The sequence below is a fragment of the Arthrobacter sp. 10N43 genome (assembly GCF_056394525.1).
Window position 1 is genome coordinate 287,070 of the sequence record NZ_JBFTIA010000001.1, and the last position, 230,000, is coordinate 517,069.

The 230,000-nt window shown below is 65.4% G+C and carries 195 protein-coding genes, 2 tRNA genes, 5 pseudogenes and 1 riboswitch (1 of these 203 only partly in view); of the genes and pseudogenes, 93 read left to right on the plus strand and 109 right to left on the minus strand.

Annotation, left to right across the window (positions count from 1 at the left end; translation table 11 throughout):
• The first annotated feature begins 174 nt into the window (after nt 1-174).
• The 3 genes from uriH to AC1DDO_RS01295 are packed head-to-tail and all read left to right on the plus strand — an operon-like array spanning nt 175 to nt 3,611.
• Complete coding sequence (gene uriH / locus AC1DDO_RS01285; protein WP_476971282.1) at nt 175-1,215, plus strand: uridine-preferring nucleoside hydrolase UriH; 1,041 nt, start codon at nt 175-177, stop codon at nt 1,213-1,215.
• On the plus strand, nt 1,216-2,646 hold the full coding sequence (gene uriT / locus AC1DDO_RS01290) for a uridine transporter UriT (protein ID WP_476971283.1): 1,431 nt from the start codon (nt 1,216-1,218) through the stop codon (nt 2,644-2,646). It begins immediately after the preceding gene.
• Complete coding sequence (locus AC1DDO_RS01295; RefSeq protein ID WP_476971284.1) at nt 2,643-3,611, plus strand: ribokinase; 969 nt, start codon at nt 2,643-2,645, stop codon at nt 3,609-3,611. Before uriT ends, AC1DDO_RS01295 begins: the two co-directional genes overlap by 4 nt.
• A gap of 68 nt (nt 3,612-3,679) precedes the next feature.
• On the opposite strand, the gene AC1DDO_RS01300 is transcribed toward AC1DDO_RS01295, so the two are convergent.
• The gene (locus AC1DDO_RS01300) at nt 3,680-4,711 is read right to left on the minus strand and encodes an NADPH:quinone reductase (RefSeq protein WP_476866415.1); all 1,032 of its coding nucleotides are present in this window, start codon (nt 4,709-4,711) and stop codon (nt 3,680-3,682) included.
• Nucleotides 4,712-4,816: 105 nt separating this feature from the next.
• The gene (locus AC1DDO_RS01305; RefSeq protein ID WP_476971285.1) at nt 4,817-5,359 is read right to left on the minus strand and encodes a flavodoxin domain-containing protein; all 543 of its coding nucleotides are present in this window, start codon (nt 5,357-5,359) and stop codon (nt 4,817-4,819) included.
• A 258-nt stretch (nt 5,360-5,617) separates the two neighbouring features.
• Here AC1DDO_RS01305 and AC1DDO_RS01310 point away from each other — a divergent pair, with 258 nt between their 5' ends.
• Entirely contained in the window at nt 5,618-6,490 is an 873-nt protein-coding gene (locus tag AC1DDO_RS01310; protein ID WP_476971286.1) for a universal stress protein, read from the plus strand.
• Between the two features lie 52 nt (nt 6,491-6,542).
• On the opposite strand, the pseudogene AC1DDO_RS01315 reads toward AC1DDO_RS01310, so the two are convergent.
• Nucleotides 6,543-8,431 (minus strand): annotated as a pseudogene (locus tag AC1DDO_RS01315) (heavy metal translocating P-type ATPase).
• 280 nt (nt 8,432-8,711) lie between these two features.
• Between AC1DDO_RS01315 and AC1DDO_RS01320 the strand changes: the two are divergent.
• Nucleotides 8,712-9,239, plus strand: coding sequence for a DUF427 domain-containing protein (locus AC1DDO_RS01320; RefSeq protein ID WP_476866419.1), 528 nt, complete (start codon nt 8,712-8,714; stop codon nt 9,237-9,239).
• Nucleotides 9,240-9,393: 154 nt separating this feature from the next.
• Nucleotides 9,394-10,071, plus strand: a complete 678-nt coding sequence (locus AC1DDO_RS01325; RefSeq protein WP_476866420.1) for a DedA family protein — start codon at nt 9,394-9,396, stop codon at nt 10,069-10,071.
• 81 nt (nt 10,072-10,152) lie between these two features.
• Here AC1DDO_RS01325 and AC1DDO_RS01330 read toward each other — a convergent pair whose 3' ends face one another.
• Complete coding sequence (locus tag AC1DDO_RS01330; protein WP_476866421.1) at nt 10,153-11,034, minus strand: helix-turn-helix transcriptional regulator; 882 nt, start codon at nt 11,032-11,034, stop codon at nt 10,153-10,155.
• A gap of 102 nt (nt 11,035-11,136) precedes the next feature.
• Here AC1DDO_RS01330 and AC1DDO_RS01335 point away from each other — a divergent pair, with 102 nt between their 5' ends.
• Complete coding sequence (locus AC1DDO_RS01335; protein ID WP_476866422.1) at nt 11,137-12,585, plus strand: MFS transporter; 1,449 nt, start codon at nt 11,137-11,139, stop codon at nt 12,583-12,585.
• 89 nt (nt 12,586-12,674) lie between these two features.
• On the opposite strand, the gene AC1DDO_RS01340 is transcribed toward AC1DDO_RS01335, so the two are convergent.
• The 3 genes from AC1DDO_RS01340 to AC1DDO_RS01350 form a co-directional block, all read right to left on the minus strand.
• Complete coding sequence (locus tag AC1DDO_RS01340; protein WP_476971287.1) at nt 12,675-13,154, minus strand: DUF1801 domain-containing protein; 480 nt, start codon at nt 13,152-13,154, stop codon at nt 12,675-12,677.
• A gap of 1 nt (nt 13,155) precedes the next feature.
• Nucleotides 13,156-13,593, minus strand: a complete 438-nt coding sequence (locus tag AC1DDO_RS01345; protein WP_441410974.1) for a VOC family protein — start codon at nt 13,591-13,593, stop codon at nt 13,156-13,158.
• A 160-nt stretch (nt 13,594-13,753) separates the two neighbouring features.
• On the minus strand, nt 13,754-14,692 hold the full coding sequence (locus AC1DDO_RS01350) for a LysR substrate-binding domain-containing protein (RefSeq protein WP_476866424.1): 939 nt from the start codon (nt 14,690-14,692) through the stop codon (nt 13,754-13,756).
• Nucleotides 14,693-14,933: 241 nt separating this feature from the next.
• On the opposite strand from AC1DDO_RS01350, the gene AC1DDO_RS01355 reads away from it, so the two are divergent.
• The 3 genes from AC1DDO_RS01355 to moaA all read left to right on the plus strand — a co-directional run bounded on the left by AC1DDO_RS01355 (nt 14,934) and on the right by moaA (nt 19,018).
• Entirely contained in the window at nt 14,934-16,052 is a 1,119-nt protein-coding gene (locus AC1DDO_RS01355) for a PrpF domain-containing protein (protein WP_476866425.1), read from the plus strand.
• 12 nt (nt 16,053-16,064) lie between these two features.
• Complete coding sequence (locus AC1DDO_RS01360) at nt 16,065-17,513, plus strand: SLC13 family permease (protein WP_476866426.1); 1,449 nt, start codon at nt 16,065-16,067, stop codon at nt 17,511-17,513.
• Nucleotides 17,514-17,962: 449 nt separating this feature from the next.
• The gene (gene moaA / locus AC1DDO_RS01365) at nt 17,963-19,018 is read left to right on the plus strand and encodes a GTP 3',8-cyclase MoaA (protein WP_476866427.1); all 1,056 of its coding nucleotides are present in this window, start codon (nt 17,963-17,965) and stop codon (nt 19,016-19,018) included.
• 79 nt (nt 19,019-19,097) lie between these two features.
• On the opposite strand, the gene AC1DDO_RS01370 is transcribed toward moaA, so the two are convergent.
• Both AC1DDO_RS01370 and AC1DDO_RS01375 read right to left on the minus strand, forming a co-directional pair.
• Nucleotides 19,098-19,646, minus strand: a complete 549-nt coding sequence (locus AC1DDO_RS01370) for a COG4315 family predicted lipoprotein (RefSeq protein ID WP_476866428.1) — start codon at nt 19,644-19,646, stop codon at nt 19,098-19,100.
• A gap of 315 nt (nt 19,647-19,961) precedes the next feature.
• Nucleotides 19,962-20,342: an EamA family transporter gene (locus tag AC1DDO_RS01375; RefSeq protein ID WP_476866429.1), complete on the minus strand. Its 381-nt coding sequence runs from the start codon at nt 20,340-20,342 to the stop codon at nt 19,962-19,964.
• Between the two features lie 63 nt (nt 20,343-20,405).
• Between AC1DDO_RS01375 and egtA the strand changes: the two genes are divergently transcribed.
• The 4 genes from egtA to egtD are packed head-to-tail and all read left to right on the plus strand — an operon-like array spanning nt 20,406 to nt 24,788.
• A complete protein-coding gene (gene egtA, locus AC1DDO_RS01380) occupies nt 20,406-21,698 on the plus strand; it encodes an ergothioneine biosynthesis glutamate--cysteine ligase EgtA (protein WP_476866430.1) in 1,293 nt (430 codons plus the stop codon).
• A complete protein-coding gene (egtB, locus tag AC1DDO_RS01385; RefSeq protein WP_476866431.1) occupies nt 21,688-23,037 on the plus strand; it encodes an ergothioneine biosynthesis protein EgtB in 1,350 nt (449 codons plus the stop codon). Before egtA ends, egtB begins: the two co-directional genes overlap by 11 nt.
• Before the next feature lie 3 nt (nt 23,038-23,040).
• Nucleotides 23,041-23,805 carry an ergothioneine biosynthesis protein EgtC gene (gene egtC / locus AC1DDO_RS01390; RefSeq protein WP_476866432.1) on the plus strand — a complete coding sequence of 255 codons (765 nt, stop codon included), beginning with the start codon at nt 23,041-23,043 and terminating at the stop codon, nt 23,803-23,805.
• On the plus strand, nt 23,802-24,788 hold the full coding sequence (egtD, locus tag AC1DDO_RS01395; RefSeq protein WP_476866433.1) for an L-histidine N(alpha)-methyltransferase: 987 nt from the start codon (nt 23,802-23,804) through the stop codon (nt 24,786-24,788). Before egtC ends, egtD begins: the two co-directional genes overlap by 4 nt.
• A gap of 41 nt (nt 24,789-24,829) precedes the next feature.
• Here egtD and AC1DDO_RS01400 read toward each other — a convergent pair whose 3' ends face one another.
• Both AC1DDO_RS01400 and AC1DDO_RS01405 read right to left on the minus strand, forming a co-directional pair.
• A complete protein-coding gene (locus tag AC1DDO_RS01400) occupies nt 24,830-26,008 on the minus strand; it encodes an aminotransferase class V-fold PLP-dependent enzyme (protein ID WP_476866434.1) in 1,179 nt (392 codons plus the stop codon).
• 194 nt (nt 26,009-26,202) lie between these two features.
• Nucleotides 26,203-26,952 carry a formylglycine-generating enzyme family protein gene (locus AC1DDO_RS01405; RefSeq protein WP_476866435.1) on the minus strand — a complete coding sequence of 250 codons (750 nt, stop codon included), beginning with the start codon at nt 26,950-26,952 and terminating at the stop codon, nt 26,203-26,205.
• Between the two features lie 518 nt (nt 26,953-27,470).
• Between AC1DDO_RS01405 and AC1DDO_RS01410 the strand changes: the two genes are divergently transcribed.
• The 8 genes from AC1DDO_RS01410 to AC1DDO_RS01445 all read left to right on the plus strand — a co-directional run bounded on the left by AC1DDO_RS01410 (nt 27,471) and on the right by AC1DDO_RS01445 (nt 37,224).
• The gene (locus tag AC1DDO_RS01410; protein WP_476866436.1) at nt 27,471-27,854 is read left to right on the plus strand and encodes a hypothetical protein; all 384 of its coding nucleotides are present in this window, start codon (nt 27,471-27,473) and stop codon (nt 27,852-27,854) included.
• A 144-nt stretch (nt 27,855-27,998) separates the two neighbouring features.
• On the plus strand, nt 27,999-28,385 hold the full coding sequence (locus AC1DDO_RS01415; protein ID WP_476866437.1) for a VOC family protein: 387 nt from the start codon (nt 27,999-28,001) through the stop codon (nt 28,383-28,385).
• A 203-nt stretch (nt 28,386-28,588) separates the two neighbouring features.
• The gene (locus tag AC1DDO_RS01420) at nt 28,589-29,056 is read left to right on the plus strand and encodes a hypothetical protein (RefSeq protein ID WP_476866438.1); all 468 of its coding nucleotides are present in this window, start codon (nt 28,589-28,591) and stop codon (nt 29,054-29,056) included.
• Between the two features lie 452 nt (nt 29,057-29,508).
• Nucleotides 29,509-30,228: a ZIP family metal transporter gene (locus AC1DDO_RS01425; RefSeq protein WP_476866439.1), complete on the plus strand. Its 720-nt coding sequence runs from the start codon at nt 29,509-29,511 to the stop codon at nt 30,226-30,228.
• Nucleotides 30,229-31,066: 838 nt separating this feature from the next.
• Entirely contained in the window at nt 31,067-31,699 is a 633-nt protein-coding gene (locus AC1DDO_RS01430; RefSeq protein WP_476866440.1) for a DUF305 domain-containing protein, read from the plus strand.
• A gap of 460 nt (nt 31,700-32,159) precedes the next feature.
• The gene (locus AC1DDO_RS01435; protein WP_476866441.1) at nt 32,160-32,306 is read left to right on the plus strand and encodes a lmo0937 family membrane protein; all 147 of its coding nucleotides are present in this window, start codon (nt 32,160-32,162) and stop codon (nt 32,304-32,306) included.
• 175 nt (nt 32,307-32,481) lie between these two features.
• Nucleotides 32,482-35,742 carry an ATP-binding protein gene (locus AC1DDO_RS01440; RefSeq protein ID WP_476866442.1) on the plus strand — a complete coding sequence of 1,087 codons (3,261 nt, stop codon included), beginning with the start codon at nt 32,482-32,484 and terminating at the stop codon, nt 35,740-35,742.
• A gap of 75 nt (nt 35,743-35,817) precedes the next feature.
• A complete protein-coding gene (locus AC1DDO_RS01445; protein WP_476866443.1) occupies nt 35,818-37,224 on the plus strand; it encodes an FAD-binding oxidoreductase in 1,407 nt (468 codons plus the stop codon).
• Nucleotides 37,225-37,398: 174 nt separating this feature from the next.
• On the opposite strand, the gene AC1DDO_RS01450 is transcribed toward AC1DDO_RS01445, so the two are convergent.
• Both AC1DDO_RS01450 and AC1DDO_RS01455 read right to left on the minus strand, forming a co-directional pair.
• Nucleotides 37,399-38,376 (minus strand): ornithine cyclodeaminase family protein, encoded by a 978-nt coding sequence (locus AC1DDO_RS01450; RefSeq protein WP_476971288.1) that lies wholly within the window; start codon nt 38,374-38,376, stop codon nt 37,399-37,401.
• The gene (locus AC1DDO_RS01455) at nt 38,373-39,593 is read right to left on the minus strand and encodes a metal-dependent hydrolase family protein (RefSeq protein WP_476866445.1); all 1,221 of its coding nucleotides are present in this window, start codon (nt 39,591-39,593) and stop codon (nt 38,373-38,375) included. The genes AC1DDO_RS01450 and AC1DDO_RS01455 overlap by 4 nt, the downstream gene beginning before the upstream one ends.
• A gap of 72 nt (nt 39,594-39,665) precedes the next feature.
• Between AC1DDO_RS01455 and AC1DDO_RS01460 the strand changes: the two genes are divergently transcribed.
• The 8 genes from AC1DDO_RS01460 to AC1DDO_RS01495 all read left to right on the plus strand — a co-directional run bounded on the left by AC1DDO_RS01460 (nt 39,666) and on the right by AC1DDO_RS01495 (nt 49,693).
• Nucleotides 39,666-40,064, plus strand: a complete 399-nt coding sequence (locus AC1DDO_RS01460; RefSeq protein ID WP_476866446.1) for a M17 family metallopeptidase — start codon at nt 39,666-39,668, stop codon at nt 40,062-40,064.
• 378 nt (nt 40,065-40,442) lie between these two features.
• The gene (locus AC1DDO_RS01465; protein ID WP_476866447.1) at nt 40,443-41,945 is read left to right on the plus strand and encodes a xylulokinase; all 1,503 of its coding nucleotides are present in this window, start codon (nt 40,443-40,445) and stop codon (nt 41,943-41,945) included.
• Complete coding sequence (locus AC1DDO_RS01470; protein ID WP_476866448.1) at nt 41,929-43,299, plus strand: iron-containing alcohol dehydrogenase; 1,371 nt, start codon at nt 41,929-41,931, stop codon at nt 43,297-43,299. The genes AC1DDO_RS01465 and AC1DDO_RS01470 overlap by 17 nt, the downstream gene beginning before the upstream one ends.
• Before the next feature lie 227 nt (nt 43,300-43,526).
• Nucleotides 43,527-45,278, plus strand: a complete 1,752-nt coding sequence (locus AC1DDO_RS01475) for a glycerol-3-phosphate dehydrogenase/oxidase (protein WP_476866449.1) — start codon at nt 43,527-43,529, stop codon at nt 45,276-45,278.
• Between the two features lie 416 nt (nt 45,279-45,694).
• Nucleotides 45,695-47,107, plus strand: coding sequence for an ethanolamine permease (eat, locus tag AC1DDO_RS01480; protein ID WP_476866450.1), 1,413 nt, complete (start codon nt 45,695-45,697; stop codon nt 47,105-47,107).
• Between the two features lie 173 nt (nt 47,108-47,280).
• Complete coding sequence (locus AC1DDO_RS01485) at nt 47,281-48,105, plus strand: HAD-IIA family hydrolase (protein WP_476866451.1); 825 nt, start codon at nt 47,281-47,283, stop codon at nt 48,103-48,105.
• A gap of 92 nt (nt 48,106-48,197) precedes the next feature.
• Nucleotides 48,198-48,881 carry a hypothetical protein gene (locus tag AC1DDO_RS01490; protein WP_476866452.1) on the plus strand — a complete coding sequence of 228 codons (684 nt, stop codon included), beginning with the start codon at nt 48,198-48,200 and terminating at the stop codon, nt 48,879-48,881.
• Between the two features lie 44 nt (nt 48,882-48,925).
• On the plus strand, nt 48,926-49,693 hold the full coding sequence (locus AC1DDO_RS01495) for a GntR family transcriptional regulator (protein WP_476866453.1): 768 nt from the start codon (nt 48,926-48,928) through the stop codon (nt 49,691-49,693).
• Nucleotides 49,694-49,863: 170 nt separating this feature from the next.
• Here AC1DDO_RS01495 and AC1DDO_RS01500 read toward each other — a convergent pair whose 3' ends face one another.
• The 3 genes from AC1DDO_RS01500 to AC1DDO_RS01510 all read right to left on the minus strand — a co-directional run bounded on the left by AC1DDO_RS01500 (nt 49,864) and on the right by AC1DDO_RS01510 (nt 51,614).
• Entirely contained in the window at nt 49,864-50,550 is a 687-nt protein-coding gene (locus tag AC1DDO_RS01500) for a TM2 domain-containing protein (protein ID WP_476866454.1), read from the minus strand.
• A 133-nt stretch (nt 50,551-50,683) separates the two neighbouring features.
• Nucleotides 50,684-51,070, minus strand: a complete 387-nt coding sequence (locus tag AC1DDO_RS01505; RefSeq protein ID WP_476866455.1) for a PLDc N-terminal domain-containing protein — start codon at nt 51,068-51,070, stop codon at nt 50,684-50,686.
• Between the two features lie 97 nt (nt 51,071-51,167).
• Nucleotides 51,168-51,614, minus strand: a complete 447-nt coding sequence (locus AC1DDO_RS01510) for a hypothetical protein (RefSeq protein ID WP_476866456.1) — start codon at nt 51,612-51,614, stop codon at nt 51,168-51,170.
• Between the two features lie 481 nt (nt 51,615-52,095).
• On the opposite strand from AC1DDO_RS01510, the gene AC1DDO_RS01515 reads away from it, so the two are divergent.
• The 4 genes from AC1DDO_RS01515 to AC1DDO_RS01530 all read left to right on the plus strand — a co-directional run bounded on the left by AC1DDO_RS01515 (nt 52,096) and on the right by AC1DDO_RS01530 (nt 56,579).
• Nucleotides 52,096-53,031 (plus strand): alkaline phosphatase family protein, encoded by a 936-nt coding sequence (locus AC1DDO_RS01515; protein WP_476866457.1) that lies wholly within the window; start codon nt 52,096-52,098, stop codon nt 53,029-53,031.
• Nucleotides 53,032-53,340: 309 nt separating this feature from the next.
• Entirely contained in the window at nt 53,341-54,783 is a 1,443-nt protein-coding gene (gene gadC / locus AC1DDO_RS01520) for a glutamate/gamma-aminobutyrate antiporter GadC (protein WP_476866458.1), read from the plus strand.
• Entirely contained in the window at nt 54,780-55,226 is a 447-nt protein-coding gene (locus AC1DDO_RS01525; RefSeq protein WP_476866459.1) for a hypothetical protein, read from the plus strand. The genes gadC and AC1DDO_RS01525 overlap by 4 nt, the downstream gene beginning before the upstream one ends.
• Before the next feature lie 3 nt (nt 55,227-55,229).
• Nucleotides 55,230-56,579: a M20/M25/M40 family metallo-hydrolase gene (locus AC1DDO_RS01530; protein WP_476866460.1), complete on the plus strand. Its 1,350-nt coding sequence runs from the start codon at nt 55,230-55,232 to the stop codon at nt 56,577-56,579.
• On the opposite strand, the gene AC1DDO_RS01535 is transcribed toward AC1DDO_RS01530, so the two are convergent.
• The 4 genes from AC1DDO_RS01535 to AC1DDO_RS01550 all read right to left on the minus strand — a co-directional run bounded on the left by AC1DDO_RS01535 (nt 56,576) and on the right by AC1DDO_RS01550 (nt 59,907).
• A complete protein-coding gene (locus tag AC1DDO_RS01535; protein ID WP_476866461.1) occupies nt 56,576-57,715 on the minus strand; it encodes an aminopeptidase P family protein in 1,140 nt (379 codons plus the stop codon). The genes AC1DDO_RS01530 and AC1DDO_RS01535 overlap by 4 nt on opposite strands.
• Before the next feature lie 148 nt (nt 57,716-57,863).
• The gene (locus AC1DDO_RS01540; protein WP_476866462.1) at nt 57,864-58,202 is read right to left on the minus strand and encodes a YciI family protein; all 339 of its coding nucleotides are present in this window, start codon (nt 58,200-58,202) and stop codon (nt 57,864-57,866) included.
• Complete coding sequence (locus tag AC1DDO_RS01545; protein ID WP_476866463.1) at nt 58,199-59,545, minus strand: RNA polymerase sigma factor; 1,347 nt, start codon at nt 59,543-59,545, stop codon at nt 58,199-58,201. Before AC1DDO_RS01545 ends, AC1DDO_RS01540 begins: the two co-directional genes overlap by 4 nt.
• 35 nt (nt 59,546-59,580) lie before the next feature.
• Nucleotides 59,581-59,907 (minus strand): YciI family protein, encoded by a 327-nt coding sequence (locus AC1DDO_RS01550; RefSeq protein WP_476866464.1) that lies wholly within the window; start codon nt 59,905-59,907, stop codon nt 59,581-59,583.
• A gap of 500 nt (nt 59,908-60,407) precedes the next feature.
• Here AC1DDO_RS01550 and AC1DDO_RS01555 point away from each other — a divergent pair.
• Nucleotides 60,408-60,781: pseudogene (locus tag AC1DDO_RS01555) on the plus strand (VOC family protein).
• Nucleotides 60,782-60,822: 41 nt separating this feature from the next.
• On the opposite strand, the gene AC1DDO_RS01560 reads toward AC1DDO_RS01555, so the two are convergent.
• Together AC1DDO_RS01560 and AC1DDO_RS01565 are read right to left on the minus strand one after the other, a co-directional pair.
• Nucleotides 60,823-61,056, minus strand: coding sequence for a DUF6480 family protein (locus AC1DDO_RS01560; RefSeq protein ID WP_476866465.1), 234 nt, complete (start codon nt 61,054-61,056; stop codon nt 60,823-60,825).
• A gap of 195 nt (nt 61,057-61,251) precedes the next feature.
• Nucleotides 61,252-62,094 (minus strand): alpha/beta hydrolase, encoded by an 843-nt coding sequence (locus AC1DDO_RS01565; protein ID WP_476866466.1) that lies wholly within the window; start codon nt 62,092-62,094, stop codon nt 61,252-61,254.
• Between the two features lie 572 nt (nt 62,095-62,666).
• On the opposite strand from AC1DDO_RS01565, the gene AC1DDO_RS01570 reads away from it, so the two are divergent.
• From AC1DDO_RS01570 to AC1DDO_RS01580, 3 genes are read left to right on the plus strand one after another with little or no spacing between them, the layout of a single operon-like run.
• The gene (locus tag AC1DDO_RS01570; protein ID WP_476866467.1) at nt 62,667-63,167 is read left to right on the plus strand and encodes a VOC family protein; all 501 of its coding nucleotides are present in this window, start codon (nt 62,667-62,669) and stop codon (nt 63,165-63,167) included.
• Between the two features lie 27 nt (nt 63,168-63,194).
• On the plus strand, nt 63,195-63,362 hold the full coding sequence (locus AC1DDO_RS01575; protein WP_176803407.1) for a hypothetical protein: 168 nt from the start codon (nt 63,195-63,197) through the stop codon (nt 63,360-63,362).
• Nucleotides 63,359-64,729 (plus strand): dihydrolipoyl dehydrogenase family protein, encoded by a 1,371-nt coding sequence (locus tag AC1DDO_RS01580; protein ID WP_476866468.1) that lies wholly within the window; start codon nt 63,359-63,361, stop codon nt 64,727-64,729. The genes AC1DDO_RS01575 and AC1DDO_RS01580 overlap by 4 nt, the downstream gene beginning before the upstream one ends.
• A 110-nt stretch (nt 64,730-64,839) precedes the next feature.
• Here the strand turns inward: AC1DDO_RS01580 and AC1DDO_RS01585 are convergent, their stop codons facing one another.
• The 12 genes from AC1DDO_RS01585 to AC1DDO_RS01640 form a co-directional block, all read right to left on the minus strand.
• On the minus strand, nt 64,840-66,510 hold the full coding sequence (locus tag AC1DDO_RS01585; RefSeq protein WP_476971289.1) for an FAD-dependent oxidoreductase: 1,671 nt from the start codon (nt 66,508-66,510) through the stop codon (nt 64,840-64,842).
• Between the two features lie 193 nt (nt 66,511-66,703).
• A complete protein-coding gene (locus tag AC1DDO_RS01590; RefSeq protein ID WP_476866470.1) occupies nt 66,704-67,381 on the minus strand; it encodes an SDR family oxidoreductase in 678 nt (225 codons plus the stop codon).
• Between the two features lie 31 nt (nt 67,382-67,412).
• Complete coding sequence (locus AC1DDO_RS01595) at nt 67,413-68,879, minus strand: NAD-dependent succinate-semialdehyde dehydrogenase (protein ID WP_476866568.1); 1,467 nt, start codon at nt 68,877-68,879, stop codon at nt 67,413-67,415.
• Between the two features lie 39 nt (nt 68,880-68,918).
• Entirely contained in the window at nt 68,919-70,106 is a 1,188-nt protein-coding gene (locus AC1DDO_RS01600; RefSeq protein WP_476866471.1) for an iron-containing alcohol dehydrogenase family protein, read from the minus strand.
• Between the two features lies 1 nt (nt 70,107).
• Nucleotides 70,108-71,091: an NAD(P)-dependent oxidoreductase gene (locus AC1DDO_RS01605; RefSeq protein WP_476866472.1), complete on the minus strand. Its 984-nt coding sequence runs from the start codon at nt 71,089-71,091 to the stop codon at nt 70,108-70,110.
• A 21-nt stretch (nt 71,092-71,112) separates the two neighbouring features.
• The gene (locus tag AC1DDO_RS01610) at nt 71,113-72,633 is read right to left on the minus strand and encodes an aldehyde dehydrogenase (protein WP_476866473.1); all 1,521 of its coding nucleotides are present in this window, start codon (nt 72,631-72,633) and stop codon (nt 71,113-71,115) included.
• Between the two features lie 10 nt (nt 72,634-72,643).
• Nucleotides 72,644-73,747: a mandelate racemase/muconate lactonizing enzyme family protein gene (locus AC1DDO_RS01615; RefSeq protein WP_476866474.1), complete on the minus strand. Its 1,104-nt coding sequence runs from the start codon at nt 73,745-73,747 to the stop codon at nt 72,644-72,646.
• 5 nt (nt 73,748-73,752) lie between these two features.
• On the minus strand, nt 73,753-74,310 hold the full coding sequence (fae, locus tag AC1DDO_RS01620) for a formaldehyde-activating enzyme (protein WP_476866475.1): 558 nt from the start codon (nt 74,308-74,310) through the stop codon (nt 73,753-73,755).
• Between the two features lie 2 nt (nt 74,311-74,312).
• On the minus strand, nt 74,313-75,248 hold the full coding sequence (locus tag AC1DDO_RS01625) for a glycine betaine ABC transporter substrate-binding protein (protein WP_476866476.1): 936 nt from the start codon (nt 75,246-75,248) through the stop codon (nt 74,313-74,315).
• A gap of 33 nt (nt 75,249-75,281) precedes the next feature.
• Nucleotides 75,282-76,067, minus strand: coding sequence for an ABC transporter permease (locus AC1DDO_RS01630; protein ID WP_476866477.1), 786 nt, complete (start codon nt 76,065-76,067; stop codon nt 75,282-75,284).
• A complete protein-coding gene (locus AC1DDO_RS01635) occupies nt 76,064-77,101 on the minus strand; it encodes an ABC transporter ATP-binding protein (protein WP_476866478.1) in 1,038 nt (345 codons plus the stop codon). Before AC1DDO_RS01635 ends, AC1DDO_RS01630 begins: the two co-directional genes overlap by 4 nt.
• Nucleotides 77,094-77,759, minus strand: coding sequence for an ABC transporter permease (locus tag AC1DDO_RS01640; protein ID WP_476866479.1), 666 nt, complete (start codon nt 77,757-77,759; stop codon nt 77,094-77,096). Before AC1DDO_RS01640 ends, AC1DDO_RS01635 begins: the two co-directional genes overlap by 8 nt.
• Before the next feature lie 140 nt (nt 77,760-77,899).
• On the opposite strand from AC1DDO_RS01640, the gene AC1DDO_RS01645 reads away from it, so the two are divergent.
• Nucleotides 77,900-78,817 carry an IclR family transcriptional regulator gene (locus tag AC1DDO_RS01645; RefSeq protein ID WP_476866480.1) on the plus strand — a complete coding sequence of 306 codons (918 nt, stop codon included), beginning with the start codon at nt 77,900-77,902 and terminating at the stop codon, nt 78,815-78,817.
• A 92-nt stretch (nt 78,818-78,909) separates the two neighbouring features.
• Here AC1DDO_RS01645 and AC1DDO_RS01650 read toward each other — a convergent pair.
• Nucleotides 78,910-81,404: pseudogene (locus tag AC1DDO_RS01650) on the minus strand (CocE/NonD family hydrolase).
• A gap of 121 nt (nt 81,405-81,525) precedes the next feature.
• Here AC1DDO_RS01650 and AC1DDO_RS01655 point away from each other — a divergent pair.
• Nucleotides 81,526-82,164 carry a TetR/AcrR family transcriptional regulator gene (locus tag AC1DDO_RS01655; protein WP_476866481.1) on the plus strand — a complete coding sequence of 213 codons (639 nt, stop codon included), beginning with the start codon at nt 81,526-81,528 and terminating at the stop codon, nt 82,162-82,164.
• Between the two features lie 179 nt (nt 82,165-82,343).
• On the opposite strand, the gene AC1DDO_RS01660 is transcribed toward AC1DDO_RS01655, so the two are convergent.
• Entirely contained in the window at nt 82,344-82,832 is a 489-nt protein-coding gene (locus AC1DDO_RS01660; protein ID WP_476866482.1) for a hypothetical protein, read from the minus strand.
• Between the two features lie 662 nt (nt 82,833-83,494).
• Here AC1DDO_RS01660 and AC1DDO_RS01665 point away from each other — a divergent pair.
• Nucleotides 83,495-84,355, plus strand: coding sequence for a response regulator (locus tag AC1DDO_RS01665; RefSeq protein WP_476971290.1), 861 nt, complete (start codon nt 83,495-83,497; stop codon nt 84,353-84,355).
• Between the two features lie 135 nt (nt 84,356-84,490).
• On the opposite strand, the gene AC1DDO_RS01670 is transcribed toward AC1DDO_RS01665, so the two are convergent.
• The 3 genes from AC1DDO_RS01670 to AC1DDO_RS01680 form a co-directional block, all read right to left on the minus strand.
• The gene (locus tag AC1DDO_RS01670) at nt 84,491-85,888 is read right to left on the minus strand and encodes an MFS transporter (protein ID WP_476866485.1); all 1,398 of its coding nucleotides are present in this window, start codon (nt 85,886-85,888) and stop codon (nt 84,491-84,493) included.
• A 116-nt stretch (nt 85,889-86,004) separates the two neighbouring features.
• Nucleotides 86,005-87,537 carry a hypothetical protein gene (locus tag AC1DDO_RS01675; protein ID WP_476866486.1) on the minus strand — a complete coding sequence of 511 codons (1,533 nt, stop codon included), beginning with the start codon at nt 87,535-87,537 and terminating at the stop codon, nt 86,005-86,007.
• A 64-nt stretch (nt 87,538-87,601) separates the two neighbouring features.
• Nucleotides 87,602-90,376: an MGH1-like glycoside hydrolase domain-containing protein gene (locus tag AC1DDO_RS01680; protein ID WP_476971291.1), complete on the minus strand. Its 2,775-nt coding sequence runs from the start codon at nt 90,374-90,376 to the stop codon at nt 87,602-87,604.
• A gap of 363 nt (nt 90,377-90,739) precedes the next feature.
• Here AC1DDO_RS01680 and AC1DDO_RS01685 point away from each other — a divergent pair, with 363 nt between their 5' ends.
• The 3 genes from AC1DDO_RS01685 (at nt 90,740) to AC1DDO_RS01695 (ending at nt 92,538) form a co-directional block, all read left to right on the plus strand.
• Nucleotides 90,740-91,252, plus strand: a complete 513-nt coding sequence (locus tag AC1DDO_RS01685) for an SRPBCC family protein (RefSeq protein ID WP_476866488.1) — start codon at nt 90,740-90,742, stop codon at nt 91,250-91,252.
• A 170-nt stretch (nt 91,253-91,422) separates the two neighbouring features.
• Nucleotides 91,423-91,641 (plus strand): three-helix bundle dimerization domain-containing protein, encoded by a 219-nt coding sequence (locus tag AC1DDO_RS01690; RefSeq protein ID WP_441410720.1) that lies wholly within the window; start codon nt 91,423-91,425, stop codon nt 91,639-91,641.
• Between the two features lie 201 nt (nt 91,642-91,842).
• Complete coding sequence (locus AC1DDO_RS01695; RefSeq protein WP_476866489.1) at nt 91,843-92,538, plus strand: alpha/beta hydrolase; 696 nt, start codon at nt 91,843-91,845, stop codon at nt 92,536-92,538.
• 169 nt (nt 92,539-92,707) lie between these two features.
• Here AC1DDO_RS01695 and AC1DDO_RS01700 read toward each other — a convergent pair whose 3' ends face one another.
• On the minus strand, nt 92,708-93,217 hold the full coding sequence (locus AC1DDO_RS01700) for an SRPBCC family protein (protein ID WP_476866490.1): 510 nt from the start codon (nt 93,215-93,217) through the stop codon (nt 92,708-92,710).
• Nucleotides 93,218-93,993: 776 nt separating this feature from the next.
• Between AC1DDO_RS01700 and AC1DDO_RS01705 the strand changes: the two genes are divergently transcribed.
• The 3 genes from AC1DDO_RS01705 (at nt 93,994) to AC1DDO_RS01715 (ending at nt 98,123) form a co-directional block, all read left to right on the plus strand.
• Nucleotides 93,994-96,192: an MMPL family transporter gene (locus tag AC1DDO_RS01705; RefSeq protein ID WP_476866491.1), complete on the plus strand. Its 2,199-nt coding sequence runs from the start codon at nt 93,994-93,996 to the stop codon at nt 96,190-96,192.
• Between the two features lie 99 nt (nt 96,193-96,291).
• Nucleotides 96,292-97,467, plus strand: coding sequence for a sensor histidine kinase (locus AC1DDO_RS01710; RefSeq protein WP_476866492.1), 1,176 nt, complete (start codon nt 96,292-96,294; stop codon nt 97,465-97,467).
• On the plus strand, nt 97,464-98,123 hold the full coding sequence (locus tag AC1DDO_RS01715; protein WP_476866493.1) for a response regulator transcription factor: 660 nt from the start codon (nt 97,464-97,466) through the stop codon (nt 98,121-98,123). The genes AC1DDO_RS01710 and AC1DDO_RS01715 overlap by 4 nt, the downstream gene beginning before the upstream one ends.
• Nucleotides 98,124-98,308: 185 nt before the next feature.
• On the opposite strand, the gene AC1DDO_RS01720 is transcribed toward AC1DDO_RS01715, so the two are convergent.
• The 3 genes from AC1DDO_RS01720 to AC1DDO_RS01730 form a co-directional block, all read right to left on the minus strand.
• Nucleotides 98,309-99,037 (minus strand): diacylglycerol/lipid kinase family protein, encoded by a 729-nt coding sequence (locus AC1DDO_RS01720; protein ID WP_476866494.1) that lies wholly within the window; start codon nt 99,035-99,037, stop codon nt 98,309-98,311.
• Nucleotides 99,038-99,250: 213 nt separating this feature from the next.
• Nucleotides 99,251-99,565: a Dabb family protein gene (locus tag AC1DDO_RS01725; RefSeq protein WP_476971292.1), complete on the minus strand. Its 315-nt coding sequence runs from the start codon at nt 99,563-99,565 to the stop codon at nt 99,251-99,253.
• Between the two features lie 282 nt (nt 99,566-99,847).
• Nucleotides 99,848-100,429 (minus strand): TetR/AcrR family transcriptional regulator, encoded by a 582-nt coding sequence (locus AC1DDO_RS01730; RefSeq protein ID WP_476971293.1) that lies wholly within the window; start codon nt 100,427-100,429, stop codon nt 99,848-99,850.
• Nucleotides 100,430-100,543: 114 nt separating this feature from the next.
• Between AC1DDO_RS01730 and AC1DDO_RS01735 the strand changes: the two genes are divergently transcribed.
• The 7 genes from AC1DDO_RS01735 to AC1DDO_RS01765 all read left to right on the plus strand — a co-directional run bounded on the left by AC1DDO_RS01735 (nt 100,544) and on the right by AC1DDO_RS01765 (nt 108,333).
• A complete protein-coding gene (locus tag AC1DDO_RS01735) occupies nt 100,544-102,190 on the plus strand; it encodes an FAD-dependent oxidoreductase (protein WP_476971294.1) in 1,647 nt (548 codons plus the stop codon).
• A gap of 490 nt (nt 102,191-102,680) precedes the next feature.
• Nucleotides 102,681-103,562, plus strand: coding sequence for an aldo/keto reductase (locus AC1DDO_RS01740; RefSeq protein WP_476866498.1), 882 nt, complete (start codon nt 102,681-102,683; stop codon nt 103,560-103,562).
• A gap of 36 nt (nt 103,563-103,598) precedes the next feature.
• Nucleotides 103,599-104,615 carry an aldo/keto reductase gene (locus tag AC1DDO_RS01745; RefSeq protein ID WP_476866499.1) on the plus strand — a complete coding sequence of 339 codons (1,017 nt, stop codon included), beginning with the start codon at nt 103,599-103,601 and terminating at the stop codon, nt 104,613-104,615.
• Nucleotides 104,612-104,983, plus strand: a complete 372-nt coding sequence (locus tag AC1DDO_RS01750) for a nuclear transport factor 2 family protein (RefSeq protein WP_476866500.1) — start codon at nt 104,612-104,614, stop codon at nt 104,981-104,983. The genes AC1DDO_RS01745 and AC1DDO_RS01750 overlap by 4 nt, the downstream gene beginning before the upstream one ends.
• A 58-nt stretch (nt 104,984-105,041) precedes the next feature.
• Nucleotides 105,042-106,622, plus strand: a complete 1,581-nt coding sequence (locus tag AC1DDO_RS01755; RefSeq protein ID WP_476866501.1) for a Na+/H+ antiporter — start codon at nt 105,042-105,044, stop codon at nt 106,620-106,622.
• A 533-nt stretch (nt 106,623-107,155) separates the two neighbouring features.
• Complete coding sequence (locus tag AC1DDO_RS01760; RefSeq protein ID WP_476866502.1) at nt 107,156-107,776, plus strand: helix-turn-helix domain-containing protein; 621 nt, start codon at nt 107,156-107,158, stop codon at nt 107,774-107,776.
• Nucleotides 107,773-108,333: a DUF6036 family nucleotidyltransferase gene (locus AC1DDO_RS01765; RefSeq protein WP_476971295.1), complete on the plus strand. Its 561-nt coding sequence runs from the start codon at nt 107,773-107,775 to the stop codon at nt 108,331-108,333. The genes AC1DDO_RS01760 and AC1DDO_RS01765 overlap by 4 nt, the downstream gene beginning before the upstream one ends.
• 154 nt (nt 108,334-108,487) lie before the next feature.
• Here AC1DDO_RS01765 and AC1DDO_RS01770 read toward each other — a convergent pair.
• Nucleotides 108,488-108,916: pseudogene (locus tag AC1DDO_RS01770) on the minus strand (transposase); the annotation flags it as partial.
• On the opposite strand from AC1DDO_RS01770, the gene AC1DDO_RS01775 reads away from it, so the two are divergent.
• Both AC1DDO_RS01775 and AC1DDO_RS01780 read left to right on the plus strand, forming a co-directional pair.
• Entirely contained in the window at nt 108,897-109,304 is a 408-nt protein-coding gene (locus tag AC1DDO_RS01775; RefSeq protein WP_476866569.1) for an alpha/beta hydrolase, read from the plus strand. The pseudogene AC1DDO_RS01770 and the gene AC1DDO_RS01775 overlap by 20 nt on opposite strands.
• Nucleotides 109,305-109,750: 446 nt before the next feature.
• A complete protein-coding gene (locus tag AC1DDO_RS01780) occupies nt 109,751-111,058 on the plus strand; it encodes a DUF2252 domain-containing protein (protein WP_476866504.1) in 1,308 nt (435 codons plus the stop codon).
• Between the two features lie 516 nt (nt 111,059-111,574).
• On the opposite strand, the gene AC1DDO_RS01785 is transcribed toward AC1DDO_RS01780, so the two are convergent.
• Both AC1DDO_RS01785 and AC1DDO_RS01790 read right to left on the minus strand, forming a co-directional pair.
• Nucleotides 111,575-112,315: an alpha/beta fold hydrolase gene (locus AC1DDO_RS01785; RefSeq protein WP_476866505.1), complete on the minus strand. Its 741-nt coding sequence runs from the start codon at nt 112,313-112,315 to the stop codon at nt 111,575-111,577.
• A gap of 210 nt (nt 112,316-112,525) precedes the next feature.
• Nucleotides 112,526-113,275 (minus strand): alpha/beta fold hydrolase, encoded by a 750-nt coding sequence (locus AC1DDO_RS01790; RefSeq protein ID WP_476866506.1) that lies wholly within the window; start codon nt 113,273-113,275, stop codon nt 112,526-112,528.
• Between the two features lie 328 nt (nt 113,276-113,603).
• Between AC1DDO_RS01790 and AC1DDO_RS01795 the strand changes: the two are divergent.
• The 4 genes and pseudogenes from AC1DDO_RS01795 to AC1DDO_RS01810 form a co-directional block, all read left to right on the plus strand.
• Nucleotides 113,604-113,822, plus strand: a pseudogene (locus tag AC1DDO_RS01795) (recombinase family protein); the annotation flags it as partial.
• Between the two features lie 98 nt (nt 113,823-113,920).
• Nucleotides 113,921-114,613, plus strand: a complete 693-nt coding sequence (locus tag AC1DDO_RS01800; RefSeq protein ID WP_476866507.1) for a histidine phosphatase family protein — start codon at nt 113,921-113,923, stop codon at nt 114,611-114,613.
• A 24-nt stretch (nt 114,614-114,637) separates the two neighbouring features.
• Nucleotides 114,638-115,192, plus strand: a complete 555-nt coding sequence (locus tag AC1DDO_RS01805) for a DUF3090 domain-containing protein (RefSeq protein WP_476866508.1) — start codon at nt 114,638-114,640, stop codon at nt 115,190-115,192.
• Nucleotides 115,192-115,959: an SCO1664 family protein gene (locus AC1DDO_RS01810; protein ID WP_476866509.1), complete on the plus strand. Its 768-nt coding sequence runs from the start codon at nt 115,192-115,194 to the stop codon at nt 115,957-115,959. The genes AC1DDO_RS01805 and AC1DDO_RS01810 overlap by 1 nt, the downstream gene beginning before the upstream one ends.
• Nucleotides 115,960-116,289: 330 nt before the next feature.
• Here the strand turns inward: AC1DDO_RS01810 and AC1DDO_RS01815 are convergent, their stop codons facing one another.
• Nucleotides 116,290-117,951, minus strand: a complete 1,662-nt coding sequence (locus AC1DDO_RS01815) for a PucR family transcriptional regulator (protein WP_476866510.1) — start codon at nt 117,949-117,951, stop codon at nt 116,290-116,292.
• 127 nt (nt 117,952-118,078) lie between these two features.
• Here AC1DDO_RS01815 and AC1DDO_RS01820 point away from each other — a divergent pair, with 127 nt between their 5' ends.
• A complete protein-coding gene (locus AC1DDO_RS01820) occupies nt 118,079-119,566 on the plus strand; it encodes a CoA-acylating methylmalonate-semialdehyde dehydrogenase (protein WP_476866511.1) in 1,488 nt (495 codons plus the stop codon).
• 26 nt (nt 119,567-119,592) lie between these two features.
• On the plus strand, nt 119,593-120,966 hold the full coding sequence (locus AC1DDO_RS01825; RefSeq protein ID WP_476866512.1) for an aminotransferase class III-fold pyridoxal phosphate-dependent enzyme: 1,374 nt from the start codon (nt 119,593-119,595) through the stop codon (nt 120,964-120,966).
• A 271-nt stretch (nt 120,967-121,237) separates the two neighbouring features.
• On the opposite strand, the gene AC1DDO_RS01830 is transcribed toward AC1DDO_RS01825, so the two are convergent.
• Nucleotides 121,238-121,939, minus strand: coding sequence for a TetR/AcrR family transcriptional regulator (locus AC1DDO_RS01830; protein ID WP_476971296.1), 702 nt, complete (start codon nt 121,937-121,939; stop codon nt 121,238-121,240).
• 111 nt (nt 121,940-122,050) lie between these two features.
• On the opposite strand from AC1DDO_RS01830, the gene AC1DDO_RS01835 reads away from it, so the two are divergent.
• The 3 genes from AC1DDO_RS01835 to AC1DDO_RS01845 all read left to right on the plus strand — a co-directional run bounded on the left by AC1DDO_RS01835 (nt 122,051) and on the right by AC1DDO_RS01845 (nt 126,350).
• A complete protein-coding gene (locus AC1DDO_RS01835) occupies nt 122,051-123,601 on the plus strand; it encodes an APC family permease (protein WP_476866514.1) in 1,551 nt (516 codons plus the stop codon).
• Nucleotides 123,602-124,513 carry a carbon-nitrogen hydrolase family protein gene (locus tag AC1DDO_RS01840; RefSeq protein ID WP_476866515.1) on the plus strand — a complete coding sequence of 304 codons (912 nt, stop codon included), beginning with the start codon at nt 123,602-123,604 and terminating at the stop codon, nt 124,511-124,513. It abuts the gene before it with no gap.
• A gap of 199 nt (nt 124,514-124,712) precedes the next feature.
• Entirely contained in the window at nt 124,713-126,350 is a 1,638-nt protein-coding gene (locus AC1DDO_RS01845) for an amidohydrolase (protein WP_476866516.1), read from the plus strand.
• A 7-nt stretch (nt 126,351-126,357) separates the two neighbouring features.
• On the opposite strand, the gene AC1DDO_RS01850 is transcribed toward AC1DDO_RS01845, so the two are convergent.
• Nucleotides 126,358-126,537, minus strand: a complete 180-nt coding sequence (locus AC1DDO_RS01850; protein ID WP_476866517.1) for a hypothetical protein — start codon at nt 126,535-126,537, stop codon at nt 126,358-126,360.
• A 166-nt stretch (nt 126,538-126,703) separates the two neighbouring features.
• Here AC1DDO_RS01850 and AC1DDO_RS01855 point away from each other — a divergent pair, with 166 nt between their 5' ends.
• The 6 genes from AC1DDO_RS01855 to AC1DDO_RS01880 all read left to right on the plus strand — a co-directional run bounded on the left by AC1DDO_RS01855 (nt 126,704) and on the right by AC1DDO_RS01880 (nt 131,508).
• Nucleotides 126,704-127,261, plus strand: a complete 558-nt coding sequence (locus tag AC1DDO_RS01855) for a putative immunity protein (protein ID WP_476866518.1) — start codon at nt 126,704-126,706, stop codon at nt 127,259-127,261.
• Nucleotides 127,262-128,194: 933 nt separating this feature from the next.
• The gene (locus tag AC1DDO_RS01860; RefSeq protein WP_476866519.1) at nt 128,195-129,112 is read left to right on the plus strand and encodes a helix-turn-helix transcriptional regulator; all 918 of its coding nucleotides are present in this window, start codon (nt 128,195-128,197) and stop codon (nt 129,110-129,112) included.
• Between the two features lies 1 nt (nt 129,113).
• Nucleotides 129,114-129,575, plus strand: a complete 462-nt coding sequence (locus AC1DDO_RS01865) for a (R)-mandelonitrile lyase (RefSeq protein WP_476866520.1) — start codon at nt 129,114-129,116, stop codon at nt 129,573-129,575.
• A complete protein-coding gene (locus AC1DDO_RS01870; RefSeq protein WP_476866521.1) occupies nt 129,572-130,402 on the plus strand; it encodes an oxidoreductase in 831 nt (276 codons plus the stop codon). Before AC1DDO_RS01865 ends, AC1DDO_RS01870 begins: the two co-directional genes overlap by 4 nt.
• A 17-nt stretch (nt 130,403-130,419) precedes the next feature.
• A complete protein-coding gene (locus AC1DDO_RS01875; protein WP_476866522.1) occupies nt 130,420-130,734 on the plus strand; it encodes a carboxymuconolactone decarboxylase family protein in 315 nt (104 codons plus the stop codon).
• A 45-nt stretch (nt 130,735-130,779) separates the two neighbouring features.
• Complete coding sequence (locus AC1DDO_RS01880) at nt 130,780-131,508, plus strand: SDR family oxidoreductase (protein WP_476866523.1); 729 nt, start codon at nt 130,780-130,782, stop codon at nt 131,506-131,508.
• Nucleotides 131,509-131,738: 230 nt separating this feature from the next.
• On the opposite strand, the gene AC1DDO_RS01885 is transcribed toward AC1DDO_RS01880, so the two are convergent.
• On the minus strand, nt 131,739-132,323 hold the full coding sequence (locus AC1DDO_RS01885) for a TetR/AcrR family transcriptional regulator (RefSeq protein ID WP_476866524.1): 585 nt from the start codon (nt 132,321-132,323) through the stop codon (nt 131,739-131,741).
• Nucleotides 132,324-132,439: 116 nt separating this feature from the next.
• On the opposite strand from AC1DDO_RS01885, the gene AC1DDO_RS01890 reads away from it, so the two are divergent.
• Entirely contained in the window at nt 132,440-132,850 is a 411-nt protein-coding gene (locus tag AC1DDO_RS01890; RefSeq protein ID WP_476866525.1) for a hypothetical protein, read from the plus strand.
• Nucleotides 132,851-132,927: 77 nt separating this feature from the next.
• On the opposite strand, the gene AC1DDO_RS01895 is transcribed toward AC1DDO_RS01890, so the two are convergent.
• Entirely contained in the window at nt 132,928-133,314 is a 387-nt protein-coding gene (locus tag AC1DDO_RS01895) for a hypothetical protein (RefSeq protein ID WP_476866526.1), read from the minus strand.
• Between the two features lie 180 nt (nt 133,315-133,494).
• Nucleotides 133,495-133,875, minus strand: coding sequence for a DUF7793 family protein (locus tag AC1DDO_RS01900; RefSeq protein WP_441408806.1), 381 nt, complete (start codon nt 133,873-133,875; stop codon nt 133,495-133,497).
• Between the two features lie 164 nt (nt 133,876-134,039).
• On the opposite strand from AC1DDO_RS01900, the gene AC1DDO_RS01905 reads away from it, so the two are divergent.
• Nucleotides 134,040-134,342: a DUF4193 domain-containing protein gene (locus AC1DDO_RS01905; RefSeq protein WP_476866527.1), complete on the plus strand. Its 303-nt coding sequence runs from the start codon at nt 134,040-134,042 to the stop codon at nt 134,340-134,342.
• A gap of 134 nt (nt 134,343-134,476) precedes the next feature.
• On the opposite strand, the gene AC1DDO_RS01910 is transcribed toward AC1DDO_RS01905, so the two are convergent.
• From AC1DDO_RS01910 to AC1DDO_RS01945, 8 genes are all read right to left on the minus strand, one after another.
• The gene (locus AC1DDO_RS01910; RefSeq protein ID WP_476971297.1) at nt 134,477-134,746 is read right to left on the minus strand and encodes a hypothetical protein; all 270 of its coding nucleotides are present in this window, start codon (nt 134,744-134,746) and stop codon (nt 134,477-134,479) included.
• Between the two features lie 15 nt (nt 134,747-134,761).
• The gene (locus AC1DDO_RS01915) at nt 134,762-135,838 is read right to left on the minus strand and encodes a LacI family DNA-binding transcriptional regulator (RefSeq protein ID WP_476971298.1); all 1,077 of its coding nucleotides are present in this window, start codon (nt 135,836-135,838) and stop codon (nt 134,762-134,764) included.
• 38 nt (nt 135,839-135,876) lie between these two features.
• Nucleotides 135,877-136,782 (minus strand): carbohydrate ABC transporter permease, encoded by a 906-nt coding sequence (locus tag AC1DDO_RS01920; protein WP_476971299.1) that lies wholly within the window; start codon nt 136,780-136,782, stop codon nt 135,877-135,879.
• Nucleotides 136,779-137,660 carry a carbohydrate ABC transporter permease gene (locus tag AC1DDO_RS01925; protein ID WP_441408801.1) on the minus strand — a complete coding sequence of 294 codons (882 nt, stop codon included), beginning with the start codon at nt 137,658-137,660 and terminating at the stop codon, nt 136,779-136,781. The genes AC1DDO_RS01920 and AC1DDO_RS01925 overlap by 4 nt, the downstream gene beginning before the upstream one ends.
• Nucleotides 137,661-137,703: 43 nt before the next feature.
• Nucleotides 137,704-139,035: an ABC transporter substrate-binding protein gene (locus AC1DDO_RS01930; protein ID WP_476971300.1), complete on the minus strand. Its 1,332-nt coding sequence runs from the start codon at nt 139,033-139,035 to the stop codon at nt 137,704-137,706.
• A 38-nt stretch (nt 139,036-139,073) separates the two neighbouring features.
• Entirely contained in the window at nt 139,074-140,510 is a 1,437-nt protein-coding gene (locus tag AC1DDO_RS01935) for a glycoside hydrolase (RefSeq protein WP_476971301.1), read from the minus strand.
• A gap of 119 nt (nt 140,511-140,629) precedes the next feature.
• Nucleotides 140,630-142,588 carry a glycoside hydrolase family 32 protein gene (locus AC1DDO_RS01940; protein WP_476971302.1) on the minus strand — a complete coding sequence of 653 codons (1,959 nt, stop codon included), beginning with the start codon at nt 142,586-142,588 and terminating at the stop codon, nt 140,630-140,632.
• Between the two features lie 117 nt (nt 142,589-142,705).
• Nucleotides 142,706-144,304 carry a glycoside hydrolase family 68 protein gene (locus AC1DDO_RS01945; RefSeq protein ID WP_476971303.1) on the minus strand — a complete coding sequence of 533 codons (1,599 nt, stop codon included), beginning with the start codon at nt 144,302-144,304 and terminating at the stop codon, nt 142,706-142,708.
• 558 nt (nt 144,305-144,862) lie between these two features.
• On the opposite strand from AC1DDO_RS01945, the gene AC1DDO_RS01950 reads away from it, so the two are divergent.
• Nucleotides 144,863-145,387: a DUF2087 domain-containing protein gene (locus AC1DDO_RS01950; protein WP_476866535.1), complete on the plus strand. Its 525-nt coding sequence runs from the start codon at nt 144,863-144,865 to the stop codon at nt 145,385-145,387.
• A 909-nt stretch (nt 145,388-146,296) separates the two neighbouring features.
• Here AC1DDO_RS01950 and gad read toward each other — a convergent pair.
• The 5 genes from gad to AC1DDO_RS01975 form a co-directional block, all read right to left on the minus strand.
• Nucleotides 146,297-147,676, minus strand: coding sequence for a glutamate decarboxylase (gene gad, locus AC1DDO_RS01955; RefSeq protein ID WP_476971304.1), 1,380 nt, complete (start codon nt 147,674-147,676; stop codon nt 146,297-146,299).
• A gap of 31 nt (nt 147,677-147,707) precedes the next feature.
• Nucleotides 147,708-149,819 (minus strand): chloride channel protein, encoded by a 2,112-nt coding sequence (locus AC1DDO_RS01960; protein ID WP_476866538.1) that lies wholly within the window; start codon nt 149,817-149,819, stop codon nt 147,708-147,710.
• Between the two features lie 423 nt (nt 149,820-150,242).
• The gene (locus AC1DDO_RS01965) at nt 150,243-151,238 is read right to left on the minus strand and encodes a patatin-like phospholipase family protein (protein WP_476866539.1); all 996 of its coding nucleotides are present in this window, start codon (nt 151,236-151,238) and stop codon (nt 150,243-150,245) included.
• A 225-nt stretch (nt 151,239-151,463) separates the two neighbouring features.
• Entirely contained in the window at nt 151,464-151,925 is a 462-nt protein-coding gene (locus AC1DDO_RS01970; RefSeq protein WP_476971305.1) for a phage tail protein, read from the minus strand.
• 139 nt (nt 151,926-152,064) lie between these two features.
• On the minus strand, nt 152,065-152,454 hold the full coding sequence (locus AC1DDO_RS01975; RefSeq protein ID WP_476971306.1) for a hypothetical protein: 390 nt from the start codon (nt 152,452-152,454) through the stop codon (nt 152,065-152,067).
• Between the two features lie 365 nt (nt 152,455-152,819).
• Here AC1DDO_RS01975 and AC1DDO_RS01980 point away from each other — a divergent pair, with 365 nt between their 5' ends.
• Complete coding sequence (locus AC1DDO_RS01980) at nt 152,820-154,037, plus strand: serine hydrolase domain-containing protein (protein ID WP_476971307.1); 1,218 nt, start codon at nt 152,820-152,822, stop codon at nt 154,035-154,037.
• A gap of 33 nt (nt 154,038-154,070) precedes the next feature.
• On the opposite strand, the gene ggt is transcribed toward AC1DDO_RS01980, so the two are convergent.
• On the minus strand, nt 154,071-155,900 hold the full coding sequence (ggt, locus tag AC1DDO_RS01985; protein WP_476866543.1) for a gamma-glutamyltransferase: 1,830 nt from the start codon (nt 155,898-155,900) through the stop codon (nt 154,071-154,073).
• A 259-nt stretch (nt 155,901-156,159) separates the two neighbouring features.
• Between ggt and AC1DDO_RS01990 the strand changes: the two genes are divergently transcribed.
• Nucleotides 156,160-156,486 carry a hypothetical protein gene (locus tag AC1DDO_RS01990; RefSeq protein WP_476866544.1) on the plus strand — a complete coding sequence of 109 codons (327 nt, stop codon included), beginning with the start codon at nt 156,160-156,162 and terminating at the stop codon, nt 156,484-156,486.
• 102 nt (nt 156,487-156,588) lie between these two features.
• Nucleotides 156,589-157,758 carry an alkaline phosphatase family protein gene (locus AC1DDO_RS01995; RefSeq protein WP_476866545.1) on the plus strand — a complete coding sequence of 390 codons (1,170 nt, stop codon included), beginning with the start codon at nt 156,589-156,591 and terminating at the stop codon, nt 157,756-157,758.
• Nucleotides 157,759-157,813: 55 nt separating this feature from the next.
• Here the strand turns inward: AC1DDO_RS01995 and AC1DDO_RS02000 are convergent, their stop codons facing one another.
• The gene (locus AC1DDO_RS02000; RefSeq protein ID WP_476866546.1) at nt 157,814-160,309 is read right to left on the minus strand and encodes a bifunctional lysylphosphatidylglycerol flippase/synthetase MprF; all 2,496 of its coding nucleotides are present in this window, start codon (nt 160,307-160,309) and stop codon (nt 157,814-157,816) included.
• 346 nt (nt 160,310-160,655) lie between these two features.
• On the opposite strand from AC1DDO_RS02000, the gene AC1DDO_RS02005 reads away from it, so the two are divergent.
• The 3 genes from AC1DDO_RS02005 (at nt 160,656) to AC1DDO_RS02015 (ending at nt 164,554) form a co-directional block, all read left to right on the plus strand.
• Nucleotides 160,656-162,023, plus strand: coding sequence for an alpha/beta hydrolase (locus AC1DDO_RS02005; RefSeq protein ID WP_476866547.1), 1,368 nt, complete (start codon nt 160,656-160,658; stop codon nt 162,021-162,023).
• 327 nt (nt 162,024-162,350) lie between these two features.
• Entirely contained in the window at nt 162,351-163,847 is a 1,497-nt protein-coding gene (locus tag AC1DDO_RS02010) for a phospholipase D family protein (protein WP_476971308.1), read from the plus strand.
• A 143-nt stretch (nt 163,848-163,990) separates the two neighbouring features.
• Nucleotides 163,991-164,554, plus strand: coding sequence for a DoxX family protein (locus AC1DDO_RS02015; protein ID WP_476971309.1), 564 nt, complete (start codon nt 163,991-163,993; stop codon nt 164,552-164,554).
• Nucleotides 164,555-164,642: 88 nt separating this feature from the next.
• Here AC1DDO_RS02015 and AC1DDO_RS02020 read toward each other — a convergent pair whose 3' ends face one another.
• Complete coding sequence (locus AC1DDO_RS02020; protein WP_476971310.1) at nt 164,643-165,665, minus strand: LLM class flavin-dependent oxidoreductase; 1,023 nt, start codon at nt 165,663-165,665, stop codon at nt 164,643-164,645.
• Nucleotides 165,666-165,915: 250 nt separating this feature from the next.
• Complete coding sequence (locus tag AC1DDO_RS02025) at nt 165,916-166,554, minus strand: DinB family protein (protein WP_476971311.1); 639 nt, start codon at nt 166,552-166,554, stop codon at nt 165,916-165,918.
• 441 nt (nt 166,555-166,995) lie between these two features.
• On the opposite strand from AC1DDO_RS02025, the gene AC1DDO_RS02030 reads away from it, so the two are divergent.
• On the plus strand, nt 166,996-167,421 hold the full coding sequence (locus AC1DDO_RS02030) for an acyl-CoA thioesterase (protein WP_441408781.1): 426 nt from the start codon (nt 166,996-166,998) through the stop codon (nt 167,419-167,421).
• Nucleotides 167,422-167,940: 519 nt separating this feature from the next.
• On the opposite strand, the gene AC1DDO_RS02035 is transcribed toward AC1DDO_RS02030, so the two are convergent.
• Nucleotides 167,941-168,864, minus strand: coding sequence for a hypothetical protein (locus tag AC1DDO_RS02035; protein WP_476971312.1), 924 nt, complete (start codon nt 168,862-168,864; stop codon nt 167,941-167,943).
• Between the two features lie 633 nt (nt 168,865-169,497).
• On the opposite strand from AC1DDO_RS02035, the gene AC1DDO_RS02040 reads away from it, so the two are divergent.
• From AC1DDO_RS02040 to AC1DDO_RS02055, 4 genes are all read left to right on the plus strand, one after another.
• Nucleotides 169,498-170,952 (plus strand): competence protein CoiA family protein, encoded by a 1,455-nt coding sequence (locus AC1DDO_RS02040; RefSeq protein ID WP_476971313.1) that lies wholly within the window; start codon nt 169,498-169,500, stop codon nt 170,950-170,952.
• 248 nt (nt 170,953-171,200) lie between these two features.
• Entirely contained in the window at nt 171,201-172,076 is an 876-nt protein-coding gene (locus AC1DDO_RS02045; protein WP_476870044.1) for a hypothetical protein, read from the plus strand.
• A gap of 80 nt (nt 172,077-172,156) precedes the next feature.
• Nucleotides 172,157-172,354, plus strand: coding sequence for a hypothetical protein (locus tag AC1DDO_RS02050; RefSeq protein WP_476971314.1), 198 nt, complete (start codon nt 172,157-172,159; stop codon nt 172,352-172,354).
• Entirely contained in the window at nt 172,351-173,121 is a 771-nt protein-coding gene (locus AC1DDO_RS02055) for a GIY-YIG nuclease family protein (protein WP_476971315.1), read from the plus strand. The genes AC1DDO_RS02050 and AC1DDO_RS02055 overlap by 4 nt, the downstream gene beginning before the upstream one ends.
• Before the next feature lie 183 nt (nt 173,122-173,304).
• Here the strand turns inward: AC1DDO_RS02055 and AC1DDO_RS02060 are convergent, their stop codons facing one another.
• Complete coding sequence (locus AC1DDO_RS02060) at nt 173,305-174,390, minus strand: hypothetical protein (RefSeq protein WP_476971316.1); 1,086 nt, start codon at nt 174,388-174,390, stop codon at nt 173,305-173,307.
• Between the two features lie 250 nt (nt 174,391-174,640).
• Here AC1DDO_RS02060 and AC1DDO_RS02065 point away from each other — a divergent pair, with 250 nt between their 5' ends.
• Nucleotides 174,641-175,921, plus strand: coding sequence for a hypothetical protein (locus AC1DDO_RS02065; RefSeq protein ID WP_476971317.1), 1,281 nt, complete (start codon nt 174,641-174,643; stop codon nt 175,919-175,921).
• A gap of 3,295 nt (nt 175,922-179,216) precedes the next feature.
• Here the strand turns inward: AC1DDO_RS02065 and AC1DDO_RS02070 are convergent.
• From AC1DDO_RS02070 to AC1DDO_RS02115, 10 genes are all read right to left on the minus strand, one after another.
• Complete coding sequence (locus AC1DDO_RS02070; protein WP_476971318.1) at nt 179,217-180,071, minus strand: S1 family peptidase; 855 nt, start codon at nt 180,069-180,071, stop codon at nt 179,217-179,219.
• A 161-nt stretch (nt 180,072-180,232) separates the two neighbouring features.
• Nucleotides 180,233-181,207 (minus strand): class 1b ribonucleoside-diphosphate reductase subunit beta, encoded by a 975-nt coding sequence (nrdF, locus tag AC1DDO_RS02075; protein WP_223916933.1) that lies wholly within the window; start codon nt 181,205-181,207, stop codon nt 180,233-180,235.
• Nucleotides 181,204-181,998 carry an NUMOD3 domain-containing DNA-binding protein gene (locus AC1DDO_RS02080; RefSeq protein WP_476971373.1) on the minus strand — a complete coding sequence of 265 codons (795 nt, stop codon included), beginning with the start codon at nt 181,996-181,998 and terminating at the stop codon, nt 181,204-181,206. Before AC1DDO_RS02080 ends, nrdF begins: the two co-directional genes overlap by 4 nt.
• A 37-nt stretch (nt 181,999-182,035) precedes the next feature.
• On the minus strand, nt 182,036-184,156 hold the full coding sequence (gene nrdE, locus AC1DDO_RS02085; RefSeq protein ID WP_476971374.1) for a class 1b ribonucleoside-diphosphate reductase subunit alpha: 2,121 nt from the start codon (nt 184,154-184,156) through the stop codon (nt 182,036-182,038).
• A 65-nt stretch (nt 184,157-184,221) separates the two neighbouring features.
• The gene (gene nrdI / locus AC1DDO_RS02090; RefSeq protein ID WP_476866571.1) at nt 184,222-184,626 is read right to left on the minus strand and encodes a class Ib ribonucleoside-diphosphate reductase assembly flavoprotein NrdI; all 405 of its coding nucleotides are present in this window, start codon (nt 184,624-184,626) and stop codon (nt 184,222-184,224) included.
• Between the two features lie 166 nt (nt 184,627-184,792).
• On the minus strand, nt 184,793-185,038 hold the full coding sequence (gene nrdH / locus AC1DDO_RS02095; protein ID WP_018773329.1) for a glutaredoxin-like protein NrdH: 246 nt from the start codon (nt 185,036-185,038) through the stop codon (nt 184,793-184,795).
• Between the two features lie 455 nt (nt 185,039-185,493).
• Entirely contained in the window at nt 185,494-186,732 is a 1,239-nt protein-coding gene (locus tag AC1DDO_RS02100; RefSeq protein WP_476971319.1) for a class I SAM-dependent methyltransferase, read from the minus strand.
• Nucleotides 186,729-188,210, minus strand: a complete 1,482-nt coding sequence (locus tag AC1DDO_RS02105; RefSeq protein WP_476971375.1) for a class I SAM-dependent methyltransferase — start codon at nt 188,208-188,210, stop codon at nt 186,729-186,731. Before AC1DDO_RS02105 ends, AC1DDO_RS02100 begins: the two co-directional genes overlap by 4 nt.
• A gap of 2 nt (nt 188,211-188,212) precedes the next feature.
• Nucleotides 188,213-188,977: a DUF1365 domain-containing protein gene (locus AC1DDO_RS02110; RefSeq protein WP_476971320.1), complete on the minus strand. Its 765-nt coding sequence runs from the start codon at nt 188,975-188,977 to the stop codon at nt 188,213-188,215.
• Nucleotides 188,974-190,383 (minus strand): NAD(P)/FAD-dependent oxidoreductase, encoded by a 1,410-nt coding sequence (locus tag AC1DDO_RS02115; protein WP_476971321.1) that lies wholly within the window; start codon nt 190,381-190,383, stop codon nt 188,974-188,976. Before AC1DDO_RS02115 ends, AC1DDO_RS02110 begins: the two co-directional genes overlap by 4 nt.
• Before the next feature lie 212 nt (nt 190,384-190,595).
• Here AC1DDO_RS02115 and AC1DDO_RS02120 point away from each other — a divergent pair, with 212 nt between their 5' ends.
• Both AC1DDO_RS02120 and AC1DDO_RS02125 read left to right on the plus strand, forming a co-directional pair.
• Complete coding sequence (locus AC1DDO_RS02120; protein WP_476971322.1) at nt 190,596-191,516, plus strand: LysR family transcriptional regulator; 921 nt, start codon at nt 190,596-190,598, stop codon at nt 191,514-191,516.
• A 71-nt stretch (nt 191,517-191,587) separates the two neighbouring features.
• Nucleotides 191,588-191,809: a hypothetical protein gene (locus tag AC1DDO_RS02125; RefSeq protein WP_476866558.1), complete on the plus strand. Its 222-nt coding sequence runs from the start codon at nt 191,588-191,590 to the stop codon at nt 191,807-191,809.
• Here the strand turns inward: AC1DDO_RS02125 and AC1DDO_RS02130 are convergent.
• A complete protein-coding gene (locus AC1DDO_RS02130) occupies nt 191,806-193,200 on the minus strand; it encodes an aldehyde dehydrogenase family protein (RefSeq protein WP_476971323.1) in 1,395 nt (464 codons plus the stop codon). The two genes, AC1DDO_RS02125 and AC1DDO_RS02130, sit on opposite strands and share 4 nt — an antisense overlap.
• 98 nt (nt 193,201-193,298) lie before the next feature.
• On the opposite strand from AC1DDO_RS02130, the gene AC1DDO_RS02135 reads away from it, so the two are divergent.
• Nucleotides 193,299-193,805, plus strand: a complete 507-nt coding sequence (locus AC1DDO_RS02135; RefSeq protein ID WP_441408772.1) for a DUF2004 domain-containing protein — start codon at nt 193,299-193,301, stop codon at nt 193,803-193,805.
• A gap of 157 nt (nt 193,806-193,962) precedes the next feature.
• On the opposite strand, the gene metE is transcribed toward AC1DDO_RS02135, so the two are convergent.
• Both metE and AC1DDO_RS02145 read right to left on the minus strand, forming a co-directional pair.
• A complete protein-coding gene (metE, locus tag AC1DDO_RS02140) occupies nt 193,963-196,296 on the minus strand; it encodes a 5-methyltetrahydropteroyltriglutamate--homocysteine S-methyltransferase (RefSeq protein ID WP_476971324.1) in 2,334 nt (777 codons plus the stop codon).
• A 46-nt stretch (nt 196,297-196,342) separates the two neighbouring features.
• Nucleotides 196,343-197,359: a methylenetetrahydrofolate reductase gene (locus AC1DDO_RS02145; RefSeq protein WP_476971325.1), complete on the minus strand. Its 1,017-nt coding sequence runs from the start codon at nt 197,357-197,359 to the stop codon at nt 196,343-196,345.
• A gap of 441 nt (nt 197,360-197,800) precedes the next feature.
• On the opposite strand from AC1DDO_RS02145, the gene AC1DDO_RS02150 reads away from it, so the two are divergent.
• Nucleotides 197,801-197,998, plus strand: coding sequence for a hypothetical protein (locus AC1DDO_RS02150; RefSeq protein ID WP_441408769.1), 198 nt, complete (start codon nt 197,801-197,803; stop codon nt 197,996-197,998).
• Nucleotides 197,999-198,035: 37 nt separating this feature from the next.
• Here the strand turns inward: AC1DDO_RS02150 and AC1DDO_RS02155 are convergent, their stop codons facing one another.
• From AC1DDO_RS02155 to AC1DDO_RS02250, 20 genes are all read right to left on the minus strand, one after another.
• A complete protein-coding gene (locus AC1DDO_RS02155) occupies nt 198,036-199,238 on the minus strand; it encodes an ROK family transcriptional regulator (RefSeq protein ID WP_476971326.1) in 1,203 nt (400 codons plus the stop codon).
• Nucleotides 199,239-199,394: 156 nt separating this feature from the next.
• On the minus strand, nt 199,395-200,555 hold the full coding sequence (locus AC1DDO_RS02160; RefSeq protein WP_476971327.1) for a class I SAM-dependent methyltransferase: 1,161 nt from the start codon (nt 200,553-200,555) through the stop codon (nt 199,395-199,397).
• A 102-nt stretch (nt 200,556-200,657) separates the two neighbouring features.
• A complete protein-coding gene (locus AC1DDO_RS02165; protein ID WP_476971328.1) occupies nt 200,658-201,806 on the minus strand; it encodes an NAD(P)-binding domain-containing protein in 1,149 nt (382 codons plus the stop codon).
• 13 nt (nt 201,807-201,819) lie between these two features.
• On the minus strand, nt 201,820-202,200 hold the full coding sequence (locus AC1DDO_RS02170; protein WP_476971329.1) for a zinc ribbon domain-containing protein YjdM: 381 nt from the start codon (nt 202,198-202,200) through the stop codon (nt 201,820-201,822).
• A 59-nt stretch (nt 202,201-202,259) separates the two neighbouring features.
• Nucleotides 202,260-203,087, minus strand: coding sequence for an amino acid ABC transporter ATP-binding protein (locus AC1DDO_RS02175; protein ID WP_476971330.1), 828 nt, complete (start codon nt 203,085-203,087; stop codon nt 202,260-202,262).
• A complete protein-coding gene (locus tag AC1DDO_RS02180) occupies nt 203,074-203,739 on the minus strand; it encodes an amino acid ABC transporter permease (protein WP_441408763.1) in 666 nt (221 codons plus the stop codon). The genes AC1DDO_RS02175 and AC1DDO_RS02180 overlap by 14 nt, the downstream gene beginning before the upstream one ends.
• A 36-nt stretch (nt 203,740-203,775) precedes the next feature.
• A complete protein-coding gene (locus AC1DDO_RS02185; RefSeq protein WP_476971331.1) occupies nt 203,776-204,597 on the minus strand; it encodes an amino acid ABC transporter substrate-binding protein in 822 nt (273 codons plus the stop codon).
• 220 nt (nt 204,598-204,817) lie between these two features.
• Nucleotides 204,818-204,893 (minus strand) — tRNA-Ala (locus AC1DDO_RS02190).
• Between the two features lie 184 nt (nt 204,894-205,077).
• Nucleotides 205,078-205,150, minus strand: a tRNA-Ala gene (locus AC1DDO_RS02195).
• A 155-nt stretch (nt 205,151-205,305) separates the two neighbouring features.
• Nucleotides 205,306-205,707: a ribosome silencing factor gene (rsfS, locus tag AC1DDO_RS02200; RefSeq protein WP_476971332.1), complete on the minus strand. Its 402-nt coding sequence runs from the start codon at nt 205,705-205,707 to the stop codon at nt 205,306-205,308.
• Nucleotides 205,708-205,889: 182 nt separating this feature from the next.
• The gene (locus tag AC1DDO_RS02205) at nt 205,890-207,134 is read right to left on the minus strand and encodes a hypothetical protein (RefSeq protein ID WP_476971333.1); all 1,245 of its coding nucleotides are present in this window, start codon (nt 207,132-207,134) and stop codon (nt 205,890-205,892) included.
• A 7-nt stretch (nt 207,135-207,141) separates the two neighbouring features.
• The gene (nadD, locus tag AC1DDO_RS02210) at nt 207,142-207,816 is read right to left on the minus strand and encodes a nicotinate-nucleotide adenylyltransferase (protein ID WP_476868358.1); all 675 of its coding nucleotides are present in this window, start codon (nt 207,814-207,816) and stop codon (nt 207,142-207,144) included.
• A gap of 13 nt (nt 207,817-207,829) precedes the next feature.
• On the minus strand, nt 207,830-208,069 hold the full coding sequence (locus tag AC1DDO_RS02215; protein WP_441408759.1) for a hypothetical protein: 240 nt from the start codon (nt 208,067-208,069) through the stop codon (nt 207,830-207,832).
• An 80-nt stretch (nt 208,070-208,149) separates the two neighbouring features.
• Nucleotides 208,150-209,523, minus strand: coding sequence for a glutamate-5-semialdehyde dehydrogenase (locus AC1DDO_RS02220; protein WP_476868357.1), 1,374 nt, complete (start codon nt 209,521-209,523; stop codon nt 208,150-208,152).
• Between the two features lie 26 nt (nt 209,524-209,549).
• Nucleotides 209,550-210,737, minus strand: coding sequence for a glutamate 5-kinase (proB, locus tag AC1DDO_RS02225; RefSeq protein WP_476868356.1), 1,188 nt, complete (start codon nt 210,735-210,737; stop codon nt 209,550-209,552).
• Nucleotides 210,727-212,316, minus strand: a complete 1,590-nt coding sequence (obgE, locus tag AC1DDO_RS02230; protein ID WP_476868355.1) for a GTPase ObgE — start codon at nt 212,314-212,316, stop codon at nt 210,727-210,729. The genes proB and obgE overlap by 11 nt, the downstream gene beginning before the upstream one ends.
• A 116-nt stretch (nt 212,317-212,432) precedes the next feature.
• Nucleotides 212,433-212,696 (minus strand): 50S ribosomal protein L27, encoded by a 264-nt coding sequence (rpmA, locus tag AC1DDO_RS02235; protein ID WP_009372867.1) that lies wholly within the window; start codon nt 212,694-212,696, stop codon nt 212,433-212,435.
• Nucleotides 212,697-212,757: 61 nt separating this feature from the next.
• Nucleotides 212,758-213,066 (minus strand): 50S ribosomal protein L21, encoded by a 309-nt coding sequence (rplU, locus tag AC1DDO_RS02240; protein WP_018773353.1) that lies wholly within the window; start codon nt 213,064-213,066, stop codon nt 212,758-212,760.
• A gap of 369 nt (nt 213,067-213,435) precedes the next feature.
• Nucleotides 213,436-215,088 carry a bifunctional hydroxymethylpyrimidine kinase/phosphomethylpyrimidine kinase gene (locus AC1DDO_RS02245; protein ID WP_476868354.1) on the minus strand — a complete coding sequence of 551 codons (1,653 nt, stop codon included), beginning with the start codon at nt 215,086-215,088 and terminating at the stop codon, nt 213,436-213,438.
• A riboswitch (TPP riboswitch) is annotated at nt 215,071-215,168 on the minus strand. (Overlaps the previous gene by 18 nt.)
• Before the next feature lie 144 nt (nt 215,169-215,312).
• Nucleotides 215,313-218,570, minus strand: a complete 3,258-nt coding sequence (locus AC1DDO_RS02250; RefSeq protein ID WP_476868353.1) for an Rne/Rng family ribonuclease — start codon at nt 218,568-218,570, stop codon at nt 215,313-215,315.
• Between the two features lie 478 nt (nt 218,571-219,048).
• Here AC1DDO_RS02250 and AC1DDO_RS02255 point away from each other — a divergent pair, with 478 nt between their 5' ends.
• Nucleotides 219,049-219,720 carry a vitamin K epoxide reductase family protein gene (locus AC1DDO_RS02255; RefSeq protein ID WP_441408753.1) on the plus strand — a complete coding sequence of 224 codons (672 nt, stop codon included), beginning with the start codon at nt 219,049-219,051 and terminating at the stop codon, nt 219,718-219,720.
• A gap of 112 nt (nt 219,721-219,832) precedes the next feature.
• Here AC1DDO_RS02255 and ndk read toward each other — a convergent pair whose 3' ends face one another.
• From ndk to ileS, 4 genes are read right to left on the minus strand one after another with little or no spacing between them, the layout of a single operon-like run.
• Nucleotides 219,833-220,246: a nucleoside-diphosphate kinase gene (gene ndk / locus AC1DDO_RS02260; protein WP_390206304.1), complete on the minus strand. Its 414-nt coding sequence runs from the start codon at nt 220,244-220,246 to the stop codon at nt 219,833-219,835.
• Nucleotides 220,247-220,297: 51 nt separating this feature from the next.
• Entirely contained in the window at nt 220,298-220,768 is a 471-nt protein-coding gene (locus tag AC1DDO_RS02265; protein WP_476868352.1) for a DUF4233 domain-containing protein, read from the minus strand.
• 3 nt (nt 220,769-220,771) lie between these two features.
• Nucleotides 220,772-222,130, minus strand: coding sequence for a bifunctional folylpolyglutamate synthase/dihydrofolate synthase (locus AC1DDO_RS02270; protein ID WP_476868351.1), 1,359 nt, complete (start codon nt 222,128-222,130; stop codon nt 220,772-220,774).
• 3 nt (nt 222,131-222,133) lie between these two features.
• On the minus strand, nt 222,134-225,475 hold the full coding sequence (gene ileS, locus AC1DDO_RS02275; protein WP_476868350.1) for an isoleucine--tRNA ligase: 3,342 nt from the start codon (nt 225,473-225,475) through the stop codon (nt 222,134-222,136).
• Between the two features lie 410 nt (nt 225,476-225,885).
• Here ileS and AC1DDO_RS02280 point away from each other — a divergent pair, with 410 nt between their 5' ends.
• Nucleotides 225,886-226,977 carry an endonuclease/exonuclease/phosphatase family protein gene (locus tag AC1DDO_RS02280; RefSeq protein WP_476868349.1) on the plus strand — a complete coding sequence of 364 codons (1,092 nt, stop codon included), beginning with the start codon at nt 225,886-225,888 and terminating at the stop codon, nt 226,975-226,977.
• A gap of 10 nt (nt 226,978-226,987) precedes the next feature.
• Here AC1DDO_RS02280 and AC1DDO_RS02285 read toward each other — a convergent pair whose 3' ends face one another.
• Nucleotides 226,988-227,788 (minus strand): SDR family oxidoreductase, encoded by an 801-nt coding sequence (locus AC1DDO_RS02285; RefSeq protein ID WP_441408747.1) that lies wholly within the window; start codon nt 227,786-227,788, stop codon nt 226,988-226,990.
• A gap of 95 nt (nt 227,789-227,883) precedes the next feature.
• Between AC1DDO_RS02285 and valS the strand changes: the two genes are divergently transcribed.
• Nucleotides 227,884-230,000, plus strand: the 5' portion of a protein-coding gene (gene valS / locus AC1DDO_RS02290) for a valine--tRNA ligase (protein WP_476868348.1). 502 nt of this gene lie beyond the right edge of the window; the window shows 2,117 of its 2,619 coding nt (coding positions 1-2,117); the start codon lies at nt 227,884-227,886; its stop codon lies off the right edge, out of view.

Genomic DNA, 230,000 nt, shown 5'->3' on the forward strand with positions numbered 1-230,000 from the left:
CGCAATGACGTTAAGCGTTTGACGTTCTGCGGTAGGCGATGCCAGAATTCCTGTGAATGCTTAGTGCCCTGTTCGGGCAAGGCACCAACCCCCAGCGGCCGGCGCAGAAACTGTGCAGCATGCCGGCGGGGGCGGTTGCCCTGCACCGCAGGCCCCAATGACGTGGAGACAACAATGGAAACACAGCCCCTGACACCGGCGCCCAGGAAGATCATTCTTGACTGCGACCCCGGACATGATGACGCAGTGGCATTGCTGCTGGCTCACGGCAACCCCAATATCGAACTGCTCGCCGTCACGACGGTTGTAGGCAACCAGACCCTCGAAAAGGTCACCCGCAACGCACTCTCGGTGGGCACGATTGCGGGCATCACGGGCGTACCGTTCGCCGCGGGCTGCGACCGCCCGCTGGTCCGCACTATCGAAACAGCCCCCAGCATTCACGGCGAGACCGGCATGGACGGTCCCGACCAGCCCGAGTCCGCCATCGAGCTGGACCCGCGCCACGCCGTCGACCTGATCATCGAAACCGTCATGGCGCATGAGCCGGGTACGGTCACCCTGGTCCCCACCGCCGGCCTGACCAACATCGCCATGGCGGCCCGCAAGGAACCCCGCATCGTGGACCGGGTCAAGGAAGTCGTCCTCATGGGCGGCGGCTACCACGTGGGCAACTGGAGTGCCGTTGCTGAATTTAACATCATCATCGACCCCGAAGCCGCACACATCGTGTTCAACGAAAAGTGGCCGGTGGTGATGGTGGGCCTCGACCTCACGCACCAGGCCTTGGCCACTCCGGAGGTTGTGGACCGGATCGCGGCCATTGGCACCAAGCCGGCAAAGTTCGTCATGGAACTGATGGAGTTCTTCACCAAGACCTACAAGGACGCGCAGGGCTTCGACTACCCGCCGGTCCACGATCCGTGCGCAGTTGCGTACGTCATCGACCCCACGGTGATGACCACGCGCAAGGTCCCGGTGGACATCGAACTGCAGGGCAGGCTGACGCTCGGCATGACCGTGGCCGACTTCCGCGCGCCCGCCCCGGACGACTGCCACACGTCCGTCGCCATGGACCTGGACCATGAGAAGTTTTGGGATCTCGTCACAGATGCGATCGTCCGGATCGGAGAGGGCGGCGCTCCCGCCGCCACAGCAGCCCCCGCCATGGCCGGGGCCGCTACCGCAGGCGCCGTTGCCGGAGAGGCCAAGTAAATGACCACCTTAATCTCCGACAACACCAGGACCACCCGCGGCAACGTCACCGCGCTCGTGGTCGCACTGCTGGCCGCCTGCGTGGCCTTCCAGCTCAACGCCTCCATGCTCAGCCCGGCCCTAGTCACCATGGGCAACGAACTTCAAACGGACCAGGCTGTCATTGGGCTGTCCCAAACCTGGTTCTTCACCGCCGCGGCCTTGTTCTCGCTCTTCCTGCCGCGCCTCAGTGACATCGTGGGGCGCAAGAAGATCCTTCTCGGCATGATGCTGATGATGGCCGTCGGCTCGGTCATCGCCGCCCTCGCGCCGGACGTCACATGGCTCTTCGTGGGCCGCATCATCCAGGGCGTCAGCGGCCCGACCGTCCCGCTGTGCCTCATCATGCTCCGCTCTGCGGTCAGCAACCCGCGCAAATACGGCGCACTCATGGGTCTCATCACGGCGGTCAACGGCGGCGTGGCCGGCGTCGACTCGTTCGTTGGCGGCTACTTTGCCGAGCACTTCGGTTTCCGCAGCATCTTCTGGCTCATGGTCGCCCTCGCTGTGGCAGCCGCAGTCCTGGTTGCCGTCCTGGCCGGCGAGAGCAAGCCGGCTGCGGGCACCACCATGGATTGGCTGGGCGTCTTCTTCATCGTGATCGCGGTGGGAGCACTCCTGACCGCACTGAACGAAGGCTCCAAGCTTGCCGCGGACTTCTCTGCCGGCACGTTGATGCTGGCCGCCGGCCTGGTCGTGGTGGCAGCCGCCGCGTTCTTCGCTTTCTGGACTGTTGAGAAACGGGCCAAGGCGCCCATGGTGGAAATCGTGCACCTTCGCCAGCGCTCCACCTGGGCCCCGTTGCTCACCACCACGCTCACCATGACCGGCATTTTCGCCGTCATCAACGGCATCGTCCCGGCGTACGTCCAGGCAGCCGACCCGGGCTTCGGCGTCGGCCCCACCGAAATGTCCCTTCTCATCCTCACGCCGTACGCCCTGCTGGGGTGGATCTTCGGTCCGATCAGCGGCCGGCTGGCCCCCGTCCTGGGCTACACAAAGGTCCTGCGCATCGGCCTGTTGGGCAGCCTTGCGTCCTTGGCGATCATCGCATTCCTCGGCCTGCACAGCCTGCCGATGATGATGATCGGCACGGCCTTGCTGGGGATCATGTACGCCGGTACGGTCAACATCATGCTGAACGGCCTTGGTGTGGTTCTCTCGCCGGAGGGCAACCCCGGCTTCCTGCCTGGCATGAACGCCGGTGCCTTCAACCTCGGCGCCGGGCTGAGCTTCCTGGTCCTCCCGGCGGTCCTCGTCGCGACGTCGTCCATGGGTGACGCCAAAGCGTCGTACCTGACCGTCGTTATCGCGGGCCTCGCCATCACCGCGGCAGCCTTCGCCGCGTCCCTCCTGATCCCGAAGCCCGCCGACGCCGAGGTAACCGAATGAGCACCGAAGCCAGCGCACCGAAATCGAGGATCGTCGTCGTTGGTTCGCTCAACGCCGATATCACCATCTACTGCGACCGGCTCCCCCAGCCGGGCGAGACGATCCACGGCAACGGCTTCGCCGTCAATCCGGGCGGCAAGAGCGCCAACCAGGCGGTGGCTGCCAGCAAGCTGGGCGGCCGCGTCAGCCTGGTAGGCGCCGTGGGCCAGGACCCCAATGGTGCACTGCTGCTCGAGTCGACGGCCCGCGCCGGGGTGGACGTCTCGCACGTCCGCCGTGCCGCCGACGCCGCCACCGGCGTCGCCGTTATCTCGGTCGATGCCCTCGGCGAGAACAGCATCATCATCTCCGCCGGCGCCAACGGCACCCTGACCCCGGCCGACGTCGAGGCAGCCGCCGACCTTTTCGACGGCGCCGCTGTGGTCTGCCTCTGCCTTGAAGTTGGCCTCGACACGGTTGCGGCCGCCGCCCAAGCAGCCCACGACGCCGGCGCAACGGTCCTGCTGAACCTCTCGCCCTACGCGGAGATCCCACAGGCCCTGGCCCGGTTGAGCGATGTGCTGCTGGTCAACGCGCATGAGGCTTCCCTGTTCCTGGGGAAGGATTCCGTACCGAGTGCCGGCATGGACGCCGGCGCATGGGAGCGGGTGCGCCAGCAGTTCGCCGACCGCGGCTTGCACCGCGTGTTGGTAACGCTGGGGGCCCACGGTTCCGTGGCGTTGGACTCCCAAGCCGCCGACACACAGCGAGTCACCCTCGTTCCACCCACCAAAGTCGTGGCGGTGGACACCACCGGGGCCGGCGATGCTTTCACGGGCGCCGTGGCTGCGCGGCTGGCCGACGGGGAATCCCTGACGGAGGCCGCGGCGTTTGCCTCGGTGGCGGCGGCCTTGGCCGCCACGAAGAAGGGGACCCAGGCCGCCTACGCGGACGCTGCCGATGTAACCCTCCTGCGCAGCAGCTAGACCCTCAGGAAGGCTCAGTCCCGCGGCTGCACGGCGTGAGCCCCGCGAGGCTCCCGAAGAGGTATCGCCTAGCCCACTGGCACATCGATCAGCACCTTGCCGACGACGCTCTCTTCCACCGCCGCGTGGGCCGCAGCCGTGTCCGCCAGGTCAAAGCGATGCAGCGGCAGGCCGGCGGCCTCTCCCACCGGGAGGGCGCCGTCGGCGATGGCCGCATTGATGTCCTCGGCGGCGGCGTGCACGGCAGCCATGCCAACGGTGTAGAGCAGCACGAACTGGTAGCGGACGTTGAGGCTGAAATGCCTGCGAACGTCCAGGGTCATCTGGTCGCCGCCGTTGTTGGCGTAGACCGCGATGGAGCCGCGGTTGCGGACAACTGCCAGGTCAAGTTCCGCGTTCTGCGCCGGCGCCACCTCCACGATCTGATCGACGCCGTTGGGAGCGATCCGGCGGATCTCCGCGGCTGCGTGGGTTTCCCGGTAATTGATGACGTGATCCGCACCGGCCGCCGTGACCAGGGCGGCCTTGGCCGGTCCGCTCACGGTCGTGATCACAACCGCACCGGCCCACTTGGCGAGCTGGATCGCCGCATGGCCCACGGCGCCGGCCCCTCCAGCGACGAGGACTATTTTGCCGTCCAAGGCTCCCGGGTGCAGTCGCCGCGGGCCGTCCTCGGCGATGGTCAGGGCCCGGTGGGCGGTGATCGCGGGTACGCCCAGGCTTGCGCCGAGGTCGAATCCTGCGTTCTCCGGCAGCGGAAAGACCCGCTCGGCCGGCAGGACGGTGAACTCCTGCGCTGTCCCGCCGTCGGCGCGCTGGTAGGCGGCCAGGGCCAGCCAGACCCTGTCACCGACGTGGAGATGCTCGACGCCGGGTCCGACGGCGTCGAGCACTCCGGCGCCGTCCTGGTTCGGCACGACCTCCTCGAAGGGCAAGGGCTCGCCGGGTTTGGCGCCGCGGCGCGATTTCCAGTCGGTGGGGTTCACCGCGGAGACCATGATCCGTACGCGCACCTCCCCGGGTCCCGGCTCGCGGATCTCGCGGTCGACGAGTTCGAGAACAGAGGGATCGCCGGTGGCACGGTACACGATTGCTTTCATACAGTGACCTAACGCCGGCCCCGACCGAAAATTCCCGCCGGGGGCCGGACCAGAAACCTCAGGGTCATGTGGCACGTACTATCCCCCCGTTTCTTTCACACCACCTCAGACCAAGTTTTCAGGGGAGCGCTTCATCCCAGGTTGGGCGAGTTGGGCTGTAATTTGATCCGTCCACGCGTCCACAGCCGCCCAGTCCCGCAAGTCTCCGAAGTGGCCGCCGGTGAGACGGAACAGGACCCGGAGCGGAGCCGGCATCTGGCCTGCCTGGTACACGCCGGAGAAGACTTTGTGGCCGCGAAGCGCAACTTCCTGGAACTGAGCAAGTTCCAGGTGCTTCTGTTGAAGTGCCCGACCGCGCTCGCGAAACGGCTTCGGCAAGGCGGCGGACATCCCCACACTGAACGCCCAGACAGGTCGTGTGGCCAGTTCGGGCGCATGGCGGGTGAAGAACAGCAAAGCCTGGGGCAACCACGCCTGATTGTGGATGGCGCTTCCGGCCACGACGGCCTCGTAGCCGGAGACCGACTCGACCTCCTCCACGGACCGGCACTCGACCTCGCCCAGTGCAACAGCCATCCGGGAGGCTACGTGCTCAGCTATCTCCCGGGTGCTTCCCATCGCACTTGCGTAAGCGACAAGAATAGTCATGGTCAGGCCTCCTACCCTCCTTTCCCAGTCTCATGGACTCTCTGGCGGCCGGAATCTGCCATAAGTCCCGGCACAAGGCTCGGGAAGGGACAGCCGTGTACCGGCTAAGCCCGTAGTCGTTCACGTTGGGGCTTTAGGCCCTGACAGCGATTGTGCCTTGGGCACACACTGAATCGTCGGCGTGCCGTGCCGAAACTGCCGGCGCACAAACGACGCTCAGATGATGCAGCTCTCAAGCAGGGGAAGATCGGGATTCGAATGACCAATCCAATTGTCGTCGGTATCAACGGGTCCACGCGAAGCGAAACCGCCCTGACGTGGGCGCTCCAGCGCGCGTCGCAACATAAGCTGCCCGTCATCGCCGTTTACGCCGTGGACGACCGGTGGATGACCCCGGACTTCCAATACCACGACGTCGTCCGGGCAGCGGCCATGGAACAGCTGCAGAAGGCGCAGGACAGCGCCCGCGCGCAGGCCCCCGACGTCGACATCGAGGTTCAGCTACGGCATGGCAGCGCGGGTGCGGCCCTCCGGGAAGCGTCGATGGAAGCCGCCATGCTGGTCGTCGGGGCGCACGACCGGCACTGGCTGGACGGCGGGCCGCTGACCGACCGCGCATTGCAGGTTGTTTCCGCCTCGGACAGCCCGGTCGCCGTCATCCCGCCAACGCCGGATACCGGCCGCCACGGAGTCGTGGTCGGCGTGGACGGATCCGAGGAATCCCTCCAGGCCGTGTCCGTCGCCGCCGCCGAGGCCGACCGCGCCGGCGACGAATTGACGGTGGTCCTTGCCCTCCGCAACCCGGCCAGGTGGGTCGAGGCCCGGCTGCCGACCAGCGGGATGGCCGAGACCATCGTTGAGGAGGACAAAGTGGTCCTCGCCGAATCGGTGGCAGGCCTGCGGGACAAGTACCCGGACCTGGCCATCCATCAGCGGCTCGAAACCGACACCGAACCTGCCAAGGCCCTGGTCAAAGCCGCCCGGGAGGCCCGGCTGTTGGTCATCGGCAGCCGCGGGCGCGGGGCATTTTCCCGGCTTGTACTGGGGTCCACTGCCCACGCCGTCCTGCTGAACGTCCCCTGCCCCACCATCGTTACCCGCCTGCACAAGGTCCAGCATGACAAGGCGTGACGGCCACCAACCGACAAGCGGATAGGGTCGCCGCTCAGCCCGAGAACGGCGGTCATGGAAGAACTTTGGTTACCGGCATCGCCGGTCCCGGTGCCGCCTGCCGGACAGGCTCCCTCCCCCGGGCCGGTCCCAGCGCCCTCAGCGCGTTGAGGATCGTGGCCAGATCCACCAGCTCCTGGAACAGGGCGCCGGCTACGGCCGGGATAAAGCCGAACGCGGCAACAATCATGAGCCCGGTACTCAGGATGATGCCAACCCAGATGCTCTCCAGGGCCACTTTCACGCTTCGTTGTCCGATCTCCACGGCCCGGGCCACCCTGGACAGATCATCGAGCATAATCACCACATCGGCGGACTCGCTGGCGGCGGTGGAGCCCTTGGCTCCCATCGCCACACCCACATCTGCCGCCGCCAGCACGGGTGCATCATTGATGCCGTCGCCGACCATCATGACCGGCCGGGATGTCAGGGCCTTGACCGCTTGCACCTTCTCTGCTGGCAGGCACTCTGCGTGGATGCGGGTAATGCCCACTTCGGCGGCGATGTGTTCCGCCGTCTCCTGCGCGTCGCCGGTCAGCATGAGGGATTCGCGGATTCCCAGCCTGCGCAGCTGCTCCAGCGTCTGGGCGGCGTTCGGGCGGACGGCATCACTCATGATCAGCGCTCCGGCGAAGATACCGTCGACGCCCACATATACGGCCATCTGCCCGCTCGCCAGGTGTGCCTTCTCCACCCGAGCCGTGTTTTCCGCGACAAAATTGCGCTTGCCGACGACGACGGTGCAGCTGCCGAAGTCCGCCCACACCCCGTGGGTGGCATGTTCAGTGGCGTTTCTGGCGGCCAGCAGCGGCAGCTTCCGGCTGACCGCAGCTTCCATCACCGAAGCAGCAAGCACATGGGAAGAGTATTGCTCCGCCGAGGCCGCCCGCTGAAGTAGCTCATCGGCGCCGAGGCCCGCACCCCCATCGGCGATGCGAACCTCCAACAGCACCGGACGCCCGCCGGTCAGTGTGCCGGTCTTGTCGAAGGCCGCGACGCGGATTCTGCTCAGCTTTTCCAGCGTGCCACCGTTCTTGACTATGATGCCGTTCCGGGAGGCCCTGCTCATGCCGGCCACAAACGCCACCGGCGCAGCAATGAGCAGCGGGCAGGGAGTGGCCACCACCAACACCTCGGCAAACCGGACCGGATCGCCGCTTGCCAGCCAGGCTACGCCGGAAAGCACAAACGCGAAGACCGTGAAGGGAACGGCATATCGGTCCGCCATCCGGACGACAGGGGCACTACTGGCCGCAGCTTCCTGCACGAGGGCAACGATCCTGCTGTATTGGGAATCCGTCACCGTCGCAGATGCCCGCATCCGTACCGCAGATCCTCCGTTGACCGAACCGCTCATGACCTGGTCTCCGGCCGCTTTTTCTACCGGAAGCTCTCCCCGGTTAACGCTGATTCGTCGAAAGAGCCGGACTCAGAGACCAGCACCCCGTCGACCGGGACCACCTCGGCAGGCCTGAGCAGAAGCACATCGCCGGGACTGAGCTCCCCCACGCTGACGTCCTCGGCAGGCCGGCCAGCCCTTTCCCGGTGGGCGATCTGCGGTGCACGCTCGAGTAGGGCGCTCAACTCCCGCTGGGCGCGTCCCTGCGCAAAGTCCTCCAGTGCACGGCCCCCGGAGAGCATGAGCACTACGATCAGGGACGCGATGTATTCGCCCACAGCCACGGTGCTGGCCACGGCAGCCACCGCAAGCAGGTCTACCCCGAGGCGCCCGTGGACGGCTGCCCGGATCATGTCCGCGGCCAGCCGGACCGTGACGAACAGCGCGTAGATGCTGGCAGTCCACTGCGCTGTCACCGCTTTGCCACTCAGGAGCAGCCCGGCCACCACCAAACAGCAAAGCACTGTGGCAGCGACCAGCGGATACCGGCGGACGAAGCCCATCAGCGACCGCCCCCTCCCGCTGCAGCCTGACAGCGGTAGCCAGCACGGCTGGCGGCCGTCCGGGTCAGGACCGATATGGCGGCGTCGGGCTTGCTCACGCCACTAATCCCATCTCACACTTCCAGCGCCGGATTATGGGCCACCCGGTCCAGCACCACGTGCGACGTGCTGGGATCCAGTATGCTCCCAACCGCTGGGCACCACGAGGCCTTGAATGTCAGATTCCTGCACGCTGCCGATCGTCAGTGGCTGCCCCCGCGGAAGATGGGAGCATGGTGACATGACTCCTGAGCACGGTTCTTCCGGCTTCTTCCGGCGCCCCCAGCCCATCAAACCCAAGGCCGGTCAAGAATCGGTGTGGGACTACCCGCGGCCGCCACGGGTCGAGCCGCGATCCGATCGGGTCATCGTGCGGCTGGGCGGGCAGGTGATCGCCGACACCACCGATGCCGTGCGCGTCCTGGAGACGAGTCATCCCCCTGCCTACTACTTGCCCTTGGATTCATTCCCTGCCGGGGCGCTCGTCCCCACCGAGGGCACCAGCTTCTGCGAATTCAAGGGCGAAGCGCACTACTTCGACGTCGTTGCCGGCGGAGTCGTCGTTCCCCGTGCCGGGTGGACTTACCCCGAACCCACCCGGGGCTTCGAGGCGCTCAGTACCCGGGTGGCCCTCTACCCGGGTCTGATGGACTCCTGCGAGGTCAACGGCGAGCAGGTGACTTTCCAGGAAGGTGACTTCTATGGCGGATGGATCACCGCGCAGATCGTTGGTCCGTTCAAGGGTGGCCCGGGCACGGCCGGGTGGTGAGCTCTTGACGCAGCCGGGGCCGCAAGGGTAGACAAGGGCCATCCCGGTGTCGCCGCGGCGGAGTCACGACCCCAAAACAATCGAAGCACAAACGCAGGCAGTGCTGGGACCGTCATCACGTACCACGGCGGAGCAGCGGAGTGAGGTGTGAGCGATGACCGGATTAGGTGCCCTCCGCGTCCTGGCGCTCGGCTGGGCAGGCTCCGTCGCCGCGGAAGCAGCGATTGCGGACGATTGGGGGTACTACTTCGGCGTCTTCGTGATAGTGCTGGCCCAGTGCGCCGGGGTACCGCTTCCCGCCGTGGCCGTACTGCTTGGGGCCTACGCCTCGGCGCGCCACGGAGACCTGAACCTTGCTGCCGTTATCGCGGTCGGCAGCCTGGGCGCCATGCTCGGGAGCACTGTTGGCTACGTACTTGGGCGGGTGGGAGGCCGGCCGTTGATGCTGCGGCTTGCACGGCGCTTCCACGCAGACGAGAACCGCATCGTCCAACTGGAGTCGTTCTTCGAACGGCACGGCGGCAAAGCCTTGTTCTTCGGCCGCTGGGTCATAGTCGTCCGGCTCTGGGGCGCCATTGCCGCGGGGGCTGCCAAGATGCCTTGGCCCAAGTTCCTGCTGTGGACCATTACAGGGTCCATTGCCTGGGTGGCGAGCCTTAGTGTTCTCGCCTATCTTGCCGGGGCGCTGGCCCATGCCGTCGGCGACGCCCTCGACATCGGCGGCTGGGTGCTGGTCCCCATTGTCGTCCTTGGCCTGGTGATGGTCTGGCGCCGTCGCAGACGCCGTAAGTTCAAGTCCGCGCAGAGGTCAGAGGACGGCGTGGCTGAATGAAGCCAGCGTAGCCGTCCCGCACGTCCCGTCCGCTGGCGGCTGCCGGAGGCGCCGCCAATCAGGACAGTGGAAGGCCGAGACTCATTGCTTCTCGTTGACCGCGGCCTTTGCCGTTTCACGCTGGGTGGCGGCCCAGCTGGCGAGGACTTTCAGTGCGTCCTCGGAGGGTGTGCCGGGATCTGCTGTGTACACGTTGATGCGCAGTCCCGGGTCTGCGGGGAGTTCCATCGCTTCATAGCTCAAGTCCAGGTCGCCAACGATCGGGTGGTGGAGCCGTTTGCGGCCGGCGCGGTGGTATTTCACGTCGTGCCGGGCCCACCGGGTGCGGAACTCCTCGCTGCGGGTGGAGAGTTCGCCGATCAGGTCCGTGAGGTCCTTGTCGTACGGGTTTTTGCCGGCCGTGGAGCGCAGGACGGCGACGATGTCGTCCGCGCTGCGTTCCCAGTCGGCGAAGAACTCCCGCGCTTTCGGGTTCAGGAAGGTGAAGCGTGCGCTGTTCGGCGGAGGGGGGCCCTCGGCCATCATGTCCAGATAAAGGGCCCGGCCCAGTTCGTTCGCGGCGAGGACATCCCCTCGGTCGTTGCGGACCCAGGCCGGCGCCGTCGTGATCGCATCGATGACCCGTTGCACGCTTGGCCGCACCGTCTGCGGACTGCGCTTGCGCCGCACCCGGGGCGAGGCGGTGGCGGCGCGGGCCAGGTCAAAAAGGTGGGCCGTTTCGGCGTCGTCGAGCTTCAGGGCACGCCCGAGGGCTTCAAGGACGCTGTCCGACGCGCCGGAAAGGTTCCCCCGCTCAAGGCGTATGTAGTAATCGATACTCATCCCGGCGAGCATGGCGACTTCCTCGCGGCGCAGCCCGGTAACGCGCCGGTTGCCGCCATAAACGGGCAGGCCGGCTTCCTCGGGCGTGATCCGGGCACGGCGGGAGGTCAGGAATCTCCGCACGTCGTCGCTGTGTGTCATGGCATCCACGCTACCCGCGGTCCATGGGACGAGGGAGGCACTGGCGTTACCCGGAAAGGCCGTGACTCCCGGCCCCTAAGGAATCAAGGTTGCATTGAAAACATGAAACCTGAACCTGCAACCGCTCCCCACCCGGCGGCGATCCTGGCGGTCATCCTCGTCAGCTACTTCATGATCCTGCTGGACAACTCGGTCATCTTCACTGCACTGCCGAGCCTGCAGGAAGACCTGCACCTGAGCACCGGTGAGCTCTCCTGGGTTCAGGATGCGTACACGCTGGTCTTCGGCGGCCTGCTGCTCCTCGGCGCCAGGGCAGGAGACCTGCTCGGCCGCCGACGGGTATTCGTGTTCGGGCTGGTGGTGTTCTCGATCGCGTCGCTGCTGATCGGACTGGCGCCGGCGGGCTGGTGGGCGATTGCCGGCCGCGCCGTCCAGGGTATTGGGGCTGCGATCGTCGCGCCCGCCTCGCTGTCCCTGCTCACGGCAAGCTTCCCGGAGGGCCGCGAGCGCACCCGGGCTGTCGCCCTGTACGGTGCCACCGCAGGGATCGGTGCCAGCCTGGGGCTGGTCATCGGCGGGGCGCTGGCCCACTGGATCGCCTGGCGAGCCGGGTTCTTCGTCAACGTACCTATCGGCGCCGCCATGATCATCCTCGCTCCGAAGTTCCTCCCCGAGACCGGACGCACCATTGGACGCTTCGACGTATTCGGCGCGCTCAGCGCGACCCTTGGTGTCGGCGCCCTGGTGTTCGGCATTATTAACACCGCTGTTGCGGGCTGGGAGTCGCCGGTCACGCTCGCAGGCGTCAGCGCCGGCGTCGTGCTCCTGATCGTGTTCGTTCTGATAGAACGCAGGGCCACCCAGCCCATCATGCCGCTGCGTTTGTTCGGGAGCCGCCGCCGCACCGGCGCCTACGTGGCGCGCTTTCTCTACCTGGGCGCAATGATCGCGTTCTTTTTCTTCACCACCCAGTTCCTGCAGGAAGTGCTCGGCTTCGACCCGCTGCAGGCCGGCATCGGATTCCTCCCAATGACGGCGGTCAACTTTGTCGTCGCGATGAGCATCCCGCGGCTCCTAGGCCGAATGCCGGGTTCGGTTGTCCTCTTGGCCGGAATCCTTCTCACCCTCGCCGGGATGTTCTGGCTCAGCCGAGCCGGCGTCGACTCCGCATACCTGACGGGGGTGGCCCTGCCGATGATCCTCATCGGTGCCGGTCAAGGCCTCGCGTTTGCGCCACTGACCTCGTTCGGCATCGTCGGCGCGCCCGCCGCCGACGCTGGCGCGGCATCGGGCTTGGTGAACACCTTTCATCAGGTGGGCACCTGCCTGGGCCTAGGCATTGCGGTCGCGGCCGCAGCCACCGTCCCGTCCGGGCCGGAAACTGCGCACCTGGCCGCGCAGGTCAGCGTCGCCCTCACAACGGGCAGCGCCCTCCTGCTCCTGGCCGCGGCAGTCGCTGCGGCGCTGATCCTGCCCGCAGACCTGGCTGCCCGCCGCCCTCGGACGTTGCCCGCGGCGCGGCCCGTGGCCCTGGCCGAGACCACCCGCTGAACCACCCACCCCGAAAGGCTGCCCGTCGATACCCTGATCAGCAGTGACTCCCCCCGGGCATGCGCTTAACGCGACCGCTTGCCCCGGGTTCAACGCCTATTGCCCCCAACGCCCGGCACGGACGCGACTTGCTTCATCCACGCCGCGATCTGGTGTTCGTCGATGGCGTCCAAGGACTCGAGCTCAACACCCCGCGTCGACTTGCCCATCCCCACCGGTGTCACCGGCGGTACAGGCTCGAGCGCCGCGCCATTGATAAACATGAGCTTGACATGGCCGGCAAAACCGCCGCAGCTGAAGCACCACCCGTCGCCGACGCCGTAGTACGACATGCCCCACTTCACCGAGCGCCGGAGGTCGGGCAGCGTCTTTGCCGCCAGCGCATCGATCGTTTCGGCGATGCCGCGCTGCGGCTGAGGCAGGCTCGCGATATATGCGAAGACCGGCTTGTCGCCGACCGCCGCTTTCGCGGGGCTGGCCCTGCCTGTCATGGCCTCCGGCAGAGCAGTGGCGGCATCGACAGGTGCCGCTGCGCCCGTGGCCGGCTTTTCGGCTTCCCCGATCCCCATGTCAGTCCTTCTTCAGTTCCTCGGCCAGCATCACGAGGATTCCGCTGGGTCCGCGAAGGTAGGTGAGTTTGTAGACGTCGCCGTAGGTCGCCACACCGCGCAGCGGACGGCAACCGTGCTTCGCGGCTATCTCAAGGGCTTTGTCGATGTCGTCGACCGAGAAGGCCACGCGGTGCATACCGATGTCGTTGGGGCGGGTCGGGTTGGACTCTATCGCTTTGGGGTGGATGTATTCGAAGAGTTCAAGTCGACCATGACCATCTGGGGTCTGGAGCATCGCAATGTTGGCGTGGTTGCCATCAAGCCCGACGGCGGTGTCAGTCCACTCGCCGCTGACCGTGTCACGGCCGACGACGGTGAGCCCGAGATCGGTGAAAAAGGCGATTGCTGCTTCGAGGTCACGAACGGCGATACCGACATTCTCAAGTTTGATGGCCATGCGTCGACGCTACCAAGGCGGACCGATTAGCTCCAGTGGCGGGCTGGGACTGGACTGACCACGCTCGGGGAGGGTTCTGCGGCCAAGCGGAGAAGAAGCAGAGCCCGGCTCGCGGTCCAAACGGCGGCTCCCAGTTCAGGATCTTCTTCCCGTCCTCGGCCTAGAGGTAGTCCCCGATGTGTTCGCGGGCGATTTCCAAGAGGGTGGATTGGAAAGCGACCTCTGCCGGGGCGTAGACCTTGTCCTGGCGCTGGGCCAGCAAAACCCGCCGCATGGGCGCGTCAGCACCGAGACTGAGGACCCTTACGTCCGGGTGTTGGAGGGCTACTGCGGTTTTGGGCACGATGGCCACGCCCATGCCGACGCTGACCATGGCCTGGGCCTCCTGGTAGTCGTTGGCCAGGAAGCCAATGGTGGGCTCGAACCCGGCGTCGTGGGCGGAGCGTTGGAGGACCTCGACCACCGGGTGGGCCTCCGCGCGAACTATCCACGACTCCTTGCGTAGCTCCTCCATCCTCACTTCATCCCGGTCGGCGAGTCGGTGCCCGCGCGCCACCAGGATCACGGTGCTCTCCTGGAAGACTTCCGTTACCCGGATGGAATCGTCGTGGAACCGATTCCAGGGATAGTCCCAGAGCAGGCACAGTCCGGTGACTCCAGACTCGAGGTCCGAGACAAGTTCGTCGAAACGCGCGCTGCGCACCGAGAGTCCAATTGCCGGGTAGCGCTTCTTGAAGGCGCGGATAACAAGGGGCAAAAATGATCCGGCGAGGGTGGGGAACGTGCCTACGGTCAAGGAACCGTGCCTGAGGCCGGCGATCTGGTCCAGGTCGGACTGGGCTGCCCGCATCTGTCCTATGATCTTGCGGGCGTGCCCGGCCAACACCTGGCCCGCCTCTGTGGGCGCAACCCCACGGGATCGGCGGTTGAGCAAGGGCTGCCCGACCTCTTGTTCAAGCTTCCGCAACTGCTGGGACACCGCTGACGGGGTGTACATCATCAAATCCGCCGCCGCAGTGATCGATCCCTGCTCGACAACCTCCACCAGCAGGGCCAACCGGCGGATGTCGAATAAATCCTGGCTCGCATCGTTAAGCAATGGTTAACCCTTCTGTCTGTTTGGTTCATTCTATGCAATCCCGGGCAATCCAGCGTGATCGAGGGAACGAAATCTCCCCAACAGGAGGCCAAGGAAGGGGGTAACGGACTTGCAATACCAGTGACTTAAGTATCACTAAATCCCCCCACAATAATTGAACATTGTCTTCATTTGTGATCTAGCTCATTCTGTTTTCAGGCGCCTGAACGTATGAGCGGCACTAAGAGATGTAGGGATCACGATGAAGTTGGAAGCTGAATGGATGCGCGGAGGCACCAGCAAGTGCTGGGTCTTCGAAACCGAGCACCTGGACGAAACCAGTACGAGCCTGGATGAGCTGCTTCCCCGGCTCTTCGGAAGTCCGGACCCCCGGCAAATTGACGGTGTCGGCGGAGCAACCTCGACAACGAGCAAGGCCATGATCCTTCGCCGACCCGCCAACGAGGACGTCGACGTCGAATTCACCTTCGCTCAGGTCGGCATCGAAGAGGCAGCAGTGGACTGGGGCAGCAACTGCGGCAACTGCTCCGCAGTTGTCGGCCTCTACGCCATCGAAAAGGGCTGGGTGATCCCCAGCGGGGATATCACCCGCATCGTCACCCGCAACACCAACACCGGGCAGATCATCATCCAGCGGGTCGCCACTCCCGCCGGCGCCCTGCCCATCGTTCCGGATGCTCAGATGCCCGGGGTTGCGTTCCCCGGCTACCGGGTCGGTCTCGGCTTCCAGGACCCAGCAGGCAAAACCACTGGAAACTTGCTGCCCACCGGCGAAGCGACTGACACGATAATGGCCGGCGGAACACGCTGGACTGTATCGATGGTCGACGCCGGAGCACCAGTAGTAATTGTCCGTGCCGAGGAGCTGGGCCTGGACACAGCCCGATACGACAGCTGGGTCGCCGGAGTGGAACTGCAACTGGAAACGTTGGAACACATCCGCCGGCAGGCGGCCGTTCGAATGGGTCTGGCGTTATCGGCCGCAGAAGCTGCCCGCGCCATCCCCAAGCTGGCCATTGTCGCCTCGCCCACCCAGTCGGACCCGGACTGCGACGTCAACGTCTTGATGCTCTCGATGGGAAAGCCCCACCCTGCATTGGCTATCACCGGCAGCATCGCGCTGACCCTCGCCGCACGGACCCCGGGCACCGTACTCAACAGCATCACCGTCGACACTCCGCGGCCCACCCTGAGACTACGGACTCCCGCGGGAGTGATCGAAACCTGGAGCGAGGAGCGCGACGGGTCCTTGCTGGTCGGCGTCGACCGAACGGCCCGCACTATCGCCACCACCATCATCCACCTCCCGGAAGCTCTCGGCAGCGCTGTCGAAGATTCACTAGCATCAGCAACTCAATGAGGAGCCAAGATCATGAATAAGACTATTTACCAACCCGCTCCCAAGGCAGAGAGCGAAATCCGGGAAAACCGTTCCAAGGGTCCCAATCGTCGGCGCCGTATCCTTCTGATATCGGTAGCCGCGATCGCGATCCTGGGTCTGGTCGCCCTCGTGTTCGGGGGTACCATTTTCAACCCGGCGGCCACCTCGGGATCGGAGCCGCCCATGACCGCTACACAGATCATCCCCCTGGTCATACTTGTCGTGATGTTCGTCGTCGCCACGAAATGGCCGCTGAACATCGGGGTGATGGGCCTGGTGGCATCGTTCGGCGTCGGCTATTTCATGCTCGGAATGAGCGACAAGGAGATACTCGCGGAATTCCCCGCCAGTATCGTTTTGACGATCATCGGGGTCACCTACTTCTTCAGCATGGCTCAGAAGAACGGGACCATAGACATCATCGTGCAGACTTGTGTGCGCCTCGTCAGGGGTAAGACACTGCTGCTCCCCTGGGTATTCTTCCTCTTGGCTGCCGCATTGACTTCGTTGGGCACCTTCTCCCCCGCCGCCGTCGCACTTCTCGCACCCGCTGCCATCGGCTTCGCCTACGAATCGCGCATCCATCCCGTACTCATGGGTGCGTTCATCATCAACGGAGCCCACGCCGGAGGGTTCTCCCCGCTGTCGGTTGCCGGCGTTCTGGTACACGACATCGCACTGAAGAATGGCTTTCCCATCTCCCAGGGCGCACTCTTTGCCGCCAGCTTCGCCCTGAACCTCATCCTGACGGCACTGACCGTCGTACTGTTCGCCCTCCTGGGCAAGCTGCGGGACGGCGAAGGCGCCCAGTACCTCGACGTTGACGGGGCCCGCACCAGCCGTCCCCACGGCCAGCAAATCCTCACCCTCCTGTTGATCCTTGCGATGCTTGTCTGCACACTGGGCTTCCACATGCCGATCGGCTTTGTAGCGCTCTCCGCCGGCCTTCTCCTGGCGCTGATCAACATCAAAGAACACCGGACCTTCATCGGCGGTATCTCCTGGTCCACCGTCCTGCTGGTGGCCGGCATGATCACCTACGTTTCCCTGCTCCAGCACGTCGGTGTCATCGATACCCTTGCAGAGCGAGCCCTCGCCCTGGGCGCACCCATGCTGATCGCCCTGGTCCTGTGCTACGTAATCGGTGTGGGCTCGGCCTTCGCCTCCTCCACGGCATTACTGACCGCATTCATCCCCCTTGCTGGTCCCCTGCTGGCATCCAGTTCGCTGAGCGCCTCCGGAACGGTCGCGGCACTCGCCATTGCCGCCACCGTCGTGGATGTTTCGCCCTTCTCCACCGACGGCGCACTCGTTGTCGCCAACGCCCGCGAAAACGACCGCCAACGCGTCTACAAGCAGCTGATGTTCTACGCCGGCGGAGTGGTCCTCGTAGCTCCGGCACTGGCCTGGGCCCTGCTCGTACCCACCGGCATCATGTAGCCGGATCCCGCGCCTCGGGCAACGGCCCGTCAGCAACCTGACGAGCCGTTGCCCGTCCCGGCAAAACCCACCAAAGCGTCCACGGTCACCGCACATCCACGATGGGCAAGATCCGAGGACACGCAACATGCCGCCGGACTCAACGTCCGGCACGCGCGCTGCCGTTCCCGCACTCCATCGCAACAGGTAGCCCGAAAGACGGGCGCGGGAACTGCGCAGCATGCGAGGGAGGCAGGGCGACCACGACGTCACCCTGCCTCCTCCCACAACTGTCCCCAGATACTGGCTAGATCTCACGTCGGGGTGTTGGAGGGCTACTGCGGTTTTGGACACCATGTCATCGAAACCGTTCCGTGGCATTCAACCCGACCCATTGTGAGCGCCTGGAGCGGGGCATACGCTGAAGGTTACAGGCGGTTGGCACTACTACCGCTTGGAGAGGGCGATGCATGGACGCCATTCCCATCACCGACACGTTTCGCCGGCCTCTGCGGGACCTGCGGATTTCCGTCACGGACCGGTGCAATTTCCGTTGCGTTTACTGCATGCCCAAGGAGATTTTCGGCAGGGATTTCGTTTTCATGCCCCGGGACCAGTTGCTTTCGTTTGAGGAAATCACCCGGCTGGCGTCCATCGCCGTCGCGCATGGGGTACGGAAGATCCGGTTGACCGGCGGGGAACCCCTGCTGCGGAAGGACATTGAGGTATTGGTCCGGATGCTGGCGGGTTTGCGCACCCCTGACGGGCTGGCGCCGGATCTGGCCATGACAACGAACGGCTCGGTTCTGGCGCAGAAGGCACAGGTCCTCAAAGATGCCGGGCTGAACCGTGTGACGGTGTCCCTTGACTCCCTCCGGGAGGAGACCTTCCAAGCAATGAACGACGTCGGTTATCCCGTGGCCAAAGTCCTGCACGCGGCAGAGGTCGCCCAGGCCACCGGTCTGGGGCCGGTGAAAATCAACATGGTGGTCAAGCGTGGGACGAATGACCAGGACATTCTTGATATGGCGAGGCATTTCAAGGGATCCGGGGTTATCCTGCGGTTCATTGAGTACATGGACGTGGGTGCGTCCAACGGCTGGAAAATGGACGAGGTGGTGCCCTCCGCCGAGGTCCTGGCCCGCATCAACGCAGTGTTCCCGTTGGAGGCAGTGGCGCCCAACTACCCCGGCGAGACGTCGGACCGCTGGCGCTACGCCGATGGCAGTGGCGAAATCGGAGTCATTTCCAGCGTGACGCAGGCCTTTTGCCGAGGCTGCACGCGGGCCCGGCTCTCCGCCGACGGAAAGCTGTTCACCTGTTTGTTTGCCACAGCCGGCACGGATCTGAGGGCACTGCTGAGGGGCGGCGCGTCCGACGTCGAGCTTTCCGCTGCATTGTCAGCCCTCTGGGGCGGTCGCACGGACCGCTACTCGGAACTGCGCCGGGCCCACACCCCCCAAGCGAATACCCCCGAGACCCTATCCGCCGCTCACAAGATCGAGATGTCGTACATCGGCGGCTAGCCGGGCCGACCCCGCCCGTTAACTCCAGCCCAACAACACCGGCCGCTTACGATCAGTGACCCTATGCCAGGTCGGCGGCTCAGTACCCTGAGATTGAACTTGCTACCTTGCCACCGTCCGGCGCAACAGCCCACCAGGTTCCACCGACTCCCTGGCCCTTCACATCTCCGGCTGCAGCGTCGTTCGCGTAGGTGTACACCGGCAGGCCGTCGACGGTCACCTGCATCGTTCCGTCGTCCCGACTGATGGTTCCAACTATGCCCGTGACGCCTGTCACCGGTGGCGTCGAGGACGTGGCCCTGACCGCGGGCCACATCCCCGAGCAGTCGGCATTGCAGGCACTCTTGCCCGAATTCGCCGTGTCCTTGTCGAACACGTAGACGGTCATTCCCTTGTCATCAACCACGACGCTGCCCAGGGAAGTGCTGGCTGTCTTGAGGACCGGCACGGCGGACTGGCCGGGGGTCGGCGTCGCCGAGCCGGAGGCTGCCCCCGCACCGGCCGACGAAGAACCGGACGATGACGTGCCCGGCCGGTACGCCCCGCCGCCCGGCGACGGCCCGCACCCGGTGAGTGCGGCCAGCCCCACCGCACCCGCAAGGACTACAAGCCCGATGCCCTTTTTCATGATCATTTCCTGACTTCAGTATCCGCAGGCCGAATCTACTGGCCCCGCTGATCACACGTAGCCGGAGGCGGCCAGGTTCACCGGGCCGGCAAGCAGTTACCCGGTGCGTAGGGTCCGAGTCCGTTCCGGCTGCCCGAGCCCAGCAGCTGTTGTAACGGCGTAGACCGGCAACGCGCCGACAAGACGCTCTCGGGAGCCAACACGGAGGTCTGAACGGTAGTGGAGTCAGAGTCCTCCGTGGCCTGTTCCGTCGGGGCAAACAGGGAATTCGGGCATAGCCAGTCTGCTGGATTCATTTGGCGGGAGGACGGTCGACTACTTCTGCCCTTGGCCGATGAGATCGGAGTCGATGCGGGCGCCGTCGTGTTCGCGGGAGCGCGGTTGCCGGCGGCCACCGCGCTGCGCCGCAGCGCCGGCGAGGACAACAAGCACGATGCCCCCGAATTGGGTAAGCGAGGGCTGCTGATGCAGCACGAACAGCCCGAGGATCACGCCGATGGCGGGCTCGAGGGCCCTCAGGGTACCGAACGCGGTCGGCGTCATCCGGCGCAGGGCACGCATCTCGAGCGCCATTGGCAGCACCGGCATCAGGACGGCCAGACCGAGGGCGGCGGCGAGGACACTGGCGGCGGCCCGTCGGGAAGACCGTCCTGTCGCCCCTGTGGAAGCGCTTGCAAGTGGCTGAATCGTTGACAAGGCAGAAAGGGGGCTGTTTAGCTTGCTGCCTGAAGACAACCGCCGCGGAAGGAATGGTGTGGCGTGAGCTCTGCATGGCTGCCCGGGCGTGTCATCCGCCCGCTCACCGAGTCCGATGCCGAGGTGTATGTGGCGTCGGTGTGCTTCAAGACAGGGCCGCCGGGTCCTGCCGGAGTGGAGGTCGAGCGACTGGTCCACGATGTCGCGAACCACAGGCTCCCGGTGCCCGTTGCACGGGTCAGCGAGGCCGTGGCGGCGTCGGCGGAACCGTTGCCTGGCGGAGGCGTGATCACCTTTGAGCCGGGAGGTCAGCTGGAAATCAGCTCCGCCTGCGCGGCTGATCTTGCGGCGCTAGTCGCGGCGACACGCGCAGACCTTGCCGCCGTTGAGGCCCTGCTTGCGGACGGCGGCCTTTGCTTCGGCTCATTGGCGCTGGACCCCAACCGGCCGCCCTTGCGGTCACTGGATCATCCTCGCTACGCCGCGATGGAGCATCATTTTGACCGCAGCGGCCCTGCCGGGCGCACGATGATGTGTTCCACGGCTTCCCTGCAAATTTCCCTGGACGCCGGATTCGACAGCCCAGGCACCGCCGGCGCCAATCAACGATGGTCCCGCCTGCACAATCTGCTGCCGGTCCTCGTTGCCATGTTTGCCAACTCCCCGTTCCTTCACGGCGTCCCCAGCGGCTGGCACAGCAACCGTCAGCGTATGTGGCTGGCCACGGATCCGACCCGGACCGCCGCGGTCCCTAGCGCCGCGGACCCCCGCCTCGCCTGGGCACGCTACGCACTCGATGCACTCGTGCTCTGCATTCCCTCGGAGACGGCTTCCTGGAAAGCTCCGCCCGGGCTGACGATGCGAAACTGGCTTCGCGGGGACGGCCCGAGGCCCGTCACGCTGGATGACCTGACTTACCACCTGACAACCCTGTTCCCGCCTGTCCGGCCACGGGGGTTCCTGGAGATCAGGGTGATCGATGCACAGGAAGGCAGCGATTGGGAGACGGTCACGGCCATGGTGACTGCGCTCATGGACGATGAACGCGCAGCCGACCTCGCTGAAGAGGCCTGCGCCCCGCTTGTTTCCCTATCCGATCCGATCAGGACGGCGGCCCGTGACGCGCTGGCGGCTCCTGCGCTCGCCTCCGCAGCCCTCGGCTGCGCCGAGGCCGCGCTGATGGCATTGCCCCGATTGGGAGCCGACGCCGCCACGAGATACCGGGCAGAAGATTTCGTTGACCGCTACACGGCGCGGGGCCGGAGCCCTGCGGACGAACGAGTGGACCGGTGGCAAAGAACCGGCAGCTATTTTTGTTCGCCAGAGTATGAGAAGGGTTCCGAAAATGCCAGATAACCTTCCCGGGTCCGACATCGATCCGGAAACTCTCAGGACGCTCATCGCCGACGGGCTGGAAAGGGCACGGAAACGGACGCATGCGCTGACGGAGTGCGACGAGGAAGACCTGCTGAAGCAGCACTCACCGCTGATGTCGCCGCTGGTCTGGGACCTGGCGCATGTCGGCAGCCAGGAGGAAATCTGGCTGGTGCGCGACGTCGGCAATATGGAGCCGGTGCGGTGCGACATCGACCAGATGTACGACGCTTTCGAGCATCCCCGCAGCGCCAGGCCCTCGCTGCCGCTCCTCTCGCCGGAGGAGTCCCGAAAGTACCTTGCCCAAGTGCGCACCAAAACACTCGACATCCTGGACCGGATCCCCTTGGAAGGCCAGCCGCTGGTGGATCGGGGCTTCGCATTCGGGATGATCATCCAGCACGAGCAGCAGCACGACGAGACGATGCTGGCCACGCACCAGCTCCGCGTGGGCGCCCCGGTCCTGCAGGCCCGGCCGTTGCCGGCCGACGTCCTGCCTCCGGACCGGTCCTCCCTGGCCAAAGAGGTGCTGGTCCCTGCCGGGCCGTTCATGATGGGGACTTCAGTGGAGCCGTGGGCACTGGACAATGAACGGCCAGCCCATGAGATTCATGTACCGGACTACTGGATCGACACCGTTCCCGTCACCAACGGCGCCTACCGGTCTTTCATCGACGACGGCGGCTACAACGACCCGCGCTGGTGGACGGCCCAGGGGTGGAACCACGTCAGGGAAGCCGGGCTGGCAGCACCCAAGTACTGGGAACGCAACGGTCACCAGTGGTTCAGGACCAGGTTCGGCGTCGTTGAACCGGTGCCCGAGGACGAGCCGGTGCAGCACGTGTGCTGGTTTGAAGCGGACGCCTACGCCCGCTGGGCCGGGCGCCGGCTTCCAACGGAGGCAGAGTGGGAAAAGGCTGCGCGGTACGACCCCCGGTCGGGACGCTCGCGCCGCTACCCCTGGGGCGACGAAGATCCTTCACCTCATCACGCGAACCTTGGCGGGTCAGCGCTCCGGCCGTCGCCCGCCGGCTCCTACCCGGGAGGAACATCACCGCTGGGAGTGCGCCAGCTCATCGGTGATGTCTGGGAATGGGTCTCCAGTGACTTCCGCCCGTACCCCGGTTTCAACGCCTTCCCGTATCGGGAGTACAGCGAAGTGTTTTTCGGATCTGATTACAAGGTGCTGCGCGGCGGGTCCTGGGCGGCTGACCCGGCCGCGTGCCGGGGGACATTCCGGAACTGGGACTACCCGATCCGCCGGCAGATTTTTGCCGGGTTCCGCACAGCGCGCGACGCCGCACCAGCCGAGGTGCATTAGCCCATGTGTCGCCATCTGGCGTACATCGGATCCCCGATGCCGCTCGCGGAGCTGCTGCTCACCCCCGGCCATGGGCTGCTAACTCAGTCGTGGGCGCCCAGGCGTCAGCGTAACGGGACGGTAAACGCCGATGGTTTCGGCGTCGGCTGGTACGCCCCGGGCGATCCCCTGCCTGCCCGTTACCGCCGCGCCATACCGATCTGGGCGGACAGGTCATTCGCCGACGTCGCCAGAGTTACCTCAAGCCGGGCCGTTCTCGCGGCCGTCCGATCCGCGACATCGGGGATGACCCAGGAGGAGTCAGCTGCTGCCCCGTACGCGAGCGGCCCCTGGCTTTTCAGCCACAACGGACGCGTCGAGGGCTGGCCGGACGCGTTGGAAGGTCTGGCCGCGGCGCTTCCGACGTCGCGCTTGCTGGCACTCGAAGCCCAAGTCGACTCCGCCCTGCTCTGGGCCCTCGTCCTCGAACAGCTCGCCGCCGGGGACAGCGCCGGCGATGCGCTGACGCACGTAGTCCGCAGTGTCACCGCCGCCACCAGTGCCCGGCTGAACTTTCTGCTCACCGACGGCACGCACATCGCAGCCACAGCTGCCGGGGATACCCTTTTTTGGCGAACCGGCCCCGGGAGCGTCGTGGTGGCCAGCGAACCATCCGACGACGGCCCCGGCTGGCACGAAGTGCCCGACAACTGCCTCCTGACCGCAACCGCAGATCACGTCGACATACGTCCGATTTCCAACCTCACGAAGGAACAGGTGGCCCCATGAGCCTCTCCACCGAACGCTCCGAAATCATTCACCACCTGCCTCCGGACCACCTGGGGCGCAGCCTGCGCGCCGATGTGCGCGCCGGACTCACAGCATCGCCAAAGACGCTGCCGCCCAAGTGGTTCTATGACAAGCTCGGCAGCGAACTGTTTGAGCGGATCACCGAGCTGCCGGAGTACTACCCGACGCGGGCCGAACGTGAGGTGCTGGAGCTCTACTCAGCGGAGATGGCGGCTGCGAGCCCTGCAGAGACGCTGATCGAGCTCGGGTCCGGATCTTCCCGGAAGACCCCGCTGCTGCTCAACGCCCTCAGGAAGACCGGATCCCTCCGCCGCTACGTTGCCGTGGATGTCAGCGACACCGCACTGCTGGATGCCCAAAGCGAATTGGCTCCGGCCTTTCCCGACCTCAAACTGCAGGCTGTGGCCGCGGATTTCGAGACCCAGCTGCACCTTCTGCCACGGACGGGACGCCGCATGATCGCGTTCCTCGGCGGTACCATCGGCAATCTTGAGCCTGAGGCCAGGGCCCGCTTCCTCGCGGACGTCCGCGAGTTGCTCGGCGACGACGGCGGCTCGCTGCTGCTCGGCACGGATCTGGTGAAATCACCACACATCCTGGTTCCGGCGTACGCCGACGCGGAAGGAGTCACCGCCGAGTTTAACCGGAACGTGCTGCGCGTCCTCAACGCCGAGCTGGGTGCCGACTTCGACGTGATGGCCTTTGAGCACGTGGCGGTATGGAGGCCCCAGGAGGAGTGGATCGAGATGCGGCTGCGCGCCAGCAGACCAATGCTGGTCCGACTCCCCGGAGTGGCCATGGACGTCCATTTCCACGAGGGTGAGGAACTGCGAACGGAGATTTCGGCCAAGTTCCGCCCCGAGGGCGTGGTTGAAGAGGTCGAAACAGCGGGGTTCGCCGCCGTCGGGCAATGGACCGACCGGCAGAACCGCTACGCCATGACCCTGGCCGAAGCCGTCTAGGCTGGCCGGTGAACGGGTACCGTCAGGTACCCCCGCGACGTTCACCGAAGGAAGTCGACCAGTCGCTGTAGCTCGCTCTCGGTGTTGTAGTAGTGCACCGAGGCCCGCACCACCATGTCCTCCCCCGGCCACCTGCCTGCGGGAAGTGTCTCGGCCCGGACAGATGGGGGCGCCACGGAGACATTGATCCGTTCATCCGCCAGCCGGCTCCTGATGTTCCGGGCGTCGCTTCCCTTCACCGAAAACGTGACGATGCCGCACCGGATGATCCCGCGGTCATGGACAGTGACCGCGGGAACCGCCGCCAGGTCGCCCCTCAGCCGCTCCGCGAGCGCGGCAACACGCTCCTGAACAGCGTCCAGCCCCAGGGCCAGGGCGTAATCTGCTGCCCGGCCCAGGCCCAGCCGTCCGGCGGCACTGGCCTCCCAGCTCTCAAATCGCCGGGCATCGCCGCGAATTTCAAAGCCCCCGGCACCGGTCGGAACGGCGGAATGCCCGTCCAGCATGGCCGGCTCAAGCCGGTCCATGACTCCAGCGCGCACATAGAGGAAAGCGGTGCCGCGTGGTCCGCGCAGGAACTTCCGCCCCGTGCCCGCCAGAACGTCGCAGCCCAATGACTGCACGTCCAACGGCATCTGGCCCACCGACTGGCATGCGTCGAGCACAAACATCACCCCGGCAGCGCGGCAGCGTTTGCCAACCTCCGCCGCCGGATTTACCAGTCCGTTGGCCATGGGCACATGGGTCAGGGCCACCATGGCCACGTCTCCGCGCTCAAGCTCCCGCTGCAGGTGCTCCACGTCAACCTGCCCGTGGGAATCGTCGTCGAGCACCACAACCTGCAGATCATGACGACGCGCAAGGTGCCGCAGCGCAATGACGTTGCCGGCATATTCGGTGTGTCCGATCAGCACGCGGGTTCCGGAGACGAAAGGGAAGCTGTACACCGCCGCCGCCCAGGCACGGCTGCCGTTTTCGGCCAGGGCTATCTCGTTGGGCCCGGCCCCGATCAGCCGGGCCACCGAGGAGTACACGCCCTTCAGCCGATCATCAGCCTCCTCCGCCGCCTCATAGCCGCCGATCTCTTCCTCACGGCGCAGATGAGCCACCACGGTTTCCAATACGGGACTGGGGACCAGCGAACTTCCCGCATTGTTCAGATGGGACACGCTCAGGGCACCACGGGTCTGCTGGCGCACCGCTTCGACATCAATTGGCATAACCCACATCCTGCCGCACTTGTGCCTGCATGTAATCCCGGCCCCGGCCGCCATCGTGGCTGCTTCTCATTGGTCATGAATCCGGGGAAAGGTCTTCAAGAAATCCGGTCTCTCGAGGTGTTCAACGTCCGCGCCAGCCAACCCGAGCTGCCGGGCAGTAACGTGACCCGCTAGGCCCGCACACAACCTCGGCCTTACATGTCTTGCCGCGGGGTCCAACCGGCGGGGCGTGGGCCCGGCGTTTGGGCGCGCTCACGATCGGTGCGAGCGGACCACCCCTGCACCGTGTCGCCGCCAGTTACGGCTCCCCGAGCGATCCGGAACCCCACATCCTCGTGATGCATATCGGGGGCACCGCCGCGCCGGACCGAGGCTCGTACGCTCCACGCCTCATCAGCAAAGCCCCCACCCCGGAACACGCGATACTCTCCATACCGAGCGGGATCGAGGAAGTCCCAGCACCACTCCCAGGTGTTGCCGAGCGTGTCGAACAAGCCGAAGGTATTGGGTCGTTTCATGCCCACGATTTGCGGACTCAACACGCCGTCGGCCGCGGTCCATGCGACTTCGCCAAGATCGCCGTAGCGCGGCCCCGACGTCCCCGCCCGGCACGCATGCTCCCATTCCGCTTCGGTCGGGAGCCGGTAGCCCGGACGCTCCGGGTGCCACTCCGCCTCGCCATTGTCCAGCGTGTACGCAGCAGGCAGACCCGCGAGTGCAGAAGCCTCGTTGCAGAAACGAATCACATCCCACCAGGTCAGGTCTGTTGCAGGCCGGCGGGATATGGACGGCGCCAGCCCTGACACGCGCGCGTGGAGTTCTTCAGTCACGGGGACGCACCCGATTTCAAATGGCACGAGATCCACACTCCACCTGCGCTGACGTCGGGCGTCGTGCAGCGAGACGGTACCCCCTGCCAATTGCACAAGTCCGAAGTCGATCACTGTCCGATCATTTCATCCGGCAATGCTGAGTTCATCCTTGGACAGTGCGTGGCGCCGCCCTTGCCGCTGCCCGGGGACGCGAAACTATCAGGGTTGTCAGTGCCCATAGTCCCTTGACGCATGGCAAGCACCGGAGCAATGTTCACACGAGAGCCATGCCTCTGATGGCCGATAGCCGTCCGGGCCCAGCCCTCGTGCCGCGACAACCGGGTGCACAACGGACCACAATGCATCCCTTGTGCTCTTCCCAGGCGGAGCCGCCTGCGGTCAACCTCGGGGGCGCTTCGGTGACCTCTTGGACAGGAGAAGTAAGGATGGATCTCGAGCATCCGCCCCCGGGCCCAAAGACGGTAACGGCGGTTAGGGCCGCCAAAGACGCTGCGCGGGCATCCATTTCCGCGTCGCGGAAGAAAGTTTCGTACGGCGCCCAGGACCGCAGAGGACCACTCCTGTGGAATTCAGGCCTGGAAAGGCTCACCAACCGAACCCGCCGGCCGGGACAGCCAGCCGATGCTGGCATGAACCTGTTCTACGAGGACCTTGAGTGGAATCCCCTCTTTGGCCCGGGCGATCCCTCGGGGATCATTCCGAGGGACACGGACAAGGTTCCGCCTGGAAATATGGCCAATGCGGGAGGGCTGATACTGCCCTGGTGCTCGAATTCAAAAGAGGTCCGCCAGAGGGCCATTGTTGTGTACCGCCTTGGGGAGGACCTGGATACGATCGAAGATCCCCTCACGTATGTCTTCCAGTATTACTGGGACAACGTGGGGTACTTCTTGCCGGCCACCTTTGGGTCTTTCGACGAGAAGATCTCTATGGGTGAGGGGCCCAGCTCATCTCTCAATGTGGACTTCATCCTCGGTCCTGCAGGAGACCTGGTTGCCAGGGCATGGGCGTAGGGTCCTGGCTGAAGTGGCACGGCCCTGCCAATCACTTGGCGGCAACCCTGCCCGCCTCCGACACTGCACTTCCCCCGCTCTCTTGAATTCTTCCGGGGGCTGGACGTCAGATGGTGTCTGACAACCACACCCAAGGAGGCCACCATGACGGTCACTTTCAACCACACCATCATCTACGCAACAGACAAGCGCCGTTCGGCGACGTTCCTGGCCAACGTACTCGGGCTGCCGGAACCCCAACCTATGTGGTCTTTCATGACCGTACCGCTTGACCATGGAGTAGCCCTCGATTTCGCTACGACGGACCGGCCCATCTCCCCGCAGCACTACGCCTTCCTGGTCAGCGAGGAGGACTTCGACGGAATCTTCGCAAGGATCCAGGCCCAGGGCATCCCCTACTGGGCAGACCCTGGACGGTCCCGCCCGCACCAGATCAACCACAACGACGGCGGACGCGGCGTCTACTTCGCGGATCCTGACGGACATTTCCTCGAGGCGATCACGCGTCCGTATGGATCGGGTGCTGCATGATCCACCCCCGTGCGGGTTTTTCGCGAAGACCTTCGCCCACTTAGCCTCAATCTCCTTGTCCTCCACCACGGCGTCGCCCTTGAGCACTATGCCTTGCCGACCTTTTCCGTTGTAAACAGCACCTGAGTCCCCGCGGGCACCCCCTCCGGGCGAGCCCCCTGCCCCTCGTCACTCGCCCCCTTGCGGATCGGTAGGCTAAGCCCATGGCATTGGGGCATGCGGCGCAGCCGCGGGCAGTCCGGTCCCACAGAGTGGTCCTGGATGCGTACGCGTTGATCAAGGGTTGGCTCATCGCCACCTCGCTGTGGGTGGGCGTGCTACTTCTTCTGGTGGCGGCAGGCTATGGTGTGCCCGCCTCGCGCGACGGCACCGACGCTGGCCACGTGTGGGGCTTATTGGGCATGGTGGTTTTTTATGGCTTCGGAGTTTCCCTGGTGTTTGCGGCGCCACTGGCCTGGGTGTTGGCTTACCTTTTGCGCCCGGTCCGTTATCAATGGATCCACATCGGAGCCTTTTTCGCGGTGCCCACCCTCGTATTCTGGCTGCTGGGAAGCGTCCTGGGTCTCGGCTGGCAGCCCTGGTTGCTGATCCCATGGGCAACCGTTGGCGCAGCGGCAGCCATCGGCCGTTGGGCAATCCGCAAAGACGTCCTTGCAGCTGACCCGGCCTGACCGCTCGCTGCAGGATCCCTCTGCGGACGGGAGAAAAGCGGCAGCACTAGAGCAGCGAAGCTGTTTTGGTGTGGGAGACAGGGCTTTCACTCGATGTTGTAGTCCTTCGACTGTTTCAAGTCATCGCCTTTCCAAGTGATGCGGAGAACGCTCTCGTCGCCACCGAAGATGTGGGCTCTTCGACCGATGCAAAGTCACCCCTTCAACCTCCTGCGTTCCCGTGTTCGTCATCTAGTTACCCCAGCAGTTCGATCATGGGCTGGAAGATGGTCTCCGTATGGGCCCGGTTCTCTGCAAGGGGCTGCTGTCGCCCTGATGCTCGGCCCCTTCCTCCGGGACCGGAGCGCAGTTTCCAGACCGCTGCGCCTCGCGCGCGGCCCTTGCCATTCCCGTGGCCGTTCGGGATGATGCCTAGGCACGGGGCTTTAGTGCCTAAGCCGAAAGGGGCGCCGATGCTGCAAGCATTTGGCTGGGGTCTGCTTGCCGGGTCCTCGTACTTCCTGGGTGGACTGCTCGCCCTGCGGTGGCGCGTTGGCAACAGCATCCTGCTCGGCATCCTGACCGGGCTCGGTGCCGGCGCCCTGCTCTCGGCCGTCGCTTACAAGCTCGTGGCGGAGGCGGGGCGGCTGGCCGGCGGGAGCGGTTATGTCGGGGTGGGACTGATCGGCGGGGCCGTGGCGACGGCGTGGGTGGTGACGGGTGCCGTGCGAGGCCGGCGGCTGTCCGAACCTCCCGTCCACGAGCCCAGGTTCCTAGTGATCGGGCTGTCCGTGGTCGCCGAAGCGGTTGTTATCACCGGGGCGCTACTCGGCGGCTACGGCATCAGTGCCGCGGTGCTTGCCGCTGTCTTCCTCTGCGGCGTGCCCGAGGCCATGGCCGACACCGAACCGCTGCGCAAGTCAGGCATGACCACCCGCCACGTTATGTCCGCCTGGCTGGCCATGACGCTCTTGTGCGCAGCGTCGGTGGCCATCTTCACAGTGCTGCTTCAGGCCGCCCGGCCCGAGGTGGTAGCCTTCTCGCTCGCCTTCGCCGGCGGCGGCGTCCTGACGAACGTAACGACCCGCATGGTGCCGGAGGGGCTCCGGGACGCCGGCGCCGCCACCGGCATCGCGATCGCCGTCGGATTCGGCCTCTCCTACGCCCTTGTGGAGATCCTCGGCGAGCACTGAGGCCGTGATCCTTGCGGTGGGCGATGACAGGTTCCATCACGCTGCCACATCCCGGACCGCGAGGACAGGGAATGATGGGAGTCATCGAAGTCCGCTAGGCACCGGCAGCACGTGTCCCGACGACGGCCCGGCCAACGCCCAGCCTGTAGCCTTAGCCTGTCCGACGTCCGACACTACTATCCGGAGGGAAAACAGCGTGGCCGCAGCTTTCATGAACCATGCCACAGCTGCCCTCCGCCGCGGATTCCTAGTGATGGGCGTTCTTGCCGTCGTGGCCGGATTCCTCGGGATGCACATCATGACGGGAATACATGGCGCCCATGCCATGACTGGGGTGACTTCCTCCACGGAATCTGCGGGGACGTCCTCCCAAACGGCACAGAGCCTCGCATCACATCCTGGCGCCCATGACCTGAGCGCCGTTACAACCGCCAATGACTCCATTGCGCCGCCCCGTGCGACCCCGCCGGGTCCCGGCCTGACGGGCAACAGCCGAACGGACGAGCCGTCGGCGACGTGCGCGTGCGAATCGAGCTGCACCGACCCTGCATCAATGCACTCGGCCTGTGTGCCCTCGGCGGCCGGGACCTCCCTGGCCGCGCCCCCACCGGGCGCGGCACCCACGTCCATCCACACCCCGGACCTGTGCGGAAACGACGCCGCCCGAAAATACTCTTATATGCCTGCGAGTCCTTCACCAGGCGATCTGTCCATCAGTCGGACGTAAGACCGGACCGCGCCGTGTCATGCCCGGCGCCCCCACTTACCCGACACGTTACCGCGCGGTATTCCCGCAGCGCTGACGTGTCATCCGCAGGCGCGCAACAGCGCCAATTTGATGATTGAAGGACTTATCACCGTGAAGAAGACCCTGACCATTTCTGCCCTGGCCATCGCCGCCGCCCTCGCCCTTGCCGGCTGCGCCGGCAACTCCGGAAGTACACCCACCAGCGCCATGCCGGGTATGGGCAGCGGCGGCATGGGCATGTCGTCAAGCTCAGCCCCCGCAACCGCGGACCACAACGCCACCGACACCATGTTCATCCAAGGGATGATCCCGCACCACACCCAGGCCGTGGAAATGAGCGACATGATTCTCAAGAAGCAGGGAATGGATGCGCGGATCACCGCGCTGGCCACGAAGATCAAGGCCGCGCAGGCGCCCGAAATCGAGCAAATGACGGTATGGCTCAAGACCTGGAACGAACCCACCCAGATGGCCGGCGGTCATGGCATGGGCGACGGGATGATGGGCGATGACGACCTGAAGAAGCTCGACGCCGCCCAGGGCACCGAAGCGGCCAAGCTGTTCCTGACCCAGATGATTGCCCATCACGAGGGGGCGGTGATGATGGCCAAGACTGAAAGCAGCCAAGGCAAGAACCCCGAAGCCATCCAGCTGAGCAAGGGGATCGTGACCGCTCAGGAAGCTGAAATCCAGGAAATGAAGGATCTGCTGGCGGCCCTCTAACCAGCGTCGGGCCCCGGTCCGCCTTCGGACSGGGGCCCGACCAGGTCCCACACGTCGACCAGAACGGCGATCTTGGCAGCGATGTCTGCCATCGATTCTTCGTCAGTGTTCAAGCCGCTTCGCGAGCCGAGCAAGGGACCGACCCCTCGGTGAGGGTGCCTCAAGCCCTATACGTGACAACCGCTTATTGTTTTCCATTTCCAAGAACCCGGTCCTGACATAGGGTGAAGCGCACCACGCGATACTTGCGTGGGCCTCTGGCCGGAATCACGAACTGGATCCTGGGAAATGGATGCGCATCAGGGTTGATCAAAGCGGTAGATACGACGAGGAGACGTGCCGGTACCGTCACTCAACGCGGCTCTGACCGTCACGTCATTCCCGCCGTGCGCCAAAATTTGCAGACCGGCCGAGACGCAAAATCAGCACGTCCATCCGCAGACACACAAGGGAGACTCTCATGTTGCTTTGGATAGCCATCATTATCGCCGTTCTCTGGCTTCTCGGATTGCTCGGCGGCATCGGCGGGGGGCTCATTCACTTGCTTTTGGTTATTGCCGTCGTAGTTCTGATCTTCCACTTCATCCGCGGCAGGTCTCGCACCTAAATACGCCGAAAGCGTTTGCCAGCGCCTGGATTCGGTCGTCGTCGGCGATTGGCTGCTGTGGTTCTGGCGGTTTGCTTGCCAGTGGTGGGCCGCTCACAGAGTGCGCCAAGGCAGCGTGCGTGTGGGAAATTTCGTTGTTCGACAACGCGGGTAGGCGGGCGGATACTGAAGAACCATGAAGCCTACCCAAAGCGGGTTGCGCATCCAGCTTCTCGGCTCGTTCACCGTGTACGTCAACGGGAACGCCGTCGAGAACAGCCACTGGCGGCTGCACAAGGCAAAGGCCGTGGTGGCGATGCTGGCGTTGGCGCGTGGTCAGCGCGGCCGGCGCGAGCAGGTACTGGACCGCCTATGGCCTGACATGGAGCCGGTGGCCGCCGCACGGAATCTGCATCAGACCCTGTACGTCGCTCGACGTACGCTCGCCAGCGCTGGAGCCGGCAGCGACGGCCTGCTCGCAGTCCGCGGTGAAGTGGTGGTGCTGGATGACACTGGCCCGGTCGATGTCGATGTCCTGCAGTTCGAGCGTTCTGCCGCGGCAGCGTTGGCTGCAGGTGTCGAGGCAAGCCTGCGCGATGCAGCCGATTTGTATGGTGGTGACCTTTTGCCGGAGCTGCCGGATACGGATTGGCTGACGACACGCCGCGATGAGCTCCGGGAAATCCACTGCGAAGTACTGGTGAAACTGGCGTCCACGGTGGCGCAGCGCGCGCCGGAGGAAGCGTTGGTCATCCTCACCCATGCGCTCGAATCCGATCCCATCCACGAGGGGGCTGTGCGCGCGCAGATGATGGTGCTGGCTGGGATGGGCCGGCGGTCGGAAGCTTTGGCACGATATGAGCGGCTGGTCGACGAACTCCTCGACGCGTTCGGGACCGACCCGGACACCCGGACGACCGGACTGTTTCGGGAGTTGTTGACCGGCTCGCCGCCCGAGGAACGCCTCCACCAGCCCACCGGCGTGACCGGCAACGACGATGCCATCGGTTATCTGCCATCCCCGTTGACAAGCTTCATCGGGCGCGAGCGTGAGCTCGTTGACGTCGAGCGCCTGATGGGCCATGCTCGCTTGCTCACCCTCACCGGGGCTGGCGGCAGCGGCAAGACCAGACTGGCATTGGAGGCTGCGAAGACAGTACGTCCTGAGTACGTGGACGGAGTCTGGTTTGTCGACCTCGCGGCCGTCGGGGAGTCGCTGCTGGTGGCCGATGCCGTAGCCGAGGTCCTCGGGTTGGATTCCGGCGCGGCACCAAACCGCGTGCAAGCGCTGGTCGACCAACTGCGGCGACGCTCGCTGCTCCTTGTGCTGGACAACTGCGAACACCTGCTGGCGGCCTGTGCGCAACTCGTCGTCGCACTACTCGACGGATCCCCTGGGGTTAAAGTGCTGGCCACCAGCCGGGAGCCACTCCATGCCGACGGGGAGTACACCTACCGGGTGCCGTCGTTGCCCCTGCCCCTGCAGACCGACGGTCTCGACCTGGCCGTGCTGGGCCGTCTGCCCTCTGTCCGGCTTTTCGTTGAGCGGGCAGCGCAAGTCCGGCCGGGTTTCGCTCTCGACGCCGACAACGCGCAGGGGGTGACAGAGTTGTGCCGGCGGCTCGACGGGATGCCACTGGCCCTGGAATTGGCCGCGGCCAGAACCGCCGTACTCGAACCCGCCGAGATCGTCCAGAGATTGGGCGATGCTTTGTCCATGCTCGGCGGGGGAACCAGCGGCGTCACGCGGCACCAGACGCTGCGTGGCACCTTGGAATGGAGCCACGAACTGCTTACCAAACCGGAGCAGGTTCTGCTGCGCCGGCTGTCCGTGTTCGCGGGAGGTTTCACCCTCGACGCCGTGGCAGCAGTCTGCGCCGACGCGCCCCTCCAGCGGATCGAACTGCTCGACCTGTTGGCCAAGCTGGTGGACAAGTCCTTGGTGGTCACCGAAAGAAGGGGCGCCGAGACCCGATACCGGCAATTGGAGACGGTCCGCCAGTTTGGCCACGAGAATCTCGATCATGCAGGTGAGGCGGCTCAACTGGCGGCCGCGCATTGCGCCTACTTCCTTGCCGTCGCCGAATCCCACAATCCCGAACGGGCCACCGGGGTGGTCATCGAACAGCCGAAGGTGCTCGACCGCGAGCACGACAACCTGCGCGCTGCGCTGCGCTGGTCGTGCGCCCACGAGCCCGAGACCGCGCTCCGGCTCGCCGCCAGCCTGTGGCGGTTCTGGTTCGTCCGCGGTCACGCGGTCGAGGGAGCACGTTGGGTCGAGCGTGCCTTGACGGTGGCTCCCGACGCGACCCGGTCCCGCGCGGCCGCCCTAATCGGCCTGACCGGGCTGGACAGCCGGCAGGGCCGCGCAGATCGGCATCGGGCGCTCGGAGCGGAGGCCCTGGCAATTATGCGGGAGATCGGCAACCCTGACGAAGTGGTGATGGCCCGGCTCATTGAGACCTCGCTCGCCTGGAGCACTTTCGACTTGGAAGAGGCCGAACAGCTGGCAGCCGACGTGCACACCGAGGCGGTCGAGGGTGGCAGACCCGAACATTGCGCTGCCAGCAGTTGGCTGCTCGGCCAGTGTGCGTTGTCCCGGGAGGACGGACCACTCGCCGCCCGTCACCTAAACACCTGCCTGAGCGAACTCTCACAGTCTGGCACCAGCACTCCACCCTTCCTGCCGGTAATCACGCCCAGCCTGCAACTTGTCCCGATTGCCGGACGGTTGGTCCCCTGCGTCGAGGAGACCCTGCTGTTGGGCCGGCGGGTTGGCGTTGTCCAAGCCAAAGGCTACGTGCTGTCCGCGATCGGCTACGCGGCCAGGCTTTCGAGAGACACGCAGTCTGCGATATCCGTCATCACGGATGCAGCCGAACATTTCGCCGAGTTAGGAGATGACCTTGCTAGGGCGCAAACACTTCATCAACTTGGCTGCATTCTGCGCGACTGTGGCGACTACAGTGCGGCCGATGAGGCCCTGTCCTTGGCGCGGGAGTTGCGGCTCGGCCTGGGCGACCGGCGCGGCGAGCTGCTGACCGAGATCAATATCGCCCTGCTCCGCGCCATGGGTGGTGACATCGACCGCGGCCTGACAGACGCTCGGCTTTGCCTCTCAGGGTTCGAGTCCGCGGGAGATCAGGTGGGGATGGGCGCCACGTTGACCATTCTCGGTGCCGCCGAACTGATCTCTGGGGAGGTCCGGGCGGCGCGGGAAATGTACAGGCAGGCAGCGGAAAGGGTCGCCCCGTGGCGGCGACACACTGGCTGGCAACGGTTGATGGTCGCAGAACTATCCAACGAGCTCGGCGACCCACATCGGGCGGCCCGCGAAATTGACAGGGCTGGGGCGATTTTCGACCAAACGAGATGCCTCATCGCCGGTCAGCGGCTGGCCGCACTGCGCAGGCGGGACTCGGATGATGATGTTGAGACGGCGTTGAGTGCTCGTTGAGGACGGTTCACTAGCGTTATTCCTGGATCTGGCAAATGGATCTGACAAACAATCAGCAATCAGGAGGAACGCATCGTGACAACGACGCAGACTGGGCCGACCCGCATCGGCGAGGCCACCATCGCCGAGTTTGCCGCGGGCCTGCGCGGCACAGTCGTCCGGCCAGGGGACGCGGACTACGACCACGAACGCAGCATCTGGAACGGGGCCCACGACCGCCGCCCGACGCTCATCGCACGCTGTGCGGGTGTGGCAGATGTGATCCGCACGGTCGATCTCGCGCGCAGCGAGGGGTTGCCGTTGGCGGTTCGCGGCGGTGGCCATTCGATCCCCGGGTTTTCCACCGTCGACGACGGTATCGTGCTGGACCTTTCGCTGATGAAGGGGGTCCAGGTGGACCGTGCCCGCCGCCGCGTGGCGGCACAGGCAGGGTGTACGTGGAAGGACGTGGATGCAGAGACCCAGCAATTCGGGCTTGCGGTGACCGGCGGCCTGGTGTCCTCGACCGGCATCGCCGGCTTCACCACCGGCGGCGGCATCGGCTGGCTCGTGCGCAAGCACGGGCTGGCCAGCGACAACCTGGTCGGCGCCGACGTCGTCACCGCTGACGGGCAGTTTGTTCACGCCAGTGCGGACGAGCACCCCGATTTGTTTTGGGGGCTGCGCGGCGGCGGCGGCAATTTCGGTGTGGTGACGTCCTTCGAGTATCAATTGCACGAAGTGGGGCCCGTCGTCCTGTCCGGCCTGGTTTTCTACCCCGGAGAAGAGGCGGAGCAGGTGTTGAGCGGCTATCGGGCTGCCTGCGCGGCGGCCCCCGATGAGCTGACCACGCTGGTCAACATGACCACGGCGCCGCCGGTCCCGTTCCTGCCAGAATCGGTGCACGGCAAGCCGGTCATCGCCGTGGGAGGGTGCTGGTCCGGAGATCTCGATGCCGGCGAGGCCGCCACCGCGCCCTTCCGGTCGTTGGGCACGGTCATCGCGGATGTCTTCGCGGCCAACCCGTACGCGGGGTGGCAGCAGGCGCTCGATCCGCTGTACCCGCGGGGCGTGCACAACTATTTCCGCTCGGCATTTCTGCCCGGCGCCGACGACGCGTCCATGCGCGTCCTGCTGGACTCGTTTGCAGCATTCCCCAACGCCATGACGGAGATCCACCTGCACCACCTCGGCGGCGCGGTAGGCCGGGTTCCTGCCGAAGCAACGGCCTTCGCACTCCGGGACCAGGAATTCATCGTCAATGTTATTGCGCGCACGCCGACGGCGGAGGGCTTCGCGGATGTCGTCGAATGGGCCCGGGGCGTGACGTCCGCGCTCGGCCCGGATGCGGCGGCCTACGTGAATTTCACAGGTGAAGCGAATACCGCGCTCGTCCGGGCGTCATACCCGGCAGACACCTACCGGCGGCTCGTGGAGCTGAAGAACGAATACGATCCCACCAATCTATTCCGGTTGAACCAGAACATCGCCCCCACAGTGTGACAGCACTGCCTGCGTGACTTGAGGCAGGAAGATCCCCGGGTTTCCGGGGATCTTCCTGCCTGGGCAGGCAAGGAGCGAGCCACTGGGCTCCCGCGGTAACGAACCCCCGACGGCGGCCGCGCACCCCAGACTGGCGCGGCCGCTGGCCGCGCCAGTCTGGGAGGGAGGCCCGCTTCACCCAGCTCCGGGATGCTCCTGGAGAGTTCCGGAGGCGAGCTCGAACGCCCGGGACGCCACCACAATGTCCTCCCAGGACATCCCCACGGCTGTATAGAGGGCGGGCGCGTCCGGCCGCCGTGTGAAGCGGCCCGCAATGAGCTCCGCCAGGTTGGTCAACGGCAGCTCATTCCATTCCTCAACGGATCTGGCCGGAATCAGGTTGCCTGATTCCTGCATGGCCGACGCCCTGCCCTCAACCACCACGTCGGCACGACGCGCCAGGGCAGGGTCGATTTCCCGGGCGTGGAGGCCGTGCGACCCGATGGCGGCAACTATGGCGCCATCCGCCACCGCAGCACTGTCCAGGACCGGGGTCGAGGACGAGGTGGCGCACACGATGACGTCCGCGCCTGGAATGTCCGCGTGGCTGCCGGCGCGGGCGGTCCTGCCGCGGCAGGACCATTTGGCGGCCAGCTGAGCTGCGGCCTCATCGCGGCGGCCGATCACAACCACCTCGGCGACGTCGCAGATTTCCGTGATTGCCCGGATGTGCCGATCCGCCTGCAAGGACGTTCCGACCACGGCCAGGCGGCCGATCGAAGCCGTACCGGCAGTCCGCCGGGGATCTGCTGCCAGCATGTTCTTGATGGCCATGGCGGTGACGGACGACGTCCGGATCAACGTCAGCTCAGCACCGTCCAAGACCGCCAGCGGCGCTAGACTCCGGGCATCAAACAACAGATAGCTGCCTTGGATCTTTGGCTCACCCCGTGCGGGGTTGCCCGGGGCGACGGTGAGCACCTTGATTCCCGCATAGCCGCTGGATTCCGCCGGCATCAGCAGGAATTCGCCGGCACCGAGCGGACTGAACAGCCGGGGCGCGTCCTTTTCCGGATCCAGTCCGTCCAGCAGTTCAGCTCCAAGGGCCGCCACGGAAGCTGCCGGGGTCAGCAACCCTGAGAGCGACGCCGCGTCCAGGAAGGGCAGGGTCATTGCTTTCCTGCGTCGGAAACGATGCGCCCGTGCTGGATGACCGTCCGCGGACGCTGCCCGTCCCATAAAACGGCCGGGTCATCGAACGGGTTGCCGTCCAGGATCAGGGCGTCCCCCGCAGCACCGGGGGCGATCCGGCCAAGGTCAGGGTTCTGGAGGATCTGGGCGTTCACCGCAGTCATTGAACGCAGCGTCTCCAGGACGCCGGCGGCCTCGATCTGAAGCCGCACACCGGTCAGTTGGTCGTCCTCCAGTTCGCCCATCAGATCGGAACCGAAGCCCACCTTGACACCGGCATCCAGTGCCAGGTTGATCGCCGCCTTGCCGGACTCGAGCACCTCGGCGTTCTTTCGCTGGGAGATGGGATTCAGCCCCAGCGCCTCACCCCTGCGGTCCATGGCATGGTAGGCAGCCAGCGTGGGAACCAGGAAGCTGCCGAGTTCGGCCATGAGTGCCGCCGTCTGCCTGTCCAGGAGGTTTCCGTGTTCAATTGACCGAACGCCGTTCTCAATGGAGTGCTTGATGGCCTCCGGCGAATAGGCGTGGGCGGCAACGTAGCTCCCCCTCCGCGAAGCCTCGTCCACCACGGCACGGATTTCTTCTGCCGAGTACTGGGGAAGCCGGATGGGGTCGGTCAGCGAAACCACCCCGCCCGACGTCATGATCTTGATGGCGTGGCTGCCGGTGCGGAACCGGTCGCGGACCGCCTTGCGGAGATTGTCCACCCCGTCCACGACCGCACACATGTGGCCGTGGCTGAAGCAGATGTCCACGTCCGCCGAACGGGGATCCCCGTGGCCGCCCGTCTGGCTCAGGGCCGGGCCGGTGAAGTAGTACCTTGGTGAGGCGAACAGGCCGCTTTTGATGGCGCGGTCCAGGCCGATGTCGCCGCCGGCAACGTCCCGGACGGTGGTGAATCCGCGGTGCAGTGCGGCACCCAGCCGCTGGGTCCCGACAATGGCGGCATAGCTCAGGGGGCTTCGTTCGACCTCCAGACCGCCCAGGCCCACTGCGTAGGCGTGGAAATGTGCGTCAATGAGGCCCGGCACCAGCACTTTTCCGCCGGCATCGATGATGTTGCCCTGCGGGCTCACGTCCCCGACTGCCTCGATATTCCCGTCCCTGAACAGTACGGATCCGGCGGCAAGTTTCGCGGAGGATCCGTCGAAGATCAAGGCATTCTTGACGGTCAAAGTCAGGCTGTTGTCGGTCGACAAGGTGTGTTCCTTTCAAGCGGAGTGGCAAGTTCGGGGGAAGTCAGTTGAGGGTCGAGAGCAGTTGCTTCATGAGTGGATCTTGCCACGCTCACCTATGCCGCCGTGCATGCCCTGGGCGATCGCACGGCAGCCCTCCTTTCCAACGACCATGATCTGCAGGAAGCGATTGTCCACGCGGCCGCCGAAACCGGCGAAGCAGTGTGGCCGATGCCCCTGCCTGCATATCTTGAGGATCAGCTCCGTTCTGCGGTGGCGGACTACAGCAACTTTCCCGGAAGTTCCACGGCCAGGACCCTGACGGCAGGAATGTTCCTCAAGGCCTTCGTTCCCGAAGGGATCCCGTGGGCGCATCTGGATATTGCCGGACCGGCCTGGGCTTCAGCCGGCTACGGAGTCACTCCGGCCGGAGCAACCGGCTTCGGTGTGAGGCTGCTCGGCGCGCTGCTTATTGGGCTGGATTCCCAACGTTGAGGCCGTGACGTTTACCGTTCAACCCGGCCGCCGGTTTCCACATGGATCTGCGCCCGGCACCGTACTCCGGCTGATCCACTCCCCCGGCGCGGTCCTCTGCTGATGGGCGGATTACGTCACGCCGTTGAGGCAGTTGTTGCCTCGCGGAAACAGGCGGAATCCGGAGCGTACCGGCAGGGTGTTTACTCGCTCCACTGCGGTTGGTGGTTGGGCGCCGACGGCCGAGGCGGCCTGCTGCCGAGAGGCCCGATGCGGCCGGTAGGCCCGTTGAGTTGACGGATTGCAGAACACCCCTCTACCCTAGTTATTAGACGTCTGACGACTCACGCAGATGTGATGGCTTTGGGGGAAGGCCGCTGGGATACAAAGGAGTATTTCATGGGATATGTAATCGGATGTGATCTCGGGTCGCAAAGCGCCAAGGCAGTGCTCATGTCATCGGAGGGCGACATCGTCGCAACAGCAAACACTGGCTACGCAATGGCGCATCCGCACAGTGGCTGGGCTGAACAGGACCCGGCGCATTACCGGAACGGCATCGCCTCAAGTGTCCGCGCGGTGCTGGCCCAGACGGGCGTCAAGCCGGCCGACGTGACACACATTGGGCTCTCTAGTCAGGTGGACGGCGTGGTTCCCATTGACGGGAACATGCGCCCGCTGCGGCCGGCAATTATTTGGCTTGACCGGCGTGCAACCGACCAGGTGGCCCGGCTCGGCCGCGCGATCGATCCGGACAGGCTTTTCGCCCGGACGGGGCTGAACCTGGACGCCTCGCACACGGGGCCCAAGCTCATGTGGCTGGCCGACAACGAGCCTGGTGTCTACCGCCAGGCCGCGTCGCTGCCTTCGGTTGGCGGCTACGCCGTCGCCTGGATGACCGGCCGGTCCATTCAGGACCACGCCAACTCCTCATCGTCCCTGCTGTACGACGTCGTGGCGCGCGACTGGAGCGATGAACTCATCGACGCAGCCGGGCTTGACCGGGCAAAGCTCCCGGAAATTGGCCGGGCCACCGATGTGGCCGGCACGTTGACCGCGGAGGCCGCCGAAGCGCTCGGTCTCACCACGAATTGCGCAGTCGTGGTCAGCACAGGTGATGACCACGCCGCATGCCTGGGCGCGGGGGGCGTCCGCCCCGGGGTGGTCGTCGACATCTTGGGCACGGCCGAGCCGGTCGGCGTCTCGAGCAACGTACCCGTCTTCGACGAGACCAAACTCGTCGAAACCCATGCGCACGCGGTCGACGGCACCTATCTGATCGAAAACCCCGGTTTCGTCTCCGGCGGCAACACGTTGTGGTTTGCCAAAAATGTGTTGGGCATCAGCCAGCAGGAGTTCTTCGATCGCGCCGCCCAGTCACAGCCGGGGGCCCGCGGGGTCCGCTTCATCCCGGCATTGACCGGATCGATGGCGCCACGGTGGAACGACGGGCTGCGCGGGACGTTCTCCGGGCTGTCCATGAACCATGACTCCGCCGACATGGCCCGCGCGATCATCGAAGCGAACTGTTTCGCGTTCCGGGACATCTATGACCGAATCGACGCCATGGGCCTGGCCCAGTCAGTCCGGGTCGTCGGCGGCGGAGCGCGCAGCGCGCTGTGGCTTTCGGCGAAGGCGACTCTCTGCGGGACGCCGATCGCCAAGGTGCTGACCGAAGAGACCAGCGCAACGGGTGGGGCGCTGCTCGCCGCCGTTGCCGCAGGCACCTTCCCCAGCCTCGAATCAGCAGTCGACGCCGTCGTCGAGCTTGATCCCGTCACCATCGATCCCGTACCGGCCCACGTCGAGGCCCTTGAATCGGCCTACCAGGAATACCGCTCTCTCTTCGACGCAGTTGAATCAATCTCCCAGAAGGAATTACGCTATGACGCTCTCGTCTGACCTGGACCACTACCTCACCCACCCGCTGGTCGGCCTCGACCAGGTCGTCATCGGCCCCGACGTGCTGGACTCCGTCCGGGACATCGTCGCCGCCCTGCCGGCCCACAACAACATCGCGCTGCTCACCGACGAGGACGAGTACACCACCGGCTCCGGCGCGTTCCTCAAGCCCGCCGTCACCGGTCTCCTGGAAGCCCTCGGCACAGTGACCAAAGTCGTCCTCCCCGGCCACGTCCACGCCGACGAAGCGACGGTCAGCGCCGCGACTGCCGGCTGCGAGGACGCCGACGTTGTCGTCACTATCGGCTCGGGCACACTATGCGACATTGGCAAGGTCGCCGCCGGGAACCGGCCCCACGTCGTCGTACAAAGCGCCGCCTCGGTCAACGGCTTCGCCGACGACCAGTCCGTGCTGCTCATCAACGGCGTGAAGCGCACCGCCCACTCCGGCTGGCCCAGCGCCCTGGTCGTGGACAGCAACGTCCTCGAGGGCGCCCCGGCCCTGCTGAACCGCTCCGGCCTCGGCGACATGATCTCCATGTTCACCGCCCCCGCGGACTGGTACCTGTCCTCCCTAGTCGGGATGGACCGGGGCTTCTCAGCCGAGGCCGCGACGATGACCCGCCGCCACGGCGCCGAACTCCTGGGCCTGGCCGAAGGCGTGGGGGCCTCCGATCCCGAGTCCCTGGCCACCTTGGCCAAGTTCGTGACCCTCTCCGGCATCTCGATGGGCGTCGCGGGACAGACCTCCCCCTCCTCCGGGATGGAACACGTCGTGAGCCACATGCTGGACATGGCCAACGCCGCCCGGGGCAAGGACACCGCCCACCACGGTGCCCAGGTGGGCGTAGCGACCGTCGTTGTCGCCATTCTGTGGCGAAAGATGAACGAACGGCTCAGCGCCGGAAGTATCGGCACACTCCGGCTCCCCGATTCGGCGGACGCGGAGCGCACCGTGCGGGAGGCCTTTGACTGGATGGATGAGGCCGGCGCCACGAGCAACGAGTGCTGGTCCGACTATTCCAAAAAGCTCGAACACCTGCGCGCCGTCGACGCCGGAACGAAAATCCGCGAAGCGGCCGGATCCTGGCCAGCACACGCCGAGGTACTCTCGGGCCTGCTGGGAGAACCGGAAGCCATCGTCGCGGCGCTTCGCGCGGCCGGCGCACCCACTCGGTTCTCCGAGCTCGAAAACGCCAGCAAAGAGGACGACGTTATCTGGGCCCTCACGAACTGCCACCTCATGCGCAACCGCTTCAACATCGCCGACCTCGCCTACCTCACCGGCGCATGGACCGCGACCGATGTCCTGGCAGCCTTGGCCGAGGCAGAACGGATCGGCGCCGGCCTCTAACCCCCGGCACCACCCGCCGCGTTTCCGGTGCACTACCCGGCGTCCCGGGAACGCGGCGCCCCGGCAGCCGCCGGCAAGGACCACGCGGTCCACCGGCCGGCCTGATGACGTCACATGAGCACAACCAATACCTCGCAAAACGACAAGTATTTTTATTCGTCAGACGTCTAACGAATAATCCCTATTGAGACCTGCCGGCGAAGGCAGGCAGACCCTTGGAGGCCAGAATGAGCAAGTCCGCCACTCCCCCCGGAACCGGGCGACTCAACATTGCGCAACGCGAATCAGCCCGCGCCGCGATGAAGTCACAGGTGCTCGACGTGCTTGTTATTGGCGGCGGCGTTGTCGGCGCGGGTGCGGCATTGGACGCAGCATCGCGGGGACTCACGGTCGGCATTATCGAGAAGAGCGACTGGGCCAGCGGGACCTCCAGCCGGTCCTCCAAGTTGGTGCACGGGGGAATCCGCTACCTGGAGCAGCTCAACTTCAAGCTGGTCAAGGAAGCCCTTGTGGAGCGCGGGCTTCTCTTGCGAAGAATCGCACCCCACCTGGTAAAGCCTGTCTCGTTTCTCTATCCCGTCACCACCCCGTTGATTGAGCGGCTGTACGTGGGTGCCGGGATGGCCCTGTATGACCTGTTCAGCTATGCAGGCGGCCGGCACCCGGGCGTTGGATTGCATCGTCACCTCAGCCGCAAGCGTGTCCGGGCTGAACTGCCGGGCCTGAACCGCGCTGCTTGCCGCGGAGGAATCAGCTACTTTGATGCCCAGGTCGATGACGCCAGGCTGGTCGCAACCATCGTTCGCACTGCGGTGTCACGGGGCGTCCATGCCATGAATCGCGCCGGCGCCGCGGAGATCTTGCCCGGCACCGGCAGCGCAAACCATACGGTGCTCGTCTCGGATGAAGAGACAGGCGAGCGGTTCGAGGTGCAGGCACGCTCCATCATCAATGCCACGGGCGTGTGGACTGCCGAATCGCAAACCATGATCGGCATCGACTCTGCAGTGGAAGTGACCATGTCCAAGGGCGTTCATATCCTCGTTGACCGTGATCGTTTCCCGTCAACGATGGGATTGATCCTGCGGGCAGGGGCCAGCGTCCTTTTCGTCATCCCCTGGGGGAACTACTGGATCATCGGCACTACCGACACGCCATGGGACCTCGGAAAGACGAACCCCTCCGCCACCTCCGCCGACGTTCAGTACCTGCTCGATCATGTCAACAAGGTGCTCGAATTCCCGATCGTCCACGAGGATATTCTCGGCGTCTACGCCGGACTCCGCCCGCTGGTGAAAGGCACGGCAGGCTCCACGGCGCAACTGAGCAGGGAACACGTGGTTGACGTGCCCCACGAGGGCATCGCGGTCATCGCCGGCGGCAAACTCACCACATACCGCGTCATGGCAAAAGACGCTGTGGACGCGGCGACAAAGGGGCGGATTACTGCCCGCCCCTCGCAAACGCTGGACCTGCCCCTTCTCGGCGCCGAGAAATTCGTTGCCGCCGATGTTGAAAGCGTCTGCGCCTACGTGCTCGAAACCCTCGGGCTGCCGCCCAGTCACGCAGCACGCTTGGTCGGTCGCTACGGAAACATGGCGACAGAGGTCTTGAAGCCTGTGGCTGAGAACCCAGTGCTCGGGCTGGAGATTTACGGCGGTGGCGGCGCCCTTCTGGCAGAAGCGCTATACGCGGTCACGCACGAGGGCGCCCTTCACCTGGAGGACATCCTTGAGCGCCGCTTGCGCATTTCCATCGAATCCAAGGACTTCGGCGAAGAGGCCGCGTCCGAGGTCGCCCGCGCCGTGGCCCCGGCCATGGGTTGGACTGCACAAGAGGTCGACGACGAACTGGAGCACTATCAGGAGTTTGTGCGCCTCCAACGGGAAGCGACCTCTCTACCCAACGATTTCTCTGCCAATGCCGTCATGAGGAATGCCACGCCTGCCACTCACGCGGCGGCCGGCGTCCGCTTGTAACCACCGCGGTGCCGGGCCCCTAATGTTCAAGCCCGGCATCCCGCGGTCCCGCCGGCCAGCTCCCGGTGACGTCGCTGATTCACTGGCTTCGCCGACGTCACCATAAGCACCACCACTCCGGGCAGAACCAATCCCGGTAAACTCGTGAAAACTTTTTCTTGTTAGACGTCTAACGACTTGGTATGCTTGATGAAGAGGGCCACGAAGGCCCGTTCCGGACAAGTTCCCTGCCGAAGACGTCAGAGAAGAACCAGGCCGCCGCCCGCCGGCAGCCGTTCGTATCACCCCGGCGCCGGAACGTTGATGTTCCAGCCGCCACCCAGCCACGGATTGTCCCCGGGGCTTCCTCGCCAAATATCAGACGGTCCATGTCCCGTGGTGCCGATGATTGATACAACCCGCAAAGGAGCAGGTCAGTGTCACAAACAGTTACAACTCCCCCCGTGCAGGCGGAGGGCAAGAAGAAACACCTCACCAAAGTGGCAGGACCCGTACTGCTGTGGGGCATCGGCGTCGGCGCCGTAATCTCCGGCGACTACTACGGTTGGAACGCAGGCCTCGGACTCACCGGCTACTGGGGCTACCTGATCGCGATCGCCATCATGGGCCTGCTCTACGCCGGCCTCTCAACGGTCATCGGCGAACTGTCTGCAGCAGTACCGCATGCCGGCGGAGCCTACGCCTACGTCCGCACAGCCCTCGGCCGGGTCTGGGGATACCTCGCCGGGGTGAGCGTTCTTCTCGAATTCGTATTTGCCCCGGTCGCAGTGGCCCTGACCGTCGGCGCCTACGTCCAAGTCCTCTTCCCCGACGTACCGATCCTGGTCAGCGCCGCGGTCCTCTACATCGGCTCCACGGTGGTCCACCTGCTGGGTGCCGGTAACTCCATGAAGATCGAGTTCGTGTTCACTGCCGTCGCGGTCATCGGCCTCATTGTCTTCATGGTCATCGGTGCTCCGAAGATGTCACTGGATAACCTGAACGCCTACTCCGGCGGTGCCATCCTGCCCAACGGCATTGGCGGCCTCTGGGCCACCCTGCCGCTCGCCGCCTGGTTCTTCTTCGCCATCGAAAGCCTCCCGATGGCGGCGGAGGAGACCAAGAACCCCGCCAAGGACATCCCCAAAGCCCTGATCATGGCCTTCATCACCCTCGCCGTGGTCGGCATCGGCACCCTCACTGTCGCCGCCGGCGTCGGCGGGTCCGACTTCCCCGGAGCCGCTGCCCCGCTGACCGTGGCCCTGTCCAACGTCGTGGGCTCCCAGACCTGGATCGTCCCGGTGATCGCCAGCTTCAGCCTCGCGGCCCTGGTCGCCTCATTCCACGCGATCGTTATTGCCTACTCACGCCAGACCTTCGCTCTCTCCCGGGCCGGCTACCTGCCGGCGTGGCTGTCCAAGCTCAACAAGCACCACGCCCCGATCGGCTCGCTCGTCGTCCCCGGCATCGTCGGCTTCGTCTTCGTCGTCCTCGGCGCCACCATCCTCCCGGACGCCATCCCGGTCCTGGTCACCCTGTCGGTGCTCGTCGCGGCTGTGTCCTACATGCTGATGATGGCGGCGGCCCTGGTGTTGCGGAAGAAGCGCCCCGAGCTGCACCGCCCCTACAAGGCCCGCGGCGGACGCGTCACCATGTGGATCGCCCTGGTCCTGGCCGGGATCCTGATCCCCGCCGCTCTGGTCAGCTTCCCGCTCGCATTCGTCATCGCCGCAGTCATGGTGGCCCTGTTCATGGCCTACTACTTCGCCGTCGGCCGCAAGCGGGTCGGCAACTACACCGCCGAAGAAGAACTGGCACTGACCGATCACGCTCTGACCGAAGAAGCCTGACCCAACAGGTCTGACCGCCCGGCGGGGGCCGCTGCAACCCAGCAGCCCCCGCCCGGCACCCCACCGCCTTACCGCACAAAAGTTTCAGCAAGACCGCATTCAAACTTGAGTCGTCAGACGTCTAACGTTAGACTTGTATTAGAGGCTCCACAAGAGCCGAAAGGAGGGCAAAGATGCCCGTTCAACTACTGGCCAAAGAAGAAGCGACCCGGCCCGCGACAACCCCGCTGTACCGGGGCTACGCCTTCGACCTGGACGGCACCCTGTATCTCGGTGATGACCTCATCGAGGGCGCGGACGCCGTCGTGGCAGCGCTGCGCGAATCCGGCGCCCGGGTGGTGTTTGTGACGAACAAACCCCTCGAGACCGCCGAGGCCTACGCGGCGAAGCTGACCAAGCTGGGCATCCCGGCAGTTGCAGAAGATGTGATCTCGGCCCTGGACGCCCTGACCCTGTACCTGGCCGACCGGCATCCCGGGGCCCGGGTCCTTGCGGTGGGCGAGCCGGTCCTCATCGACTCGCTGCGCTGCGCCGGGTTCACCGTGACCGAAAACCCGGCGGAGACCGACGTCGTCGTCGTGTCCTTCGACCGGACCTTCGACTACGACAAACTCACCAGGGCATACCAGGCGGTCAACGCCGGCGCCGTCATTGTGGCCACGAACCCCGACCCGTACTGCCCCACCCCGGACGGAGGCCTCCCCGATTGCGCAGCCATGCTCGCAGCAATCGAGGCCTGCACCGGCGGCCGTGCCGAGGCGATTGTCGGCAAGCCGAGCGTCCACATGGCCAACGCCTTCCTGCACCGGCTCGGAGTTCCGGCCGACCAGGCCGTCATGGTCGGTGACCGGCTGCTGACCGACGTCGCCATGGGCCTGAACGCCGGCATGGCCTCGGCACTCGTGATGTCCGGGGCGACAACGAATGACCATCTCGCCGCTTCAACGATCCACCCAACCCACGTCCTCGACGACGTCCGCGGGCTCATCGCAGCCTGACCGCGCCGGGGCACCAAGTACCTAACAAGCCCCAACCTTCAACGCCCAACCCCGAATACGTTCCACACCAAACACCAAGAAAGAACAAAACAATGTCTGAATTCATCTTCATGCTGACCCACAACGACCGCACCGTCGACAACGCCCTCGAGGTTCTCGAGCAGGTCAAGGACACCGGGCTGCGCCACATCGGTTTCAAGGACGTCGGCGCCACCCCGGAGAAGGCCCGCGAGCTGACCGCCGCCGCGCACGCCGCAGGACTCGTGGTCTACCTGGAGATCGTCTCGGTGGACAAGGCCGATGAGATGGCATCCGTGGACGCCGCCATCGCCGCCGGCGTGGACTGGATCGTGGGCGGCAAGTTCGCCGCCGAAGCCGTCGAAAAGCTCGCCGGCACCGGCATCAAGTTCGCCCCCTTCCCGGGCCGCGTCGCCGGGCACCCCAGCGCGCTGCTGGGCTCCATCGAGGAGATCACCGCGCACGCCGCCGAACTCTCCAAAATGGACGGCGTCCACGGCGTGGACCTGCTCGCCTACCGCCACGCCTCCGTTGACCCGCTGGAACTCACCGCCGCCGTCGCGAAGGTCGTCGACGGGCCCACCATCGCCGCGGGCTCGGTCGTGACCGAGGCCCAGATCCGCGGACTCGCCGAAGCCGGCGTCTGGGGCTTCACCATCGGCGCGGCCATCTTCGACGGCAAGCTCCCCGGTGAGAAGGATGTCGTGTCCCAGGTCCGCACCGCGCTGGCTTTCGCGCACGACGGCGCCAGGGTCTAACCCGGCCGCCAGTACACTGGAATCATCGTCACAGGGAGGACACCATGGCAAGTCGCCGGCCAAATCTTGCAGAACAGGTTCGAGATGAACTCACCGAGCTCATCAGCAACGGCACGTATGTGGTCGGCGACCGGCTCCCCAACGAAGACGAAATGTCCGTGAAGTTCGCCGTCAGCCGGGCCACCGTCCGCGAAGGCTACCGGGCCCTGATCGACGCCGGGTACCTCTCCCGCCTCCACGGCAAGGGAACCTACGTCACCCGGGTCCCGCAGCGCCACGCCCTGGACCTAAACGTCAGCTACACCGCGATGATCCAGGCCGCCGGGTTCACCCCCAGCATCCGGATCATCTCACAAAGCGTGCAGCCCGCAGACGACAGCGACCGAGCCCGGCTCCGCCTGGACCGCGGAGCCGCGGTCGTGGTCGTCGAACGGGTCCGGTTCGCCGATGACCGCCCCGTCGTCTACAGCGTGGACCGGGTGCCGCTGGCCCTCGTGCCCGAAGCGATCCGGGGCAACCTAGGCCCGTCGCTGTTCGACCTGCTCGAAAACCTCAATCACGGGGTCAGAAACGGCCGGGCCAAGCTCCTCCCCGTCCTCGCCGGACCCCCAGAAACCGCGCAACTGCAGGTCAAGGACGGCGTCCCTCTGCTCTACTTCGACGAGGTCGACTACGACGAGAACGGCACACCAGTGCTCGCCTCCTTCGAATGGCACACCAGCGACGTCTTCGAGATGTGGCTCAACCGGCGCGCACAACCGCCAGCGCAACGTTTGGAGAACGCACCGGCTCTTACTGAATCGCGGTCGTAAATCCACCCCGAATAACTCCCGAACAACGGCCGGTCACGCCCACAGCGTGCCCGGCCGTTCTCATTTGGGTTCCGTCCATGGTCGGCACGGTGGGGGCCGGCTGATTCGGCCATGGACGCGCCATATGGAAGACTCGGGGGCACCTCCCGCGTCGGCCCATAGCGCACTTGCTACCGGGGAAGCCGGTATTCCGCGGCCGTGAGGTGCCAGAGGGTGCCCGTAGTGCTGATGATCAGTGTGTAGATCCCCGGCCGCAGGGTGACGCCGATCGCCCCGGCACGGGCCTTGACCAGGGAGAGAACGGTGAGGGCGGGTCCTTTCGCGGGCTGCAGGTAGACGACGGCCGGCCCCGTGAAGGTGTACTCAATGTGGAGGTTGCCGGTTACCGTCACCACCGGCCCAGGGGGTTTGGTGGCGGAGGCCTCCGCGACCGTGACCAACTCTTTCACCGGTGGCGGCGGGGCCGGGTTCAGCAGTTCGTTCAGGCCGGTAACAGTGGCCGTGATTGTCCCGGTGACGGGGGCCGCGGTGACGTAGACCACCTCACCCACGAGGGCGGCGGCCACGGCGATCGAGGCCAGGCGCAGGCCGCGGCGCTGGGAGTTGGTCCCCAAAAGTGGCATGGATGCACCGTCTGCGGCGAATTCGTTGGTGATCCGGAACAGGTCAATGAGCCACCAGATGCCCGCTCCCCCGAGCGTCAACAGCTTCAGGGTGCCGGTGACAGGCTTGTGAAGGTAGAACCGGTCCGCGCCGGTGAAGCCCAGGAACAACGCCAGCAACCAGGCGGTGCGCAGGGAACGACGCGGCGGGAGGTCGCGTTCGAAGAAGAGCCCGTACTGCTCGGTCAGGGGCACATATTGATTTTCGAACAGCCGGAACGGGAAAGTCCACGGTCTTCCGGCCCGGTGAGGATTCCACGCCCGCGTTCGCATACCGTGGATTGCCGGGCCTTGATCAGCGTCTCCGCCCCGTAGGAATTCTTGGCTGTCAGGCCAGTACTTTGCCCTTGATCTTCTCAAACTCGTCAGCGCTTATAGTCCCGGAGTCCCGAAGAGCCGTGGCCTTGGCGATCTCCTCGCTCGGACTCGCTGTAGCGACGCTGCGAATGTTGGCATCCGAGGCCTCCCGGTTCGCCCGTGCCCGTTCCATGGACCGCTCCGTCAATCCCTTACCGCGGGCAATCAAGTAGACCAACACGCCCAGCAAGGGCACGAAGACCAGGAAGAGGATCCAGAGGGCTTTCCACCAGCCACTCAGTTGGTCGTCGCGGAACAGGTCGCCGATGACTACGAAGAACGCCCAGAGGAAGGCGATGACCGCGTAAACGACGAAGAACCACCAGAAAATATCCCAAAAGTCTTCCCAGAAACTCATGTCAACTTCCCTGCTTTCGGTAAGAACGCTGTTGTACGGGAACTCGGCCTGGGCGGGTCCGAGGCTGGCAGCTGGCCTCCCGGGAGAGGCCTGGGAGTCAGCATTTGGTCGCCGTCTGGAGGTCGCTGACTGCGGCCTGGACGTTGGCGGCGTCGTCCCGCAGTGAGGCGGCCGCCTGGGTCAGGGTGGCGTCATCCGGGACGGCTCTGACGGCCGCGTCGAACTTGTTTTCTGCCGTCTTTAGGGCGTCCATCTCGTCTTTGGCCACGTCCTGGCCGGCCTTGACCAGGTCGTCGTAGGTCTTCGCGACCTGTTCTCGTGCCGATTTGATCTGGTCTATCGTGGCGCCCGGTTTTAGTGTTTGTTTGAAATTTGTCAGGGACGCGGCGAAGGCGCTTGCAGCAGCGCAGGCCTGCGAAACGTTCTTCTCCGCTCTGGCGCTGCTGACGCTGGTGCCGGGGCTGGATGCGCCGCAACCGGTGAGCAGTGCGATGGCTACTCCTGCTGCGATCGGTCCTGCAAGGATCGGGCGTGCTCTGGCCACTGGGGGCTCCTTTCCGAAATGGATTGCGGCAGCCGGACCCGCCACACGCAAGTCCGACCATTGTCTGCCCGTACCGTGGGCGGGGACCTCATCCGGGGAAGATGATCCGGTCATGGCAGCGCCCTGAATCCGGCGGCCCATCCATGAACTTCTCTTCAGGGAAGGCCGGTTTTGTGCCATGATCACACCCGGTACGTGGTTTCAGCGCTGTCGATAGGTTCCCGGGTCTCCCGCGTAGTCCGGTGGTTCGCAGGGCACGCCAACGACTGATAGAAAGCCAGAACCGATGAGCCGGAATGTTTCAAATTTCCTGGGGTTGAACCGTGCGGCACGGCGGCCGGCGGTACTGCTTCTGGCTGCCATCCTCGCTGTTGCGGCCACCGCCTGTGAGCCCTCAACGCCGGGAGGCGGACCCTCGCCGGGCCAGAGCACAGCAACGTCCCAATCCCCACGGCCCCCGGGGAAGCCCGGTCACGTCTTCGTGATCAACCTGGAGAACAAGGACTACGACGACGTCTGGGGCACCAACTCGGCGGCCACCTATTTGTCGAAGACCCTACGCGCGCAAGGCGTGCTGCTGACCCAGTATTACGGGACGGCGCACAACTCCAATCCCGACTACCTGGCCCAGATTTCCGGGCAGGGCTCGAACGTCATGACACGCATCGATTGCCCGATATATGCCAAGTTCAAACAAACCGGTACGTCCGAACCGGGCCAGGTGCAGGGCATCGGTTGCGTGTACCCGGCATCGGTTCCCACACTTGCAGGCCAACTCACTTCCGCCGGCAGGACCTGGAAGGGCTACATGGAGGACATGAGCACTCCCTGCCAGCACCCCGAGCCCGGCTCCAAGGACGATCACCAGCGCGCGAAGGTCGGCGACCAGTACGCAACACGCCACAACCCGTTCGTATACTTTGAGGAAATTACATCGTCCCCGGACTGCCAGAAGAACGTTGTGGACTACACGCACTTCGCTGATGACCTTAAGTCCTTGGACACGACACCGAATCTTTCCTACATCACCCCCAACTTGTGCAATGACGGGCACGACACCCCCTGCGTCGACGGGAGCCCGGGCGGCCTCGAAAGTGCCGACAGCTGGCTGCAGCAGCAGATCCCGGCCATCCTGGACTCCCCAGCCTTCAAGCAGGACGGGGTGCTGGTGATCACCTTCGACGAATCCGAAAGCAATACCTCCGGCCCGCCGGGGGTCCCCGGAGGCACGGCGGGCGGCCGGGTCGGCGCGCTGGTGCTCTCGCCGTTTACCAAGGGGGGAACGACGTCGGACAGGATGTACAACCACTTCAGCCTGCTCGCCAGCATCGAGGACATCTTTTCAGTACCCCGGCTCGGATACGCGGGAGCACCCGACCTGAACAGCTTCGGCCCGGACGTCTTCAACGCCGGGTAAGCGCCAATGCCGGCGGCTCTCCCGGCATATGCCTTTCCCGGTCCTGGGCCCTCGTCTAACATCACCGCGGTGATCACCGACCTGCTCTGGAAGCGCACCCGAAACCGCGTAAATTAGCACCCCGGGGACCCCGAGTATAGAGGAGATGGAGACTGGTCCCAGCGAATTCCGAGGTCCATGCTGTAAACACCGAGCACTTTGTGTGATAGGGGGCAGGGGCATGTTCAAGCAGTTGACTGTTCGCCCCAGGCGCTTTAGCTCCGCCTGGCCCGTGGAAGATACCAGGGGACACCCAAGGGTGTGGCTTACGTGAGCGAACAGGCAGCCACCCTGCCGAAGGCGCCGCCGGCCGTGTGGATCTCCTGGGTGGCTCTGGCCCTGATGACCACCAGCTCGGTGGCCAGTCTCCGAGCGGCCCCGACCATGGCCGTCTACGGCCTCGCTTCGGTGTTCCTCTACGTGGTTCCCGCGATTGTCTTCCTGCTGCCCACCTCCCTTGTGTCCGCTGAACTGGCGTCCGGATGGAAGGGTGGCGTCTACAACTGGGTCTCGTCCGGAATCTCCAAACCTATGGGCTTCCTGGCGGTGTGGTGCCAGTTCGCGATGACGATTTTCTACTATCCGACCCTGCTGGGGTTCGTCGCGAGCACACTCGCCTACGTCTTCAACCCGGCGCTGGCCAGCAGCGGCGTATGGACGGCCTTGGTGATCGTGGTGTTCTACTGGGCCGGCGTGTATGTCTCATCCCGCGGCACGAAGGGTGTGGCAGGCCTGGCCAGCGGCGGCCTGATCATCGGCACCCTGATCCCGGGCGCCCTGCTCGTCATCCTGGGCATGGTCTTCCTCGGCCAGGGCAATCCGTCCGCCGCTCCGATGACCGCGGCAAACTTCTTCCCCGAGTGGGCCGGACTGGCCAGTCTGGTGCTGATCGTGAACAACTTCCTGTCCTACAGCGGCATGGAGATGAATGCGGTGCACGTGTCCTCCCTGAAGGATCCGGCCAAGGAGTACCCGAAATCGATGTTCCTGGCCATGGGGCTGGTACTGCTGATCTTCATACTGCCGGCGCTGGCGATCAGCTGGATCGTCCCGGCCGATGAGCTCTCCCTCACCGCGGGTGTCATGCAGGCCTTCGACGCGGTGTTGGCGTCCTTCAACATGCAGGGCCTCACACCGATCCTCGGCATCATGCTGGTTGCTGCCTCCCTCGGCGGCATGCTGACATGGCTGGCCGGTCCGTCCAAGGGCTTGCTGCTGATCTCGCGTGAGGAAGGCTACCTCCCGCCGTTCCTGCAAAAGCTGAACAAGAACGGCATCCAGCAAAACCTCCTCGTCGTTCAGGGGCTCGTCACCACCGTGATCGCGCTCGGCTACGCGCTGATCCCGGATGTCTCCAGCGCGTACTGGATTTTCTCGGTGATCACCACGCAGGTCTACCTGATCATGTACCTGCTGATGTTCGTGGCCGCGGTCCGGCTCCGCCGCAACGACCCGGACCACCCGCGTGGCTACCGGGCACCGATGCTGATCGGGCTGTGCGGCGTCGGATTCGCAGCCTCCCTGGCAGCCCTGCTTGTCGGGTTCGTCCCGCCGTCGCAGTTCGGCAACGGCGATCCGCTCATCTATTTCCTGATCGTCGGCGGCGGCGCACTGGGGCTCGGCCTGCTTGTGCCGTTCCTCTTCTACAGATTCCGCAAGCCCTCCTGGAAGCTGCCCGACCAACAAACGCAGACGGAGCTCCCGAAGTCATGAGCACGCAGACTGAGTCCTCAACCAAGCGCGGCCGATCGGTCATCTACATCGTTTCCATCATCCTGCTCGTGATATTCGCCCTTGTCGCACTGCTGAACTTCAGGTCGGCGAGGGAGACGCAACAGTCCCTGGCGAAGGCCGACCAGCTGATAGCGGAGATCAATGCGGCTGGCGGGTCGGCACCCTCACGTGAGCAGATAGCCCGGGTGCTAGGCGACGACGGCGGCGCGGTCTGCGCGAATCCGAACGGCGCGCTGAGCCGGGCCACCTTCGACAGCCAGCTGACGAACGGTGCCACCGGGCCCGGAAGCAGGCCGGTGATCGCCAACGACCGCGTCGCCAAGGGCGAGCTCGCGATTATCAAGATCTACTGCCCGGACGAACTGGCTGAATTCCAGCAGTTTATTGACGGCCTCAAGACCTACAACACGGGCGGTGGGTGAGCCGTGGACCTGCGCGCCCGGATTGCCGATCTGATGCCTCCGGCATGGGAGGAGCTCGCCGAGTTGGTGGCCATCCGGTCGGTGGCGGATGCGCGGCAGTTCCCCGCGGAGGAGTGTGCCAGGGCGGCGCAGTGGGTGCTGGACAAGTTCGCCGGGCTCGGATTTTCCGACGTCCACCTGGAGCGGACGCCGGACGGCTCTGACGCGGTGGTCGGCTCGAGGCCAGGACCTAATCCCGATGCGCCGACCGTGCTCCTCTACGCGCACTACGATGTGCAGCCGCCTCTCGATGATTCGGCATGGCGCACCCCGCCCTTCGTACTCACTGAAGTGGAAGGCCGCTGGTACGGCCGGGGCGCCGCTGACTGCAAGGGCAACATCCTTGCCCATCTGCTTGCACTCAGGGCGCTCGGCGATGATGTGCCCGTGAATTTGAAGCTGGTGGTCGAGGGGTCCGAGGAACAGGGCACCGGTGGGCTCGAGGCGTTCGTCGCGAGCCACCCGGACCTTCTTCGTGCCGACACCATCCTGGTCTGCGACACCGGCAACGCGGCCGTGGGACACCCCGCGGCGACCGTGACCCTGCGCGGGATGGTCAATGTTGTGGTGACGGTGGAGGCGATGGCCTCCGAACTTCACTCCGGCATGTTCGGCGGTGCAGCCCCCGACGCGCTCGCGGCGCTGATCTCAATGCTGGCATCCCTCCGGGACGGGCCAGGCAACACGACGATCACTGGCCTGGACAACACGCAGACCTGGGCCGGCGCTCCCTATCCGCCCGAACAGTTCCGGTCCGACGCCGGCGTGCTCGACGGAGTCGCGCTGTTGGGAGACGGCAGCGTGTCGGACATGCTCTGGGCGCGACCGGCCCTCACCGTGCTCGGCATCGATTGCCCGCCGGTGACCGGCTCGACGGCGGCGATCGTGCCGCGGGCATCCGCACGGATGAACCTGCGCGTCCCGCCAGGCATGGCCGCCGCCGACGCCCACACGGCGCTGGCTGACCACCTCCGGGCCGCCGCTCCCTGGGGAGTCCATGTCACGATGGACGTGGAGGCCATCGGGTCACCCTTTCAGGCGGCAGTCGGCGGGCCGGCCTTTGAAGCCATGAGCGCCGCCATGCTGAGGGCCTACGGGCGGCCCATGGTCACGCTGGGGCAGGGTGGATCGATTCCGCTGTGCAACGTGTTCGCCGACACTTACCCGGACGCGGAAATCATCCTGCTCGGGGTCGAGGAACCCCTCGCCCTCATCCACGCACCGAACGAGAGCGTCGATCCGGCCGAGATCAGCGCCCTGGCCGAGTCCCTGGCCCTCTTCCTCGAGCACTACGCAACCCCTCCGGCTAGCTAGTGGACGATTCTCATCTCGTGCGAGGTCTGGTTGAGTCGCCGTCCGCCGTCGGGAACGACCGTCACAATGTCCTCGATCCGCACACCGAACCTGCCCGGCAGGTAGATTCCGGGTTCGATTGAGAAGCACATGCCGGGGTGGAGGATCTGGGTTTCGCCCTCCACCATGTACGGCGGCTCGTGAGTCGTCAGTCCGATTCCGTGACCGACACGGTGAATGAAGTAGTCGCCGTAGCCGGCTTCAGTGATCACCGCCCGGGACACGCGGTCAATCTCCTGGCACTCCACGCCGGGCCGCACGGCCTCGAACCCGGCCTGCTGTGCATGTCTGACGACGTCGTGAACCTCGCGTTCCTCCGCGGTGGGTTCGCCGACGTGCACAGTCCGGGTCGTGTCTGATCCGTAGCCGTGTTTGAGGCCGCCGAAGTCGAGCACCACCATGTCGCCGTCCTCGATGATCCGCGGGCCGATCTCGTGGTGCGGGTTGGCGCCGTTCGGACCCGACCCGACGACGGTGAAGTCCACCTGCGAATGACCGAATTGGCGAAGCAGGTCCGCGAGATCAGAGCCGACGTCGGTCTCGCTGCGCCCAGCGAACCGCACGGTGACGATCTCCTCGTACGCCTGGTCTGCGGCCGCGCCGGCCGCCGCCAGCCGCTCGATCTCGTCGTCATCCTTGATCGCCCGAAGCATCGGCAGGGCGGTCGTCATGGAGACGTAGGAGGACTTGGGCAGTCGATCCTGCAGACCCAGGAGGTGCATGGCCCAGGCCGAGTCAGAAACGGCATAGCGTCCGGTTCCGGCCATCAGCGTCGCAGATTCCGTGTAGGGGTCGCTGCCGTCGGTCCAGTCGGTGATCCGCAGAATCGAGGCGCCGGCGGCCGCTTCCGCGTCGGGCCGCTCAAGCTTCGGAACGATCATGGCAGGCTCCGCGTCGACGGGAATGACGAGCATGGTGATGCGTTCGGTGATGGCCACGGGTGCATACCCCGTCAGGTACAGGAGGTCCGGTCCGGGAGTGACCAGGATGCCGTCGAGCCCGGCATCCTGGGCGGCGTGGGCTGCCCGCCGCAACCGCTCGGCGAAGTCATCGGCGGTAAACGGAGCCGGCTCGGAAAGGCTGCGATGATCACTCATGGTTCGCATTTTCGTGCGCGGCGCATCACTGGTCAACCCATCGCGTTGACCACGGACACGCTCACGCGCTTACTGAGCTCCGCCAGGGTCATTGATCTTTGCACGCAGCAGCTCGTCGAGCCGGCAATGAATGCCGCTTAGGTCGTTGTCAGGGGTCGATCCGGCGGATCTCGATCGACCAAAGCTTGGCCTCGCCGAATTTGCCGGCGATTTCTACGGCACGGGCCATGTCCACACAGTCGACGATGTAGTATCCGGCCACGATTTCCTTGGTTTCAAGGTAAGGCCCGTCGGTCACGGTGCAGGTATTGCCGTTATTTCTTACGAACTTCGCCTCTTCACCGAGCTCATGAGCCTCCACGAACTCACCGGATTCCCTAAGTTCCTGCTGCAGCGAGGTATGCGCCTGCATGATCGCCTCGATCTCGGACGCGGAGAGTGCATTCCAGGTCTCAACGTTATTGGGGATCAGCATGAGGTGCTTCATTTGATTTCCTTTCGCGGTACTGCCGGGTTCAGGCCGGGATCAGGTGAGGACGGGGCCCCGGCGTTTATCTCCGTCAGGCGTTTGGTCAGGTAGCGGCGCTCGGCCTCGGAGGGAGCGAGGTCCCGGGCCCTCTGATACTCGCAGCTGGCCTCTGTCTTTCTGCCAAGGCGGCGCAGGAGATCAGCCTTCGCTGCGGGCAGGAGGTAGTAGCCATCGAGTGACCGTGTCCGGTCCAGTTGGTCTATGAGGGCAAGACCTGCTTCCGGCCCGTGGGACATCGCGACAGCGACGGCACGGTTCAGCTCGACGACCGGCGACGGCGCAATCCGGGCAAGGGCGTCGTAGAGCAGGGCCACCCGGGCGAAGTCAGTGCTGCCAGAGTCCGGGGCGGACATATGGCAGGCAGCAATGGCGGCCTGCACACGGTAGCTACCCGGCCGCGAACGGCATGAAACGCCCATTTGATCAGCAGCCGCCAGCAGGGCCACAGCCTCCGCGACCCCAACCTTGTCCCACAACCCGCGGTCCTGCTCCTCAAGGGTCACCAAGTCTCCTGCGGCGTCTGTTCGCGTCTCCCGCCGGGCATGGTGGAACAGCATGAGGGCCAGGAGGCCCAGAGCTTCAGGTTCCTGCGGGGACCCGTCGAGCAACACAACCAGCAGCCGGGTCAGGCGAATCGCTTCCCGGGCGAGAGGTTCGCGGATCAGTGAGTTGCCGGCGGTGGCCGAGTAACCCTCGTTAAACATCAGATACAACACGGCGAGAATCCCGGCCGTGCGTTCGGAGATGAGCTCCGGAGGCGGCACGCGGTACGGGATCCCGGCATCGCGTATCTTCGCCCGGGCCCGCACCAGCCGTTTGGCCATGGTTGCCTCCGGAACAAGGAAGGCGCGGGCGATCTCACCGGTCGTCAGCCCCGCGACGGTGCGCAAGGTCAGGGCCACCCGGGCATCGAGCGGGAGGGCAGGGTGGCAGCAGGTGTGAATCAGCCGCAAGGTGTCATCCTCATCAGCTGTCCCTGTGCCGGCGTCGCCACCCATCCCTTCGAGCTCGGTGAGAATCGCGAGGTCACGGACCGCCCTCTTTTCGCTGGCGGCGCTCCGCATGCGGTCGATGGCCCTGTTCTTGGCCACGGTGGTCAGCCAGGCACCGGGGTTCCTGGGAACGCCGTGTTCCGGCCAGTCCCCGAGGGCCCTGGCGAACGCATCCTGAACACAATCCTCAGCCAGGCTCCAGTCGCCCGTAACCCGAATGAGGGTTGCCGTGATCCGCGCTGTCTCACCAGCGGAGGCGGCCTCGACGACGGCCCGCACGTCCGTCAGCTCCGGCAACACTTCACCCATGACCCGTCCGTCCGCCCCCTCCCCGGGGCGGATGGCTACTCCCCGAGCGGCCACACGGGCCTGATCTCGATCTTGCCGAACCGGGCCATCGGGTGCTTGGACGCGACCTCTATGGCCTCATCGAGGTCGGCACACGCGATGATGTCGTAGCCGGCGATCCATTCCTTCGTCTCCGCGAACGGCCCATCCGAGACCACCACCTCACCCCCGCGCACGGTGACCGTAGTGGCATCCTCGACAGGACGCAGCCGGTCCCCGTGAAGCGCGACACCACGGGCCTCCATCTCGGCCCCCCATTCCACAATATTGTCCTCGGCAGCCACATATTCCGGCGCCGTGGGATCGCTACAGATGAAAAGCATGTACTCCACAATGACTCCTCCTGTTCGGTTGCTACACAAATACGACGACCGGGGTGCCGCCAAAAGGACACCTGACGAAGAATACTTTTGAAGATGTCACCGACCAGTGGGATCTGCCCACTGATGGGCTCCCGCCGGCAGACGGAAGATGACCGGCTGTCGGCGAATCGCTGCCCTGCTGTCACTGGGTGGTGAATCTGATAGTCCAATCGGCTTTCTCGACGGTTGCTTGGATCAACTTCGCGTTCCGTTCATCGGATCCGAGAGCCCATTGATGTGCCTCGTGCTCGTTCTTTCCGCATGCCAGGGCGAGCATAACCACCAAGGTCAGGGCAGTCCAGACGCTAGCAAGCGGACCGCTGGCTCTGGACGGACGATGCGCCCCTGTCGGTGACAGCCCGGCCGCAGGCCAATGGCATAGTGATTGCATCCGAAACGAAAGGCGGCCCCGTGTGTCTGCCGCATTCCAGGTGACCTTTGACTGCTATGACATAGAGTCAATGGCGCGCTTTTGGGCTGTGGCCCTCAGTTACAGCGGCCAGGAGCCGCCTGAGGGATTCTCGAGCTCGGCGGAATTTGCCACGAACCAAGGCACCCCGGAGGCGCTGTGGCGTGCCGCTGTTGTTGACCCGGCCGGCAAAGGCCCCCGCTTGTTTTTCCAGCCGGTCCCCGAAAGAAAGACGGCGAAGAACCGGGTACATCTAGACATGTCAGCCTGGGTGCGAAGGCCAACGCGCAGGGACGCCGCGTTGCCCTCGCCCACGCCGATCGCTGCGTGAACGCCGGAGCCACGCTCGTCAACGTCTTCGACGGTGACGACGGCTGGCACATTGCCATGCTCGACCCGGAAGGGAACGAATTCTGCATCCAGTGACTGTCCCTGTCCGTGATCGATCCGGCAGTCCCGAGGGCGCGCTAGTCGAGTAATCCCACGATGTAGCCGACAAAGTACAGCAGCGACAACAGGACCACTGCTGCGATGCCCGCCATCCAGAGAATCTGGGTGCCCATATTCGTGCCGTTCTCATCGTGACCCTGCGGTCCGCCCGTGGAGGCTTCGCCCGGAGGCGTCTCCCCTGGCGGCACTCCGCCTCCAGGCTCCAAGCCAGTGATCTTGTCCTCATACGGGTCGGGATTGCTTCCTGACACGTTCACTCCCTGGGTCGCAGTGCTGGTGGCCTGGCCGGCCAACGGAATTTGATGGCGCGCGTTGTGCTAAGTACGGCCCGGATGCATCCGGAAAATGTGACAGGGCGAAAGGTCTTCCCAGCGAAGAGCAGCGGCGGGGTTTGCGCCGCCGGGCACCGGCCCGAACCGATCCTTGGCACCTCCGCGGGCTTGAGGCTACGTTCCAGCGGCTGGATGCTTCGCGTGTTCGACGGCCCACTCGAGGGCGTAGTCTGCTACCTCCTCCCATCCGTCCTGCCCCACTGTGTAGTGTGAGCGCCCAGGGAACTCCTTGTAGTCGGTTGTGGTCTTGACGTTGCGGTAGTGCTTGACGTTCGCCTGGTTGACCGCTGGAGGCATGAGGTTGTCGTCTCCACCCGCTATGAACAGCAAGGGCGCGCGGTCCTCGTTCCTGAAGTTCACGTAGGTGTCCTGGTGTCCAGGTGTGAAGTTGGCGAGGGGCCCGGCCCACACGAAGCTGCCAGGCGTTGGAATGTGGTAGCGCTCGTAGACCTTGTCCGACTCTTCCCGGCTTAGGGTGTTGGCGAAGGCGTAGTGGAACTGCTCTGGGGTGAAGCCCACCGCCCTGTGGCGGTTGGCGGGGTTCTTCAATATGGGGAAGAGGGATCTTATCTGTGAGACAGGGGTTACCCTGACGCCCTCCGCCGGCGCGGAGTCTATGACCACGCCTGCTGCCCCGTAACCGTGATCGAGCAGGATCTGGGTAAAGAGGCCTCCTGCCGAGTGGCCCATGATGATCGGCGCTCTGTCCAGCCCGCCGACTACACCTTCGAGGTGTTCGACGACCGCAGGGATAGTCAATGCCTCAATCGGGGTGGGATCCTCGTTGAGCGCTTCGACCTCGACCTCAAAGCCTGGGTAGGCGGGCGCGAGCACCCGGTAACCACGGCCCTCGTAGCGCTCGACCCACTTCTCCCAGCTGCGGGGGGTCACCCAGAGACCGTGAACCAACACAATGGTGTCCGGGGCGCCCGGGCCGGCGGGATTATCTTCAGTCACGGTGTCCTCCTATCGTCGGGGTGGGATCCCTGACTGACCACGCGGCCAGCTCTACCGGCAGTTTCGGGCTCCTCCCACCGTTATCGCACCGCCCCTTCTACACTCAACCCCGAGCTCACGGGCGTTTAGGGCCGAAGGTCCTTTTGAACGTGCGTGCACACCGGCCAGCCTCGTCTTCCGGTCCTTGCAGTGCGGCGGGTAGCTGACAGCAGCTTCGTCCGGGAGCACCCCCGAGCCCACGGAGGCACGTCGGTGGCCAGCGCGGCTGGCCGGACAAAGTTGCGCAGCACCGGAGGAAGATGCCAGGGCCTCGGCCATGGCGCTCCCCCGCTGCATCCGGCAAGGACTTCTATCTCTCTTGACTTTCGTCCTGGATGAGGCCACTGTGGGGTCCCGAGGGCTGCGTCCCCGGTTGAAGATCGGCCGGGGGGCGACAAGGAAAGCGCATGGCGACCCCCGTAGCGCAAGCCCCGCAGCATTGGCCTGGTGCCCGCCGCCGGCACGCCTTTCCCGGGTCGCCAGTGAGTCCGCTGCCGCCCTTTCATGGCGCGCCCGCCTAAGGGGAGGCCGGGATGAGTACCGTCGAGGAAAGCAAACAAAGTGCAGCCGGCAGCCCGCCGGTAAAGGCCGGGGAGTTCCGGCTCGAGGTTGTAGTGGTGCCGGTTTCGGACGTCGACCGGGCCAAGCGGTTTTATGAGGGTCTGGGCTGGCGGTTCGATGCCGAAGCTGCTGTCGCGGATGGTTACCGGCTGATGCAGTTCACGCCGCCAGGTTCCGGCTGCTCGATCATCTTCGGCGAAGGGGTCACTTCGGCTGCGCCGGGCTCGGCCCAGGGGCTGCACCTCGCGGTGTACGACATCGACCAGGCCCGCACTGACCTCATCGCGCGCGGGGTCGAAGTCAGCGGGATCTTCCACGACGCCACGGGCGTCTTCCATCATGCCGGAACCGAAGGGCGGGTGGACGGGCCAGCTCCCGAACACAGGGATTACGGCTCGTTCGCATCGTTCAGCGACCCGGACGGCAACGGCTGGGTCCTCCAGGAGATCAAGACCCGACTTCCGGGCCGCTGAAGCATCCAACGCTGAAAGGAGAATCTGATGGCCACGACTTACGAATCCGCGGGCGACCTTGCGGAAGCCCTGAGGCGGGCCGCGAAAGCACACGGCAAACACGAGGAACTCACAGGCCAGGAAGACCCTGACTGGCCCGACTGGTACGCGCTCTACATGGTGCGCGAGCACGCCGGGGAGGAGTTGCCGACATGAACAGCGACTACGACGTGATCGTGATCGGCGCCGGATCCCCCGGCGAACACTGCGCGGGCGCCCTCGCCGAGGGCGGCCTGCGCGTCGCCGTCGTGGAGCGCGAACTGGTCGGCGGCGAATGCTCGTACTGGGCGTGCATCCCGTCCAAGACGCTGCTGCGGCCCGGTGAAGCGGTCCATGCCGCACGCCAGGCGGCCGCCACCGCCGAGGCTGACATCGAGGCGGCCTTGGCCTGGCGGGACTTCATGGTCTCGGATTACTCCGACGCCGGACAGGAACGCTGGCTGGCCGATAACGGCATCGACCTGCTCCGCGGCACCGGCCGCCTCGCCGGTCCCGGCGTCGTCGAGGTCGACGGCGTGCGGCACACCGCCAGCCACATTGTCCTCGCCAACGGCGCCGATCCCGTCGTGCCGCCCGTCCCGGGCCTGCGCGGGCTCGACGGCGTCTGGACCAGCCGCGAGGCGACGTCCATGAAGGCCGTCCCGCGCCGCCTGCTTATCCTCGGCGGCGGCCCTGTCGGCGTCGAAATGGCCCAAGCCGTGCGCCGATTCGGTGGCGAGGTGGCAATCATCGACAGGTCCGCCCACGTCCTCGGCCGGGAGCCGGCGCCGCTGGGCGAGGCCCTCGGCGAGGTATTGATTGGTGATGGCATCGAACTCGTGCTGGCGGCCAGTTCCACCGCGGCACGGCGAGATCGCGGGGACTACGTTGTCGAGATCGACGGCCAACGCGAGTTGCGCGGCGACCGGCTGCTCGTCGCCACGGGCAGGCGCCCGCGTATCCAGGCGATCGGCCTGGAGACCGTGGGCGTCGAGCCAGATTCGCACGGAGTCCCGGTCGATGCCCACCTTCGCGTGGCGGACGGGCTCTGGGCGATCGGCGACGTCACCGGGATCTGGCCGCTGACCCACGTAGGGAAGTACCAGGGCGATGTCGTCGCCGCGAACATCCTGGGTGAGCCGCGGGAGGCAAACTACGAGGCCGTTCCCCGGGTCACCTTCACGGACCCGCAAGCCGCGGCGGTCGGCGCCGTCGACGGCCGCTTCAGCGCCACCGTCCCCGTCTCCGAGGTGTCCAAGGCTGCGACCTACACACGTGCTTACGCCGAGAGCAATGGCTTCCTGACCCTCCTCAGCGACGGCGAACGGCTGACCGGTGCGTACGCCCTCGGCCCGGAGGCCGGCGAGTGGCTGCAGCAGGCGACACTGGCGATCCGGGCCCACGTTCCGCTCGATGTGCTGAGGGACACGATCCAGCCGTTCCCGACGTTTTCGGAAATCTACGTCTCCGCGCTGAAGGCACTCCGCGAGGAAATCGCGGCCGCCCGCAGGCCGGTTGGCGCTGGACCATCCCCGACGGAATGAGAGGAGGCGATCCGATGAGCACCGCAGCTCGCTGTCGCCGGCTAAGGCCGAAGCCTGGACGGGTTGACTTTCCAGGGGTCCCTCTGCCGATTCTCGGTTTGGGTCGTGAGCTAAACGTGGAATCCGATCGAGACATGGACTGATTGGACGGCGCTCGCTCCCTCTCCGACCGCTGCGGCGACGCGCTTCATTGAGCCCTTGCGGACGTCGCCCGCGGCGAACACCCCGGGGATGCTGGTTTCAAAGGGCAGCGGCCGTCGACCGAGAGACGACCAGCTTCCACCGAGTTCCGACAGGTCCAGGTCCGAGTCGGTCAGGATAAATCCTTCGTCGTCGAGCGCGACTCCGTTCAGCCAGGCGGTTGCGGGAACTGCGCCGATGAAGCAGAAGAGTCCCGCGCACTCGACAATCGCCCGGATTCCCGAATCCCTTGCCGTTATCTCAACAGCAGCGAGGTGGGTTTGACCCTGGAGGCCCGATACCTCTGTCGCGGTGTGGATAGAGACCAGCGGTTCGGCGGCCAGCCGGTCCACAAGATAGCGGGACATGTCAGCTGCGAGATCAGCACCGCGAACGACGAGATGGACGGCGCTTCCGCGCGACGCGAGATACAGCGAAGCCTGACCGGCCGAATTCGCGCCGCCGACAACTGCGACCGGCTTACCGGCACACCATTTGGCTTCGAGTTCAGTTGCAGCGTAGTAGATTCCGGCGCCTTGGAACTTCTCCCAGTCCGTCAGGGGCAGAGACCTGTACCTGGCGCCGGTGGAGATGATCACGGCGCGGCTTTCGAGGCTGGTGCCGTCGGTCAGCGCGAGACGGATTACGCCGGTGTCAACGTCGAGTGCTGTGACCCCGCACGGTGCCGATAGCTGAGCGCCGAACTTGAGTGCCTGCACGATCGCCTTCCCTGTCAGGTCAGTCCCGCTTATGCCCGTGGGGAACCCGAGATAGTTCTCGATTCGCGAACTTGCCGCAGCTTGTCCACCAGGACCGATCGCGTCGAACAAGACAGTTGCGAGCCCCTCAGATGCACCATAGACCGCAGCGGCAAGGCCCGCCGGGCCTGCGCCAATCACTGCCAGATCCACCTTTTGGTCGGCCGCTCGACGGTATGAGAGTCCGAGTTCGCGGGCCAAGATCTTTGCAGTCGCGCGGCGCATCACGTTGCCGGGAGTGATAACGACCGGGAGGTCCCCCGTCTCGGCCTGCACGGCCCGCATGAGTGCCTGCCCGGCAATGGAATCAGCTTCAAAATAGAGATGGGTGAGTCGCAATCGCGCCGCGTATGTCCGCAGTTCCAGTGAAGCTGCGGACAGACGGCTACCGACGATCTCCACGACTCGGGCGGCTGCGTTGCTGCGAAGGAGTTCTCTCCGCGCGAGAAAGGCGCGCAACAGAATATCGGAAAGCTCGGCGTCCTCAGCCATCAGCCGACGAAACTGGGCCGGTGGAATCCTATGAATTCGTCCTGCTTGCACCACCAGCCCCGTCAGGTACACGGCTTGACCGGTGAGCAGGCTCAACTCACCTATGAAACGGCCCGGCCCATGGCTGACCACGACCTCCTCGGGTGCATCGTGGGTGGCGGCCCGGATCAGATCCACCGCTCCCCGCTCAATGACGATGAGATCATATGATTCGTCGCCTGCCCGGAACACGGTGTCGCCGACGGCAACGTCTTGCACGACAGCGTAGGTCCTGAGGCGTCTGATTTGCTCGGCTGAGAGGACCGGGAAGGCGACACCTGAGTTCGCTTCGAAGGGGTTTTCTTTGGTCATCGGAAACCATTCTCAGTGATGGGACGCGGGTGATTCCCGCAGGCCGGAGAACGCCCGCTAGCGCTGGTGTGGCGGAGGCCCGACGTCGAGAACGGTTAGCAGGTCACCGAGCCTAACGTCGAGAGATGCTCCGACCTTCGTAATATCAGAGTTGTCAAAGCTTGCCAACGCCTGAGAGGCCTGCCGCGCGCGCCTAGAAGGCCTGCCCGGTCGCCCGGATCATCACCTCGGAGATGTCGACGCCGCCCGGTTGGTTCAGCGCCCATAGCATGGCGCCGGCCACTGATTCAGGTTTGATGGCGGCGTCGGGTGCTTCCTTCCACAGGGGTGTGTCCACGTGGCCGGGAGCGATGTGCAGGACCCGGACGCCGGTGCCCACAAGCTGTTGACGGAGCGATTCAGCGTAGCCGGTGACTGCCCACTTCGTGGCGGTGTACAGGTTGCCGGGGTAGACCTTGCGGCCTGCTGTGCTGCCCATCAGTACGAAGTGGCCGCGGTTGGCGGTGAGCTGGGGCAGGGCGGCCTTGGCCAGGATTGCCGGGCCATAGACGTTGGTGAGGACCATGTCCCGCCAGCGCTCCGGGTCGCCGTCGGCAAGATCGCCGGATGCCGAGAACCCGGCGTTGGCCACTGCCACGTCCAGCCCTCCCATCGCGTCGACGGCATCGGCCACCGCACCACGGGTCTGCTCCCAGTCCCCCGCGTCGGCAACCCCGCCTTGGACGTTCCCCAGCGCCGAACACGACTCGACGAACGCAGCCAGCCGTCCCGCGTGGCGCCCGGTGGTGAACACGGAGTGTCCGGCGCGGAGGGATTCGCGGACCAGGGCGGCACCGATCCCGCTGGTGCCGCCCGTGACGAGGATCCGCATCAGGCGCCGCTCCGACGCCGGAACCGGGTTGTCATGAGGGGTCCGCGATGCCGACGTACCGTGTCTCCAGGAATTCCTCGATGCCTTCGGTTCCACCTTCGCGGCCCAGTCCGGACTGCTTGACGCCGCCGAACGGTGCCGCCGGGTTGGATACGATGCCCGTGTTCAACCCGAACATGCCCACGTCCACGCGTTCGGAGAGGCGGATGCCACGGTTGAGGTCGCGCGTGTATGCGTAGGCCACGAGACCGTATTCGGTGTCGTTGGCCAGCGCGATTGCCTCGGCTTCGGTCCGGAAACTGACCACCGGAGCCACCGGGCCGAAGACCTCCTCGTGCAGGATCCGCGCGGTGGCCGGCACATTGGTGAGGACCGTGGGCGGGTAGAAGTGGCCGTCGCCGCCGGCGGGCGCACCGCCGGTGAGGGCCGTCGCTCCCCCGGCGACGGCGTCGCGGACGAGTTCGTCGACCTTGGCCAGGCTCTTGGCATCGATCAGGGGCCCGATGTTGGTGCCCTCCGCCGAGCCGCGGCCCAGCTTGAGGCCGCCCATCCGTTCCGCGAGGCGCTGGCTGAACTCGTGAGCCAGTGATTCGTGCACGATGAACCTGTTGGCGGCCGTGCAGGCCTCGCCCATGTTCCGCAGCTTGGCCAGCATCGCCCCGTCCAGGGCAGCGTCGAGGTCTGCGTCCTCGAACACCAGGAACGGGGCATTGCCGCCGAGTTCCATCGAAGTCCGCAGCACCTGGTGCGCGGAGTCGGCGATGAGCTGTTGGCCGACTCCGGTGGATCCGGTGAAGGAAAGTTTTCGCAGTCGGCTGTCCCGGATGAGCGGGCCGGTGACGTCCCCTGGGCGGGTGGTGGGGATGACGTTGAGGACACCCGGCGGCAGTCCCGCATCGCGGAAGACGTCGGTCAGCAGCAATGCCGTGAGCGGTGTCAGGTTGGCGGGCTTGAGCACCATGGTGCAGCCGGCCGCGATGGCAGGGGCGATCTTGCGGGTGGCCATGGCGAGCGGGAAGTTCCACGGGGTGATGAACAGGCATGGCCCGACTGGGCGCTTGGTCACCAAAAGCCTGGACTTGCCGTCCGGTGCGGTGGAGTAGCGGCCCGACACGCGCACGGCTTCCTCGGAGAACCAGCGCAGGAATTCGGCGCCGTAGGCCACTTCGCCGCGTGACTCGGCCAGCGGCTTTCCCATCTCCAGGGTCATGGCCAGGGCGAAATCTTCGGCCCGGGCGGTGACCATGTCGAAGGCACGGCGCAGGATCTCCCCACGTTCGCGCGGCGGCGTCGCGGCCCAGGAGTCCTGGGCCTGGGCCGCGGCAGCGAGGGCACGGTCGCCGTCCGCCGGTGACGCGTCGGCGATCCACGCCAACGTGGCGCCCGTGGAGGGGTCCTCCACCGCGGACGTGGCGCCGTCGGACGCGTCCGTCCACGCACCGTTGATGAACAGCTGCGTCGGCAAGGTCGCGAGGAACGCCCGCTCGGCACCGGTCACGCCGGTTTCGGCCAGGGCAGGGGCAAGGGTGTTTTCCACTTAGAGCGCTTTCTCGAGGATGGTGCGGATTTCGGCGGCGGTGGGCGGCACCGGGGTGTTGTTGATGACGGCGTCGGCCAGGGTGTCTTCGACGAGCGAGTCGAGGTCCGCCGTGGTGACGCCGAAGTCCGCCAGCCTCGCGGTCATGCCCACGTCGCGGGCGAGGGCGGCGACGGCGGTGACAGCCGCTTCCGCGTTGGCCTCCACGGTGGCTGCGGTGTCCCCCACCCCGAGGGCGAAGGCGAGCCGGGCGGTCCGGTCCAGGCGGTTGCGCAGGTTGAGCCGGAGCACGTCCTCGATGACCAGGCAGAGAGCGAGGCCGTGCGGGATGTTGAAGCGGCCGCCCAGCGGGTGGGCGATGGCGTGAACCAGTCCCAGCCCGGTGTGGGAGAACCCGACTCCGGCGATGTGGGAGGCCAGGAGCAGCTGGGACCTGGCCTCGATATCCGTTCCGTCGGCGACGGCGCGGGGCAGGAACTCGGCGACCATGGACACGACCTGCAGCGCGATGCCGTCCGAGTACGGGTTCTGCCGGATGGATGAGTAGGACTCGACGGCGTGCGTCAGGGCGTCCATGCCCGTCGCGGCAGTGGCTTTAGGCGGCAGGCCCAGGGTCAGTTCCGGGTCAAGCACGGCGGCCTTGGGCAGGGCCGATTCGTGGCCGACGTAGAACTTGCGGTGGGCGTCGACGTCGGTGACCACACCGAAGGCGTTGACTTCGGCGCCGGTGCCCGCCGTCGTCGGGACGGCGACGATGGGCAGCGCCGGGTTCGCGAAGTGATTGCTGTAGTCCAGACCGGCGCCCCGGGCCGGGTTGACGGCGCCGAGGGATATTCCCTTGGCGGCGTCCATGGAGGACCCGCCGCCCACCGGGACGAGGACGTCCACGCCGGTGGAAGCAGCAAGGTCGGATCCGGCGTCGACGCAGGTGGTGGTGGGGTTGGGGGTGACACCGTCGAACACGGTGACGGCCAGCCCGGCAGCTTCCAGGGAGGTGCGGACCGCCGCCACAACGTCCGTTCCCGCGAGGAACGGGTCGGTGACGATGAGTACGGACTTGCCGCCCAGCGAGGCAACAATTCCGCCGACTTCGGCCACCCTGCCGCGACCGAAGTAGGCGGTAGGTTTAGGGTCCAATGTCAGCTCAGTGGAAGCCAGCTCGGCATGGATCTGCAGTCGGGTGTGCATGTCAGGCTCCTTCTGTTGCGGCGCTGGTGCCGGTGCGCAGCTGCACGCCGATGGCGTCTTCGTAGAGTTTCACGGGGGTCATCTCGCCGGCCATATCGCCGTAGAGGGCCCTGGCCCGGCGGTAGAGCTGTTCCACGAGGGAGGACAGTTCCACCGGGACGCCCACAGAACGGGCCAGGTCCACCGACAGGCCGAGGTCTTTGCAGGCCAGGGCGATGGCGAAGCCCTCGTCGTAGTCGCCGTGGTTGAGGATGGACAAGACGTCGTTTTGGACGAAGTTCGAGTTGGCCGGGCTGGCAATGATGGCCTGGCGGAGGACTTCGAGATCCACACCTGCTTTGACGCCGGTGCTCAGGACTTCGGCCGTGGCCACAAGGTGGGAGAACCACAGCTGGTTGATCATCAGCTTCACGGCGTAGCCGGCACCGTGGCCGCCGACGTGCAGGATCCGCTCGGGGTCGCCCATGGCTTCGAAGACCGGGCGGAGCCGGTCGACGTCGCCGGTTTCGCCGCCAATGAAGATCTGCAGCATGCCGCTCGCGGCGCCCACGGCCATGCCGCTGACCGGGGCGTCCAGGACGCGGATGCCGCGGGCGGCGCCGGCCTCGCGGACCCTGTTGGCCACATCGGGAACGGAGGTGGACATGTCCACCCAGGTGCCGCCGTCGGGCAGTCCGTCCAGAATGCCGCCGGGAGCCATCGCCACCGATTCGACGTGTTTGGGTGTGGGCAGCATGGTGATTACGACGTCGGAGCCGGCGGCGACGGCCGCGGCGCTGTCCGCCCACTCGGCGCCGTTGGCGAGCAGATCCGCGGCGGATTCCTTGCGGACGTCGTTGACGATCAGCTGGAAGCCGGCCGCCTGCAGGTTCCGGGTCATGCCGGAGCCCATGTTGCCCAGGCCGATGAAGCCGATGCGGGCGGTTCCGGGCAGCAACGGCTGGGTTCGGGCGCTGACGGAGGGCTGGTGGGTTGTTGCAGTCATATCAGGTCTCGTTTCAGGAAGTCAGGCATCGTCCAGGGCTGCATCGCCGAGGTTGATCCAGGTGGTTTTCAAAGCCGAGTAGGCATCCAGGGCGTGCAGCGAGCGGTCCCTGCCGAAGCCGGATTCCTTGAAGCCGCCGAAGGGGGTAATGATGTCGGCGACATCGAAGGTGTTCACCCAGACGGTCCCGGCCCGCAGTTCGCGGGCCGCCGCGTGGGCCTTGGTGATGTCCTGGGTCCAGATGCTCGCGGCCAGGCCGTACTTGGTGTCGTTCGCCATCCGGATGCCCTCCGCGGCGCCCCGGAAGGTGCTGACGGCCAGGACCGGTCCGAAGATTTCCTCCTGCCCGATGCGCCCGGCGTTGTTGACCCTGTCCAGGACCGTGGGTTCGAGGTAGTAGCCGGTTTCGACGCCTGCCGGCCGGACTTGGGTGCCGCCGCTGGCGACGCTGATGCCCTCGGAATCGGCGATTTTGTAGTAGCCCAGAATGCTTTCCAGCTGGCTGTCGTCGATGATTGCGCCGATCTGGGTGGCGGGGTCCAGCGGGTCGCCCAGTTGCAGCGAGCGGCCCACTTTGATGACCTCTTCCAGCAGTTCGTCGTGGACGCGTTCGTCCACCAGCAGGCGTGATCCGCCGTGGCAGGTCTGGCCGGCGTTGTAGAAGATTCCCCAGGCGACGGCGGAGGCACAGGCGGCGATGTCGCCGACGTCGTGCAGCACCACTTGGGGCGATTTTCCGCCCAGTTCCAGGGCCACTTGCTTGCCGTTGGACTCCGAGGCGTAGCGCTGGAAGTACCTGCCCACCTCCGGGGACCCGGTAAAGGTGATCTTGTCCACCAGCGGGTGGCGGCCCAGGGCGGCGCCGGCCACTTCGCCAAGGCCGGGGATGACGTTGAAGACGCCGTCGGGGACGCCGGCTTCGCTGGCCAGTTCGGCCAGGCGGAGGGCGCTGAGGCTGGTCTGCTCGGATGGTTTGAGGACCACGGAGTTGCCGGCGGCGAGGGCCGGGGCAACCTTCCACGCCGTAATGATCAGCGGGTAGTTCCAGGGCACCACGGCCCCGATCACGCCGAGCGGTTCACGGGAAATGATGGCGAGGGCGTTGCGCGGGGTGGGCGCGACGTCGTCGTAGATTTTGTCCAGCGCTTCGGCGTACCAGCGGAAGGTGCGGGCGCAGCTGGGGACGTCGACGCCGAGGGCGTCGCTGATCGGGTGGCCGCTGTCGGTGGATTCGAGCAGCGCGAGTTCCTCGAGATTTTCGAGGATCAGGTCGGCGAGCCGGATCAGGACCTGCTGGCGGTGCCGGCGGTCGGTCCGCGACCATACCCCGGATTCGAACGCACGGTGGGCCGCCTGCACGGCGTCGTCGACGTCCTGCTCGGCTGCGGCCGCCACGTGGGCGGTCACGGAACCGTCCCGGGGTGACACTGTGGGGAAGGTCCCGGCGTCGTGTGCGCTGCGGAAACTGCCGTTGATGAACAGTCCCGTGGCCGGCCGCTGGGCGGCGGCCCGTGCGATCCAGTCGTTTTTTGTTGCTGTCATTGCCTGTTCCTTAGACCGTGTATTTCTTGACGGCGTCGTAGTCGATGACGGCGCCCAGGCCCGGCAGGTCCGGGACCCGCAGCGTGCCGTCGCTGTCGATGTCCAGCGGCTCCATGAAGAAGTCGCGGCGCTCCGGGGTCCACCCGGGCGGATCGTACGGGAACTCCAGGTATGGTCCGGCGTCCACGCCGGCAGCCACGTGCAGGTTTGCCAGCAGTCCGAGGCCGTTGCTCCAGGTGTGCGGGGTGAAGAAGCGGTGTTTGAGGTTGGCTGTTTCGGCCACCTGCCGGGCCCTGTACATGCCGACGGCGAGGGCGACGTCGGGCTGGTAGATGTCGTACGCGTCGGCTTCGACCAGGGCCATCATTTCGCCCATGCTGCGGACCATTTCGCCGCCGGACACCTGGATGCCGGTCTGTTCGCGCACGCGCTGCGCGCCCTTGATGTCGGCCTGCGGGAGGGGTTCTTCCAGCCAGCGGACGTCGAGTTCGGCCAGCTGGGAGGCGAGTTTGTGCACTTTGGACAGTTCCAGGGCCGGTTCGATGTCACCGCTCATGCGCCACATCTGGTTCAGGTCCACCATGAGGTCGAAGTCGCTGCCCACGGCTTCGCGGGCGGCCCGGACAGACTCAACGCCTTCTTCGAGGCGGTCCCGGGCGATGCGGATCTTCATGGCCTTAAAGCCACGGTCTTTGGCCGCCAGCGCGGATTCTGCCCGGGCGGCCGGTGCCTTCAGTTCGCCGGACGAGGCGTAGGCCAGCAGCTTGTCGCGGGCGCCGCCGAACAGGGTGGCGACCGGGAGTCCGGCTACTTTGCCGATGATGTCCCAGAGTGCGGCTTCGAGGGGCCAGTAGCGGCCGCCGTGGAAGTTGATTGTTTCGATCCGGCGGACCTGGTTGAGGATGGCCATCGGGTCGGTGCCGATGAACAGGTGCTCGTAGGCGTCGAAGCCGTCCATGGTGTCGCCGGAGCCGACGCCGGTGATGCCTTCGTCGGTGTCCACTTCCACCAGGGTGGCGGGGAAAGAGGTCCGGGGCTCCGGGTCCCAGGCCGCGCTGAAGGGAGGGTCAAGGGGCAGGACCATGCGGGTCAGCCGGATTGCGGTGATCTTCATTGTTGTCAGCCTCGCGGAGTGAAGAAGGGGTTGGACGGGGAGTTGCGCGCGTCAATCACAGCCGCCGTGGCGGGGAGCCGGTGTGCACCGTTGGCGAGTGCGGTGCGGACGGATTCGCGGTTGTTGCGGTAGACGGCTTCTTCGTCGTCGGCGTCGGGGTTGACCCACACCGCCGCGATGACTACGTGTGAGTCGGCCTGTTCCACGGTGACGGTTCCGGCGGCCAGCGCGTCGGCGACGCCGGCAGCGATGCCTGCCTGCGCCGCGCCCCAGATCAGGAGGCCGTGCCTGTCGCTGGCGGGGGCCGCCTTTGTGACGAAGAGGGTCAGCGGCTTGACCGGGAGGGATGGCCGCAGGACGGTGACGAACGGGACGTGACCCGCGCTGGGTGTGGCGAGTGCCGTTGCCCAGGCGGTGCCGGCGGGCCCGTTCCTGTGGCCCAGAACGGTGTTCACGTGGGCTGCGTTGGCGCCGTCGCCGATGAAGGATTCGCCGATCTGCACGTCTGCCTGGTTCGCGTGCTGCGTCTGCGCCTGGCCCTCGGTCTGTGTTTGGGTGGTCATGGTTAGATCAGTCCCTCGGATTCGAGCCATTCCTTGGCGATTTGGTCCGGATCTTCTCCGTCGACGTCGGCCTTGGCGTTGAGCTGCTGCATGACTTGGGTGGTGAGCTTCGGGGAGACCTTGGCCATGATGTCGGCGATGGCCGGGTACTTGGCCAAGACGTCAGCCTTGATGGTGAGGGCGCCCTGGTAGATGGGGAAGAAGTGCTTGTCGTCCTCCATGACCGTGAGTTTCAGGGCCGCGATCCGGCCGTCGGTTTCGAAGACTTCGCCGAAGTTGCAGTCCTGGCCCTTCTGGGTGGCGGTGTAGATGACGCCGGTGTCCAGCATGGAGACTCTCGCCTCCGGGCTGAGCCCGTACTGTTTCTGCAGTCCGGGCCAGCCGTCGTCGCGGGTGGAGAATTCGCTCTCCATGCAGAAGGTCTGCTCTTTCGCCGGGAGTTTCGCAACGTCGGAGAGGGATTTGATGTTCAGTTCCTTGGCTTTGTCTTCCCGGATGGCGAAGGCGTAGGTGTTGTTCAGCGGTGCGGGGTCCAGCCAGGCGATGCCCTTCTTGGCGTCGGCGGCCTTGACGGCGTCGAACATCTCCTGCTTGTCCTTCAGCGGGGTGGTCTGCTTGTTGTAGGTGATCCAGGACGTGCCGGTGTACTCCCAGTAGCCGGCGAACTGACCGGTTTCAAAGGCGGTGCGGACGTTGGCTGAGCCCACCACGCTCGTGTTGGTGGTGGTTTCGGCGCCATGGGCGTTGAGCACCTGGCTGGTGATGTGAGACAGGATGAACTGCTCGGAGAAGTCCTTGGCGCCGAAGACGCCGGTCAGCCCTGCCAGTTCCTTGCCTTTGCCGTCGCTGGTGGCGGAGGAGGCGGATCCGCCGCAGGCGGTGAGGCCCAGTGCGGCGACGACGCCGGTGGCCAGGAGGGCGAGAACGGGTTTCTTCATGATGGGGTCCTTTGGGGTGGTGGGAAGCAAGGGTCAGGTGCCTTTGGGCTTGAGGAGGTCCTCGGCGAGGCCGGCAAGCCAGTCGATGGTGAGGGCGATGCAGGAGACAACTACGGCGCCGGTGATCAGGACCGGCCAACGCTGAAGTTTGAGGCCGTTGACGATCATGTCGCCCAGCCCGCCGGCGTTGATGAAGGTGGCAACGGTGGCCACCCCCACGCAGAAGACCAGGGCGGTGCGCAGTCCAGCCACGATCACGGGGATGGCCAGCGGCAGTTCTATCCGGGCGAGGACCTGCAGCGGGCGCATGCCCATCCCCCTGGCCGCTTCGGTGAGGCTTGAATCGACCTGCTGCAGGCCCACCAGGGTGTTCCGCAGGACAGGGAGGACGGAGTAGGCCACCAAGCCCACCAACGCCACTTCGAAGCCGAGTTTCCAGACGATGGCCAGCAGGATCACCAGGCCGATGGCCGGCGTGGACTGGCCCACGTTGGCGACGCCGAAGACCACGGCGTGGACGGTTTTAGAGTGGATCCGGCTGAGCGCGATGCCGGCCGGGATGGCAATGGCGGCCACGATCGCCGACGCCACCACCGTCAGCCGCAGGTGCTCGAAGGTCCGGTCCTGCAGGTACTGCCAGTTCAGGGTCCGCAGCTCAATGGAATCCAGCGAGAGCGAGGAAATCCACAGGAACAGGGCAAGGAGGGCCACGGCGATGACGATCGGCGTGCCGAACCGTTTGACGGAGAAGTACTTTCCGCGCCGGTTGGACGCTGTTCCGAATGCCGTGGAAAGGTCGCGGGTGGCCTGGGCTGTCATGGCCGGACTCCCCCGGCAAGGGCACCCGCGGCAAGGGCCGGTGGAAGGATCTCTGCGCCCAGAACGGCAGAGATCCTTTCGATGTCGATAGACCCAACCACCCGGCCCTGCGCGTTGATCACGGCCACGGGGGTTCCGCCGGAGAGCACCAGGGAGTCCAGGGCGTCGCGGAGGGAATCATTGACGCTGACTTCGATGGCTCCGCGGACGGCGACGCTCGGGCCCAGGTCTGCCTGGTGGACGGGGATGAGGCCGAGGCGCTTGAGGGCCGCGCCCTGGCCAACGAACTGGGAGACGTAGTCGTTGGCGGGGTTGGCCAGGATGTTCGCCGGAGTATCGAACTGCTCTATCTGGGAGCGTTCGGACAGCACCGCGATCCGGTCTCCCAGCCGGACTGCCTCATCGAAGTCGTGCGTGACGAAGACAATCGTTTTGCTCAGCTTTTCCTGCAGCCGAAGGAATTCGGTCTGCAGTTTTTCCCGGGTAATGGGGTCTGTGGCGCCGAAGGGCTCGTCCATGAGCATGACGGGCGGATCGGCGGCGAGGGCCCGGGCCACGCCGACGCGCTGCTGCTGGCCGCCAGAGAGCTGCCTGGGGTAACGGGAGGCGTACGTTTTGGGGTCGAGTTCGACAACGGAGAGGAGCTCTTCGACGCGGGCCTGGGTCTTGTTCCTGTCCCAGCCGAGCAGTCTGGGGACCACGGCGATGTTCTCGGCGATGGTCATGTGGGGGAACAACCCGATCTGCTGGATCACGTAGCCGATCCGGCGTCGGAGTTCGTTCGGGTTCAGGGAGAGGACGTCTTGGCCGTCGATGGTGATGGACCCGGAGGTGGGCTCGATGATGCGGTTGATCATCTTCATGGTGGTGGTTTTTCCGCAGCCTGACGGTCCCACGAACATGATCAGTTCACCGGGCGCGATGTCCATGGAGAAGGAGTCGACGGCGGGCCCCGCCTGGCCGGGATAGGTCTTGGTGACGTCTGTGAGGACGATCCGGGCGCCGGCGGCCGGACGGGAGATGGATTCAGACACGAAGTCCCCTTGAGGTAGTGAGGCGGCGGATGAGCACAAACGCTCCATCCAGCAGGAGGGCAAGGACGATCACGCCGACGGTGCCGACGATCGCGAAGTTGAGGGCGTTTTTGGAGCCGAGGCTGGACAGGCCTTTGAAGATCATTTCGCCCAGGCCGGGGCCGCCCACGTAGGCCGCGATGGCGGCGATGCCCATGGAGAGCTGCGCGGAGACGCGCACACCGGTGAGGACAACGGGCCACGCCATGGGCAGCTGGACGCGGAAGAGGGTTTTGACCCTGCCCATGCCCATGCCGAGGGCGGATTCGGAGACGGCGGGCGGCACCTCACGCAGGCCCACCACGGTGTTGCGGATAATGGGGAGCAGTGCGTAGAACGCCAGGCCCACCACCGTGGGGGTCCAGCCGAGTCCGAGGACAGGAATGAGGATTGCCAGCAAGGCCATGGACGGGATGGTCAGGCCCACGCCCGCTCCGGCAATGGCGACCGAGCGGCTCACGGGCTTGTCCCAGACAAGAACTCCGATACCGACGCCGACCACCGTGGCGATCAGCAGGGAAACCAAAACAACCACAAGGTGCTCGGTGGCGGATTCGGCGATGTCCGCCGATCTCTTCGTGAGGAACGTACCGAAGTCCGAGAAGAACGAGTCGTTCAACGTGATCCTCCTTTTCACTTCGTCGGGTCAAGGATCATGGCCCACATCTGCGTGAGCCGTGCCACAACCGTAGAGCCACGGTTCCCTTTTGCGCAATGCGAGTTGTTGATATGTCAACGCGGCATTGGTAGGGTCATCCTGTGACTGATTCTTCGAACCGCACCCCTGGAACAACCGCCCGTCCCGCGCGCCGCAACTCCTCCGGACTTCGGCGCGACCTCGAATTGCTGGAGATCCTGGGCTCCCCCGAAGCCGTCGCCGCCTCAGGCCTTGGCGTGAGCAAGGTCGCCGAGATCGCCGGCCGGGACAAGGCCCAGGTCTCCCGCACCCTGGCCACGCTTGCCGAAGCCGGCCTGGTCAACAGGGATCCGGAAAGCCTGCTGTATACCCTCGGCTACGGGCTCTACGCACTGGCCGCCAGGACCGCCGAGGCCAGGATGGTCAGCGCATCCGCGCCGTACCTCAAACGGGTCTCCGCTGCCACGCACGAAACGACGCACCTGTGCGTGCTGCGCGGCGGCACGGTGCTGACGCTCAAGAGCGAAATGTCCAACCACACCTACCGGGCCCTGGGGTGGGAAGGTGTCAGCGTCGATGCCTGGGGAACCTCGGCGGGCAGGGTCCTGGTGAGCGACTGGGACCAAATCGCTCTCCGCGACTGGTATGACAGCCACGCCGACCAGGCTGCCGGGCCCCACCGACCCGCACAACAGGAACTGTCCCCGTTGGCGCTGGAGGCAGGCCAGGGCGCGGCAACAGGACACATTCCTTCCAAAATCAGGACCTTCGAGGACCTCTGCGAGGAGATCGCCCTCATCCGCCGGCGCGGCTATGCCGTGGTGGACGAGGAGTTTGAACTCGGGGTCGTCGGCGTCTCAGCACCCGTGTACGACTTCAAGCAGCGGGTCGTGGCCGCCTTCAACGTCAGCGCCCCCAAACAACGCTTCGGCCGCCACCTCGAGCAGGCCGGAGCCCTCGCGGCAAAAGTCGCCTTGGAGTTTTCGGCAACCCTTGGCGCCCCCAGCGGAACCATCCCGGCTATTCAGGTGCGGCGGTGAAGACTGGAACCGCCAATACCGAGCAGCCCCATGGTGCAGCTCACACGATATGGGCCCGGCTCTAAGTGGTCTGCAGACCCCGCGCCTGAGGCTCACGACACCGCTGACTCGGGACCGGTCTGCGCGGCCGCCGCCCTGAGGATCCACGTGCGGAACTCCACCGCGAAGTGTTCCAGGTGCTGCTGGATTACATCCGGCCCGCAGGTGACGGGCAACGTGACCGAAAGTATCGCGGTGAACCCGTCGGGTTCCTCATTGAACGCGTTCGCGATCGAGCCGACGACGGTTCCGTCTTCGAGGAGCATCTGGGATCGGCGGCCGGCCGGCTTCGCGGTGGTGCCGGACGGCAGCGTCTCCTCGACCACGACGCTGTCATCCCACTCGCGCATGAAGAATGAGCAGACGTACTCCCCGAGCGTTTCGACGATGTTCACGGCGCGTCCCGGCTCCGCGTGAATCGAGTAGTGCTCTGGATGTCCTGCCAGCATGACGTCCTCGCGGCCGAAGGCGTGTGCGAGCCAACCGGTGAACTGCGCTGCCGTGATGCCGTGTGCGCGGAGCCTTGTGGTACCGGTCGTCTCCTGACCGCCGGAACGTTCGACGTTGGTCCGGAGGAAGGCGTCGCCGGCCGCGATCTCGTCGCGCAGGAGTTCCACAAGATATTCGCGGCCGAGCTTCCCCTTCAGCAGTCCCAGTGCTCTGCGGGCGGAGAACAGTTCGAAGCCGTCGATGCTGTCGTCGGTGTCCTCACCGACGAGGCGCACCCAGTGGTCTGGCGCGGATTCCACGGGCGCGTTGGTGTCGATGTTCATCGTGGTCCATCCGTCCTCCGAGCGCTCCAGCTGCGGTTCGAGGTCCTGGATGGGCAGCTGCAGGTACGAGGCGTGCTCGCCGCCGGTGTGGATGACGTGCCTGCCGGTGTTGGCGCCGACGTACTCGCGGATAGCCGGCATCAGGGTGCCGAGCAGGTTGCGGGAGCTGATGATGAAGCGCAGTTGCTCGCCGGGGTGGAACGCGAGACCGATTGGGAACAGGTCGATCTCGATCTCGACGATTTCGCCGGGCGAGAGCTTCTGGACCCGGTCGAAGCTGTGCGCCGGGATGTCGGTCGTAGTCAGTGCTTCATCGAGGTGGCGCGCCGAGACGCGCAGCCGCCCATCGGATCCTTTGTACCTGAGGATGGTCGCTCCGTGGTCGGTGAGGTCGTGGGCCATTGCGCTCTGGTTGGGGACGGTGAAGGCCTGCAGTGGGGTTCCGTAGGCGTCGAGCTTCTGCACCAAAACGAACAGGTCCATGTCGTCGGCGCCGTCGGCTTCGACCCAGAGGTGCGCTTGGGGTAGCCGACCATCACTGTCTCCTGATCGAACCGGGTCAGGAATGAGACCGCGTTCGGGTTAGCTGCAACGTCGTAGCCTGCCGTGGACTCCCGGGCCGGCACGTCGGTGGTCAAGGTGCGCGAGCGGGCGTCGAGGTAGAACTTCGTGGACACGACGTCCTTTGGCGGGAATGCGTCCGCGGGTACCCCGGTCTGGTCGCCGCCTTCGAGGTCGAGGACTGAATAGCGCACACGCGGCGTGGTTTCCCAGCCGTTGTTCTCATCTTTCAAGTAGCGGTCGAAGAATCGGCGCAGGTCCTCTACGTTGGCTTCGTCGTAGTAGTCCGGCCATTCCTGTCCGTTGTGGATCCGCAGCCATTTTTCCTCTGAAGCGATTCGGCGCCAGGCGCGGAACGTTCCCGCCGTGTGGAGTGTGTTCGAGTAGCTGGCCACGATGTACGCCGGTACGGTGATGCGGTCAAAGGCGGGAATCTTGTTCTCCCACAGCTCGTTCATCAACGGGTAACGCGCCGCTTCGGAGAGGATGTCTTCTTTCTGGTTCCTACCGAAGAAGCTGCCTTCCTGCAGCTGCTGAGCGAAGCCGGTATCGGGCATGCCGCCGCGCATCACAAGATCACGGTAGACATCACTCACGCCCTCCCACGGGTTGATCGCCGCCAAGTGTGGTGGCTGCTCGGCCGCTGTGAACCACTGAGAGGCGGCCAGGTAGGACGTTCCGCTCATGCCCACCTTGCCGGAGCACCAGGACTGTTCCGCGAGCCACTCGATCAGGTCGTAGCAGTCGCGCCCTTCCTGGCGATCCCAGAGCACGCTGTCGCCCTCGGAGTCGACCACGCCGCGGATATCTGGGTTGCAAACCGCGTACCCCCGCGCGCACCAGTAGGCCGGATCCGGGGCCTCGAACTTTTCCAGACCTGAGACGATGCTGTTGTCCAGGCCTACCAGGCCGAAGACCCCCATCACGCTGGCAGAGGTTCCTTGGCCTTTGCCGTACGGGCTCCACGCCACGATGACCGGCACGATTTCAGCACCGACGGGACGAAATACGTCGACGTGGATCGTCACACCGTCGCGCAAGTCGACGGCAACATCCTTCTCGAAAACAACATCGACCGGCAGAGGCCGGAACTGAGGCGCTACCTGGAAGCCCGCCTCCAGCGTTCGGGTGCCCGGATCGAAGCCGGTCAGCAGGCCCGTGCGGGCTGCCGGCAGCGGATGGGATGGGACGAATATCTTCTGCTCTGCGCTCATAACGGGCTCCTTTTGGCTCGTGCCCCTGGGACAACTCTCGATTCGATGCGAGCGTACGCCGTCTCAGTCAGTTAAATCAACAGCTGTTGAGAAAACTGTCGGATCGAACTAGATTTGGGGTATGACGATCAACGACAACACGGCACCCAAGGTGCGCCGGGGGCGGCGGCCCGGAACGTCGAACACGCGCCAGGACATACTCGAGGCCGCTCGTGCACGTTTTGCGAACGACGGGTTTGCCGCCACTACGATTCGGCTCGTTGCCGCGGACGCCTCGGTGGATGCATCCCAGGTGATGCAGTTCTACCGCTCCAAGGACGAGCTCTTCGCCGCCGTCATGGCCATTCCGCCCGAGGCGCTTGAGCGGTTCAATACGGCGTTCGAAGGGCCCGACGACGACCTGGGCGAACGGGTCGTCCGCGCCTACCTGGCCGCTTGGGAGGGGGCGCAGGAAGTGTCGGAGCCCCTCATGGCGATGCTGCGCGGTGCGATCGTCAACGAAAGCGCTGCCGAGCAGCTGCGCAGCTTCATCCAGTCCCGGCTCCTCGAGGGAACCCGCCAACGCATGGACACCGACGCCGCGCTGCGCGCGGGCCTCGCCTCATCCATGCTCGTCGGTGTCGTCACGGGCCGGCAGATCATCGGCGTACCCACACTCCTCACGGCAGGAACCGAAGAACTCGTCGCTGTCCTGGCCCCGGCCATCCAACAAATCCTGGTACCGCAACCGCCTCGAGCCGAGCCGGCCATCCGCCCATGAGTCCGTTCGACGCCCACGTGTACTGACGCGAAACTCCCGCCCATCGAAGCGGGGCCGGACGCGAACTCTGCGCCAAGCCCCTCGCGTGAAGTGATCGCCGGGCGACGTTCGCTAACGTCGCGGAGACTCGGCAGCCTGGCCGCCACTCGGGTCTGGCGTCCCCATGCCCTCTGATTGCCTCAGGGCTGGGCCTCTGTGGAGGCGGCGTACGCGTCGGGGTCCGCGCCGCCGGTGCGCCTCACGTCGGACGGCACGGGCTCGTCGTCCGGCCGGTGAAAATAAAGCCACGCCGCGACTCCTGCAGTCACTGCGACAGCTGCCACCCCGGCAATCATCCATGCTTTCCCGGATGCCGTCTGCCACGACGCAACCCTGGCGGGTGCCTTAGCTGGCGGAACAACTTTCGGTGCAACGCGTTTCAAGCCCTCCTGAACACGGGGAGCCAAAGTTTCCACTCCGCCGGCGAGCTCTTCAGCGAGCCGCCGAAGACCGGTCTGGATCATCGGGGAGGCAGACTCAATCCCGGCATCGAGCCCCGCCACCACTCTTTTCAATGCCGCCTCGACCTCGGGAGTGGCCCACTCCCGTCCTTGCGTGAGCTGAGACACGAGATTCTCTGAAAGATGGCGGACCTGATCCGCCTGGGCCGTGGGTTTTGACGTGCGCATGAGGGCCTCCTCGATGTGATGGATTCCCCTAGCCTACGGCGGCCAGCGCCAGCGAAACAGGCCCCCGCCGCCGTCAAACCCGATGGACGCCGCAAGGTGCCCGAGATAACCGAGACCGCCGCCGTCGCCGATCTTCAGTCAGCAGCAGCGCAGCTGAGGTACCTGATCGACGCCGGAATCGGCGTCGACCTGGATGACTACGGGACAGCTTATTCGTCCCCGGTCATCTCGCGGCCCCTTCCCCCCCCGACCAGCTCGACACTGCTCAGCGGGAGAAACAGGCAGGCTGTCACCGACGGCCCACCAACCGGCTGCCCTCTCCTGTTCACGCAGCGTTCACGCCCCGGGCGTAGGCTGGCCGCGTGAAAGAGTTCACAGACGACACCGGCATCCCGTCATGGATCGGGCATCAGGCTGGACCCACCTGCGGACCGGCCAGGCGGTGACCGCAGCCGATTAAGGACACCCTGCGAGCGCCGGAACCATCGATGACATCACCCCGGATGCACTCATCCTCGGGGTCAGGCTGCCCGGGGCCTCCCCGCGCCGCCTGTTCATGTGCACTGACCAGGTGCAAATCCTCCCCATCCACTCAGGCCGCGTGCATCGGGGCGAACCAAGCGCCTCCGGGTCAAGTGAGCCCAGGACTGGAAGGGCATGTCATGGCCGACCCAGGCACACTTTTCAACCATTTGACCTCCGGGCACGGCGTCTTCCTGCTGGACGACCACGAAGTCGTCCGCTTGGGTCTGCGCCGCCTTCTTGCACACGCCGGAATTCCCGTGCTGGGCGAAAGCGCATCCGCGCGGCAGGCGGTGCGGAGGATTCCGGCCCTGCGCCCGCAACTCGCCATCCTTGATGATCACCTCCCGGATGGCACCGGCGCCGACGTGTTCAGGGCTCTCCGGGCCGCCGACCCGTCGATCCGCTGCCTCATCCTGGTCGACACGGCGGACGAGGACGCATTGACGGCGGCGGTGCTCTCCGATGCCTGGGGATGCCTGTCCAAGCAGGATGACAATCGCGAACAGCTGAGGTTGATCCGCCGGGCACTGGCCGGGGGCTTGGCCTTTAGTAACAGGTTCCGGCACCTTCTCCAACAGAGCGGGACCTCCCCTCGGAATCTGCCGCCGGAGAGCAAGCTCCATAGCCTGACCAGGCAGGAAACAAATGCTGTCATAGGCCTCGGTAAAGGGATGAGCAACCGACAGATCGCTCAGGACCTGAAAATCACCGAGAAGTCCGTCAAGAACCTTGTCGCCAGCGCCCTGGCCAAGCTCGGGATGGTCGGCAGAACCCAGGCCGCCGTCCTTATCGCTACCTCGGCGGACCGGACACATGGGCCAGGCTACGGCTACCTCCGATCCTCTGAGATGACCGCCCGAGCCGCTGCCGCGCTGGAGAACTGCACCCACGATGGCGCGGTACCGATCGATGATGCCTCCCGAGCCAAAGCCCTTGGCGCCCTGGCAACGGCACTTACCGATTTCAGGACCGTCCGCAACTGGGCCGAGATCCGCTGAGATGGCTACTACCCCGGCGGCCTTCCCGGGAGGCCGCCCGTCGAACACCCTAGGCGGGTGGCCCGGGATCCGTGATGGCAATGCCCGAGATCCCAGGCGGCCCCGCCATGAAATAGCTGCCCCCTGATTCGAGGGTCAGTCGGGCGGGGCGTCGGACTTCGCAGGGACCAGGTTGACGGGGAGCATGAACGCTGCCACGAGACCGACGAGTCCCAACACGGCGAGGGTGATCATCGCGGCACCGTAGGACCAGGTCAGGAGGATCGTCCCCGCCACGGCGGTGCCGATCGATGAGCCCAGGTTCGACACGCTGCGCGACAGACCGGAGATCTCACCCTGCAGCTCGTCTGGGAAGCTCGACTGGACCAGGTTGACGGATGGGGTCAGCATCGCACCCACTCCCAGCCCGATCAGCAAGAGCCCGGGGGCGAAGGCCCATGCGGTCGGATTCCCTTGCACCATGGCGATGAGCAAGGCGATCCCGCACAGCGTGACGCTGAAGCCGACGATGACCAGAGTGCGTTGGGTGTGCCTTTTCGCGAGCCGCTCTGCCGCGATCGATGAGACGAGGATCCCGGCGGTGGCCGCCGTAAAGATCACACCGGTCTCGATCGCGTTGTACCCGCGCACGACTTGGAGGTAAGCCGACACGGTGAAAGAGGTCCCCAGCAGGATCAGCCATTGCACGTTCTGCGTGATGAGGCCGAGATTCGATGTCCGATTCCGGAAAAGCCCGGTGGACAGCAGCGGCTGCTCGCCTTTACGCTCCTTGGCGCGCACGTGGGCGAAGAACCAGAGCAGAAGCAGCGCTCCGGCCACCATGAAGACCACCATCAGCAACAGGTCGTTGTCCGCCAGCATGATGCCGGTGACGAAGACCACCAGACCAGCGGCAGAGAGGACAGCCCCCATGGAGTCGAACGGCTGACTCGGATCCGCAGGCAACGGGTCCTGCACTGCGCGGCGGCTCAGCAAGATGATGATCACGATGATCAGTGCCTGGAAGATGAAGGCCGCCCGCCAGCTGATCGCGGTGGTGATGAGCCCGCCAATCAGCGGCCCCGCGGCCGCCCCGATTCCTCCCATGCCGCTGATCACTCCGAAGGCCCAGGCACGGGAGGTCACGTCCGCGAACAGCATGGTCGTCAGAATATAGACCGGTGGGATCAGAAGGGCCGTACCGATACCTTCAAGGATCGAGTTGCCGACTATCAGCACGAACAGGTTCGGCGCCGCCGCACTCATCACCGCACCGACCCCGTACAGCGAGAGGCCGATGATGAATAGTCTCTTGCGACCCCAGATATCCGTCAGCTTGCCGCCCGGAATCATCAGCGCGGCCATGACCAGCAAGAAGATCGTGATGGCTGCCTGGATTCCTTCGACGGTTGTGTTCAGATCCTTGCTCATGTCGTTGATCATGACGTTCATGTTCGAGCCCGCGAAGCTGCAGATGAACTGCGCCAAGGCGAGCGGCACGAGGACCCTGCGCAGTTCCTGCTTCGTCCGTCCCGTGACGATGTTTCCGGCCATTCCAAACTCCTTTCGAGGTGTCCGCGATGCCTCCCACGGCCGACCGTCGGAGCGCTGGAGTGGGAGGGTGGCGACCGTCTTACCGGACGGCACAACGGCAGGCGCCTAGGGGCCCTTCAGTCGTTGTTGCCGCGTTCTGGCGATCGGTCGAGGCGGAGCAGATGCCATTGCCAGGCCTCGAGTCGGACGAACAGCCCGTCGCTGAGATCGTTACCGGCGCGATCGAAACTTATTTCCCGGGTCGGGTCCGTCAGCTGCCACCGGTGACCGCGCAGATCCGGCCACGGTGCCCTCACATGACCTGTTGCGGGCGCATCGCTCAGATTGACCACGATCAGCCACCGAGTGGCACCGTCCCAGCTCCAAGCGACGAGATTTTCGAAGCTGTTGTCCCCCGGCCACCCCGACCGTTCACACAATTGCCAGTGACCGTCACGAAACGTCGGGTCAGCGACAGCTGCCAAGAGCCGGCGGTAAAAGGCGGCCAGCTGGTCATCGACCGGCTCGGTGGGGAAGCGACCGAGGAACACCGGAAGGCGTACCCGCCACCCGAGCAGCTGGCCGTGGTGAATGAGCCGTGCCCCGGTCTGGGTCAGTGCCGTCACCGCCGCAGCCTCTTGGCGGCCGGCCGTGAACGCCGACGCGGCCCGGGGCTCGTCGTGATTCTCCACGAACCGGACGAGGGCGTTCTGATAAGCGGGCTCGGCCAGCAGGTGGAGCCTCACCTCGTCGGCACTGCCGGCGAGAAGGCGGTCATACAAACGCTTGTCGTAGCAGTAGTCGAAGCCCTGCTGCATGAGAGACCACTCAAGATCCCAATAGGCTTCCGCGATGAAGGCGAAACCGGGGTGGCTTTCACGAACGGCGCTGATCACTGTAGGCCAGTACTCCGAGCTCGGTGCAGGACCGACCCGAGATCCCCAAGTGCGGGCGAAAATGTCGTTCATGACCAACATCGCCATGTCGCAACGCACCCCGTCGCACTGATCGGCGATCGATTTCACCGTCTCCACCGCCGCCGCTCGCAGGGCGGGGTCGAAGGCGTTGAGCTGCACGACGTCGGGCCACGCCGGGAAGTAGGGGTCCCGCCCGTTGGCGAGCACCCGGCCGCCCACCTCGACGAAGGACGCCGGATCGAGGTCCCGATCCGCGGCGGTCCCCTGTACGAAGAGCTCGGGTGTCCCCGTGGTCCACGGATGATCCGGGGCGACATGGTTGGGCACGAAGTCCAGGATCAACCGGACACCTCGCTCCGCCAGCTCTTCCCGGGCGGCGGAAAGCCCGGCCGGGCCACCCAGGCGGTCATCGACCACATAGTCCCTGACGCAGTACGGCGACCCGACGACATCCTCGGCACGCCAATCGGGAAGAGCTGCCTGGAAATCGGACCGCAGGGCCGGGTTTTCCAATGCGATCCTGATTCCGGCGGGGCTGCGACGCCAGACCCCCATCAACCACACCGAATCGAACCCCAGACCTGCAATCTCGTCCCAGTGCCGTTTCGGGACGGAGCCCAGATCGATTTGCGCGTTTTCTTCGACGCTGATTGATTCGAGCCAGGCCCATGTGTTGATCTCGTAGATAAACGGGTGGGCCACTGGTGGCGACAGCCCCGGTGGTCGGACCGCCACTACCATCTCGTCCATCATCGTGCCGTCGCCCCTCATGGCTCTCCGGAAACGGCCTTGTCCCTCAGGATTGTTTGACATCGGTTCACGGCTCCGTTTCCGGTGGTCCGGTCGTGGCGGTCGGTCCCGAGTTGTCCTGATTGTCCGGGCTGTCTGGATCGTCCGTGAATGCCATCCGGTAGCTCTGGCGGGGTGGGTCGAGGAGGAGGTCCGCGACCAGAGCCGTCCATCCGGTCTGGTGCATGGCACCGAGTCCGGCCCCGTTGTCGCCGTGGAAGTACTCGTAGAAGAGCAGGTTGTCCTTCCACGCGGGATCGTTCTGCAACAGGTCGACACCCCCATAGACCGGTCTGCGTCCGTCCGGGCCCGGGAGCCAGATGCTCACCAGCCGATCGGTCAGGTCACCGGCTATCTCTCGCAGGGTCAGGTGGTGGCCGGAGCGGGTGGGATATTCGACGGTGAAGTCGGGGCCGAAGAACTGGTCGTACTGCAGGAGTGCCCGGATGGTGAGGTAGTTGACCGGCAGCCACACCGGTCCCCGCCAGTTGGAATTGCCGCCGTACATCGCGGTCCGCGACTCGGCAGGTTCGTACTGGATGGTCGCGGTGGGGAGCCCCGGAACCGTGTAGGGCGTGTTGTGCCGCTTGGAGATCGATCGCAGCCCGTGGGGAGACAAGAATGCCTCCTCGTCGAACAGGGTACCGAACAGCCGGACGAGCTTGTCCATCGGGAGGACTGACAGCAGCGTCCGCCGGGAGTCCCCGGTGCCGCGCACCTGCCACTCGAGAATCTGGTGCCGGTCCGTCTGTTCCAACCGGCTGGCGAACCGCTTCCGCAGCCGGCGGTTCCGGTCCGTGTCCTGGGTAGGGAGCACCACCGCGGGCAGCGCAGGGATCAACCCGACGAGGGTCTGCACCTTGATCGGAACGCTGATTCCATAGGGGTCGGTGAGCCGGTCATAGAAGAAGCCGTCCTCGGTGTCATAGCAGCCTGAATCCTCCAGCGCGTCCATGATCAGCACGGTCTGTTCCAGGAATTTCACGACCATGTCCTCATAGACATCGTCATATTCGGCGAGTTTGGTGGCCAGGGTGAGCATGGCCACGGAGTAGTACGCCATCCACGCGGTGCCGTCGGCCTGGTCCAGCTTAAAGCCGGGCGGCAGGTGTGAGCGGTCGATCGGGCTGATGTTGTCCAAACCCAAAAAGCCGCCGCCGAAGAGGTTGTTCCCGTCGGGGTCCTGCCGGTTGAGCCACCAGGTGAAATTCAGCAGCAGCTTGTTGAACACCCGTTTCAGGAAGTGCAGGTCGGTGCCACCGTCGATGACGAAGACCCGGATGGCGGCCAGCGCATGGACGGGTGGATTGACATCGTCGAAGCTCCACTCATACGACGGCAGCGCACCGTTCGGATGCTGGAACCACTCCCGAAGGAGCACCAACAGTTGGTATTTGGCGAACGCGGGATCCAGGTGGGCCCAGGTGACGGCGTGAAACGCCAGATCCCAGGCCGCGAACCACGGGTACTCCCACGGGTCGGGCATGGCCAGCACGTCGAAGGAGTCCAGGTGCCGCCACCCCGTGTTCCGGCCGTTTCGATGCCCGGCCGGCGGCGCCGGTTGGCCGGGGTCACCGTCCAACCACCGGTTCACCCGATACGGGTACATCTGCTTGCTCCAGATAAGCCCCGCGCAGGACTGCCGCATCACCCGCATCGGCTCGGGGCCGATCTCAGAGGGGGCAATCGCCGCGTAGAACTCGTCCGCTTCCCGTTCCCGGTCTGACATGACGTCATCGAAATAAGAGTCGAACCACTGGGCCGGGGCTGGGGTTTGGTCCGGGATCGGCCGGTGCAGCCGCAGCCGCAGCTCGGTCCGGCCACCGCCCGGCACGGTCACCTGATACCACCAGGCTGCCTTGGTCCCCTGATGTTGCGGATTCACGGTGTCCGCGCCGGAGACCACGTGATCGTTGATGCCGTCCTTGGGATAAGCGGTGACCGGTGCCGCCCCGAACAGTCGGGCCGTGTTCGTCTCGTTGTCGCAGAACAACGCCTGCGGCCGCACTCCCTCCTTGGTGGGAACGGCGTCGAGCCTGTAGCCGGACAGCCGTGGGTGCTCGACGGCGACCCCGTCGCCGTCCAGGAACAACGACGGCGCCTCACCGCCGTTGACCCGCCACGTGTTGCGGAACCACAGGGTGGGCAGCACCGAAAGTACCGCTTCCTCGGAGGAATGGTTCTCGATGGTGATCCGGGCAAGTACCTCGGTCGGTGAGGCCTTCGCGTACGCGACATCCACGGACCAGTACCGGCCGCCGTCGAAGACGCCGGTATCCATCAACTCGAATTCGGGTTCGTCCCGGGACCGACGGGCGTTCTCGTCGATCAGCCGCTGATAGGGAAATGCTGCCTGCGGGTAGTGATACCGCCACCGCAGCCATGCATGGCTGGGCAGCGCATCCGGGTACCACCAGTATTCCTTGACGTCTTCCCCATGGTTGCCCTGCGGCCCAGTCAGCCCGAACATCCGCTCCTTAAGGATTGGATCGGCTCCGTTCCACAGCGCCAAACCCAAGCACAGGTCGTGGTGAATATCGGACAGCCCCGCCATGCCGTCTTCGTTCCACCGGAACGCACGGGACCGGGCTTGATCATGCGGAAAATACTCCCACGCGTCGCCGTTGTCGCTGTAGTCTTCCCTAACCGTGCCCCAGGCCCGCTCCGACAGGTACGGCCCCCACTCGTACCAAGGATTCGCCTCGAACAGGACGTCCTCCGCCGCGCCCGTGGCCTCGGCCAGCCGGGCATGTTCAGCGGTCACATCTCGAGGTGCAGCGGGCGGAATCGTGTCGTCGGTCATGACGTCCTCTCAGGAAGCGCTGACAGCCGAACTTCTCAAGACAGGCCCCGATGGTGACCCACGATCTTGGTCACCATCGAACTTCAACGACGCGATACGCCGCGCCAGGTGTGCCCATTTAGCCCGATGTTATCAACCGGAACATCGCTCCGGTCGCTCCGGAGCAACTATTCACCTGACGTTCACATCGTCCAAGCACTAGTGGACTTTGAGTGGCTGGATGGGCGTCAAAATGACCCTCAGTTGGGTCTGGCTCCGGCGGACTTACATGAGCACCCTGCTTCGCGGACCGTCGCGCAGCTCACATGACATGGGTGCGAATCCTTGATGATGCGGCTCAGGCCGACGGATAAACTTGCAGGCATGGAATCGTTCGAGGCGGAGGCCCTTATCCTTGCCGGGACTGGCACGGTGTGGGACGTCATCACCGACGGGGGCAATTTCCCGGTCTGGGATTCCGGGATCACAGAAGTCAGCGGCGAGGTGGGCCACGGCGAGCGGATCCGGGTCCGGACCCGCGACGGCGGCAAGCGGACCTTCCGGCTCCGGGTCGATCAGACCCCTGGAGCGCGCATGACATGGACCGGCGGGCTGCCGCTTGGGCTGCTTCAGGTCGAGCGGACTTTCTCGCTGACGGATTACACAGGCATGACCCATCTAAGGGTCAAGGACTCGGCCGCAGGTCCGCTGCGGGGTCTGGTCCGGAAAACGGCGCCGGGCACCTACCCGGCCCTGACCGGGTACGTCGACGCCGTCAAATTCCGGGCCGAACTGATCAGTTTCCACCTCGAACGCGGGGTCTTTCCCCGTCCGTCCCAGATGACGCGGTCGGCCCCAGGCGATACGGGACCGGCAGCCGCCGCGGCTCGAAGTTAACCACCCTACGCCGTCAATAGTCAGCGGCAGCTCGAATACGGTGTCCCGCCGTCGAGGTGGCCCTTGGGGATCAGCCGCGTGCGCGGACCCGCGACCTTGGGCCGGCCCTGCCGCGGCAACCCGCAAGTAAACTGATGGACGCCGCGGGTGCCTGCCCTCAGACTGTGTGAATGGACGACACGGAAAAGAACGACACCATCGCCAAAGTCACGGACCGGCTCGCCGCACGCTTCCCCGACGCACCCCGCCCCATGGTTGCCCAGGTCGTCGGGGAAGAATATGAATCTCTGGATGGCAGCAGGATCCGAACCTACATCCCGACCCTCGTGGAACACGGAGCCAAGAACAGACTCAACGGCGAGTTTGCCGCCCAGACCGCGGCAAACTGACATCACCGGAGCCACGATCCGAGGCAGCCAGGGACGAAAAGCTGACGCCCTTGGCTGGGGGCTTCGTCCTGAGCCGTGGAACAGGCGACCAAAGGCGGTCTGGCGTGGCGTCTGGGCAATTCCCGGTCAACGGACCCTAGTAGCGTGACGGCAGCCGGGCTAGCATCCGGCTGTTACTGCCTTTCGAAACAGGAGAATTCCATGCCCGAAGAATCAGTAAAGAACGTCGTGCTCGTCCACGGCGGCTTCGTCGACGGATCAGGCTGGCAGGGCGTCTACGACCTGCTGACCGCCGACGGTTACAGCGTCAAGATCGTCCAAAACCCGACCGTCTCCCTTGCCGGCGACGTCGCCGCCACGAAGATGGCGATTAATGCTTTCGAGGGCCCCGTCGTGCTCGTCGGCCACTCCTACGGAGGCGTCGTCGTCACCGAGGCCGGGACCGAGGAGAACGTCTCAGCCCTCGTCTACATCGCCGGGTTCGTCCCCGACACGGACGAATCGGTGAACACCCTGATCGCCGATCCGCCGCCCGGCGCGCCGGTGCCCCCGATCCTTCCGCCCCAGGACGGGTTCCTCTTCCTGGACCGCGAAAAGTTCGCCGCCTCATTCGCCGGAGATGTACCGCCAGGGCAGGCGGCCTTCATGGCAGACTCGCAGGTCCCCTGGGGCGTCGACGCCCTCCAGGGAACAGTCACCAAGCCCGCCTGGCGGGACCGGCCCAGCTGGTACCTGCTCACCACGGAAGACCGGATGATCCCGCCTGCCGCGCAGCAGGCAATGTCGGCACGGGCCGGTTCAGCGGTCACCGAGGTGGCGGCAAGCCACTCCGTCTACGTCTCCCAGCCTCAAGCCGTGGCCTCAATCATCAAGGAAGCCGCCGCCCAGCGCCGGTAGCACTCCGAAGTCCACTTCCGACCACTTGCACAAGCCCCGAACCCACATGGTCCGGGGCTTGTGTGGCGCAACGTCAGGCCGCCACCAGTGGAGCCGTCGCAGAGCATGGCCGAGAGGACGACCAGACGGCGCATGGCTCTCATGGACGCTCGCGCAGTGTCGATTCAGCTTATGAGCCCGTGGGTCGAAGGTGTCGGCTGAGAATTTCGGCGCGTTTCCTGACGGCGTTAACGTAATCGATGAAAGCCTGCTGCGTGTCGGACACGAACTCCCAGAGCAGGAGACCGCAAAGCGGGCCCGTGAACTCTTCTTTTACGCTCAGGTGTGTCGTGCCGCCGCCCACGGGTTCAAGTGTGAAGGTGCGCACGCCGGTGAGCAGGCCCAGGGGCATGCCCTGGGTCCAGGTCATCACTTCGCCGGGCATCTGCTGGACGTGCAGCCGGATGGTGCGGTTCCCTCCGGTGTGGGTGCGGATTCTGATGGTGCCACCGTTGCGCAACTCGCCCCTGATATGGGTGATGCCGGATTCCCAGACGGTGTAGTTCCGCGCATCGGTGATAATGTCCCAGACGGTGGAGCTCCGGGCGTTGATCAGTGTCCTGGCCTCGACGGAGTGCCTGGACTTACCTTGTCCCTGGCCGGGAGGACGCCGGGTTGTGGGCACCTGGTCTGTAGACATCAGCCCGCAGCCCAAGGCATTGGTCGCGCTACAGGACCTCCGTCGCGGCCATACAGGCGGCCGACGTCGCCATGGCCGACAGCACCGGCAAGGGGCAGCACCGTGTTCCGGACGCCCCTGCCACCGCGGCCCTCCGCGGGCGGCAGGCCGTGCAACACCGGCACGACGTTCCCTACTGGTTCTTCTGACAAGTGGATTCTCCTTTTCAAAACGGAGTGATAGCCGGATATTAGCCCGGCTTCCTGAGCGCAACCAGAGTCCATTTGACCAGTTCATGCCTCGCAGCCGCCGCCCGGCCCGAGTCCGCTGCGAGCACGCCCTCGACGGCCGGGAACCAGACGGTCCCCTGACTCAAAGGAAGAGCCAATCGAGGACAAGGACAACCCCGCTGGATGTATAGGTACAAGGCCAACGACGCCCGCCACCCACACAACTTCATCGGCCACCGCGGCGGCCAGGCACCAGCCGCAACAAGCGTCAGAGAGGGCCCAGCCGGGGCAATGTACACACGTTAAAAGCAAAACCCCTCTGACGAGGGAGGATGCTGTGCCCGAGTAAGCCGGGGTACGGCCGGTCAGCCGCAGCATCCGGCGCCCTGCGCCGCTCAGGCCCTCGCAGGCCGATCGCAGTATGGCCTTGCGCCAGGACTACTCCAAACGCAGTACATCGATCGATCGGATCGAACGATTCCTGCGAGACGGCATTTGGGGAGCATTAGAGAGTAGCCAGCCGCCCCAACGGTGCAGCGGCACCCCCTAAATACCTTGGAGTGCATCATGCCTAATGTCCTTGCCGCGATCGGGCGCTTCAGCGCCCGGCACCGGTCCATCATCATCGCCGCGTGGGTGTTGATCTTCGCGGTGTTCACCGGCATCACCGCCACATCGTCCGACATGAGCGGCTCGACGGGCGGCATGCCCGCGACGAGCGCAGCGAATGCCCTCGCGACAGTGCAGCAGAAGTTCCCCGACATGAACAGCAACCCGGACAAGAAGACGCTGCAGCTCGTTATCGAGACACACGGCAGCGCGAAGGTCACCGACGCTGACACGAAGGCGGCCATCGACTCGACCCTGACCCAGGCCGAAGCGCTGCCGCACGTGAAATCGGTCAGCGACCCGTACAACGTTCAACGCCCCTTCATTTCCAAGGACGGCACCACAGTCGTGTCCACCCTGGAGTTCACCGGTATCACCGATGACAATGCCGCGGAAACCTACGAAAAGGTCGTCGGCTTCGCCCAGGACCAGGGCTCCCAGTTCACCACCCAGGTCGGCGGAGCCATCGCGAAGGACAGCTACGCAGCGTTCGGCCCTGGTGAGGCCGCTGGTATCCTCATCGCGTTCCTGGTGCTGCTCATCACGTTCGGGTCGCTGGTCGCGGCCGGCGCAAATATGCTCGTCGCCATCTCCGGCGTCGCCATCGGCACGATCGGCGTCGTCGCCTGGTCCGCGGTCCATCCCATCGACTCCACCACGATCACCCTGCCGAGCATGCTGGGGCTGGCAGTCGGAATCGACTACTCCCTCTTCATCCTCACCCGGTTCCGCGCAGAACTACGCGCCGGGCGGACAGTCGACGACGCCGTGTCCCGCGCCACCGGGACTGCCGGAACGGCCGTCATCTTCGCGGGCCTGACCGTGATCATCGCGCTCGTCGGTCTCTGGATCACCAACATCCCCGCCATCCGCGACATGGGCCTGGCCGGGGCCTTCGCCGTCATCGTGGCCGTCTTGATGTCACTGACGCTGCTGCCCGTTCTCATGAAGTCCCTGGGGTTGAAGGCGCTCTCGCGCAAGGACCGCAGGAAGCTGCTGGACGGCCAGATCCAGGAAACAGAGCTGACGCGCCGCTCCTTCGTTGGCGGCTGGAGCAAGGCGGTCACTCGCCGTCCTCTGCCGATGCTGCTCGGAGCAGTGGCGGTCCTCGCCATCTTGGCCGTTCCGTTCATGAGCATGAAGACGGCCGCGAACATCCCCGGCGGAAGCAGCCCCGACTCCACCCAGCGGCACGCCTACAACCTCATCGTGGACAAGTTCGGCGGGGTGCAGTCGCCCCTGATGGTCCTGGCAGAAGGCGACAACATTTCCGGCCGGATCAAGACCATCGAGACCGAACTCACGGGACTCGACCACGTCGCCGCCGTCATTCCCGGCGCCGTGGACCGGGCTGGCGACGCGGCCCTCATCACGGTCATTCCCGCCGGAGGCCCCATCGACGAGGGCACGAAAGAACTCGTCCAAAACATCCGCGACGACGCCTCCAGCATCAGCGGAGTGCACCTGGAAGTTACCGGTGAGACCGCGATCGGTCTCGACGCCACGGCCCTTATGACCCAGGCCCTGATCAAATACGTCGCCGTGATCGTTGTCCTCTCCTTCCTGCTGATGATGGTGATGTTCCGGTCGCTGCTCGTGCCCCTGTTCGCCACCGCGGGGTACCTGCTCTCGCTCGGAGCCGCATTCGGAGCTCTCACCGCCGTGTTCCAGTGGGGCTGGCTCAAGGGCATCATTCAGGCACCTCAGGGCGACCCGATGATGAGCCTGCTGCCGATCATCCTTGTCGGGGTGCTGTTTGGCCTGGCCATGGACTACCAGGTGTTCCTCGTCTCACGTATCCGCGAGGAATACGTCGGCGGCCGGTCCCCGAAGGACGCGATCATGACCGGTTTCCGAAAGTCCGGGCCCGTGCTCATTGCTGCCGCGCTGATCATGGGCTTCGTGTTCGGCGGCTTCGCCTCCAGCACGATGACGTTCGCAGCCGAGACCGCGTTCGGACTCCTGGTCGGAGTCCTGGCCGACGCCTTCCTGGTGCGAATGATCATCATGCCGGCCCTGCTCTCGCTGGCCGGACACGGTGCCTGGTGGCTCCCGGGATGGCTCGACAAGATCCTGCCCAATCTGGACACCGAGGGCCACGGCCTCGGCGACGCGCACGAGGACGCCCCGGAGGAACGCGCTCTCGTGAACGCCTGATGACCACACCATGACGGAAGGGCCCCGCAGCACTGCGGGGCCCTCTCTTCCGTCCCATTGCAGAACAGGAAGAAGCAGCGAGTGAACGATAATCATGGGATGACATCAAGCACCGCCGCGTTGGCATCGCCGACGCTGGCATGGTTTCTGCGCGGCCAACTCCTCGACCGTGTGGTTCTGATACTGAGCTGGGCCGCTGTTGTCACCGAGATCTTCGTGCTGGGGCTGTCCGGTGAACCGCTTCTCGGCTACACGGGGGTCGTTCTGGTGGCGGCGGGCCTCATCCTGGGCCGATTCCACCGCATGCCCGGATTGATCGTCGTCGTGCTCGGCGCGGTCGCGGCAGCCCTCCTCGCGACCGAGTTCGTGGCGATGTGGACTGTCGTCGTCTTTACCTTGTTCTCCGTGACCGTCCGAGGTACCCGCGCCATAGTCGCGCTGCTGATCGCCGGCATTCCTGTGTACATCTCCCTGGTGATCCGGGAGCACTGGGACTTTCAGGCGTCCGGGGCCCTCGTGGCCTCGGCATGCTGTGCAGTAGGTGCCGCCGTCGGAAGCGCTGTGCGCGCCCAGCAGGGATACCTTGAGTCCATGAAACAACGCGCGCTCGACGCCGAAGCCACAGCTGACCTGGCTGTCGCACGCGGAATCGCTGACGAGCGGGTGCGCATAGCCCGCGACCTCCACGACGTCGTGGGCCATGAGGTCGCCGTGCTCGGGATGCATCTTGGCGTGGCCGAGGTGAGCCTCCCCGCCGGAGACACGGCAGCCCGCACGGCGCTGGAATCTGCCCGTGCCAGCGTCCGCCGTGTGCTGCACGAAACGCAACTGATCCTCGCTGTGCTCCGCCGCGGCGGCGATGACGACGATCCGCACCGCCCGACACCTGATCTCGCGCAGATCCCGGCACTGATCGAAACGTTCCGCGCCGCGGGTGTAGCTGTGGATTTCGACATCGACGCAGACATCGGGGAGCTGGATCCGACGGCGGGCCTGGCTGCCTTCCGGATCGTGCAGGAGGCACTGACGAACGCGCAGCGGCACGGCCGGGGACCGGTGAAACTGGCCATCCGCTCTGCTGACGGACACCTGAGCATTGTGGCGGAGAACGATTGCGCAAGTACACGGAAGACCAGCGGTGAGGGCAGAGGCTATGGATTGGTGGGGATGCGTGAACGCGCGCGCTCGGCCGGAGGCCGTTTGACTATCGATGACGACGGCGGCAGGTTCCGCGTCACGGCGACCCTGAAGACGGACGGAGGGATGATCCAATGATCCGCGTACTGATTGTCGATGACCAGGAAATGATCCGGGTCGGCCTGCGCGCGATTCTGCAGGCCCAGCCCAACATCACCGTGACGGCCGAGGCCGGCGACGGACTGGAGGCGGTCCGCCTGCTCGGCGAACTGGACGTTGACGTGGTCCTGATGGACATCCGCATGCCCGGCGTCGACGGCGTGGAAGCGACCCGCCGGATCCGGCAAAGCATCCCGGCCGAACGCGTCCGCATCATCATCCTGACAACATTCGATCACGACGAGACCGTCTTTGCCGCGCTGCGGGCCGGAGCCAACGGCTTCCTCAGCAAGGGTGTGGGACCCGCAGAACTCGCGGCCGGAATCGAGGAGGTCGCCGCCGGAGGTGGTGCCCTCTCCGCCACTGCCGCCGCCGCGCTGATCGACCGGGTCGCCGAGGAGCGGCAGGCCGACGTCGACCCCGCCCTGACGGACTTGTTCTCCGCCCTCACGCCCAAAGAGCGCGACGTCGTCATCGCTATTGCCACGGGCCAGACCAACCAACAAATCGCCGAAACCATGTTTGTCTCGCCCTATACGGTCAAGACCCACGCCAACCGGGCCATGACGAAGGTGGGAGCCAGAGACCGCGCCCAACTGGTTGCCTATGCGTACCGTGCAGGTCTCGCTTCCTGACCCACCTGATGCCTCTCACGCGGGCATACCTTCCAGGGCTTCGTTCGCCGACATGTCGCGCGGCTCCGAAGGCTGTTGACGCATAGAAACCATAGGATCGGCCATGCCCTGCGGCTGGACGGAATGGCAGCGCACGATCAACCCGGCCCGCTGAACGTTTGTGCAGAGGCCGTAAGCGAGCCCCATCAGTTCCCCGTCCACCTGCACCGGTCGCGGTGTTTCGCTGCGTGGGACGGCTGGGAGAGGACTAGCCGGCCGTCGACGCGCACTGCGGTGGTTTCCATGACGAGCCCAAGAGCGCGCGCCCCGGAGACCAGGTACGCCGCGTGCCTCAGTCGCTGCTTCATTTTCTGACCAGCACCAGCCATCATCGCGGCATCGAACCCGGTACCGGCCATCACCAGGAACAGGTGACGCTCGGTGTACAGGTCGTCACCTGTTCGGTCGAGTTCCAGCCAGCCGGCGTCCACAGCACGATCCTGCCCCTCGCAAATAATGCGAACGGCCGCTGGGGCATCGTTGTGTGGGACTCCGAGGTTACGGGCCAGCAGGTTTCCGGTACCTGCCGGCAACAGTCCCAACGGCATACCTGTTCCCATCAACTCCTGGGCGACCGTGCGGATCGTCCCGTCACCCCCGGCAGCCAGCACGATGTCCACGCCGGCGGCCGCGGCCCTTCGGGCCTCCTGATGTCCCCGTGTCGCGGCAGTCGTCGGAAACCAACGCGGCGGAATCCATCCGTGGCGTCGGAATTCCTGATCCACGCGGGCCCGGAACCGCATTAACCCAACCGGATGAGCGAACTTCGTCGGGTTCACCACGACGGCCGCCCGGGCCGCCCTGCGCGGGGCCGCTAAAGTGGCCTCCCGAAGCAGTGGGGTGGTTGCGGCTACATCACATTCGTCCAGGTGCATACATCAAGGTTCCCGGGAAGGGCATCACCCCACATCGTCTTCGCGGACCGACCCAAGTACTTCAACCGCAGTACATGATCCACGGCGGCTTGGCACCCACGGCCGCATAGTTTCGGCGACCAGTGTCGCGTTCCTCTTTTCCGGGGCATCAGGGGCTGGCGAGGTGTTCTGCCGGCGAAGGAGTGTCGCCACCGGCGTAGCCCTGCCAAACAGTCAGGCTCTGTCGATGAAGTCGTACTCCTGGAAGTCCGACACTTCCGGCACCCATCGGGTCTGGACAAAGGCGACGTGGGCGGGGTGGGAGTCGTACGCGGCGTAGGCGGCCCGATCGGGGAACGTCATCGCGAACTGAAAACGGAGTGGGCTCTTCGGGCTGACCTGACGGGAGATCGCGAAGCCCATGACATCGGGGATGGCTGTGAGGGTCGACTGCGCTGTGGCGAGGAAGTCGGCTTCCATCGCGGAACCCTCGGGGTGGACGAGTGAGAAGACGACTGTGTGACGGATCAAGGTTTCAAGCCTTTCCATTTGAGAATTCCGACGAGAGCGCAGTGCCGCTCCGGGCCCGCGTTACCTGGGTCGCTCACCATTCGTGGGGAACCTGAGTCCCGGAGGAGGGCAGGCCCACCGTCTGGACGGCGCTGTCATCAGAATATCTGATTTGTCATTGGCCTTTCCGTACTGCCTGCTGGTCGCCAGTCACGTCGTCGGCGCCGAAGATCGCAGCCGGTCTGCAGGTTCGTGCCATCGACGATTGGGCGCCGCTGGCGGCGCCGTCCCGTCGTCATGAGGAGACATGCCCGGGCCGGCTCAGCCGATGAGTTGTGCGAACGCCTCGTCCACGGCCTGCCAGGGAGCCGTTCCTGGCTCCTGCTCCACCCACCAGATGAGCCCGGCCAGTGCCGTGCTCTGTACGGACCACGCGAACACTTGGGCGCGGAGGGCGTCGACGCCCGGTTGCGATACGGCGAAGTCGTAGAGGCTCTGCCGCCACAGCTGGAACGGGGCCGAGGTGCTGCTCTGCAGCTCAGGGGTCCGTCCGACGATGCGGATCCGGTGTTGGGCGCTCGGGTGAACGTCGCCGTCGCGAATCATGTCCACAAGGGCCGTGCGCGCGCGCTCGAACAGGGGGGCCTGCGGTGAGGTCCGCTCCAGGGCATCCGTGAGGATCCGGAACGACGCCGCGAGCGGGCCCCAAACGATGTCCGCCTTCGTCGGGTACCGGCGGAAAATCGTGCGCGCGGTGACGCCTGCTTCGGCGGCGACATCGGCGACGGAGACCTCGTGGAATCCGTGTTCGGACCAGAGGCGCAGGGCGACAGCCTCGATCTGTTCAGCCGTGACGACGACCGGGCGCCCGCGAGGTGCCTTCGGTGTCGCGGCGTCGGTCATGGCACCACTCTAGTCCCCGGGATATTTATGTCATAGAGTGACGCAAATAGGCCTGGCGTCGGTCGGGCTGCATCCCACCCGGACACAGGGGTCCGGGAAGCGAAGGAGCAAGGCATGTCAGAGTCGCAGTTCTTTGACCACAGCTATGACGTCGTCGTCGTCGGCACTGGTGCCGCGGGACTGGCGACAGCCATGGGCGCCGCAGACGAGGGCCTGCGGGTCCTCCTGCTGGAAAGCACGGGCAAATGGGGCGGCAACACGTCCATGTCCGGGGGCGGCATGTGGCTGCCTGACAACCCGCTCATGCAGCGCGACGGTGCCGGCGACTCCCGCGAGGAGGCGCTGACCTATCTGGAGGCGACGGTCGGCGATGAGGGTCGCGCCACGACGCGAGCCCGCAAGGAGGCATTCGTCGACGGCGTCGCCGACTTCATCACCACCGCTGAGAAGTACGGCGTGACATTCATGCGTGCGGCGGACTACCCCGATTACTACCCCGAGCTCCCGGGCGGCAAGATCGGCCGTGGCCTCGAGGTGAAGCCGTTCGATATCAAGAAGATCGGTGACTGGTGGAAGACGTGCCAGGCGCCCGCTGCGCTGCCGGTCAAGACCGACGACGTGTGGCTCCTGGGGCGCGCCTGGTCGACGCCGGCCGGCTTCGTCCGCGGGGCGCAGCTCGTCTTCCGCGCCCTCGGCGGCGTGGTCACCGGCAAGAAGCTCGGCGGCATCGGCGCCGGGTTCGCCGCTGCGTTCCTCGATGTCGTCGTGCAGAAGCAGGGTGCTGAGCTGTGGCTGAATGCACCGCTGCAGGAACTCATCGTCGAGGACGGCCGTGTCGTCGGGGCACGGATCACGCGTGACGGCAGGCCCATGACCATCGGCGCGACGCGCGGCGTGATGCTCGCCGGCGGCGGCTTTGACCACAACAAGGACCTCCGCCAGAAGCACCACGGGATCGACGGCGCCCCGTCGGGGGCTCCGGGCAACCTCGGGCGCCCCATCGAGATCGCGCAGGACAACGGCGCCGCGCTCGAGCTCATGGACGACGCGTGGTGGGGTGGATCGATTGCCGCAGCGCCGGGCCACGGCCCCGCGTTCATCGTCGGAGAGCGTTCCCTGCCCTACTCGATCATCCTCGACGCCGAGGGTGACCGGTTCGCGAACGAGTCCGAATCCTACGTCGACCTCGGTCACCACATGCTCGAGCACGACAAGGACGGCCCGTACTGGTTGGTCGGCGACGTGCGCCATGCCCGGCGTTATCTGCGCACCTTCGCGATCGACCCGAAGAACAACAAGGCCATGAAGGAGGCGGGGATCATGGTCAAGGCGGACACCCTCGCGGAGCTCGCCGCGAAGCTCGACATGGATCCCGCCCGTCTGAAGTCGACCATCCAACGGTTCAACGGCTTCGCTCGGACCGGCGTCGACGGCGACTTCGGCCGCGGCAACTCAGCCTACGACCGCTACTACGGCGACCCGACGGTCCACCCCAACCCCTGCCTCGGCCCGCTCGAAAAGGGCCCATTCACCGCCTTCCAAGTGGTGATCGGAGACCTCGGCACCAAGGGCGGCGTCGTCACCGACGCCGAGGCCCGCGCGCTGCGCGAGGACGGTACTGTCATCGAGGGCCTCTACTCGGCGGGCAATAACTCCGCCTCGGTCATGGGGCGGACGTACCCCGGCCCTGGCTCGACCATCGGACCCGCCGTCGTGTTCGGCCTGCGCGGTGCCCGCCACATGGCACGCCAACGCGGCTGAAGGCGCAGCGACGGGAGGCACAGTCCGCATCCCGTCCCTCGGCTTTGTCCCCCGGCACCAGTTGGTCTTCGGCCGGGGACCTGAAAGTCACACCAGACAGATCTGGCGGCCGCAGGAACTCGTGTCAAACACTGGACTCCCTCGGAAACGTGCGGAATCCGGTCCGAAACGGCACCAGTACGACCCTGTCCGAAGCCCAAAGTGCGTCACTTTGGACTGTCGGAGGCGAGCGAAACGAGCATCGGCCGCGCCCATTCCGTCCAACCAATCGCCGTCATCCAGGACCAATACTCACTGTGGATGCGGGAGCCTGAACCCACGAGGTTCGGGGTTTGCGATGAGCTCGGGATCGGACTGGCCTGGCTGCCAGCCCAGAAAAACCCGCGGCAACGACGGGCGGCACGCCTCGCGGTGCCGCCTCCCGCTCGATAGAGGTAATGATGTGCCCTCCCACAAATGCGCACCTCTGAATACCGTGAAAGGCATGGAAATGAAACTTACTCTCAACAACGGCGTCACCATGCCAGCTCTTGGTCTGGGCGTCTTCCAAAGTGCCCCCCAGCAGACCACGGCCGCAGTCGAAGCCGCGCTTGCTGCCGGCTACCGGCATATCGACACGGCCGCCGCGTACGGCAACGAGCGGGAGGTCGGTGAGGGCATCCGCAGCTCGGGCCTGGATCGTTCGGAGGTGTTCATCGAGACCAAGGTCTGGGTCAGTGACTACGGCTACGACCAGACCCTGCACGCCTGGGACAAAGCGACGGGCAAACTCGGCGTCGACTATCTGGACCTTCTCATACTGCACCAGCCCGCCCCCGACCGGTTCGAGAAAACCGTCGCCGCGTACAAAGCCCTGGAGACCCTACTTGCTGACGGGCGCGTGCGGGCGATCGGCGTCAGCAACTTCATGCCCCACCATCTGAAGCAACTTCTCGACTCGACCGACATCGTCCCGGCCGTGAACCAGATCGAACTGCACCCCTACTTCACCCAGCCGGACGTACAGGCAGCCGACGCCCAACACGGGATCCTCACCCAGGCCTGGTCACCGATCGGAGGCATCACCTTCTACCCCGGATGGGGCGAGGATCGCCGGAACGTCATGGAAGACCCGACAATCGCCACCATCGCACGGGCCTACGGCAAGAGCCCGGCACAGGTCATGCTCCGGTGGCACCTGCAGCAGGGCCGCTCAGCCATCCCGAAATCGACCAACCCGGCACGCATCGCCGAAAACTTCGACGTATTCAACTTCGAACTCAGCGCCGACGAACTCGCCGCCATCGACGCGCTCGACACTGGAATGCGCAACGGACCTGACCCCGACGAGGCCCGCGAGGAACGCTTCGCCATGGTCATCCCCGAAGCCTGAGACCCCAGAAGCCTACGACAGAGAGAAGGAACCATCATGGAATACCGTCTCCTCGGCCGCACCGGTGTGCAGGTCAGTCCCTTGTGCCTGGGTGCGATGATGTTCGGCCCCTGGGGCAACAAGGACACCGCCGATTCCATCCGCATCATCCACCACGCCCTCGACGCGGGCATCAACTTCATCGATACCGCCGACGTCTACTCCGGCGGGGCATCAGAGGAGATCGTCGGGCAGGCGCTGGAAGGACGCCGCGACGAGGTGTTCCTCGCCACGAAGTTCTTCATGCCCATGAGCGAAGACCCCAACCAGCGGGGCGGATCCCGCCGCTGGATCATCCGTGAGGTCGAAAACTCCCTCCGCCGCCTGAACACCGATTACATCGACCTCTACCAGGTCCACCGGCCCAGTCCCGATACCGACGTCGAGGAGACCCTCGGCGCCCTCACCGACCTCGTCCGCCAAGGGAAGGTCCGTTACATCGGCTCCTCGTCGTACTCAGGATCCCAGATCGTCGAAGCCCAGTGGGCATCCCGGGAACGCAACCTGGAGCGGTTCGTCACAGAGCAGCCGCCCTACTCGATCCTGGTCCGCGGCATCGAGGAAGACGTCCTCCCGACGGTGCAACGTCACGGCATGGGCACCCTCACGTACAGCCCGCTCAGCGGCGGGTGGCTCTCGGGGCGCTGGCGGAAAGACTCGGCGTCCGCACCCACCTCGTCAGCCCGCCCCAGCGCTCGGTTCGACATGACAAGCCCGGCCAACCAGCGAAAACTCGACATCGTCGAAGACCTCGCCCAGCTCGCCGAACAAACCGGGCTCACGCTCATCGAGCTGGCCATCGCGTTCGTGATCAACCACCCCGGCGTCACGGCCGCCATCGTCGGACCGCGCACCATGGAACAGCTCGAGTCCTACCTGCCCGCCGCGGACATCAAACTGAGCACCGACGTGCTGGACCGCATCGACCAACTCGTCGCGCCCGGAGTGACGGTCAACCCGGATGACAACAGCTACGGTACCCACGACCTGACGCCCGTGGCGCGGCGACGGTGACAGACGCGACAGCAGCGGCGGTGAGAGCGCTCCATGATGCTCTTTGCGAGGCGATGGTCGGTCTGGACGTGGCAGAGCTGGCCAGCATCCTGACCGACGACTTCACCCTTACTCACATGACCGGATACGTACAGTCAAAGTCGGAATGGCTTGATGCCATGAAAACCGGCCAGATGCAGTACCACCGGATGGAAACAGTCGAGGCCACCATCAGCACTGAAGGGACCACTCCCCTTTTGACCGCCCGCACACTCACCGACGCCACCATCTGGGGATCGAGGGCAACTTGGCGACTGATGTTGCGTTCCTGGTTCGAACCCCATGGAGACGGCTGGGTCATTACACGCACGGTCGCATCCACCTGGTAAGTCCCACGGAGCGCGTCCAGTTGACCAGAGCAATAGAACACAATCGAAAGGAGACGTCGTGGAGGGCCTGGAAACCGTCGTGCTCCTGGGAGTGACCGTGCTCGCGGGCGCGATCCTGGCTCCCAGGCTCCGGGTCGCCGCGCCCTTGCTGCTGCTGGTCTTCGGCCTTGTCCTTGGCTTCGTCCCGCAGCTGCGGCAGATCGAGCTGCCACCGGAGACAGTGTTGCTGATCTTCCTGCCGGTCATGCTGTTCTGGGAAAGCCTGACCACCTCGCTTCGCTCGATCCGGCGGGACCTGCGCGGCATCGTCTTGCTCAGCACACTGCTGGTCGTCGCGTCCGCTCTCGCCGTGGCAGGCGTGGCATACGTCCTCGGCCTGCCGTGGAACGCTGCCCTTATCCTCGGTGCGGCTCTGGCTCCTCCGGACGCGACGGCGGTAGCAGCCCTCGGGCGGATGCTGCCGCGGCGGAATTTCATGTTGCTCAAGGCCGAGAGCCTGACCAATGACGGTACGGCCCTGGTGCTGTACGCCATCGCCGTGGGTGCGGCACTTGGCGGCAGCTACACGCCGGTCAATATCGCCGCCCTGTTCGCCCTCTCCTATGTTGGAGGGGCGGTCGCCGGAATCCTGGTTGCAGGAGCGGCCTACCTGCTTCTGGTCCGAGTGCGCGACCCGCTCGTCATCAACATTGCCCTGCTCATCACTCCGTTCGCTGCTTTCCTGCTCGCCGAAGCGGTTGGGGCATCGGGCGTGCTGGCCGTCGTCGTCGCCGGGTTGATCATTTCCTTCACCTCCAGCCGGATCAGCACGGCAGCATCGCGCCGCCAGACCGAGTCCGCATGGCCCCTCGGTTCCTACCTTTTGAACGGCGCTTTGTTCGTTCTCATCGGTCTTCAGGTGCAGGCTACGGTTCACGAGATCAACCCTCTTGACGTGGGCCGCCTTCTGCTGTCCGCAGTTGCCGTTTGGCTGGTGCTCATCATCGTCCGGTTCGTGTTCCAAACCGTGAGCATCGCTGTCATCCGAATTCTGGACAGGCGTCCCTCCCAACGCCACTGCCGGATGACCTACCGTGCACGGGTCGTCAGCTCCATTGCCGGGTTCCGCGGAGCCGTATCCCTTGCGATCGCATTGTCCGTGCCATCGGCGCTCAATGACGGCAGCCCGCTCCCCGGACGCGACGACATCATCTTCATCACCGCCGGCGTCATCGTGTTGACCATGCTCGTCCAAGGCCCGCTACTGCCCGCAGTAGTCCGCTGGGCCAAGCTTCCCGTTGAGCCCGAGGAGGAAGAACTCCGCCTGGCCGAACTGGCAATCGCTTCCGTAGCCGTCTCCGCCCTTGACGAGCTCGCTCACGAACTCGGGACGAGCTCAACTGTGCAGAGCCGGCTCGCGGACGAGTATCGATCCCACCTGTCGGTCGCACAGGCGCTGAAAGCCGGGTCCGATCCGGCGACCACCACGCTACCGCGGCAGGAAGAAATAACGCTCCGTCAGGCCGTACTCGAGAGGAAGCGGGAAGTACTTTTGCAACTCCGCCTCGCCGGCACGGTCGATGACACCGTCGCCCGGCGACTGCAAACCAGGCTCGATGTCGAAGAACAACGCCTCATAGGCGTCGAAAACATCGACTGACAGTCTGCCGAGCAACGGACCATGCATTCCAGTCCGCGCGGACACTGGGAAGTCCCGGAAATATAAGGGATCCGACCCACATACGACGGAGTCCGAAGCCCAAAGCGTGAACTTTGTACACACCCGCAAATTCGACGCTTCAAGCCTCCCAACCACCGACCGCACCCTACGTTGAAGGGGCGCGGTTCCTCGTTGTGCTGACAAACAATCCGAGATTCCGACCGGGTCTGAGGCATCGAACGGAGGGCACGCCCGCTGGCACTGGCTCCCGCGTATAGGGCCTGGCCGGCATCCAATCTCTCCACAGAGGTTGTACCTCCCTTCGGCAATCTCATTACGCAATCGACCGAGATTCAAATGACCGATCAGAAACGTTCCACCGATGCGCACGGCCGCGCACATCCCGACTGAGACCGTGGCAGGAGGAGGCGGGGCGGGCCAGCGTAGATTTCAGGCTGTTAGCGGCCAGAGCTCCATCCTCAAAAATACACTTGTAACCATTCGGTGACATAATGGACGGTAGAAGGGATGCCATGACACTCGAAACGATCATCGAGACCCCCGCGGCTGCGGGCGCCATCATTCGCGCCCGGCGAAGTGCCCGCGGGTGGTCCCAGCAGGCCCTTGCGGACATGGCTGGGGTGTCACGGAAATTCCTCATCGACCTGGAAGCAGGCCACGACCGCGCCGAACTCGGCAAGACTCTGGCCGTCCTGGCCGCCGTCGGCCTCTCCTTGGCCGCCACCGATCCCATCCCCCGCGGCCGCGACCACGACCCGGCACGGCGCGACTATGCGGCAACGTTTACCCGGCTCATCTCCGAGCGGGACTTTGAGTTCGCCATCAAAATGCTCGCCGACTACGCCACCGCATCCCTCACCGCCGGCACCCCGCTGCTCCAGCGCAGCCCCCGCCTCAAGGACGCGCACTGGTCAGCGGCCCTTGCCGGAATCACCAACTACACCGCGCACCGCCTCGGCCAACCAGCGCCATCCTGGACGCGACGAATCAAGCCCCTCGACGCGGCGTGGATGCCGGCAGAGTCCTACCGCAGCATCCGAACACCTATGAAGGAAATCACTCGCGCCGAAACACCACCGGAACTCGCAGCTTTGAACGTCTTCATCCGCGAACGCAGCCTGGCCACCGCATGACCGGCGGAGAACTCACCGCCGCACAAATTTGGGCCCTCCTCCATGAACTCGGCCGACGCCTGCAGGCCGCCGGCGCCCACGGCGACATCAAACTAGTAGGCGGTGCCGCCCTCATCCTCCAAGGCATCGGCAACCGCCCCACCGCAGACATCGACGCCAGCTACGCCGACCCACACACCATCCACGCCGTCGTCGCCGATATGGCGGCAGACTACGACCTCGCCCCCGACTGGTTCAACACCAACGCGTCAGCCTTCGTCCCCGACAACGCCACCTGGGTCGACATCGAACAGCTCGACGGACTCACCATTCAGGCTGCAGACACCGAAACCCTCCTGGCCATGAAAATCGCAGCCGAACGCGACAAAGACACCCTGGACATCGCCCGGCTCCTGCGCCGGCTCAACATCACCATCGCCGCCGACGCCGTCGACCTCGCCTACGACAAGTACGGCGAACACTCCGTCCCTCTCGCCGCCGGACGTGACAACTACCTGATCGTCGTCGACGACGCCCTCGACGCGGCGACCGCACTCCAACCCGAAACCGACAAATAAGTCACCCGTCCCGAACGATCGACACTCCAAGCAGACCCAATTTCGAACCACATACGGGCTCCGCGGCAGCAATTGTCAAAACGCTCCCCCGCCCTTTATGACCCACTTCTGCGTCGCGGGACTGTCCGATTTTCGGTGGATCCACGGTGGGCATTTAGTTGATTTTTCCGTCGAAGCTGATGGCAAAGGCGTTGAGCGCCGGCTTCCATCGTGTGGCCCATCGTGCCGTGCCCTGGCCTGTTGGGTCCAGTGCCCGGGTGGTGAGGAAGAGGCATTTCAGGGCCGCTTGCTCGGTGGGGAAATGGCCCCGGGCCCTGACCGCGCGCCGGTAGCGGGCGCACGTTTGGACCACCGCCAGCGCCCAGACCCTGGTGATGGCTTCGGGGAGTCCCTAGAGCCCGTCGCAGACCGTGATGCAGACGTCATCGACGCCGCGGTTCTTGATTTCGATCAGCACCGAGAGCCAGAACTTTGCCCCTTCCCCGCCGTCTCCGGCCCACAGCCCGAGGATGTCGCGTTCACCGTTGACACTGACGCCGATAGCGACGTAGACCGGCCGGTTGGTGACCTGCCCATCGCGGATTCCGCCGCTTCAGCCGGAGCTGCGAAAGAAACTGCGGGGCCACCGCGGTTTCTGGCAGTTCACCCCGGCAACGGTGGAGCGAATGAACCGAAACTACGCCGGATCACCTCAGGCCATGAACGACCCCCGCGCCTTTCCGGGCGGGGCAGACGTGTCACGGTTCCCGAACACCCTGATCCTCACTGACGAATTCGACACATTACGCGCGTCTGGCGACGCCTTCGCTGCCGAACTGGCAACCCACAACGTGCCCGTCGAGAACGACTATCTACCAGCAACCCGGCACGGCTTTCTCAACAAACCGGGAACCCCCGCCATGAACGCAGGACTTGACCGCATCGCGTCCTGGCTCCAGGCAACGACCCGGTCCCTAAACGTCAACGTTTGATCGCCAGCTCATCCAGCCCGGGCGGCCACACATCAGATGCCTGTTGTTGGACGGCATTCCGAGACAGTGGTCCTTGCCGCGCCGGGAACTCCCGAAGCCCGGGGCGATCCCGCCCGCCTGTCTCGAGGGCGTGTCGGTGACGGTCAAATGTCCCGTCCGCAGACGCTTGTGGCTTTCGGCGGTAAATGGCGGCGTTTTCACAGCGCTATTTGGCGCATGGTGCAGTCCGGAAGGGGATCCCCTATCGGACGGCCGCACTCTTGGCACGGGCCGGAAGCTTTTGCGCATCGGCAGGCTGAGCCCATGGCACCGGGGACGCGGCGCGGCCGCATGCAGTTCGGCCACACGGAGTAGTCCTGGATGCGTACGCGTTCAATAAGGGCTGGCTGATCACCACCTCGCTCTGGTTAGTTGCGGAACCGGGTGCGAGCGTCCAAAATGACCTCATGCCTGCCGAGTCCTACTCCGCACCGGTTCGTGAAGAGCTGCAGTTGAGTCGTGCTGATGCGTATGCCCGCGGCCGCCAACTGCGCCGGACCACGCCGCGTAGTGCACTGGCCGAGCGGAGCACGGCACATCGTGACGCCGTCGCTCATATCCGCGAACAGAACGAAGACCGCAACCAGGAACTGGTGCCCTTGCGGATGGAGCGCATGCTCGAGAACCCCTTCGCGTTCTACCGAGGGACGGCCGGGCTGATGGCCATGGACCTCGCCCGCGACTCGCACTCGGGGATCGTGGTCGCGGCATGCGGTGACGCGCACATCAGCAACTTCGGCTTCTATGCCTCCCCGGAACGCAAACTCGTCTTCGACCTCAACGACTTCGACGAGGCCGGCGCAGCCCCGTGGGACTGGGACCTCAAACGGCTCATCACGAGCGTGGTGGTCGGTGGAATGCACGCCGAGTACACGGAACGCGAGGTGCGCAAGGCAGCACAAGGGACCGTAAGGGCGTACCGCAGCGCACTGACGACGATGCTGGAACGAAACCCGTACGAGCGCTACTACATGCATAGCAACGTCAAATTCGCCCGCAGCCTCCTGAGCGCGGACGCCCATAAGGTGCTGCACCACGCGATCAGGACGGCCAGGACGCGCACCAACAAGCGGGCCGTGCGTCGTACCACGCAGATAGACCACGACGGTCGCCTGCGTTTCGTTGAACGGCCTCCGGCAATGACGACTGCTCCCTTGCAGAACACCGACGTGGTACCGCGCCTGTTCGCCGAATACCGCCACACGGTCAGTCTCGATGTCCGCACCGTTCTGGCCCAGTACACCCCCACCGATCTCGCCCGCCGTGTGGTCGGCGTCGGGAGCGTCGGAACCCGTTGTTTCCTGCAGTTGCTGCAGTCCCCCGATGGGGATGCGCTACTGCTCCAGGTGAAGGAGGCCGGGCAGTCAGTGTTGCAACGTTACGGCGGCATCCCGCAGCCGAGCAGCAGCGCGCAGGATGTGGCAGCGCATGGTCAGGGTACCCGCGTGGTCCAGCTCCAACGGGTGCTGCAGGCAGTGTCGGATCCGTTCCTAGGGCATCTGCAGAACGACGGACGCGACTACTACGTGCGCCAGTTCCATGACATGAAAGGATCGATCGACCTGGCGGGACTCGACTTTGTCCCGTTCTTCGACTACGTCCGCACGTGCGCACTCCTGCTCGCACGCGCCCACGCGCAAAGCCCCGCGGCAGGCCAGATCCTCGGCTACCTGGGCAAATCCGAGGCCGCCACCGAAGCTGTTGTCGACTGGTAGTTCAGCTACGCCCGGCAATCGCTGCTCGACTATGAGGCCCTTCGCGCTGCGCACTGACCGTCAGGTGCGGACACTGACCACCTGCGTTCGTGCCACCCGGCCGGGGCACTCGCGTCCCTCGCCGGGAAGCACGCTACCTTCCCCGGGCAACTGGTCTTCGGGACATTCGCCGCCCTCGCCGAATTCGAACTCGAACTCATCTCCGAACGCACCATCGCCGGCCTCTACAGGTCAACCCCCGAAGTCGACGACCAAAGAACCTGACCAACCTGCCGAGCTGATTGCACCCTGGCTATCAGGGAAGAAAGTCGAATCGCGCCGCCACCCGCAGTCGATCCTCGTGCGCTCACTTCACAACACATCTTAAAAACGACCGTTGGAGAGACATCGCCAACCACTTTCTTGGAATACATCCCGATGTGAATCGCAGCGGTAGGTGGCAGCTTTTTCGTGGAGCTTTTTGTCACCCCTTGCCGCTCCTGAGTCCGTCCGTGAATGGTCAATGGTGATGCGCAGTCAGGGGGTGAATCCGATGATCTGGCCGTGAAGCGTGGACGCGATAATGCCGGGTTGGCTGAACGGGATGTCGTGCGCAGCGCTCTGCACTGTGCGGAGAGTGCTGCCAGGAAGCGCCGATGCGGTCAGCTCGGCGGATTCGTGCATGAGTTTTCGTTCGTTCGCTCCAACCAGTACGTCGACAGCTCCCTGATAGTCGCTCCATGTCGCGGGCAGCGTGAATCGGATGTTCTCGCTCACGCTAGACAGGAGGGTTTCGCGAGTCGTTGCGGTGCTGTCGTGAAGGTAGTCGTCCAAGAGGTGATTGGGGATACCGAGCTGGTGTGCTTGGGCCGCCGCGAACCGCCAATGCCGAGCGAGCGGTGCAGCCAGGCTGAGCAGTGCGAGCGTAGGTCCGGGAAAGGGAGCGGGTTTTGTTTCAGCGCTGACAACGACGACGCCCCGCACGAGGTGGGGTAGCTCGGAAGCGAGCAGGATCGCGAGCTGGGCTCCCATGGAGAAGCCGACAACGTGGGCTCCCTGCGGGGCGTGGCGTGAGATGACGCCGGTGAGCCCTTGCAGGGTGTCTTCATGTGAGATGTACGGCTGTGCTGCGCTACGGCCGAATCCTGGGAGGTCGGGGACGATGGATTTCATGGTCGGCCCTAGCAGCTCGCGCAGGGGTCCCCACATCCATCCGCTCACGCCGGCCGCGTGAATCATTAGAATCGGATCGCTGCCCTCGTCCACGTTGACGTACATCCGGTCATCATCGCAGAGCGGTTGATCGCACACGCGAGGCGATGAGGCCCCTAAGCCGATCCCTCAGCGGACGTGCGGCATCGGACGGCCCGTTGGACGGCACTCTCAAGAGGGGTGAGGGTTAGGCGAGATTGGGGGTGAAACCCTGTGCCGTCCGGGGCTACGAGGATAATTCTCCGCATGGAATCGCTTCGCGCCAGGATCCCCTCGTTATGCCGCCAGAGGGATTTCAAGCAGAAGATGGGCCAATGCTTGTGGCGCGATAATCATGGCATCGTGGCCCGAAGGAAGTGTACGCCGCTTCCAGCCCGGTTCGTTTGGCGGTAGTGTGCCTCGCGTAAAGATTCGGCGGAACAACCAGACCACCAGCCCGCGGCGGGTACATTCAATGAATGTGTGAGGAATCGCGGCAACGACGTCTTCATGGGCGATATGTACGGGTTGGATAAATGTCTCTAGAGGTTGGGGCGTTATTTTGGAGCGCACGAGGCTCAAGTCTGGTTCTTTCGTGACGCCAAACAGCCCGCCCCTGCCGAGACGGCCTTCCCGGGGCGGATTGACGCGCCAGCCATCCCCATTTCTTTTCGCATCATGCCGAATCATTGTGCCTACGTGTGCGATGTCGACGATAGATTGGCCGTCGTGCGGGACGACGGCATCTAAGTAGACGAGATGGGCGACGCGATGTGGAACGCGATCCGCAACCCCTGTGATCACCATGCCGGAATAGCTGTGGCCTACGAGGATCACATGCTGCAAATCTTTCGTCTCAATGAAGTTGATCACATCCTGAATGTGAGTATCGAGTCCAATTTCAGGGGCCAAGAGTGCCGCTTGTTCCCCCAGACCCGTAAGCGTCGGAGTGTATGCGTGATGACCTGCCGCCTGTAGCAAAGGAACTACCTTGTCCCAGCACCATGCCCCATGCCACGCACCATGAACTAAGACGTAAATTGCCATCTCATCTCACTTACTTGCTTGCTTGCTTGCTTGCTTGCTTGCTTGCTTGCTTGCTTGCTAGCTTGCTAGCTTGCTCAAAGCGTGGCAATAATATCCCTCGCAAATAAATCATGCATCGCCCGAGCCTATGGCCACTCCTGCCATTAGGTGTACGCACGGGTCCCTACTTTCGGGACCCCGAGAAGGCCCGCAAGCCGGTCCCCCACCGGCGCAAGCGCCAGCCAAGATTTCCAGATCACCATCGCCGTCTTTCCGCGGCCGGCCGATTCCTGTAAGACCCGCCCGCAAAAATGCCCGGTGACGGGGGGATAACGGTACATTCAACATCATGACCGGGCTGCTGATCGGATAAGCCCGCGTATCCACCAACGACCAAGACCTAACCGCCCAGAAGAATGCCCTTCTCGCTCTGGGAGTGGCACCGGACAAGACCTTCACGGACCAGGGCCTCACCGGCGCCAACCGGGCACGGCCGGGACTCGGGGAAGCGCTGGCCGCCTGCCGAAACGGGGACACCCGTGTCGTGACCACCCTCGACCGCCTGTCCTCCATGCGGGGGTCGACTACGGTCGGGGGTTCTTGCTGTGCCGGTTTTTCCGGTTGTACGGTTCACACTGCCATCGAGCGGGTGGTTAGGCTGGGTGGATGGCGACAGTTATTCTCGTGAGGCATGGCCGCACCACAGCCAATGCCACCGGACTGCTGGCCGGTCGGGCCGTCGGCGTCAGCCTGGACCAGATCGGGCGGGACCAGGCGGCTCTGACCGGAGACCGGCTCGCAGCCGTGCCCGTAGTCGGGGTGGTGTCGAGCCCTCTTGAGCGTTGTCAGCAGACCGCCCAGCTCATCCTCGATCGCCAGGCCGGCACGCCTTACGCGCCGGTCGATCTCGATCTCACCGAGTGCGATTACGGGCAGTGGCAGGGCCGCACGCTCAGTGATCTCGCGACCGAGGATTTGTGGCCGGTTGTGCAGTCGCAACCGTCCGCCGTCGTTTTTCCCGGCGGTGAATCCATGGCCGCGATGCAGGCTCGGTCGGTGGCTGCGATTCGACGCCACGATGCAGCCTTCGAAGCCGAGTACGGGCCAGGGGCCGTGTGGGTGGCGGTGAGTCACGGTGACATCATCAAGTCAATCCTCGCCGACGCGCTCGGCATGCACCTTGACCTGTTCCAGCGCATTAACGTGGGCCCCGCCTCCGTATCGATCGTGCGCTACGGCGCTAATCGGCCGAGCGTCTACGCGACCAACACCGACGGCGGTGATCTGTCGTGGCTGTCGAACGGCATCCACTCTGGCGATGCGCCGGTGGGCGGCGGTGCAGGGCAAAAGGCGCCATGAACCTCATGTGCCTAGAATACTGACATGCCTACACGCGTTCACGAGTTTGCCTGGCCTGATCGGGTCGTCGTCGGCACCATTGGCCTTCCGGGGGCGCGCACGTTCTACCTGCAGGTGCGCGCAGGGACGCAGATCGTGAGTATTGCCCTGGAGAAGCAGCAGTCGGCCCTGCTCGCGGAGAAGATCGACGAAATTCTCGACCAGCTCATCACCGTCGAGGGAAACCCCTTCAGCGTTCCCACAGGCACTCCCGTTGAACTTGTCGACAATGACCAGCTCGAGGCCGTTCAGGAGCAGTTCCGCACCGGCGCCATGAGCTTAGGTTGGGACCCAACCACGGCCCAGGTTGTAATTGAGGCCTACCCGATCACCGATGTCGATGACGATGACAACGACGAATCGCTGGATGATGACGGCGCCGATGCGGCCGAAATGCTGCTGGTGCGAATGCCGGTCGGCACCGCCCGCGCATTCGCCAAGCGCACCCGGGAGATCGTGGGCGCCGGGCGTCCGACGTGCCCGCTCTGCGGTTACCCCATGGACGCCGACGGGCACACCTGCACCCTTCCCGAGGTCTGATGCCGGCGCCGGACCTCATGACCGCCGAACTGACGCTCACCGGCCGCATCACGACGGCGTCGAACGCCACATTTTTGGGCAGCATCGGCGACGTGGTGGTGGTCTATAAGCCGATAGCGGGCGAAAGTCCGCTGTGGGATTTTCCCGACGGCGCCCTGGCTCACCGGGAGGTGGCCGCCTACCTGGTCTCGCAGGCCTTCGGCTGGGACGTCGTGCCGCACACCTGGCTGCGCGACGGTCCCCTGGGCGAAGGAATGGTACAGCTCTGGCAGGAGCAAGACGCCGCCCAAAGCGCCGTGGACCTGGTCGCGACGGACCACGTGCCGGAGACGGGCTGGAAACACGTTCTCGAGGGACGAGATGAGAACGGACGGATGGTCGCTCTCGTTCACGAAGACTCGCCAGCGCTCAGACGCATGGCGGTGTTCGACGTCGTCGTCAACAACGCCGACCGCAAAGGCGACCACATTCTTGCCATGACGGACGGGCACCGGCACGGCGTGGACCATGGGCTCACGTTTCACCGTGACCACAAGCTGCGCACGGTGCTGTGGGGATGGTTGGGAGACGCTCTGACCGCCGAGGAACGCGACGGCATAGATCGTGTCAGCGAAGGACTGCACGGTGGGCTGGGCCGAAACCTGGCGGACTTGCTCAGCTCCGAAGAAATCGCGTCGCTCGCCGCGCGCTGCGCCCGGTTGCGCTTGGCAGGGCGGTTACCGGCCCCGAGCGGTGAGATGCCGGCGGTGCCCTGGCCGCTGTTCTAGGAGAATTACGGCTACCGGCTTCGCAGGCTGTGTCACGTTGATGCATGGATCTCAAGGTAGCGGCGGAACTCATCATTCCTGAGCGCGAGCTCGGCTGCCGAATTTCCTAGGAGCCAGACACCGGCCAGCAACCCTCTGCTCCGAAGGTTCGGGCGATGGGAGATACATCAACTGTCACCGGGAATTCGCTGCCCAAACGCCGATAAAAGCACAGGTGTCGTGCCCTACTCACAGCTCGCTGACGCCGGTATTTTCTTCAGGGCATGTTGCTCGGCCGTCCTCAAGGCGTACCGCAGCGTGTCCCAGTTGCCTGGGACGGAGATTCGGCTGCTAGAGGCCCCGCAGGCGGTGCAGCAAGAGTGCGACGTGTAGGGACGTCCTGGATTCAGCGTCGTCGAGATCCACTGCAAGCACTTCTTCCAGTTTGGCCAGCCTCGCGTAGAGCGTAGGACGGCTCAGATAGCCGCTACGGGCCATCGCCGTCTTGTTGCCCCCGGATTCCAAATACTTCCCGAGCAGTTCCAGCTGACCGCTCTGGCCCCGGGCTTCCGTCGTGAGGAGGGACGCCAGCTCCGATTCGACGAACTGCTGAACACGCGGGTCGTGACGAAGCAGGGCCAGGAGCCCCCGGAGCCGGACATCCGTGGCTCGGTAGAACAATTTTCCGCCGTCGCGCAGGGTAGCCGCCGTCTCGGCGACGTGGGCCGCTTCGTCGATGCCCGCGGCGGCCTCGAGGAGAGAACTGGCGGGGCGCCCGACGCCGATGGTCCAGCGCGACGCCGCCCCGGCCCCCGCGTCTCCGGAAGGACGCGCCTTCTCAGCAACAGCCAGGGCAAGGTGCTGAAGCACCGCGTCCTGGAGCTGGCGTGCCGGCACGCCGAGAATCATGCCGATCGAACCCGATCGGATGCTGCCCGTCAAGGCTGTGCCGGAGCTTGTCTTGAGCGTCCGGACCAAGAGCTCCAGCAGTTCCCGTTCCTCCCGCTGGCCGGCGAGCGGATCGCCGGCCAGAAGCGTTGCGCCGTGCGCGGCGGCCTGCTGAGCTGGGGTGGTCCGGAACACCACGGGCACGTAGAGCGGCGACCGCTTCAGCCCCAGGGATGCGGCGCGCGCCAGGGCTTCGGCGGCGCTCATTCCGCGGGGCTGGCGCAAGGCGTTGAGTAGACCTGCCTGGGCCCGTTGGCTCACTTCCAGCCGGTCCCGATCCGCGAGGCGGTTAATGGCAAGGGTCTGTGCCGCGCGCTCCAGTACCATAGCGGCCGTCTCGTCGTCGTTGACCGGCACCGGCACAATCAGCCGGCCCCACAGATTTCGGCGCACACCCACCGGGGTCTGAAGCCATTGCTCCGGCCCGGTCCGCGCCGTCGAAGCCGGCGATGGAGTTGTTCGGGACCTGCGCTCCCAGTCTTCCAAGAGTTCGGCCGTGTCCAGCTGCCGGGCGGAGTGGCTGAGGACCAGGTGAGAGAGGTCCTCCAGGACAACCGGGGCGTCGATCATCATCGCCGCCTGCTCCACAACCTGCTGGCTCCCCGCGCTTTCCAGGCTCAGGATCGTGAAAGCCTCATGGACATCCCTGGCGCGCTCCACGCGTTCGAGCTGCTCCGCCACGATCATTCGGTGGGCGACCTCCGTGATCTCCACGAACCGCACCCGCCGCTCAAGGACAATCACCGGAAGCGAGGTCTCCTTGGCCGCAGCACGCAGGGCGGCCAAGCTGTGTTCCCTGTTTCCGACAAGTTCGACGATCAACGCGGCGGCTGCGGCTTCCTCCAAGGATCTGATGAACGACCCCGTGAGGCCGGGTTCCTTTTCCAGCTCAAGACCGGTGGTGAGCACCAGCTCGCCCCCGGCCAGCAAGCCGGAAACATCGAGGATCTCACTGACGTGGACCCAGCGCACAGGCGCGCCCAAACCGGCTGAACCACCCAGGACGCTGGCGCCCGCAGCACGAATAACGGGGAGGTCGAGGATGGTTCGCACTGTTGGCAGCATTTACAGAGTGTAATCCAGCTGGCCCTTTTCTTTACATACCGCCCCTTATGGTGCTGCGCAGCCGCGGACAGACTAGACGCACAGCACGCCGCAAACGGCGCGGCACAACGGCACAGAGGAGAAATCCATGAACACCATCGAACACTGGATCAACGGCACCTACGTCCCCGCCGGGGACCGCACGGCCCCCGTCACGAACCCCGCCACGGGAAAAGTGACAGGCCAGGTTGCCCTGGCCAGCGTGGCTGAAAGCAACGACGCTGTCGCCGCGGCCAAAGCCGCCTTCCCGGCTTGGCGGGACACCTCTTTAGCCCGTCGGACCCAGGTCCTCTTCGCCTTTCGCGAACTGCTCAATGCCCGCAAAGGCGAGCTCGCGGCCATCATCACATCCGAGCATGGCAAGGTCCTGGATGACGCCCTCGGGGAAGTGACCCGGGGCCAGGAGGTCGTGGAGTTCGCCTGCGGCATCCCGCACCTGCTCAAGGGCAGCTATACGGCCAACGCCTCCACCAACGTGGACGTTCATTCCGTCCGTCAGGCTCTCGGACCGGTCGCCATCATCAGCCCGTTCAACTTCCCGGCCATGGTGCCCATGTGGTTCTTCCCCCTGGCCATTGCCGCCGGAAACACCGTCGTTATCAAGCCCAGCGAAAAAGACCCCACGGCCATCAACTGGATGGCCGAACTCTGGAAGGAAGCCGGGCTGCCCGACGGTGTCTTCAATGTCCTGCACGGCGACAAGGTGGCCGTCGACGCCCTGCTGACCCACCCGGACATCAAGGCTGTCTCCTTCGTGGGCTCCACGCCGATCGCCAAGTACGTCTATGAGACCGCCACCGCCAACGGCAAGCGCGTCCAGGCCCTCGGAGGCGCCAAGAACCACATGATCGTGCTGCCCGACGCCGATCTCGACCTCGCCGCGGACGCCGCCATCAATGCCGGCTTCGGCTCCGCAGGTGAACGTTGCATGGCCATCTCCGCGCTCCTCGCCGTTGGCGACATCGCGGACGAACTAGTCGGCAAGATCGCCGAACGAGCAGCCTCACTCCGCACCGGCGACGGACTGCGCCGCTGCGACATGGGCCCGCTCGTGACGGCCCAGCACCGGGACAAAGTAGCCGGCTACATCGACGCCGGCGAGTCGGCCGGCGCCACGCTCGTCGTCGACGGCCGCAACATTGCCGCCGACGCCGAGGGCGAGGGCTTCTTTGTTGGTCCCACGCTCTTCGACAACGTCACCACCGACATGTCCATCTACACCGACGAGATCTTCGGCCCGGTCCTCTCCGTGGTCCGCGTGGACAGCTACGACCATGCCCTCGAGACGATCAAATCCAACCCATACGGCAACGGCACCGCGATCTTCACCAACGACGGCGGCGCCGCCCGCCGCTTCGAAAACGAGGTCGAGGTCGGCATGGTGGGCATCAACGTCCCTGTCCCGGTCCCGATGGCCTACTACTCCTTCGGCGGCTGGAAGAACTCGCTCTTCGGCGACACGCACGCCCACGGCACCGAAGGGGTCGGATTCTTCACACGGGGCAAGGTCGTGACTGCCCGCTGGCTCGATCCCAGCCACGGCGGCATCAACCTCGGCTTCCCGCAGAACGCCTAATTGCCTCTTCAACGTAAGGACAAATCATGACTTCCATTGTTGAATCCGAACCGTTGTTCGGACAGACCCAACTCGATAACGCACGCCGAGCCTATGAGCTGGACCGCCGCCACGTCTTCCATTCATGGTCCGCCCAAGACCTCATCGACCCTATGGTCATTTCCGCGGCCGAAGGCTCATATGTCTGGGACGGGGACGGCAACAAGTACCTGGACTTCTCCTCGCAGCTGGTTAACACCAATATCGGCCACCAGCACCCCGCCGTCGTGGCCGCCATCGCCGCGCAGGCGACCAAGCTGTGTACGATCGCGCCGAGTTACGTCAACGACGCCCGCTCCGAAGCCGCACGCCTGATTGCCGGCCGCACCCCCAGCGAACTGGACAAGATCTTTTTCACCAACGGCGGGGCCGACGCCAACGAGCACGCCGTACGCATGGCCCGGCTCCACACGGGCCGCCACAAGGTCCTCTCGGCCTACCGCTCGTACCATGGCGGTACCCAGCTCGCCGTGAACCTCACCGGGGATCCGCGCCGCTGGGCAAGCGACACCGCCAGCGCCGGCACCGTGCACTTCTTCCCGCCGTACCTCTACCGCACCGCCTTTCACTCCACGACCCAGGAGGAGGAAAGCCAGCGTGCGCTGGAACATCTGGAACAGTTAATCAGCTTCGAGGGCCCGGCCACCATCGCCGCACTCATCGTGGAAAGCGTGCCGGGCACAGCCGGGATCTACATGCCACCTCCCGGATACATGCAGGGCGTCCGGGAGCTCTGCACACGGCACGGCATCGTCTTCATCGCCGACGAAGTAATGTCCGGTTTCGGCCGCACCGGGGCATGGTTCGCCGTCGAGCACTTCGATGTCGCCCCGGACCTGCTGACCTTCGCCAAGGGCGTGAACTCCGGCTACGTTCCGATGGGCGGCGTAGCCATCAGCCCGAAGATCGCCGCCACATTCGGCAAGCGAGTCTACCCCGGCGGCCTGACCTACTCTGGCCATCCGCTGGCGGCGGCAGCAGCCGTGGCCACCATCAACGCGATGGAGAACGAACAGATCGTCCAACACGCGGAACACCTCGGGGAGACTGTCATCGGCCCGGCCCTCCGCGGATTCGCCGAAAACCACGTCTCGGTCGGGGAAGTCCGCGGTACGGGCGTCTTTTGGGCGATCGAACTCGTCAAGGACCGCCAGACCCGCGAACCTCTGGCACCGTACGGCGGATCAAGCCCGGAAATGAACCAGCTCGTGGCGGCCTGCAAATCCCGCGGCCTGCTCCCGTTCGCGAGCTCCAACCGCATCCATGTGGTGCCTCCATGCAACACCAGCGTCGAAGACACCCAGACAGGCCTGGCCATCCTCGACACCGTGCTGGACATAGCGGACGGCTTCGCCCCCTGATGAATCGCGACACGCAGGCAGGACATGAGCTCGCACGTGAAGCGCCCACGGGTGACACCGCCTTTGCATTCGGAGATTGATGTCAACTCCGATGGGCTTCCAGATGAAACTGTCTGGCGCAGCTTCGCTGATGACTTCGGGCCGGACAATTCACTGAGCGACGCCTCCGAAGAATGCCGACCCGATCACCCGGCATTGGCATTGGATGCATCCTTGGCCGGGGCGGTGGATGCCCGGAAGCACGCGGCCGCGACTGGAACGGGCCTTGGTCTCATCCACCTGCGCTCGGACGATGTTCGACAGCTTGTGCTGGCGGACGATCCAGCCGCGTTTGGCCGGGACGGGAGAAGGCGAGACTTCGAATGTGATCGAGGAGCGTGTCGCGGCCGAGGCCCAGAAGGGCCGAGGCGAGACTGGCGACCAGGTCAAGCACGTCCTCGCTGCTGGCGGTGCCGGCGAGAACGTCCATGACCAGGCCGTCTTCCTGGGCCACCAGGGTCCGCGCAATCTTCGCCGGTTCAAGGACGGGAAAAAACTCACCGGCCCGCACTCCATCGGCAATGATCCGTTCGTAGATCCGTTGCTGAGTGCGGGTCTGTTCCGTTTGGATCCGCCGGTGCTCCCCGTCCCTGAGCGAATGAGTCCAGTATTCGTAAAGAATCCGGAAAGCATCGTCTTCCAGCCCCGCCGTCGTGCCGGCGCTGACGACGGCGGCGAGCCTGGCGGTCGGACTCAAGCCGGGGTCCGCCGCCTCCGACAGCCGCGCGAGAAATCTGGCGGAAGCCGCCTGGACGGCTGCTGCCGTGATTTCGGCCAGGCTTCCGTAGTAATACAGCACGGCGTTGGGAGCCATGCCTGCCTCCGCCGCAATCGCGCGCAGCGTCGCCGCTTCCGCGCCGTCACGTGCGGCGACGGCCTGTGCTGCGGACGCGATCTCCCGGCGTCGCCATTCCCTCTTGCTGATGTCTGCCATTTGCCACTCCCCCTTTGGCCCGATGCCTATTGACAACGAGTCTAGACCCGTATTGAATGGCATTCAAATTTGAATGTGATTCAAATAACTTTGATTCGATGAGGAGTCTCCGTGTCACATCCCCTTCCACCCCCCACCGTTCCACCCCCCGCCCTTCCGGCTGCCGCTGCAAGCAAGGGACTAAAGGCCGGATCGATCGGCATCGGCCCGACAGTGGCATTGGGTCTGGCCGCTGTGGCCCCGGCGTACAGCCTGGCAGTGACGCTGGGCTTCGTTGTCCTGGCGGTCGGGTCGAGCACACCGGCGGCGTTCCTTCTAGGGTTCGTGCCTATCCTGTTCACGGCCTTCGCCTTCCGGGATCTCAATCGGCAAATGCCTGACTGCGGCGGGGTTTTCGTGTGGATCTCGCGGGTCTTCGGACCGTGGGCGGGCTGGTTTTTCGGTGGCTGGGTCCCCCAGGTTGCCACTTTCATCGCCGGCGCGGCCCTGGCTCAGGTTGCCACGACCTATCTGCTGACCTTCCTGGGACTGGGCTGGGCAGCCTCCCAACCGGTCATCGTCGCCGCCATCGCGTGCGGGCTGATCGCACTGAGCGGCGTCGTGGCGGCCAGGGGGATTGAACTCTCGGCGTGGCTTCAATACGCGCTGATTGCCTTGCAGCTGATTGCCCTGGGCGGTTTCTGCATCGGGGCCTTTGTCGCCATAGCCGCCGGCACCTCGGCGGAGGGTGCGGAGCAGCCAGGGCTGGACTGGTTCAATCCATTTGCTTCCGGCGATCTCTCCGGCCTGGTCCACGGCGTCATCCTGTGCCTGTTCATCTACTGGGGCTGGGACGCGCTGATAGCGGTCAATGAGGAAACGACCGACCGCAAGGGAACACCAGGGCGGGCCGTGGTCATCACCACCGTGATCCTTCTGTTCTTCTACGTCGTGACCGCGACGGCCGCCGTTGGATATGCAGGGACGGCCGGCATCACAGATCCCGCGACCGTCTCGGACGTCCTGTCCGTGCTCGGCCCCCAGGCCACCGGCGGCCTCTTCGGGCAGGTCATCATCCTCGCCGTCGGCATCTCGGCATTGGCGGCGCTGATGACCGTCGCGATTAGCAATCCCCGGTCCTGGCTCAGCATGGGAACGTACGGCGCGCTGCCCGCGGCGACCACGAAGATGCATCCCTCCAGGGGGACACCGACGACGTCAATCATCTGGTGGGCGCTCCTGAGCATTGCCGTGACAGTGGTTCTGACAGCGATCAGCGCCGACTTCATCGGCCTGGCCATACTTTCAGTCGGCCTGATGATCGCCGCCTACTATGCCGCGACGGCGCTGGCCTGTGTCGTGTATTTCGCTCCGCAGATGCGCACCTCCGCCTCCGCCCTCGTCCTGAAGGGCATCCTCCCGGGCCTGGGCGCCCTCCTGATGACGGGAGCGTTTGCGTACAGCGCCGTCGATATGTTGTCCCCCGAATACGCCGGGCTCTCCTGGCTCGGCATCGGAACCGTGTTCTGGATCGGAATCGGCGCGCTCGCCCTGGGCGTTCTGGTCATTGCCATCATCCGCCCCAGACTCCGGCCCTACTTCACCGGGCAAACAATTCCCCGGGGAACTTTTTCCACCCGCAACGAACTGCAATCCATCCTGAGCAGCGAAACCGAGGCATAAATGCGCGTCCTATCCATTGCAGCAATCCAGACGAAACCCGTTCCTTACGACGTCGAAGCAACGTGGGAACGCTTCGCTGCCCAGGCCGAAACCGCCAAAGAGCTCGGTCCTGAGGTCGACATCATCGTCGCACCCGAACTTCTGCTCGCGGCACCTGGGGAATTCCTGATCCCGGACCCAGAGGGCGAAACCCGCTCCGCCGGCCCCATCCCCAGCGCGCTCACCGACCGGATCGCGGACCTGGCCCGCCGTCTGGGGGTCTGGCTCGTGCCCGGATCCCTGCTGGAAACCGACGGCGGAAACACCTACAACACGGCAATCGCCGTCTCCCCCGATGGCGAGATCGTGGCCCGGTACCGGAAGCTCTTTCCCTGGCGCCCGTTCGAAACAACGACGCCGGGCGACTCGTTCGTGACCTTCGACATCCCCGACAGGGGACGCGTAGGCCTAGCCATCTGCTTCGATGGAAGCTTTCCCGAGGTCGCCAGGCAACTGGCATGGCTCGGCGCCGAAGTCATCATCCAGCCCACCCTCACCACCACCCGGGACAGGGAAATGGAAATCGTGATGTCCCGGGCCAACGCCTTCGCCAACCAGGTCTACGTCGTCAACATCAACGGCGCCGACCCGTCAGCAGTCGGAGAAAGCGTCATCGTGGACCCGGAAGGCACCATCATGCAGCACGCCAGAGGAGGCGAGGAAATCCTCTACGGAGTCCTCGACCTCGACCGGGTCACACAGGTCCGCCGCTACGGAACCCACGGCATCAACCGGCCCTGGGCACAACTCCACGACCAGCAAGGAATCCTGCGCTACCCGATGTACGGCGGCGCACACTTCCAACCCCCGGCGTGGAGCACCCCGGCCCCGGACGATTCACGCGTGAACCAGCTCAGCGCCTCAACGGCCTGACCGCTTCCTTCCACGGCCGCGCGCCCCACCACAACGAGTGCGCACCTCCGGCCCCGGAGGTGCGCACTCGTTGCCAGAAACGACCATGGACAGCACGATCTCATCCGCACCCGCCTGCTGGCGGCCGCTGTGAAGCGGTGCGGCCCTTGCCGCCGACACTCTAGGCCCATACCCAACATTCAAGATCACGGGAAGTCTGATGCCCAATAACCTCAAATCCGCGGACACAGTCATCTTCAATGCAAACGTGCATACCCTTGACGCACAACAACCGTCTGTCAGCACAATTGTCATCGCGAACGGCAGGATCCTCGCAGCTGGCGGCCAACACCTTCTTCGCGAGCACCGGGGTCCACGCACCCACGTGCACGATGCGAACGGCCAGACAATCACGCCCGGGCTCATTGACGGGCACATTCATCCCATCCAGGGTTCGGAAATCACGGTCGGTGTCGATTTCGGCCCGGTGTCAACGTTCGACGGCTTCCTCGCCGCCCTGCGCACCGAAGCAGCCAGAGTGCTTTCGGAGAACTCAACGGAGTGGGTCAGGGGATGGAACCTTGACTACGGCGTCTTTGAAGGACGGCGAATAGCCGCTGACCTGATTGAGGAGGCGGTCTACGGCCTGCCGGCGTACATTCTCCTGTTTGATCTTCATACGGCACTGGCGAGCAAAGAGGCCCTGAGATTGAGTGGCATCACAGGTGGGCGTCGGTTTTGCGATACTTCAGAGATTGTTGTTGACGAAGCCGGCAACCCAACCGGGGAGTTGCGGGAATCCACTGCCTTCGAATTGGTTGGAGCCACCGCGCCGGCTCTGTCTGCAGCGCAGGCCGTTGAGAGGGCACGGCAGCTGATTTCTTGCCTGTCGAGAACCGGCATTACCTCAGGCACGATCATGGATGGGGACCTTGCTTCGCTCGATTTCATCGACAAGATCGATAGCACCGGATCGGGTTTGCCCGTCAGGCTGGTTTCCGCACTCGAGCACAGGCCTGGCCTGACCGCTGAAGAGGCACGGTCTTACCTCTTGTCGAAGGACCGACAGGGGCGCCGCTGGCGCGGTGGGCTCGTCAAACTCATCCTTGATGGCGTTATCGATACGGGAACCGGCTGGCTTTATGAACCGGATATGTTGGGCGGCGGTCTGAAATCATTTTGGCCAGATCCGGCTGACTATGCTGCAACCGTCAAACAATATGGCGACGCAGGATTTCAAATCGCGACGCACGCTATCGGTGATCGAGCCATCGGTGCTGCGATCGACGCATACGTCTCGGCCGGCGTGCGGTCCCGGCGGGGAGCTCCGCACCGGATCGAGCACCTGGAATGCCTGGCAGACAGGGACCTGGCACGTCTTTCCACGGCAGGAATCACCGCGTCGATGCAGCCCCTGCACATGCAGTGGCGAAAGGCGGACGGATCCGATTCTTGGTCCAGCCGCCTGGGAGCAGAGCGATCGAAACGGGCCTGGAGGATCCGTGACGTCATCGATGCGGGCGCTCCGGTTGCGCTGGGCTCGGATTGGCCGGTGGCTCAGTACGACGCGCGCATCGGCATGGCATGGGCACGCCTGCGCCGCATCCCAGGCCGGACCGATGCGCCTGTCTTCGAACCTTCACAAAGGCTGACGGCGCTCGAAGCGCTCAAGGGCTTCTCGGTCTGGGCCGCAGCGGCTCAAGGAGACCATGACCAGGGAACCATCCGGCCCGGGAGCAGGGCAGATCTCGCGATATGGGCCGACGATCCCCTTCGGGTTTCCGCCGACGACCTCCTTGACCTCCCGATCGAATCGACTTGGCTGGATGGAGAAACTGTCTTCAGCCGCCAGGAGTAGGTCCACGTCACCGCCCTAAGGTGCCGCCTTCGGGGCCACCGACGGTGCGCCCCCCCATGACGATCGCCTGAATGCGCTCAGCGCTTGTCTTGTCCGGCTCGTCAAGTGACGCGATTTTGTCGGGAACCGACTGTAAGGCCTCGGCGGCGCTTTGCTGTCCCTTTAGCTCCTTGGCCCGCTGCTTCATCGCGCCTCGCCCCCCAGCGGTGAACCTGGACCTCGACTCTGCCATGCGCCCATTCTTGAAGGCGAGGGTGAGCCCGGCGCTCCGTAGCTGCCGTTTCTCAGGGCTGCGTGTCGCGCTTGGCGTCGCTTAAGGGGAACGGTCTGCAAGCCCTGTGTACGCTACCGATATGGCTTCTCCGCAGACGCTAAGCGAGGCCGAGCGCCGCGTCGTCGCGTCTTGGGCCGCGGACTGCGCCGAGCGTGTCGTGGCCCTATTTGAGGCAGAGGCGCCGGCAGATGGCCGCCCCCGCGACGCCATCGCCAGGGCCCGGGCCTTCGCTCGCGGTGAGCTCAGTGCCGCCGAAGAGATCCGCCGGCGGTTTATTGCCGGCCGTGCCGCACGCGAGGTGAACAGCCCTGCTGCGGTGGCTGCCGCCCGGTCCGCCACGCAAGCCGCAGCCGTCGCCCACATGGGCGCACACGCCTTGGGGGCAGCCGCGTATGCCGCGAAAGCGGCCGGACTGGCGGCGCCCGATCGGCCCCAGAGGGTCGACGACGAGGTCAACTGGCAACTGGAGCACATGAGCGCCGAAGCCCGGTCAGCGCTTCGGCGCTTGCCACCGCTGGGGGGAAATTCCGCCGGTCCGCTGGGGCCAGGACTTCTCGCTACCGGAGTCCTCGCGTCGATCATCCGCGCGATCCAGGCCGACTTGGCCCGCCCCGACCGGCCTGCCACCTCCAGCTGAACCCCACGGCTGTGCGCACAACCAAATCGTCGCCAAGGCCCAGGTCCGGCGGCTCCCGGTCATTGCTGACCACAAGTTGGTCGGCATCATCAGCCACGCAACGCCCTCACGCAGCCGCTCACGCCGTGGAGCACTGCCGACAACGCATACAAGTGGGTGATGCATGAACTACCGCCCGAAACCCAGGTCGCGTCGCAGATGAAGCTTTCTCGACAATACTGTGCGACATGCATGGGCATACCTTGAAGAAGGAGGCATCATCGTCCCGCCGGCGAGGCAGCAGAACCGTCGTATATTGATCCGGCATCAGGGTTGGGGTGTCAGCGGTTCTCAGCGTGGCCTGGTCCGTGTTTGCACCGAAATCGGGCGCTCGGGACAACAGGTGTGGCCCACGCTGGAGCGGCGGCCAACGGCACTTGACCTACGCAACGGGAGCTACGCTGACGCCGCTTCGCCCCCGAATAGAACCTTGGAATTGGAACATGAAAGTGTCGCCATGGCGCAAACGAACCCTCTTGGCCTGCTCTGGAAGGCCGGCCGGGACGCTCAGTGCGGTGCAGTCGGTGCTTATGGTCGTGTTCCTTGTATGGTCCTAAAAAGTTTGCCTCCCGTACTCCCTGACGCATGTGAGTAAGGAGTGTAGGAACGTGGTGAGGCGGTCCAGCAGCGCATCGAGATCCTTTCGTACTTGTTCCGGAACCCTGGCGGGCCGACAACTGGCCGGTGGGGCGCCTAGGGGTGTGAATCGCAGAGTTACCTGACGTGTTTTTCGCTGCACTAATTGGCCTGCCCGGTCTCCGCGGCTGGAGGATCTTGTGCGGTCCCGCCGCGTCAGGTTCTGCTTCAATCCATCGGGCATTACGCGAGGTAGCCGGTTATCCACTAACTGGTGGTTCCTGTTTCTTCCCGTGGGTGTGCTCTTAGAGTGGGGGCATGGGTAATCGGAAAGAAGCGGGCGAGTTCCTTCGCACCCGGCGGGCGCGCCTGACTCCGGAACAGCTGGGCATCATCAGCGGCGGTCGCCGCCGGGTGCCGGGCCTGCGACGGGAGGAAGTCGCGATGCTTGCGGGCACGAGCAGCGAATACTATGCGCGGATGGAACGAGGCGACCTCGCCGGCGTTTCGGCCGAGGTACTTGATGCTGTTGGCCGGGTTCTGCGTTTGGACGAGGCCGAGACGCAGTATCTGCACGAGCTCGCCCGGTCGGCTGCTCCGGCAACCGCCCGCCGCGCGGCATCCGCCCGCCGCGCGGCGCCAAACGGTGTGAGGCCCTCGCTGCAGGCGTTCCTGGATGCCATGACCGGGGCGCCTGCGTGGGTATTGAACGCGCAACGGGACATCCTGGCTACGAACACACTCGGCCGGGCATTGATGGCACCGCTGCTGGATGACCCGGCGAACGGCAGCAACAACGCGCGGTTCATCTTCCTGAGCCCGGCATCGCGCACCTTCTACCCGGACTGGGAAAGCGCGGCCGACAGCACCGTAGCCTCCCTGCGCACCGCTGCGGGCCGGAACCCGCACGACAAGGGCCTCACGGATTTGATTGGTGAGCTCGTCACGCGCAGCGACACCTTTCGAATCCGCTGGTCCGCCCACAATGTCCGCCTGCACCGTACCGGGGTGAAACGGATCGTGCACCCCGACATTGGTGAACTCGACTTCGTTTACGAAGGGGTCGAAATCCCCGATCACCCCGGCTGGATGATTTTCGCCTACACCGCCCCGTCCGGCTCACCAACCGAGGAACGGCTCCGCCTCCTGGGCAGCCTCGCCGCCAGCAGCGGCGCCCAGGCCCCGGCGCCGGCGCCGGCGTCGGCGTCGGCGTCGGCGTCGACCCGCGAACGCTGACATGGAGATAGAACCTCGGGCCGCGACCACGAAAGGGCCCTCGGATCGCTTCACCGGCGACGTATGGGTCGACCCGGTCGCCAAACCACGACCGGATCCTTCGCGCCTGACGGCAGCAATCGTGCGGTTCGCGCCCGGTGCGCGGACCGCCTGGCATGTGCACGCGCGCGGACAGACGCTGCGCGTCACCGACGGCGTCGCGATCGTGCAGACACGTGGCGGAGAAACGGTCGCCGTGCATCCCGGCCAGACCGTCTACACACCGCCGGGCGAGTGGCACTGGCACGGCGCAACCGTCGATAACTTCATGTCCCACCTTGCCCTCTCCGAACTGCTCCCCGAGAAGGACGGCGCGAGCGTCACCTGGGGTGAACACGTCACGGACGAAGAATACCGGCGCGCGCAGACGCTCGCGCTCCAGCACGATGACGAAACGATCGATCAGGAAGAAGAAGCCCTATGACCACTTGGCTCATTACCGGATGCTCCACCGGCCTCGGCCGCGCCCTCGCGACCGCGGTGCTCGAGCACGGCGACAACGCCGTCGTCACCGCCCGCGACACCGCGAAAGTACAGGACATCGCCGATCGCTACCCGGACACCGCCGTCGCCCTCGCGCTCGACGTCACCGACGACGCGCAGGTCACCGCAGCCGTCGCGGCAGCAGAACAGCGGTTCGGCGCCGTCGACGTTCTCGTCAACAACGCCGGCTACGGCTACCGTGCCGCCGTTGAAGAGGGCGAGGACGATGCCGTGCACCAACTGTTCGACACGCACGTGTTCGGCACTGTCCGCACCATCAAGGCCGTGCTGCCCGGAATGCGCGCCCGTCGCTCCGGCACGATCATCAACCTCTCCTCCATCGGCGCCCGCATCTGCCCGGAAGGCTCCGGCTACTACTCCGCCGTGAAGGCCGCGATCGAAGCGCTCACCCTGTCGCTCCGCAAAGAGATCGCACCCCTGGGCATCCGCGCGATCGCCGTCGAGCCGGGCGCGTTCCGCACCGACTTCGCCGGCCGCTCCCTCACCCAGGCCACCGAACCGATCGCCGACTACGCCGACACCGCCGGGAAGCGCCGCAAGGAACACGACACCATGCACGGCACCCAGAACGGCGACCCCGCGAAGGCCGCGGCCGCGCTCATCAAGGTCGTCGAATCAGAAGACACCCCCTTCCTGTTGCTGCTCGGAAACGACGCCTCGAACGGATTCCGTGCCGCGCTCGAGGCGCTGCGCGCCGACGCCGACAATTGGGAACCGGTCAGCCGCAGCACCGACTTCGACGCCTGAACCGAAAGGAGAACACCATGACCGAGCAGAGCCCCGCCCAGCGGTCCATCGGCGACTTCGCCCCGAAACTCGTCGACCTCACCGACGACGTGCTCTTCGGCGACGTCTGGGAACGACCCGAACTCTCCAAACGCGACCGCAGCCTCATCACCGTCACGAGCCTGATCACCTCCTCAAGCTTCGAACAACTCCCCAACCACCTCCGCCTGGCCAAACAGAACGGCCTCACCGAGGACGAATTGAAGGAAGCGATCATCCACCTCGCGTTCTACGCCGGCTGGCCCCGCGCGATGTCCGCCATCCAGGTCGCCAAGAAGGTCTTCGCCGACTAGACCACCCAGCCGGCACCCCTCGAACCACTCAGAACAGGAAACACCATGACCACCACCGCCTCCGGCCGCACCGCCGTCATCACCGGAGCCTCCTCCGGCATCGGCGAAGCCACCGCCCGAGCCCTCCATAAAGCCGGATACCGTGTCGCGCTGCTGGCCCGCCGCGCCGACCGCTTGTCAGCACTGGCAACCGAACTCGGTGCCGGCGCGATCGCGATCGAAGCCGACGTCACCGACCGCGACGCCCTCCAGGCTGCGGCCCGGCGCGTGCAGGACGAATTCGGCGGCGCCGACATCCTCATCAACAACGCCGGCATCATGCTCCTTGGCCCGTTCTCAGCCGAACAGAGCGAGGACTACCGCCGCATGATCGAAGTCAACCTGCTCGGCGCGATCACCACCACCGAGGTATTCCTCGACCAACTCAAGGACGGCGACGGCGACATCATCAACATCTCCTCCGTCGCCGGACGCACAGCCCGCGCAGGGAACGGCGTCTACGCCGCCACCAAATGGGGCATCAACGGCTGGTCCGAATCCCTTCGACAGGAACTCCTACCGGATGTGCGCGTCACCCTCATCGAACCCGGCGTGGTCGCGACCGAACTACCCACCCACATCACCCACGAGCAGACCAACGCCGCGGTCACCGACGCCTACAGCCACGCAACCGTCACCGCTCACGACATCGCCGAAATCATCGCCTTCGCCCTCGACCGTCCCCGCCACCTCGCCATCAACGAAATCCTGGTCCGCCCCGCCAACCAACCCTGACCACGTCGCATGCCCCGCGACTTGACGAGGTCGGCCGTGGACGCGGCGTGCGAGGCGACGTCGACCTGGCCGGAGATGAGCGCGTTGGCGCGGGCCTGCGGATCGGTGATGATGCTGTAGACGATCTTGCTGCACGTGTACTTCGAGGCGTCCGTGGACTTGTCGTTCTGGTCGAAGACGTACTTGCTCCCCTTGACGGTCGAGCCGGCCTCGATGGTATGCGGGCACGCTCAGCTCAGCGGCCCCGCCGGCGAGGTCCTGATCAGCTCCATGAACCCCTCGAGGTGCGCCGCCATGTCGATCGACTCGTCGTAGAGCCAGGCGAGCTGCACGCCTTCGATCAGGGAGGTGATCTGGCGGGCGAGGAGGTCTGGGTCCAGTCCTGGCTTGAGGCGGCCCGCGCCGAGCTCGCGCTCGAGTTCTTCGCGGATGGACCCGACGAAGTCCCGGTCCCGCCGTTGGATAAAAGCGTGGGCCGGATGGTCGGTGCCCACCGCCTCGGCCCGGAGAGTCGCGTCGAGCTGGATGACCCCACGGATCTTCGCATTGTGCCTCATCACCTCAGGCACGGTATCAAGGAGCCCGCGGTTCTCGATCAGCGCCCCGCGCCAAGGGCCCTCGATCTCCTCCCGGCGCACGAGCACGGCCTCGAGGAGGGCGTCCTTCGAACCGAAGTGATGAAGGATCGCGGTATGGCTCGTCCCGATGGCCTCGGCGATCTGGCGCACGGAAAGCTGCTGGAAGCCCTTCTCCGCGAACACCGTGAACGCGTAGCCGACACAGCCACATCCGATTGGGACGCCGCCGGAGACCACACCGGCAGTTGATCCGTGCTGCGGCCCGAGCCATTCTGTTGAGGAACGACACCGCTCGCTAGACTTAAGTTGCGCGCCGCAGAAGACGCAGAGTTCGTCTCGGGAAAGGCATGATCATGACCGATAGCAGCGACTTCGAAGACACCGCGAATGAGGCAGGCCCGGAAAAGAAGCCAGAGGAACCAGACCTGCGGGGCCGCTATGTCGAAGGCGATTTTGGCAAGGCCGGTGTGCAGCGCGGCCGCCATGCTGACGACGAGGAAGGCCAGTATGTCGAAGGCGACTACGGCTTGGCAGGCAGCGAAGGCGGTCTGCCCGAACCGCTGGGAGGCAAAGCCAGGGAATCGGGGCGCTACGTGGAGGCGGACTACGGCGATGCCGGAACGGCGCCGGGCCGCACCGCAGAATCCGAAATCGGCCGGTACTCAGAGGGTGACTACGGCGCGAGCGGAACCGTGGATCCCGTCCGCAAACCGGGTGCTGGCGCCGGGCCCGGTACTGACAGCCAGACTGACAAGCAGGAATAATTCAGCACGTGCAGGGCTGCCGGTAGTGCACATAGTGCACGACTGCAGGACGCACGCGCGGTTGCCGCATCCGTTCGCTAGGCTCCGTCTGCGGCCAGGCCGCCGAGCCCGCCGCGTACTCCCCGGTCCGGGCGGCCATAGTGCACACGCAGTGTCGGACGCTGGTGCACGATGGGTCGGTGCACGGAATGGAGCCCGGGCGTCCCGCCACCAGCTTCCTCCCGGAGGGCGATCAGGTGCTCCACCAGGGCAATTTCCGGCCGATCAGGATGGGCTTGCAGACACTGCCACAGCTGTTCCCTGGCAGCGGCGTGCCCCGGCGTGGAATCGGACAGCACTGCGGCGATGATCTCGGCCGCCTGCAGCCGCAGCCGCGCGTCGCCGTCGCCCTGATTGCTCACCGACGGGCTAATCGGTGCGTATTCCCGTGAGGTTTCCGGACGGGACGACAAATCCATGGACATTTGGCTATTCCTTTGTTCCCGTTCCGGCCGAGCCTGGAACCGGCGATGGCACCCCAAGGCCCTGCAGATGATCTTCGGGAAATGGAGCGGAAGACCGTGAAGCAACTTTACATCGGGAAAGACCGGTCTGTCTCTGGTCGATTCCAAATTGTTCCGAACATCGCCAGCTGCGGCCGAGTACTACTCGCGGCTCTTAGCGACGTCTTCCAACCATGCGATTGCGGCGTTCCGGGACGTAAAGAACTCGTGCGGATATTGCGTCTCCCGGCTCGTGGCCGAGGCGATGACCCTGTCCACGGTGCTGGATCCGAGGACGGCGATGGCCACCACACCCGTACTCTGTGCGAATTGGTATCTGGCCGCCGCGCTGAATACGACGTCGGTCATCTCTGAGATCATCGGCATCGGCGTGCCGCCACTGATGCGCTCCACGGCAAGCATGGCGTCCCGGGCGTCATCGACGTCCACAAAGGAACCGGGACGCCAGACGCTCTCAAGTATCCCTGCGCTGACGCTGACGGTGTTCTTCCCGTCTGCGGCGTCGATTCGTCCCGGCATCATGCCGTTGATCCTAGGCCTGAACAGCCACGCGCCCCCGCACCGGCGCATGGCGTGTCCCCCGGCGCAATATAGGCGGTTTTTCCGCCCGAAGACTGTGGAATAGCTGCGCGGTGCTGTACGTTGCACTGAGCCCAGTCACCAGACGAGAAATGAGATCAACCCACGTGGCAACCGACTACGATGAAGTCCGCTCCGACGTCAAGGAATCCCAGGAAAATTCACTGGAAGCGCTGCAGTCCGCAAACGCTCCTGACGCCCGCAGCGTTGTCCAGGAACTCGACGAAGCCGACGGCCTGGACGGCGCCGGGGTCCCGGGCGGCGAGTTCATCGCCGAAGAGCTGATCGTCCAGGTAATCCCGCAGGCCGGTGACGAGTTCACCTGCTACTCGTGCTTCCTGGTCCGGCACCGCTCCCAGATCGCCCGGCAGGTCGGTACCCACGCCTACTGCAGGGACTGTGAGGGCTGAACCAGTCCCCAAGCAGTACTCTTCCGCGCCCGGGCGGTTCGAGGGCGCCGGCGAGCATGGATTGCAGCCCGGTGCCTGCGCGTTCGCGGCGGTACGTTTGTTGAACAATGGATGCCAAGTGAGATTCCCCGTAGTCAGTTCTTCCTGCCAGGCTCCGGCGCGGCTTCCTTTACAGTGGCCAGCGCCATCCGGATCTCCGCCTCCCGCGCCTTCAGTCCGAGGTCCGCAAGATTCTGCAGTCCGTAATCCAGCCATATCTGCGCGAACTCTCGGCTCTTCGCGGACAGCTTCCGGCGGCGCGAGAGCCGGAGCCCGCGCTTGACGCGTTGCTTGGCTGTGGGCCCCCAATTACCCCAGGCCGCTTCCAGCACTGCGCCGAGAATGTCAATGATGAAATCCAGCATGGGTTCTCCCCCGGGCTAAGCCGGGGCCAGCGCCTGTACCGAGGTTCGTTCCACGGTGGGGCAGTAGATTTTTGCGGCAGTTTCCGGTGGTTCTTCCAGGCCCAGCAGGATCCGCACCCCGGCTGCACCCAGCTCGTAGTGCGGGAGGGATACCGTGGACAGCGGGGGGCGGAGGTGGGCCGCAATGACTTCCTGGTTGTCGAACCCCACCACCGCGATGTCCTCCGGGATGGACAAGCCGTGCTCGCGCAGCCCGTCATACAGTCCCATCGCCATCCGGTCGTTGTAGCAGTACACGGCCGTAATGTCCCGTTTGAGGAGTTCCCCGGTGGCCCCGTACCCGCCTTCCTGGTCTGGATAGGCTTCCAGGACCAGGCTCTCATCGAAACCGATGCCGGCAGCTTCAAGAGCTTCCCGGTAGCCCTGAAGGCGTCCGTCTTTTGCCGGCGCGGGGATGGTCGCGTTTATGAAGGCAATGCGGCGGTGACCATGCTTGAGCAGGACTTCCGTCGCTGAACGGCCGCCCTGTACCTCATCGGGGACGACGGCCCGTGTGCCCGGTTCGGTCGAGAAGCAGTTGACCAGGACGAAGTCCGCCTCGCGGAGGGTGGCGGGTATGTCCGTGGCGCGGTGGAACCAGGTCGAGTAGAGGATTCCGCGCACTTTGTACTCAAGCATCATGGAAATCGCATCGGTCTCGAGCTCGCTGTTGCCTTCGGTGTTGGCGATCAGGAGGGCGTAGCCATGTTTCCAGGCCTCATCCTGGGCGCCGTGAATGATCTGGCCGGCGAAGGGCGTTGTTGCGATGGCGTCGGCGACAAGGCCGATGAAACGGGAGCTGCCGCTGACCAGGGTTTGGGCCATGGCGTTGGGCCGGTAGCCAAGGTCCCGGATCGCGTCCCGGACCCGGTTGCGCGTGGCGGCGGAGATGCGGGCGTCCTTCTTCTTGTTGACGATCAACGAGACGGTGGCTGTGGAGACTCCGGCGGCTTCCGCCACCTGGCGCAGCGTGACGGGCTGGGCGCGCGTCGGCCGCTTCGGGGGTGCAGCCTCAATCGATGGCGTGCCCGAACTACTCTCCTGCGAAATCATTTGCCCTCCGTCAGGAGTATAACCGGCTGTTGCTGCTGTCATCCCTTTGTCGCCCCGCTTTCCAGTCCCTGGATCATGGCCTTGTTGAGGACCAGGAAGACTAGCAGCAGCGGGGTGATGGTGACGCAGACGGCGGCGAACGTGGCGGTCCAGTCGGTCTTGCCCATGGCTCCGATGTAGTTCTGCAGGCCAAGCGGGATGGTCTTGAGTTCCTCGGAGAGGACGAACGTGTTGGCGAAGATAAAGTCGTTCCAGATGAAGATGCTGTTGACCAGCACAACGGTCACGACAGTGTTGACCGACAAGGGCAGGGTGATGAGCCCGAAGATGCGATAAGGCCCGGCCCCGTCAAGGGATGCGGCCTCGTACGTTTCACGGGGGATGTATTCAAAGAACGAGGAGAACAGGTAGATCGACATAGGCAGGGCAAAGCCGGCGAGGGGAATGATCATTGAGGGGTAGGTGTCGAGCAGGTTTATGGCCGAGTAGTCGATGAACAGCGGCACCAGGGCGATCTGTACGGGCACGATGATGCCGATCAGGAACAGGCTGCGGACCACCTTGCTGAAGCGGAAGCCGAGGACCTGGAGCGCGTAGGCTGCCATCATTCCCAGCAGCACGATCAGGAGGTTGGCTCCCATGGTGACGATGAAGCTGTTGAGGATGTTCAGCCCGAGGTTGCCCGTTTCGAAGGCCCGGGCATAGTTTTCCCAGGTCAGGGACGTGGGCAGCGCAAACGGATCGCCGGTGGCGAAGTCCTGCTCGGTGCGCAGGCTGGTGATGAAAAGCCAGGCGAGCGGGTAGACCTGCACGATGACGATGAGGGCGATCAATACTTTGGACAGCGTGCCGTGGAGGCTGGGCTTCCGCCGCCTTCGCGGCGGAGGCTGGTTGTCCGGCGGGGTGGCAACGGGCCTGGTGATCGGGGCTGCTTGTGCGGTCATGCGTCCGCCTTTCGTTTGAGCATGAAGAGAATGAGCCCGACGGCGGCCAGGCATTCGACAACGATGAACACGGAGATGGTGCTGGCGTAGCCGAAGTCAGTGCTGGTGAAAGCCGTCTTGTACATGTAGGTGGTCAGGAGTTCCGAGGACTGTCCGGGGCCGCCGTTGGTCATCAGGTAGGGGATGTCGAATCCGCGCAGCCCGTAGGTCGTAGCCATGATGGTGGTGGTGATCCAGACGGGCCGGATGTGCGGGAATCGGATCCTGGTGAACAGTTGCCACCGCGAAGCGCCGTCGAGACGGGCGGCTTCCTCCAGTTCCAGGGGAACGGAGAGCAAGGCAGCGTAGAGGATGAGCATGTACAGGCCGGTAAACCGCCATCCTTCCGGCGCCGAAACCGCGGCCAGGACGGTGTTGATGTCCGAGAGCCAGGGGCGTTCGAGGGCGCCGAGGCCAATCCATTGCAGGATCTGGTTGAGCAGGCCCACCGGGTCGATCGAGTAGATACGGACGAAGAGGAACGCGATGGCCACCGTCGAGATCACTGCGGGCAGGAGGTAGAGGGTCTTGATGAGCTCCCGGCCCCGGCGCAGCGAGGTCAGGAGGCTGGCAACCAGCAGGGCGCCGCCAAGCTGCAGGACCAGGCAGATGGCCAGGTAGCCGAGGGCGTTGAAGAAGGAGCGCCAGAAGATGTCGTCTCCGGTGAACATCCGCACGTAGTTTGCCAGTCCCACGAACTCCATGTCGCTGATCCCGTTCCATGAAAAGAAGCTCAGGACCAGGGACTGGAGGATGGGGAACAGCACTGCCGCGCCGTAGAGCAACAGTGGCGGGAGGAGGAACACCAGGACTGAGAGTCGTGACCTGTTGGGAAGCATGTTTGGCCCTTTCGGGTGGGGGCCGGAGCCCCCACCGCGGCGGTTATTTGAAGAATTTCGGGGCGTTTTGCGCGACGGCGTTGTCCATGGTGGTGGTGAACTGTTCGGGCGTGATGTTGCCCTGGACGAGGAGCACGAGTTCCTGCTGCAGCCTGCCGTTGGTGGTGGGATCGAGCTGGGTATCCCACGGCATGGCCTGCTTGTCCCCGAGGTCGTTCGCCTTCTCAAGGGCCTTCTTGTACAGCGGTGTCGCGTTGGCCGGCAGGAGGGTTTCCACGGTGGTCGTCGGTGAAAGCGCACCGGTGGCTGCGTATTCGGCTGGATACTTCGCCAGGGCGAACTTCAGGAAGTCGCTCACCAGCGGGTCGTAGGTCTTGGAGTTGACCGCCATGCCGATGCCGGACGGGGAGACGAATTCGTTGGCCGCCGTGACGGCTCCCTGAGTCGTCGGGAGGGTGAAGAAATCGGTGTCGTTGCGCACCGCCGGATTCAACTTGTCCGTTGCCAGGCTGGGCAGTTCCCACGTGCCGATGTTGTACATGGCGGCCTGGCCGGAGGTGAACTGGTTCTGGGCATCGGAGTATCCCTGGGAGGAAAAGCCGTCCTGGAAGCACTTGGCCTTGCCGAGTGCGGCGAGCCACTGAACGGTTTTCTGGCCTGCGGGGTCGGAGAACTTGGCTTCGCCCTTCTTGAGCTTCTGGATGAAGTCCGGGCCGGCTTCCCTGAACGGCTGGTAGGCGATGTACCGTTCGAGTGGCCACTGGTCCTGGCCGTCGATGGCGATGGGGGTGATGCCGGCGTGGCGCAGGGCGGTACACATGGCGGGGAGGTCATCGAGGGACGTCGGGACGGACACTCCGGCTTTCTGCAGGAGTGCCTTGTTGTACCAGATGAACTCCAGCTCGAACTGGAACGGAATCATGTACAGCGACCCGTCGTCGAACCGCTGGTAGCCAAGGGCGCCGGGCCGGTAGCTGTCGTAGACGTTCAGGGTCTTGAGCAGCTTCTCGGCGTCGACCATTTTTCCCTGTTTCGCCAACTGTTGGGCGAACGGAGTGGCGTCGGTGTCGAAGAGCTCGGGAAGCTTATTCGCCGCGGCGAGGGTCTCCAGTTTCTGGATATAGGAGGGCCTGTCCGGTGTGGTGATCAGGTTCAGCGAGAAGCCCGGGTGGTCCTTGGCGTAGTCGTCCGCGAGTTTCTTCATGATGTTGATGACGGCGCCGTCGGCCGGGCGGGAGAGCAACCATGAGATTCCCCGGGGCTTGATTTCCCCGGTGGGGCTCACGTTGGAGGGATTGGTGGCCCCTCCGCCGCAAGCTGCCAGGGCCAGTGCGGTGGCGGCCGCCACGGCGGCAGTTCGGAACAGTTTTATCATTTCGGCAATCTCCCTTGATTAGCTGAGGACGGGTTGAGTTAGGTGACGGTGCGCTGGCGTGTTTCGAATTCGGTGAGGGTGACGGCTCCTTCCCCGGCAAAGATCCCGATCCGGCCCTCGGACAGGTCATAGATCCTCGTGCTGAGGGACACGCGCCGGTCCAGGATGGCGACACAGAGGTCTCCGTCCACCACCACTTCCAGCGTGTGTTCGCCGGGTTCCAGGTCACAGGGGCGTTCCAGTTCAATGTCGAACGGAATGTCGCCCGAGACATGCCATTGGGCATCGCCGGTGATTTTTCGGGGCCATCGGTCAAACACCATGCGGCCGCGCTTGGGTTCAAGTCGAAGAACGTAGGACCGGTCGCCGTCGGCACTGGAGCGGAGCAGCAGGCCGCACTCTGTGGTGCCGGGCGCGATCTGCAGAACTGCCTTGGCGTAGAACTGCGGCGGCAGGTCCTCTTCGGACACGACGGCTGCGAAGCCGTCCGGGACGGTGAGGGCCGCAGGAAGGTCCCGGTCGAAGGACACCGGGACCTCGTCCCAGAACGTGTCCACGAGTTCGTCGGCGAACGAGAACGCCAGGGTGCCATCGGGGTTCTGGCGTGCCTCCAGGACTGACATGGTGCCGGCCCACTGCCACGCGCCGTCGTCCCGCTTGTCCTCCTTGCTGGCGATCCAGCCGAAGAAGAAGCGGCGCCCGTCCCGTTCGGCGGTCTTGGAAGCATAAAAAGCGCGTCCGTCGATGCTGTCCAGATCCGGCACGGTCCAGGGACCGTCGGGGCCCGTGGCCATCCGGTAGCGGGTGGTGAATGACTCCGAGAACTCCGAGTAGACCATGTACCACCAGTCGCCCCAGGCGAAAACGTCCGGGCATTCATGGGTGATGTAGCGCCGGGGGTCCCAGAACGGCCGGGTGTGCTCCCAGGCCATCAGATCCGAGGACACACACTGGGCGATGACGCCCCGGCGGCGCTCGGGCCCGCTTGCGTGGCGGGCGGCCAGCAGCATCCGCCACTGCCCGGCCGCCTCGTCCCGGAAGACGAAGGGATCCCGCCAGTCGCCGGGCTCGTAGCCGTCCGGCGCGCCGAATGTCAGTTCCGGGTCCTTGACCCAGGTCTTCATGCCGTCCGTGCTGGTGGCGTGCATGACGAGCTGCAGCGGCGCGCCGTCGGGGCCGAGGTTCCGGGGGTTTTGGCCGGTGTAGAACAGGTGGTGACTGCCGGACTCGTCGCACACGATGCTTCCCGTGTAGGCGTTGAAGTCCAGGTCATTCTCGCCTCCGTGGTGCAGCGCGACGCCGTGGTCTTCGAACTGGGTGAGGTCCTTGGTGGTGACGAGGTTCCAGGAGGTCCCGGGTTTGGGTTCGGTGCGGACCTCGTGCAGGTAGAAGAGCCAGAACTCCCCGTCCTTCTCGAAGGGGATGAGGTCTCCAACCCAGCCGTCGGTCGGTTGGAAGAATACTGAGCGTTTCATCGGCACTGATGTCCCATCTGCTTAAGCGTTTGACCAACGTAAAGATAACGTGACGCTTTCGGCTGATCAAGCGTTTTAGCAAAATTTCTTGCAACTGACGGGCGGGGCCGAGTCACCGGTCAGTGCGCGGAGGCCAGCCGCCTGTAGCTGATGGACTTGAGCGTCAGCGTGCCCCCCGTCGTGGCGGCGTGGAAGCCCGGCGTCGCCGCTGTGGGGAAAACGAGCGACGTCAGCGTCTTTTCACCGCCGTTGATGAAGACCTCTACCGAGGAATAGTCGACGAAGATCGTTAGCTCGACCGTCCCGTTGCGCGGCGGGCTGGCTGCGTGTCGCATCGCCCGGTAGTCAGGGCTGAGTTCAGCGTTGCCGGTGGCGGCAGCATCGGCGTCGCGGGAGATGAAAGCCGACTCCTTCACAAAGTCGTACCCGACCGTCGCGAACGGTCTCCCTTCTCCTCCCAGCTCAATCCTGGCAACGGAGCCGTCATCGCCCGGAGTGCGCTCCAGAGTCACATCGAGCCGGTACGCACCGCCCTCAGGAACGGGCAGTTCGCCTGCGCCTTCCTGGGTCATCCGGCGTTCCCCGACCGTTGCCACCGGACCTCCAAGTGACTCCATCGCGGCGGTGGGCTTAGACACGAGGGTCGGGGTCCCCCTGATGGTTTCCAGCCTGATATCGCGCACCATCGAGTCCGCTCCCCCATGCCAGTCTTCGGTGGGCAACTGCCGGGCGTACGCCCAGTTGTTCATCCACCCGATGGCGTGCCGGGACGACATCCGCTGGCTTTGGGTGAGCCTGGGATCATCCCAGGTCACGGCGGCGTAGAAGTCGGAGCCGGCGTCGAGCCACTGATGCGGCTTGCCGGACGCTGTGAAACGGGTTCCGTCCCACTCACCCGTCCAGTAGGCAACGCCGGTGGTGAATCCCTCCCCGCTCCCGTTGGCGCTGGCGGCCAGTACCCAGGTCCGTTTGGCGGGATCGCCGTCGAGGTCCAGCTGGAAGAGTTCCGGGCATTCGAGGGTGCCCAAACCAGTGCGTTCGAAGCCTGACGCGTAGCTCCAGTGCAACAGGTCCCGCGAGGTGTACAGGCCGATTTTTTCACCTTCGGCCAGGGCCATGACCCATTGGCCGTGGGCTTCGTCGCGAATGATTTTCGGGTCCCGCCAGTTCGGTTGGCCGGGGTTGTCCATGACCGGGTTCTGCGCGTACGCGGTGAAGGAGTAGCCGTTGTCGGTGGAATAGAACAGGGACTGCCGCTGGATGCCCTGGTCCTGTTGGGTCATGACCGCGATCACGGCTCCCTTGCCAAAGCCGGCCGAGTTGTCCGTGTCTACGACGGTGCTTCCGGTCTCGACGTCGCCGAGCCCGTTTTTGTATTTGGCGATCGCCACCCCCTCGTCCTTCCAGTGCACCAGGTCTGTGCTGGTCAGGTGATACCACTCGGTACCGTTTTCCTTCGGATACCCGGCGTTGTAGAGGTAGTAGTAGTGCCACAGCCCGTCAATCAGGATCGGCCGCTGCGGATCATTCATCCAGTTCTTCGAAGGCGTGATGTGGTAACTGGGCCGGAACCTGGATGCCCCTTCGGGGCGATCGAAAGCTGCGACGGCGGGTGCCGGGGCCTGCTGTCGCACGCCCAAATCCGAGAGCATGGACTCCACCGCCTCGGAGGTCATGCAGTCCGGACGGTCGAGGTCACCTGTTCCCGCACGGACCACGCGGTCCTCCCGGCTGGACATGACCTCGACGTCGTCTCCGCTCCGGGCGGCCGCCACCCACCCGTTTCCACATTCGATGCTCCGCAGGTCCGCCACTCCATCGGTCCGGATCGGGTGGGCCAACTTCTCGAGAGTGCGGTCACCGCCGCTGAGCCAGTAGGAGCCGTATTGCCCGCGGGTTTCCTTGGCCTGGCCCTGCGCGTCGGCGATGCCGCGGAGTGCCTGCCCGGCCGAACTCTGGGGAGCCGGACGGGACCCGGTCGACTGGACCAGAGCCACCGCGACAAGCAGGGCGGCGGCTGCTGCTGCCGCCGCAATCCAGATCCTGCGGGCGCTCAGCGCGTGTACAAGGTTTTTCACAATTCAACATTCCTGGTTCTGGTGGGAGTCATCCGGCCCCATCCATGGCCTGCGTGTACGGAGGAGGAAGCGCCCGGAATCCGGGCGCTTCCTCCCTGTTACTGCCCGCTTACGTCACTACTTGTAGTGGCCAGCCCCGCCGACGTTGACGTTGGTGGGGAGGTAGCCGAACGGGCCGAGGCCGTTCTGGCCGAAGCTGCGGTCGACCGCCGAGACGCCGTTGCGGAAGTTGATCTTCACGGTGGGCGAGAGCGAGCCGCCCCGGACGCCGTTGACGTTGTCGATGAAGGACTGCACTAGGCCGCCGGGCTGCACGTAGTGCGAGTACGCCTGGAACTGGCGGCCGTTCTGGCGGGGGTCGGGCCCTTCGGGCGCGTTGGCCGGCATGTTCAGGTCCGTGGGGGATGCCAGGGCCAGGCCGCTGTTGTTCATGGGCTGGTAGTCGGAACGGACACCGTCGCCCACAAAGCCGTAGACCCCGTCAGGGCCGCGCATTCCATCCGCGTAGGTGAACTGGTGGCTGATGGTGAAGAGGTAGTACTTGTTCTTGCCGCCCTCGTTCTGGATGAAGATCTGCGGGCGCTCGGTCTGGTCGTTCACGCAGTTCGCGGAGAGGATCGGCGGCAGGAAGTGCCACTTGGTCAGGTCCTTGTTGTCCGCTACGGCCAGGCCCACGTTGGCGGTCTGGAACCACGAGCCGGTCGTGGTGTTCACGGTGTTCGTGGATTCGGCGTTCGGGTCCCCCGGCTGGTAGCCAAGGTCCGCGTCCGTGCACTTGTAGCTGCCCCGTTGGCCACCGGTGTTGCCTTCGAAGACCATGAAGGTCTGGCCCGGGTGGGCCGGGTCTGCGAACGTGTACGGGTCACGGAACGCGAAGCCAGGGTTCTGGGCCTTGTTCTGGTACATGACGCCGTCCGGCTCCAGGAGCTTGGTGTGCTCGAAGCCGTCAAAGCTCACGCCGTTCTTGTCGGCGTGGATGTTGCCCAGCGCCTTGGCGATCACGGCATCCGGGGCGATTCCGCCGCCGCCGGCGTTGCGCTCGGCAACGTCGTAGAACGTGGTGGCGGTGTAGAAGACGTTGACGTGGTTTCCCTGCATGAGGCGGGTGGAACCGGACCATTCGGTGTTGCCGATGGAGGTGTTGTCCAGGAACAGGTGTCCGCCGTAGTTCCACTTGTCCTGGGCAGGGTCGGCGTTGGTCTTGCGGAAGAAGTAGCCGATCCGGGCGTTCCAGTGCCGCTGGTCGAAGCCGTAGCCGGCGTGCCGGTCGGCGACGAGTGAGAAAATGACGTCCCAGCCCTTGTAGCTGATCTGGTTGGCGTTCTCATCCGTCAGGGACCACGTGTCCCAGACCCACACGTCGTGGTTCATGGCCGGGAAGTCCTGCGGAATTTCCGGCATGGTGACGTTCGGGCTCATGGAGTTCTGGCCCGGGGTCACATCCTTGCTGCTTTGGGCCATGATCTGCTTGGCATCCGCACGTGTCCACTTGGAAGTGAAGGCCGCGGCCGGGTCGAACGGCTGCTGGGTGTGCTTCGTGGGCAGTGGGAAACCGGGCGTCGGAGCCGGCATCTGCCCGCCGCTCGGCGGATCCGAGGGCGCGTTTGCCTGCGCCGACGGAACCGAAAGGAAGACGGAGGCCGCCACGGCCGCCGCCAGGGCCGCGGCGACAGAACGCCACCGCAGCTTCCGGGGTGTATTGGGGTGCTCGTGCATTTTTTGCTCTTCTCGCGGAGTGAGACCATTCGTGGAAGACGGGCATATGCCCTCATTCCCCGAAACTCCGACAGCCCCAATGACACCGAAGGCGTCATCGAGGACGCCATCGTGTCGAGGAGACGGGACCTCGGTAGGGCCCCGCCTGGTGGCGGCAGGAGCTGGTCGCGTCCTGTCGCCGGGAAACACGTTAGGCAGTCCGAGGCAGGTCGCCAAACCCTGTTTCCGGGTCCCCTCGCGGTTTTCAGGCAACTATGTGCAAGCGCTTACATTAACGTCCACGCGCGCGTGCCACAGCAGGAAAATCGAGTCAAATGTTGCGGAGGGTGGCTGAAAAAAGCTGGGAATTACCCGTGCGTTTACCCGATTTTTGCCGGACGGCCGGCTCTTTGTTCAATCCCGACGGCGGCGCTGCGGCGGCTCGCTGTTCGCTCTCGGACCGAAGACTGAACCGGTCCCCCATCCGCGGCGCCCTGTCCGTCGCACTCGATCAGGACTACGATTTCCAAACGCCCGGCGAGCGGCACGGGCGGGTGCAAACGCAAAGTAAGGACAGCTGTGACCGGAGGAACCAGGCTTAGCGGACCGCACTGGCGGCGAGTGGTGGCAGCCCTCGCCAACAAAGATGCCCGCACTGCCTACGCGCAAATCGTGTTGGGTGCCACGTTTCCCGATGTGGTTGCTGATCTAAATGATCGACGGCGAAGCCGGGCCATCACCACCCTGCTTGACGCTGGACTGGTCGAACGGAATGCGGCCGACGAACTCGAGGCGTCTGAGGCGATCTTCCGCGACCTTCTCACGCACCAACCCCGGCGACAAGCCCAGACCGGATCGGCCCGCTTCATGCGCCTCGGCAGGATCGAACGGTATCCGGCCAACATGACGGAACGGCGTGAGCTCCTGGCCTGGATTGTCAGCGAGGCGATCGAGCCGGGCGAACACCTGACGGAAAAGCAGGTCAACGAGCGGCTCCTCAGCTATAGCGATGATGTCGTGATGCTGCGCCGCTACCTGATCGACTTCGGACTGTTGGAACGGACGCCGTCGGGCTCCTCCTACTCCCGGCAGGAAGAAAGCTGAACCAAGCAGCGACATTCCGCGATGCGTTTCTACGTTGAACTGGTTCATTCAGCCGATCGATATCCTTTAGCCCACTATCACCCGGCCCGGGATATATATTGATTCCGTAGCTCATGCATTTGCTGCTTCAGCCCGACGGCGTGAGGCCAGCACGCCGTAGAACGCGACCACGACAAGGACAAACGTTGCGAAAACTGATGCCCTAACGGCGAGCGAAAGCTCCATTTGGTGAGGTAGGAGCATTGTCTGGTCCCACCCCGCATTATCGGCGCGAATAATAAAGTCTAAGTCGATCGGATCCCACAGGATGGCCGCCAAGCTTGCTGCAACCAGGGCCCAGAGGCTGAGGACGAGTTGGACGACGGACAGTACCGTCGGCTTTCCCGTTTGTTTTGTTTGGACCAAACCTTCCCCCTATTGCGTCGCGATGGTGGCCGCTTCAGCCACTGTCAGTACATTGTCCTCAGCCGGAACTAAGGCACCCGGGGCTGGCCGGCTCGATAGGCTTTGAGTGCATCTTCCCTGATCCACTTTCTGGTCAGGAAAGCGTCCAGGACGCAAGAAACGGCGAATGTCACCCAGGAAATCGATATAGGCACGAGGCCCGCAAAAACCAAGGCCATGACTGCAACCACTAAGCCGGAAGAAACATAGCAATACATTCGGCGCGCAGGGTTCGCAAATCGTGCCTCTTGCGTCTCGCGAAAGTAGTTCAGCATCAATCCCCCAAGGTTCGAATCGGAGCCTACAGCAATGGACGCGCCAAATAGTGCTAAAAGATGCGAACTCGGCATGGGGCGGGATTGAGTGTCATGCCACGTTTGTGCGGTTACCGGAAATGAATGTGCAGAACCCGTTGTTGCGATCGTCCCGGAGGTGTCGGGCCCGGTGCGTCACCGGTGGGCTGGGTCAATGGCCGGGTCCGATGATGATCTTGTTTCGTTCGGATTCATGCGCGCCGCCCTTCTTCGCCAGCGTGGAGCACGCCTCTTCGATGTCGCGGGCGAGCGTGTCGACGTGCTCGCGGCTCATCGTTTCCTTGACCAGGGCCCGCATAATCGTCACGCCTTGGGCGTTCGGAGGCAGGGTGTATGCCGGCACCATCCATCCGCGCTCGGCCGAGAGCTGCCAGGCAATGTCGAACTCGTCGTACCCGGGGTCGGCGGCGAGCCGGAACGCGGCCAGGGGAAGTCGCTCCTCGTCGGCGCCGATGATCTCGAACCGTCCCATGGCTTCCAATTTCTCGGCGAGGACGCGGGCATTGGTCTGCATGTTCTGCATGATGTAGGTGTAGCCGGCGCGACCATAGCGCACGAAGTTGTAGTACTGGGCCAGAACCATCGACGATCCGGTGGAGAAGTTCAAGGTGAAGGTTGAGTCGGTCTTGCCGAGGTAGTTCTCCTCGAAGACGAGGTCCTTGGCCAGGTCGGCCTTTTCCCGGAAGATCAGCCAGCCGATGCCGGGGTAGACCAGCCCGAACTTGTGCCCGGAGACATTGATCGAGTGGACCTGCTCGAGCCGGAAGTCCCACTCGGAGTCCGGGTAGAGGAAGGGCCAGACGAATCCCCCGCTAGCCCCGTCCACGTGCAAGGGAACGTCCAGGCCCCGCTCGCCCTTGATCCGCAGCAGCAGGTCGTTGATGCCGACGATGTCGTCTTTGTGCCCGGTGAAGGTGGTACCCAGCACGGCTGCGACTCCAATGGTGTTCTCATCGATGTGGGCCTGCACGTCCTCCGGGCCGATCGTGTACTTCCCCGGCTGCAGCGGCACGATCCGCGGCTCGACGTCGAAATAGCGGCAGAACTTCTCCCACACCACGTGAACGTCGCCGCCGAACACCAGGTTGGGGTTCGACGTCGACGCGCCGGCGGCCTCGCGGCGCTTGCGCCAGTTCCACTTCAGGGACAGGCCGCCGAGCATGATCGCCTCGGACGACCCTTGGGTTCGGGCGCCGGTCGTCTCGCCTGGCGCGTGGAAGAGGTCGGCGAGCATCCGAATGCAGCGCTGCTCGATCTCTGCCGTGCGGGGATATTCGGCGTGGTCGATGAAGTTGCGGTGCAGGTTCGCTGCGATGATCTGCTGGGCCTGCGGCTCCATCCATGTCGTGACGAAGGTCGCCAGGTTCCGGGCCGGATCACCCTCCAGCGCCAGGTCCTCCGACACCAGCCGCAAAGCGTCCTCGGCGGGAATGCCGGTCTCCGGGAACTCCCGGCTCGGAACTTCCTGGGTGATGAATCGGTTGCCGAACAGCGTCACGTCGGCATCCGTCGGCTGGAAATTTTCTGACATCACTTCTCCTCCAGAGACTGTTGAAAAGGGATTACGGATGAGTTCCCCGGTCCGCGGGAACCGCGGCGTCGGTGGATTCTGGACTCAGCATCAGGATGGCGCCCGTGAGGAAGCACAGGGCTCCCACGAGTGTGCCGAGATTGGACAGCTCGGCGTTCCACATATTGCCGCTCGACGGTATGACAAAGGCCGCGATGGCCGAGATGCCGAACGCAACAGAGCCGGCCACGTTGATGACGCCGATCTTCCACGTCCGAGGCCTGGGCAGCCCGGCAATCGCGCCGCGACCGGCATCGCGTAACGCAACACCGCTTGAAACCAGGAAGGCGACTGATCCCAGAGCATCGGGGCGCCAGACCCGCTGATCGGTCAGCGCCGCACTGAGATTTTCACGCAGCGCATTTCCAGTACTCCAGTTGAACCACAGTGTGCCGGCAAGTTGAACCGCGCCAGCGAGCCAGCCGAGATTCCGCGGCGCCCACGCCCAAAACGAGTTGCGCCGCGTGGAACCCACGGCCGGAAGCGCGTCAACGGCTCCGCGGTACTGCAGGAACGCCGCGCCGGTGAAGAACAGCGAACCGGCGAAGAATGTGGCGGCACACCACCGCAGTCCCACGGCCTCGGCGTATTGCGGCACCGCCCCCAAGGCGAACAGGCTCGAGCCAACGATGAACAACCAGGCGATCCGCCTGCCCCCCGCCGTCGAACGTCCCGCGCTTGAGAACTCAGTTGCACGGTCGGCGCTCGAGGGGGGCAGATGTTGGATGCCGCCGGCATCCTCAGGCGTCGCGGACGCCGTCGTGCCGGGACCAGAGCCCGGGTCCGGGCCAGGGCCGCGCGGGCCAGGGACCGGGAGCACATTGGAGATCACGAAGGACACCGCCACAGCCACCACCACCTGGGGTGTTACGGCCACACCGTCCACTCCCAGCAGCAGCGTGGCCAGTAGCGTCGACGTCAACGGCAACCGCAGCATAGCCGCGCACATGGCTCCTATGCCCATGCCGATTGCTGCCGCGAGATTCATTCCGGGCAATCCACTCGAGGCAATGCCGAGCGCCGCACCGATGAACATCGACGGGAACACCGGACCACCACGAAATGCGCTCAGTGAGAGTCCGTAGGCCAAGGTCTTGCAAGCGATCAGCAGGACCAGCACAGGAAGGGAGTAGTCCGCGGCGCGTTCGACCAGCTCCGGAAGTGCGTCCTGCCCCGAGAACAACACCTGCGTGAAGCTTTGCCCAGAGATCAACTGGTACGTCATCGCGGTTAGACCGATCAGCAAGCCGAGCGCAGAGGTCACCAACACCCGGTTCAGATGCACGACCGGACGAAGCGACAGTCCGACCCAGCGGATCAACCATCCCAACAGTGCGCCGGCCAGGCCCATGACCACCGCCCAGCCCAACGTCGCCAACGTCGGCGGCTCCGCAGGCGGCACCACGGGCAGCGCCAGCGAGAAGCTGCCCAACCCGGTCCAGCCGTCCAAGCCGACGAATACCAGCGCCCCGACGCCAGAAGCGAGCAGCCCGGGCAGAGCCATCAGGCTCAGCGTCATTCCCCCGATCCCGGCGGCTTCCATGATCAGGAATGCACCGAGCACGGGAGACCCGAGCAGGGTACTGATCGCTGCGAAACTGCCTGCCGATGCCATGATCGTCAGGGCCATCGGCGGAGCGTCCTTCTTCACCAGGTGCACCGCCAACGCCCCGAGTCCGCCACCGATCGCGATCAGCGGCCCCTCAGGCCCGAGCACTGCACCCAGGCTGAGCGTGGTCAGCGCCGCGAGAATGATGCCCACGAGCTCCCGCCCGCTCGGCGGGCCGCCGCCCGTCTTGAAACCGAAAGCAGGTGAGTGGCCCCCGGTTCCCGGCAGATACCGGATGGTCAACGCCGTCAACAACCCGCACAGCACCAACCACGGAACCGGCCACCACGCAGGAGCAGGACCCCCGAGGACTTGATTCGGCAGCCCGCCGAAGACGTAACGCTGGACCGCCGCGACCAACGCGAGAAAGCCGTAGGCAATGGCCGAGATGGGAACGCCCAGCACCGCCGCCAGCACGAGTGCACTGATGTACTGCTTCGAACGAATCACGACGGCGGGATCGAAATTTGGCGGCGACGCGGCAGGCCCGCTCATGGCCGGCAACCCTGCGCGCAGATGGCCATACTCAGCCACCGTCCGCCCGAAAGTGGGCCACCAGCAAACGAAGCCGCCGAGGGGACGGGTTCGGTTCGCCCGTGGTAGCAGCTGAGCATCGCTTCTCCTTCCGCTGGCCGTCCGCTAGACGGCGGGAGCCTCTAGTGAGGTCTCACAAGCGATAGAGGCGGGTCAATCGGATGTTCTCCAAGCTAACGCTTCCAGTGGGGGCAGTCTTCACCCAATGCGGGTGAAAGAGAACTAAAGGGTCCGGCATGATGGGGAGATGCAGCTCCACACAGAACGCCTGCTCTTCCGCGAAGAAGCACTCATTCCCTAGACGGTGACCACCTCTCCAGACAGCGCCCCGGCCGGCCGATAGAACAGCCCAACGGCTGGCCGGAGCGATTGGGGTCGTAGGCGTCAGCGCCAGAATTCGGTGAGCTGCCCGGCAAGGGCTCTGCCTTGCTCGTAGCCCGCGCGAGCGGCGGGCGGACGCAGCGACAGGTCCATCGCATTGGCGCCGAACATATGCTCGGAGTCGCTATCCGGGAGGATCGTTTGGACATGGCTGCCGTGTGCGCGTAGCTCGTCGACCTGTGTTGCGAGATGCGTGCCCCAGCCCACCGGAGTCCGTGACCTGCCGCCAAATGGTGAGAGCACCAACACGCGTGCGTAGCCTGCTGCAAGATCGGCATTCTCGGCGTTGGACCGGTAGCCGCCGTCGATATATCCGCTGCCGCCGATTCTGTAGGCGAAGCCACTGGCGCAGCTGGCGGCCACGGCGTCCACGAGGTCGACCCCGCTGTGGCGGTCGAACACGACCGGCTCACCCGTATTGGCGTTGACCGCCGTGATGTGCACCGCCTGGTCCGGCCAGTGCTGGCTGGGCAGGCGGGCGGCGACGGTATCGCGCCACCGCGTTTGGCCGGAGCCGTCCGACGCCGCGTCCATTTCGAGCGCTGCCGCGCCCAGTCTGCGGCGCATATCGGCCGCGTCCTCAGCAGCGGCGATGATTCGGCCCGTTCGCTCAATGTGGTTCACCGCCGGTCTGACCGGGGCGCGTCCGTTGTCGGATCCCGCCGGACCAGTCCGTTGCTGGGGCGCGGCAGCAAGGATGGCGGCAAGCAGTTCGGCCGGGGGCGCGCCAGTGATTTGGGCCGCGGCCGTCGATCCGGCCGACGTGCCGATGATCAGGTCGGCGTCGGTTGCATCCAGCCCGGCTTCGAACAGGCCGGCGATGACGCCGATCAGCCAGGCGTTGCCTGTCGATCCGCCACCGCCGAGGACCAACGCCCGCTCGCCCGCGGCGCGTGGCTGCCTTGTGGCGTCGGTCTGCGGCTGATCCTGGTCGGTCCCCGGCAGGTCGGAGGACGTCGTCGAAGTGGAGTGCAGAGGTGAAGAAGGTGTTGTGTTCATGGGAGTCGCCTTTCGCGAATTGCCTGTTGGGCGCTCCCGGTGGCGACTACCTCAGTCGCGCGATCGTGAACTGCAAGGGAGCACCCACTGTGGATACTGCGTACATGGGACTCACCTCCTGCCGAAAGATCACGATTAGTGAAACGCTAGCACGCCCGCGGTTGGATCACGATGCCCGGCCGATCCTCCGGGCCTCAGGGCGGCGGATCCACGTGCCGGAGAATGTCAGTACTCGCCCTTGATCACGAAGTAGGAGCCTCGGATAACGCCCGCCAGCTTCGATTTTTGGCGGGCAAACTTGAAGCTGGACGCCAGTTCCTCCGGAATTTCCATGCCTTCGGCGAGTTTGAAACCGACTGCCCTCTTCCCGCCGTCGATGCCGTACATGACGTTGACCGACAGCCCCGACTCGTAGAAGACGTAGGCCATCCGGGTGCCGTCAACTTCGAAGGCGGTCGCTTCCAGCGGGCGGGAGCCGATGACGATCTCACGCTCGTCCTGGAGTATCCGGCTCACCCGGTCGACCACCTCCGGAACCTCGCTCGCGGGGCTCACTGTGAACGCGTGGCCGTACTTGTTCCGGAAATAGCGGGCCTCGTTGGCGCGCAACCCTGCCAGGCTCTCGGCGAACGGCGACGATTCCAAGCCAACAGTGGAAACGTTCTCGAAGTCAACGGTGTACGGCATGCACCCTCCTGGTAGGACATATTGGGACCAATGCTAACGCGAGGACGTGCCGCGAACCCCAATCCCCAGTCAGAAAACGGGCGCGATCGGGGTGGCAGATTTTGCCGATCCCCGATCGCCGGATCCAAGGGGTGTGCGTTCACCAGGTGCCTGAGCGGTGATGGCGCCTGTTGTCGTCGTGCCGGTGTCCGTTATGGTCCCAGAAACCATCCTTGTCATGCCGGCAGCCGTCCCGGCCCGTCCAGGAGCCGTTGTGATCGTTGTCGCCACGCCAGTTGCCGTTGTCGTCACGCCAGCCCCAGCCGTCGGAGTTGTCATGCCACCGGTTCTCTCCGTCCCACCAGCCGTGGTTGGAATCGTGCCGGTTGACGTCGCGCACCTCGTGCCTGTGCTCGAACGACGACTGGCTCCACGAGCTGGCGGCGGTAGTGGAGGTCGTAACGGCAGCGCTGGCTGGCATCGCGCTGGCGCCCAGGCCCAAAGTCGCCGTCACAGCGGTTGTTCCGATGATGCGAATAGCCTTGTTCATGAACTTCATCCTTTGAGGACTCGTCCTCCGCACTGCTCCTGCCGGAACCAGCCACCCTCCGGCGGTAACGGCTTGGGCGTCCCCGGACGCCATTCCGGACAGCGCTTCGGGAGGTCAATGATATTCAGTGGAGTTGTTCGGCCGAGCTTGGCCGGCGGGCTCCGGCCGGGGCCTGCAGAGCCGGTGCCGCACGGGGTTAGTTGCCCCGAGCACCTTTCCAGTTTACCCACTAAGCCGGTCCCCGGACAGGGATTAATGACGGGCGTTCCCAGCAACGTCGGGCGCTCTTTCCAGCGCGGGCTGTCTGGGGAGCGACTTTACGAGCCGACCTATCCACAGGAGGCGTTTGAGCGTAAAACCAAGCCATGGGCGCCTTGGCTGCTTGGCTGCGGACGGGTTTTGGTCCGCTCGGTGCCGTCGTTTTCTCGGCGGCTTTGGTTGTCGCTGTGAGCGGCTGCGTGGGTACCGCTCCCGGGCAGGCTCCGCCGAGCCCGGGAGGGGCGGCTCCGCCAAGCGTCGCCGCGATCCAGGCAGCGACGGATTCTCTGGAACGCAGGGTCCAGCACTTCATGGATGGAGGGGCGACGTCCTTGGTTGTGCAGGTGAGATGGCCTGGCGGCGAATGGTCCAAGGCCTACGGGGTGCGAAACCTGGACAGCAAGGACCCGGCCCGGCCGCAGGACCGGGTATCGGTAGCCAGTATTACGAAGTCGATGGTCGCTGTCTCCGTATTGAAACTCGTCGACCAGGGACTTATCGGGCTCGATGACCCGGTGAACGGTGTCCTGGAGAGCTTCCGAACCACGCTGCGGCCGCCCGGACCGATCACCGTCCGCCAGTTGCTGGACCATAACTCCGGCATGCCTGATTTCGGCGACTCCGAATACGCGGCGGGACCACTGAAGCAGGTCGCGAACACACGGATCAGCATGCAACAAGGACTCGAACTGGCCGCCACGCTCCCCTGGGAGACCAAGAACGTGGACCGCTTTTCTTACTCGAGCTCCAACTACATGGCCCTCGGCCAGCTGATCGAAAAGCTGCGCGGACGGCCCGTTGCCGACGTGCTCAATCAAGACATCTTCGCTCCTCTTGGACTTCAGCACACGTCTCTGGCCGAACCGGACCGCGGGGCTCCGGACAACATCCACGCCTACGTCATTGACGGCGGCGAACGGGTCGATGTCACCCAGCCCGAGGTTTTTGTCGGCTCCCCCGCAGGCGGCGTCATCTCCACCACGCAGGACATAAACACCTTCTACCGGGCCCTCCTGCGCGGCCAGCTGCTTTCCCCCGCCATGCTTGAGGAAATGAAGAAGAAGACCGAATTTTGGGACTATGGACTCGGTCTAGAGCGGTTTCCTGACACATGTTCCGGCGACTTCCGCTACGGCCATGGAGGGTACTTATTCGGCTACATGAGTATTTCCATCACGAGCGCCGACGGCGGCAACCAGATCACGATGACCATGGCACACGCCCCGCTGCAGTGGCACGACCCTGCCACTGCACGCCGCGTCGACCTGCTCCAGACGCAGATGGAAGCGGCTGCCCAGGAAACCCTCGACCGCCTCTGCCAGTGAACGGCCGTGGAGCCGGGCCCGGACTGCGCGGCCCTACTTCGGCGAGGGTTTGAGTGCCATCGCCGATCCGCCGCCCCGCCTGACGGGCTCGGCTGCGGCGACCATGCCGCCGTCGGGCAGGAATTCGATGGCGGTCGCGGCGCCGATCTCCGCTGCCGAGGTGAACGCATCCCCCGACGGCGTGAACTGATGGCCAAAGGGCGTCAATTGGCTTCCGTACGCGGCGATGAACTCCGGCTCGGCCGTGACCTTGACCGTGTTGCGTTGCGAGGCACGCGGCGCAACGATCGCCTCGGAGATGGTCATGCCCAGGTCCACCCGGTTCAGGATGGTCTGCAGGACGGTCGTGATGATGGTCGATCCACCGGGCGAGCCGAGAGCGAGGAACGGCTTGCCCTCCTTGAGGATGATGGTCGGCGACATGGACGAGCGCGGGCGCTTCCCGGGCTCGATCCGGTTCGGGTCGGCCTGGTTGTAGACGGTCGAGAAATCCGTCAGCTCGTTGTTGAGCAGGAAGCCGCGGCCGGGGACCACCATGCCGGACCCACCCGTCTGCTCGATCGTGAGCGTGTAGTCGACCACGTTCCCCCACTTGTCCGCGACCGTCAGGTTGGTCGTGGAGATGTTCTCGGTGTCCTTCTCCTCGGCGAGCGCGACGGCGGCGGCCGGGCACGCGCCGTCGTACGCCGACACGTCCCCCGGAGCAACGGGCTTCGTCGCCGCGTGAACTGGGTCGATCTTGCAGGCGCGCTCCTTGCCGAACAGCGGGTCGGTGAGCGCTGCGGTGGGGACGCTGACAAACGCGGGGTCACCGACGTACTTGCCCCGGTCCGCGAAGGCAAGCGCACTGGCCTCCAGGTAGTGATGCAGGGCGCCGGGCGTGGACATCCCTGACAGGTTGGAGGGCTCCAGGATGTTCAGCGCCTCGCCGACTGTGGTGCCGCCGCTGCTGGACGGCGCCATGCCGTAGACGTCCAGGTCGCGGTAGCCCACGTGGGTGGGCGCCTGGTCCAGGGCGCGGTATGCGGCAAGATCCGCCGTCGTCAGGTGGCCTGCCGGAACGGGCAGCGTTGTGCCGGCAGTCTTGGGCGGAGCCTGCACCGTGGCCGCGATCTCGGCCGCGAGCGGGCCGCCGTAGAAGCTGCCAGTGCCCTTCTTCGCGAGGAGTCGGTACGTCTCGGCGAGGTCGTGGTTCTGGAAGACGCTGCCGACGGCGGGGGCGTCGCCGCCCGGGAGGAACAGGTTGCTCGTTGAGGGGAATGCCTCGAACCGGGCCTTGTTGTCGAGGGTTTGCTGTCGGAACGTCTGGTCGACCACAAAACCTCGGCTCGCCACGTTGATGGCAGGCTTGAGGGCATCACCAAGGCTGAGCGTGCCCCAGCGCTGGAGGGCACGCTCCCAGGTTGCCGGCGTGCCGGGGACGCCGACGGAGACGCCGCTCGTGACGAGCTCGGGCGTGAAGCGGTAGGGCTGCCCGGTCGCCGGGTCGATGAACGCGTCGTGCGGCATGCCGGCCGGTGCGGTCTCCCGGCCGTCGATCGTGCCCACCCTGCCGGTCTTCGCGTCGTAGAACACGAAGTAGCCTCCGCCGCCTATCCCGGCGCTGTACGGCTCGGTGACGCCAAGGGTCGCCGCAGCAGCGACGGCGGCGTCCGCCGCGTTGCCGCCCTTCCGGAGGACCTCGATGGCCGCAGCGGATGCCTCCGGGTCCACGGTGCTCACCGCGCCGCCGTACCCGGTGGCGGTGGGCGTCTTTGCTGTTTCCCGCGGATCGGCCAACGCAGGGGCGGCGACGACGCCACCCGTCACGCTCAGTGCCAGTGCCGCCGTGACGGCCGCCAGCCCACGTGTCATATGTGCCATGATCGCTCCCGAGTCCGTGTTATGCGTATTGACAATTGCTGTCACGCTACTACGCCGATCGGCAACACTCAACACTTGCGGGCTGAGTGGTCGACGGCGTTCGGTGGCCTTCGGAAGAGGCCGGCCAGGTCCTCGCGCCGCCCGCAGCCCCTGTCCGCCGCACTCGCGCAGGGCTAGGATTTTGCCTGTTGGCCAAGCACGCGGTGACCAGCACCGGCGGGGGCAGGCGCATAGGCAGACGCAGAGTGAGGAAAACGCTGTGACCGGACGGACGAGGCTGAGCGGACCGCACTGGCGGCGAGTGGTGGCAGCCGTCGCCAATAACGACGCGCGGACCGCCTACGCGCAAATAGTGCTCGGCGCCAAGCTCCCCGACGTGGTTGCTGATCTGAATAACCAACGGCGAAACCGGGCCATCGCCGCCCTGCTTGAGTCTGGGCTCGTCGAACGGAATGCCGCCAACGAACTGGAGGCGTCTGAGGCAATCTTCCGCGACCTGCTCACTCAGCAACCGCGGCGTCGTACGGAATCAAGCGGCCTGGGCGCAAATCCTGGCGTAGCAATGAGGTCCACCGGCAGGCGTTGACCGTGGTTCGGTACGGGGAGACGATTATTGGCACAGAATCAACACCGTCCTGCGCGGCGCGCGCCGTGCGGGATTGTCACGACCGTTGTGGCAAGGAGTCTGATGCGCCGGAAATCGCTGTTGCTGGGCATGACTATGGTCTTTGCGCTGCTGGCCGGGCTCGGTGGCAACCAGCCGGCCGGTCCTGCGGGCTGGGTCCCGCCCATTCGCCACGTATTTGTGATTGCGCTGGAGAACGCGTCCTTTGCCCAGTCGTACGGCCCAACCTCGCAGATCCCTTATCTTGCTCAACCGCTGCGAGGCCAGGGCGTCTTGCTGAGCCAGTACTACGGGACCGCGCATTACAGCTTGGGGAACTATCTGGCCATCCTCGGCGGTGTCGCCCCGAACGCGGATATCCAGATGGACTGCCCTGCATACCAGGACATGTTGAATCCCTCCGCGGCACCCGGCGGGCAGGTCAAGGCCGCCGCCGGCTGCATCTTTCCCGCGCCGGTACCCACCTTGGCTGGTCAGCTCACGGCCAAGAATCTGTCCTGGAAGGGATATATGGAGGACATGGGCAACATCCCCGGCCGGGAAGAACCCACCTGCGGAAAGCCCGCCTTGGGCCCGGAATCGGCAGACCTAACGCAGAAAGCCACGGCCGGCGATGCCTACACGGCCCGGCACAACCCGTTCCTCTATTTCGCCTCGGTCGCCGCAACCCCCGCGTGCGCCGCGAACGTGTTTCCGCTGTCCCGGCTGCCCCAGGACCTGGCAGCGGTCTCGACCACGCCTAACTTCTCCTTGGTCTCACCGAGCCTGTGCAACGACGGACACAATGCGAACTGCCCGGGCCAGTCAGCCGGTCCTGGAGCCGAAGATGCATGGCTGCGAACGTGGATCCCCCGCGTCATGGCTTCCCCTGCCTATCAGCAGGACGGGGCCATCATCATCGTCAATGACGAGGCCGGGGGCGATACCAGTGCATGCTGCAAGGAGCCCTCCGGACCGAGCGTCCCCTATCCCGGGCTGCCGCCGTCGGCTGCCGAGGACGGGACCTTCGCGGCCGGGCCGGGCGCCGGCAAGGGCGGCGGCCGAATCGGTGCGCTCATCCTTTCCCCCTTCGTCAGGCCCGGGACAACCAGCGCGACGCCCTACAACCACTACTCGCTCCTGAAAAGCATCGAGGACCTGTTCGCACTCCCCCACCTTGGCTACGCCGCCGCCCCCGGTCTCGCCAGGTTCGGCTCCGACGTCTGGGCGGTCCCCGCCGCCACGGGCTCCTGACGCAGCGTGGGGGCCGCCGGTGTGGCGGCACGGAGTCTCATTCCGGGCTGCTGCTTCAGCGCCCGGCGGCCATGCTGCCCCGCTTGAGGATCCGGTGCAGGAGTTGGAATCCTTCTCCGAGGGAGAGACCGGGAAGGTAGGCCCGGCCGAGGGCGTTTCCAATGCCCGGCAGGGCCGCGGAGTCCGGATACACCATATAGAGCGGGACGTAGCGGGGGTCGAACTTGCGTTTAAAGGCCAGCAGGGACCGGAATCCGTAGACGGGTTCCAGTGCGGCTCCGAGAGCGTCCAGCAGCCGGTCCAGGCCGGCGGCCGGCGGCAGACCCTTCGGCGCCATGCCCGGATGTCCCTCCGGGGGTACGCGGACCAGAGGTGCACCGGAAAGGCTGATGAACCCGTATCCTTCGTCTTTGAGTCCCGTGGCGGCCGAGGCGATAAGGAACTCGATCGCTGCCCGAAAACCACTGTTGCGCCGCCTCATGAAATCCAAGGTCCAGCCGGCGATTTTCCTATCGCGGTAGACCGGAAGCCATGATGTGACCGCGTGCACCACGTGATGGGTGTCGATGGCCAGCAGGCAACGCACTTCCGGGTCGTTGAGTTCCTCCAGGCCACCAAGGGTAAAGCCCATTTCCGGCAGCTTTCGATCCGCGACCCATTCTTCGGAGATGGCTTGGATCTGGGTCTGGACGTTCAGTCCGGCGGTGGGGTATCGAACCCATTCTGCGTGGATTCCGGCCTTGGCCGCGTTGTTCATGGCAGTGCGGACATCCTGGAATTTTTTCCCTTTGAAGGACAGCGATTCCAATGGCAGGACGGTTTCCTGGGCAACCTGAACCGAATCCCAGCCGAGTCCGGATACCGCGTCCCGGACCTCTGCGGGTACCGAGTAAAGACATGGCGTCCACCCGTTCGATTGGCAGTACTGCGAGAATTCCTCCACGACTGCCGAGGCCCGGGCCGGAGGCCCCACGGGTGGACCGAGCGTCAGGGCGATCCCGGCGATGACGCGGTAGGCGATGAAGCTCTCACCGGCGCCGGAAAACCAGTAGGTGTTCCCGGACCAGGTTGTCATCCAGGAAATGGAGCTGTTCTCCTGTTCTTTGAGGATCGCCAGAGCCCGGTCTTGGTCGTTACCGCGTCCGTCCGGAGCGGGTCGCAGAAAAGTTCGAAGGACCAACACACCCGTGGCGGCCCAGAACGCGATGCCGACTCCCTCATAGAGCAGGACGGCAGGGGTGCTCTGCGGGAAAAACGCGGGCGGGACATCCACGGTGAACCCCAGGGGCAGGATCCTGTCCGGGACATCGGCCAGCAGATCCGCCGGACCAGGGACAGGGGTAAAGCCCGCCGCTAGGACCAGACCGGAAGCCACATAGACCAGACCCAGGGCGCAGACCAGGCCCAGTACCTGCAGACCGAGCCGCGTGTAGGTCCCCCGGGGTGCCGCGACTGGAAACAACTTCCGGCACGCGAGCAGCACACCGAATAGCGCCACCGGCATGAGGAGCGGCACCACCAGTGCCAGCGGCTGGGTGCTGTTGCCTGGTTGGCTTGCGTTTACCAGCTCGCCGGCGACGGTATTCGGACCGGCGGACTGCAGGACGCCGACCAAGGTGATGAGCGCCAGCGCCGACAGTCCGGCCAGGACGAGCAGTGCCGCGGCCCAAGCGAACCGTCGTCCGCGGCGGAGCCCCTCAGCGAGCAGCAGCAACATGAGCGACGGGACAATCGCCATGAAGATGCCGCCAGCGCCGGCCCTCAGCTGCAGGTGCAAGGCCTCGCAGTACCTGTGCTGGGCCGGGACGGCGCACACATTTTGCAACGTGTTGGGATCAACCGGCTCGATGTCGGTGAACAGATAACGCAACACCGACAACGGACCCACAGCGTGCGGGAGCAGGCCGGAAACGACCGGCCCGACCGCCGATACCGCGACCAGGAGGGCTATGAGCACGCGGCCCTCATGCCTGGTGCTCACCGGGCGCACAAGCCGGGGCCGGCCGCCCAGCAGCAACGGGCCCAGCAGCGCCCCGGCGATGCCGGCACCCAGCCGGACAAGGTCCGTGAACCCCCCGCTGTAGAGGGCCAGGAGTGTCAGTAAGCCGAAGGTGCCAAGTCGGATCCGGCGCCGCCACAAGGCACCCATGGAAGCCGTAGCCGCCATGGCCGCCCCGCAGACCATGGCGCTCGGACCAAGAAAGTACGTGCCGCTCATTCCCGCTGCCCAGGATCCCATCACGGCCCTGGCCGCAGCCCAGAACACGACGGCGACAAGGACTCCCGCCGTTTGCGCCAGCACCGCCGAGAGCGAAAACTTCAGGCTCCCCATCTGCCTTTCCACTGGAATGGCGGCGACCAGCACAAGGACTGTTCCCAGCATGTACCCGGGCAGATCCCGGGCCCAGAACGCGGACGTCAGCACCGTCCACCAAGCTTCGGGCAAGGAATGCGCGGACGCCGCGACACTGGACCTCCACCCTGGCCCGGGACCGGAGACTATAGCCGACGACACGGCGCCCAGCATCCAGAAGAGGACCACAAATCCCATAGAGACAGGAGCATTCCTCAGCACCGGGAACATCCACCGCTTTGGCCAGCGAGGACGGGGCGGGCTGTCTCGTTCGACGGGCGGCGACACTGGCACGCGGAATTCCTTTCAGGATGGTGAGGAGTTTTAGGCTGGCCCATCCTGTCAGTTCCATTGCACCACTTCCGCCCGCCCAGCAACACAGGCGGCACGGAGAACGCCCACGGTGGACGGCAAGGAAGACCCGGAATTCCCAGCTTCCCCTCCGATGAACGTGCTATAAAAACTTCATCGGCCACCCGCAGCCGCGGTTGTGAAGCATCGCCCAGGCGGCAGGTAGGACCACATCCTAGGGCAGGAGGGCGGAGTGGAGCAGTTTCTCAGCCTCAGCATCGTCGATGAACCGCTGCTGCACGCTTTCTATGCCGTCGCCCTCCTGACAGCCCTCGCCCTGCTGATACGCCGGGTCGTGCTGCCAGGCTCGGTGCTCCGTTCCCGGTTCCCGGCCCGTACCCGAAAGAATGACCGGCCGAAGCCATTGGGACGCCGGACGTGGCTCATCGTGGCCGGGGCGGGAGTGTGCGTCGGTGCCCTGGCAGGCGCCGTCACCTTGGTCATCTGCGAATTCCTGCTGAACGTCTTCGGCCTGCCGCTGGACGCTGACACCCGCGCCTGGGTGATCGCCGCGTTCGCCGGTACCGGCCTCGCGGTCGTGAACCTGTGGCGCTCACACTGGTGGCGGAAAGCCGGTGCCATCCTTGCCGTCCTGCTCTTCATCACGACGGCGGCACTGGGCATCAACGCCGCGTACGGCCTGAACCCGACTCTTGGGGCCCTGCTGGGCATGACCCAGACCGGCCATCTGGCACTGCCCAGGCTGAACCCAAACCTGCCGCAGGATAACGGGAACCCCTTATGGCAGACCTGGAATCCCCCTGCAGGGATGCCGGCCACCGGGCAAAGCGGGCCCGTATCGATCCCGGCGCCCGTCTCCGGGTTCCAGGCCCGGGACGCCTACCTGTACCTGCCGCCCGCCGCCCTAGTCGACAATCCGCCGGCCCTGCCCATTATCGTCATGATGATGGGCCAGCCGGGAGGACCTGAGCAAAACAAGTCTGCCGTTCAGGAGCTCAACACCCTGGCCCGGCAGAACCACGGATTGGCGCCGCTGTTCCTCACCATCGACCAGCTGGGCAATCCCTACCGGAATCCCGTCTGCGTGGATTCGGCCAAAGGCAACGTGTACACCTACGTCACCACCGACGTCGTCAATTTCATCCGTAAGAACCTCAACGTCTCTCCCAACCGGATCCAGTGGGCCGTGGCCGGGTACTCCAACGGAGGGGAATGCGCGCTCTCGTTCGGGGCCAAAAGGCCTGAACTCTTCGGCTCGCTGCTGGATATCTCGGGCGAGCTGGAACCGATCGACGGCTCCGCGGACAACACGGTGAAGACCATCTTCGGTGGAAACCAAGCCGCCTTCAATGCGGAGAAACCCGCCAATATCCTGAAGGCACACAAGTACAGCGACGAACTGGCCATCTTCACCCACGGTGCCGTTGACTCCCTGTACGGGCCGCAGGCCACCACCGCCCAGGCGGACGCGAAGGCCGCAGGGATGACCACCAGGCGGTTCGTGGGCGCCGGCATCGGGCACCGCGGCGATGCACTCGACTACGGCCTCAAGACCGGGCTGCCCGTCCTGTATCAACGGTTCGGCCTCGCCCCGCCCTGAACAGCCATAGGCTGGACAACACCGAAGCAGCCGCGGACTCAGCGTGAGCGTCCTGGTTGGACATTGGCTGGGCCGGGGGTTCTTCGGACCGCCGGGCCGCGCGGCTGCTGCCCGCTAATATCCGGAGTTTGCGACCCGGTCGCTGTCAGCATGGTCGTAGGTTACTTTGGAGACCGGACACTAGCGGCCTGGCCCCGGGCCCGAAAGAAGGACTGAGTGGACAACGATACTGGCACGTGGTTTCTGAGTCGCGCTGAGCGGGGGAATCTGGCCACAGACGTGCACGCGGGCGGTGCCGGATCGCCGTCGTGGTCGGAAGGCAATCTGGTGCGGCCCCTGATTCATGGCGCGACCTACTTCGCCCGGCTGCACGAGGAGTTGACGGCCCTGAAGGCGGGAGACCGCGTGTGGTTCACCGACTGGCGTGGCGACGCCGATGAGCGGCTGCTGGCGGACGGACCGTCGATCGGGGAGGTGCTCGCGGGGTTGGCCCGGGCAGGAGTGGAAGTGCGGGGCCTTGTCTGGAGATCCCACGGAGAGAGCGTGTCGTCCCCAATCAGCAACCGATCCAACGAGCTCCTAAGTCGTCAGGTCAACGACGCCGGTGGAGAGGTGCTGCTGGATCAGCGTGTACGCATGTTCGGCTCCCATCACCAAAAACTCGTCGTCATCCGCCGTCGGGACAATCCGTCGCGGGACGTCGCGTTCGTCGGCGGGATCGATCTATCCCACACCCGTCGAGACGACGTCGACCATGCGGGAGACCCGCAGGCGGTGAGCATGGATTCCAGGTACGGGGACCAACCACCGTGGCACGATGCGACGCTCGAACTCCGTGGACCGGTGGTGGCAGATGTGCTGGCGGTGTTCGCTGAACGGTGGAACGACCCGCATCCGCTGGACCGCCGCACCCCCTACCGGATGCTGCTTCAACGTCTGGCCCGGATGCCCCGGCACCCCGAACCGCTCCCGGCCGCTGCACCGCCGCCGCCACCGGCGGGCCCTCACGCTGTGCAGCTGCTGCGCACTTACGGGGTGAAACGTCCCCCGTTCCCGTTCGCACCCGACGGGGAACGCAGCATCGCTCGCGGCTACGCGAAAGCCTTCGCCCGCGCCCGCTCGCTGATCTACATCGAGGACCAGTACCTGTGGTCAACAGAGGTCGCAGCAGGAATCGCGGAGGCCCTCGAACGGAACCCTGAACTGAAGGTGATCGCCGTCGTGCCCCGTTACCCCGACTCCGATGGTCCGATCGCAGGACCGGCCATCCGGATCGGGCAACTGCGTGCCATCAGGATGCTGCGCCGGGTTGCTCCGGACAGGGTGGGCGTGTTCGACCTAGAGAACAGCGCCGGAACTCCGATCTACGTCCACGCCAAGATCTGCATCATCGACGACACCTGGATGACCTGCGGCTCAGACAACTTCAATCGCCGATCCTGGACCACCGACAGCGAGCTCACCTGCGCCGTACTCGACACCACTGCCGACAACAGCGAACCACCGGGCACGGGCCAGGACGCTTCCCGCCCGTTGGCCCAACGGCTCCGCCTCCAACTCTGGGCCGAACACCTGGGCTTGGACCAGAACGATCCCCAACTCCAGGACCCGGCGGCCGGGCTCAAGCTTTGGAACGCCACGGCAGACGCCCTCGACCAGTGGCATGAAACCGGGCACCGCTCGCCCCGCCCCACCGGACACGTGCGCCACCACACTCCAGAGCCCGTGCGGGCCCTGCAACGCCTCTGGGCGGTCCCGATGAGCCGCCTCGTCGTGGACCCGGATGGACGCCCCCGCCGGCTGCGCGGCACTACAGAGTTCTAGGCGAGTACGCCTGATCGGCAACGGAATGGCCAAGACTTCCTAAAGGCTCCTTCCCGTGACCGGTTCGTCCCGCCGACGTAGAATCGTGCTGGACAACGAGCGCCGGCCGGCGCAGAGCCACAGCGCATCCAAGGAGGACTCCTATGAGCCATGGACCGACCAGCCCTGAGGCTGCCGCCGCCGCACAGACCCTGTTCCGGGTCGCCCTCGGAGGCGTGCTCATCGCTCACGGATCCCAGAAACTCTTCGGGTGGTTCGGCGGAGGAGGAATCGAAGGCACCAGCAAGGGCATGCACGCTATGGGCTTTCGCCCGGCAAAACCCAGTGCCATCCTCGCAGGCGTGGGTGAAGCAGGAGCCGGTGTTGCCCTGGCCCTGGGGCTGGCCACTCCGGCCGCCGGCGCCGCCGCTGCCACCACGATGGGCGTCGCGGCCAGCGTCCATGCCCCTAACGGCTTCTTCGCGACCGAGGGCGGCCTTGAGTACCCCGCGGTGCTGGGCTTGGCGGCAGCATCGTTCACCATCGGCGGCCCCGGACCCTTCTCCCTGGACTCGCTTACCGGTCATATCCTGGACCGGCCCTGGATGCGGGCGGTTGCCTTAGCCGTGATACCGGCAGCCATCGGGATCCAGATCTACCGCCGGCGTGAAGCCCTGGCCAACGACACGGTGGCACCGGATTCCGGAACCCCGGTGGAAGAAGGCTAAGCTCACCCCATCACGCCTTAGCCACCCATGCATTGGCCACCCAAGCCACTAATTGAGCAGTCTCCTAGGGGGAATCTGCCACCCTGGGTCAGCGCCAGCCGAGCTGCGGCGCCACATACTTCAGGATCGACTCGATGACGTGGGCGTTGTAGTCGACACCGAGCTGGTTCGGGACCGTGAGCAGCAGAGTGTCTGCCGCGGCGATCGCCTCGTCCTCGGCCAGCTTCACGGCCAGCTCGTCCGGGGCACCCGCGTAGGACCGGCCAAAGACCGCGCGCGTTTTCTCGTCGATGTTGCCCACCTGGTCGGAACTGTGGCGGTCGCGGCCGAAGTATTGCCAGTCGCGCTCGTCCGTCAGTGCGAAGATGCTGCGGCTGACCGAGACGCGCGGCTCCCGCTCGTGCCCCGCCTCCTTCCAGGCCTGCCGGTAGAGCTCGATCTGCTCGGCCTGCTGGACGTGGAAGGGCTTGCCGCTCTCGTCATCTTTGAGCGTGGAGCTCTGCAGGTTCATGCCGAGCTTCGCCGCCCAGACGGCCGTGGCGTTCGAGCCGGAACCCCACCAGATACGCTCGCGCAGACCCTCCGAGTGCGGCTCCACGCGCAGCAGGCCAGGAGGGTTCGGGAACATCGGGCGCGGGCTCGGCGCCGCGAAGCCCTCGCCAGTGAGCACCTCGAGCAGACGCTCGGTGTGCCTGCGGCCCATGTCGGCGTCCGACTCTCCCTCGGCGGGGGCGAAGCCGAAGTGACGCCACCCGTCGATGACCTGCTCGGGTGAACCCCTGCTGATGCCCAGCTGCAGCCGGCCGCCCGAGATCAGGTCGGCCGCGCCGGCGTCCTCCGCCATGTAGAGCGGGTTCTCGTAGCGCATGTCGATCACGCCGGTACCGATCTCGATGCGGCTTGTGCGTGCCCCGATCGCAGCGAGCAGCGGGAACGGGGAGGCGTATTGCTGCGCGAAGTGGTGGACGCGGAAGTAGGCGCCGTCCGCCCCCAGCTCCTCGGCCGCGACCGCGAGGTCGATCGCCTGCAACAGCGCGTCCGACGCGCTGCGCGTGCCGGACTCCGGGTGGTCGGTCCAATGGCCGAAGGACAGGAAACCGATGTTTTTCACACCACAAACCAACAGGGTGGCGGGGGTTCTTATTCCCGCGGGGCCTCAGCCTCGCACCCCCTCCCGCCGCATGGGCCGCCTCCACCACGGCCGGAAATGCGATCCGTCCGCGGCCTCCCTTACGGCTCGCACAGGGGCAGTCAATCGTTCAGGGTCGCGGTTTCCTGGCGGAGGACGCGGGACACATTCATGGAATTGCCGTCTACGTAAAGACCCCGCCAGCTGAGCTGCCCGCGGTGCGCGCTGGTCGCTACTGAGCGTGGTGAACGTAGAGGTCGCGGAGCAGCGCGATCTCGGCTCCGTGGTGCAGGATCTCCTGATTCTCCCACCACACGATCGACGGAAACGTCTCCTCGGCATCGCTGCCGTACGGATAGCTGCTTAGCCCGGTCCGGTCATAGTCGGACTCATCCACACTGAGTAGTACCCGGCGCCAGTCGGCCGCGGCCTGACGGAACCTCTCGATAGCGCCGGCTGCATCTGGTCGTGATTCGTACGTCGCTCGATCGAACGTTCGGTCGCCCCCGAGGTGGTTGGATCGGCCCAACAGCGTCTCGGAGATGTGGTCAAGCCGCCAGGCGATCGTCGTGAGGGGCGGAGGCCACGGACTTTCGGGGGCGCCGTCTCGCCCCCACTCACCCGCGCCGATGAGCTTGATGGCGCCCGGACCGGGCCCATCGGCGCGCCTCCGTACCGACCAGCACGCGGCGACCGGTTCCCAGAGGTACTCGGCGTCCGTCAGTACCGGTACGTCGACGTCGCTGTCATCACCCGAGTTGCTGGTGGGCCCGGCGAGGCGAGTGAGAAGTCGTTCCGTCGCCCAGTCGTACTGCTCCAGCAGTGGCTTGAGTCGCTGGTTGGTCATCATGGCATGTAGCCTATACTCCACGAGATGCCGTTATGCGCCTACACACGGTCGATGTTCGTCTTTGGGGCATCTGCTGGCTGTCCACGACCAAGTGCCCGCCAAGGGATCCGCTTGCGTGCGTCCGTCGGCCACAAAGCGCTGCGGAAACCACGCCTTTCACCGCTGCAATCCACAGGGTCCTTTTCCGGCTTCCGTAACACGATTGGGCGCGGGTCTAGACACGATGCAACGTCGGGCTGCAGCCTCGTCCCGTTAATGGGATCGCCTGAGTGTCCGGAGGGTTAGGCGCCTCTTCCTCACAATGTCGTCAGGGGCTACTGTTGCGAGTTGTCTTGTTGAGAAAATGAGGTGCTCATGGACGGCGGCGTGACCGCTTGATGGCTCACCAGCCCGGTAATGGCTGGCGGATTGGCTCGCTTGCGGGTTCGGCGAGCAATATTATGGCAAGCGAAGGGGCGCTGAATGGCGAAGGTACCGATCGTTTACAAGAGCACGCACAGGGTCAAGTTCTCCGAGCTCGACCCCTACAACCACGTGAGCACGGGGATATACGCGACCTATTACGCAGATCACCGGATGGAGGGCCTCCGGGACTATGTTGGTTGGGATCTGGAGACCCTGGGCACATTGCCATTCATGGTCTGGGTCCGGAGGATGGAGATCGACTTTCTGCGGCCTGCTCGGGGCGATCAGGAGATCACCATCACGTCGTTCGTGCGCGAGTTCCGCGGGCCTGATGCGCTTATCGAGTGCGCCATGGTCGATTCCCGCGGAAATAACGTGTCGCGCTGCGTCATGACCGTTGCCCACGTCGACAAGGAAACGAGTCGCTCGTCGGACTGGCCGGCCGATGTCATGGCGTTGTTCTTCGAAAAAGAAGCCTTGTGAGCGCCGCCCCCATCGCTGAACCCAACTCCCTGCGCGGTCGTCATCGAGCCATGGGCTTCTGAGTGCTCACAAAGCGGGCCCCGCACGATTTACCGTGCGGGGCCCGCTCTAGTGGCAGCTACTTGGAAGACTTCCAACTAGACGATGCGTTTCTTCCAAATAGGGTGCCATTCGTCCAATTAGGTCGACACCTCACAGGAGGATGTGAGATGTAGATCAATTTGGAAGAACTTCCAACAAGGAATCGCCGGGATCGCGCGGAGGCACGTGCCTGCGAACCGGGTCATCGCGGCCAGTCTAATTGGAAGTTTGTGGCGCCGGTTCCGTAGTTTTGCCGAATCTCTCAGGTGCAGTTCCGACGCTAGAGACACGCTGCCAAAGGTGGCTGGCCAAATGCCCGAAGGCACGCCGGAGCGGGAGCCGGATCGCCAAGCGCCTCGCCAAGCTGGAGGCCGCCCCCTGACACACGTCAGGGGCCAACCCGCGGCAGTCGTTTACTTGCCCGGCACGGGCCCGTGGTCACACGACCCGGACTGTGGCCGCCGAGGTTTTCGACTCGGTGGTGTAGCCGGTCTTGGTGCCGGTGACGGTGACCGTGATGGTCTTGCCCGCCCGCGCCGTCGTGAGCTTGTAGGTCGCCGCGGTCGCGCCGGTGATCGCGACGCCGTTGGCCTTCCACTGATACGCCAAGGCCACCGGCGCCGGACCCCACGTCCCCGGAACCGCCGTCAGCGTCGAGCCGACCTTCACCGTGCCCGCGATCGTCGGCACCGGAGCCGGTCCGAGCGTACCCGCAACGACGGCGGCCGTGGCGGCCGAGGTCTTCGACTTGGTCGCGTACCCGGCCTTGGTGCCGGTGACGGTGACCGTGATCGTCTTGCCCAGCTGGCCCGCGCCGGGCTTGTACGTGGCGGCAGTCGCCCCAGTGATGGCGACGCCGTTGGCCTTCCACTGATACGCCAAAGTCACCGGGGCCGGACCCCAGGTTCCCGGAACGGCCGTCAGGGTCGAGCCGACTTTCGCCGTGCCCGTGATCGTCGGCACCGGTGCGGGTCCGAGTGTTCCAGCGACGACGGCGGCCGTGGCCGCGGAGGTTTTCGCGGCGGTGGTGTAGCCGGTCTTGGTGCCGGTGACTGCGACCGTGAGAGTCTTGCCCACCTGTGCCGCGGCGACTTTATAAGTGGCGGCAGTCGCGCCCGTGATGGCGACGCCGTTGGCCTTCCACTGATACGCCAAAGTCACCGGGGCCGGTCCCCACGTGCCCGGGACCGCTGTTACCGTGGATCCGACTTTCGCCGTGCCCGTGATGGTCGGCGCCGGCGCTGAGAGTGCCGTGCACGAAGCAGGGAGGGGGCCATTTGCGGGGATGGAGGTGGTGTACCCGGCCCCGCTGTTGTCCGCGATGATGACAGGCGTTCCGGCGGCCTGGCAGCTGTAGTTCATGCTCCATTTGGACCAGATGACAGTCTGGGTCCCTACCGCGTCAGGGAAGTATTGCCAGAGGGGCGCTGGCCCGTAGCATCCTTTTGTGGGCGTGGTCGTAGACTGAGCCTGCCATTGCGACACCAGTGGTGATGAGTACACTTTCCCGCCGATCGTCGCAACAGCGCGCAGGTCCGACGGCGCAGGATTTATTGTTGACGAGAACGGTGCGCACCTCGAGTCGTTGAATTGGCCCGTTACCTTCTGGGGCAACGAGAATGTAACCGTCCCGCTTCCCCCGGTGGTCCCCGAAGTGATTATCCCGGCGAAACCTCCACTGGCACTGGCATCTGCGGCGCTAAGGCCAGTGACGAGGCTGGTGCCGAGAAGTACCGCCCCGAGTGCAGCAGATACCCATTTCCTGATGTGCGCGGATTTGTACGACAAGAGTCCCCCAAATAACTCGATGCGATGTGCGTGACATGCGCGATCCTAGCCGGTGGGAGAACCGTTGAACATGGCATCCCCCGGTTTATCACCGGTGTTACGTGGGAGGGCTGAAGCCGCACAGCCGTGAACGTTTGTGGCCGACCCCCGGTCCTCCGTGGTTGAATCAGTCCGTCAGCGGCAGGGGGCGGCTGCGGGGGGTGGGCAATGCCGCTGGTAGCAATGCTCGACGGGGCACGGGTCGACGCCACGAAGCACACGCGCGAGTCCTGGCTCGCGCTGCAGGCTTCGGATGAGCGCAAGCAGATGGTCATGCCGCTGTGCGGAGTTCGGGCGGTGGCCAAGCTACGTGGCGAAACCAGGTTCTTCGCTCACCTGTCGACCGCCGGCTGCGAGGCCAGGCACGGCGGCGAAACACCGCAGCACCTGGCCATGAAGGAAGCTCTGGCTCTCGGCATCGACCAGGTCCCCGGCTGGCACGCGATTATCGAACACCCACACCCTTCCAGGGAGTGGATCATCGACGTCCTCGCCGAGTCGGATGACTTCAGGAACCGGGTGGCCTTCGAGGTGCAGCTGTCATCGCAGACGCCGGAGAATTACTTCGCCCGGTCCCAGCGCTACTTCGACAGCGGTGCCTTCCCGGTCTGGCTGATTCCCCGCCGGCTGGAGTACCACCCGACCAAGGTTCCGGTAGTGGTGACCGGCTTCGGCAAGACATCAACTATTCCCGACGAGGTGTCCGATCTGCTGGCCCTGCCGGCCGACCAGGACATAGTCAAGTCCGGCGTCAATCTCGGCGACTTCGTGGGGGCCTTGCTCCGCCGCGGCCATTCCTGGAAACACGGGTCCCCCGCCGAACAGGCAGCAAGGCAGAAGGCCGAGGCTGAGCGGCAGGCCGCCGTGGCCGACGCGGAGCGCCGGAAGCTCGAAGCATTCGAGCAGTCCATCGCGGAGATGAACGACCGCTCCGCTTCTCCGGAATCAGCCTTCGGCCACCACGCCGTGCGCGTCCATACAGACACCTACGTCTGGGGCAGCCTCACAGCATGCTGGAACTGCGAGGAGCCGATGCTGGTCTGGGCCGCGCGCACCTGGGCCTGGGGCAGACATGCCGGGACGCTCAGCCTGCAGGTGAAGCCCGACGTCGGTGAGAAGCGGTTCGAGAACCACCCCGATGTGCACCCCGCCGTCGACAAATGGATCAACGCGGCCGCGGCTGACATCCCCAAAGCGATGATCAAGCCGCGGCGCACCAAGGCCAGCGGCAGGCTCTACAGTGCATTCGTGTGTCCCGCTTGCGACAGCACCATGGGGCAATTCTTCATCTCTTGCATCCGGCCAGAGAAATGGTCCCTCCTCAGCGGCCCCGCCGTGGAGGCACCGAAACAACCGACGCCAGCCACTGCTGCCGTCGTGGCGCCCACCCCGCAGGTCACCCCGGCGAACGCCCACCCTCAAGCCCTGGCCTGTGATTGGTGCAGAAAGGACCCACACCCGGAATACGAGTGTCTGTGGCGGCGGCTCCGGGGAGGCGTGGATCCGGGGACGCACTATTCGGACGGGCTTTACGCCCGAATCTCCAGCGGAGCGGTAGCTGAAGGGGAGGGTACTGCAGCCATGAAGAGAATGCTTGAGCGGATTGCACCTAAGCGCTCCTAGCAGTGCGGCCAGGCGCCGTGTACGGTGCCAAACCAAGAGGTTGCCCTTCTTTCCAGCACTGCACTGTCCAGCACAACACTCCGAAGGGCAACCTCGCTTCCACCCTACAAGATCAGCGGCGGTCCGATTGCGATGCGACGGCCGTCATGGGCCCTATTCGCCTCGGGAATTGTAGATGGCCGAGCTCGGGCCTTGGTAAGGTCGGGCGTGCGCGGCCGACCGGCCGCCGACAACCTCCAGGGGGACATATGGGACTCGGCAACTGGGTCAAACAGACATTCGGCACAAAGCCTGTTTCCTCCGCCCCACCGGCAGAGCCGGCGTCCCAGCCCGAAGCCCCCGCCGGCATCCGCATCACCGTGTCGTCCGGGGTGGACCCCTGCTCGGAGCTGGCCGGAACGACGACGTTCGCGAAAGAGACGGTGGCTGCCCTGGCCGACCGTCACGGTCTCGGTACGCGCGGCTACTACGAAGGGCCAGCCCAGCTTCAGCGGGAGCCGGACAACCCAACCGACCCCCATGCAGTCGCCGTCCTCGTCGAGGGCGAGAAAGTCGGCAACCTGCCGTTCCCGGCTAACAGGGGCACCGGGCTGAAGCCGGGTGTGAGTGCGCCGGCCGTATACCAACTCCATGTCCTGCGGGAAGCGAAGCTGAAGGCGAAGGCCTTCGTCTGGCTCGGCGACGGGCAGCCGGAGTGGGATCACCCGGAGGGCAACCCGCCGGCCCTGACCACGGCCGAGCGTGCCAACGCGTCGCACCGGGAACGGAGCGACATGGTCCAGGACGCCCTGGCCGGCGGAGGATCGCGCGCAGCCCAGTTCAAGCGCGGCATGGTCGATGGCGTCCATTATCTCGAGCTCGTCGAGCCGATCAAGCAGTTGAAGCGCGAGGGCCGGCTCGATGAAGCTCTCGTCCTCTGCTACAAGGCCATTGAAGCCGCCGAAGGCAACGCCGAGGGCCGCGAACCCGCGCCCTGGTACACCGAGCAGGCGGCCATCGTCCACCGGAAGCTCTCCCAGAAGGATGAGGAGATCGCGGTGCTGAAACGGTGGCTGGCCAAATGTCCGAAGGCATACCGAAACGGGAGCCGGATCGCCGAGCGACTGGCAAAACTGGAAGCCTGACTCCAGCGGCACTGTCAGCTAGGCTCTGCCTCAACAAATGGAGGCTGAAGCATGGAGATGGTCTGCAGAGGGTTCGGGTCGTGACACCCACGGCCGTCGTCGTCGCGCTTGCAGGCAGCGTGTTCCTGGCCTTCGTCGCACCCTACGTCCTGGCGCCGTTCGGCATGACTCCGAACGGAACCGAAACCGCCTTGCTGGTGGTGGCCCTGTGGGCTGCGTGCTGGTCGGCGAGCCGGTTGTCCGCCAGGCGCCGGGGCACGGATAGCATTCGTCCATGACCGAATACCGGGTCCGTCTGGCGGACGCAGCCAGCGTTCCGGCGCGCTCCGCCGTTGAGCATTTCGGGGAGCTGGTGCGGCCCGGGAAGTACGGACACCGGCTGACCCGCGAGATGTACGCACTGGTGAACAAGACGTCCTCGACCCGGGTGCCCAGGGAGATGTACAGCGACGAGGTCTGGGAAGCTCAGGCGTGGGCCTACGAGGACGAGGACCACACGCGCTTCACTGACGACTTCTGCCGCCGGCAGCGTGAAGCTGCCCTGAAGAACTTCGATTTGAATATGGCGTTCTTCGCGCAGATCCAGCAGGCCGATTTTGAGGACGCCCTGCAGGGCGTGCTCGCCAAGAACAAGCGACTGCGGCCCGTGACCGACCTGAAGTCCCTGGACGATGAATGGGGCGTTTACGTGCTGGTGCTGGATGAGTACCGGCAGGCCTACATCGGCCAGTCCTCCTGGGACATGCGCAAACGGATCAAGAAGCACTGGAACGGGACCAAACAGTTCGACCGGCTCCTGTGGGGCGGGGTCGAGGAGTCGGTGATGTCGATTGACTCGTTCCGGGCGCTGGACACGACCCGGATCTTCGCCGCGCGCACCATCAACTACGACGCTCTGGAGGCCAGACTCGTCAGGACGTTGCCGCCCGACTATTTGCTCAACCGCATCGGCGGCGGGGCGGTGACCGGACTTCGCGGGCTGTTCATCACCGCCGAGATGAAGCGACGGAAACTCGCCACCGATCCTGAGGCGCGGAACTCCTGACCGCTGCGCTATTCCCGACTCTCCCCCGCTGTCGTCCCCAGAAGGACGAGGAGGGCTGGCCAAATGCCCGGCGGCTCACCGGGACGGGAGCCGGATCGCGGGGCGCCTCGCCAGGCTGGAAGCCGCGTCCTGACATTTCAGGAGACTGGCGCGTCGGTTACAAGCCGGGCACGAGGCCCGTGGTCACACGACCTGGACTGTGGCTGCTGAGGTCTTCGACTTGGTGGTGTAGCCGGCCTTCGCACCGGTGACGGTGACGGTGATGGTCTTGCCCGCTCGGGCCGACGTGAGCTTGTACGTCGCGGCTGTCGCTCCAAGGACGGCGACGCCGTTGGCCTTCCACTGATAGGTCAGTGCCACCGGCGCCGGCCCCCAGGTTCCCGGGACTGCCGTCAGCGTCGAGCCGACCTTCGCTTTGCCCGTGATCGTAGGCACCGGTGCAGGTCCGAGCGTTCCCTGTGCCACCGCTGCCGTGGCCGCGGAGGTCTTTGACTTGGTCGTGTACCCGGCCTTCGTACCGGTGACCGTGACCGTGATGGTCTTGCGTACCTGGGCTGCACCGGGCTTGTAGGTCGCGGCTGTCGCTCCAAGGATGGCGATGCCGTTGGCCTTCCACTGATAGGCCAACGTCACCGGGGCCGGGCCCCAGGTTCCCGGGACAGCTGTCAGGGTGGAGCCGACCTTCGCCGTGCCGGTAATGGACGGAACCGCAGTGGAGAGAGTCGTGCACGAGGCCTGGAGCGGCCCATTCGAAGGAATGGTGGTGGACGGCGGAAAGGTGTCTTGCAATGAGATGGTACCTACGACTTGAGTGCCCGGAGCGCGGCAGGAGTAGTCAATGCCCCAGGAAAGGCGGTATAGCGACACATGAGAGGTCACCCCGGAGATTGTGTTCCCGGCGTTGTCCTTGCACGTCACATTGGTGAAGTTGTAGCCGTTGCCCAGTCGGCGGTCCCACCGCGTCACATTTGGCGCTTGGTAGACATTTGAGCCGATCGTGATGGAAGCAGTCATGTTCGGGTTGGAGAAGCTGCCGCCCTGTCCGGCGCATCGCGGTTCGCTGTAGCTGGTGACTGAGTAGCCGTAACCGTCCGCCGCGATTGACACCGTGCCTGACCCGCCTGTGGCGCTTGGTGCCACGGTCAGGTAACCAGGGAAGTGGACCGAGGCATTGGCGGCGTTGTAGCCGGTGACGAGGCTGGTGCCGAGAAGTGCCGCACCGAGTGCAGCAGATACCCATTTCCTGATGTGCGCGGATTTGTACGACAAGAGTCCCCCAAATAACTCGATGCGATGTGCGTGACATGCGTGATCCTAGCCGGTGGGAGAACCGTTGAACATGGCATCCCTTGGTTTATCACCGGCGTTACGTGAGACGGCTGGAGCCGCACGGCCGTGGAGGTTTGTAGCAGACCTCCTTTCCTCCGTGGTTGAATCAGTGGGCTCCGCTCAGGTCATAGTCAACCGCGCTAAGCTTCGAGCATCACTCGACTTTTTTCCTGGGGGGAAATTGAAGGCTTTGACCTTTACGCGGCCCGCGGCCGTGCTACTTACCGCAGCCCTCACGCTGTCCGCCGTTGCCGCCGGGGTGGCGCCGGCCCAGGCCCTGGCCTATGACTCCACCGTTACCGGGAAGGTCGTCGGACCTGACGGGAAACCGGTCCCCGGCCTTTTCGTCAGCCCGTACACCGACGCCGACCAGCCATTTGCATCGTCCGGGCAGGATTGGGCCCAGTACACGTCCACGCAGGCCGACGGCAGCTACAGCTTCAAGGCGGACAGCTCGACGGTCTACAAGGTGCGCATCGCGGATACTGAAGGGTTTTCTGACGTCCGTACCGGGACCGTCCGGAATCCGCTGACTTATGCCGACAAGTGGTACGGCGGCAAGAGCAATTTCGACGATGAAGCCGGCTACAACTCCGCGAAGAAGATCGTGATCTCGACTCCCGGCATTATCAACCTGGGCACGTCGACGGTCGTCCTCGGCACCCTGCCCAAATACGGTGTCACGGCTGCCCCGACCGTCGCCGGGGAGTTGAAGTACGGCAAGCAGCTGTTCGCCTTGCCCGGTACCTGGTCTCCGCGGCCCCTGCTCGGGTGGAAGTACATCTGGTACCGCGGAACAGCGCGCATCGGCGCTGGCCAAACGTATACCGTCACGGCAGACGATGTCGGCGCACAGATTCGGGTCGTGGCCAGCGCCTCGCTCTGGGGCGAGTTCGGCTACACAGAGTCAAAGTCGGCATGGGTAAGCGTTCCCGCCGTGAAGCTCCCCTCCCCCGGCGTCACCATCACGGGGACTGCCAAGGTATACGGGTACCTGACGGCAGCCCTTGCCGTCCCGGCCAGCCTGAGCCAGTACGCCGTCAATGACATTGCCTCGCCTCAGTGGTACCGGAACGGAACCCCGATCAAGGGGGCGACAGCCCTGGGGTATCAACCCGTCCCGGCCGATGCTGGCGCCGCACTCAGCTTCAAAGCCGGTCCGGGCCTCATTCACCCGGCGGTACAGTCCGCGAAAATCGGCCCTGGAACGTTCACCCTGGTGACCACCCCGATCATCAAAGGCACGCCCAAGCCCGGATCCGCCCTGACGGTGTACGTCGGCGGCTGGCAGCCGACACCCTCTTCCTTCGCTTATCAGTGGTACCGATCCGGGGTCAGGATCCCTGGAGCCACGGCGAAAACGTACCGGCTCACCTCCGCTGACGCCGGCAGGACCCTCATGGTGAGAGCGACCGGCTCCCGAACAGGATTCAAGACCACTGTCTCGGCTTCGGTGCGGGCGCTCAGATAAGGCCATCTGACTCTACCGGAGTCGCCGACGGCAGACAGCAGAACGCCCTGCAGAATGGCTCCCAACGCCTGCGGCGGTGGGAGCCGACAATGTGGCACGGTTCTTCGGCACCATGCGCGGCCGTACGGCCATCTATCGGCCCCGCACCGTTCCTGTGCATCCTGGGGTCTGAGCGCAGAGCTCCCCGCTCGACAAATCACCATCCCGAAACTCGAAAGGACACAGCGGGTCGGGACGCTCCGCACCAATTGGCACCTCTTGCAGGAAATGCGGGGACCTCACGGACCAATCGAAATGCAGCTCGGGCTGAAACAACGGCAACTCCATCGACTGGCATGGAGACAGGGCAGTATGGTCATAGGCCGCCCATACGCTCTTCTCATGACACAGGAGCTTCGGAATGAGGATTCTGGCCGGTACTTGGTGACGAGCGCTACGGGCAGCCGTTATGTGCTCGACTTGACTGCACGCACCGTGACGCGGCGAGCGGCCGCCGCTGCTCCACTGGTTGATTACCTGGATTCGGGGTTTTCGACCCTGCGCCGTGACGGGGAGACGCTAGAGCTGCTCCTTCTGGAGTCGTGCGCTGTGGGCGCGAGCGCCCAATATTGGGTTCAGGTCCGAGCGGATCACGTGGTGACCCTTAGAACAACCTCGCCCATTGTGCGGATCGATGCACTACCAACCGAATTGTGAATTGGAATCACGCAAGGTTCACCCACGTCTTGAACATCGACACACCTTCGATGGCGTCGCCCCGAACCGCGTAGCGGCGTTGACCGGTCCGGCGATAGCCGAAGCCGCTGGGCTTTGCGGGGGTCGAAGTGACCGAGCTGAATGTGCTGGCGGTTGATGTCGGCGGTCGAAAAATTTGAGCCGGGTCGAGGGAAGGCATTTAAAAGAAGGCTCGGCGCTGGCGCGCCTCCCCAGCTAACTTTTCGTTCCCCTTTACGGACGCTTCTTGTTTCCCGGATGTCCGCTGCGCGGCCATCGTTGACCTGATCGCTGCGCTCTCTTCACGACTCGATTCCTTCCCGGATCCCTTCTCGTTGACCTCTTCTCGCTGTTCGAAACCCTTCTGCTTCTCTCTGTGATTCCCTGCCGCCTGGCGGCGGCCTCCACCGATCTTCGGCTCCATCACTGAAACGCTCACCCTCTTCCCCGGCGCTGCGCGCCCGGCCAACCTCACGCTCTCTTCTTGAAAACCCACACGGACTCTCTCCGCTGCTGCGGCGTCCGCCCCTGGTTCCCGTTCCCGGTCTTCGCTCACTGCACCACACCCGGCACTCTTCGGATGAAAACTCCCGCTCCCTGAACGGCCACTCATACGGCTGCAGGCTGTGGACTGCGTCCGCGCCACGTCGGCCACCGGAGCCACACGATTACCCGGCGCTGCGCGCCTTCACACTCGACACCTTCGTCCTGCGGACAGCTACCCGCTGCGGGGAGCTGGATGCTTCACGGCCACGGACTGCGTCCGGTCTGCCTGCGCTGCGCTCGGGCCCGGGTTCTTTGCGTGCCGCGTCATGATCTTGCGCTGCGTTCACCGGGGGTGATGGCCTGCGGCCGGCGGGCGGGTGCCGATCATCGGCCGTTGGCTGGTTGCGGTGACCTGGGTGTCTGCCTTCCGGACGTGCTGTGCGTTGGACGGGTGACGGTGTCACCAAGGTTCCCGGTCCGGTTCCCTCTGCGCTGAGCTCTGCGTGTGGCTGGCTTCCCCTGCGGGGAGCGGGTTGCGTCGCGGGCGGCTTCATGGTGTCGGAGTGACTCGGTCTGGGGTTGGGCCTGCGGCCGGCGAGAACGCTCCGCTCATTGAAGCGGGATGGCTCAGCGGTGTGACCCGCAGTGAGCCTCCCGGCACCCTTGTCGGCGTAACGATGACCTGCAAGGTTTCCAGGACGGAACTCGATTCGAGGACCAGCCCATCGTTACGCACACACATCGTTCCACTCTTTCGGCCACCGGCTTCGCGGCACTGCTACACCCAGGTCTCTGAGGGCGGGTCCTGTTTTTGTGGCTGACGGCTTCCGACGAGACCCTGCCCGACGTCTGTGGACTCGCCCGCGGCGTGCGGCCTGATGATCCCCTCCAGCAGCTCAGCATTCATGACGCGCCAGCGGCATTACCCAGTCACCCCACAGACTGGACCTTTCAACGGCCGCCAGCCAGGCACTCCTCGCCGGCCGCAGGCCAAACCCAGCCACACAGTCACGGCGACGTGCCGTCCATGGACCCCGCCACGCATCACAAGTCTTGATCTCCCACCAACTGCCACGGCACCACATGACGCGCAAGCGGCATATCCCGGCCAGACAAAAGCCCCGTGACCCGACAGCGAAAACCAGCCACCCACATACTCGCCGGCCGCAGGCCCCGCGGAGCGGTTTGAAGGCCCGCCGCAGGCGTAGCGTCGCCCAGCGCAACCGATACAGGTTGATGAAAAAGTTCTTCGGGAAAACCAGGGCAAAGGTCGTCGGCAGGACGAAGATGCCGCACACAGAATCTGCAGAGGCCCAGACGCCACAGACCACGGAACCCGGACCCATCCGGACCAGGCTGCGCCGCGCAGACATTCGCCCTCGAACCACCATTTTCCACTGACAGAAGCCGCCCCGGGGGCAGCGAACCCGGCTTCCCGCGATACGGGCGATCTGACTGCGGATTGCCGAGGAATCTATCGGCCTTTATCCGGGGCCTCGGGTTGCACAGGGTGACATCCGAAAACTTCTCGCGGAGGGTGGTGGTATTCACTTGCACGGGTTTATTGCTGCTTGCTCATGATTTCGATGCTTCGATCGTTCCGGGCTCTGTACGGCTCGTGGGGAATTGATTCCGTGTCGTAGCTAAACGAGTGGCCAGTGGGCCCTGCCGGTATGAGTGATCTAGCATTCAACCAGGAACAGGACCGCGAGCCGGGGCTGAGACTACCGTCGTAGCGGCTGACGCTGCCCCAGCATCGTCAACCTGCCCGAATGCCGCGTCAAACGCACGGCCCGCGGCTACCGGCACCCCGGCAACTACAAATCGATTCTCCTCATAAGAAGTGCCCTCCGGACGGCCACGTTACGCTCATCCGGGACCATTTCCCCACGTGCCTTGAAGAGCCAGGTTAGCCGCCCGTCCACCGAACCCGTCGACCCCGCACGACCGGTACGGTCGAGCCCTTAAGCCATCCGCTCTGGGAATCAACTGGCTGATGACCACGATTCAGAAACCGCGCGCCAGGCCTTTTCCCCCACCCATGCGGCTTCGTCGCCGAGTACTGGCCTAGTCGGTGTAGTTCGCCTGCGCAAGATCAGTCGCTCGAACTCGTTTGGCCAATCGCCTCCTTATCAGCCTCGCTCGGCCCATCACTAGTCTCCACCGCTGCCGACTGGCTATCAATCAAACTGAATCCCAAGGCTTGAGTCGCCGATTCGATTAGTTCGCGTATCGCCGTCGCTTTAAAAACAATCCCTAAGCCAATCGGAGATTGGGCTACACCAAAGGAGGGCGACGTGTTTACTAGTTGTGAAATCAGAGCGCTGGTGTGAACTTGAGCAATGATACCGAGTAGTGACAGACGGCTTCCGACGGTAACATTCCCAGTTCTGTCTCGATACAGCCCAGAATCAAAGAGCAGCACGGGACTTCCGCTTGACCCTGGGTAGACGGCCGCATCAACCAAGAATGTGGGAAGTCCATTGTAGTCGACTTCGGCGGATGTAGCTGTCGTGCCGCGTCGTGCAACAGGCAACGCATTGACGCCATCAAATATCCCGGCAGGGTAGCCAATAAATGTCACTTCTTCGACCGCGTCGAGACTGGCAAGGGTATCTTGAGTCGCAAACAGATCCAGTCCAATGGACCGGAAGAAGGGAACATCAGACATATTGCTAAGAATTGCTGAAAACGGAATCACCGCGATATCGACTGAAGCATCAGGGTGACGGAATACAGGATACTGATCGAAGTTAGTGACAGTCGTCCTTACGCCGCCCAAGTGCTGGCCGTTCGCGTCCGCGCGCGGAAGCAGGAACTCCACGTTCTCGGCGCCGTCGATAACGTGTTTGTTGGTGACTAGAAAGTGAAGATCTCCTCCGCTTGTCGCCACTTGGACAATGAATCCGGTGCCTGTAGAACTTCCGCTCGGCGAGTGGTTTCCAATCATTACGGTGCAAAAGAATAGTTGCTCCGCTACTGTTTCAGCCCTGATGACGACTCCTCAACGTTTGTCCGCTTACTGTATTTGGTGCACTCCGTCGCCGGCCCCTAAAGGGGGCGTACGAGTGGGGTGCTGGCGATCAACCTTTTTCAACAACTAAGGAGGACCTAGAAGTCCCAGTCGTCATCCTCAGTGTTGACAGCCTTGCCAATGACATACGACGAACCCGAACCCGAGAAGAAGTCGTGGTTCTCGTCAGCGTTCGGCGACAGGGCCGAGAGGATCGCCGGGTTCACGTCTGTGACGGAGGCCGGGAACATGGCCTCGTAGCCCAGGTTCATGAGGGCCTTGTTGGCGTTGTAGTGCAGGAACTTCTTGACGTCTTCGGCCAGGCCGACGGAGTCGTAGAGGTCGTGCGTGTACTGGACCTCGTTCTCGTACAGCTCGAAGAGCAGCTCGAAGGTGTAGTCCTTGATTTCCTGGCGGCGCTCCTCGGAGACCTTTTCCAGGCCCTTCTGGAACTTGTAGCCGATGTAGTAGCCGTGCACGGCCTCATCGCGGATGATCAGGCGGATCAGGTCTGCCGTGTTCGTCAGCTTGGCCCGCGAGGACCAGTACATCGGCAGGTAGAAGCCGGAGTAGAACAGGAAGCTCTCCAGCAGCGTGGAGGCCACCTTGCGCTTGAGGGGGTCGTCGCCCTGGTAGTAGTCCATGACGATCTGGGCCTTCTTCTGAAGGTTCTCGTTCTCAGTGGACCAGCGGAACGCCTCGTCGATCTCCTTCGTGGAGGCCAGCGTGGAGAAGATGGAGGAGTAGCTCTTGGCGTGCACTGACTCCATGAACGCGATGTTCGTGTAGACAGCCTCTTCATGCGGGGTGAGCGCGTCCGGGATCAGCGAGACGGCGCCGACGGTGCCCTGGATGGTGTCCAGCAGGGTCAGGCCCGTGAACACGCGCATGGTGAGCTGCTGCTCGTCCGGGGTCAGCGTCGCCCACGACTGCACGTCGTTGGACAGCGGCACCTTCTCCGGCAGCCAGAAGTTGTTGACCAGGCGGTTCCAGACATCCACGTCCTTGTCGTCCTGGATGCGGTTCCAGTTGATCGCCTCGACGTGGCTGAGAAGCTTTACTTTTTCTGTCATGACTCCGACTCGCTTTCTGAAGAGAGACTGGGTTTGGCTGAGTCCTCGACGCAATACTTGCAGTCGGCTTTCTCTATGCCTTTGTTGGTGTGATGTCTGGTGTGGGCGTTTCGCTGGCTGGAAGGCATCGGACGGCCCTTCCGTACTGCTGACATTTTCGCACGGGTTTCAGCGCTGGCCTTCTTCCCGAAGTTCGGGTTGCCGGCACCCTTCTTGGCTTCTGAAAGTCCTTTGCGGGTTTCTTCACTTACCCAATGCCCGAAACTTGGATGCTCGGGACCGAACTTGCCGAAGTTCGGATTGTCCGGACCGAAAAACGTTCGCTTGCGGTCTTCCGCCCACTTCCTGCGCTGCTCCTGGCTGTGCTTGCCACCATGGAACGGGTTCTCCGCTCCGGGGCGGCTGAGCCCCTTTCGTCCGGTTGACCTCACCCGGGCAGCTTCACGCTGTTCTTTCGTCCACACGACGCCGGTCGGCCCAAGACCGCCATGCGCAAGGTTCAGCAGACGGTCCCCTTCACCTCGCAGGTAGCTGATCCATTCAATCTCGGCCTGCCCCAGCTCGGGAAGACCTTCAATCCAGTCCAATTCGTCGGCGATGAGATCAGTCGCATCATGCTTTCGGAGCCAATCGTAGAACGGAGTCTTGCGACCCGTGCCTGCCACGCGCAGGTGTTGATGGAAACGACGGTGGGCTGTCTTGGTCGTGATGCCCACATAGCGGTACTCGACCTCCCGCCTAAGCCGGATGCCGTAGACCAAGCCGCCCGTCGCCGTCGTCGCCTCCATCATTTCCACCGGAATTTCTAAATCAACCTAAATCAGTTGATCACAACATACATGAGACACAGCCCTCTACCTCCGTCCCTTCCAGCGCGAGCTGGCGGAGGCGGATGTAGTAGATGGTCTTGATGCCCTTCTTCCAGGCGTAGATCTGGGCCTTGTTGATGTCACGCGTGGTGGCGGTGTCCTTGAAGAACAGCGTCAGGGACAGGCCCTGGTCCACGTGCTGCGTGGCGGCGGCGTAGGTGTCGATGACCTTCTCGTAGCCGATCTCGTACGCGTCCTGGTAGTACTCCAGGTTGTCGTTCGTCAGGTACGGCGCCGGGTAGTACACGCGACCCAGCTTGCCTTCCTTGCGGATCTCGATCTTGGACGCCACCGGGTGGATCGAGGAGGTGGAGTTGTTGATGTAGGAGATCGAGCCCGTGGGCGGAACGGCCTGCAGGTTCTGGTTGTAGATGCCGTGCTCCATGACGGAGGCCTTCAGCTCGCGCCAGTCATCCTGGGTGGGGATGTGGATGTTCTTGAACATCTCCGCGACCTTCTCGGTCTGCGGGACCCATTCCTGCTCGGTGTACTTGTCGAAGAACTCGCCGGTGGCGTACTTGGACTTCTCGAAGCCGCCGAAGGTCTGGCCGGTCTGGATGGACAGCAGGTTGGAGGCGCGGACGGCGTGGTACACCACCGAGTAGAAGTAGATGTTGGTGAAGTCCAGGCCTTCTTCGGAGCCGTAGTGGACCCGCTCGCGGGCCAGGTAGCCGTGCAGGTTCATCTGGCCGAGGCCGATCGCGTGGCTCTGGTCGTTACCGCGGGCAATCGAGGGCACCGAGGTGATGTTGGACATGTCCGAGACGGCCGAGAGGGACCGGATGGCCGTCTCGATGGTCAGGCCGAAGTCCGGCGAGTCCATGGTCTTGGCGATGTTCAGCGAGCCCAGGTTGCAGGAGATGTCCTTGCCGGTCTGGTCGTAGGACAGGTCATCGTGGTACGTGGTGGGCTGGGAGACCTGGAGGATCTCCGAGCACAGGTTGGACATGATGATCTTGCCGTCGATCGGGTTTTCCCGGTTCACGGTGTCCTCGAACATGATGTACGGGTAGCCGGATTCGAACTGGATCTCGGCGAGGGTCTGGAAGAACTCGCGCGCCTTGATCTTGGTCTTCTTGATCCGGGAATCGTCCACCATCTCGTAGTACTTCTCGGTGACCGAGACGTCGGAGAACGGCATGCCGTAGACCTTTTCGACGTCGTACGGGGAGAACAGGTACATGTCCTCGTCCCGCTTGGCGAGTTCGAAGGTGATGTCCGGGATGACGACGCCGAGCGAGAGGGTCTTGATGCGGATCTTCTCGTCCGCGTTCTCGCGTTTGGTGTCCAGGAACCGGTAGATGTCCGGGTGGTGCGCGTGCAGGTACACCGCGCCGGCACCCTGGCGGGCACCAAGCTGGTTGGCGTAGGAGAAGCTGTCCTCGAGGAGCTTCATCACGGGGATGACGCCGGAGGACTGGTTCTCGATCTGCTTGATCGGCGCGCCCACCTCGCGGATGTTGGTCAGCGCGAAGGCCACGCCGCCGCCGCGCTTGGAGAGCTGCAGCGCGGAGTTGATGGACCGGCCGATCGACTCCATGTTGTCTTCGATGCGGAGCAGGAAGCAGGAGACCAGCTCGCCGCGCTGCTTCTTGCCGGCGTTCAGGAACGTCGGGGTGGCCGGCTGGAAGCGGCCCTCGATGATCTCGTCCACCATCTGGGTGGCGAGCTTCTCGTCGCCGCGGGCCAGGTGCAGGGCCACCATGCAGACGCGGTCCTCGTAACGCTCCAGGAAGCGCTTTCCGTCGAACGTCTTCAGCGTGTAGGAGGTGTAGAACTTGAACGCGCCGAGGAAGGTCTCGAAGCGGAACTTCTTCTTGTACGCGCGGTTGTAGAGCTCGCGGATGAAGTTCATCGTGTACTGGTCGAGGGTTTCGCGCTCGTAGTACTCGTTCTTGACGAGGTAGTCGAGCTTTTCCTCGAGGTCGTGGAAGAACACGGTGTTGTTGTTCACGTGCTGCAGGAAGTACTGGTGCGCGGCCTCGCGGTCGGCCTCGAACTGGATCTCTCCGTTGGGGCCGTAGAGGTTCAGCATGGCGTTGAGCTCGTGGTAGCCCAGGCCCTTATAGGCGGCCGGCATCTCGTGCTTCTTCTCCGGCTTCTCAGCGGCGGTGGCGGTGCCGGCGGGCAGGCCTGCGCCCTTAGTTACTTCTGTGTCTGCGACAGTCGTGTCCAAAACTCTTCCAATCCTTGTTGTACGCGGTTGACGTCTTCCGGCGTCCCCATGAGTTCGAAGCGATATAGGTGCGGGACCTTGCACTTGGCGGCGATGATGTCCCCGGCCATGCAGTAGTTGTCCCCGAAATTGGTGTTTCCTGCGCCGATCACTCCGCGGATCAGCTTCCGGTTGCCCGGGTCGTTCAAAAACCTGATGACCTGCTTTGGAACAGATCCCTCTCCCCCGGTGCCGCCATAGGTCGGCACCACCAGCACGTACGGCTCCCCGGCCACCAGCGGAGCGTCCCTGGCGTAGAGGGGGATCCTGGCGGCGTCGACGCCCAGCTTCGCAACGAAGCGAGCAGTGTTTTCGGAGGTGGAGGAAAAGTAGATGAGGCGGCAGTGGGTTAGCTCGGGAACTGCTGTGCTGACCGCTTCCCCGCTGTCAGCCGTAGCGGCTACCCGATCTTCAGTTGTTACAACCACGGTGGTCACCTCATCTACCGTGAAAATCTTGCCTGGTAGCGGCGTCCCGGAACGTTTCAGGCTTTAGGGCGTTTCAGGCTACAGCGACGGCGGCGGCCTGCGCCAGTTCTTCGATCTTGTCCGGGCGGAAACCAGACCAGTGATCCTGGTCGGTGACGACGACGGGGGCCTGCATGTAGCCCAGGGACTTCAGGCGCTCAAGGGCCTCGGCATCCTGGGAGATGTCGACGCTCTGGTAGGCGATGCCCTTCTTGTCCAGCGCGCGGTAGGTCGCGTTGCACTGAACGCAGGCCGGCTTCGTGTAAACCGTAACGGTCATGGTCCTGTCCCCTTTGTTGAAGTCTTCTGTGGAGCGCTGTCCCGGCTCCGGTTGTCCCGCGCTAATGCTCTGCTGGAACTGTATGTCGATACTACATGTAGTGCAAGAGCCTCACGCGGACCCCAAGATGATGTATTACAAGTATGTCATTTAACCCACCGTTAATCCACAGGAGGGGGTCCTCCAAATGTCCGGATTTCCGCCATTTTGGCGGACGAAATCCACACCCTGTGGAGTAGTTAGCCACATTAATCACCCCCGCGTGTCGCACCGCAGACGGCGTGTCGCGCCCGATTGCGGGGAGGCGAAACGGTGGCGCCGGCCACTACATGTGGTGTCCGGGCACACGAAAGAGGCGGGCACCGTGGTGCCCGCCTCAGGGAATCGTGATTGTTCTAACAGCCGGTGTTCCATCTGTTCCGTGACCGGTGCCACGGCATGCCGAACCGGGGGACTTAGCTGAGCTGCTCCGGGCGGCTGCAGAGGATCTGGTCCACGCCCATCCGGGCCTCGGCGAAGCTGCGCAGCGCACCCACGACGTACAGCCGCCAGACCCGGGCGATTTCCACACCCATCATGGCCACGGCGGCGTCGTGGTTCTGCTCGAACCTCTCGTACCAGGCCTCCAGCGTGCGCACGTAGTCGCGGCGCATGCCCTGCACGCCCTCGATCTCGAACCCGGCATCCTCGAGGAAGCCCAGCGTCTCCCCCACCGGGCGCATGTGCATGTCCGGCGCAATGAAGGATTCAATGAACGGTCCGCCGCCGGGGTGCTTGCCCTGCCGTGACATCTGCTGGACCAGGACCCGGCCGCCGGGGCTGACGTTGCCGAACAGGGCAGCGGTGTAGACGGGGTAGTTGCGCTGGCCGACGTGCTCGCCCATTTCCAGGGAGGCGACGGCGTCGAAGGGGCCGTCCGGGATCTCGCGGTAATCCTGGACCCGGATCTCGACGTGTCCTTCCAGCCCGCGTTCCGTGATGCGGGCGTCGATGAACGCCTTCTGCTCCACGGAGAGGGTGACGCCGACGACGTCGACGCCGTAGTACTGTGCCGCGTGCAGGCTCAGCGAGCCCCAGCCGCAGCCGACGTCGAGCATCCGCATCCCCGGCGCCAGGCCGATCTTGCGGCACACGAGGTCCAGCTTGTCCCGTTGCGCGTCCTGAAGCCCGTACCCGGGTGCGGAATCGGTCCAGTACCCGCTGGAGTAGGCCATTTGCGGGTCCAGGATCAGGGCGTAGAAGTCGTTGCTGAGGTCATAGTGGTGGCTGATGGCCGCCCGGTCCCGGAGCAGGCTGTTCACCCGGCCCCGGACCCGTGCCTGGCTGGCCGGCGGCTGGGGCGGGGTGCCCAGGGCGCCCGCGGACGTGGCGATCCGGGCGACGCCGGCCAGCAGGGCCGGCGTCGGGCGGATGCCGGAGAGGCCCCGGTCGCGGGCCACCTTCCACAGGTGCTCCAGCGCGGAGTTGAGGTCGCCGTCGACGTCGAGTTCACCGGTGACGTAGGCCTGGGCGGCACCCAGCTCCCCCGGCGCCCACAGCAGGCGGCGGATGGCGTCCGGCGAGTTCAGCCGGACCACCGGCGCGCCGGACGGGCCTGCCTCGCTGCCGTCCCAGACGACGAGCCGGACGGGCAGTTCCCCGCCCACTAGCGGTCGCAGGGCCTCGGCAATGGTGTCCGCGAGCGCCGCCGTCATGCGGCGGCGCCCTTCTTGCCGGCGGCGGCCTTGCCGGCGGCGCTCTTCGTGGAAGCGTGGTCGAGCACGATCTGCTGCACGTCGAGGTAGCCCGTCTCGAAGCCGGCCCGGGAGTAGCACAGGTAGAACAGCCACATCCGCTGGAAGACGGCGTCGAAGCCCATGGCCCCGACCTCGTCCGCACTGGCCATGAACCGTTCCTCCCAGAGCCGCAGGGTCTGGGCATAGTGTTCGCCCATGGCGAGGCGTTCGCGGACCCGCAGTCCGGTCTGCTTCTCGGTGATTTCCTCGATGGCGCGGACGGACGGAATGACTCCGCCAGGGAAGATGTACTTGTGCACCCAGGTGTAGCTGGTGCGGGTGGCCATGAGCCGGTCGTGGGCGATCGTGATGGCCTGGATGGCCACCTTGCCGCCGGGGGCCAGGACCCGCTCGATGGTCTGGAAGTAGGTGGCCCAGTACTGGAAACCGACGGCCTCGATCATTTCGACCGAGACGACGGCGTCGTACTCGCCCTCCACTGCGCGGTAGTCCTTGAGCTCGATCGTGACGGCGTCGGCGTAGCCGGCCTCGGCCACGCGCTGGCGGGCCAGTTCCTGCTGTTCGCTGGAGAGCGTGACGGAGTAGACCGTGGCGCCGCGGGCGGCGGCGCGCAGGGCGAGCTCGCCCCAGCCGGTGCCGATTTCCAGGACACGGGTGCCTTCCTTGACGCCGGCCTTGTCCAGCAGGCGGTCGATCTTGGCCTGCTGCGCGGTGGCCAGCCCGTCCCAGGTCACGTTCCGCAGGGCGTCTCCGCGTTCCGGGAAGAGGGCGCTGGAGTACGTCATGGTGCTGTCCAGGAAGGAGGCGAAGAGCTCGTTGGAGAGGTCATAGTGCCGGGAGATGTTGGAGCGGGTGTTCTTTTCGGTGTTCCGTTCCCGGCGCGGCTGGTGCGGCAGGTACAGTCCGCGCAGCTTCTGCAGCGGCTCGGGCACGAGCGTGCCGACCCGTGCGGCGAAGACCTCCATGACGGCGGTGAGGTCATCGGCATCCCAGTCGCCGGCCATGAAGGACTCGCCCAGGCCGATCAGGCCGCCGTCGCCGAGCCGGGCGGCGAAGGCCTCCGGCCGGTTGATGGTCATGACGGGGTAGGCGGTGCCGGCAGGCGCGTCGCCCGAGGCGGCCCCACCCGAGGCTGCCCCACCCGAAGCTGCCTTGCCCAATACGGTGCCGTCCGGGTAGCGGACCGCCAGCGGCAGGCTGCGCACGGCGGCCCTGAAAATGGCGTCCGCGGCGCGTCCGGCCACCCGGGCCTTCAGGCTCGAGGGTACGGTCGCGATGCTGGGCCAGATGGCGGCGTCGATGGTGGCGGGCGGCTGGGGAACGGTGTAGGGCACCCCACTGCTGACGACACTGCTATTTACGGCACTGCCGTTTACGGCGCTGTTGCGCGTGGTGCCCTGTGCCCGTCCCGTACCGGATCCGGTCGCTTCGGTCATTGTCACTGAACTGCCTCCTGTGAAGGGTGGTGTGGTTTCTTGATGATCGGAAGGCGGCGCGCCCACAGTCTGATGCCTTGCCAGCGGATTTGCGCCGCGACGCGCAGCGGGGCCAGCGGAACGGCGAGCGCCGCGGACAGGATGTTCCGCACGGTGGCCTCGTGGCGGATGCCGTCCATGGTGGCGATGAAGGGCTGGTGGCCCTCCCGTTCCAGGACGATCGAGACGGCGAGCCGTTCGCCCGGTTCGGGCAGCTTCATCCGGTATTCGCCGTCGACGTCGTTGAAAGGCGAGACGTAGAAGGCTTTCGGGACGCTCGCCCGGCCTGCTCCGTCAGTTTCCAGGAGGTAGCAGTGCCGCTCCCGGTAGGTGTTGTGGACCTCGACGACGACGCAGCGGAGCTCGCCGGCGCCGTCATGGCACCAGAACACGCTCAGCGGGTTGAACACATGGCCGAAGACCCGGGCGCTGGCGAGCATCGTGATGCGGCCGCCGTCGAGCCCGTTCCCCTGGTCGGGACCGATCCCCCGGGTCGCGAGGTAGCGTTCGACGTTGCCGCGCAGCGTGCCGTCCGGGTCGCCGAGGTGGTCCTCCACCCGGAAGCCGGCCAGCGGCCGGAGCACGCGCGGCAGCTGCGGTAGATGGTCGACGTCGACGTACCAGCTGTAGCTGCGGTACGTGAAGGCGTTGCGCAGCGGCGTGCGCCGCACGTGCGAAATCGCGGTGCGGTAGATCGCGGTGCGGTGGCTGGAGTCCTGGGCACTCATTGCGCCTCCGCTGTGCTGAATTGAACAGTGGCCGGCTGGAGATCCGGGTCCACGGCAACAGTGCCGATGTTGACCGGCAGCTGTTCCCAGTCCCGGCCCAGCCTGGCGGCGGCCTTGAGGCCGGACAGGGCACCGTCCTCATGGAATCCCCAGCCGTGGTAAGCGCCGGCGAAGGCCAGCCGATCGTCGCCGAGCCCCAGGATCTGTTCCTGGGCCTTGAGCGAGTCCGGGGTGTACTGCGGGTGCTCATAGACCATCCGGTCCAGGACCGTGGCGTCATCGATCAGCTCGGATTCGCCGAGACTGACGATGTACCGGCCGCCGTCCACCGGCTGCAGCCGCTGCAGCCGTGTCATGTCGTAGCTGACCAGGACCTTGTCCGGCCGGGCGTCGCAGGAGGGCAGGCGGTAGTTCCAGGAGGCCTGGGCGTTGGGGTTGGCGGGCAGCACTGCCTGGTCGCGGTGGAAGATGGTCTGGTTCACCGAGTAAGGCATGCCGCGAAGGGCGTCGCTCTCGGCGGCCGTGGCGTCGGTCAGCATGCGCAGGGCCTGGGCCGGGTGGGTGGCGATGACGACGGCGTCAAATTTTTCGCGCACGGTTCCGCTGCCCGGCGCGGAGGTGACCTCGACGCCGTCGGCGTGCCGGTGCACGGCGGTGACAGGGCTGGCGAGCCGGATGTCCGGCAGGGTCGCGGCGACTTTGTCGACGTAGCTGCGCGAGCCGCCGGTGACCGTCCGCCACTGCGGGGAGCCTTTGACGCCCAGCAGGCCGTGGTGGCCCAGGAACGTGAAGAGGTAGCGGGCCGGATAGGCCAGCGCGGTGGTGGGGTCGCAGGACCAGACGGCGCTGACCACGGGGGTCATGAAGTGTGAGATGAAGTAGCTGCTGAACTTCTCCCGGGCCAGGAACTCCCCCAGGGTGAGTTCGGTGTCGGTCCCTGTTTCCGTGCCGCTGGGGCGTTCCGCCAGCAGCGCGCGGGCCCGGCGGTGGAACCGGGTGATTTCCAGCAGCATCCGCAGGTAGCGGCCGCGCAGCAGGGTGGACGGGCGGGGAATGATGCCGCTCGCCTTGGGCCGGGCGCCGGCGTATTCCAGGCCGCAGCCGTCGCAGCGGACGGACATGCTCATTTCTGAGTCCTGGGTCTGGACGCCGAGCTCGGCGAACAGGCGCAGGAGCGTGGGGTAGGTCCGCTCGTTGTGGACGATGAAGCCGGTGTCCACGCCCAGGGTGGGCCCGTCCTGCTGCGGGACATCGTGGGTGTGGGCGTGTCCGCCGAGCCGCGAGTCGGCCTCGAAGAGGGTCACCCGGTCCTGCCCGTTCAGCACGTACGCGGCCGTCAGCCCCGCCACGCCGCTGCCGATGACTGCGACCCGCCGGCCTGCCGGAATCCCTGCTGCTTGCGACACTGGTCTGCTCCTGTTGTTTAGCCCGACTTGTTTAGCCCGAAATGTTCCTTGGTCCGAAACCTCTTATGGACAATTCGTCGCCGCCGCGCGGCCGGATGTGTCTGACTTTGGCAATATTTTGGCTTCGGCTGGCCAGCGGGTGGTGCCGGATAGAATGAAGCGGGAATTCCGGTCCCGCCTCCGCGGACCCGCTACCAGGCGAAGGGCAGCCCTTGATCAACCCCGTCCATCTGCGGACCCTCGTGGAAGTGATCCGGCTCGGATCGTTTGCCGCCGCCGCTGCCCGGCTCGGCTACACGGCCTCGGCCGTCTCCCAGCAAATGTCGGCGCTGGAACGCGACACCGGCGTCACGTTGTTCCAGCGGGCCGCGCGCAGCATCCAGCCGACGGAAGCCGCCGTCGTCATGACCCGGCACGCCGCCAAGGTGCTCACCGATATCGAGACGCTCATGGCCGCCGCGTCGCGGGCGCAGGAGAGCCCCAGCCAGGAGCTGCGGCTGGGCATTTTCCCGAGCCTGGCCACCTATGTGCTGCCGCCGATCCTGCAGAACCCGGCCTGGAAGAAGCTCGGCATCGACCTGAGGGTCTCGGTCGCGGAACCGGCCCAGACCATCCAGGGGCTGCGGACCGGCGGGGAACTCGACGTCGCCCTGGTGTACCAGGTGGGCCAGTCCGGCCTCGCCTGGCCGCACACTGTGGACCGGCAGTGGATCGGCGACGACGACTTCCGGGTGGTGCTGCCGGCGGCCTGGGGCATCGGCACCGAATCCAAGGTGGCCGCCTCCCATCTCTCGGACATGCCCTGGATCCTGCACCACCCGGGCACCTCCGACGCCACGGTGATCGAGCGTCTCTTCGCGAGCTGCAATCTGCACCCCCGCGTGGTGGCGTACAGCGATGACTTCCACGCCAGCCTGGAGATGGCGGCCGCGGGGCTCGGCGCCGCCCTGGTCCCCGAGCTCGCTCTGCGGCACCGGCCAGCCGGCGTGGTGGTCCTGGATGTGCCGGAGATCCGGCTGGCACGGAACGTCTTCGCCCTGCTGCTCAACGAGAAGCGGACCGCCCAGGTCCAGCTGTTCGTGGAACTGCTGGCCGAAACCATGCACAAGCTCGGGACCGCGCGGAAGGACTGAGCCGGAAGGACTGAGCCGGACGACGACGGCGGGGGTTCCCTTGGCGGTGCCGATCCACAAGGATGGGGTCCATGAGCAAAACCTATTCAGCGTCCCGTCCCGTCTCCGCCGACACCCCCGAGGACGTAGCCGCGGCCGTCCGGGCCGCCACCGAGGAACTCCGGGACACCCTGCAGCGCCAGGGTATCGAATCGAGCTTCGAGGACATCGCCCTGCTGGGCCACTCCGAGTCCTTTGACAACGAGGGGCAGCGCTGGGTACACGTCGAGTGGGACGGTCCGGAGGCCGGCTAGGGTCGGAGCCGCTTCCCGACGGGCGCGATCAGGGTGCTGATGAGCCGGTGCTTCATCCGCGTGTACGGCGGGTAGATCAGTTCCAGCGTGTCAGGCCACAACGGCTTGTCCAGGGTGGGACGCTCATGCGAAAACGTCCGCACCGAATGCTCCCCGTGGTAGGCGCCCAGGCCGCTGCCGCCGACCCCGCCGAAGGGAAGGCCCGGGACGGACAGGTGGGCCGCCGGAACGTCGAAGCATAAGGCCCCGGAGGAGGTCCGGTCGGCGAAGGCCCGGCGCGTCCGCTGATCCTTGCTGAAGACGTACAGGGCCAGCGGTTTGGCACGGCCGTTGACGTACCCGATTGCCTCCTCGAGCCCGGCCACCTGTACCAGCGGCAGCAGCGGACCGAAGATTTCTTCGGCCATGACGGCGTCGCCGGGCGCCGGACGGAGCAGGGTCGGCGCAAAGTAGCGGCTGGCAGCGTCGCGCTGTCCGCCGTGCACCACCGTGCTCCCGTCCGCCAGCGCAGCGATCCGGGCGAAGTGGCGGTCATCGACAATCCGGCCGTAGGAGGGGCTCGCCGCCGGATCCGGTCCGAAGAGTGCTGCGACGGCCTTGACCAGTTCGGCCTGCAGCGGCTCCAGGACATCCTCCCGGGCCAGGACGTAGTCCGGGGCCACGCAGGTTTGCCCGGCGTTCATGAACCGGCCCCAGGCGATCCGCTTGGCCGCCGCGGCCAGGTCCGCGGACACATCGACGTAGGCCGGGGACTTGCCGCCGAGCTCCAGCGTCACGGGGGTCAGGTGCTCGGCCGCGGCGCGCATCACCACCTTGGCCGCGGCCTCTCCCCCGGTGAAGAAGATGTGGTCGAAGCGTTCGGCCAGCAGCGCCGAAGTCTCCGGGATGCCGCCCTCAACCACCTCGGCGGCGCCGGGGAGGTATTCGGGAATCCACCGGGCAAGCGCGGCCGAGGTGGCCGGGGCGTGTTCACTTGGCTTGAGCACCACGGTGTTCCCGGCGGCCAGGGCGCCGGCCAGCGGGGCGAGCAGCAGCTGCACCGGGTAATTCCACGGCCCGATCACCAGCACCACGCCCAGCGGGGTGAGCTCTGTCCAGGCCCGGGCCGGCTGCACCGTGAGCGGCACCGGCACGCGGCGGGGCCGCAGCCACTCTTCCAGGTGCCGCTCCATGTGGGCCGCCTCGGCGTCGACAAACCCGATCTCAGACAGTTGCGCCTCGGTGTGGTGCTTGCCGAGGTCGAGCGCCAGGGCCTCGGCGAGGGCCGCCTGCTGTTCCGCAAGCATGCGCCGCAGGCCGCGCAATCGATCCAGCCGCCAGGTCAGCGGACGGGTGGACCCGGCGTCGAACACGACCCGGGCACGGAGAACGGGTGAGGTTACATGCTGCATCCGATCAATGTACAGTCACACCGCACCTGGCCGGTCCGGAAGCGGATAAAACCTTTCCAACGCTGGAATGGTCCGGTTTTCAGGACTATGTTGAAGGTATGAACAAGGTAGCGAGCAAGCACTTCGGCGAGGTCGAGCTCAACCACGGAAGGGACCATAATCTGACCGCCACGCATGAGCTGGCGGGCCAGACCGTGGAGCTTGACCTGAACGTCAACGCGCATGACCACTTCGACGAAGCCGCCATGCATAAAGTTGACTACCGCTTGCGCTTCCTGCCCGAACTCGTGGACCAGGTCCGCGAAATGATCGCCGAGGAACTGGACCAGGAAGGCACCAGCCCGCAGGAGTACCGCCACTTCCATTGCAACGCGATCAAGGAAGAACACCTCAAGAAGGTCTTCGGCGTTGAGAACAAGAGCCAGCTGACCGACGAGGTCTTCCTCAAGGCGCTCAAGCTGGGCCACGTGGGCATCTACCCCGGCCAGCCGGAACGCTATTTCGTCCTCGACTTCACGCTGGGACAGCACTTCACTGACGAGGTGCTCGTCGCTTCCGCGGATGAGGACGGCGTCGTGGACGACGAAATCCTCTGGGAGTCCTGACTCGGAATCCATCGATTGCTCCACAGGTGCCCTTTTGAGCGCTCAAAACGGCACCTGCTCAGCAATCGATGACTAAGAACGTACGACGCCGGCCGGCCACCTTGCGAGGTGACCGGCCGGCGTCGTTTGTGGTGAAGCGGATTAGTTCAGCTGCGTGCTACTTGGCGGCTTCGAGCAGTTCGGCGCGGACCGTCCTGGTGGCCGTCACCAGGTTGCGCAGGGACTCCTCGGTCTCGGCGTAGCCGCGGGTCTTCAGGCCGCAGTCCGGGTTGACCCAGAGCTGGCGGGACGGGACGTGCTTGACGGCGGTGCTGAGCAGCTCGGTGACTTCCTGCTCGCCCGGGACGCGGGGCGAGTGGATGTCGTAGACGCCCGGGCCCACGCCGCGGCCGAAGCCGTGGGACTCGAGGTCGTGGACAACCTCCATGCGGGAGCGTGCCGCCTCGATCGAGGTGACGTCGGCGTCGAGGCCGTCGATCGCGTCGATGATGGCGCCGAACTCGGAGTAGCACAGGTGCGTGTGGACCTGGGTGGCGTCCGCGGCGCCGGCGGTGGAGAGGCGGAAGGACTTCACGGACCAGTCCAGGTAGGCGGCCTGGTCTGCCTTGCGCAGCGGCAGGAGCTCGCGCAGGGCGGGCTCGTCCACCTGGATGACCTTGATGCCGGCGGCTTCGAGGTCGGCGATCTCGTCGCGGAGAGCCAGGGCCACCTGGTTGGCGGTCTCGCCGAGCGGCTGGTCATCGCGGACGAAGGACCAGGCGAGGATGGTGACCGGGCCGGTGAGCATGCCCTTCATCGGCTTGTTGGTCAGGGACTGCGCGTACTTGGCCCATTCCACCGTGATCGGGGCGCTGCGGGTGACATCGCCCCACAGGATGGACGGGCGTGTGCAGCGCGAGCCGTAGGACTGGACCCAGCCGTGCACGGTGACGTCGAAGCCTTCGAGGTTCTCGGCGAAGTACTGGACCATGTCGTTGCGCTCGGGCTCGCCGTGGACCAGGACGTCAAAGCCGAGCTCTTCCTGGAGGTCTACGACGCGCTTGATCTCATCCTTCATGAGCTGTTCGTACTGCTCCGTGGTGAGGTCGCCGCGGTTGGCGCGGGCCCGGGCGGTGCGGATTTCCGAGGTCTGCGGGAAGGACCCGATGGTGGTGGTGGGCAGCGGCGGCAGGTGCAGGGCCTTCTCCTGGGCTGCCTCGCGCACCGCGTAGGCGGAGCGGTTGAAGTCGGCGTCGGTCAGGGCGGCAGTGCGGGCCCGGACGTCGCCGCGGCGGACGCCCTCGGCCTCGGCGCGGGAGGCGATGACGCGGGCGGCCTCGTCGATGGCCGGCTGGACGGCCGCCGGATCGGTCAGCAGGCCGGCGAGGGTGACAACCTCAACGGCCTTCTGGTCGGCGAAGGCGAGCCAGCTGCGCAGCTGCTCGGAGAGCTGGACTTCCTCGTCGACGTCGTGCGGGACGTGCTGGGTGGAGGTCGAGGTGCTGATGGCCAGCGTGGCCACCGACTTCTTCAGTTCGGCGATCTTGGCGGCGGAGGCGGCGAGGTCGCTGCGCCAGATGTTGTGGCCGTCCACGACGCCGGCGACGAGGGTCTTGTTGCCCAGCGCGGCCAGGGCGGCGGCGGAGGGGACACCGCCCTTGAAGACGTCCAGGTGCAGGGCGTCGATGCCGGTGGCGGCGAGGGTGCCGAGCTGGCCGTTGAGCGCGCCGTACGGGGTGGAGACGAACAGCTGCGGGCGCTGGGCCGCGGCGGCGAGGGCCTCGTAGGAGCGGGCGACGGCGGCCTGGATTTCCACGGCCGGGGTGTCCTGGTCCACCACGAGGGCGGGCTCATCGAGCTGGACCCAGCTGGCGCCGGCGGCGGCGAGCTTCTGAAGCAGTGCGGTGTAGACCGGGAGGATGTCCTCGAGGCGGGACAGCGGGCTGAAGCCGGCCGGGGCGTCGTCGGAGGCCTTGCTCAGCAGCAGGAAGGTGACCGGACCGACGATGTAGGGGCGGGTCTCCACACCGTTGGCGAGGGCGTACGCGAATTCCTCGACGATCCGGTTGGAGGTCAGCGCGAAGTTGGTCTCCGGGCCGATTTCCGGCACGAGGTAGTGGTAGTTGGTGTCGAACCACTTGGTCATTTCCAGCGGCTGCTGGTCCTTGTTGCCGCGGGCCAGCGTGAAGTATCCGTCGATGTCCAGCTGGCCCTGGTCGTTGAGGAGGTTCCCGAAGCGGGCCGGCACGGCGCCGAGGTGGGCGGCGGCGTCCAGGACCTGGTCATAGTAGGAGAAGGTGCCGGGAACTGCGGCGGCCTCGCTCAGGCCCAGGCCCTGCAGGCGCTTGGCGGTGCCGAGCTGGATTTCCTTGGCGGCGGCGTCCAGGGCTGCGGCGTCGATCTTGCCGGCCCAGTAGGCTTCGACGGCCTTCTTGAGTTCGCGGCGGCGGCCGATGCGCGGGTAGCCCAGGATCGAGGCGGACGGGAAGGGGGTGGTGAGCTGTTCAGTCATGGGGAGTCCTTGAGTTGTCGTTGACAGATGACGAAGGTGGGGGTGCTCAGCTGGCGAGCTGGGCGCCGGCGGCAGGACGGGAGGCGTTGATGCGGCCGGCGCCCTGCCGGTTGCCGCTGTGCCGGTTGCCGCTGTTCTTGTTGCCGCTGCGCGGCCGGGGCAAAGCAAGTTTGTCCAGCACGTCCAGGGCGGCGGCGTGCTCGTTGAACGTGTACAGGTGGATGCCGGGGGCGCCGGCTGCCAGTGCGGCGTTGGCGAGGTCAACCGTGGCGCTCACGCCGATCCGGGTCCGCTCGGCGTCGGTATCGGCGGCCGCGAGGCGTTCGATGAGTTCCGGTGCCGGTTCCACACCGGTCAATTGGCCGAGCCGCGCGAGCCGCCGGAGGCTGGTCAGCGGCATGACCCCGGGAATGATCGGGATGGTCACCCCGGCCCGGCGTGCCCGGGTCAGGAGGTCCGCGTACTGCTCGGTGTGGAAGAAGACCTGAGTGATGGCGAAGTCGGCACCGGAGCGCTGTTTGGCCAGCAGGACCTCGACGTCGTGCGCCTCACTCGGGGATTCCGGGTGCCGGGTGGGGTAGGCGGCGACGCCGACCGCGACCCGGCCGGCGCACAGCAGTGCCGAGCGGCGCTGTTCCACGCGGCGGATAAGTTCGATCAGGTCCTGGGCGTACCGGAGCGATCCCGGCGGCGGGGTCGCGCCGTCCTTGGGCAGGTCGCCGCGCAGGGCGAGGATGCCGCGGACGCCGACGTCGAGCAGTTCACCGATGATCTCCGCCAGTTCCTCCGGGGAGTTCCCGACGCAGGTCAGGTGGGCCAGGGGCCGCAGCGTCGTTTCCTGCACGAGCCTGTTGATGAGGTCGACGGCGGTGCTGCGGTTGGAACCGTTGGACCCGTAGGTCACGGACACATAGTCCGGGTCGGTGGCTTCCAGTTCGCCAATGGTGGTCCAGAGGGATTCCGCGGCCGCGGGCGACCGCGGCGGGAACAGCTCATAGGACAGCGCAACAGGGGCCGCGCCGGCAAGATTGGGATGGGTATCGATAAGACTTGGTGGTGACATTTGCGTCCTTGGCTGTGAACACTGATCTCAGGTGACCGGGACCCGGATGACCGGGAACAGAAACGGAAACACTGCCGTCAGTGAATTGAGTTGGGGAACACGGAGGGAACTTCAACAGGGCGCAGCCGCGACTGGTACGCCGAAAAGCGAAGTTGTCCGTGAGCAAATGTCAGGCCCACATGGGGGCACCCACACCCTCCTGGACCGCCCGTGGAATTTTCCAAGGGCGACCTTCAGCGGAGGATCGCTGACACGTTACTGAGGTAACTTGTTTAGAACTCTAAGGCCCGGCCGCGGCGCCCTTCAAGTCCGTCCCCGAATTAAGACGCACCTTTACGGCCGTTTGTGATGCCCGGCAGAATAATGTTCGCCCGGCGGGGCCTTTTTTGGCCGGTGCCGGCTGCTCTCCCCATCGCCCCCGGTCAGGGCTATCCTGTTGCAATGATCCAGCTTCCAGCCAGCTATCAGGAATACCTCGCCGGCAAGAGCGAGAGTTTCATCAACACAGTCCGGCCCATCCTCATGCAGTCGGCCGCAGACCAGCTGCACGGGGTCCGGATCCTCGTGCTTCCCCATGGCCACCAGGCGCATCTGGATGACACCATCCCGTACGGGACGGTGGTTGAGGACATCGACTGACGCCGGCTGGTCCTACCGGTCCGGCCTAGTCCCCCGCCTAGTCCCCCAGGAGCAGCCGCTGCGACTTCGGCGCCAGCGTGTGTTCGAGCACCAGGCAGGCCGCACCGACGGCGCCCACGTCCTCGCCCACGCCTGTGCCCACCACTTCGATCCCGTGGATCTTCCGCGTGGCACTGTTCGCTTCCACCAGGGCAGGGATCAGTTCCAGATAGGCCTCTGACAGGCACGTCCAGAACGGGCCCCCGAACACCACACGGTCCACGTCCAGGGCATTGGTGACGGCCGAGACCGCACGGGCAACGAGAACAGCGGAGCGGCGAATGATTTCCCTGGCCTCATCGTTGCCGGCATCGGCGATGCGGCACAGCTCGGCAAAGCGCTCCTGGACCGCCGGTGCGCTCCTGTCCTGGAGCGAGCCGTCCAGCACCCCGGCCGCCTCGGCCTGCGCCACGAGGACCTGCGGAATGGCGGAGGACTTCACGCAGCCGTGCTGCCCGCAGTCACAGAGGGCGCCGCCGGGGTCCACGATGATGTGCCCGATTTCCCCGGCGTTGCCCGAAGTTCCGCGGACCACCTCGTCGTTGAGGACGATCCCGCAGCCGATCCCGGTCCCCATGTACATGAAGACAAAGCTGCCCTCGCCGCTGGGGCCGCCGGCCCAGGTTTCGGCCACGGCTGCGCTGGTCACGTCCTTGTCCATCAGGGTGGACAGGCCCGTGGCCTCCGCGAGGGCGTCCCGCAGCCCCACATGGTCCCACCCCGGCAGGAGCGGCGGGTCCACGACGGCGCCCTCGTTCAGGTCGATGGGGCCCGGCGACGCCACCCCCAGCCCGGCGATCCGTTCCGGGTCCACCCCGGAGTCCGTGATGAGCCTCTTGATTTCGTCCGCGATGGTGTCGATGACCGTGCGGGGGTCGGTACCGGGCGGAGTGGAGATCCGCGAGTGCCTGACGACGGCGCCGAGCAGGTCCAGCAGGACAAACGTCAGTACAGCGGGGTCCAAGTGGACGCCTACGGCATACATCCCCGCCGGGTTCAGCCGGAGCATGGTCCTTGGTTTGCCCGGGCCGGTGCCTTCCTTGCCAGCCTCGACGATCAGGCGCTGGTCCAGCAGGCGGCGGGAAATATTGGAGATGGTCTGCGGGGAAAGTCCGACGATCTGGGCGAGCTCCACGCGGCTCAGGCCGCCCGGGGTGCGGCGGATGGCGTCCAGGATGACGGTGAGGTTGAAATCACCCATCTTCGGTAGGTTGGTCCCTCGCCTCGGCGAGGGTTGCCGGAACTCGGTCACTGATACCTCTAAACGTCTTTGGCCACGCACAGCAGTTGTCAGAATCGTACGTTACGTGCAGGCGTGCGCCCACACTTGTGCTTTACAGACACTATGTTTCACCTTTTACGGCCGCCGGGTGCTGGTTGTCACGGTGAATTTCGGATTCCTGCCGGCCTCGCGCGTGGGCCCGATCAGGCGTTCGAGTGCCGGCCGGTAGTGCAGGTGGCTGTTGAACACGGTCCAGAGTTCCCCGCCGGGGGCAAGCACCCTGCCGGCGGCTTCAATCAACTTGATCCCGGCGCCGGAGTGGACGGCCGCCTCCAGATGGAAGGGCGGGTTGAGCAGGATCAGGTCCGCGCTGGCGTCCGGCAGGGAGCTCATGGCGTCGTCCTGGAGCACCCCGATCCGGCCGTCCAGGCCGTTCGCGCGGGCCGTGGCGAGGGCCGAGTCGACGGCGGCCGCAGACCGGTCGGTGGCGGTGACGCGGGCACCGGGGTTGGCGCGGGCGTACGTCGCGGCGAGGATTCCGGTGCCGCAGCCCAGGTCCACGGCATGGGTGGCGTGCGGCATCCGGGGCAGGAAGTCGAGCAGGAACCGGGTCCCGATGTCCAGCCCGGTGCCGGCGAAGACGGCGCCCCGGGCGCAGACGGCGAGCCCCAGTTCCTCATTGACCTCCGTGACCGGGAAGGGAGGTTCGGTCGGGACCTGCTTGGGGCGCCGGGCCAGCAGGAGCCGTGATTTCTGCCGGGCCAGTTGCGGCTGGACGTCCTCGAAGTAGCGCGCCAGCACGGCGTTCATGCCCAGGCTCATGTGTTTGACGCGTCCGCCCGCCAGCACGACGACGTCGGGCGCCGCGTAGCGGGCCACGGCGTCGGCGATTTCCTCCAGTTCGGCCAGGGAGCGGGGCAACTGGAGCAGTACCAGGGAGGCCCCCGCCAGCAGGCCGGCGCCCAGCGGGAGGTTTTCATAGCCCGTGTCGATGGCCAGGGCCTCGGCGTTGGCCCGCAGCGCCCGTTCACCGGTGATGAGGTCCTGGTGGACCCGGACGGCCTGCGCCCCGAGCGTCTCGTCCCCCAGCGTCAGTGCTCCGAGCGTCAGGGCACCATACCGGTCCCCCACCACTGCGAGCCGTCCGCCGGGCTGAAGCAGGCCGGCCGAGTGCATCTCAAGGGCGGTCTCCAGCAGGAGCCGGTCGGTGGCGTCCCAGGCCTGCAGGTTGGCGGCCTCGACATCCGGGAATCTTCTCAGCCGGGCAAAGAGGGAATCGAAGCTGGTGTCCGCCACGCGCGTTGTGCCGCCGTTCTGTTCGGGCTTGGTTCATGGGCCGAGGAGGCCGGGTGGCCGGACTCAGCGGTGTTGCAGTGCTGCGTTTTACGCTTTCCTACGTTATCCCGGACCGGCCAGCAGCGCGACGATCCCCGCGACGGCGGCCCGGCCGGCACGGTTGGCGCCGATGGTGGAGGATGAGGGTCCGTAGCCGACCAGGTGGACCCGCGGCTCGGCCGCGACCTGCGTGCCTTCCATCGCGATGCCGCCGCCGGGTCCGCGCAGGTGCAACGGGGCGAGGTGTTCGAGTTCGGCCCGGAATCCCGTGGCCCACAGGATTGCCCCGGCTGGAAGGAAGCTGCCGTCGGCCAACCGGACGCCGCCGGGCTCGATCGCGGTGAACATGGGGTGCCGGTCCAGGACGCCGCGCGCCGCGGCGGCGCGCAGGGCCGGGGTCCAGACAAGCCCCGTGACCGAGACGACGCTTTGCGGCGGGAGGCCCTGGCGCACCCGGTCCTCGACAAGGGCGACGGCGTCGTGGCCCGCCTGCCGGTCGAAGGCAGCCTCGCGCCAGGCCGGTTCCCGGCGGGTGAACCAGGAGGTGCTGGTGACCTGGGAGATTTCGTCAAGCAGCCCGACGGCCGAGATCCCGCCGCCGACCACGACGACATGCAGGCCACGGAATTCCTCGGCGGAGACGTAGTCGGCGACGTGCAGCTGTCGGCCGTGGAAGCTGGCCTGGCCCGGATAGATGGGCCAGAACGGCCGGGTCCAGGTGCCGGTCGCGTTGATCACGGCGCGGGCCGACCAGCCGCCGTCGGACGTTGTGATGTTCAGCCGCCCGGCGGGATTCCCGTCCTCCCGGCTCACCGACCGAACTTTCACGGGCCGCTGTATCGCGAGGCCAAGATCGTGTTCATATCCGCCGAAATAGCGGGTGAGGAAACTGGAGCTGGCCTCGGCGGGGTCCACGGCGGGCTGCGGGATTCCCGGGAGGTCGCTGATGCCGTTCACCGTGGCCATGAGCAGGCTCTTCCAGCGGTGGCGCCAGGCCCCGCCGGGGCCGTCCTCGGCGTCGAGCACGATGTACGTCCCCGCTGGCCGGTCCCCCGCGGCCGGCTGCCCTGCTGCGCCCGGCCGCATAGTGCCGGCGGCGATGAAGCCGCGGCGCTGCAGGTGGTAGGCCGCCGACAGTCCTGCCTGGCCGGCGCCGACCACCACGACGTCGGCCAGCCGCACCGGTTCCACAGTCGCCGTCTCCGCAGTCACGGCCTGCCCCCGGTCAGATCTTTTTGACGACGCTGGACTTGAGCTGCATGGGGCCCACGCCGTCGACCTTGCAGTCGATGTCGTGGTCGCCCACGCCGTTGACCAGGCGGATGCCGCGGACCTTGGTGCCGACCTTGATGACCGTGGAGCTGCCCTTGATTTTCAGGTCCTTGACCACGGTGACGGTGTCGCCGTCGGCGAGGACGTTTCCAACGGCATCCTTAATAACGGGGTCGGCGTCTGCTCCTGCATCCGGGCCGTCGCCGTCGGAGTCTTTGTCAGTTTCCGCGGATGCGGACCATTCGTGCGCGCACTCCGGGCAGACCAGGAGGGCCCCCATTTCGTACGTGTATTCGCTGGAGCATTCGGGGCACGGGGGCAGGGTGTCGTTCACCCGCCCAAGTTTAGTCGCCGCGTTTGCTTCCCTGTATTCGCTTGGCGCTGGCCGTTGACCTAGAACGGGTTCAGCAGGCGGTCCACGAACTGCCGGGTGCGTTCCTCCCGGGGGTCACGCAGCACGGTGTCCGGGTGGCCGCGTTCGACCACCACGCCGCCGTCCATGAAGATGACTTCGTCGGCCACCTGGCGGGCGAACGCCAGCTCGTGGGTGACCACCACCATGGTCCAGCCTTCGTCAGCGAGTTCCTTGATGACGGCCAGGACCTCGCCCACCAGTTCGGGGTCCAGCGCCGAAGTGGGCTCGTCGAACAGCAGCAGTTGCGGGCGCAGGGCAAGGGCCCGCACGATCCCCACACGCTGCTGCTGGCCGCCGGAGAGCTCGAAGGGATAGCTGTTCTCCTTGCCGGCCAGGCCGACGCGGGCCAGCAGGTCCCGGGCCTCCTGGACAGCCTCCGCCTTGGGCCGCTTCTGCACCTGGACCGGGCCTTCGATCACGTTCTCGAGGACGGTTTTGTGCGGGAAGAGGTTGTAGTGCTGGAACACCATGGCGCTGCGGTCCCGCAGGGCGAGCACCTGCTTCTTCGCCACCGGCGTGGAAAAGTCGACGGTCAGTTGCCCCGCGAATTCGGCGACGCCGGCGTCGGGCACTTCGAGCCCGTTCAGGCACCGCAGGACTGTCGTCTTGCCTGATCCGGAGGGCCCGATCAGCGTGACCACCTCGCCGCGACGGACCTCGAGGTCAATGGATTTCAGCACTTCATGCTGGCCGAAGGCCTTTTTCAGGCCTCTGACGGTCAGCAGTGCGTCCGCCGGAACAGCAGCCTCCGGAACGGGGGCGCCAGGGAGCGGGGGCTGCGTGGGAGGGAGCTCAGTGGGCGACATAGCGGTCCAATCTCTTCTCCAGGGCGGACTGTCCGCTGGCAAGGACGAGGCAGATGATCCAGTAGATGACTGCCGCCTCGAGGTACAGCAGCATGAATTCCTGGCTGAACGCGGCCACCTGCTGCGCCACGCGGAACAGTTCCGTGACGAGGATCAGGGACGCCAGCGAGGTGTCCTTGACCAGGCTGATGAAGGTGTTGGACAGCGGCGGGACTGAGACCCGTGCGGCCTGCGGCAGGATGATCCGCACCAGGGTCTGGTGGCGGGACATCCCGATGGTGTGGCCGGCCTCCCATTGCCCCTTGGGCACGGACAGGATGGCCGCCCGGATGACCTCTGCGGCATAGCCGCCCACATTCAGGGAGAAGGCGATGATGGCGCTGGGCCAGGGGCTGATGGTGATGCCGATGGACGGCAGCCCGTAGAAGATGACGAACAGCTGGACCAGCAGCGGGGTCCCCCGGATGACGGAGATGTAGATCCGCGCCACCGCGGAGACCAGGCGGTTGCGGCTCAGCCGCATGAGGGCGACCACCAGGGCCAGCAGCAGGCCCAGGCCGAAGGATGCCAGCGCCAAAGGGATGGTGCCGGTGATCGCACCCGCCAGGAGGGGGCCCAGTGAGGACCACACGAGTTCCCAGTTGATATTCATGCCGGGACGCTGCGTCCCTCGGCGGCTTCCACAGGGCTACTTCGAGACGTCGGCGTCGAAGTACTTCTGCGAGATCTTCGTCAGCGTGCCGTCGGCCGCCAGCTCGCCGAGGGCCTTGTTGATGGCGTCGGTGAGGCTGGTCGAGCCCTTGCGCAGGGCGAACGCGCTCAGCGACTTGTCAGTGGTTTCGGCGGCAATCTTGATGCCGGTGTCGTGGTCCGTCTTCTGGTAGTCCAGGTACGTCAGCTTGTCATTGATGGTTGCATCCACACGGCCCTGCTTGAGCAGCGTGATCGCCTGCGCCCAGCCCTCCACGGCCTCGACGTTTGCGCCGCTCTGCTGCGCCAGTTTGTACCAGTTGCTGGTCAGGGACTGTGCGGTGGTCTTGCCCTTCAGGCTGTCGAAGGAGCTGATGTCGTTGTTGTCAGCCTTGGTGACGACGACGCCGGTGCTCACCGTGTAGGGGGTGGAGAAGTCGTACTTCGCCTTGCGCTCGTCCGTGATGGATACCTGGTTTGCGACGACGTCGAAGCGTTTGGCGTCGAGGCCGGCGAAGATGGCGTCGAACTGCGTTTCCTGGAAGGACGGCTTGACGCCCAGCTTCTCGGCCACGGCGTTGATGATCTCCACGTCGTAGCCGGTCAGTTCACCGCTGCCGTTGGCGTGGAACGTGAACGGCCGGTAGGTGCCTTCCGTGCCGACCTTGAGCACACCCGCACTCTTGACGTCGCTGAGGGACGTGTCCGCGCCGGCGGCGGGCGCCGAACTGGCAGGTGTGGTGGACGCGGAGCCGCAGCCTGCCAGGGCGAGTCCTGCTGCCGCAATGAGGCCGATAACGGAAAGTCGAGTGCGCTTCATGATGGTCCTTAGTCGTGGAGCCGGAAATGGCCTTCCAGCTAAGCCGCGTGGCGGCTCTCTCCTAGCGACGATAGCAAGGTCCCGCCCGGGGTGCAGAGCTTAAATGACAGTTTGTGACGTCCAGTCATGAGACAGTCTTGACGGCTGCGCCATCCGCAGTCCCGCGCTCCTGCGCAGGGCACGAAAAAGGGAACCACCGCCAAGCGGTGATTCCCTTTCGTGGTGGAGCTGAGGGGACTCGAACCCCTGACCCCCTGCATGCCATGCAGGTGCGCTACCAGCTGCGCCACAGCCCCTCATTTGCCCTGGAAGTTTGTCTTCCCTGAAGCAACCTGTCTAGCTTAAACCACAAACCGCGTTCGCGCTAATCGGCGCGCCGGCCGGTCAAATTTGTGGCCGGTACGCCCCCGGGCAACCCGCTCCCCCGATCCGGACAGAAAAAAATCCGCCGGAATCTTTCGATTCCGGCGGATCATCCGGTGGAGCTGAGGGGACTCGAACCCCTGACCCCCTGCATGCCATGCAGGTGCGCTACCAGCTGCGCCACAGCCCCGAATTTTCGCTGCTCCGAGCACGTCTACTGACGCGCAAAGTTCCGGTCTTTCATTCGGATCTCTCCGAAGCAACTCAAATATCTTAGACCAGCCATTCCGAAAATTCCAAATCGGGCATATTCGCCCCGATCGGGCTGGCCAGAGCGCCGCGTTGCTACTCGGTGTCGGTGCTGGCGGTGGCCTTGGCGGGGGCGTCGTCACCGAGCTGCAGGTCAACGACGGGGCAGTCTTTCCAGAGTCGCTCGAGGGCGTAGAAGACGCGGTCTTCCTCGTGCTGGACGTGGATGACCACGTTCGAGTAGTCCAGCAGCACCCAGCGGCCGCCGGAACGGCCCTCGCGGCGGACGGGCTTCTGGTCAAACTTGGAGAGTTCGTCCTCGATGCCGTCCACGATCGCGTTGACCTGGCGTTCGCTCGGCGCCGAGGCGATCAGGAAGACGTCGGCCAGTGCCAGCCGTTCGCTGACGTCCAGGGCCACGATGTCTTCGGCGAGCTTCTCCGAGGCAGCGCGGGCTGCGTGGCGGGCGGTAATGATGGATGAATCGGTTGCAGACACGGGACTCCTTGTAGTGATGAAAACCTGGTAATGAAAAACCTAGTGATGAAAATTCATGGTCATGAAACTAAAACCTGGGCTGGCAAGCCGTAGGTGAAATGCTCCGCCAGGTATCGGCCCAACGGCTGGGGTGCCACTTCCCGTGCTATTCGACGGTGAAGATTCGACGCCCATGTGGTGGCCTAGCGGGCCAGCCCGGTGACGATCAGTGTGATGCCGGCGATGAGGGCGACGACCCCCAACGCCAGGACGCCGAGCTGGAGCAAGCGCAGGCGCCGTGCCCGGCCCAGTCCGGCGGTAGCGGCGTCCAGGGGATCCAGTCCATACGCGGAATTCGCTGCAACGGGTTCCCCGCCAACGAGGGCCTCGTCGGTCCCGCTCGCGGAAATCGCCGGAACGCCGGTTGGCCGCGCCTTTCCGGCTTTGGCGGCTGCTTCCGCCCGGGCCAGGACACCGCTCTTGCCGAAGGCAGAACCCGTTGCAGAACCGGCGGCTGAACCCGCAGCAGGACCTGCGGGCCGCTGGCGGGACAGGCCGGGGCGCCGTCCGCCGGGTTTCCGTGTCGTATCCACCCGGGGACCCGGGTTGGTGACGACCGGAACATACGACGTGGCAGGGCGCTTCATGACGGGCCGCTCCACGCCGGGAACCTTCTCAAATTCCAGGGGTGTGACCATGGCCAGGTTATTGGCCGTGGTGGGATCATTGCGGGGCACTGCGGGCTGGCTGTTTTGCTCGGCGAGCTTCTGCTTGGCGGCCGCGCGGCGGTTCAGCACCGCGGCGCGCTCGGCCAGGGCGATCTGCTCGGCCAGGACGGCCGGATCGACGGCGTCGGGATCCGTCGCCGCGATGTGCTCCATCTTGGCCACTTGGTTCTTGGCCTGCTCGGCGAGCAGTTCCCGCGCGGCCAGTGCCTGCTCCACGCTCATGCCCTCGGGCGTCTTCCCGCCCGGGCCGACGCCGTCGGGACCCGCCGTGGGAGCCTTTGCTGCCGCGGCGCCTGACACGGCCGGGGCAGGGGCTGAGTCCTTTTGGGCCGGGTTATTTTGGGCTGGGGAAACCACCGGGTTGGCCCTGGTCCGCGGGGACACCGGGACAATGGTGTTGGCCTGGGTGGCGGGGGCGGTTTCGGTCGCCAGCTCCAGAAGCCGCAGCTGGCGACGGGTGGGCGGCCCTCCCTGCGCCAGTTGGCCTTCCTTCTCAGCGAGCTCCTTGATGGTGCGCAGCGTGGCCCGGTCCCGCGCGCGGACCTGGGAGGACCGCTCGGCACCGCCAGGCACAGAATCCACGGGAGCGTCGGCAACACGACGGCTCCGGCCGGTGATTTCGGCCTCGGTCGGCTCGCCCGGTCCCGCAGTATCCAGGCGTTCATCTCTGGCCTGTCGCAATTCGCGGCGGCTGCGGATGGGAGGCTGTTCCTGACTCATGGCAAACTCATTCAGTGCTGGCTGGTTGGGTAATCTCGAAGGCTGGATCGTGCTGTGCCGGGTCAAATCCTGCCGCGTCGGGGCTCGAGTGGTACAGGCCGTACTTTGCGATGTACTGGACCACTCCGTCCGGAACGAGGTACCAGACAGGATTGCCTTCGGCCACCCTGGTGCGGCAGTCCGTGGAGGAAATGGCCATGGCCGGGACCTCCAGGAGGCTGACATCCTTGCGGCCCATACCGTCCAGGACGTGGCCTGGCCGGGTGACGCCCACAAAGTGCGCGAGCGACCACAGTTCGTCGATGTCTTTCCAGGACAAAATCTGTGCCAGCGCGTCCGCGCCGGTGATGAAGAAGAGGTCGGCGTCCGGGCGCAGCGTGCGGAGGTCGCGCAGCGTGTCGATCGTGTAGGTCGGTCCCGGCCGGTCCACGTCCACCCTGCTGACGGTAAAGCGGGGGTTCGAAGCCGTGGCAATGACGGTCATCAGATACCGGTGCTCGGCTTCGCTGACTTTCTTGGCCGACTTCTGCCAGGGCTGGCCGGTGGGCACAAACACGACTTCGTCGAGGTCGAACTTGGCCGCGACCTCACTGGCCGCGACAAGGTGTCCGTGGTGGATGGGATCGAACGTGCCGCCCATCACACCCAGACGCAGGCGGCGCTGGGCGCCGCGCTGCCTCATGGTGGCGGAAATATTAGTGACCTTGGCTGTGATCGTGCTTGTTCGGGTGCTGGCGGTGCGGATCCGAGTGTTCCTCGACGGCCACGTGGCGCCTGCCCAGGTTGGAGTAGGACAGCGTGATCAACAACAGGACCACCAGGATCGCGAACATGGTTCCGCCAATGACAAACGGCGGTGCAATGAGCGGCGCGAGTTCCTCGTGGCCCGATTCGCCGGCGGCGGCGACGAAAGTGGCGATCTGCTGCGACAGCATGTTCTCCCCTAATGAGTTCAAAATTTGACGACGGCGGAGGTGTCCGCCGTTCCGGTCTTCCGTTCCATGTTACAGCGTTGCTAGCCCCGGATCTGGCCCTCGCCCTGCACGATCCACTTGGTCGTGGTCAGTTCCGTCAGCCCCATGGGGCCGCGGGCGTGAAGTTTTTGGGTGGAAATCCCCACCTCGGCGCCGAGTCCGAGCTCGCCGCCGTCGGTGAAGCGGGTGGAGGCGTTCACGATCACGGCGGCCGAATCGATCTCGGCGATGAAGCGCTCTGCGTTGGCGAGGTCGTTGGTCAGGATCGCCTCGGTGTGGCCCGTGGACCACTTGCGGATGTGCCGGACGGCCTCGTCCAGGCTGTCCACCATGGCCACGGCCAGGTCCAGGTTCATGTATTCGGTGGCCCAGTCTTCGTCGGTGGCCGGCACCGAGGGGATCGAGGCCGGCAGCGCGGCGCGGACGCGCTGGTCCACGTGCAGGGTGACCCCGGCAGCCCGCAGCGCGGCGGCGATGGCGGGCAGGACGGTGGACTTGGAGTGCACCAGCAGCGTTTCGACCGTGTTGCAGACGCTGGGCCGCTGGGTCTTGGCGTTGAGGAGGATGTCGACGGCCATGTCCTCGCTGGCGGACGCGTCCACGAAGATGTGGACATTGCCCTCGCCGGTTTCGATGACCGGTACGGAGGAGTTCGTCACCACGGTCTGGATCAGGTCGCGCCCGCCGCGGGGAATGAGCACGTCCACCCGGCCGCGCGCCCGCATCAGGGCGTTGGCGCCCTCGCGGCCGTACTGGTCAACGGTCTGGACGGCGTCGGCGGGCAGGCCCACCGATTCCAGGGCGTCCCGGAGGATGGTGATGAGGGCGGCGTTGGTGGCCGCGGCGGCGGATCCGCCGCGCAGGATGACGGCGTTGCCGCTCTTGAGGGCCAGGCCGGCAATGTCGACCGTGACATTCGGGCGTGCCTCGTAGATCGCGGCCACCACGCCCATGGGCACGTTGATCTGGCGGAGGCGCAGCCCGTTGGGCAGGGTCTGGCCCCGCACGACGTTCCCGACGGGGTCCGGCAGGGTGGCAAGGTTTTCCAGGGCCGCGGCGAGGGCCGTGATGCGCGGATCGGTCAGCGTCAGGCGGTCCAGGAGGGCGGCGCTGGTTCCGGCGGCCCGGCCGGCTTCGACGTCCTTGGCGTTGGCGGCCAGGATCTGGTGCTTGTGCTCCACGAGCGCCTTGCCGATGGCGCGCAGGCCACGGTCCTTCCAGGCCCGGTTCGCGTGCGCCATCTTTCGGGCTGCGTGGCGCGAGCGGTCAGCGATCGCATGGACGGCAGCTTCGATGTCCGTGGCCGTGGCCGGCGTTTGCGCCGGATCCGGCGCCGCGAAACCCTCGGCGGGCACAGGATTGCCAGCGGGGATAGCGTCAGCGGGCACGGCAGCGGAAGTCAGGGCCTCAGTCATGCTTCCAGTTTAGGCGTCCAGTGGACCTAGACCAGCACCAGATCGTCAACATGAACAACTTCGCGGTCATATCCGCGGCCCAGTGCTTTGCCCAGCTCCCGCGTGGAACGGCCCAGCATCTGGGGCAGCTCGGCGGCGGAATAGTTGACCAACCCGCGCGCAATCACGGTGTTGTCCAGCGAGACCATCTCCACGGCGTCGCCGGCCTCGAAGTCGCCCTTCACCTCGGCAATCCCGGCCGGCAGCAGCGAGGTGCGGCGGTCACGGACGGCCTGGACCGCGCCGTCGTCGAGCACCAGCGTGCCCCGGACGGACGCCAGGTGGGCCAGCCACAGGAGCCGGATCGGCTTGCGGGCGCCGTTGACGGAAAACCACGTGCCCACGTCCTCGCCCGCCAGCGCAGCAGCCGCGTTGGCCGTGGACGTGACCAGGGCGTGGATGCCCGAACCCGCGGCGATGGTGGCGGCTTCGACCTTGGTGACCATTCCGCCGGTGCCCACCCCGGCTTTTCCGGTGCTGCCGATCGAGACGCCGTCGAGGTCGTGGGGACCCGAGACGTGCGGGATCCGTTTGGCCCCGTGCGACGGCGGGCCGTCGTACAGGGAGTCGACGTCGGAGAGCAGCACGAGCGCGTCGGCGCGGACCAGGTGGGCCACAAGGGCCGCGAGGCGGTCGTTGTCGCCAAAGCGGATCTCATGGGTGGCCACGGTGTCGTTTTCGTTGACCACTGGAACGACGCCGAGGTTCAGCAGGCGGTCCAGGGCGCGGAACGCGTTGGTGTGCTGGCTGCGGCGCATGAAGTCATCCGCGGTCAGGAGCACCTGGCTGACGGTGACCCCGTGCGCCCCGAAGGCGTGGGTGTAGCGGGCCATCAGCAGGCCCTGGCCGACGCTCGCCGCGGCCTGCTGGGTGGCGAGGTCGCGGGGGCGCTTCTCGAGCCCCAGCGGGGCCAGGCCGGCGGCGATCGCACCGGAGGACACCAGGATGATTTCCGTGCCGGCGTTGCGTTTGTGCGCCAGCGCGTCCGCGAGGCCGGTCAGGGCCTCTTCGGAGATTCCGCCCTTGATGGAGGTCAGCGAGGACGAGCCGACTTTGACGACGATCCTGCGGGCCCCGGACAGCGCGGTGCGGTCGGGGGCGCTGCGCGTGTGGGCGCTGATGTTTTGGGCCTTGAGCGGCTGTGACCGGTGCTCGACGACGGTCTTACTCGTCATCTTCTGCGCCCAGTCCACTCTCCTTGAGCGGCTGCCGAACCCGGCGGCCGCTGACGGATTCGGTCCAGATGCCGGCTTTGCGTTCGGCTTCGAGCTCGGCGCGGGCGGCTGCCTTGGCGTCGCGGCGCTCCTGCTGTTCGTCGCGCTTCTGGCCACGCGTCGGGCGGTCGCCGATGTCGGCGAAGCGCACGTCGGTGCCGCGCGGCGAGGCGAGCAGTTCGGCGCCGGCCATCATGGTCGGCTCCCAGTCGAAGACGACGCCGTCGTCATCGCCGATGACCACCATGTCGCCGGGCTTGGCGCCCTGCTTGAACAGCTCATTCTCGACGCCCAGCTTGGCCAGCCGATCGGCGAGGTAGCCGATCGCTTCCTCGTTGGTGAAGTCGGTCTGCTTGACCCAGCGCACGGGCTTCTCGCCCTGGACGCGGAAGAGCGGCTCGAGGCCCTTTTCCTCGCGGCGGATAGTGAAGCCGGTCTCGTTGACGGCGCGGGGGCGCAGGACGGGGGCCGCCACCTTCGGCGGGGTCGCGGCGACGGCGTCGCGGGCGGCCTGGACGATTTCGGCCATGGCGAAGCCGAGCTGGCGGAGGCCCTCGTGGCTCGTCGCGGAGATTTCGAAGACCTTGTAGCCGCGGGATTCCAGTTCCGGACGGACGAACTCGGCCATGTCCTTGCCGTCGGGCAGGTCCACCTTGTTCAGGGCGACCAGCCGGGGGCGGTGGTTCAGCGGAACGACTTCGCCGTCGGCGCCGCTGTAGCTCATGTCCACGGCGTACTTCTCCAGCTCGGCCTCGATGATGGAGAGGTCGGAGAGGGGATCGCGGTCCGATTCGAGCGTGCCGCAGTCCAGCACGTGCACGAGTGCGGCGCAGCGCTCTACGTGGCGCAGGAAGTGGTGGCCCAGGCCCTTGCCCTCGCTGGCGCCCTCGATCAGGCCCGGGACGTCGGCAATGGTGAAGCGGATCTCGCCGGCCTGGACGACGCCCAGGTTCGGGATCAGGGTGGTGAAGGGGTAATCGGCGATCTTGGGCCGGGCCGCCGACATCGCGGCGATCAGGCTCGACTTGCCGGCGGAGGGGAAGCCCACGAGCGCGATGTCAGCGATGGACTTCAGTTCCAGGACGACGTCGCTGGATTCGCCCTCGATGCCGAGCAGCGCGAAGCCGGGGGCGCGGCGCTTCTGGGAGGACAGTGCCGCGTTGCCGAGGCCACCGATGCCGCCGGCCGCCGCGATGTATTCGTCGCCTTCTCCCACGAGGTCGGCGAGGACTTCGCCGGACTTGGACTTCACCACGGTGCCCACAGGCACCGGAAGGATCAGGGTTTCGCCGTTCTTGCCTCCGCGCCAGTCACCCATGCCGGGGCCGCCATTGGTGGCGTGCCGGTGGGGGGCGTGGTGGTAGTCGAGCAGGGTGGTGGTCTGCGAGTCGACGCGCAGGATGACGTCGCCGCCGTTGCCGCCGTTGCCGCCGTCGGGACCGCCGAGGGGCTTGAACTTCTCCCGGTGAACGGAGACACAGCCGTGGCCGCCGGTACCGCCGGATACGTGCAGTACTACCCGGTCTACAAAGCTCGCCACGTAAATCTCCTCAGTGCTGTTCCCCGGACCCCCAAGAGGCCCAAGATGATTGTAATGCGGTTAAAACACCGGTGGAGCGGACCTAATGGCCCGCTCCACCGATTTAGAACTTATTGCTACTCTGCAGCTGCAGCAGCCACGATGTTCACAACGCGACGACCACGGCGGGTGCCGAACTCGACAGCACCGGGGGTCAGGGCGAACAGGGTGTCGTCCCCGCCGCGGCCGACGCCGGCGCCCGGGTGGAAGTGGGTGCCGCGCTGGCGGACGATGATCTCGCCTGCGGAAACTACCTGGCCACCGAAGCGCTTGACGCCGAGGTACTGGGCGTTGGAGTCACGACCGTTGCGAGTGGAACTCGCGCCTTTTTTATGTGCCATTTGAAATGCCTGCCTTCAAAAATTCTGGGAAATCTGCTGGAACCTGAACAGTAACGAAGGGTTACTTGATACCGGTGATCTTGACCTTGGTCAATTCCTGACGGTGACCCTGGCGCTTCTTGTAACCGGTCTTGTTCTTGAACTTCTGGATGACGATCTTCGGACCACGGAGGTCTTCGAGGATCTCAGCCGTAACCGTTACCTTGGCCAGGTCCGCAGCAGCAGACGTGACTTTGTCACCGTCCACCAGGAGCAGTGCGGGCAACTCAAAGGTGCTGCCGGCTCCACCGGGGACGCGGTTCAGGGTAACGAAGTCTCCAACGGAAACCTTCTCTTGGCGGCCGCCTGCGCGGACAATCGCGTACACCACTGGGGAACTCACTTCTCTCGACGTTTATTACTAGATTTGCGTGCGGAACCTGGGGCCAAATTGTTTGGACCGGCTCACGCTGTGCCTCAACGCCGGTGGATTCCCCGGGGGAACCCATGAGCTATCCCCGGAACAAATCCAGTTGAAATTCCAAACGGACAGTTCTCAGGGTCATAACCCAAGTGTTGGCGTAAGCACCGAAGATCTAGAATACGCTAATTTTGCCTTCGGCCGCAAATGAGGCTGGTTCCGGGGGCAGTCCGTGACAGGCGCCACAACGCCTAGACTCTGCGTTCTTGATGTTGTGTTGCCGCAACGACTTCCGGAACCGTGCCCCACCATCCTACCGGCTGCACAGGCCAGCTCGCGTCAGGCGTGCAACCGCGGCGCGTCGAAGAAGTCCACTTCGTAGCGTGAGGACTGCCGGAAGGCCAGGGCCATGGCTTCCCGCTCGCGCCCGGATGCCTGCCGGGCCGCCGTGTCCATGTACGCGATGGCCTGCCGGGTGGCTGCGGCGAAGTCCTCATCGGCGTAGGTCCGCAGCCAGTCGGCGTAGGGATGCCCGGCGGGTGCGCCGCCGGAAAGGAACTCCCGGTGCAGCGTGGCGCCGACCTCAGCGTAGAGCCAGAAGCATGGGAGGGCCGCTGCCACGAGGACCCCGTAGCTGCCGGACACCGAGGCGGCCAACAGGTGATCGACGTAGGACTTCGTTACCGGGCCCAAGGTGGCCCCCGTGGGGCGGGTGCTGAGCCAGGTACGGTGCAGCTCGGACTCGACTTCCAGGCAGGTCTGCGCGGACCTGGCCCAGAACAGCTGCTCGGCCTCGGTGGGGGCGATCGCGGCGGCGCGTGCCAGGACCCGGGAGTAGCCGTTGAGGTAGATGGCGTCCTGGGCGAGGTAGTAGGCGAATTCGTGCTCGGGCAGGGTCCCGTCGGCCAGGCCGCGGATGAAGTCCAGGGCGTAGATGGCGTCAAGATCGGCGGTGGCCCCCGCGCGCAGGGCCGCGGCGAACTCGCCCTCCCCCGGAGCGTGGCCCGCATCGGCGTCGCCCACATGACTGTGGCCGACGTGGTGGAAGTGATGGACCGGGCCGTTGCCGTTGCCGACGTCCAGAACCGAGGCTTCGCGGAGTGCGCCCAGCAGCCACGGCTTGACCACCCGCAGCGCCGCTTCCCAGTCCCCCACCCGGGCCTGCACGGTGGCCATGGCCGAGGACAGGGAGCAGCCTGTGCCGTGGCTGTTGCGCGTCGCGATCCGCTCCCCCGGCACCACCACCGTTTCGGTGCCGAGCAGGCCCCCGGTGTTGACCAGCGCATCCGGGCAGCCGGCGTCGCCGTCATTCCCGAGCCCGCCCTGGAGGTGCCCGCCCTTGACCAGGACGGTGGCGCCGGTCAGCGCGGCCAGCCGTTTGCCCTGCGCCAGGGCCTCGGCCCAGTCGGCCGCGACGGGTTCCTTGAGCAGGATTCCGAGTTCGGCGAGGTTCGGGGTGATGAGGTCCGCCAGCGGCAGGAGGGCCTGCAGGGCGGCCTCGGCCGATTCCTGCAGGAGCCGGTCACCGCTCGTGGCGACCATGACGGGGTCCAGGACGACGACTGCGGGGCGCACCTTCTCCAGCCAGGTGCGGACGGCGTCGATCACACCGGCGTCGCCGAGCATGCCGATCTTGACTGCGTCAATGCCGATGTCCTCGCTGATGGCCTCCAGCTGGGCCGTGAGGAACGCCGCCGGGGGTACGTGGACGGCGCGCACGCCCTGGGTGTTTTGGGCGGTCAGGGCCGTGATGGCGGCCATCCCGTAGCCGCCATTCGCCGCGATGCTCTTGAGGTCGGCCTGGATCCCGGCCCCGCCGGACGGATCGGACCCCGCAATCGCCAGCACGCGGGGAATGCGCGGCGGCGCGGGCGGGCGGACCCCAGAGGGCAAGAAACCGGAGGGCAAGAAACCGCCGGGCAGAAAACTGCCCGGCTGAAAATCACTGGGCGGCAATTCGGACGGATTGGATTTCGCGGACAAGTCAGACATCCCTTCGCCGGTGCTAACCGGACAGGTTCAACGGGTCTGGATCTCAGCCGGCCCGATGCGCGGCACCCCGTGTCAGTGTTCCAGCCTAGCCGTTGCCACCGGGCTGCCCCGTTAACGCACGTGCGGGCCCGGGCCGAGCGGACGTATTGTTACGCCCGCTCGGCCCGGACCCGCACCCCAACCAGTCGAAGTGACCGGCCGGGGACGTGATCAGCCGCGGAGGACTACAGCTCCGAGGCCGGTACTCCGACGCCGAGGATGATCGGCTCGTTGCCGGCAGGGATGGACGCCCGCTGGGCCGCGGCGGGCGCCTTGGCCTCGTGAACCGACCCGGCCGCGGCCGGACGTGTGGCCTCGCGGTGTTCCACGGAGGTCTCGTTGGCTGCGCCCTGGGCACGGCTGGCGCTGCGGTTGCGGCGTCCGCGGCGGCCACGAGTCGTGTCCGCTGCCGGTGAAGCCGGGGCTTCCGAGGCGGGCGCGGCTGCCGGCGCCTCGGGGGCCGCGGGTGCCTGGGCTGCGGCTTGCTTGTCGGCCTGCTTGTCGGCCTGCTCACCGGCGTCGGCCTCGCCCAGGTTGGCGAAGGCCTCGGTCAGCAGGTCCAGGGTCAGGGCCGGTGCCTGGGTGTCCTCGGCGTGCTCGACGAAGGGCAGGGCAACCTGCTCGCCGCCAAACGTCAGCACGGTCGCGGGACGCCCGGCTGCTTCGTCCGCGGCGGCGAGGTGCGTAACGGCGTCGACGGCGGCCTGCCGGGCCCCGGCGTCGCTGGCCGCGGCTGCCTCCCCATCGTGCAGGTGCGCGGCGTGCGCCGCGGCGGCAATGTTCGCCAGCGCAGCCCGGGTGGCTTCAGCCTTGGCGTGGCGTTCAGCTTCGGTGGGCTCGGCGTGGACGGCCGCGGGCGTGGACGGCGCGGACTCGGGGCCCTGGCCTCCCCTGCCGCGGCGGCGGCTCTTGCGCTCGGTGCGGGCAGCCGGCTGGGCCGCCTCGGTGCGCGGCACATAGTGCTCCGCGGCGACCGTGTTGGCGCGGCGGTGTTCCACGGGCTCGTCATGGGTGACGATGCCGCGGCCCGCGCACGCCTCGCACTGCTCGCCGAAGACTTCCAGCAGCCCAGTGCCCATCCGCTTGCGGGTCATCTGCACGAGGCCCAGCGACGTCACCTCAGCCACCTGGTGCTTGGTCCGGTCCCGGCCCAGGCACTCCACCATGCGGCGCAGCACGAGGTCGCGGTTGGATTCGAGCACCATGTCGATGAAGTCGATCACGATGATGCCGCCGATGTCGCGCAGGCGCAGCTGCCGGACCACTTCCTCGGCCGCTTCCAGGTTGTTCTTGGTGACGGTTTCCTCGAGGTTGCCGCCGGAGCCCGTGAACTTGCCGGTGTTGACGTCCACCACGGTCATGGCTTCGGTGCGGTCGATCACCAGGGACCCGCCAGAGGGCAGGAAGACCTTGCGGTCCAGGGCCTTGTGGATCTGCTCGTCGATGCGCCAGGCCGCGAAGATGTCCGTGTCCTTGGTCCACTTCTCGAGCCGGCCCACCAGGTCCGGAGCCACGTAGGTGACGTAGGCCTCGATGGTGTCCCAGGCTTCCTCGCCGGAGACGATCAGCTTGGAGAAGTCCTCGTTGAAGACGTCGCGGACCACCTTGATGGTCAGGTCAGGTTCGCCGTAGAGCAGCTCGGGGGCGAGGATCTTGGTGGACGTCGACTGGCTCTCGATGCCTTCCCACTGCGCGCGGAGCCGGTTGATGTCGTGGGTGAGCTCTTCCTCGGAAGCGCCCTCGGCCGCGGTGCGGACAATGACGCCCGCGTCCTCGGGCAGGCGGTCCTTGAGGATCCGCTTGAGGCGGTTGCGTTCGACGTCGGGCAGCTTGCGGGAGATGCCGGTCATGGAACCGCCGGGCACGTACACGAGGTAGCGGCCGGGCAGCGAGATCTGGCTGGTGAGGCGGGCGCCCTTGTGGCCGACCGGGTCCTTGGTGACCTGGACCAGTACGGAGTCGCCGGACTTGAGCGCGTTCTCGATCCGGCGCTGCTTGCCTTCGAGGTTGACGGACTCCCAGTTCACTTCGCCGGCGTACAGCACAGCGTTGCGGCCGCGGCCGATGTCCACGAAAGCGGCTTCCATGGACGGGAGAACGTTCTGGACCTTGCCCAGGTAGACGTTGCCGATCAGGGAATCCTGCTGGGTCTTGGACACGAAGTGCTCGGCCAGGACGCCGTCTTCGAGGACACCGATCTGGATTCTGTCGTCGCGCTGGCGGACGATCATCTGCCGGTCCACGGACTCGCGGCGGGCCAGGAACTCGGCCTCGGTGATGACGGTGCGGCGGCGGCCGGTGTCGCGGGATTCGCGGCGGCGCTGCTTCTTGGCTTCCAGGCGGGTGGAGCCCTTGACGGAGGTGACGCGGTTGTTCACCGGCGCCTCGGCCATGGCCCGCGGCGCGCGGACCCGGGTCACCGTGTTGGGCGGGTCGTCGCCTTCCCCGCCGGTCAGCTCCAGGTCCTGGTCACCGCGGCGGCGGCGACGACGGCGGCGGGAGGTCACGCCGTCTTCGAGGGTTGCTTCGGAGCCTTCCTCGCCCTCTTCGTCGGTGCCTTCTGAATCAGTCTCGGACTCGCCGGAGGTGCGGGTGCGCCCGCGCCGCCCGCGGCTGCGGCGTCGACGGCGGCTGCCGGCGTCCTCGTCCTCGTCGCCTTCCTCGTCTTCGGGCTCCGCTGCGGCAACGGGGGCCGGGCGCACCACGGTGCTGAGGTCGGGGGCCTGGAAGATCACGGACGTCAGGGCACCGGGTTCCATGAACAGCGAGGCGGCCGGGCTTTCCTCGGGCCGGGCCTGCGGCTCGTCGGCCGGGGTTTCTTCGGGCGCGGCCACGGCGGGCTGGGTTTCCGCCGAGGCTTCGGCGGTGGCTTCGGCCTGCTGAGCTTCAGCCGGGGCGGCTTCTTCGGCCGGGACGGCTACTGCGGGTACTTCTTCGGTTTTCGGTGCAGCCTTTGCCCGGCTGGCCCGGCGACGGACCGGCTTCTCTACTGCCTTCTCGGCTGTCTTCTCGTCTGCGGACGATGCCTCAGAAGCTTCTGCGGCGGGAGCCTCTGCGGCGGCCGTCGCGCTGGCCTCGGACTCATCGGCGAAGGCAGGGAGCGGTTCCGGGGCGGCCACGCTCTTGCGGGCACGGGTGCGCCGAGCAGGCGCCTTGACTGCAGTTTCGGGAGCAGCAGCTTCGGCAGCTGCGGCCTCGGAGGTTTTGGCGCCAGCTGCTTTGCCGCGAGCGGCGACGGGCTCATCCGAGCCGGCCGCCTCGGCCAGGGCTGCGGCTTCAGCCACCGCCTCCGCGGCAGCTGCGGCGTCCATCTTTGGTACCGGGGCCTTCCGGCGGGTCCGGACGGCCCTCTTCGGCGCTACCGGAGCCTCTGCTTCCGCAGTTAGTTCTACTTCCCCGGCTACTACGTTTTCGTTACCGGTTACAACCTGGTCATTATCCATATGTGGCGACACTCCTGCCCCTGATGCGCCGCCACATTCGGCGCCCGTTGGGGCAAATATGCGTCAACACCCGCAGGCATTGACAGAAGTCAATTGAATACCCTCAGGTTCGCACCGGCAGTGGGGTGCGGCAGCCCTGGAAGGCCGGCGAGATTGTTTTGGAACCCGTTGACCTACATGCCACAACCAGGTGCCGTCCAATGGCATTGCGGGACAGCTGGAATCAGAGGATCCGCAGCTCCCTGCTCATCATTGGCGGTCTTGAAACAAAATCGCCGGACCGGAATCCGGATGTGGATCGGGTTCCAGCCACGATCATTGTCTCACAGGAGGCGTCAAAGCTGGCGTAGGCAAGGCCGGAAGTGCTTCGGCCGCCACGGGGAGCGGCGGCCGGGCTGTTCTCCGGCACCGTCCAGTCTGCGGCGTTACAATCGGGCCAGAAGCACTCGACCACCACGACTAAAGGGACTCATATTCCATGCCCAGCATCTCCAGCACCGCCGGCGACGCGACCGTGCACCAGCCAGGCTCCGGTCCGGCTCCTGCGGACCGGTCTCTCCCTCCGATGACCCGCGACCGTCCGTTCGCCTGGCTCCTGCTGATCACCGGCGCCATCGGCTGGCTCGCGTCCGGGGCCCTGGTGCTGGAGAAGCTGGAAGTCCTGAAGGATCCGAACCACGTCACGGTCTGCGACGTGAACCCGTGGATCTCCTGCGGGCAGGTCATGCAGACACCGCAGAGTTCGGTGTTCGGTTTCCCGAACATGTTCATCGGCATCGTCGCCTTCGCCGTGATCATCACCACAGCCATGGGCATCCTGGCCGGCGCAAAATTCGCCCGGTGGTACTGGCTGGGGCTTCAGGCCGGCGTGACGCTGGGCTTCGCCTTCGTGGTCTGGCTCTGGTCTCAGGCCCTGTATTCCATCCACATCCTCTGCCCGTTCTGCATGGTGGTCTGGGCCGTGATGATCCCCTTGTTCGTCTGGGTGAGCGTCCGCAACATTTCCCACGGCGTGATCGCCCTGCCGGCGGGCCCCACCAAGGTCCTCGGCGACTCCGGCTGGATCATCACGGCGCTGCTGTACGTCGCCGTGATCGCCACGATCTTCTTCGCCTTCATCCAGGTCTTCATCGGGACTTCCGGATACTAGGCGCCCCGCAACCCACCCAGACACAAGGCACCAGACGCACCCAGATAACAGATAAGGCCAATGTTCACAGTGAACATTGGCCTTATCTGTTTTTTCGATCTGTCGCTGGGTGTTAGAACCAGATCTTGATTTCGCGCTCGGCAGACTCCACTGAGTCCGAGCCGTGGACCAGGTTCTGCTGTACCTTCAGGCCCCAGTCACGGCCGAAGTCGCCGCGGATGGTGCCGGGCGCCGCCGTCGTCGGGTCCGTGGTGCCGGCGAGGACGCGGAAGCCCTCGATCACGCGGTGTCCTTCGAAGATCGCGGCAACCACCGGGCCGCTGAGCATGAACTCAACCAGCGGCTCGTAGAACGGCTTGCCGATGTGCTCCTCGTAGTGCTGTTCCAGCAGCTCGCGGCTCGCGTCCACTTTCTTGAGCTCGGCCAGGGTGTAGCCCTTGGCTTCGATCCGGCTCAGGATGGCGCCGGACAGGTTGCGGGCGACGCCATCGGGCTTGATCAGGACGAGGGTGCGCTCAATGCTCACAGTTGCTCCAATGTGTTGGGTGGGATTCGGATCAAGTCTAAGGGGTGCGGGCTAGGGGCTCGCGGTGCCGGGCGTTTGTTCCGGCCCGGAGCCAGCGGGGTGGGCCGCGTCCCATTCAGCCTGCTCGCGTTCCCGCTGGGTGGCTTCCCGGTCAATCCGGATGCCGGTCCGGATCCCGTACCACCAGGACACGGCAAAGAGCGCGCCGACCAGGTACATGGCTGGTTCCACGAGGCCGCCCAGGATCAGGACGAGCTGCAGGACCCAGCCCAGGGCCACTCCCCAGGGCTTGGAGAGGACCGCGCAGGTGAAGATGAACACCAGGCACAGGCCGATCCCCACGGAGAAGACCAGTCCGGCCGGGTATTCGTTGCGGTGCAGCCCAAAGACGGCCAGGGTCCCGAAGAGCACGACGAAGGCTTCCAGCAGCAGGACTGTGGAGGCGAACATGACTTTCGTGGAACGCCGCTTTTTGGGCATGCCCGGGCGCCACTCGCGCTGGGCTTTGGTGAGTTTTGCCATCGCTTACGCATCCGCCTTTCCGAGCAGGATCCGGGCGTCCGCGACGAGCGTGATGGAGCCGGTCACCAGGACCCCGCCGGCGAGTTCGTCGTCGGCTTCGGCGCGTTCCACGGCCCATTCGAGGGCGTCGTCCAGCTTCGCCGCGATGTGGATGTTGTCCTCGCCGAAGCCGAGGTCAACAGCAATCTCGGCGAGATCCTCGGCCGGGACGGCCCGGGGCGAGTTGGACTCGGTGAAGCAGTATTCGGTGGCGAGGCCGCCCAGGGATTCCTTGAGCTGGCGGAGGATTTCCTCGGCGTCCTTTTCCCGCAGGACGCCCACCACCACCACCAGCTTGGTGAAGTTGAAGGCCTCGTGGATGGCCTCGGCGGAAACCCGGATGCCTTCGGGGTTGTGGGCCGCGTCCACGATGATGGTCGGCGACGTGCGGACCACCTCGAGCCGCCCCGGGGAGGTGACGGAGGCGAACGCTTCCTGCAGGATCTCGGCGTCGATCGGCTTTTCCCCGCCGAAGAACGCTTCCAGGGCGGCGATCGCGACGGCGGCGTTCTCGGCCTGGTGGGCGCCGTGCAGCGGCACCAGCAGGTCCTCGTAGCGGCCGGCAAGGCCCTGGATGGTGACCATCTGGCCGCCCACCGCGACGGTGCGGGCTTCGACGCCGAACTCCACGCCCTCGAAACGGAACGGGACGTTGACCTCCTTGGCCTTCTCCAGCAGGACCTGGGCCGCGTCGACGGGCTGCGCCGCGCTGACCAGGAAGCCGCCGGGCTTGATGATGCCGGCCTTCTCGTAGGCGATGTCACCGGTGGTGTCGCCGAGCAGGTCGGTGTGGTCCAGGGAGATCGGGGTGATCACGGATACCTGGCCGTCGCCGACGTTCGTGGCGTCGGTGATCCCGCCCAGGCCCACCTCGATCACGGCGACATTGACCGGCTGGTCGGCGAAGACCGCGAAGCCCAGGATGGTCAGGCACTCGAAGTAGGTCAGCCGCGGCTGGCCCTCGGCCTCGAGTTCGCTGTCCACGATCTGCAGGTAGGGCCGGATCTCGTCCCAGATCCGGACAAACGTCTCGTCCGGCACAGGGGCGCCGTCGATGCTGATCCGCTCGGTGACCTTGGACAGGTGCGGGCTCGTGTAGCGGCCGGTGCTCAGGCCGTGGGCGCGCAGCCCGGCCTCGATCATCCGGGCCGTGGAGGTCTTGCCGTTGGTGCCGGTGACGTGGATGATCGGGAACGCCTTGTTCGGCTCCCCCAGGATTTCCATGGCACGGAACAGCGGGGCGAGCCTTGGTTCCATCTTGTTTTCCGGCGCCCGGCCCAGCAGCTCGGCGTAGACGCTCTCTACGGAGAATTCGTCGGTCATGGCTTAGGCCCCAACTTTCTTGGCAACACTGACCTGCGGGTCCTTGATGTCGGCCGTCACGGTTTCCAGCTCGATGGTGAGGGTTTCGGTCTTGACGAGCTCGGCGTTGGCCAGCAGCGCCTCGACGACGTCAGGTTTGGCGGTGACGGAGGTGCTGATCCGGTCGCTGACATTGAGTCCGGCGTCCTTGCGGGCCTGCTGGATGGCGCGGACCATGTCACGCGCCGTCCCCTCGGCCTCGAGTTCGGGTGTGACCTCGGTGTTGAGGACCACGAACCCGCCGCCGGGCAGGACAGCCGCCGCGCGGGATCCTTCGCCTTCCGCGGCTTCGGCCACGACGGTTTCCAGCGTGTACTCCTGCGGTTCGAGCTCGAGGCCGCCGGCGGTGACCACCCCCGCGTCGCTGACCGACCAGTCGCCGGACTTGGAGCCCTTGATGGCCTGCTGGACGTTCTTGCCCAAGCGCGGGCCGGCGGCGCGGGCGTTGACCACGAGCTTCTGTTCGATGCCGAACTCCTCCGGGGAAGCGCTCTCGGCGTCGAGCAGGCGGACCGAGCGCAGGTTCAGTTCATCGGCGACGACGGCGGCGAAGCCTCCCAGCGCGTCCGCGCCGGGTGCCACGACGGTGAGCTCCTGCAGCGGCAGGCGCACGCGCAGGTTCGCTGCCTTGCGCAGCGAGGAGCCGGTGGAGCAGATCTGCTGGACCCGGTCCATCGCCTCGACCAGTTCGGCGTTGGCCGGGAACAGTCCGGCGTCCGGCCAGTCGGCCAGGTGCACGGAGCGGCCGCCGGTGAGGCCTCGCCAGATCTCCTCGGAGACCAGCGGCAGCAGGGACGCGGCCACGCGGCAGACCGTCTCCAGCGCCGTGTAGAGCGCGTCGAAGGCGTCCACGTTCTCGTCGAAGAAGCGCTGGCGGCTGCGGCGGACGTACCAGTTGGTGAGCATGTCCAGGTAGCTGCGCAGTTCGTCGCAGGCTCCGGAGATGTCGTAGCTGTCCAGCTGGGCGGTCATGTTCCGGGCCAGGTCCCCGGTGTTGGCCATCAGGTACTGGTCAAGGGTGTCGGCGTAGCCGTCGTAGCGGAGCTTCGCGTCATAGCCGTTCCCGTTAGCAGCAGCGTTCGTGTACAGGGTGAAGAAGCTGTAGACGTTCCACAGCGGCAGGATGACCTGGCGGACGCCGTCGCGGATTCCCTGCTCGGTGACCACGAGGTTGCCGCCGCGCAGGATGGGGCTGGACATCAGGAACCAGCGCATGGCGTCGGAGCCGTCGCGGTCCAGGACCTCGGAGACGTCCGGGTAGTTGCGCAGGCTCTTGGACATCTTCTGCCCGTCCGAGCCCAGCACGATGCCGTGGCTGATGACGTTGCGGAAGGCCGGCCGGTCGAACAGCGCGGTGGAGAGGATATGCAGCATGTAGAACCAGCCGCGGGTCTGGCCGATGTACTCGACGATGAAGTCCGCCGGGTTGTGGGTGTCGAACCATTCCTCGTTCTGGAACGGGTAGTGCACCTGGCCGTAGGGCATGGAGCCGGAGTCGAACCAGACGTCCAGGACGTCCTCGACCCGGCGCATGACGGACTGGCCCTCTTCCGGGGTGCGGGGGTCATCCGGGTTCGGGCGGGTGAGATCGTCGATGAACGGCCGGTGCAGGTCCACCTCGCCGGCCTTGTTCAGCGGCAGGCGGCCGAAGTCGGCCTCGATCTCGGCCAGGGAGCCGTAGACGTCGGTGCGCGGGTAGTCGGGGTCGGTGGACTGCCAGACCGGGATGGGGCTGCCCCAGTAGCGGTTGCGGCTGATGGACCAGTCGCGGGCGTTGGCGAGCCACTTGCCGAACTGGCCGTCCTTGACGTTGCCCGGGATCCAGTTGATGTCCTGGTTCAGTTCGGACATGCGGTCCTTGAACTTGGTGACCTCGACGTACCAGGAGGACACGGCGCGGTAGATCAGCGGGTTGCGGCAGCGCCAGCAGTGCGGGTAGCTGTGCTCGTAGCTGGCCTGGCGGACCAGCCGGCCCTGGGCGCGGAGCACCTGGGTGATGGGCTTGTTGGCCTCGAACACCTGCAGTCCGGCGATTTCGGCCAGCGGGCCGTGGCTGAACAGCGGCAGGAATTTGGCGCCCTCGTCCACGGAGAGGACCACGGGGATGCCGGCCTCTTCACAGATTTTCTGGTCGTCCTCACCGTAGGCGGGCGACTGGTGGACGATGCCGGTGCCGTCGGTGGTGGTGACGTAGTCGGCCTCGAGGAAGCGCCAGGCGTTCTGGTTGCCGTACTTCTCGTTGTCGTGGAAGTAGTCCCAGAGCGGCTCGTAGGCCAGCCCGTCGAGCTCGGCGCCGGTGTGGCGGGAGGTGATGGCGGCTTCCGCGGCGGCGACTCCCTCGGCGCCATCGCCGTAGCCAAGGTCCTTGGCGTAGGCGCCCAGGAGGTCCGCGGCGAGCAGGAAGCTGCCCGTGACCGGGGCCTCGGCAGCGGCGGCCTTGATCCCGTGCGGTCCGGCTGGCAGGATCACGTAGGTGATGGAAGGCCCGACGGCGAGCGCCGCGTTGGTGGGCAGCGTCCAGGGCGTGGTGGTCCAGGCGAGCGCCTGCACCCCGGCGAGCTGCTTGGACAGCTCCGACTCCCCCGCCGTGATCGGGAAGGTCACCGTGACGGTCTGGTCCTGGCGGTTCTTGTAGACGTCGTCGTCCATGCGCAGCTCATGGTTGGACAGCGGCGTCTCGTCCTTCCAGCAGTAAGGCAGCACACGGTAGCCGTTGTAGGTCAGGCCCTTTTCGTGCAGCTGCTTGAAGGCCCACAGCACGGACTCCATGTACTCGACGTTGAGGGTCTTGTAGTCGTTCTCGAAGTCCACCCAGCGCGCCTGGCGGGTGACGTAGCTCTTCCACTCGTCGGCGTACTTCATGACGGAGGCACGGCAGGCGTCGTTGAACTTGTCGATGCCCATGGCCTCGATCTGTGTCTTGTCCGTCATGCCCAGCTGCTTCATGGCTTCCAGCTCGGCGGGCAGGCCGTGCGTGTCCCAGCCGAAGCGCCGCTCGACGCGGCGGCCGCGCTGGGTCTGATAGCGGCCCACGAGGTCTTTGGCGTAGCCGGTCAGGAGGTGGCCGTAGTGGGGCAGGCCGTTGGCGAAAGGCGGGCCGTCGTAGAAGACGAATTCGTTGCTGCCGGGCTTCCCGCCGGGAAGGTCAGAGTCCCGCTGGTCGATGCTGGCCTGGAAGGTGCCGTCCTGGTCCCAGTACTTGAGGATGCGCTCTTCGATCTCCGGGAACTTCACGGAGGCGGACACGCCTGCTTTGGTGGAACCGGCGCCTGCGGGTGCGGCGGAGGCCTTGGGGTAATAAGTCATCTCGACATCCTGGGTTGAGCGGCGAACACATGTATTCATTCAGGATGCGAGGACGGCCCTGCACTGTCTTTCGACAACACCGGCACCGCGGTACCACCTCACTTACCGCCACCGGGGTGCGCCTTTTCAAGAAAGGGCTGCACCGGCGTCGGCCGCTCATTACTGCTGTGACGGGCTTACCCGTCCGGTTCTACTGGCCCCAGCGATTTCAAGCTAAGCGATCGCATGCCTCGCGGGGGCGTTCTTCCGGAAGCTCACCGGTGATGGCCGGGTCAAAGCTGCTAAGACGATGGTACCGGAGAAAATACGGCGTTTCACAGCGCGGCAAACTCTGCCGGGAGGGGCGACGCCGGCGGCCCGACTGCATAGACTCGTGCCATGACCGCCCCTGGGCCGCCGCAGGCCGATCAGTGAAGAGCCGCAGCTCGAGCCACCGCTGGCAGCTCTCTTCTGTGCTCTGCGCCGCACCCGTCGCGGCAGTGTCCCTCTTCCGGGCGATCCCGGTGCCATGGCCGGCCCCCGTGGTGCAGCTCGTGGCCTTCACTCCCTGGTTCGTGCTCCCCGCCGGCGCTGCCGTCGTGCTGGCGCTGCGCGCGCGCCGTCCCTGGCTGGCCGTCCCGGCCGGCGCCCTCCTGGCCCTGCAGCTGCTGTGGCTGTTCCCGCCCGACCGCGTGGCCGACCGACTCCTGGCGCGCCAGGCGGACCCGCCGCAGGAGCAGTCCACCGGACAGGGCACCGGACAGGGCAGCAGCGTCCGGGGCGGCGGAGCGCTGCCGGCGGCCGAACTGACAGTCATGAGCCTCAACGCCTGGAAGGGCCAGGCGGACGCCGCGGAGGTGGTGCGGCTGGTGCGCGAGAACGGCGTCGGGCTCCTTGCCGTCCAGGAGCTCTCCCCGGCCTTGGAAAGCCGGATGGATGAGGCGGGGCTGGGCGCGCTGCTTCCGTACCGGATCAGCCGCACGAGGGACGGCGCGGGCGGCGGGGCCGTGTACTCCTCCCGCCCGCTCCGTCCGGTGGACTCCGTGGACGGTTCAGCCTTCCACATGCCCACGGTGCAGCTGGAGCTCGACGCCGGCGGCCGGGCCGTATCCCTCAACGTCACCAACGTGCACGCCAAGGCTCCCGTGTGGGGCCGGGCAGGACAGTGGCGGAGCGAACTGGCCGCCCTGGGCCGCGTTGCCGCCCGTCCCGGCAACGTGCTGCTCCTGGGCGACTTCAATGCCACGCTCGACCACGCCGAGTTCCGCCAGATACTGGCGGGGGCCGCCGGAGCAGGTTCCGCCGGCGACGGCCAGGACGGAACCCTCGTCGACGCCGGCGCCGCGGCCCTGGCCCGTCTGGTGCCGACGTGGCCCATGGCCGGCCCGCCGCTGCCCGGCGTGGTGATTGACCACATCGTGACCGGCCCGCAGGTGCGCAGCCGTGGCTACACCGTGCTGCCGGTCGCCGGGTCCGACCACGCGGCGGTCCTCGCCACGCTCTACGTACCGGCCGGTGGATAAGCGCCCGGCGTCAGGCTTTGCGGATCAGCTTGTAATTCGCCGCCTGCGCCACCGGGCGGATCACGATCTGGTCCAGGTTGATGTGGTGCGGCGCGACGACGGCGTAACGGACCACGTCCGCGACGTCCTCGGCGGTGAGCGGCTTCTCGACGCCCGCGTAGACCTTGGCCGCCGCGTCCTGGTCGCCGAGGCGGTTCAGGGCGAATTCCTCGGTCTGGACCAGGCCGGGGGCCACCTCGATCACGCGGACGTTGTGCTCGGCCTCTTCGAGCCGCAGTGCCCCGGTCAGGGCGTGCTGGGCGAACTTGGCCGCGTTGTAGCCGCCGCCGCCCTCGTAGGCCCCGAGCCCGGCGGTGGAGGTCAGGTTCAGCACGGTTCCCTCGCCGCCGGCACGCAGCATCGGCAGGAACGCCCGGATCAGCTTCATGCTGCCCAGCACGTTGACCTGGAACATCCATTCCCAGTCCTCGGTCTTGGCACCGGCGATCCTGTCGGCGCCGCGGGCTCCGCCGGCGATGTTGATCAGCGTGTCGATGCCGCCGGCCCGGGTCACCTCGTCGAGCAGCCGGGCCACGTCGGCGTCGTCGGTCACATCGGCCGGAAGCGCGACGGCGCCGGTTTCGGCGGCGAGCGCCTCGAGCCGGTCGGCACGGCGGGCGACGGCGAACACGGTCCAGCCTTCGCTGCGGAGCGCCCGCACGGTGGCCTCGCCGATTCCGGTGCTCGCGCCGGTGACCAGTGCTGCTTTTGCTGTTTTTGCGTCGGCTGCTGCCGTATTTGCAGTTCCTGCGTTATCGGTTCCCTCAGTCATGGCACCACCCTAGCGGCAACGACGGGGACCCCGCGCCGCGTGCCCAAAGTACGGTCCGGTGTCTTCGAGGGCAGAAATAATGGAGAATTGAGCCCATGGCTGAAGACAAACAGGGTACAGACACGCCCACCACCGCCCCCATCAACGTTCCGGACAAGCCCGCCCTGGAGGGGCTGGAAGACACGCTCACGCAGCGCTGGCTTGACGAAGGGACCTACAAGTTCAACCAGGACACCACGCGGGAACAGGTCTACTCGATCGACACCCCCCCGCCCACGGCGTCGGGATCCCTCCACGTCGGACACATGTTCTCCTACACGCAGACCGACGTCCTGGCGCGCTACCAGCGCATGACCGGCAAGAACGTCTTCTACCCCATGGGCTGGGACGACAACGGCCTGCCTACCGAGCGCCGCGTGCAGAACTACTACGGCGTGCGCTGCGATCCGGCGATCGCCTACGACGCCGCCTACCGGCCCCCGGCGGAGCCCGCCAAGAACCAGCGCGACTTCGACGTCATTTCACGGCGGAACTTCATCGAGCTGTGCGAAGAGCTCGCGGTCGAGGACGAGAAGGTGTTCGAGCACCTCTTCCAGACCCTGGGCTTGTCCGTGGACTGGGACCTGACCTACCGGACCATCGATGATAAGTCCCGCGCGATCTCCCAGCGCGCCTTCCTGGCCAACCTGGCCGCCGGCGACGCCTACATGGCCGAGGCGCCCACGCTGTGGGATGTCACCTTCCGCACGGCGGTGGCCCAGGCCGAGCTTGAGGACCGCGAAGTCGCGGGCGCCTACTACCGCTACCCGTTCTTCACCGAAGACGGCGAGAAGATTTACATCGAGACCACCCGCCCCGAACTGCTGGCCGCCTGCGCCGCGCTGGTGGCGAACCCCGACGACGAGCGCTACAAGCCGCTGTTCGGCAAGAAGGTCACCTCTCCCCTGTTCGGCGTCGAGGTAGAGGTCAAGGCCCACCCGCTCGCCAAGGCGGACAAGGGCTCCGGCGTCGCCATGGTCTGCACCTTCGGCGACCTTACCGACGTCACGTGGTGGCGCGAGCTGCAGCTGCCGACCCGGGCGATCGTGGGCCGTGACGGCCGCATCCTCGGCGAGACCCCGGAGTGGATCACCACCGAGGAAGGCCGCGCCAACTTCGCGGCCATCGCCGGCAAGACGGTGTTCAGCGCCAAAGAGGGCGTGGTGGAGCTCCTGGCCGCCGCGGACCTGCTCGACGGCGAACCGAAGAAGATCATGCACCCGGTGAACTTCTTCGAGAAGGGTGACAAGCCCCTCGAGGTCGTCACCTCCCGCCAGTGGTACATCCGCAACGGCGGCCGCGACGAGGACCGCCGCGAACGGCTGATCGGCCGCGGCAACGAGATCGAGTTCCACCCATCCTTCATGCGCTCCCGCTACGAGAACTGGATCTCGGGACTCAACGGCGACTGGCTCGTGTCCCGCCAGCGCTTCTTCGGCGTGCCGGTGCCCGTCTGGTACCCGCTGGATGCCGACGGCAACCCCGTATACGACGCCCCGATCGTCCCGTCCGACGCGCAGCTCCCGGTGGACCCCGCGGCGGATGCGGCTCCCGGCTACGAGGAAGCCCAGCGCGATGTGCCGGGCGGCTTCACCGGCGACGCGGACGTTCTCGACACGTGGGCAACGTCCTCGCTGACGCCGCAGATTGTGGGCGGCTGGAGCACCGACGAGGCGCTCTTCGCCAAGGTCTACCCGTTCGACGTCCGCCCGCAGGGGCACGACATCATCCGCACGTGGCTGTTCTCCTCCGCCGTCCGCGCCGACGCGCTGCAGAAGACGGCGCCGTGGAAGCACGCGGCCATCTCCGGCTGGATCCTGGACCCGGACCGGAAGAAGATGTCCAAGTCCAAGGGCAACGTCATTGTGCCCACGGATGTGCTCGACGAGTACGGCTCCGACGCAGTCCGCTACTGGGCTGCCTCGGCCAGGCTCGGCGCGGACACGGCCTACGAGATCGCCCAGATGAAGATCGGCCGCCGCCTGGCGATCAAGCTGCTCAACGCCTCCAAGTTTGTCCTGAACCTGGGCGCCACCGAGGACTCGGTGGTTTCCGGTGACCTTTCGGTGCTGAGCAACCCGCTGGACCGGGCTGTCCTGGCCCAGCTCGCCGACGTCGTGGCGCAGGCCACCAAGGCGTTCGAGGGCTATGACTACGCCCGGGCCCTGCAGAT

What these genes read in the sequence shown, in the direction of transcription:
- uriH (WP_476971282.1), top strand. Translation starts at nt 175, where the DNA reads ATGGAAACACAGCCCCTGACACCGGCGCCCAGGAAGATCATTCTTGAC.
- uriT (WP_476971283.1), top strand. Translation starts at nt 1,216, where the DNA reads ATGACCACCTTAATCTCCGACAACACCAGGACCACCCGCGGCAACGTC.
- AC1DDO_RS01295 (WP_476971284.1), top strand. Translation starts at nt 2,643, where the DNA reads ATGAGCACCGAAGCCAGCGCACCGAAATCGAGGATCGTCGTCGTTGGT.
- AC1DDO_RS01300 (WP_476866415.1), bottom strand. Translation starts at nt 4,711, where the DNA reads ATGAAAGCAATCGTGTACCGTGCCACCGGCGATCCCTCTGTTCTCGAA.
- AC1DDO_RS01305 (WP_476971285.1), bottom strand. Translation starts at nt 5,359, where the DNA reads ATGACTATTCTTGTCGCTTACGCAAGTGCGATGGGAAGCACCCGGGAG.
- AC1DDO_RS01310 (WP_476971286.1), top strand. Translation starts at nt 5,618, where the DNA reads ATGACCAATCCAATTGTCGTCGGTATCAACGGGTCCACGCGAAGCGAA.
- AC1DDO_RS01320 (WP_476866419.1), top strand. Translation starts at nt 8,712, where the DNA reads ATGACTCCTGAGCACGGTTCTTCCGGCTTCTTCCGGCGCCCCCAGCCC.
- AC1DDO_RS01325 (WP_476866420.1), top strand. Translation starts at nt 9,394, where the DNA reads ATGACCGGATTAGGTGCCCTCCGCGTCCTGGCGCTCGGCTGGGCAGGC.
- AC1DDO_RS01330 (WP_476866421.1), bottom strand. Translation starts at nt 11,034, where the DNA reads ATGACACACAGCGACGACGTGCGGAGATTCCTGACCTCCCGCCGTGCC.
- AC1DDO_RS01335 (WP_476866422.1), top strand. Translation starts at nt 11,137, where the DNA reads ATGAAACCTGAACCTGCAACCGCTCCCCACCCGGCGGCGATCCTGGCG.
- AC1DDO_RS01340 (WP_476971287.1), bottom strand. Translation starts at nt 13,154, where the DNA reads ATGGGGATCGGGGAAGCCGAAAAGCCGGCCACGGGCGCAGCGGCACCT.
- AC1DDO_RS01345 (WP_441410974.1), bottom strand. Translation starts at nt 13,593, where the DNA reads ATGGCCATCAAACTTGAGAATGTCGGTATCGCCGTTCGTGACCTCGAA.
- AC1DDO_RS01355 (WP_476866425.1), top strand. Translation starts at nt 14,934, where the DNA reads ATGAAGTTGGAAGCTGAATGGATGCGCGGAGGCACCAGCAAGTGCTGG.
- AC1DDO_RS01360 (WP_476866426.1), top strand. Translation starts at nt 16,065, where the DNA reads ATGAATAAGACTATTTACCAACCCGCTCCCAAGGCAGAGAGCGAAATC.
- moaA (WP_476866427.1), top strand. Translation starts at nt 17,963, where the DNA reads ATGGACGCCATTCCCATCACCGACACGTTTCGCCGGCCTCTGCGGGAC.
- AC1DDO_RS01370 (WP_476866428.1), bottom strand. Translation starts at nt 19,646, where the DNA reads ATGAAAAAGGGCATCGGGCTTGTAGTCCTTGCGGGTGCGGTGGGGCTG.
- egtB (WP_476866431.1), top strand. Translation starts at nt 21,688, where the DNA reads ATGCCAGATAACCTTCCCGGGTCCGACATCGATCCGGAAACTCTCAGG.
- egtC (WP_476866432.1), top strand. Translation starts at nt 23,041, where the DNA reads ATGTGTCGCCATCTGGCGTACATCGGATCCCCGATGCCGCTCGCGGAG.
- egtD (WP_476866433.1), top strand. Translation starts at nt 23,802, where the DNA reads ATGAGCCTCTCCACCGAACGCTCCGAAATCATTCACCACCTGCCTCCG.
- AC1DDO_RS01400 (WP_476866434.1), bottom strand. Translation starts at nt 26,008, where the DNA reads ATGCCAATTGATGTCGAAGCGGTGCGCCAGCAGACCCGTGGTGCCCTG.
- AC1DDO_RS01410 (WP_476866436.1), top strand. Translation starts at nt 27,471, where the DNA reads ATGAACCTGTTCTACGAGGACCTTGAGTGGAATCCCCTCTTTGGCCCG.
- AC1DDO_RS01415 (WP_476866437.1), top strand. Translation starts at nt 27,999, where the DNA reads ATGACGGTCACTTTCAACCACACCATCATCTACGCAACAGACAAGCGC.
- AC1DDO_RS01420 (WP_476866438.1), top strand. Translation starts at nt 28,589, where the DNA reads ATGGCATTGGGGCATGCGGCGCAGCCGCGGGCAGTCCGGTCCCACAGA.
- AC1DDO_RS01425 (WP_476866439.1), top strand. Translation starts at nt 29,509, where the DNA reads ATGCTGCAAGCATTTGGCTGGGGTCTGCTTGCCGGGTCCTCGTACTTC.
- AC1DDO_RS01430 (WP_476866440.1), top strand. Translation starts at nt 31,067, where the DNA reads ATGATTGAAGGACTTATCACCGTGAAGAAGACCCTGACCATTTCTGCC.
- AC1DDO_RS01435 (WP_476866441.1), top strand. Translation starts at nt 32,160, where the DNA reads ATGTTGCTTTGGATAGCCATCATTATCGCCGTTCTCTGGCTTCTCGGA.
- AC1DDO_RS01440 (WP_476866442.1), top strand. Translation starts at nt 32,482, where the DNA reads ATGAAGCCTACCCAAAGCGGGTTGCGCATCCAGCTTCTCGGCTCGTTC.
- AC1DDO_RS01450 (WP_476971288.1), bottom strand. Translation starts at nt 38,376, where the DNA reads ATGACCCTGCCCTTCCTGGACGCGGCGTCGCTCTCAGGGTTGCTGACC.
- AC1DDO_RS01465 (WP_476866447.1), top strand. Translation starts at nt 40,443, where the DNA reads ATGGGATATGTAATCGGATGTGATCTCGGGTCGCAAAGCGCCAAGGCA.
- AC1DDO_RS01470 (WP_476866448.1), top strand. Translation starts at nt 41,929, where the DNA reads ATGACGCTCTCGTCTGACCTGGACCACTACCTCACCCACCCGCTGGTC.
- AC1DDO_RS01475 (WP_476866449.1), top strand. Translation starts at nt 43,527, where the DNA reads ATGAGCAAGTCCGCCACTCCCCCCGGAACCGGGCGACTCAACATTGCG.
- AC1DDO_RS01485 (WP_476866451.1), top strand. Translation starts at nt 47,281, where the DNA reads ATGCCCGTTCAACTACTGGCCAAAGAAGAAGCGACCCGGCCCGCGACA.
- AC1DDO_RS01490 (WP_476866452.1), top strand. Translation starts at nt 48,198, where the DNA reads ATGTCTGAATTCATCTTCATGCTGACCCACAACGACCGCACCGTCGAC.
- AC1DDO_RS01495 (WP_476866453.1), top strand. Translation starts at nt 48,926, where the DNA reads ATGGCAAGTCGCCGGCCAAATCTTGCAGAACAGGTTCGAGATGAACTC.
- AC1DDO_RS01505 (WP_476866455.1), bottom strand. Translation starts at nt 51,070, where the DNA reads ATGAGTTTCTGGGAAGACTTTTGGGATATTTTCTGGTGGTTCTTCGTC.
- AC1DDO_RS01525 (WP_476866459.1), top strand. Translation starts at nt 54,780, where the DNA reads ATGAGCACGCAGACTGAGTCCTCAACCAAGCGCGGCCGATCGGTCATC.
- AC1DDO_RS01535 (WP_476866461.1), bottom strand. Translation starts at nt 57,715, where the DNA reads ATGAGTGATCATCGCAGCCTTTCCGAGCCGGCTCCGTTTACCGCCGAT.
- AC1DDO_RS01540 (WP_476866462.1), bottom strand. Translation starts at nt 58,202, where the DNA reads ATGAAGCACCTCATGCTGATCCCCAATAACGTTGAGACCTGGAATGCA.
- AC1DDO_RS01545 (WP_476866463.1), bottom strand. Translation starts at nt 59,545, where the DNA reads ATGGGTGAAGTGTTGCCGGAGCTGACGGACGTGCGGGCCGTCGTCGAG.
- AC1DDO_RS01550 (WP_476866464.1), bottom strand. Translation starts at nt 59,907, where the DNA reads ATGCTTTTCATCTGTAGCGATCCCACGGCGCCGGAATATGTGGCTGCC.
- AC1DDO_RS01570 (WP_476866467.1), top strand. Translation starts at nt 62,667, where the DNA reads ATGAGTACCGTCGAGGAAAGCAAACAAAGTGCAGCCGGCAGCCCGCCG.
- AC1DDO_RS01575 (WP_176803407.1), top strand. Translation starts at nt 63,195, where the DNA reads ATGGCCACGACTTACGAATCCGCGGGCGACCTTGCGGAAGCCCTGAGG.
- AC1DDO_RS01580 (WP_476866468.1), top strand. Translation starts at nt 63,359, where the DNA reads ATGAACAGCGACTACGACGTGATCGTGATCGGCGCCGGATCCCCCGGC.
- AC1DDO_RS01585 (WP_476971289.1), bottom strand. Translation starts at nt 66,510, where the DNA reads ATGACCAAAGAAAACCCCTTCGAAGCGAACTCAGGTGTCGCCTTCCCG.
- AC1DDO_RS01590 (WP_476866470.1), bottom strand. Translation starts at nt 67,381, where the DNA reads ATGCGGATCCTCGTCACGGGCGGCACCAGCGGGATCGGTGCCGCCCTG.
- AC1DDO_RS01600 (WP_476866471.1), bottom strand. Translation starts at nt 70,106, where the DNA reads ATGCACACCCGACTGCAGATCCATGCCGAGCTGGCTTCCACTGAGCTG.
- AC1DDO_RS01605 (WP_476866472.1), bottom strand. Translation starts at nt 71,091, where the DNA reads ATGACTGCAACAACCCACCAGCCCTCCGTCAGCGCCCGAACCCAGCCG.
- AC1DDO_RS01610 (WP_476866473.1), bottom strand. Translation starts at nt 72,633, where the DNA reads ATGACAGCAACAAAAAACGACTGGATCGCACGGGCCGCCGCCCAGCGG.
- AC1DDO_RS01615 (WP_476866474.1), bottom strand. Translation starts at nt 73,747, where the DNA reads ATGAAGATCACCGCAATCCGGCTGACCCGCATGGTCCTGCCCCTTGAC.
- fae (WP_476866475.1), bottom strand. Translation starts at nt 74,310, where the DNA reads ATGACCACCCAAACACAGACCGAGGGCCAGGCGCAGACGCAGCACGCG.
- AC1DDO_RS01625 (WP_476866476.1), bottom strand. Translation starts at nt 75,248, where the DNA reads ATGAAGAAACCCGTTCTCGCCCTCCTGGCCACCGGCGTCGTCGCCGCA.
- AC1DDO_RS01630 (WP_476866477.1), bottom strand. Translation starts at nt 76,067, where the DNA reads ATGACAGCCCAGGCCACCCGCGACCTTTCCACGGCATTCGGAACAGCG.
- AC1DDO_RS01655 (WP_476866481.1), top strand. Translation starts at nt 81,526, where the DNA reads ATGACGATCAACGACAACACGGCACCCAAGGTGCGCCGGGGGCGGCGG.
- AC1DDO_RS01660 (WP_476866482.1), bottom strand. Translation starts at nt 82,832, where the DNA reads ATGCGCACGTCAAAACCCACGGCCCAGGCGGATCAGGTCCGCCATCTT.
- AC1DDO_RS01665 (WP_476971290.1), top strand. Translation starts at nt 83,495, where the DNA reads ATGGCCGACCCAGGCACACTTTTCAACCATTTGACCTCCGGGCACGGC.
- AC1DDO_RS01670 (WP_476866485.1), bottom strand. Translation starts at nt 85,888, where the DNA reads ATGGCCGGAAACATCGTCACGGGACGGACGAAGCAGGAACTGCGCAGG.
- AC1DDO_RS01675 (WP_476866486.1), bottom strand. Translation starts at nt 87,537, where the DNA reads ATGATGGACGAGATGGTAGTGGCGGTCCGACCACCGGGGCTGTCGCCA.
- AC1DDO_RS01680 (WP_476971291.1), bottom strand. Translation starts at nt 90,376, where the DNA reads ATGACCGACGACACGATTCCGCCCGCTGCACCTCGAGATGTGACCGCT.
- AC1DDO_RS01685 (WP_476866488.1), top strand. Translation starts at nt 90,740, where the DNA reads ATGGAATCGTTCGAGGCGGAGGCCCTTATCCTTGCCGGGACTGGCACG.
- AC1DDO_RS01690 (WP_441410720.1), top strand. Translation starts at nt 91,423, where the DNA reads ATGGACGACACGGAAAAGAACGACACCATCGCCAAAGTCACGGACCGG.
- AC1DDO_RS01695 (WP_476866489.1), top strand. Translation starts at nt 91,843, where the DNA reads ATGCCCGAAGAATCAGTAAAGAACGTCGTGCTCGTCCACGGCGGCTTC.
- AC1DDO_RS01700 (WP_476866490.1), bottom strand. Translation starts at nt 93,217, where the DNA reads ATGTCTACAGACCAGGTGCCCACAACCCGGCGTCCTCCCGGCCAGGGA.
- AC1DDO_RS01705 (WP_476866491.1), top strand. Translation starts at nt 93,994, where the DNA reads ATGCCTAATGTCCTTGCCGCGATCGGGCGCTTCAGCGCCCGGCACCGG.
- AC1DDO_RS01710 (WP_476866492.1), top strand. Translation starts at nt 96,292, where the DNA reads ATGACATCAAGCACCGCCGCGTTGGCATCGCCGACGCTGGCATGGTTT.
- AC1DDO_RS01715 (WP_476866493.1), top strand. Translation starts at nt 97,464, where the DNA reads ATGATCCGCGTACTGATTGTCGATGACCAGGAAATGATCCGGGTCGGC.
- AC1DDO_RS01720 (WP_476866494.1), bottom strand. Translation starts at nt 99,037, where the DNA reads ATGCACCTGGACGAATGTGATGTAGCCGCAACCACCCCACTGCTTCGG.
- AC1DDO_RS01725 (WP_476971292.1), bottom strand. Translation starts at nt 99,565, where the DNA reads ATGGAAAGGCTTGAAACCTTGATCCGTCACACAGTCGTCTTCTCACTC.
- AC1DDO_RS01730 (WP_476971293.1), bottom strand. Translation starts at nt 100,429, where the DNA reads ATGACCGACGCCGCGACACCGAAGGCACCTCGCGGGCGCCCGGTCGTC.
- AC1DDO_RS01735 (WP_476971294.1), top strand. Translation starts at nt 100,544, where the DNA reads ATGTCAGAGTCGCAGTTCTTTGACCACAGCTATGACGTCGTCGTCGTC.
- AC1DDO_RS01740 (WP_476866498.1), top strand. Translation starts at nt 102,681, where the DNA reads ATGAAACTTACTCTCAACAACGGCGTCACCATGCCAGCTCTTGGTCTG.
- AC1DDO_RS01745 (WP_476866499.1), top strand. Translation starts at nt 103,599, where the DNA reads ATGGAATACCGTCTCCTCGGCCGCACCGGTGTGCAGGTCAGTCCCTTG.
- AC1DDO_RS01760 (WP_476866502.1), top strand. Translation starts at nt 107,156, where the DNA reads ATGACACTCGAAACGATCATCGAGACCCCCGCGGCTGCGGGCGCCATC.
- AC1DDO_RS01765 (WP_476971295.1), top strand. Translation starts at nt 107,773, where the DNA reads ATGACCGGCGGAGAACTCACCGCCGCACAAATTTGGGCCCTCCTCCAT.
- AC1DDO_RS01780 (WP_476866504.1), top strand. Translation starts at nt 109,751, where the DNA reads ATGCCTGCCGAGTCCTACTCCGCACCGGTTCGTGAAGAGCTGCAGTTG.
- AC1DDO_RS01785 (WP_476866505.1), bottom strand. Translation starts at nt 112,315, where the DNA reads ATGTACGTCAACGTGGACGAGGGCAGCGATCCGATTCTAATGATTCAC.
- AC1DDO_RS01790 (WP_476866506.1), bottom strand. Translation starts at nt 113,275, where the DNA reads ATGGCAATTTACGTCTTAGTTCATGGTGCGTGGCATGGGGCATGGTGC.
- AC1DDO_RS01800 (WP_476866507.1), top strand. Translation starts at nt 113,921, where the DNA reads ATGGCGACAGTTATTCTCGTGAGGCATGGCCGCACCACAGCCAATGCC.
- AC1DDO_RS01805 (WP_476866508.1), top strand. Translation starts at nt 114,638, where the DNA reads ATGCCTACACGCGTTCACGAGTTTGCCTGGCCTGATCGGGTCGTCGTC.
- AC1DDO_RS01810 (WP_476866509.1), top strand. Translation starts at nt 115,192, where the DNA reads ATGCCGGCGCCGGACCTCATGACCGCCGAACTGACGCTCACCGGCCGC.
- AC1DDO_RS01815 (WP_476866510.1), bottom strand. Translation starts at nt 117,951, where the DNA reads ATGCTGCCAACAGTGCGAACCATCCTCGACCTCCCCGTTATTCGTGCT.
- AC1DDO_RS01820 (WP_476866511.1), top strand. Translation starts at nt 118,079, where the DNA reads ATGAACACCATCGAACACTGGATCAACGGCACCTACGTCCCCGCCGGG.
- AC1DDO_RS01825 (WP_476866512.1), top strand. Translation starts at nt 119,593, where the DNA reads ATGACTTCCATTGTTGAATCCGAACCGTTGTTCGGACAGACCCAACTC.
- AC1DDO_RS01830 (WP_476971296.1), bottom strand. Translation starts at nt 121,939, where the DNA reads ATGGCAGACATCAGCAAGAGGGAATGGCGACGCCGGGAGATCGCGTCC.
- AC1DDO_RS01840 (WP_476866515.1), top strand. Translation starts at nt 123,602, where the DNA reads ATGCGCGTCCTATCCATTGCAGCAATCCAGACGAAACCCGTTCCTTAC.
- AC1DDO_RS01845 (WP_476866516.1), top strand. Translation starts at nt 124,713, where the DNA reads ATGCCCAATAACCTCAAATCCGCGGACACAGTCATCTTCAATGCAAAC.
- AC1DDO_RS01850 (WP_476866517.1), bottom strand. Translation starts at nt 126,537, where the DNA reads ATGAAGCAGCGGGCCAAGGAGCTAAAGGGACAGCAAAGCGCCGCCGAG.
- AC1DDO_RS01855 (WP_476866518.1), top strand. Translation starts at nt 126,704, where the DNA reads ATGGCTTCTCCGCAGACGCTAAGCGAGGCCGAGCGCCGCGTCGTCGCG.
- AC1DDO_RS01860 (WP_476866519.1), top strand. Translation starts at nt 128,195, where the DNA reads ATGGGTAATCGGAAAGAAGCGGGCGAGTTCCTTCGCACCCGGCGGGCG.
- AC1DDO_RS01865 (WP_476866520.1), top strand. Translation starts at nt 129,114, where the DNA reads ATGGAGATAGAACCTCGGGCCGCGACCACGAAAGGGCCCTCGGATCGC.
- AC1DDO_RS01870 (WP_476866521.1), top strand. Translation starts at nt 129,572, where the DNA reads ATGACCACTTGGCTCATTACCGGATGCTCCACCGGCCTCGGCCGCGCC.
- AC1DDO_RS01875 (WP_476866522.1), top strand. Translation starts at nt 130,420, where the DNA reads ATGACCGAGCAGAGCCCCGCCCAGCGGTCCATCGGCGACTTCGCCCCG.
- AC1DDO_RS01880 (WP_476866523.1), top strand. Translation starts at nt 130,780, where the DNA reads ATGACCACCACCGCCTCCGGCCGCACCGCCGTCATCACCGGAGCCTCC.
- AC1DDO_RS01890 (WP_476866525.1), top strand. Translation starts at nt 132,440, where the DNA reads ATGACCGATAGCAGCGACTTCGAAGACACCGCGAATGAGGCAGGCCCG.
- AC1DDO_RS01895 (WP_476866526.1), bottom strand. Translation starts at nt 133,314, where the DNA reads ATGTCCATGGATTTGTCGTCCCGTCCGGAAACCTCACGGGAATACGCA.
- AC1DDO_RS01900 (WP_441408806.1), bottom strand. Translation starts at nt 133,875, where the DNA reads ATGATGCCGGGACGAATCGACGCCGCAGACGGGAAGAACACCGTCAGC.
- AC1DDO_RS01910 (WP_476971297.1), bottom strand. Translation starts at nt 134,746, where the DNA reads ATGCTGGATTTCATCATTGACATTCTCGGCGCAGTGCTGGAAGCGGCC.
- AC1DDO_RS01915 (WP_476971298.1), bottom strand. Translation starts at nt 135,838, where the DNA reads ATGATTTCGCAGGAGAGTAGTTCGGGCACGCCATCGATTGAGGCTGCA.
- AC1DDO_RS01920 (WP_476971299.1), bottom strand. Translation starts at nt 136,782, where the DNA reads ATGACCGCACAAGCAGCCCCGATCACCAGGCCCGTTGCCACCCCGCCG.
- AC1DDO_RS01925 (WP_441408801.1), bottom strand. Translation starts at nt 137,660, where the DNA reads ATGCTTCCCAACAGGTCACGACTCTCAGTCCTGGTGTTCCTCCTCCCG.
- AC1DDO_RS01930 (WP_476971300.1), bottom strand. Translation starts at nt 139,035, where the DNA reads ATGATAAAACTGTTCCGAACTGCCGCCGTGGCGGCCGCCACCGCACTG.
- AC1DDO_RS01935 (WP_476971301.1), bottom strand. Translation starts at nt 140,510, where the DNA reads ATGAAACGCTCAGTATTCTTCCAACCGACCGACGGCTGGGTTGGAGAC.
- AC1DDO_RS01945 (WP_476971303.1), bottom strand. Translation starts at nt 144,304, where the DNA reads ATGCACGAGCACCCCAATACACCCCGGAAGCTGCGGTGGCGTTCTGTC.
- gad (WP_476971304.1), bottom strand. Translation starts at nt 147,676, where the DNA reads ATGTCAGAAAATTTCCAGCCGACGGATGCCGACGTGACGCTGTTCGGC.
- AC1DDO_RS01960 (WP_476866538.1), bottom strand. Translation starts at nt 149,819, where the DNA reads ATGAGCGGGCCTGCCGCGTCGCCGCCAAATTTCGATCCCGCCGTCGTG.
- AC1DDO_RS01965 (WP_476866539.1), bottom strand. Translation starts at nt 151,238, where the DNA reads ATGAACACAACACCTTCTTCACCTCTGCACTCCACTTCGACGACGTCC.
- AC1DDO_RS01970 (WP_476971305.1), bottom strand. Translation starts at nt 151,925, where the DNA reads ATGCCGTACACCGTTGACTTCGAGAACGTTTCCACTGTTGGCTTGGAA.
- AC1DDO_RS01975 (WP_476971306.1), bottom strand. Translation starts at nt 152,454, where the DNA reads ATGAACAAGGCTATTCGCATCATCGGAACAACCGCTGTGACGGCGACT.
- AC1DDO_RS01980 (WP_476971307.1), top strand. Translation starts at nt 152,820, where the DNA reads ATGGGCGCCTTGGCTGCTTGGCTGCGGACGGGTTTTGGTCCGCTCGGT.
- ggt (WP_476866543.1), bottom strand. Translation starts at nt 155,900, where the DNA reads ATGGCACATATGACACGTGGGCTGGCGGCCGTCACGGCGGCACTGGCA.
- AC1DDO_RS01995 (WP_476866545.1), top strand. Translation starts at nt 156,589, where the DNA reads ATGCGCCGGAAATCGCTGTTGCTGGGCATGACTATGGTCTTTGCGCTG.
- AC1DDO_RS02000 (WP_476866546.1), bottom strand. Translation starts at nt 160,309, where the DNA reads ATGGGATTTGTGGTCCTCTTCTGGATGCTGGGCGCCGTGTCGTCGGCT.
- AC1DDO_RS02015 (WP_476971309.1), top strand. Translation starts at nt 163,991, where the DNA reads ATGAGCCATGGACCGACCAGCCCTGAGGCTGCCGCCGCCGCACAGACC.
- AC1DDO_RS02030 (WP_441408781.1), top strand. Translation starts at nt 166,996, where the DNA reads ATGGCGAAGGTACCGATCGTTTACAAGAGCACGCACAGGGTCAAGTTC.
- AC1DDO_RS02035 (WP_476971312.1), bottom strand. Translation starts at nt 168,864, where the DNA reads ATGAACTACAGCTGCCAGGCCGCCGGAACGCCTGTCATCATCGCGGAC.
- AC1DDO_RS02040 (WP_476971313.1), top strand. Translation starts at nt 169,498, where the DNA reads ATGCCGCTGGTAGCAATGCTCGACGGGGCACGGGTCGACGCCACGAAG.
- AC1DDO_RS02045 (WP_476870044.1), top strand. Translation starts at nt 171,201, where the DNA reads ATGGGACTCGGCAACTGGGTCAAACAGACATTCGGCACAAAGCCTGTT.
- AC1DDO_RS02055 (WP_476971315.1), top strand. Translation starts at nt 172,351, where the DNA reads ATGACCGAATACCGGGTCCGTCTGGCGGACGCAGCCAGCGTTCCGGCG.
- AC1DDO_RS02070 (WP_476971318.1), bottom strand. Translation starts at nt 180,071, where the DNA reads ATGATTGGAAACCACTCGCCGAGCGGAAGTTCTACAGGCACCGGATTC.
- nrdF (WP_223916933.1), bottom strand. Translation starts at nt 181,207, where the DNA reads ATGACAGAAAAAGTAAAGCTTCTCAGCCACGTCGAGGCGATCAACTGG.
- AC1DDO_RS02080 (WP_476971373.1), bottom strand. Translation starts at nt 181,998, where the DNA reads ATGATGGAGGCGACGACGGCGACGGGCGGCTTGGTCTACGGCATCCGG.
- nrdE (WP_476971374.1), bottom strand. Translation starts at nt 184,156, where the DNA reads ATGCCGGCCGCCTATAAGGGCCTGGGCTACCACGAGCTCAACGCCATG.
- nrdH (WP_018773329.1), bottom strand. Translation starts at nt 185,038, where the DNA reads ATGACCGTTACGGTTTACACGAAGCCGGCCTGCGTTCAGTGCAACGCG.
- AC1DDO_RS02100 (WP_476971319.1), bottom strand. Translation starts at nt 186,732, where the DNA reads ATGACGGCGGCGCTCGCGGACACCATTGCCGAGGCCCTGCGACCGCTA.
- AC1DDO_RS02105 (WP_476971375.1), bottom strand. Translation starts at nt 188,210, where the DNA reads ATGACCGAAGCGACCGGATCCGGTACGGGACGGGCACAGGGCACCACG.
- AC1DDO_RS02110 (WP_476971320.1), bottom strand. Translation starts at nt 188,977, where the DNA reads ATGAGTGCCCAGGACTCCAGCCACCGCACCGCGATCTACCGCACCGCG.
- AC1DDO_RS02125 (WP_476866558.1), top strand. Translation starts at nt 191,588, where the DNA reads ATGAGCAAAACCTATTCAGCGTCCCGTCCCGTCTCCGCCGACACCCCC.
- AC1DDO_RS02130 (WP_476971323.1), bottom strand. Translation starts at nt 193,200, where the DNA reads ATGCAGCATGTAACCTCACCCGTTCTCCGTGCCCGGGTCGTGTTCGAC.
- AC1DDO_RS02135 (WP_441408772.1), top strand. Translation starts at nt 193,299, where the DNA reads ATGAACAAGGTAGCGAGCAAGCACTTCGGCGAGGTCGAGCTCAACCAC.
- metE (WP_476971324.1), bottom strand. Translation starts at nt 196,296, where the DNA reads ATGACTGAACAGCTCACCACCCCCTTCCCGTCCGCCTCGATCCTGGGC.
- AC1DDO_RS02145 (WP_476971325.1), bottom strand. Translation starts at nt 197,359, where the DNA reads ATGTCACCACCAAGTCTTATCGATACCCATCCCAATCTTGCCGGCGCG.
- AC1DDO_RS02150 (WP_441408769.1), top strand. Translation starts at nt 197,801, where the DNA reads ATGATCCAGCTTCCAGCCAGCTATCAGGAATACCTCGCCGGCAAGAGC.
- AC1DDO_RS02155 (WP_476971326.1), bottom strand. Translation starts at nt 199,238, where the DNA reads ATGGGTGATTTCAACCTCACCGTCATCCTGGACGCCATCCGCCGCACC.
- AC1DDO_RS02175 (WP_476971330.1), bottom strand. Translation starts at nt 203,087, where the DNA reads ATGTCGCCCACTGAGCTCCCTCCCACGCAGCCCCCGCTCCCTGGCGCC.
- AC1DDO_RS02180 (WP_441408763.1), bottom strand. Translation starts at nt 203,739, where the DNA reads ATGAATATCAACTGGGAACTCGTGTGGTCCTCACTGGGCCCCCTCCTG.
- AC1DDO_RS02185 (WP_476971331.1), bottom strand. Translation starts at nt 204,597, where the DNA reads ATGAAGCGCACTCGACTTTCCGTTATCGGCCTCATTGCGGCAGCAGGA.
- AC1DDO_RS02205 (WP_476971333.1), bottom strand. Translation starts at nt 207,134, where the DNA reads ATGAGTCAGGAACAGCCTCCCATCCGCAGCCGCCGCGAATTGCGACAG.
- nadD (WP_476868358.1), bottom strand. Translation starts at nt 207,816, where the DNA reads ATGAGGCAGCGCGGCGCCCAGCGCCGCCTGCGTCTGGGTGTGATGGGC.
- AC1DDO_RS02215 (WP_441408759.1), bottom strand. Translation starts at nt 208,069, where the DNA reads ATGCTGTCGCAGCAGATCGCCACTTTCGTCGCCGCCGCCGGCGAATCG.
- AC1DDO_RS02220 (WP_476868357.1), bottom strand. Translation starts at nt 209,523, where the DNA reads ATGACTGAGGCCCTGACTTCCGCTGCCGTGCCCGCTGACGCTATCCCC.
- proB (WP_476868356.1), bottom strand. Translation starts at nt 210,737, where the DNA reads ATGACGAGTAAGACCGTCGTCGAGCACCGGTCACAGCCGCTCAAGGCC.
- rpmA (WP_009372867.1), bottom strand. Translation starts at nt 212,696, where the DNA reads ATGGCACATAAAAAAGGCGCGAGTTCCACTCGCAACGGTCGTGACTCC.
- AC1DDO_RS02245 (WP_476868354.1), bottom strand. Translation starts at nt 215,088, where the DNA reads ATGTCTGACTTGTCCGCGAAATCCAATCCGTCCGAATTGCCGCCCAGT.
- AC1DDO_RS02250 (WP_476868353.1), bottom strand. Translation starts at nt 218,570, where the DNA reads ATGGATAATGACCAGGTTGTAACCGGTAACGAAAACGTAGTAGCCGGG.
- AC1DDO_RS02255 (WP_441408753.1), top strand. Translation starts at nt 219,049, where the DNA reads ATGCCCAGCATCTCCAGCACCGCCGGCGACGCGACCGTGCACCAGCCA.
- AC1DDO_RS02265 (WP_476868352.1), bottom strand. Translation starts at nt 220,768, where the DNA reads ATGGCAAAACTCACCAAAGCCCAGCGCGAGTGGCGCCCGGGCATGCCC.
- AC1DDO_RS02270 (WP_476868351.1), bottom strand. Translation starts at nt 222,130, where the DNA reads ATGACCGACGAATTCTCCGTAGAGAGCGTCTACGCCGAGCTGCTGGGC.
- ileS (WP_476868350.1), bottom strand. Translation starts at nt 225,475, where the DNA reads ATGACTTATTACCCCAAGGCCTCCGCCGCACCCGCAGGCGCCGGTTCC.
- AC1DDO_RS02285 (WP_441408747.1), bottom strand. Translation starts at nt 227,788, where the DNA reads ATGACTGAGGGAACCGATAACGCAGGAACTGCAAATACGGCAGCAGCC.